Raw genomic sequence first — 194,618 nt, forward strand, 5'->3', positions numbered from 1 at the left:
ATGTGCTCAGCAACCTGGAGACTGCCACCAATCTGATCTCTGGCATCGGCAAGGTGCTGGTGCTGATGCTCACCCGGAACCTTCTGGCCATGCAGCTGCTGTACTGCCTGTGCTCCATGCTGCCCATCCCGGTCATCCTGTGGTACACCCACAAGAACTACCCCTGGATCGACCACCACGCCAAACCGGATTACTCCGCCGTCGCCCAGAAGAACTCGGTGCTGATGCACCAGCTGTCCGGCGTTATCTTCAACAACACGGACATGGTGCTGCTGTCCTACTTCTGCAATTTCCAGCTCGTCAGCGTCTACAGCATCTACAACATGTTCTTCGTCCAGATCATCTTCGTGATGAACCTGTTCCTCAACAGCATCTCGTTCCGGATGGGCCAGATCTTCCACACCGACCGGGAGCGGTTCCTTGGCCTGTTCGACCTGTGCGAGACGCTGTATCTGGCCTTTGTCGCGTTCTGCTACACCATGACGGCGGCTTTTCTGCTGCCGGTCATCCGCATCTACACCAGCGGCATTCAGGACACCAACTACATCGACGCCTTCCTGCTGCTGCTCTTCGCCCTCAAGGCCGTACTGGAGAGCGGCAAAAGCATCTACCACCAGGCCGTTCAGTTTGAAGGCGCGTTCCAGCAGACCCGCTGGCATGCGCTGGTCGAAATGGCCATCAATCTGTCCGTCACCCTCCTCGGCATCCAGTTCTTCGGCATCTACGGCTGCCTGTTCGGCACCCTGGCCGCGCTGCTCTGCCGCACGGTGCTCGTCTTCCGCTACACCTACCAGAACATTCTGCACCAGCGCATGGCCCGCCCCGCCCTGAAATGGGTCTGTGATCTGGGCCTGATGGCCCTCATCCTGCGCATCGTGGGCATCCAGAGCCGCCCGGAACTCAGCCTGCCGGGCGTCATCGGCGTAGCCCTGCTGCATATGATCTGGATCGGCGCTGCCTTCGCGGGCGCTGCCTTCCTGTTTGACCACGACCTGCTGCACAAGCTCCGAACGTTGCGCAGCAGCATCCGATCCTGAGCCGGAGGTTTTGTTTATGAGCATCCCGAAAGTTCTCCACTACTGCTGGTTTGGCGGCGCGCCCAAACCCAAAAACATCCAGAACTGCATCCGCAGCTGGAAAAAATACTGCCCGGACTATGAGATCATCGAGTGGAACGAGCAGAACTTCGACGTTTCCCAGTCACTTTACACCCGGCAGGCCTACGATGCCCGCCGCTGGGCCTTTGTGGCCGACTATGCCCGCCTGAAGATCCTGTACGAGCAGGGCGGCATCTACATGGACACCGACGTCGAGCTGCTCCGCCCGCTGGACGACCTGCTGGCGTATCCGGCCTTCTTCGGCTTCCAGCACAACAACGAGGTCGCCACCGGCCTTGGCTTCGGGGCCGAGGCCCGCAGCCCGGTGGTGAAAGCCCTGCTGGATGATTACGACAGCCTGCCCTTCCTGCTGCCGGACGGCAGCTGCGACCTGACCCCCTGCCCGAAACGAAATCTTCCCATCTTTGCCCGGTTCGGCATCCGGGCCGACGGCACCCGCCAGTCCACCCCGGAGATGGAAGTCTTTCCGGTGGAGTATTTCTGCCCGGTGGCCTATGCCGGTTCCACCTGCGACATCACCCCCAATACCTACTCCATCCACCATTACCATTCCAGCTGGAAGGAGAAGAGCCGGGCCATGCGGTTCGACGAAGAGGTGATGGAGCCGCTCCTCGGCGCAAAGTTCTATTACCGGTACTACCGTCCGTTCCGCCGCGCTCTGGGTGCGCGGCGGAAAAAATGGCGCACCTGAACCCTCCCGCAAGCGGCTCTGTTCCGGGCCGCTTGCTTTTTGTTTACCCCGCCGGGGCGCGCTTGCACTTTCCGGCACAGTTGTGCTATACTGAAACGATACGAATACCCATCTGTTTTTGACCAGAGGAAGGGAGTCCTCCATGCGGATCGGACTTGTTGAATTGCTGCTCATCCTGCTCATCGCATCGCTGACCATCGGCCCCAGTGCGGCGCTCTGGGTGGACCGCTGGATGCGCCGCGCCCAGAAGACCAGCGCTGCAGCGGCCCGCCGCCGGGCAGCGCAGGAGGCCCAGCGTGCCGCCGAGCGGGAAGAGGTGCTGCAGCGGTTCCAGAAGCTGAGCATCGTCTTTGTGCTCTGCGCTGCGGCGGCCCTCATCTGGGGGCTGGTGCTGCGGCCCATCGAGGCCGCGCCCACGCCCTACACCGCCCCGGACGTCCGACAGGAGACCGGGGCGCAGACCGCCGCCGAAGGCGGCGTTCTGGAACTGGCCCCCTACACGGAGATCTCCGCCCTGCGGGAGAACAACGGCTGGCTCTACGCCGCCGCCAAATCCGGCAAGAACGGCTGCCTGCTGCGGATGCAGCCGGACGGCACCGGCCGGACCGAAGTGCTGACAACGGCAGGCGAGATCACCGATTTCGCCTTTGCACCGGACGGCACCATCTGGATGACAACGTTGGAATCGGAGGGCGGGCGGCTCTACCGGGTGAACAGCGACCAGTGGGGCGTGACGGTGGAACTCATCGTGAGCCAGATCGACGGCCGCGCCCTCTCCTGCCCCACGGCAGTGGCTGCCGCATCGGACGGCGCGGTCTACTTCACCGACCTTGCCGCCGCCCGCGCCCAGCACGGCGTGGAGAGCGCCCTGCGCACCGAACTGACTGCCCACACCGGCACCGGAAGCGTCTACGTCTACGACCCCGCCGCCCGCACGGTGGAGACTGTCCTGACCGGCATTGCCGGGGCCTCCGGCCTTGCGCTGGATGAGGCAGCGGAGACGCTCTATGTCTCCGACCTGGGGAGCCGCTGCGTCTGGGCGGTGGACACCGCCGCCCGCGACCTAACGGCTGGGGGCAAAGGCTGCTCGACCCATCTGTACGGTCTGCCCGGCTACCCCGGTGCCCTGGCGCTGGACGCGGACGGCACGCTCTACATCAGCTACCGCTGGGCCCGGTCCGGCTGGCTGGAAGACCACGCCGGGCGCACTCTGCTGCGGGGCATGGCCCTGCGGCTGAGCCAGACGATGCAGGAGGGGCTGTTCTCCCTCTCGGCCAGCGACATCCGCGCCGAGGCGGTCGCACCCGCCAGCGGCAGCTGGCAGCGGACGATCCCCGGCGGCAGCTCCGGCAGCACCACGGCGCTCTGCCCGGTGGGCAGCCGGGTCTATCTGGCCATTTCCGGGGAAACAAAACTGCACTGGGTCAGGGTGTGACCCCTCTCCGTCCCGCTTTGCGGGCCGGGCCGGTCTTTTACAAAACGCGCAGGCCCACCATGTCAAAAGGCGGCGGGCCCTGCGTGCAAGGGTAGATATGAGGTGAATCCATATGACGGAAGCATTCAAACAGCAGATCGAAACCGAGGCACGGCAGGCCGTGACCGAACTTCTGGCGCAGGCCGGGCTGCGCAAAGGCGATGTCTTTGTCGTGGGCTGCTCGTCCAGCGAGATCGTCGGCGGGCACATCGGCAAGGACAGCAGCCTGGAAGCCGCACAGGCCGTCTATGCCGGCATCGCGCCGGTGCTGGCCGAAAACGGCATCTGGCTGGCCGCGCAGTGCTGCGAGCACCTGAACCGCGCCCTCATCATCGAGCGGGAAGCCGCCGAGAAATACGGCTGGGAGGAAGTCTGCGTCGTGCCCCGCCCCCACGCGGGCGGCAGCTGGGCCACCACCTGCTGGAAGCAGTTCCAGGACCCCATCGCAGTGGAGGAGATCCGCGCCCATGCGGGCATTGACATCGGCGGCACCCTCATCGGGATGCACCTGCGCCGGGTGGCTGTGCCGGTGCGGCTGAACCTTTCCCGGATCGGCGAAGCGAACATTCTCTGCGCCCGCACCCGCCCGAAGCTCATCGGCGGCGAGCGCGCCAGATATACGGAGGAGGACTGAGTTGTATGGCTGAAAAAACGCTGGAAGAGATGCGGGAAGCCGTTGCCGCCATCCGGGAGACCATGGCCGCTGCGGCCCGCGAGGCCGGGCGCGACCCCGCCGAGGTGCAGCTCTGCGCTGCCTGCAAGACCCGCACAGCGGAAACCGTGGCGGCCAGTGCTGCCCTGCCCATTGACGTGTTTGGCGAAAACCATGTGCAGGAGCTTTGCGCAAACTTTGACGCCGGGGCCTACTGCGGCAAACCGAGCCACTTCATCGGCCATTTGCAGACCAATAAGATCAAAAAAGTGCTGGGCCGCGCCAGCCTCATCCAGAGCGTGGACAGTGAGCATCTGCTTGCCGCCATTGAGAAGGAAGCCGCCAGGGCGGGCCTTGTCCAGAACGTGCTGCTGGAAGTGAACATCGGCGGCGAGGCGTCAAAGTCCGGCGTTTCGCCGGAACAGCTCTGGCCCCTGCTGGACACTGCCGCCGCACAGGAGCACATCCGGGTCTGCGGCCTGATGGCCATCCCGCCCGTCAACGATGACGACGCCCGGAACCGCGCTTATTTAGCGGCGGTGCACAAGCTGTTCGTGCAGGCCGGAGAGCGCGGCTATGCCAACGTGAAGATGGAGACCCTCTCCATGGGCATGAGCGGCGACTACGAGAACGCCATCCGCGAGGGTGCCACCCTTGTCCGCATCGGCACCGCCATTTACGGCGAGCGGGATTATCGTAAAAAGTAACGTTACGACCCTCTCCGTCCGCGCTGGCGCGCTGCCTGAGAGGGTCAAAAATAGGAGAAACCATGCCAAAAACACAGATTCGATCCACCCAGGACCCCGCCGCACACCACACCAGCAGCCGCGCCCTCATCCGGCGCTTTCTGCCGTATCTGGCCAGGTACAAGGGCGTCCTCTTCTTTGACCTGTTCTGCGCAGCGCTGACCACCCTGTGCGACATCATCCTGCCCAAGATCATGAGCGCCATCACCAACTCGGCCATGGGGGTGGGCATCACCCTGACGGCCGGCATCGTGCTCAAGCTGGCAGGCATCTATTTCGTGCTCCGCATCATTGATGGAGCGGCGCAGTATTTCATGTCCAGCATCGGCCACATCATGGGCGTCCACATCGAGACCGACATGCGCCGCGATGCCTTCGACCACCTGCTGCTGCTCGACCACACCTATTACAACAACACCAAGGTCGGCACCATCATGGGCCGCATCACCAACGACCTGTTCGATGTGACCGAGTTCGCCCACCACTGCCCGGAGGAATTTTTCATCGCCTTCATCAAGATCCTGGCGTCCTTCATCATCCTCTGCCGGGCCAGCATCCCGCTGACTCTGGCGGTCTTCGCCTGTGTGCCGCTGATGGGAGTCGTCTCGGTCAAGCTGAACCAGAAGCTCCGCGCCCGGTTCCGCCAGCAGCGCGTCCAGATCGGCGAGCTGAATGCCACCATCGAGGACAGCCTGCTGGGGCAGGGCGTCGTCAAGGCCTTTGCCGCCGAGGACCAGGAGCGCGAAAAATTTGCGCAGGGCAACAAAGACTTTGAGCAGATCAAGACCCTTGGCTACTACGCCATGGCTGCGTTCAACACCTCCACCCGCCTGTTCGACGGCCTGATGTATCTGGTGGTCATCCTGGCGGGCGGTCTGTCGCTGGTCAACGGCAAGATCACCGCCGGTGACCTTGTGGCCTATATGCTCTACGTCACCACCCTCATCGCCACCATCCGCCGCATCGTCGAGTTCGCCGAGCAGTTCCAGCGCGGCATGACCGGCATCGAGCGCTTTGCCGAGATCATGGACACCCCGGTGCCCATCCACGACGCCCCCGACGCCAAGCCCCTTCAGCCCGGCCCCGGTGCCATCCGGTTCGAGGATGTCAGCTTCGAGTACCCGGACGACCACAACAAGGTCCTGCACCACGTCAGCCTCGACATCAAAGCCGGTGAGCGACTGGCGCTGGTCGGCCCCTCCGGCGGCGGCAAGACGACCCTGTGCAACCTTATCCCCCGCTTCTACGATGTGACCGGCGGCCGCATCCTCATCGACGGGCAGGACATCCAGCACGTCACCCTCAAGAGCCTGCGCGAGGACATCGGCATCGTCCAGCAGGACGTGTATCTGTTCAGCGGCTCGGTGGCGGACAACATCGCCTACGGCAAGCCCGGTGCCTCCCGTGAGGAGATCATCGAAGCGGCCCGTCTGGCCGGTGCCGAGCGGTTCATCCTCGCCCTGAAGAACGGCTTCGACACCTACGTCGGTGAGCGCGGCGTCAAGCTCTCCGGCGGCCAGAAGCAGCGCATCGCCATCGCCCGCGTCTTCCTGAAGAACCCGCCCATCCTGATCCTGGACGAGGCCACCAGCGCCCTGGACAACGAGAGCGAGATCCTGGTGGGCCAGAGCCTTGAAAAGCTGGCCCACGGCCGCACCACCCTGACCATCGCCCACCGCCTGACCACCATCAAGAACTACGACCGCATCCTCGTCCTCGGTTCCGACGGCATCGAGGAATCCGGCACCCACGATGAGCTTCTCGCACAGCACGGCGTCTACTACCGCCTGTGGAACCAGCTGCCGGGAAAAGATACGCTGTAACCCGAAATCTCTGTACGAAAAAAGCGAAGCCGCTGAACATTCAACGGCTTCGCTTTTTGTTGTGGAGAAGTTCGGCTTATTCGCCCACGATGAGACGGACGGCACCATAGATGCCGGCGTCATTGCCGAGGCTTGCGGCCTTGATGGGGGTCTCGCGGCAGGAGCGGAAGGCGTATTCCTTGAAGTGCTTGACCAGCGGGTCGAACAGGACATCGCCTGCGCGGGCCACGCCGCCGCCGACGAGGAACATTTCAGGGTCGGTTGTGGAGGCGATGCTGGCCAGCGCCATGCCCAGCGTGTTGGACATATCCTCGACCTCGCGGGAGGCCAGCGCATCGCCATTGCGGGCAGCATCAAAGACGTCCTTGGCGGCAAAATCGGTGCCGCGCAGGACGCACTCCACCTCCGGGTTCTCGTCCAGCAGCTTCTTCATGCAGCGGACGACGCCGGTGGCGCTGGAGTACTGCTCCAGACAGCCGCGCTTGCCGCAGCCGCAGACGGCCGTCTCGTGCGGATCGACCGTGATGTGGCCGATCTCGCCGCCCGCACCGTGGGCACCATCAATGACCTTGCCGTTGACGATGACGCCGCCGCCGACACCGGTGCCCAGCGTGACCATGACTGCGCTGCGGCAGCCCTTGGCGGTGCCCATCCAGATCTCGCCCAGGGCGGCGACGTTGGCGTCGTTGCCGACAAGGACCTTCAGGCCGTCCAGCAGGCCGGACAGCTGGGCGGAAACGTTCCGCTCGCCCCAGCCGCCGAGGTTGGCACAGACGATGGGCACGACGCTGGAGTTCAGAACCGGGCCGGGCACACCGATGCCCACGCCCTCGACCTGCTCTGCGGCGATCTCCTTCTCGGTCATCTTGCCGTGAATGGCGTCGGCCAGATTTTCGAGGATGTGCTCACCGGCGTTGGAGGTGTCGGTAGGCACCTCCCACTTTTCCAGCAGTGCGCCGGACGTTGTGAACAGACCGACCTTTGCGGTGGTGCCGCCCAGATCAATGCCAAATGCGTATTCTTTCATGATTCATTTACCCCTTTTCCGCAGCGGTCGCCCGCTGATCATTTTACCTTGTTGCCATTATAACATATTCTGCCGCAGATGGGGAGCCATTTTTTCGGATTTTTCCAGTCTCGTGCGGGGCGCAGCTGTGTTCTGTGGGCCGCAGGGCGCAAAAAACGCGCCCGCCGCAAGGCAGAGCGCGTTTTCGCTGCAATGAAAGGCCAGAAGGCTTATTCCTCGTCGGGTTCGTCCTCTTCCTCGTCGTCCTCATCATCGTCCGTTCTGGGCTTGTAGAAGATGCCGCTCAGGAAGATGCTGACGAAGTACAGCAGGCACATGGGCACTGCCACGAAGCACTGGGACACGATGTCCGGCGGGGTGATGATGGCTGCGACCAGGAAGATGAGCACGATGGCAACGCCGCGGCCCTTCTTCATGATCTCCGGGTTTGCGATGCCCATCTTGGCCAGAATGATGGTGACCAGCGGCATCTCAAAGACGCAGCCGAAGATGATGAACATCGTCAGGCAGAGGTTGATGTAGCTCTCGATGCTGATGGACGCCGTGATGTAATCGGTGCCTTCCAGCGTGACCAGGAAGTTCAGCATAAAGGGCAGGGTGACCTTATAGGCGAACAGGATGCCGATGCAGAACAGCATCAGGCCGAGCAGCAGCACCAGCTTGAAGAAGAAGCTCTCGCTCCGCTTCAGGCCCGGCTTTGCAAAGGCGTAGATCTGATACAGCGCCACCGGCACGGTGATGACCACCGCCGCGATCAGCGAGACGCGGAAGTACTGCATCAGCTTCTCCTGCGGGGCCAGGAAGACGAAGGTGTAGTTCGCATTCCGGGCCATGGCCGTCAGCAGATCGATCAGTTTGTCCGAAACTGCCAGAAAACCGATCACACCCACCACAAACACGACTGCGCAGATGATCAGCCGGTTCCGCAGCTCTTTCAGGTGGCCGGTCAGCGTCATGCTGCCGTCCTCCGACATGACTTCGGCTTTCTTTTTGCGCTTAACGTTTGTAGCCACGAATTACTCCTCGTCCTTCTTCTCAGCCTTGTCCTCAGACTGGGTCTCGGTCTTCTTGACTTCGCCGTTGTCATCGACGTCGTCCATGCCTTCCTTGAAGTTCTTCATGGTCTTGCCGAACATCTTGCCCAGCTTCGGCAGGTTCTTGGGTCCAAAGATGACCAGAACGATGATCAGAACGATGATAAGCTCCTGAGGTCCGATTCTCATAATAAAATCTCCTTTTTCCTCTTGCCGCGCCGTGCGGGCGGGCTGATTTACAATGTATCGTACAACCGCGGGCGCGGGTGCATCCAAATAGGGGCTGTTATGCCTTGGCCTCTTCCGCCGGGGCAGCGGCCTCGGCTTCCTGGGCGGGGGCAGCTTCCGCAGCCGGGGCGGGCGCTTCCGTTTCGGCGGGCTTTTCTGCGGCCTTCACGGGTTCCGCAGCCTCAGCCGGTGCTTCCTCCGCCTTCGCAGACTCTTCTGCGGGAGCAGCCTCGGCCTTGGCAGGCTCTTCGGGCAGCTCCTCCACGGCATCTTCCAGCTCGGTGACCTCTTCGGCCTCCTCGGCCTTCTTGGCCTCTTCCTTGCTGGTCTTGCCGATGTTGGTGAAGCTCTTGGTCACATCCTTCATGCTGTCGTCGATGTCCTTCTTGAGGTCCGTCAGGGGGGCGACCGCCTCCTTGATGGGAGCCTGGATCTCGTTCAGCGGCTCGACGACGTTCTTCTGGATCTCTTCGGAGGCTGCGCCGGTGTACTTCTTCAGCTCACGCAGCATCTTGCCGAGCTTGCGTGCGTACTCCGGCAGCTTATCCGGGCCGATGACCACGAACGCAACGATCACGACAAGGATCAGCTCTGTAAAACCAATTTTCATAGCGTTCCAATTCCTTTCCTCAAACACAGGCCGTTCTTTTTGGGGTCTGCATTGCTGTACGGTTCTGGGGTTTGGCGCAGCGGTGCGCCTTTCGTTGCCCTATGTATACCGGATGTCAATGAACTGTATATGAATTTATTTTGAACAGTTTATGAACAAGACAGATTTGTCCCTCTTTTTCTAAACAAAGTCAAAATTTCAGCGATTATATTACAGTCCGGAAATCAAAAAACAGCCCCGGCGTCATGTCCGGGGCCGTCGTTCTCACCGTTCAACGGACTGGGTTCGTCAGGGTTCCGATGCCGTCGATCTCGCACCGCACGACATCGCCGGGGACGAGGAACTGCGGCGGGTCCATCCCCATGCCGACGCCCGCCGGGGTGCCGGTGGCGATGAGGGTGCCCGCCTTCAGGGTCATCCCCTGCGAAAGCTCCGCGATGACGTGGTCGATGTCAAAAATCTGCAGGCCGGTGTTGGAGTCCTGCCGCTTCTCGCCATTGACGAAGCTGCGGATGCCCAGTCTGGGCGGATAGGTCTCGAACTCGTCCGCCGTGACGATGCAGGGCCCGATGGGTGTGAAGCCGTCCAGACTCTTGCCGAAATACCACTGCTTGTGGGCCGTCTGGACATCGCGGGCCGAGACGTCGTTCAGGATGGTGTAGCCGAAGACGACGTCCTTCGTCTGCCCGGCAGGCACATCTTTGGCATCTCTGCCCAGCACCACAGCCAGCTCGCATTCGTAGTCCAGCTTCTTCACAAGGTCGGTGTGGGCCTCGATGAAGCCGCCGTCCGGCACCGCCCGCGTGACCCGCTTGGAAAAGTAGATGGCATTCTGATGCCGGGTCGCAAAGGCGTCGGCGGAATACTTTTCCGCCTCGTCCGAGTGGGCCATGTAGTTGATGCCCAGGCAGATGACGTCCTGCGCCGGGACCGGGATGGGGCTTTCCAGCGTGACGGCCTCGATGGGCAGGGCCGGGATACCCGCAATGGCCAGCGACAGGCCCGCCCGCACCTGCGGGGTCAGGAACGGGATGGCGTCGGACAGCGTCTCATAGCGCAGGCCCAGCCAGCTCAGCGGCCAGACCTGACGGCCATCTGCCGACAGGATGGCCGGGTCTTCGATGCCGTCCGGCAGACGGCAGGTGACAAAGCGCATGGGGGAAGCCTCCTCTCAGTGCCGATAGGCGATGGCGTTTTGGATGCGGTCAGCTTCCGCCGGGCCGGCCAGCTGGCGGACCAGCTCCAGCGCAAAGGGGATGGCGCCGCCGAGACCGTAGCTGGTGGTGATGCTGCCATCCACCACGACCTCTTCGTCGTGGACGACGGCCCCGGCCAGCTTGTCCTGGAACCCGGCGTGGGCGGTGGCGTTCCGACCCTCCAGCAGGCCCAGCGAAGCCAGGATGCTGGGGGCCGCGCAGATGGCCGCCACCTTCCGGCCTGCCCTGGCAAAGGCGGTGCAGGTGTCGGTCACGGTCTTGTTGGCGGCAAGGTTCGGGGTGCCGGGGATGCCGCCGGGCAGGACGACCATGTCCACGTCGGAATAATCCACCTCTTCGGCCAGAGCGTCGGCGGTCAGGTGGATGTTATGGCTGCTGACCAGCTCCCTGCGGCCCATGGCAGACGCCACGATGACCTCGACTTTGGCGCGGCGGAGAAGGTCCACCACCAGCAATGCCTCACACTCCTCGGTGCCATCGGCGAAAAAGACAACTGCTTTGCTCATTGTATCTGCTCCTTCCTGCGGCCCTGCTGTGCGCTGTGCGCAGCAGGGGATAAAAAAGCGCACCGCGGGCGGAGTGCTCCCCTGCCCCGCCGTGCGCGGTCCTGCATTATTCCTCGGTGGGTGCCTCGGCCTTTTCTTCCAGCAGGCGGCGCAGCACGCTGTCCTCCCTGCTGATGACCCGGCTGACCCGGCTGATGATGGCGCTGGACGCGCCGATGTTGCCCATGATGCTGGTGTAGCTCTGCTTGCTGACCAGCTTTTCTGCGATGTTGTAGCGCTGCTCCATTGCACTCAGCTCGGCGTAGCTGCACACATCCTGCAAAAAGCGATAGCATTCTTCCGGCGTTTTCAGTTCCAGCAGTGCCGAATACAGGCCGGACTCTCCGGTGGGATGATCTTTTGCCATGGCTCGTTTCCTCCCTTGTCGTTTTGGTGGGGGTCTGGCCCGCGATGGGCACTTCATTGCACTACATTAGTGTAGTACAAACGCAGGAAAATTGCAATGGGAAATTTCAGAGCATCTTTTCCATTTCGGTCAGCTGCATGGAGATGCCGCCCACCGCGTTCTCCACGGGCTTGAGCAGCCGGTAGCCCCGCGCCTTGAAGAACTGCTGCACCGGCAGGCACTTGGTGTGCACCTCGCAGCAGACGCGGCCCCGGCCCTCGCCGCGGGCCAGCCGCTCGCAGGAGGCCACGATGTCGCGGCCGATGGCCTTGCCCCGGTACTCCGGCTTCAGATAGAGGTGGAGCAGGTGCAGGGCGGTGTTCTCCATCTTCCAGGCAAAGTAGCCGATGAGCTTGTCGCCCAGAAAGACGAGGAAGTAGTTCACATCGCGGTCGATGTCCTCTTCGATGGCGTCGGCGCTCTGCAGCGTCTCCACCAGCGCGTCCAGCTGCTTCGCCGGGTAATAGCGCTTGTAGACCTCGTGCCAGAGCTCGCTGGCGAGGTCGGCGGTCATGTGGATATATTTGGCCTTTGCGACCAGCTTGTAATCGGGTTTCATAGTTCTCCTATTCGTTGTTCAGGGTGAGCCCGCCGGGCGGGGTTTTTCTTATTGTACCATACGCCGCGCCAAAGTGCAAAACAAAAAGGCGGCTGCGCCTTCCAAAAAAGCGCAGCCGCCTGATTGTCGTTTTACCTGGGAACGAGATGTTTTACAGCGCGGTCTTGATGTTGTGATGAGTGGAGCTGTAACGAACAACTGCTTCCATCAGGGCGAGAGGCCACAGAATGACCTTGCCCAGGATCTCGGCCGGCTTGACACATACCGTGTCCATGCTGTTGATGCCGAACAGGATCAGACATGCGATACCACAGCCCAGAATGTAATAGTACATAATCAAACCTCCTATATCTTTCTACGGGTCTTGGACCCGAAGTTCAGTACACAGCGGGGCGTTTTCTGCTCTCCGCATCCTTACTATACCGCAATTTCAATCTAAAGTCAATATCCGAAATCGTGAAACAATTGAAAGCTTTTGTTGAAATTCGTTTTACTCATCGAAGTAAAGTGTAAAAGCTTGCTTTGCTTTATAAATGTGAAGTCAGTGTTCTGAATTGGCCGCGAGCCGGAAACAATTTGTTCATATTTGGGGTCAAAACGCCCCGGAAACCGGCGTTTTGTTTTCTCTGTAAGTACAGGAAACAGCGCACAAAAGTCCTGCTTGAAGTTTGTGCAGAATGCCATGCAATAACAGCTGTTCCTCCCTCGTTTACAAGTTAAGGAAAGTCGTGTCGGAATTTTTGTTTTCGAAAGCCGGAGGGCCCCATCATGAAAGAAAAACTCTGCAAAAAGATCCTGGGTTTTCTACTCGCCTCCCTGCTCCTGCTGACCGTTTCGCCGCCTGCCTTCGCGGATATGGGGCCGAAACCGTCGGTCACGCTCAGGCTCTACATCTACAACGACCAGAATTACGCCGTGACTCTGCTGGGCAATACAGAATCCACCGGCCCATGGAGCGCCCCCAGCGCATACGGGGACTGGATGGGTTCCCGCGAGGTGTGGGAAGCCTTTCAGGCTTACGATGCGCCGGAGGGGTACTACTTCCTCGGCTACTTCGAGGAATACTTCGGCGACACCGAACAGACCTTCACCTGGGGGTACTACCCGCCCCAGAAATTCTATGTGCTCCTTTATAATATGGACACCGGGGTCTTTTCCATTAGCAAAGAGCCGGTCCAGCGGTATGCGTTCGACAGCGAATGGCAGGTGCTGTTCGACCCGGAGGACGGCTGGATGCACGTCTACACCAACCGGACCGACAGCGACCAGATTTCCCTGTTCACCTCCCGGTTACTCATCACGCTGATTCTGGAGCTGGCGCTGGGTGCCCTGGTGTTCGGCCTGCGCGAAAAAGCCCAGCAGAACCTCATCGGCGGGGTCAATCTGGCCACGCAGCTTGCACTGAACCTTGTTCTCCACTACGGGCTGTTTTATCTCGGCCCCTGGGCGGGCTTTGCGCTCTACGCCGGAATGGAAGTGCTGGTCTTCGCGGTGGAAGTCTCCGCCTACTGCCGCTGGCTGCCCTGGCCGGAGGGCAAAACACCCCGCCCGGTGCTCTACGCCCTGACGGCCAACCTGCTCTCGTTCGGCGTCGGCTGGCTTTTGAACGAGCACCTGACGAACGCCCAGATCCGGTGGCTCAGCCTTGCGGCCCTGTTCCTGTGGTACACGGTGCCCAAGTTGGCGGGAAAAACGTGTCTTTTTAAGCAAAACGCACAAGAAAACGACAAAAGATTGTGATTTTCCATTCTTGTTGCCAGAGAAGAAATGCGTTATAATAGAACCATCAAATCGGCGGATACCGGAAAGGAGAACATGCTCTATGGCAAAAGCATCGCAGGTCGTTTTAATGGAAAATGAATTTTACCTGATCAAAGCCCCGAACGGGAAGGTGTTGGAGGTAAAGAACTTCAATACCGAGAACGGCGCTGCGATCGGGTTGTGGGATTACGCAGGCCATCCGTGGCAGCAGTGGCAGTTCGTGGACGCCGGTGAGGGCCGCTGGCGCATCCAGAACCGGTTCACAGGCAAGTTCATCGATCTGGCGCTCGGCGGCGTGGTCGAGGGCACCTGGCTGCACCAGTGGAGCCGCAGCAGCGGGCTGAGCCAGTGCTGGGCGCTGGAACCCACCCGCAGCGGCCGCACCCGCATCCGGAACGTGCTGGCTGACAAGTACATCGACCTCGTGGGCATGAACACCGCGAACGGTGCCCAGGCCCAGATCTGGAACTACGTCTCCGGCGGCAATCAGGAGTGGAATCTTGTCCGCGTGGACCCCGCTTCCACCCAGATCAACGCGCGCGGCAACGAGGCGCACGACCCGGAACCCACCCCCTCGCAGCGCAAGCACCAGAACGATCTGGTCCGCAAGCTGAACAATGCCGGCAAGGGCCGCGCTGCACGGAAATAAAAAAGAACGAAAAGACCCTCTCAGTCTCGCATCCGCTCGCCAGCTCCCCCGTCGGGGGAGCTTTGATGCTGACAGAACTCAACATCAAAACCTCGCTCTTCGGCAGAGGCGGCATTGCGGAGCAATGACGGAGAGGGTCTCTTTTATCGTAATTTTCAAAAATAGTGCCTATCAAAACGGCATATTTGCGATATGCAGTTTGCGGATGTTGCTTGTGCATTAAAAACGCAAACTGCTATATTATCAGAAGGAGAACGCTTCATGAACCCTGAATTTCCCATGCGGAACACGACGCTGTGCTATCTGGAGCAGGACGGCAAGTGGCTGATGCTCCACCGCGTCACCAAGAAAAACGACATGAACCACGACAAATGGATCGGCGTGGGCGGCAAGTTCGAGCCGTTCGAAAGCCCGGAAGACTGCCTGCTGCGCGAGGTGCAGGAAGAGACCGGCCTTCAGCTGACCCGCTTCCGCTGCCGGGGCATCGTGACCTTCATTCTGGGCCGTCTAACCGAGTACATGCACCTTTACACCGCAGACGGCTGGACCGGTGAACTGATCCGGGACCCCGCCCGCAACGAAGGGGTGCTGGAATGGGTGCCGACGGACACCGTCGAAACGCTGCCCATCTGGGAGGGCGACAAGATCTTCCTCCGCCTGCTCAAAGAGGACTGCCCGTTCTTCTCCCTCAAGCTGACCTATGAGGGGGATACTTTAACGGAGGCGGTCCTCGATGGAAAACGCATTTTTTCCGCTGCCAAAAAACCGCAGGGCCTTTGACGGCCGGTTTAATTCAGTTTCAGGTCTCCCTCTCTGATCCAGCCCAGCTTGCGCTCGATCTCGCAGAAGACGACGCTCAGCACGGCGGGCAGGACGAAGCAGATCAGCAGCATGGCTGCCCAGTCCATCGGGGTGATGGCAGCCTTGGTGCCTGCCGCGATGTCGTTGACCCAGCCGGTGTAGACGCCAATCTGGCCCACCAGACCGCAGGTTCCCATGCCGGAGGAGACCGCCGCACCGTTCATCTCAAAGTGAAACAGGCAGGTGGCCAGCGGGCCGGTGATGGCCGAGGCCAGCGTGGGAGCGATCCAGATGCGGGGGTTCTTGATGATGTTGCCCATCTGGAGCATACTGGTGCCCAGACCCTGACTGACCAGACCGCCGACGCCGTTTTCCTTGTAGCTCATGACCGCAAAGCCCACCATCTGGGCGCAGCAGCCCGCCACAGCGGCACCGCCGGCCAGACCGGTCAGGCCCAGTGCCGCACAGATGGCGGCGGAGGAGATGGGCAGCGTCAGCGCCACGCCCACGATGACCGACACGAGGATGCCCATGACCAGCGGGGCCTGCTCGGTGGCCCACATGATGAGGGTGCCCACCTGGCTTGCCGCTGCGCCGATGGGCGCTGCGATGAGCATGGACAGGCCGACGCCTGCAAAGATCGTGACCAACGGGGTGGCGAGGATGTCGATCTTCGTCTCCTTGCTCACGGCCTTGCCCAGCTCCGCCGCGACGATGGCGATGATGAGGACGGCCAGCGGGCCGCCGGCCCCGCCCAGTGCATTGGCCGAGTAGCCCACCGTGATGAGGCTGAACAGCACCAGCGGCGGGCAGTGCAGCGCCCAGCCGATGGCGCAGGCCATGGCCGGGCCGCTCATGGCCGTGGCGTAGCCGCCCAGGTCCACCAGCACGTCCAGGCCGGTCTGCTGGCCCAGCGTCTTGATGATGGTGCCGATGAGCAGGCTGGCGAACAGGCCCTGTGCCATCGCGCCCAGCGCCTCGATGAGGTAGCGCTGCGGGGTGATGACGATATCTTTTCGTTTCAAAAACTCCTTGAAGCTTGCCATAGAATTTTCCTCTTTTCTTCTCCGGTCATTTCTGCAACCGGACTGCATGTCCATCATCATACCATACACCTGTCAAGACAGCAAGAGAAAAACGCTTTTTTCGTGAAAAGAACCAAATTTTGAAGCGCTGGATGCAATTTTTCCGCAGGCTGAACCGTATTGCCTGTGGAGCGATTTTTCTCTTTTCCGTTCGCTGTTTTTCCTTCGCACCGCCGCAAAGAAGATTGACGGATACCGGGGTTGGGTGTATACTGGAAGAGTGAAATCAGGATTTCTGGATCGGTCCCGATTCTACCGGGCTTTGCGGACCGCACGGCGGCTGCACGTCCGATCTTATTTGGAGGCAAAAGCAAACGGCATGAAACACAAATTTCCATCGGTTCCGGATCGTACATCCGATCAAAACACCCGCCGCAATGCGGGGCAGGCCATTGCCGCCTTTGTCATGGCGCTGGCTCTAACCGTGGGCGGCGCGGGCACCACCATCCTGCTGGCTACCCAGCCTGCGGGGCTGACCGTCGCGCCTGCGGCGGTGGAGTGGGAGGCCCCCGCCATCAGCCTTCAGCCGGAGAAGAGCGCCTCCACGGAGGCCGCTTCGGAGAGCACGGCGGAAGCGTCTGCTTCCAGCGCCGCTGCGGAAGAGACCGCACCGTCACAGGCCCCTGCTTCCTCTGCCGCGGTGCCTGTGACCCCGACGGAGGCTGAGGTGCCTGCTTCCAGCACCGAACCTGCGGCGGAAGCCCCCGTTGAAGAAGCTCCTGCCGCTGTGCCGGACGAGACCCCTGCGGAGCCGTCCGCTGAGACTCCCGCCGCCGACCCGATGGCCGGTCCTGCTGAGGAGAACGACCACGAAAACGCCCTCTTCCCCCACTTCGTGCAGGAGACTGCGGAACTGGCCGCCGAAGATCCGCTGAGCGCCCCGGTGGAAACGCTGGAAGCGGAGGCCGCCGAGACCCCCGCCGCCTCTGAGAACGGCGAGGCTGTCGCTTCCGCCGGGATCTCCGATACCAACGGCACCATCCTGCTGACGCCGGAAGAGATCCGCGCCGCACTGGACGCCGGAACGCTGGACGAAAGCAGCGTCTCCGCCCAGTGCCTTGACAGCGAGAACGGCTTCCTGAAATGGCTGTGGAACCTGCTGTTCGGCAAAAAAGAGGAAGACAAGCCCTCCACACCTGCACCGCGCCCCACCTACTCCGGCTGGCGGACCGTGAACGGCAAGACCTATTATTATGAGCAAAACACCACCGACCCCGTCACCGGCATCCGCTCCATCGACAACAAGCTCTATTACTTTGATGCCAATGGCGTCCAGCAGAACGCCACCTTCGGCATCGACGTCTCCAAATACCAGTCCAGCATCAACTTTGAGCAGGCCAAGCAGGCCGGTGTCGAGTTCGTCATCATCCGCATCGGCTACCGCGGCTACGGTTCCGGTACACTGGTGCAGGACCCCAAGTTCGAAGAGCATTTCACCAATGCCCGGAACGCCGGTCTGCGGGTGGGCGTCTACTGCTTCACCCAGGCCGTCAATGAGAACGAAGCCCGCGAGGAAGCGCAGGCCTGCGTGTATGTGCTGAACGGCCGCCAGCTGGACTACCCCATCTACTTTGACACCGAGGCTTCCGGTTCCGGCTCCGGCCGTGCCGATGGTCTGGGCGTGGAGGACCGCACCAAGTGCGCGGTCGCCTTCTGCGAAGAGATCAAGGCTCTGGGCTATCAGCCCGGCGTCTACGCCTCCACCACCTGGTTCCGCAAGCGCCTTGACATGAGCCGGCTGACCCAGTACAACATCTGGAATGCCCACTACAACGTCGCCAGCAGCCCCATCGCCTGCAACATGTGGCAGGGCAGCTGCACCGCCCGCATCCCCGGCTACGGTGGCCAGATCGACGTGAACATCAGCTACATGGGCTGAGTTCGGAAGACACAAAAGACCCTCCCGGAAATTTTCCGGGAGGGTCTTTCTGTTTCTGGTGTCAGTTGAACAGGTCTTTCAGCTTTTTGAAGAAGCCCTTGCGCTTTTCGTAGTTTTCTTCTTTCAGGGTGCCCTCGAATTTCTTCAGGGCGTCGCGCTGGGCCTTGTTCAGCTTCTTGGGGATCTCGACCTCGCACTTGACGTACATGTCGCCCCGGCCACGGCCGTTCAGATACTGGATGCCCTTCCCGCGCAGGCGGAAGGTGGTCCCGCTCTGGGTGCCTTCAGGGACGGTATACTCCACCTTGCCGTCAATGGACGGTACGGTGATCTCATCGCCGAGAACGGCCTGGCTGTAGGTGATGGGCACCGTGACCCAGACGTCGTAGCCATCGCGCTGGAACACCTCGCTGGGCCGCACCGTGACCATCACGATGACGTCGCCTGCGGGGCCGCCGTTGGCACCGGCATCGCCCATTCCGCGCAGTGCAAAGCTCTGATCGTCGTCGATGCCCATGGGGATGGACACCTCCAGCGTCTTCCGGGTGGCCGTCTTGCCGGAGCCGTGGCAGACCTTGCAGGGGTTCTTGACCAGCTTGCCCTTGCCGCCGCAGCGGGAGCAGGGCTGCTGGGTCTGCATCACACCAAAGGGTGTGCGCTGCTGGCGGATGACATAGCCGCGGCCGCCGCAGTCGGGGCAGGTCTCCGGGCTGGAGCCTGCCGCACAGCCGGAGCCATGGCACTCCGTGCACTCCTGCTGGCGGGTGATGGTGATGTTCTTCTTGCAGCCGTGGACGGCCTCGTCAAACGACAGGGTGATCCGGACACGGATGTCCTGGCCCTTGCGGGGGGCGTTGGGGTTGGCCTGGCGGGACGATGCACCGCCAAAGCCGCCGAACCCACCGCCGAAGATATCGCCGAAGATGTCGCCCAGATCGACGCCATCGCCGCCGAACCCGCCAAAGCCGCCTGCACCGCCGCCGTTCTGGGCTGCGTAGCTGGGGTCAACGCCTGCAAAACCATACTGGTCGTACATCTGGCGTTTCTTCGGGTCCGAAAGCACCTCGTTGGCTTCGTTGACTTCCTTGAATTTTTCCTCAGCGTCCTTGTCGCCGGGGTTGTAGTCCGGGTGGTACTTCATTGCCAGCTTGCGGTAGGCCTTTTTGATCTCCGCATCCGTGGCCGATTTGGATACCCCCAGCACTTCGTAGTAATCACGCTTTTCCTGTGCCATATCCACTCACCTCTCGTATCGTAGCAACCTCCCCCTGACAGCAGCGCGCTCCCGTTTCCCACAGCGGGAAACATCCAGCAATCTGCGCAATGCTGGCCGACCTGCCAAGGGCTCCCCGGCTGGGGAGCTGGCGAGTGTCAGCGAGACTGAGAGGTTTAACCCACAAAGGCCGCTCCGGCAAAACCGGAGCGGCTTTTGCTTATATCTCAGCGCACATCCGCCGGTTTGGCCGGACATGTGCTGCCTGTATCAAAACTTAGACTTCCTTGAAGTCTGCATCGACGACGCCGTCGTCATTGGGCTTCTGCTGGTTGGCTGCACCGGCATCGGGGCCCGGCTGTGCGCCTGCGGCCTGCTGTGCGGCAGCAGCTGCCTGATACATCTTCTCGAAGACGTGGCTCAGCGCATCCTGCTTTGCCTTGATGTCGTCGATGGAGCCGGACTGCACAGCGGTCTTCAGGTCGGCCAGCTTTGCCTCGGCCTCGCTCTTGACGTCTGCGGGCATCTTGTCGCCGTTCTCCTTCAGCATCTTCTCGGTCTGGAAGACCATCTGGTCGGCACCGTTGCGGATATCGACCTCTTCGCGCTTCTTCTTATCGTCTGCTGCGAACTGCTCTGCTTCCTTGACGGCCTTGTCGATGTCGTCCTTGGACATGTTGGTGGAAGCCGTGATGGTGATGTTCTGCTCCTTGCCGGTGCCCAGGTCCTTTGCGCTGACCTTCACGATGCCGTTTGCATCGATATCGAAGGTGACTTCGATCTGAGGCACACCACGGGGAGCCGGAGCGATGCCATCCAGGTGGAAGACACCCAGGCTCTTGTTGTCGCGTGCGAACTCACGCTCGCCCTGCAGAACGTTGATCTCGACCGAGGGCTGGTTGTCGGCAGCGGTGGAGAAGACCTGGCTCTTGTGGGTGGGGATGGTGGTGTTGCGCTCGATGATCTTGGTGCAGACGCCGCCCAGGGTCTCAATGCCCAGGCTCAGCGGGGTGACATCCAGCAGCAGCAGGCCCTTGACGTCGCCCTGCAGGACACCGCCCTGAATGGCAGCACCGACTGCCACGCACTCGTCGGGGTTGATGCCCTTGAAGGGCTCGCAGTTCAGTTCCTTCTTCACGGCGTCGTAGACGGCGGGGATACGGGTCGAACCACCGACCATCAGGACCTTCTTCAGGTCAGAAGCGCGCAGGCCTGCATCCTGCAGAGCCTTGCGGACAGGGGTCATGGTGCGGTCGACCAGATCTGCGGTCAGCTCGTTGAACTTTGCGCGGGTCAGGGTCATATCCAGATGCTTGGGGCCGGTCGCATCGGCGGTGATGAAGGGCAGGTTGATCTGGGTGCTCATTGCGCTGGACAGCTCGATCTTTGCCTTCTCAGCCGCTTCCTTCAGGCGCTGAGCAGCCATCTTGTCCTTGCGCAGGTCGATGCCGTTCTCGGTCTGGAAAGCGTCTGCCATCCAGTCGATGACGCGCTGGTCGAAGTCATCGCCGCCCAGGTGGGTATCGCCGTTGGTGGCCAGAACTTCGGTGACGCCGTCGCCCATCTCGATGATGGAGACATCGAAGGTGCCGCCGCCCAGGTCGTAGACCATGATCTTCTGGTCGTCTTCCTTATCGATGCCGTAGGCCAGAGAAGCAGCGGTCGGCTCGTTGATGATACGCTTGACGTTCAGGCCGGCAATGGTGCCTGCGTCCTTGGTGGCCTGACGCTGGCTGTCGTTGAAGTATGCGGGGACGGTGATGACTGCCTCGGTGACAGGCTCACCCAGATAAGCCTCGGCGTCTGCCTTCAGCTTCTGCAGGATCATGGCGCTGACCTGCTGGGGGGTGTACTCCTTGCCGTTCAGGGTGACTTTGTGGTCGGTGCCCATCTGGCGCTTGATGGAAGAAACGGTGTTCTCCGGGTTGGTGATGGCCTGACGCTTTGCGACCTGGCCGACCAGACGGTCGCCGGTCTTGGTGAAGCCGACAACGGACGGGGTGGTGCGGGCACCCTCAGAGTTTGCGATGACGACGGGTTCGCCGCCCTCCATAACAGCCACACAGCTGTTGGTGGTGCCAAGGTCGATACCAATGATCTTACTCATAATGAAAGCTCCTCTCAAATCAGAACGTATTTGTTTATATGATGCTCAAAGTGGATAAGCGGATGTTTATTTGAAAACCCTTGCGGGTCTTTGCGAAGTTACTCGGCCACCACAACGGTCGCATGGCGGACGATCTTGTCGCCCAGCTTGTAGCCCTTCTGGTAGACGGTGACCACCGTGCCGCTCTCCTGGCCCTCTTCGGCGGGGACCTGCTGCACGGCGTTCATGAAATTGGGGTCGAACGGCTTGCCCAGGGATTCGATCTCCTCCACATGGAGGACATCCAGTGCCTTGGCCGCCTTGTCCAGCGTCATGGTCACACCCTTTTTGTAATTCTCGTCGGTGGTGGGGGCGTTGGCCGCCATCTCCAGCGTATCCAGGATGGGGATGATCTGGTTGACCGCAAAGGAGATGCCATCGTTGAACTTCTGGTCCGCTTCGCGGGCGGTGCGCTTGCGGTAGTTGTCGTACTCGGCAGCCATCCGCAGCAGCTTTTCTTTGGTCTGGGCCGCTTCCTGCTCCGCTGCTTCCAGCTTTGCCTTTGCAGCTTCCAGGTCGCGGTTTTTCTTGAACCAGCCGTCCTTCTTCGCATCCTTGGGTTCCGCTGTCTCGGATGCGGGCGCAGCCTGTTCAGCGGCTGCTTCGGGTGCGGCCTGCTCAGCGGTCTTTGGCTCTGCGGCGGGTTCCGCCTGCGGGGTCTTCTTGGTTTCTTCGCTCATTCCAGGTCCTCCTTATAGATCACAGTCCGCCGGGGTGCGGCTGCCTGCGGGGTATCTTTTCGTTTGCCGCTCATACCCTCGCCGAGCTGGTCGGCAAAGGTGTGGAGCAGAGGCATCAGCTTTTGGAAGGGCATCCGGGTCGGCCCGATGAGTGCCACCGAGCCCCACAGCCCGCCGCCGACCAGATAACGGTCGCTGACGATGCACAGGCCGGGGATCTGCGGCTCAATGTCCTCGCCCAGCAGGATGCTCTCGCTCTGCTCTGTGGGCGGGGCGATGAGCCGGGCGGCCGCTTCCTCATCGCTCAGCAGGCTGAGGATGGAACCGACCTTGCCTTCCAGCTGGGGCCAGTCGAGCAGGTACTGCTCGCCGCCCAGATAGACGTGCGGTTTGGTGGAATCCTGCAGGATGGCCGCTGCCGCCGACACCACTGGCACCAGCTCCGGGTTGATCTGGCCGCACAGCTCTGCAAGGAGCCGGGGCGAAAGATCCATGGGAGCCACGAATGTCAGGTTCCGGTTGAGCAGGGCGGCCAGCGCCGCAGCATCCTCACGCGAGAGGCCGGTGCGCACCCGCGCCACGCGGGTCCGGACGTAGCCGGCCGTGGTCACTGCCAGCACTGCCGCCGCGCTGCGGCCTACCTGCACCACCTCATAATGGGCGATGCAGAGGTCCTCGGCACAGGGAGTGCTGATGGCTGCGGTGCAGCCGCTGATCTGAGCCAGCGCCCGTGCGGCACCCTGGGCGAGCTTTTCAGGCTCGTGGTCCAGGCTGGCGAACACGGCGTCCACCCGTGCGCGGGTCACGCGGTCCAGCGGCTGGTCATCCGTCAGCAGATTGTCCAGATAATAACGGTAGCCCTTGGCACTGGGCACACGGCCCGCGCTGGTGTGGGGCTGCTCCAGCAGGCCCAGCTTGGTCAGCGCCGCCATCTCGTTGCGCAGCGTCGCACTGGAAACTGCCATATCAAAGTAGTTTGCCAGCACACTGCTGCCCACAGGCTCCCCTTCGAGACCATACAGCGCCACGATCGCCTGCAAGACTCGCTGCTTGCGTGCATCCATCGTCATAGCGCCTGCCTCCTTCGTTTGCTTTTTGTTCTTTAGCACTCTGTCTTCCTGAGTGCTAAGACCATTATATCCAATTTTTCCGCGCTGTCAATAGGTTCGCAGAAAAGTTTTGAAAGATTCACAAATTGGTCATAAGCAAACGGCCCACGCCGAGGCGCAGGCCGTTTGCTTTTATAAGGTATTTACTCTTCCATCTGTTTTGCCAGAAACGCCGCCGCCACTGCTGCGGCCTTTTCCTGCGCGGCATCCGGCTGTGCCGCCCGGTCCTCGGTCAGAAAGCCCACGGCACCGGTCACATCCCCCGCCGCGATGATGGGGCAGACACAGAGCAGAGCGCGCTGCGCCCCCTCGCAGGGCAGGAGGGCCTTTTCCGGGTCGCCGTCGCTGGCGTAGAGCTTCCGGCTGTCCATCAGCTTTTCCAGCGGCTGGCTGACGCTGCGGTCCACAAGGTCCCGCCGCCCGGCACCGGACGCCGCCAGGATGCGGTCCCGGTCACAGACGAAGGCTGTCAGTGCGAAGCTCTTGCTCAGCGCATCCACATACTGCGTCGTCACGCTGCTCAACTCTCCCACCGGCGAATACTTCTTGAAGATGACCTCGCCGTCGCCGGTCGTGAAGATCTCCAGCGGGTCTCCCCGGCGGATGCGCTGGGTGCGGCGGATCTCCTTGGGGATGACGACCCTCCCCAGCTCATCAATGCGGCGGACGATCCCGGTTGCTTTCATAACACATTCTCCCTTTCTCGGTCCCACGTTTCCTTGGTTCCCAGATTTCGTTTCCTGTGGTTATTTTGTGGTAGAGAAAGGAGAATTATTCAAGCGCGAAGCTCTGCCTGCGGGAGCTTCCCTGTTTTTGCTTGTCCTCATACATCCGGTGGTCTGCCAGGATGCGGATGTCGCGGACGTCGGCCCGGTCGGCCGGGTAGCAGGCCGAACCGCAGCTGGTGCCAATGCAGATGGTCCGGCCGTCCAGCACATAGGGCTGCCGGATGACCGATTTGATGGTCTCGATCCGCTGGGCGCACCCGTCTGCATCGACTTCGCCGTTCACGATCAGGGCAAACTCATCGCCGCCGATGCGGAACGCAAGGTCGCTGCTCCGCACACAGCTCCGCAGCCGGTCGGCCACGGCCCGGAGCAGCTGGTCGCCCACATCGTGGCCGTAGGTGTCGTTGACCGGCTTGAACCGGTCCAGATCCAGATAGAACAGAGCAAAGGGCTGGCGCGCCTTTTCCTTCTGCTTCAGGGTGCTGTTGAAGCACCGCTCGTTGAACAGGCCGGTCAGGCCGTCGGTGTTGGCCAGCCCCTCCAGTTTCCGTCGTTCCAGCGCTTCGGTGCGGAGGGCGTTTTCTTTTTCTTCCATTTCCAGTGCCGCATCCAGCTTGACCGACCGCACCATCGCCACGGCCACGCTGCCCATCAAAAAAAGCAGCAGCAGGATGGTAGCCGTCTGGATCTTCCGCATCCCGGCATCGACGACATCGCGCTCCACGATACCCACGACGGTCAGGTCCTGAAAGCCCACCGGCTGATAGACCAGATAATAGCCCTTGCCGCCGTACCGATACCCGGTGCTGCCGCTGCCGCCGCTGCGCACGTTCTCCCGCATGGCGGCAAAGCCGTCGGCATCGACCTTGGCATTTTTCTCCAGAAAATCGAACAGGTTCGTCATCCAGGATTCGATCTCACTCTTCGGCTCCTCGGACAGCATCACGCTGCCGTCCGGGTAGATGATGTAGCAGTCGCTCTGGCCGTTGTAGGCATGGCCGCCGATCATCTCTTCCAGCGTTGCATTGTTGTAGCTGACGGCAATGCAGGTGTAGGTCACACCGGAGACCTCGACCGGCCGGATGGGCACGGTGAACACGACCCGGCGCTCGCCCGTGTCCATGATATAGCTGCTCACGCTGGAGTGGCCGGTCGCATACGTCGCTGCAAACGCGCCCCACTGTCCCTGCGCCTCTCCGCTCTCTCCGGCGGCTTTCAGATACTGGTTGGACTCGTTGAACAGGTACAGCTCACTGTACCGCCAGGTCGTTTTTTCGCGGTTGAAGTGGCGCAGACTGGCCCGGATGGCCGTTTCGTCTGCCTCCTGCAAGCTGTTGCCCCACTCGCTCAGAACGTTCCAGTTGCGCTGCGCGAACATGGTAAACGTCTTGTTCACCTGCTCGTAGGTCTCCAGCAGGTTTTGGGTGCTCTCCCGATAGAACTGGCGCTGCACATATACCAGATAGCCCACAATGTTGAAAAGGCACACCACCACCAGGAGCGCAAGCGCAGCGGCTCGCCGTCTGCTTCTCCCCATCCTATGATCCCATGACATATTCATCGTACCCCCGAATTTTTTCGAGAGAAGTTAAAATTTCTTAGCCGCATCTTTGCTGCATCGCTTCAAATCTACCAGATTCTTCCTCTTCTGTCAATGCTCTTCCATAGTTTTTCCCGTTTGAACTCTGGCCGTTTTTTCCGGTTTATGCTATACTGGGTCTGTTCTTCAGGCCCTGCGCCGCGCGGGAGGGTTCCGGCGGCTTTTTCTCTTTTCAGAAAGGATCGTTTCATGCAACAGATCGTGATCTTAGGCGGCGGTGCAGCCGGGATGGCGGCGGCACTGGCCGCAGCACAGGCGGCCCCCGCCGGGGCAGTGCGCGTCACCGTGCTGGACCGCAACCCCCGCTGCGGCAAAAAGCTGCTGGCCACCGGCAACGGCCGGTGCAACCTCAGCAACACCGGCATCGCGCCGGAGTGTTATTTCACCGCAGACCCAAAGGCGCTGGCCCCGCTGCTGAACGCCGTGAACACCGCCGCGCCGCTGGAATGGTTCCGGGCGCTGGGGCTTTACACCCGCACCGACGAAGCCGGGCGGGTCTACCCGTATTCCAATCAGGCGGCGGACGTCCTTGCCCTGCTGGAGGGCCACATGGCCCGGCTGGGGGTGGAGGTGCGCACCGGCTGCACTGTCAACACCCTGAGCCAGAACCGGAACGGCTACGCCGTCCTCTTCGACAGTACCGAGCGCAGCAACGAGACGCTCCATGCCGATGCCGTCATCTGCGCCATGGGCGGCAATGCAGGCCCGCAGTTCGGAACCGATGGCTTTGGCACCCGCTTTGCCGCCCAGTGCGGCGGAAAGCTGGAACCGCTCTACCCCTGCCTGACCGCCTTGCAGACGGCCCGGCCCAACAAAGCACTGGCCGGCATCCGGGTCAAGGCCCGCGCCGCGCTGCTCGACCTGGACCGCCACACCCTGCTGGCCGAGGAGACGGGCGAGGTGCAGTTCACCGACTACGGCCTGTCCGGCATCTGCATCATGCAGCTGTCCGGCCTGCTGGCCCCCCGGCGCGGCCCGAAGCGCCCCGCTGTGGAGCTGGACCTCTTCCCCGCGCTGGACGAGGCCGCGCTGACGGCCCTGTTCGCTGCGCGGGTGCCCCTGCTGCCGGGCCGGACGCCCGCTGATTTCTGGACGGGGCTGCTCAACCCCAAACTGGGCCGCGCCCTCTGGGCAGCGGCCCGCCTGCCGGACACACCGCTGGACACCCTGCCCGATGCCGCCTGGCAGGTGCTGGCCAACACGGCCAAGCACTGGCTCTTCGAAGACCTGACCCCCTGCGGCTGGAAACAGGCCCAGACCACCGGCGGCGGCCTGAGCCTGACCGAGCTGGAGCCCAGCTTCCAGTTCAAGGGCTGTCCGGGGCTGTACTTCGTGGGCGAAACGCTGGACTGCGCCGGGATGTGCGGCGGCTTCAACCTGCACTGGGCCTTCGGCAGCGGCATCACCGCCGGGCGGGACGCCGTGCGCACCCTGCGCCGCCCGCACAAAAAGAGATGACAAGACCCGGCCCTCTCCTGCACGTCTGCCGGAGAGGGCCGGGTCTTTTTGCGTTCTTTATTCGTTTGCGGCTTTGTCCAGCGTGGCTTCCTCTGCTTCTTCCTCCTTCTGATACTCTGCAAAGGCCGACCACATGGGTTCGACCTGCTTGCCGTGGAACTTGCGGTCCACATAGTTCCGGGTGATGGCCGCAACCGTTCCCGACAGGCTCAGCACACCGATCAGGTTCGGCAGCATCATCAGGCCGTTGAAGGTATCGGACAGGTCCCACGCGAGGTCGAGCTTCATCGTCGCACCCACCAGCACCATGGCCACGAAGACCACCTGATAGCCCATGCTGGCCTTGGTGCCGAACAGATATTCAAAGGCTTTGGTGCCGTAGTGGCTCCAGCCCAGCACCGTGGAATAGGCGAACAGCAGGATGGACACCGCGATGAACTTGGGGCCAAAACTGCCGAACACGGTGGAGAAGGCTTCGCCCACCAGCGCAGAGCCCTGCACCTCGGTGAGCATCCGGCCGGTGTTCAGGTCCACGAAGCCGGACGTCAGGATGACCAGCGCCGTCAGGGTGCAGACCACGATGGTATCGGCAAAGACCTCAAAAATGCCCCACATGCCCTGCTGCACCGGCTCCTTGACGTTGGAGGACGCGTGCACCATGACCGACGAGCCGAGGCCCGCCTCGTTGGAGAATGCGCCGCGCTTGAAGCCCCAGGTGATGGCGCGGGACACACCGTAGCCCAGCACACCGCCGCCCGCCGCCTGCATGGCGAAAGCGCCTTTGAAGATGGCCGCGAACGCAGCCGGGATCGCCGTAACATGGGTCAGCACAACCGTCAGCGCACCCAGGATGTAGAACAGCGCCATCAGCGGAACGACCTTTTCCGTCACGGCCGCCACACGCTTCAAGCCGCCCAGGATGACCAGCGCGGACAGCACCGCCAACAGGATGCCGGTGAGGAGATTCGGCACCTGGAAGGCCGCATTCATGTTGCCTGCAATGGAGTTGATCTGGCTCATGTTGCCGATGCCAAAGGAGGCCAGCACACAGAAGCAGGCGAACAGCACCGCCAGCACCCGGCCCAGCTTTTTGCAGCCCTTCTTGCTGCCCAGACCGTCGGCCAGATAGTACATCGCGCCGCCGGACCACTCGCCGTCGGCGTTCTTGCGGCGGTAAAAGATGCCCAGAACGTTTTCCGAGTAGTTGGTCATCATGCCCAGGATGGCCATGGCCCACATCCAGAAGATGGCACCCGGCCCGCCGCTGAGGATGGCCGTTGCCACGCCCACGATGTTGCCGGTGCCGATGGTCGCCGCCAGCGCGGTGCACAGGCTTTGGAACTGGCTGATGGCCTTATCGTTCTTTTCGGTATGGGCCGTGATGTCCCGGTCGGTGAAGATGGCACCGATGGTGTTCCGCAGCCAGTACCGGAAATGCCCGAACTGGAAAAAACCGGTGCGCACCGACATCACAAATCCGGTGCCGAACAGCAGCGCCAGCCCCACCGGCCCCCAGACGATGCCGTTGACAACTCCATTCACGCTCGTAATGGTCTCTAACATGATCGTTCCCCCTCTGCAAAACAAAAAGCGGACAGAACGCCAAAGGCTCTGCCCGCAAAACGCAGCTTCCCGCACAGGGGGCTCCTGCTGCTGGCAAGCTTTTTGTTTCAATTTATTCTGAGGTTTCATCTTTGATGCAAAGCGGATGAATTTTATTTTCGTATGACTTTTTCGCACAGCCCGCGTTTTTTGTATAATCCGCAGACGGCGGGGCCATCCTTTCCGTAACACCGGCAAAGGAGGGAAGCGGAATGCACAAAGGCGGGTGGAAGCCGTTCTGGGCTGCACTGGGGGCGGCGCTTCTGGTGCTGCTGCCGCTGGTGGGCGGCACCGTCCTGCTCACCCGGCAGATGCTGCGCCAGCAATGGCTGATGCAGACCGCCGAGCCGCAGCGGGGCGTGCCCATCGACCTGCCCAAAGCCGACGACCGGATGACGCTGCTGCTCTGCACCGCCGGGGAGCAGCCCGGCTTCGTGCTGTTCTACCTGAACGCGCCCCAGAACGCCGCCCATCTGCTGGCGGTGCCGGGGCAGCTGACGGTGCCGTTCGGCGGCGGCGAAGCCTCGCTGGCCCAGTGCTATGCAGCGGCCGGCCCGGCGCGGTGCCGTCAGGCCCTGCTGGAAACGCTGGCCCTGCCGGAAGACACTTTGTATCTGGCCCTCTCGCCCGCCGTGCTCGAAACACTGGCGGCGCGGTATGGGGCCGTGCGGGTCAGCCTTTCGGGCGCACTGACCGCCGAGGAGCTGAACGCCCTCGGCCAGAGCCCCAGCGTCCAGACCTTCCGCGCACGGGAAGCATCGGATCTTCTGACCGGGCTGGACGCCGACGGCCTTTTACCGCCCAGCCGCCGGGCCGCAGCCCGCGCCGCCGTGTGGGACGCCTTTTTCCGCCAGAACTTCGAGTTGCTGCCCTCCACCCTGCCGGAGGCCTTGCGCAGCCAGAGTTCCTCCCTGCTGACCGACTTTGCAGCCCAGGACTACACCCTGCTGGGCGACATCCTCGAATTTCTCGTGAACCGCGCGGCGGTGTTCCAGTCGGACGCCCTGCCCGGCGCGTGGGACCGCAAGGCGGGCACTTACACCGTCACCGAGGCGTCCCGCGCAGCGGTGCAGACCTTCCTCAACGTCTCCCCCACCGAGGGGCAGGCGTCGTCCGCCAGCGAGCCGTAGCCCAGCACCAGTGTGCCCGCAAGGCCGCGGGCGCTGCCGGTCAGGTCGTAGTCGCTCAGCAGGCTCAGCCGGACGCCCTCGGCCTCGGCAGCAGCCCGGAGCGCTGCATCCGGCGGGGCATCCCGGAGCGCCGCCAGCAGATGCAGACCGGTGTGCAGGCCGGAAAAACGAAGCGCTCCCGGCGCGAAGGCTGCGTTCAGCGCCCGGACCAGCGCATCCCGCCGGGCCTTATAGGCCACCCGCTCCCGCGCCAGATGCCGGGTGAAATATCCCTCGTTGATGAACCGGGCCAGCGTCTGCTGCTCGAACCGGCTGACCGGGCTGGAATAGAGCCGGTACGCTGCCCGCCACGCCGGGAGCAGCTGGACCGGGAGCACCATGTAGGCGATGCGGATGCTGGGGGCCAGACTGCGGGAGCAGGTGGAAAGGTAGACCACCGGGCCGTCGGCCCCGGCCATGCCCTGCAGGCTGGGCAGCGGGCGGGTGTCGAAGCGGAACTCGGAGTCGTAGTCGTCCTCAATGATGTAGCGCTCCCCCGGCCTGCGGGCGGCCCAGTGGAGCAGCTCGGCCCGGCGTCCGGCGGGCATGGTGGCCCCGGTGGGGAACTGGTGGCTGGGGGTCACATAACAGACCACCGCGCCGGAGCGAGACAGCGCCTCGATGGACAGGCCGTCCGCATCCACAGGCAGGCAACAGCAGGAGACGCCGTTGTTCTCCAGCACCCGCCGGGCGCGGGGGTAGCCGGGGTTCTCCACCGCCGCCGGGCCGGGCAGCAGCGGGGCCAGCAGACCCAGCAGATATTCCAGACCTGCCCCTACGATGATCTGCTCCGCCTGGCACTGCACGCCCCGGTATTCTTCCAGATAATCCGCCAGCGCCTGCCGCAGCTCGATGTCCCCCTGCGCGTCGCCGTGGGTCAGCAGTTCGGGCGAGGAGTAGAGCAGCTCCTTCTGGAGCCGTGCCCAGGTGCGGAACGGGAAGAGGGCCGGGTCCACCCCCCGCGTGGAGAGGTCATACCGCACCGGCTGCACCGGCGGTCCCGCCTCCGGCTGAGGCAGGACCGCAGCGGGCGGCGGCGCGGCCGGGCGGATGGGCAGGGCCAGATATTCTTGTACATAAAAGCCGCTGCGCTCCCGCGATTCCAGATATCCTTCCGCCGCGAGCAGCTGGTAAGCTGCATCCACGGTGTTCACCGAGACGGACAGTTCCGCCGCCAGCCGCCGCTTGCCGGGCATCCGGGTGCCCGCCGGAATGGCCCCGGTGCGCATCTCCTCGGCCAGGCTCTCGTAGAGCTGCTCATACAGCGGCACCGCCGAGGCCGCATCCAGTGCTGTCGTCAAATGGAACACAAAACCCCTCCTCTTTTTGGGCATTCCCTCAAACTGACCCCATAAAAAAACTATATTCTGGGTATTTTCACGGGGCCAGTTTTGCGTATAATAGGAGCATACCCGCTGTACACCCAAATGTCAAGTGGTTTTATGGGTAAATTGGAACATTTCGGTCTCCCGGCAGGTCTTTGTGAAAATTGGAGGGAATCATCATGTCAACCACCGCAATGTGGCTGCTTCTGGCAGTCGTTGTCATTGTCATTGTCTTTGCAAGTGTGCTGTACAAGCGCACCTTTACCGTCCACGAGCTGGCGCTCACCGGCGTCATGGCCGCGCTGAGCCTGGTGGCCTATCTGTTCTTCCGGGTGCCGTTCTACGGCGGCTCCTCGTTCCATCTGGGCAACACCTTCACCGCGCTGACTGCCCTGCTGCTGGACGGCGTGTCCGGCGGTCTGGCCGGTGCCATCGGTCTGGCTCTGGCCGACATCCTGGCCGGTGATCCGGGCTATGCCGTCACCACCTTCGTGCTGAAGTTCCTCATCGGCATCACCTGCGGCGCGGTGGCCCACAAGGTGTTCAAGCTCCGCGACCTCGACCGCCACAGCTCCGGCTACCTGGTCAAGGTCATCGTGGCTGCCGGTTCCGGCCTGCTGCTGAACGTCTTCACCGACCCGTTCCTCGGCTACTTCCGCAACGTTTACATCTTCGGTCAGGAGTACACCGTAGCCCAGGCCCTGACCAAGATCGCCGGCGGTGTCACCTTCGTGAACAGCGTAGCCTCTACCGTCTGCGTCGTCCTCCTCTACCTTGCCCTGCGTCCGGCCCTCGACCGCGCCGGTCTGCTGCCCAAGGGGGAGAAGAAGAACTAAGCCTTTCCCCTGCCTCTCCACAGGTCTCTACACAAAAGCCCGCCCCCGGTGCCGCACATCTGCGCAGCACCGGGGGCGGGTCATTTATTGCTCTTTTTCAAATACGAGGAAGCGGAACGCGATGTCGGTGGTCAGCTCCGGCAGGGCGGCCAGACGGGCCGCGCCGTCGCGGGGCGTTTTCCAGTAGTAGGGCGTCATGGCGAAGAGCGCTTCCAGCTGGGCGGCGGGCACCGTGATGGTCCCGGAGACCTCCCGCTCCCCGATGGAGCGGAAGCCTTCATACGCCACCTGCTGCACCGGGTTTTTGTAGGGCGTCTCGTAGAGGACGGCCTTCATCTGGTACAGATGCTCCGCGCCGGGCACGACGTAGAGCATCCGCCCGCCGGGGCGCAGGACCCGCAAAAACTCCTCCCGCGCAAAGGGCGAGAAGCAGTTCAGCAGCAGGTCGGCCCATCCGGTGCGGACCGGCTGGGCAAAGCTGGATGCCACTGCATAGCGGGCCGTGGGCAGTGCCTTCGCCGCCAGCCGGACTGCCGGTTTGGCGATGTCGAACCCCGCCAGCTCCAGCGGCTGCCCGGCCGCATCAAACTGCCGGGTGATGCAGCGGTCGTACCAGCCCTCTCCGCAGCCTGCATCCAGCAGGTGCAGCGGGGCCTCCGGCCCGGCCGGGAGACCGTATTCCAGACACAGCTCCCCCACCGCCTGCCCAAAGATGCCATAGTATCCGGCATTCAGAAAGGCGCGGCGGGCGGCGACCATCTCTTTGCTGTCGCCGGGGGCCTTGGTGCGCATGCTCTGCACCGGCAGCAGGTGCCAGTAGCCCTCTCTGGCGCGGTCAAAGCAGTGGCCGGAGGGGCATTTCAGATCCTGCTCCCCGGTCAGCGGCCCGCCGCACAGCGGGCACTGCCATGGCTCAGACTTCATCGCTGTGATCCTCGATGGGAGCCGTTGCGCCGCCGTGGGCGTTCATATACTCTTCGAAGTTGGTGAACTTCTGCTGCGGCGGGCGGCGGCTGATGAGGACCAGACCCGGATCTTCGTCCCGGCTGGGCGCACTGTTCCGGCTGCGGCTGCGGGAGGCCTCCTGCTTCGGGGCACGGGGTGCGCGGGCGGGCTGGCCCGCAGTGCTGCGCTCCGTGCGACCCTTGCCGGTGTTGGCACTGCCTGCGGCGTTCTGTGCCGGGCGGGCCGGGCGCTCCGTCCGCTCGGCGCGGCCCCCGCGAGCCGGGCGGCTGGCGCTGCCCGGCTGGGCATTGCGGCGGTTCTGGCTGTTCGGGGCGGTCTGGGTGTTCTCGCCTTTGGCGCTGCCGGCCGGGGCCGCCGTTTTTGCGGCGGGCTGGGCTGCGGGCGCATTGGGCTTTTTGGCCGGGCGCAGCGGCGTCGCTTCCGGTGCGCTCACAAAGTGGGGGTCGAACTTGGGCTGGGCGTTGCTGCCGCGATTCGGGGCGGCATTGCTGCCCTCGCGGCGGGGGCGGCTGTTGTTGGAGCGGCGGTTTTCGCTGCGCCCGCCGGGGGTGCGCTTCTGGTTTTCATCCATGGATGGTTCCTCTTTCGGTTGAGATTTCATCGGCTCTGCCTTGGCAGCAGCCGTTTTTTCTTTTTTGGGCCGGGCCGGTTTTGCCGCCTTGGCGGGCTTTTCCGGCTGGGCGGCAGGCGCTTCGGCCTCCGCCTTGGGCTTTTTGCCCCGCACAGGCGGCTCCTTTTTGGCTGGGGCGGGCACACCGTCCCACGGGTGGCCGGACACCACCGGGATCTTCCGGCGGTTCAGCTTTTCGATCCCGGCCAGATACTCCTGCTCCTCCGGGGCGCAGAAGCTGATGGCCGTGCCGTCGGCACCGGCGCGGGCCGTGCGGCCGATGCGGTGGACGTACGTTTCCGGCACTTCGGGCAGGTCGTAGTTAAAGACATGGGACAGCTCGCTGATGTCGATGCCGCGCGCGGCGATATCGGTGGCCACCAGCACCTTGGTATCCCCGGCCTTGAAGCCCTCCAGCGCCGCCACGCGGGCAGACTGGCTCTTGTTGCCGTGGATGGCCGCTGCCGGGATGCCCTGCTTGTTCAGGTCTTTGGCGATCTTATCCGCGCCGTGCTTGGTGCGGCTGAAGACCAGCGCGTTCTGCACCGGCGGTTTCAGATTCTGGATGAGCCAGGGCAGCAGGAACTTCTTGTTGCCCTTCTCGACGAAATACAGGCTCTGGTCGATGCGGTCCACGGTGCTGGACACCGGGTCCACCTTGACGAAGGCAGGGTCGTGCAGGATACCAGCCGCCAGCTGCTCGATCTCCTTGGGCATGGTGGCGCTGAACATCAGGTTCTGGCGCTGGGCGGGCAGCTTGGCGATGACTTTTTTCACGTCATGCACAAAGCCCATGTCCAGCATCCGGTCGGCCTCGTCCAGCACGAAGATCTCGATATGGGAGAGGTCGATGAGGCCCTGCCCCACCAGGTCGTTCAGGCGGCCGGGGCAGGCGATGAGGATATCGACGCCCTTCTTGAGGGCCGCGACCTGCGGAGCCTGGCCCACGCCGCCAAAGATCACGGTGCTGCGCTGGTTCAGGTACTTGCCGTACAGCTCAAAGCTCTCGCCGATCTGCAGCGCCAGCTCGCGGGTGGGGGTCAGGATCAGGGCACGGACGGCCCCTTTCTTTTTGGCCGGGGCCGCCGTCAGGCGGTCCAGCATGGGCAGCGCAAAGGCTGCGGTCTTGCCGGTGCCCGTCTGGGCGCAGCCCATCAAATCCCTCCCGGCCAGCACCGGCGGGATGGCCGATGCCTGAATGGGCGAGGGGGATTCGTAGCCCGCCTCCGCAACGGCACGCAGCAGCGGGGCGGACAGATTCAGTTCGTTAAAAGTCATGGTTCTCCTATTGTCCATGAAATGCTTCCGCCTCGCCCTGCCGGGGAGACCTTTGCATTTCATTCTGTTACTCTTTGATTTTCCGGCACTCGATGTAATACCGTTTTTCTTCCGCATGGCCCATGCTGAAGGTCTTGCGGGGCAGCACACCGCCCATCACGACGCCCTTGAACAGGTCGCTCTTGTCGAACGGCGGCAGCAGGAAGGCCACGCCGCCCTGCTTGCACAGGGCGCGGACCGCAGGCTCATCGTGGACGTAATCCACGCGGGCCTCAATGTGGCGGGCCATGAAGTATTCGATGAAGGCGTCGATGGTGCCGACGGTCAGCGGGGCCACGGGATGCTCGAAGCTGAGCACATTGGCGACGTGGGGGCCTGCCAGCGTGAAGGACTGCTGCCGGGCATCGCCGAAGCAGATGCCTGCATTGTGGGAGTCGCTCCACGCGATGAGGGCCAGCAGCACCGCGCCGCAGTCCACGTTGAACAGCACCCGGTGGATCGGCTCGATCTCGATGGCGGGCGAGTGGACGTTGCACACCTCGGCCAGGCACCAGCGGGCCGGGTGGTTTGCCTGCTGCTCCGGGGGCAGGGTCTGCTTCAGCTCCTCCCAGTAGGCCTTGGCCGATGCCAGCGAGTGGTTGCCGTCGCCCACGGCCAGCGTCAGCGGGGCTGCGCCCCTGGCCTGCGGATACCGGGCATCAAAGACTTCCTGACGGCCCAGCCCCTGCAGGGCCGTGTCGATCTGGGCCAGCAGAGCCGGGTCTTCCACGGCCCAGCCCGCGATGTGCCCGCCGCCCAGCATCAGTTCGCCTTCGTAGACCTTGCGCAGCGCGTCTTTCTTCGCCCCGATGGGCTCGATGAGGGTGCAGTCCGGGTCGTCGGCCAGCATCATGACGTGGGGCGTTTCCAGGCTGGCCCCGCGCCGGACGGCCATCCGGGGTGGGATGCGGCTCTCGACCGTGTGTTCGCTGGGGCGCACCTCCGGCTGGGCACCCTCGGCGTAGCTGTAGGCTTCAAGGTCGATCTTCCCCACCAGCCCCTGCCGGATGCGGCCGCTCTGCTCGGTGCGCTCCACATAAATAAAGCCGTCCACCGCACGGGTCAGCACCGTGCGGAGATAGTCGTCCATGGTCTCATGGATCTTCTGGATGCGGCCGGTCACGCCGCTCTCTTCCAGATACACTTCCGGCAGGACCAGGTTCAGGGTGCTGGGCGAACCTGCCGCCGTCCGGGCCGCTTTTTCCCAATAGGAGCGGTCGCTCGTAAACTGATCGCAGGCCACGCAGCCCCACTGCTCCAGCGGGATATTCTCCGCCGGAAGCAGGATGTGTGCCGGAGAAAAGCACGATGTTTTGTTCATATCACATTCCTCCCTCTCGCGTTATTGAAAGGAAACCGTAGTTTTTATTCATAGGATCCGGCCGCATTGTCCCGCACGACCACATGCTCGACGCCCGCTTCGGTCTGCGCCTGCACCAGAGCAGCGCGCTCCTCGGCGGTCATGGTGGAGGCCGAAGGCACCCGCACCACAAGGTTCTTCACGCCCAGCTGCGCGGCCGGGACGCCCAGCGTGCTGGAGGTGTCGGCCACCTCGGCCAGCGTATAGCTGTACCACAGGGTCACACGGTTGCCGAAGCGCTGCTCCCAGACCGCCATATCGGCCCGCAGCTGGTCGGCACGGCTCACGCCGTTGGTGGTGCCATAGTCCTGCTTGCTGCTGGTGGAGGCCGGGAACTGGACGTTCTCCAGCACCACCTGTTCGAACCCGGCGGTGTGCAGCTCGTCGATGAGGTCGCCGATGTACTGGACGGCTGCGTCCGCATAGGGGTTCAGCCAGGGCTTGCCGTCGGCAGACGCCTTGTTGTCCAGCCAGAGATAGGCCTGCCCCTTATATCCAATGGCCATGGCGTGGTCGGCGCGGGCACCGGCCGGGTCGCGGAAGGCGGCGAGCTTCGCCACCGGGATGAGGCCCTCTTCCCGGAAGATAGCGGCCACCCTGGCCGGGTCCACGGTCACGCTGGCCGGACTGGCCGCAGCGGCGGGCACCTGAGACGCATAATAGACCACGCCGGTGGCGTCCTTCAGGGTCACGACGGCATATTTCACGCCCTGCGAGGCCAGCTGCTGCGCCGCAGCGCGGATGGAGGCCTCCTCCGTCAGGGCCGTGATGTCGGCCTCGGCCCAGCTGCCGTCCACGATAGCGGTGCCGTCCACAGCGGGCGTCACCACCTCCGGCTGCACCTCCGAAGAAGCGGCCGGTTCACTCGCCGCAGAGGACGCCGGGCGCTCCGCCACGGACGATGCGCTCGCGCTGGCGGGGGAGGAGGCGGAAAGATCCCGGTTGCGCACCACGGTGTACCAGGTATGCGTTGCCCAGTCCAGCACATGGGGAGCTGCCAGCCAGGCCGCGCCCAGCATCACGAGGACCAGCACGGCGATGCCGATCCCCTTTTTCACCCGCATCTCGCGGCTGTAAAAGCTGCGCCGATAGCGCTTGACCTTCTGGCGTTTCGGATATTTTGCCATAATCAACCACCCTCCCTTGGGGTCTTTTACAAGATCACAGAATGGCCGGTAAAGCCATAGATGGCCAGTGCCAGCACCCCGATGTAGATCAGCGTGACGGGCAGGCCGCGGAATGCCTCCGGGATGGCCCGGCTGCGCAGACGGTTCTGTGCTTCCGTCACCAGCATGACGGCCAGCAGATAGCCCAGGCCGCTGCCCAGGCCGAAGCCGAGGGATTGTTCCAGCGTGAAACTCTGGGTGCGCTCGACCAGCACTGTGCCCAGCACACCGCTGTTGACGGCGGCCACAGGCAGGATGCGGATGAGCTGGCCGCTGCGGGGGCCTTTTGCCAGCTTGAGGACCAGCAGCTCAAACAGGCAGACCGCCGCGATGCAGGTCAGATACATCACCGGGCGCAGCTGGGCGCGGTTGGGCAGCGGGGCAATGAAGCTGCCCGCAAAATAGACCAGCGGAGCCACCAGCACCTGCGTGATGCAGAGCATCAGGGCAAACCACCAGCTGCTCGTCCGCTCGTCGCCGACGAGCTGGACCAGCCGGGACACGCCCAGACTGCGGGTGAAGACGGCGTTCTGGGCAAAGATGGCCAGAACGGCATAGTTGAAGAAGACGCCTACCAGGTGCAGCACGTCGCTCATTGTTCTGCCTCCTTCCGGTTCTCCTGCGGATGCACGGCCAGATAGCCGCGCGCCTCATTTTTCAGGTATTTCTGCCGCTTGCGGGCCAGTGCGCGCCAGATGGCGCACACCACGCCCAGCACGATGAAACCGCCCGCCGGCATCCCGGCCATGGGCAGGACAGAGCGGCCGAGCGGGATGCCGAACACGCTGCCGAGGGCCAGCCACTCGCGCACACAGCCCAACAGCAGCAGGATCAGCGCATAGCCCAGCGTGATGCGCAGACCTTTGGAAACAGCCTTGTGCATCGTTTCCTGCACACGGCCGAAGCGGTAGGTCAGCAGCGGCTCCACCACCAGCAGAGGCAGGTAGATGCCCAGCGTCAGCAGGTCGGTGCCGAAGAGGGCGTTCAGGATGGGATACACCGCCAGATACACCACGGCGGCGCTGCCGCTGTAGACAAAGGCGCGGGGCAGCAGCTTCTTTTCCAGCTCTTCGGGGACCGGGCGCTCGTCCCGCAGGGGGCACAGACGGCTGAGCAGGCAGGCCAGCATCCGCGAGGGCGTCAGCAGCAGGGCCACGGCCACCGCCAGCATCACGGCGTTTCTGCCGCTGGTGGCCAGCACCACCAGCGGAGCCAGGCCCATGCCCTGCATGACGACCGGGTTATTTTTGAAGACGCGGTCATGGTGTGCGAACTTTTCGGGGTCGCGGGTGATCATTTCTGCAACGTGACGTTTCATTCCGCATCCTCCTTCCAGCCCAGCAGACGGTACAGGCGGGTCTCGGTGCGGTCCAGCCAGCCGGAAATGCTGTTGACCGTGAGCAGTGCAAAGCAGACCCCGGTATCATAGACGCCAAAGTAGCGGAAGCCCATGGTCGCGGCACCCACCAGCACACCGTACAAAATGCGCCCGATGCGGTGATGGGCACAGGTATAGGGCTCGTTCAGCAGGAAGACCGCGCTGAACAGCATCGCGCCGGTCAGCAGCTCATCCCGCACACACTGCAAACGGGGGAGCAGGCTGGCCGCAAAGGAAGTGTCCAACAGGCCCACCTGCCGGGGGAACAGAAACGCGATGAGGGCGCTCGTCACCAGAAAGCTGACGGCGGCACTCAGGCGGGTATCCTTCTGATACCACAGGAACAGCCCGCAGGCCAGAATGACCAGCGCCGCACCGGTGCCCATAGGGGCGGCATACTCGCCCAGCACCAGCGAGATCGGGCTGAGGTTCAGGATGCCGCCGCTGCGCAGGGTCCGGGAGATGGTATCCGACACCGGCACAGCCGACGCATCCCACAGGGGGATGGCGGTATACGGCTGGGGGTACTGGAACACCTGTTCCGGCCAGGACACCGCCGCGATGACGTAGCCCACCGCCGCCGGGTGGAACGGGTAGCTGCCGTAACCGCCGAAGACCTCCTTGCCGATAAAGACACCGGCCAGGACCGCCGCAATGAGGACGTACCAATCCACCGTGGCGGGCATGAGCAGCGCGATGAGGAGCGCGAAGCTCTCGCTGGAAAAATCGTTGGACTGGTAAACGCGCCGGCGCAGCAGTGAGACCAGACGGTCGCACAGATTGCCGGTGATCACCGCCGCGCCGCAGAGCAGCAACGGCCGCAGCCCGTAGAAATAGCAGGACATGCACAGCAGCGGGACGGCCATCCAGCAGACATGCCGGTAGTAGCGGCCCGTCCGGGTCAGTTCCCGCTGCTGCGCCCGGATCAAAGTTTCATCCATGGCTCAGCACCTCTCACAGCGCAGCCAGACGACGCACAGCCGCTGCCGGGTCTGCCGCACCAAAGACGGCGCTGCCCGCCACCAGAATGTCCGCACCGGCCTCCACGCAGAGCGGAGCCGTGGCGTCGTCCACGCCGCCGTCCACTTCCAGAAGGAAATGGGCGCTCCGTCTGGCCCGCTCTTCGCGCAGCCAGCGCAGCTTTTCCAGCGCCGAGGGCATGAACTTCTGCCCGCCGAAACCCGGCTCCACGCTCATGACCAGAACGAGATCCAGCTGGTCCAGATACGGAGCCAGCGCCTCCGGGGCCGTGCCCGGCTTGATGGTCAGGCCGACCTTGCACCCCTGCGCCTTGATGGCGTCGATGGTCTGCTGGATATCGTCCTCACATTCCAGATGGAAATTCTGCAGCGTGGCCCCCGCCTTTGCAAACGGCTCGGCATAAGCCAGCGGGTGGCTGATCATCAGGTGCACATCGTAGAACGCCGCGGGCATCCCCTTGTGCAGGCTCTTCAGCACCGGCACACCAAAGCTGATGTTGGGCACGAAATGGCCGTCCATCACATCGTAGTGCAGCATCTGCGCCCCGGCGTCCAGCACCATCCGGCAGTCTGCGCCCAGCTTCGTGAAATCGGCTGAAAGGATCGAAGGACTTACAATCGTCATGTTCGTTTGTACTCTCCGTTATTTTTTCAAAAAGTTTTGCCATGCGTCCTGTTTTTGTGCTCCGCACAGGGACAGAATTCAGGGTAGACATAGCTATTCTTAGTTTACATGAAAACGCAGAAAAAATCAAATCCGCAGCCGTGTTTTTCACGGAAAAGTCGCAAAAATCCCTTTTGCGGCCCCCATCATGCAAAAAACAGCCAAGCCGTTCCACGCTACGGAACAGCCTGGCTGTGCAGGATTCAGTTGACCGGCTTCATGCTGGCGGGGTCTTCCACCGGCACCGGACGGCCCGCTTCGTCGGGCAGACGCTTGATCTCGCCGGGGTTGGGCGGGCAGGTGGGCAGGGTGAACACGAACCGGCACCACTCGCCCTGCTGGCTCTCGACCCGGATCTGGCCGCCGGACAGGTTGACCAGCACCTTGCAGATGTTCAGGCCCAGGCCTGCGCCGCGGGCGTGGAGGCCGCGGGAGCGGTCTTCCTTATAGAAGCGCTGGAACACATATGGCAGCGCCTCTGGGCTGATGCCCTGGCCGGAATTCCAGATGGAGACCTCCACCTCCGGGCCCAGCTTCTCGACGTGGAACCGGATGGTCCCGCCCGCCGGGGTGAACTTGATGGCGTTGTCCAGAAGGTTGTACGCCACCTGATGAATGAGGTCGGGGTCGGCATAGACCAGAACTTTTTCGTCCATGGTCAGGCCCTCCAGCTCGATCATGCCGTCGTTGATCCGCTGTTCTGCCGAGAGCGCCACGCCGGTCAGGGTCTCCCAGATGTTGAACATCCGGGCGTTCACCTGATACTCGCCGCTTTCCAGCTTGGACAGGTCCAGCATGTTCTGGATGAGCCGGGCCAGACGGCCGGTCTCCTCACTGACCAGCTGCAAATAATGGTTCTGCATGTCGGGCGGGATGGTGCCGTCCAGAATGCCGTCGATGAAGCCCTTGATGGTGGTCATCGGGGTGCGCAGCTCGTGGGCGATGTTGCCCATGAACTGGCCGCGTGAATTGTCGTTGGACTGGATGTTTTCGGCCATCTGGTTGAAGGTGTGGGCCAGGTCCACGACCTCGCCTTCGCCCTCGACCCCCTCAACGCGGACCGAGAGATCCCCGCCGCCGAACCGCTGCGCAGCCTCGGTGATCTTTTGCAGCGGGTCGGTGAGCCGCCGCATCAGGACGCTTGTCAGCACACTGGCGCAGAGCAGCATGATGCAGGCCGAGAAGAAGAAGTTCGACCAGAACTCCTCCTTGAAATCGGTCAGCCGTGCACCGGACGAGCACAGGAAGAGATAGCCGCTGCAAGCGCCGTTGTCGTCCATCATTTTCCGCACGGAAACGTAGCTTTTTTCGGTCAGGACGCCATCCAGCGTGCTCAGGACATGGTAGGGCTTCTCATCCCCCACCCTGGCCATCAGGGCTTGCGGCACGGCATCCTCCGCCAGCTGCGCCGGGTTGGAGGTGATGAGGACATGGCCGTCCTCATCGGTCAGGAACAGATAGGCTTCGGCGCTCTCGCCGATGATCTCCAGCTTGGTGCTCAGCGCGTCCAGTTCCTCGCCCTTGGGCAGGGCCGCCTGCTGGACCACGTAGTCTGCCGCCCGCCGGGTGACCTCGGCCACGCTGTCCAGCGCTTCGTACCGCTCCTGCGCAAAGTAGCGGTTGAACAGGACCCACTCCGAGCAGCCCATCACCGCCGTGCCCAGCACCAGAAGGGTCGCCACCACCGAAAAGAAGGTGACGGAAATACTTTTGCGCATTACTGACGCACCTCGAACTTATAGCCCACGCCCCAGACGGTCTTGAGCTCCCACTTGTCGGAGGCACCGGCCAGCTTCTCGCGCAGGCGCTTGACATGGACGTCGATGGTGCGGCTGTCGCCGTAGTATTCGAAGCCCCACACCTCGTCCAGCAGCTGGTCGCGGGTATAGACGCGGTTCGGGTGGGAGGCCAGACAGTTGAGCAGCTCCAGCTCCTTGGGGGGAGCCTCCACCACCTTGCCCTTGACCCGCAGCTCGTAGCTGTTCATATCCAGGCGGAGGTTGTCGAACTCGATGACGCCCTCGGTGCTCTCGGCAGCCGCCGTGCTGGTCTGGCAGCGGCGCAGCACCGCCTTGATGCGGGCCACGACCTCTTTTGCGTCAAAGGGCTTGACCATGTAGTCGTCCGCGCCCAGTTCCAGGCCCAGCACCTTGTCAAAGGTCTCGCCCTTGGCCGTGAGCATCATCACCGGCGTATTGCCCAGCTTGCGGATGCGGCGGCAGACTTCCAGACCGTCCATCCTGGGCATCATCACATCCAGCAGGACCATGTCCGGCTTGACCTGATTGAACTTTTCCAGACCTTCCTCGCCGTCGTTGGCGATGGTGACCTGATAGCCCTCCTTGGTCAGATAGAGCCGCAGCAGCTCGCAGATATTGACGTCGTCATCCACGACAAGGATCTTTTCGTTTGCCATGAGTGTTCCTCCTGTATCCATGTAGCGTTCTTAAAAATCGTCCCACAGCCTGGGACGGGTGTTTTCAAAGAGTCCCTATCTTCTATTATACGGAACAGTTATGACAAAATAAAGAAGGTTTTGTATGATTTTTGGGATTTGGGTGGAGGTTTCCGCAAACTGGTTGTGTTCTCCGTTGCTCTGGCCCATGGATTGTGGTATAATGGATTGATTATAATAGGAAAGGTATCGCAGAATGAGAGTTTTGGGCATCGACCCTGGGTATGCCATCGTGGGATGGGGCGTTGTGGACTATGCAGGCAACCGGTTTGCGCCGGTGGATTTCGGCGCGGTGTGCACCGATGCCGGGGTGCCGTTCGAGCGGCGGCTGGATGAGGTGTATGTCGGCATCCGGGAGGTCATCGAGCGGACACAGCCGGAGGTGCTGGCGATCGAAAAGCTGTTCTACCAGCACAACCAGACTACCGTCATCGGCGTGGCCGAGGCGCGCGGCGTCATCCTGCTGGCGGCGGCGCAGGCGGGCCTGCCCATCTACGAGTACACCCCCATGCAGGTGAAACAGGCCGTCACCGGCTACGGCAAGGCCGTGAAGAAACAGGTGCAGGAGATGACCCGCATCCTGCTGCATCTGCCTGCGATCCCCAAACCGGACGACACCGCTGATGCTCTGGCGATGGCCATCACGTTCTGCCACACCAACGGCAACCAGCTCAACCGGTTCCGCCGCCAGGGCGTGGGGCCGATCTGAAGCGGAAGCTTTTAGAATGAGGGCAGCGCACTGCATTTGCCGGGCCTGCCCGACCTGCCAAAGGCTCCCCTGACAGGGGAGCTGGCAGCGCGAATGCGCTGACTGAGAGGTTTTATGATTTACTGTCTGACTGGAAAGATCATCAAAAAGACGCTGAACGCCGTGGTGCTCAGCTGCGGCGGCGTGGGCTACTTTGCCCAGTGCCCGGCCAGCGTGGCCGGTGCGCTGCCCGGTGTGGGGAAGGACGCCACCATCTACACCGTGATGAGCGTGACCGAGAACGACGTCAGCCTGTACGGCTTTGCCACCGAGGAGCAACAGGCCTGCTTCGAGATGCTGACGGCGGTGTCAGGCGTCGGCCCCAAGGTCGGCCTTGCCATCCTGAGCGTCATGGAGCCGGACCGGGTGGCGCTGGCCATCTCGGCGGGCGACCACAAGGCCTTCAAGGCCGCGTCCGGCGTCGGCCCCAAGCTGGCCCAGCGCATCGTGCTGGAACTGAAGGACAAGGTGGCCAAGGGCTTCGTGGAGGGCATCAATCTGGAAGACGTGGCCGGTGCTGCGGCCGACACGCCCGCCGCTCAGGGGGCCGGGCAGGCCATTGCGGCGCTGGTGTCGCTGGGCTACAGCCAGAGCGAAGCCGCCCTGGCCGTCTCCAAGATCGACGGCACCTTGCCCGTGGAAGAGATCATCAAGCTGGCCCTGCGGGGCATGGCAGGCAGGAGGTAATCCATGCAGGACGAAACCGCGCTCTATGGCGCAAAAATGATGCAGCCGGGCCTGACCACGGCGGACAACGAGGAAAACAGCCTCCGTCCCCAGCATCTGGAAGACTACATCGGTCAGGACAAGGTCAAGCAGAACCTGAAGATCTATCTGGAAGCGGCCAAGCGCCGCGGCGAGCCGATGGATCACATCCTGCTCTACGGCCCGCCGGGCCTGGGCAAAACGACGCTGGCGGGCATCATCGCCAACGAGATGGGGGTCCAGATCCGCATCACGAGCGGCCCCGCCATCGAGAAGCCCGGCGATCTGGCCGCCCTGCTGACCAACCTGCAGGAGGGCGACGTGCTCTTCATCGACGAGATCCACCGCCTGTCCCGGCAGGTGGAAGAGGTGCTCTATCCGGCGCTGGAAGATTATGCGCTGGACATCATGATCGGCAAGGGCCCCAGCGCCCAGAGCATCCGCATCAACCTGCCCCGCTTCACGCTGGTGGGTGCCACCACCCGTGCGGGCCAGATCACCGGCCCCCTGCGGGACCGCTTCGGTGTGCTGCTCAAGCTGGAGCTGTACAGCCCCGATGAGCTGAGCCGCATCATCCAGCGCTCGGCGGGCATCCTGGATCAGCCCATCACCCCGGAGGGTGCCTACGAGCTGGCCAAGTGCAGCCGGGGCACGCCCCGTGTGGCGAACCGCTTCCTCAAGCGCGTCCGCGACTTCGCCACCGTGCTGGGCGACGGCATCATCGACCGGGATGTTTCCCTGATGAGCCTCAAACGGATGGACGTGGATGCGCTGGGTCTGGATGAGCTGGACCGCAGCCTGCTCCGCGCCATCATTGAGATGTACAACGGCGGCCCGGTGGGTCTGGAAACGCTGGCGGCAGCGCTCGGCGAAGAGGCCGTCACGCTGGAAGACCTCTGTGAGCCCTATCTGATGCAGATGGGGTTCCTGACCCGCACACCGCGCGGCCGCTGTGCCACCCGGCTCGCCTACGAACACCTTGGCCTGAAGGCCCCGGAGAGCGCCTCCCCGGAGGACAACGGCCAGCAGAGCCTGTTTTAAGAGGAAAGGAGGACGCTTATGCGCCCCGCAGATACATGGAAAGATTATGAGTTGCTGGATGCCACCGGCGGCAACCGTCTGGAGCGCTGGGGCGAGACGCTGCTCGTCCGCCCCGACCCGCAGGTGGTCTGGAAGACGCCGCAGCAGAGCCCGCTCTGGGCCAAGGCGGATGCCATCTACCACCGCTCCAATCAGGGCGGCGGCGAGTGGGAGTACCGCCGCCGTCTGCCCGAAAAGTGGAAGATCTCCTGCGGCGAGGGGGAAGACAAGCTGACCCTCATCGTCAGCCCCACCGGATTCAAGCACACGGGCGTGTTCCCGGAACAGGCCGTCAACTGGGCCTGGTATGCGAAGAAGATCCGCGCGGCGGGCCGACCCATCAAAGTGCTGAACCTGTTCGGCTACACCGGCGGCGCTACGCTGGCCTGTGCGGCGGCGGGGGCCACCGTCTGCCATGTGGATGCCTCCAAGGGCATCGTGGCCTGGGGCAAGGACAACGCCGCCGCCAGCGGTCTGGCCGACAAGCCCATCCGCTGGCTGGTGGACGACTGCGCCAAGTTCGTCGCCCGCGAGAAGCGGCGCGGCAACACCTACGACGGCATCATCATGGACCCGCCGAGTTATGGCCGCGGCCCCGGCGGCGAGATCTGGAAGCTGGAAGACTGCATCTACGACCTCGTCAGCCAGTGCGAAGAAGTGCTGAGCGACAAGCCGCTCTTCTTTGCCGTCAACAGCTACACCACCGGCCTGTCGCCCGCCGTCATGGAGTATATGCTCCACACGACGCTGGTGCCCCGCTTTGGCGGCAAGACCAGCTGCGATGAGATCGGCCTGCCGGTCTCGGCCACCGGCGGCGTCGTGCCCTGCGGCGCGACCGCGATCTGGGAAGAATAAAAGGTTGCACGAAGACTCACCTTTTTGCAAAAAAGATATCGTATAGAATGGGGTACAGCCTTTTGAGAAGGCGCACCACCGGAAAGAGAAACACAAATGGAAGAAACGATCCTGACAACGAATGCGCTGAAATTCCGCTACGACCCGGAGCAGCCGGTCTACGCCCTGAACGGCGTGTCGGTGGGGGTCCAGCGCGGCGAGTTCGTGGCCGTTCTGGGTGCGAACGGCTGCGGCAAATCCACCCTCGCAAAGCACTTCAATGCCATCCTCCTGCCCGAAAGCGGCACCGTGCTGGTGGAGGGGATGGATACCAGAGACGAAGAGAAGATCTATGACATCCGCCAGAAGGTGGGCATGGTGTTCCAAAGCCCGGACAACCAGATCGTGGCCACCGTGGTGGAGGAAGACGTTGCCTTTGCGCTGGAGAACCTCGGCGTCCCGCCCGAAGAGATGCGCCGCCGCGTGGACGATGCCATGAAGATGGCGGGCATCTACGAGTACCGCGAGCGCGCCCCGCACAACCTTTCCGGCGGCCAGAAACAGCGCGTCGCCATCGCGGGCGTCGTCGCCATGCGGCCCGACTGCCTCATCCTCGACGAAGCCACCGCCATGCTGGACCCGCGCGGCCGCGAGCAGGTGATGCAGACCATCCACCGCCTGAACAAGGATCTGGGCATCACGGTCGTCGCCATCACTCATTATATGGAAGAGGCCGCGCAGGCCGACCGCGTTCTGGTCATGAGCCAGGGCCATGTGGTGATGGAGGGCACCCCGAAAGAGGTGTTCAGCCAGACCGAGAAGGTCCGCGCCCTGCGGCTGGATGTGCCCCAGGCGGCGGAACTGCGGGACGAGCTGGTCAAGGCCGGCATCCCCATGCCGGAAGGCATCATCGACACCGGCGAATGCGCACAGGCTCTCTATGAGCTGCTGCAGTAAAGGAGGGCGGACGCAATGGGAAGCATCATCAAAGTCGAACATCTGAGCTATGTGTATAACCCCGGCATGCCCAACGCCGTCACCGCGCTGGACGATGTGAGCTTCGAGGTGGAAGAGGGCGATTTCGTCGGCATCATCGGTGCCACCGGTTCCGGCAAGAGCACCCTCATCACCCACATGAACGGTCTGAACAAGCCCACCAGCGGCAAGATCTTCATCGATGGCCGCGACCTGTGGGCCGAGCCGGAAAAGATCCGGGACTTCCGGTTCCTGACGGGGCTGGTGTTCCAGTATCCGGAATATCAGCTCTTTGAGGAGACTTGCTACAAGGACATCGCCTTCGGCCCCAAGAACATGGGGCTGGACGAGGCCGAGATCGACCGCCGCGTCCACGAGGCCGCCAGCTTTGTCGGCCTGGACGAGGCCCTGCTGGAGCGCAGCCCCTTTGAACTGTCCGGCGGCCAGAAGCGCCGCGTGGCGGTGGCGGGCGTCATGGCCATGAAGCCCCGCATCCTCGTGCTGGACGAGCCTGCCGCCGGTCTGGACCCCGAAGGCCGGGACGAGATCCTGTCCGAAGTCAAGAACTACCACAAGAAGACCGGCACCACCGTGCTGTTGGTCTCCCACAGCATGGAGGACATCGCCAAGTATGCCGACCGGGTGCTGGTCATGTCCAACAAGAAGATCGCGATGTACGACACCGTGGAGCAGGTCTTCGCCCGTGCGCCGGAGCTGCTCGCACTGGGGTTGTCGGTGCCACAGGTGACGAAGATCTTCCTGAAGCTGCGGGAGATGGGCGTGGATGTCCCGGCGGACGTGTACACCGTGCCCTATGCCGTCAAGATGATCCTGGAAGCCAAACAGCGGCGGGATGCGGGCGAGAGCCTCGTCCTGCCCCGTGAGCAGAGCCGGAAAGGGGGCGTGTCCGAATGCTGAGAGACATCACCATCGGCCAGCATTTTCCGGGCAGCAGCCTTGTGCACAAATTTGACCCCCGGCTCAAGCTGGTGCTGACCATCGCTTATATCATCCTGCTGTTCGCAGCGTCCAACCCGCTGGGTCTGACGCTGTCCATCCTCTTCCTCGTGGCGATGTATGCCGTGGCGAAGATCCCCTTCAAGCTGATCTTGAAGAGCCTGAAGCCCATCCTGCCCATCATCCTTTTTACGGCTGTGCTGAACCTCTTCTTCGTCTCCGGCGAGGGCGACCCGCTGGTGCAGTTCTGGATCTTCAAGATCTACGCCGAGGGCGTCCGCTACGCCGTGCTGATGGCCGTCCGCGTCATGGCCCTCATCGCAGGCACCAGCCTGCTGACCTACACCACCAGCCCCATCGTGCTGACGGATGCCATCGAACAGCTGCTCAAGCCTCTGGGCAGGCTGCACTTCCCGGTGCATGAGCTTGCCATGATGATGAGCATCGCCCTCCGCTTCATCCCGACCCTCATCGAGGAGACGGATAAGATCATGAACGCCCAGAAGGCCCGTGGTGCCATGCTGGACAGCGGCACCATGACCGAGCGGATCAAGGCGCTGGTGCCGGTGCTCATCCCGCTGTTCATCTCGGCGTTCCGCCGTGCCGACGAGCTGGCCATGGCCATGGAGTGCCGCTGCTACCGCGGCGGCGATGGCCGCACCCGCCTGAAGGTGCTGCGCTGCACCCGGCAGGATTACATCGACCTCGCCGTCTGCATCGTCTGCTTTGCGCTCATCCTGTCCTCGCGGCTGGTGTTCCCGAATTTCTAAACACTTTCTCACCCTCTCAGTCAAAGCCTGACGGCTTTGCCAGCTCCCCCGAAGGGGGAGCTTTGACCGGTTTCGGAAAAGGCGAAAAACCTCGCCCTTCGGGAGAGGTGGCATTGCAAAGCAATGACGGAGAGGGAAACGATCTGCAACGAACTTTTATGAATTTTCTGCTTCTTTTAGCCTACGACGGCACGAATTACTGCGGATTTCAGGTGCAGCCCAATGGGCGGAGCGTGGCCCAGACGTTTCAGGACGGTCTGGAGGCCGTGCTGGGCACCCGGCCCGACATCAAGGGCTGCAGCCGCACCGACGCGGGGGTCCATGCGCTGGGCTTCGCGCTGAACTTCCACGCCGACACCCGCATCCCGCCGGAAAAGCTGCCGCTGGCACTCAACCAGCATCTGCCGCCGGATATCCGGGTGTTGTCGGCCCGCATCGTGCCGGAGGATTTCCACGCCCGGTATGCCGCCCACACCAAGACCTACCTTTACCGCATCCACAACAGCCCCATCGACTCGCCCTTCGACGCGAAGTACTACACTCGCGTCCCCCGGCGGCTGGATGAGACCAAGATGCAGCAGGCGGCGCGGAAGTTTGTGGGAACGCACGATTTTCTCGCCCTCTGTGCGGCGGGCAGCTCGGCAGCGGCCCACGGCGACACCGTCCGCACCATTACGGATTGCAGTGTTGTGCGGAACGGCGACGACCTGGAGATCACCGTGACGGCAGACGGCTACCTATATAATATGGTGCGCATCCTGGCGGGGACCCTGTGCGAGGCCGGTGCCGGGCGGCTGGACCCGGACGCCGTACCGGGCATCCTGGCCAGCCGGGACCGCAGCCTGGCCGGGCCGACCCTGCCCGCGCAGGGCTTGTTCCTGAAATGCGTAGATTACAAGGGAGAGGGCGAAGCGAATGCGTAAGATTTCCCGCGGCCGTTCGGAAAACGACGAGCCGCTCTCGGCGGGGCGTGTCGAATATCTGGAGCAGGCCCGCCAGCGGGTGCGCACCCGGCGCATCCGGCGGACGGCCGTCCTGCTGGTGCTGCTGACGGCGGTGGTGCTGTTTGCCACCGGCGTGGTGGGCAGTTCGGTGACGATGGCAAAGGACTTCATCGACACGGCCCGCATCGCGCTGCTGCCCGGTTCCGGCTGGCCGCAGCAGACCGGCGTTTCCGAGGTGACGCAGGTGGAGCCGCTGACCGGCAGCTTTGTGGAGCTGGGCAAGGAGGGCTGCGTCGTCTACTCCCGCAGCGGCAAAAAGCTGAACAGCATCCAGAGCGGCTACGCCCGCCCGGCTCTGGCCGCAGGCCGAAACCGCTTTGTGCTCTACAACCGGTCCGGCAATGAGCTGCGGGTGGAGAGCCGCACCCAGAATCTCTATACCAAACAGATGGAAAACAGCATCTTCCTCTGCGCGGTGGCCGACAACGGCAATCTGGCCGTGGTCACAGAGGACATCAGCGCCATGGCGAAGCTGCTGGTCTACAACGCCAACATGGAAGAAGTGCTGCGCTGGAGCATGAGCTCCAACGACGGCACCCCGCTGCGGATGGCCTTCTCGCCCGACAGCCGGAAGCTGGCGGCAGCCGCCGTCACAGCCAGCGGCGGCCAGATGATGACGAACCTTTACCTCATCAATCTGGCATCGGGGGACCCTGTGAGCATTGCGAACCAGAGCGGTGTGCCCCAGTGGCTGGGCTGGACCTCGGCGTCCACCCTCCTGGCCGTGTACGACACCCGCGTCGTGCTCTACAACGCGGGCGGCGGCGAGCGCGCAGCCTACGAGTTCGCCGGGAACACCCTGAAGGACGTCTCGGTGGATGCAGCGGGCAATATCGCCCTGCTGCTGGGGTCCGGCCAGCTGCATCAGGCCGTGCTGCTGGACAAGAACCTGAACGTCCAGTTCAGCGGCTCGGTGGCATCGGCCAACGCCATCGTCCGGGCGGGCAGCCTGTTCTATCTGCTGTCCGACAGCGGGGTAGAGTGCTGCACTGTCTCCGGGGAGCGGCAGTGGAGCCAGACCCTTGCGGCCAAGCCCCAGGCACTTCTGGCCGACGCCAAGGAGCTGCTGCTGTTCAGCGGCAATACGGCACAGGTGCTGGAGCCGCCGCAGGAGTAAGAGCTTTGGAGCGAGGGGAGAATGCGATTTGATTGGCACTCTGCGGCAGAAAGTAACAAGGATCATGTTGTATGTTCAAGAATCCGTCATTTATTTTTGATATCCTATGTACGGTGGTCTGGCTCGTTCTGGCCATCCGCTACGCCCGCAAGGGCTTTCTGGCGGGGGTCGTGCAGCTGACGGGCAATCTCATCAGCCTGTTCGGGGCCCGGCAGTTTTCCGGCTGGGCCGCCGGGCAGGTGTTCGAGCGGTTCTTTGCCGGCAGCTTCCGGGACCAGATCGCCGCCAGCATCTCGGCAGACGGGGCCGTCAGCCTCTCCGGCATCGCGGCCCGGTACGCGGGATTTCTGCCGGAGAGCTTCCGGGCTTCCATCGTGGAGGCCTGCGAGCGCTCCATCTCCGCCGTGCTCAACGACAACGCCGTCCTTCTGGCCGACGTCATCGTCCAGAAGGTGCTGGCCCCGCTGCTGACGCCGGTGATCTCGCTGGTGCTGTTCTTCGTGGCATTCGCCCTGCTGCGGATGCTCGTCAGCCTGCTGGTCACGGTGCTGGGGCTGGTGAACAAGCTGCCCGTCATCGGCACCGTCAACCGCGGGCTGGGCTATACGGTGGGCGCACTAGCCAGTCTGGTGGACATCTATCTGGTGCTCTGCGTGGTCTGGGCCATCATCGTCATTACCGGCGGCAATCTCACGGTGCTCAACGACACCGTGATGAGCAGCAGCCTTTACTATAAAGCATTCAATTTGTTCAACCCGTTCCTGTAAACGGGTGGGACCTGAAGGAGGAACTATGGTCTGCATTCGATGCCAAAAGCGTCCGGCCATCATCTTCGTCCAGCGGATGGAGAACGGCCAGATGAAAAACGAGGGGTACTGCCTGCATTGTGCCCGCGAGCTGCACATCAAGCCGGTGGAGGATCTGATGAAGCAGTTCGGCATGTCGGACGAGGACATGGACAACATGGAAGACCGGATGGAAAACATGATGCAGGAGCTGGGCGACGGCTCCGGCAATCCGTTCTCTATGATGATGAACATGGGGCAGCCGCAGAGCGGTGAGGATGGGGACGAAGACCTCATGCCCGGCTCCAGTGCAACGTTCCCGCTGAGCATGAACGGCGGGGAGCAGGACGCTCCCAAGGGGGACAAAAAGCCCGGCAAGAGCGGCAAAAAGCCGCCCCGCCGCAAATTTCTGGACACCTACTGCGAGAACCTGACCCGCAAGGCGCGGGAGGGCCGGCTGGACGACATCATCGGCCGCGACCGTGAGATCTACCGCACCATCCAGATTTTGAGCCGCCGCCAGAAGAACAACCCCTGCCTCATCGGCGAAGCCGGTGTCGGCAAGACCGCCATCGCGGAGGGCATCGCCGAGCGCATCGCCAGAGGCGAGGTGCCCGCCGGGCTGAAGGATAAGGAGATCTACCTGCTGGACCTGACCAGCCTTGTGGCAGGCACGCAGTTCCGCGGCCAGTTCGAGCAGCGGGTCAAGGGCCTGCTGAGCGAGGTCAAGGCAGCCGGAAACGTCATCCTGTTCATCGACGAGATCCACACCATCACCTCGGCCGGTGAGAGCGAGGGTGCCATGAACGCGGGCAACATCCTGAAGCCGGCCCTCTCCCGCGGCGAGATCCAGGTCATCGGTGCCACGACCTTCAACGAGTACCGCAAGTATATCGAGAAAGACCAGGCCTTGGAGCGCCGCTTCCAGCCCGTGCGGGTGGAGGAGCCCAGCGTCTCCGATACGCTGGCCGTGATGAACGGCATCAAGCACTACTACGAGGAGCACCACCATGTGCAGGTGCCCGCCGATGTGCTGAGCGCAACCGTCACCCTGAGCGAACGGTACATCACCGACCGCTACCTGCCCGATAAGGCCATCGACCTGCTGGACGAGGCCTGCGCCTGCTGCAATCTGGCCCACCCGGTCATCTCGGAGTACCTCGAAATGCAGAAGGAGCTGGACGCCCTCCGGCAGGAAGAAGCCGAGATGGAGAACGCCGACGTCAACGAGCCCATCGACTATGAGCGGGTGGCCGAGCGGAAGACCCGGATGGCCCAGCTGGAGAGCGAGCTGCCCGCAAAGCAGGCCGCTGCCAGCGCGATCCAGGTGACCATGGACGATGTGGCCAAGGTCATCGAGCTGTGGACCGGCATCCCCGCCGTGAAGATCCGGGAGACCGAGTACGCCAAGCTCGCCAGCCTGGAAAGCGAACTGAAAAAGAAGATCATCGGGCAGGACGAGGCCGTCCATCTGGTGGCACAGGCCGTCAAGCGCAGCCGCGCCGACCTGTCCGGCCGCCGCCGCCCCGCCAGCTTCATCTTTGTCGGCCCCACCGGCGTCGGCAAGACCGAACTGGTCAAGCAGCTGGCCAGCCAGCTCTTCGACGGGCCGGACCCGCTCATCCGCCTCGATATGAGCGAATATATGGAAAAATATGCGGTGTCCCGCATGATCGGTTCGCCTCCGGGCTATGTCGGCTACGAGGAGGCCGGTCAGCTGACCGAAAAGGTCCGCCGCCGCCCTTACAGCGTCGTGCTGTTCGATGAGATCGAAAAGGCCCACCCCGACGTCATGAACATCCTGCTCCAGATCCTGGACGAGGGCAAGATCAACGACGCCCAGGGCCGGACGGTCGATTTCTCCAACACCGTCATCTGCATGACCTCCAACGCGGGCAGCAGCGACCAGTCCACCGCCGGTCTGGGCTTCAACAAGAGCCAGGACCAGCTCAGCGAGGAAAAGAGCCGCAAGGCCCTGAGTCAGTTCCTCCGCCCGGAATTTCTGGGCCGCGTGGACGAGGTCATCACCTTCAGACCGCTGGGGCAGGAGACGCTGGAAGGCATCGCTGCCCTCATGCTGGACGAATACAAGCCCAGCATGGAGGCCAAGGGCATCCGGTACAGCTACACCCCGGCAGCCCTCCATGCGCTGGTCGTCAAAAGCCAGGGCGGCAAATTCGGTGCGCGCGACCTGCGCCGCGTCATCCGCAAGGCCGTGGAGGACCCCGCCGCCGAGAAGATCATCGACGGCACCCTCGCTTCGGGCAGCAGCCTGACCGTGGACGCCGAGAACGACGAGATCGTTCTGCGATAAGCGTATAAGATGAAACAGCCGCCGTGCAGTTTTTCACTGCACGGCGGCTGTTGTTGTTTGATCGGCGGCTCAGTCGTGCTCGCCGGTATAGATCTGGATATAACGGGGAGCATGTTTTTCCTGCACAAAGAGCAATGCGCAGGTCAGCGCGGCAGCTAAGAACGTGAACACAGCAAGCAGAGCTTTGAGAACTTTCATCGTTTGATCCTCCTTGGCGGGTATGGCATCCGTGGGAGCAAGACCAGCTCCACAGAAGTTATTATAAGTAGTATATCATATTCGGTGCCGAAACGCAAACGTCCGTATTTTGGAAGAACGTTACAAAAATGTCAAGGGTTAGTCTTGCCTAATTAGCAAAATCGGCAAAGAAAATTCAGGAATTTGCATCATTTTGGCTCAGTTGTCGTTGAACTTCGGGATGCAACATGATACAATAAACGTGTCAAGCAGCTGCCGTCCCTGGCCCCCGTGCGCCCGCACGAAAGCCGGGGAAGGCAATTCAAGCAGAATGGGGGATTTAATTCCATGTTGAACAAGCTGAAACGTGCGGCGCTTGGCGCGCATACGCCGCATGACAAAGCAACTGCTGCAAGCAAACCAGTCCCGATGCCTCTGCCCGCGCAGGTACGCATCCTGATGAGCCAGCACATCGGCGCCCCGGCGAAAGCCCTGGTCAAAAAGGGCGACGAAGTGTTTGTCGGCACCAAGATCGGTGAAGCAGGCGGTTTTGTCTCTGCAAATATCCACTCCAGTGTTTCCGGCACCGTGGCTGCCGTGGAACCGTTCCGTCTGTCCAACGGCCGGATGTGCGACTCCGTCGTCATCAAGACCGATGGCAAGCAGACCGTTGACCCCGCCGTCAAGGCCCCGGAAGTGACCGATAAGGCCAGCTTCCTGGCAGCCGTGCGTGCGTGCGGCCTGGTCGGTCTGGGCGGCGCAGGCTTCCCGACCGACGTCAAGCTCCAGCCCAAGCCTCCGGTGGATACCCTGCTCATCAACGCTTCCGAGTGCGAAGTGTGGCTGACCAGCGATACGCAGGAGATGCTGAACTGCAGCGATGATATCATCCGCGGCATCGAGGCCGTGCTGAAGTACGTCGGCATCCCGAAGTGCGTCATCGGCATCGAGAACAACAAGCCGGAGTGCATCGACCTGCTGTGCCAGAAGACCAAGGACAAGCCTGCGATCGAGGTCAAGCCGCTGCCCAGCGTCTACGGCACCGGTGCCGAGCTGATCCTGATCGAGAAGTGCCTGGGCCGCGAGGTCCCGCACGGCGGTCTGCCCGCTGATGCAGGCGCCATCGTCATGAACGTGACCAGCGTCTCCACCCTGGGCAAGTATCTGGCGACCGGTATGCCGGTGGTCAGCCGCTGCATCACCGTGGACGGCGATGCCTGCGCAAAGCCCCAGAACCTGATCGTCCCCGTGGGCACTGCCTATGAGGATGTGCTGAACGCTGCCGGTGTCAAGGGGGGCGTCAAGCTGGGCAAGGTGGTCGCCGGCGGTGCCATGATGGGCCCCGCTGTCGAGAACCTGAGCTACCCCACCACCAAGACCACCTCCGGCCTCATCATGCTGAGCGACACCGCTGCACAGCCTGCACCGGTCTCTCCCTGCATCCGCTGCGGCCGCTGCGTCGAGTATTGCCCAATGGGTCTGGAGCCGGTGGAAGTCAATCAGGCTTACGCCGCCCGCGATGTTCAGGAGCTGGGCAAGCTGCATGTGGATTACTGCTTCAACTGCGGCTCCTGCTCGTTCGTCTGCCCGGCAAAGCGTCCCTGCACCCAGATGATGGGTCTGGCAAAGGCGTTCTACCTTGGTGAAATCAAAAAAGGAGGCAATAAGTAATGGATACTCGGCTTATTGTTTCGGCCTCCCCGCACCTGCGCTCGGAGGAGACGACCACCAGCCTGATGGCCAACGTGATCGTCGCCCTGACCCCCTGCGTGGTCGCCTCTGCAATCATTTTCGGCTGGCGTGCCCTGCTGGTCACGGCGGTGTCCGTCGTGGCCTGTGTGGCCTTTGAGTGGCTGTACTGCAAGCTGCTCAAGAAGCCCAACCCCATCGGCGACCTGTCCGCAGTCGTCACCGGCATCATCCTGGCGATGAACGTGCCCGTCGGCATGCCTCTGGGCCAACTCATCGTTGGTGACCTGGTGGCCATCGTGGTGGTCAAGCAGCTGTTCGGCGGCATCGGCATGAACTTTGCCAACCCCGCACTGGTCGGCCGTATCGTGCTGTTCATCAGCTTTGCCGGTTCGATGAACAAGTGGGTCTACCCCGACGCAGCGGTGGACCAGCTGTCCAGCGCGACCCCGCTGGCCGTGGCAGATACCTCCAAGCTGAGCCTGCTGGACCTGTTCATGGGTGTGCACGGCGGTGTTCTGGGTGAGACCTGTGCTCTGGCCATCGTGCTGGGCCTGATCTATCTGGTGGCCACCAAGACCATCAGCATCGCCATCCCCGCTTCTTACATCGGCAGCATGTTCGTCTTCTACCTCATCTCCACCGGTAGCCTGCACGGCGCTCTGGTCGGCATCCTGTCCGGCGGCCTGATGTTCGGTGCCGTCTTCATGGCGACCGACTATGTCACCAGCCCCTTCACCCTGAAGGGCAAGCTGATCTACGGCCTGTGCCTGGGCATCGTCACCTTCGCCATCCGTCAGTGGGGCAGCTACGCCGAGGGCGTTTCCTTCGCTCTGCTGTTCATGAACCTGTGGGTCCCCTTCATCAACGACTGGACCCGTCAGACTCCTTATGGCTATGTCAAGCCTGCCAAGAAAGCAAAGGAGGGTGCTGGCAAATGAGTAAGAATTCTACCTGGGAGAGCACCGTCAAGCCGGTCGTCGTCCTGAGCGTCATCGCTCTGATCGTCAGCCTGCTGCTTGCACTGGTGAACTCCTTTACGGCTCCTATCATTGAGGAGAACCTGAAGGCTGCGACTCTGGCAGCCTATGTGGATGTCATGCCCACCGTTTCCAGCGCATCCGACCTGGACGAGGTGACCGACTTCAGCACCGAGAACGTGACGGGCGTGGTCAAGGCCACCGATGGCAGCATCGCCATCAAGGCAGAGGAAAAGGGCTTCGACGGCGGTATCCTGTCCGTCATCATGGGCTTTGATACCAATGGCACTGTCACCGGCATCTGGGTGGACGCTTCGACCCAGACCAAGGGCATCGGCAGCAATGTCGCAACGGACAGCTTCCTGGCGCAGTTCGACGGCATGGACGGCACCCAGAACATCACCCTGGGCCAGGGCTACGACGCTTACAGCGGCGCTACGATCTCTTCCAAGGCTCTGTTTGCTGCCATCAATGACTGCATCAACTGCTACAATGAGCTGGCATAAAGGAGGTTGGTAAGAAATGGCAAACGAAAACAAGTCCAAGGTAAGCATCCTTACCAACGGCATCATCAAAGAGAACCCCGTTCTGCGTCTGGTCCTGGGCACCTGCTCGTGCCTGGCCGTTACCACGGCTGTTTCCAGCGCACTGGGCATGGGCGCGGCCTTCACCTTCGTGCTGGTCTGCTCCAACATTCTGATCTCGCTGCTGCGCAACGTGATCCCCGCAAAGGTCCATCTGCCCTGCTACATCGTCATCATCGCAGGCTTCGTGACCATCGTTCAGATGGTGATGCACGCCTACATGGAGAGCCTGTACACCGCACTGGGCGTCTTCCTGCCCCTGATCGTCGTCAACTGCATCATCCTCGGCCGTGCCGAGATGTTCGCCTGCAAGAACAGCGTGGTCGATTCCGCTCTGGACGGCATCGGCATGGGCATCGGCTACACCCTGACCGTTACCCTGATGGCCTCCATCCGTGAGATCCTGGGCAGCGGCACCTGGCTGGGCTTCACCGTCCTGCCGGAGAGCATGGCCAAGATGAGCATCATGACCCAGGCCCCCGGCGCATTCTTCTGCTACGGTGTCCTGATGGCCGGCTGCATCTGGCTGGAAGGCAAGCTGGACGCCCGCATTGAGCGCAAGAGCTGCTGTGACCTTGACAATCTGAAGAAGGAGGCGGAATAAGATGCTCGTTAAACTCGCTGCGATCTTCTTCAGCATGATCCTGGTCAACAACTACGTGCTGGTGAAGTTCTATGGCATCTGCCCGTTCCTGGGCGTTTCCAAAAAGCTGGACTCCTCGCTGGGCATGTCCGGTGCTGTTATCTTCGTCATGCTGGTGGCAACGGCTGTCACCTTCCCGCTGCAGATCTTCATTCTGGATCCCGCTGGCCTGAGCTACCTGCAGACCATCGTCTTCATCCTGGTCATCGCCGTTCTGGTCCAGTTCATCGAGATCTTCCTGAAAAAGTACGTTGTCGCTCTGTACAACTCTCTGGGCGTTTACCTGCCCCTGATCACCACCAACTGCTGCGTGCTGGCTGTCACCATCCTGGTCGTGGACGACTACGGTGCTGACGTTGCCACCCTGGGCTTTGCAGCCGCCTACGTTGAGGCTCTGGTCTGCGCTGTGGGCGCAGGCGTCGGCTTCATGCTGGCCATGGTCATGTTCAGCGGTGTGCGCAAGCGCGTGGAAGCCTGCGATCCCCCGGCACCCTTCAAGGGCCTGCCCATCACGCTGATCGCAGCGGCCATCACCAGCCTGTCCTTCATGGGCTTTGGCGGTCTGGTCGAGAACCTGTTCAACGTGACGCTGTAAAGGAGGAAACAGAACTATGAATATTGCATCGGCTGTTATCCTCTGCACCATCGTGGGCGCGGTGGGCGCGATCATTCTGGTCGCTGCCGCCAAGTTCATGGCCGTGGAGGAAGATCCCCGCATTGAAGAAGTTGCCTCCTGTCTGGCTGGCGCAAACTGCGGCGGCTGCGGCTACGCAGGCTGCGCAGACTATGCCAAGGCCGTCGTCATGGACGGCGTGGCCTGCGACAAGTGTGCACCCGGCGGCCCCAAGGCTGCTGCTGCCATCGCCAAGATCATGGGCGGTGAGGCCAGTGCGGTCGAAAAGAAGGCTGTGGTCCAGTGCCAGGGCAATTCCGAGCACTGCAAGCCCAGCTACGATTACACCGGCATCCAGAGCTGCGCTGCAGCTGCTGCGCTGTACGGCGGCCCCAAGACTTGCACCTTCGCCTGTATCGGTCTGGGCGACTGCACCAAGGTCTGTAAGTTCGACGCCATCCACATCGTGGACGGCGTGGCAAAGGTGGACAAGGACAAGTGCACCGGCTGCGGTGCCTGCGCCAACATCTGCCCCAAGAAGGTCATCATGATCGACGCTGGCGGCCCCCGCAAGCCGGTGGTCATGTGCTCCAACCAGGACAAGGGTCCTGTTGCCATGAAGGCTTGCACCACTTCCTGCATCGCCTGCGGCATGTGTGAGCGCACCTGTAAGTTCGACGCCATCCATGTTGTGGACGGCGTGGCCCGTGTGGACTACGACAAGTGCAAGGGCTGCGGTATGTGCGCCCAGAAGTGCCCGAAGAAGATCATCCTCTTCCCGCTGAAGGACTATCCGTATCCCCTCGTGAAGCCCGCAGCACCTGCGGCTGCAAAGCCTGCTGAGGCTCCCAAGGCTGAGTAACGCAAACGTGATAAACAACAAAAGCTGGACTGCAAACGCAGTCCAGCTTTTGTTGTTTTCTCTCTTCGCAGGCGTTTCAGGATGCAGGGTGTGTTACTTCCCGCAGCTCTCGCAATGCTCGCAGTCCTCTTCCAGCTTGCCGACGATGGGTTCCGGGTCGATGCCCTGACGGCGGTAATAGTCGGACAGAGCAGCCTTGACGGCCTGCTCGGCCAGGACCGAGCAGTGGACCTTGATGGGAGGCAGACCCTCCAGAGCTTCCACAACGGCCTTGTTGGTCAGCTTGAGGGCCTCTTCGATGGTCTTGCCCTTGATGAGGTCGGTGGCCATGCTGCTGGTGGCGATGGCGGCACCGCAGCCGAAGGTGAGGAACTTGACATCGACGATGACGTTGTTCTCGATCTTCAGGTACATGCGCATGATGTCGCCGCACTTGGGGTTGCCGACCTCGCCCACGCCGTTGGCGTCGGGGATCTCACCGACATTGTGCGGATTTGCGAAATGCTCCATGACCTTTGCACTATACATACTTGCCATTTTTACTGCTCTCCCTTCAGGCTGAACTGACGGGCCTTGTTCTGGCCCTGCAGCCACATACAACTCATTGCGCGGCGGCGGGGGATGACCTCCTCCAGCACGTCACACAGATACTCTGCTTCTTCCATGGTATTCTGCGGGCCGAACGTGAACCGCATGGAACCGTGGCCGATCTCTTCCGGCACACCGATGCTCAGCAGAACATGGCTGGGGTCCAGGCTGTCCGAGTTGCAGGCAGAACCGGTCGAAGCACAGATGTTGTGCATATCCAGGTCCAGCAGAATGGTCTCGCCCTCCAGGCCGGGGAAGCTGATGTTCACGTTGCCGGGCAGGCGGTGCTCCAGACCGCCGTTCAGGCGGGCTTCGGGGATGTTCTTCAGGATGCGGTTGATGACGTAGTCCCGCAGCTGCTGCTCGTGGGCCATCCGCTCTTCCAGATTGGCCGTGGCCATCTCCAGCGCCTTGCCCATACCGGCGATGCCGGCGACGTTCTCAGTACCGGCGCGGTGGCGGGCCTCCTGGCTGCCGCCGTCGATGAGGTTCTGGGGCCAGACGCCCTTCTTGCAGTACAGTGCGCCCATGCCCTTGGGGCCGTTGAACTTGTGAGCGCTCATGGACAGCATATCCACGCCCAGCTCCTTGACGTCCACAGGGATGGCACCCACAGCCTGCACCGCATCGGTGTGCATCCAGACGCCGTGCTTGTGGGCGATCTCCGCGATCTCCTTGATGGGCTGGATGGTGCCGATCTCGTTGTTGGCCATCATGATGCTGACCAGAGCGGTATCGGGGCGGATCGCAGCCTCGACATCCTCCGGGCGGATGTAGCCCTCGGCGGTGGGTTTGATATAGGTGACTTCAAATCCCATGCGCTCCAGAGAAGCCATGCTGTGCATGATGGCATGGTGCTCGAAGGCGCTGGTGATGAGGTGTTTTTTATTCTGGCGCGCCTTGGTGAAGGCGGTGCCCTTCACAGCCCAGTTGTCGGCCTCTGAGCCGCAGCCGGTGAAGAAGATCTCGGCCGGGGCAGCGTTGATGGCCTTTGCCACCTGTGCACGGCCGGTATCCACAAACTCTTTTGCTTCGTAGCCGACGCTGTAATGGCTGCTGGGGTTGCCGCAGGCACCGCTCAGCGCCTTGGTCATCACAGCCAGCACTTCGGGAGCGCAGGCCGTGGTCGCAGCGTTGTCCAGATAGACAACTTTTTCAGAAATTTCCATAGGGATCCTGTCCTTTCCTCGGATAACATCGGGCCAGTTTCCGCCCGAATGAATACTTCCGCTCTCTATTTATACCCTAGTATTCCCACTATGTCAATATGAATTGCAGAAATTCCGGATTTTTTTACAATTCAGCCTTTTCCTTTGCCGGTCAGCCTGCCCAGCAGCACCTTCCAGCGGGGGTAGCCCCAGCGCTTGTCTTCCTCAAAATCATCTGCCAGCTTCCACGGAAATTTCGAGCCATCGAAGTAGAGGTTTCCGGCTTCGTCCACGCGGTCCAGTTTTTTGGGCAGATACGCCTCGTCGTAGTAGCTCTTCCGGCGGTCAGGCAGCACCCAGTGCAGGGTGCCGTCTTCGTCCATGCCGGACGCCCAGACGCCGAACACGAAGGTCGCCGCCTCGCCGTAGCAGTGCTGCTCAAAGCGGATGGCACCATCGTAGTAAAATTTGATGACCTCCAGCGTACCGGACTCCTTTTTGCCGTCCCGCCCCAGCGTCGGGCGGTAGTCCTGCTGATACCGGCAGCCGCAGTGGCTGCCGGCAAACTGTTTTGCCTGAAATCCCATCCTGTTGCCCTCGTTCCTGTTTTGATCGGCTTTGTCGAAAAATCGGAAAAGCGTCTGCGCCGACTGGCGCACCGCCCGATTTTTTGACAGAGCCTTCTTCTTTGGGGTCACTAGGGGCGAGCAGCCCCTAGTTCGTGCCTCCCGCGCTTCGAAAGTAGCGGGCGCTTTTCTGGTACTCTTTTGGCGCGCAAAAGAGTACGGTTTCCACCGTTTCCTTAGAAGTGTCCCTCAAAATCGCCTTCGATCTCATACGGCCAGCTCAGAATGCCGCCCAGATCGTAGAGGTTGGTGTAGCCGAGGCTTTCCAGCTTCTGCACGGCATCGGCGCTGCGGCGGCCGGTGCGGCAGTAGATCAGCCAAGGGGCATTCTTGTCGGGCAGGACCTCTGCCGCACAGCTCAGCACCTCGCCCAGCGGCAGGAGCTTTGCTCCCGGAATGTGCCCCACCGCAAACTCGTCCGGTTCCCGGACGTCCACCGCAGTCGCTTTGCCTGCATCCAGCAGGCGGATGGCTGCAGCCGGTTCGATTTTCTCTATCATAGGTTCATCTCCTGATCTCATACTCTCTCTATTATATGATACCAGACCTTTTTTGTTTCGACAAGAGAAAGCCGCGTTTTCACTTTTCAAAATCGGTTTGGCGTGTTATACTAAGAAAACGAACAAGGAGAGATCGCTATGAAGTTTTCGACAAAAAGCCGCTATGCGCTGCGGCTGATGGCTGAACTGGCCCGCTATGCGCCGGGCACCACCGTCCCGCTGAAGGAGATCAGCGAGCGCCAGAACCTCAGCCTGAAATATCTGGAACAGATCGTCACGCCGCTGGCACGGGTCGGCCTTGTCAAGAGCGAGCGCGGCAGCCAGGGCGGCTACCGCCTGACCAAGGCTCCCGCCGACTACACCGCCGGGGAGATCCTCCGCGCCATCGAGGGCAGCGTGGCCCCCATCCCCTGCCTGGGCAGCGAGACCAACGAGTGCCCCATGTCCGAGCAGTGCTTCACCCTGCCCTTCTGGAGCGGGCTGGACGATGTCATCAACCAGTATATCGACAGCGTAACGCTGGAACAGCTGGCCCGGAGCCTGCCCTCTGCCAGCGACGGCTGCTGCGGCTGCAATTCAAAAAATTGAAAAAATGTGCTTGACATTTTACGCTGAATCTTATATAATAATCAAGCATTCAGAAAATGCAGCACAGATCTAGGGGTATAGCTCAGTTGGTAGAGCAGCGGTCTCCAAAACCGCGTGCCGTGAGTTCGAGACTTACTACCCCTGCCACAAACGTCCGGAGCAATCGTTCCGGACGTTTTGTTTTGCCCATTTTCGGCCTGCGGGCGGCTTTTCTCTTCTCCCGAAAAGTTTTTTGCGGTTTTTGTAGATTTCTGCTTGACAAGAAGTCATTCTTCGGGTATAATAAAGCACGTTCCGGCGGTGAACAGCCGCGAACTTGAGCGATCATGGCCCGGTAGCTCAGTTGGTTAGAGCACCAGCCTGTCACGCTGGGGGTCGTCGGTTCGAGCCCGATCCGGGTCGCCATTTGCTGCTATAGCTCAGTTGGTAGAGCGCATCCTTGGTAAGGATGAGGTCTCCAGTTCGAATCTGGATAGCAGCTCCACAGCGAAGCCACTTGAATCCTTGGGATTCAGGTGGTTTTTTGTTTTCCGCAGTTCATCAAAATGCCCAAAACACGGCGCTTCTTTCTCCATTCCGCTCATTGAAATTTTTAACAGGTTGCGGTATAATTTGTTTAAGCAAATTGGTTATTTTCATAACGATTTCAGAGCAAATTGATTTGGAGGTAGATTCCTATGGCACGTTTTACTCTTCCCCGCGATCTGTACCACGGCAAGGGCGCGCTGGAAGCCCTGAAGTCCTTCACCGGCAAAAAGGCCATGATCTGTGTGGGCGGCGGCTCCATGAAGCGGTTCGGTTTCCTGGACCGTGCGGTCAGCTACCTGAAGGAAGCCGGCATGGAAGTCGAGCTGTTTGAAGGCATCGAGCCGGACCCCTCGGTCGAGACCGTCATGCGCGGTGCCGAGGCCATGCTGAAGTTCGAACCGGACTGGATCATCGCCATGGGCGGCGGTTCCCCCATTGACGCCGCAAAGGCCATGTGGATCAAGTACGAGTACCCGGAGATCACCTTTGAGGAGATGTGCAAGGTCTTCGGCATCCCGCCGCTGCGCCGCAAGGCACACTTCTGCGCCATCTCTTCCACCTCCGGCACCGCCACCGAGGTGACCGCATTCTCCATCATCACCGATTACCAGAAGGGCATCAAGTACCCCATCGCCGACTTCGAGATCACCCCGGACGTCGCCATCGTCGATCCCGACCTGGCTGAGACCATGCCCAAGAAGCTGGTCGCACACACCGGCATGGACGCCATGACCCACGCTATTGAGGCTTATGTCTCCACCGCACACTGTGATTATACCGACCCGCTGGCCATCTTTGCCATCCGGATGATCCAGGGCGATCTGGTGGACAGCTACAACGGCGACATGGCCAAGCGTGATTCGATGCACAACGCACAGTGCCTGGCCGGCATGGCCTTCTCCAACGCGCTGCTGGGCATCGTCCACTCCATGGCCCACAAGACTGGCGCTGCCTTTGCAGACTACGGCGCACACATCATCCATGGTGCAGCCAACGCCATGTATCTGCCCAAGGTCATCGCGTTCAACGCCAAAGACCCCGAAGCCAAAAAGCGCTATGGCATCATTGCCGACGAGATGAAGCTCGGCGGTGCCAATGACGACGAGAAGGTCCAGCTGCTCATCGCACACCTGCGCGGCATGAACGACGCGCTGAACATCCCCCACTGCATCCAGCACTACGGCCCGGATTCCTATCCTGCCGAGCAGGGCTTCGTTCCGGAGGAAGTCTTCCTGGAGCGTCTGCCGGAGATCGCCAAGAATGCCATCGGCGATGCCTGCACCGGTTCCAATCCCCGCCAGCCCAGCCAGGAGGAGATGGAGAAGCTGCTCAAGTGCTGCTACTACGATACCGACGTTGATTTCTGATCCCGATCTTTTCTGAGATTCCTCTTTCCCATAAACGCAGAGCCGCAGACCCTCACCGGGCCTGCGGCTCCGCGTTTATTGGTTGAAAGTTGTTTTTCTTTCTGTTATACTACCAAGTGAGAACGCTGTCCATATGGTAGGCGGTCAGCCCCTTCCGCTTTTTGCGGGGGAGGCGATTTTCTTATATGGTTTCCCCCGACGCTTTTGCGAAAGGGGGGAATGGCCCATGACGCTGTCGGAAGTCTTACAGTTGCTCGCACTGCTTGGTGGTGCAGTTTATGTGACCTTTCAAATCAGTTGGACTATTTTTACACACCTGCATAAGAAATGACCGCCCGAAGCTCCTACACTCGGCGGTCATTCTTATGACTTCACGGAGGAGCTGACCGTTGCCGGACAGCGTTCTCTTTAGTTGTATTATATCATTCAACCATAAAAATTTCAACCACAAAACAAAAAAGACACCCCAAAGCCAAACGGCTTCGAGGTGTCCTGAGCTGGAGCTGCTATCCAGATTCGAACTGGAGACCTCATCCTTACCAAGGATGCGCTCTACCAACTGAGCTATAGCAGCACAATCACAGCTCAATTAGTTTATCATAAAACGCACCGCTTGGCAAGAGGTTTTTGCAAAAAAGTTCGATTTTTCTCAAAAAGAGGTCGTCACGCTGCGTGACGACCTCTTTTGGGTTTTCTTTCTTACTCGATCAGACCGTTCAGCAGCGCCAGGCACTTGCGGCTGTGCAGCTTGCGGATGGCCTTGGCTTCGATCTGGCGGACACGTTCACGGGTAACGCCGAAATCGCGGCCGACCTCTTCCAGCGTGCGGGGGCGGCCATCGTCCAGACCGAAGCGCAGCCGGATGACCTTCTCCTCACGGGGGGTCAGGCTCTTGAGGGCCTGATTGATCTGCTGGGCCACCATGGCGCGGTCGGCTGCCTTGCCGGGAGCCTCCGCGTTTTCGTCGGCGACGAAATCGCCCAGCGAGGAATCCTCCTCCTCACCGACGGGGCTTTCCAGGCTGGCCGGCTCCTGCGCCATGCGCTGGATCTCGCGGACGCGCTCGACGCTCATATCCATGGCCTTTGCCAGCTCTTCCGGGGTGGGCTCGTGGCCGTTCTGGTAGACCAGCTGGTTGGTGGCCTGCCGCATCCGGTTGATGGTCTCGACCATGTGCACCGGGATGCGGATGGTACGGGCCTGGTCTGCGATGGCGCGGGTGATGGCCTGACGGATCCACCAGGTGGCGTAGGTGGAGAAGCGGAAGCCGCGGTCGCAGTCGAACTTTTCAGCGGCCTTGATGAGGCCGATGTTGCCCTCCTGGATCAGGTCGAGGAATGCCAGATTGTGGCCCACGTGCTTCTTGGCGATGGAAACAACCAGACGCAGGTTAGCTTCGCTCAGGCTGCGGCGGGCGTTCAGGCCGTCGCGGCGGGTCTTCAGCAGCTCCTGACGGCGCTCCTCGGTCAGAGGGCCGTTCTCGATCTCTTCCTCAGCCTTCTCTTCCGCTGCCTTTTCCTCGGCATCCTCGGTGGACTTCTCGCCGCCCTCGTCGTCCAGATCCTCGTTGTAGCTGCGGCTGTTCTCATCCTCTTCGAACGAGAAGCGGGCGCTGTTCTTCTTGATGTACTCCGGCGCACCGTACTTGATGCGGTCTGCCTGAAGGATGTGTGCTGCTTCGGCACCGGCATGGATACGGCGGCTCAGCTCCACTTCCTGCTCTGCGCTCAGCAGCGGGATCTGACCGATCTGCTTGAGGTAGTTCTTCACGGGGTCGTCCAGCAGCTCATCCATCGCTGCCTTCAGGTCGGCCGGGTTCTCCTCGGCTTCCTCTTCCTCGTCAACGCCCAGGCCCAGCTCATCGCTGTTGGCCTCGGCGTTCTCCACCTCGGCAAGGATGCTGTCCACGTCCAGGCTGGCATCCTCTTCCGCCTCGTTGTCCAGAACTTTGATGCCGCGCTCCTCCAACAGGGTGTAGAGGGTCTCCACATCCATCCGGCACTGCGAGGCCAGCGTTTTGGCCTCCTGTGCGCTCAGGGTGCCTTCGCCTTTCGTCAACAGTTCCTTCAAAGTCATGCCCATTTCGCTCTCTCCTTTTCACGCCGGACGTGGTTCCGCCCGGAAGTGACGTTGTATCATAGTTTTGTCCGCTGTCGGGCCGGTCAAATCACCAGGCCGCCGTTCACGCCGAACACCTGGCCGGTGATGTACCCGGCATCCTCTCCGGCGAGGAACACCAGCAGCTTCGCCACCTCGTCCGCACTGCCCAGACGGCCCACCGGGGTCTCCTCGGCCAGTGCCGCCTTGTCCTCGGCGGTAAAGGCAGCCATCATATCGGTGTCGATGACACCCGGAGCCACACAGTTGACGGTGATGCCGCTGGGGCCCTCCTCTTTGGCGAGGGCCTTGGTCAGGCCGATGAGGCCCGCTTTGGCAGCGGAATAATGGACCTCGCAGCTGCCGCCGGTCTGGCCCCACATGCTGCTGACCGTCAGGATGCGGCCCGCCTTGCGGCGGATCATCCCCGGCAGTGCCAGCTGGCACAGGTAGAACGCACCGGTCAGGTTCACGTCCAGCATATGCTGCCATTCGTCGGGGGTGATGTCGGTGAACAGCTTCTGCTGGGCGATGCCCGCATTGCTCACCAGCACATCCACCCGGCCCAGCGCCTGCTCCGCCGCATGGAATGCGACCTCGCAGCTGGCGCGGGATGCCACATCGCACTGGATGGCGATGCAGCCGGGCAGCTCCTGTTCCAGAGCCGCCGCCGCGTCGGCGTTGGTGTGGTAGAACACCGCCACACGGTCGCCCGCCGCGTAAAACGCCCGCGCTGCCGCTGCGCCGATGCCCCGGTCGCCGCCGGAGATCAGCACACACCGCCCGTTGGCAGGCCGGGGCGGTGCCTCCGGCTGCGGTTCGGGTGCTGCGGGTGCTTCCAGCTGCGGCATGTCCGGCGCTGCCGCTTCTGCGGCTGGCTCCGGCCTGCGGTCCGGCAGCACGATGGTCGGTTCCTCATCGGCTGCGGGTTCCCGCGTTTCAGCCGGGGCTTCCGGTCCGGCCTCTTCCGCTGCCTTGGGCAGCTCCACCGGTGCGGCGTCCTCGTCCTGCAGATTGAATGTCAGCTCAAATTCGTCATCGTACAAGAGTCAGCCCTCCTGTCGCTTGTTCTCTGCCCGCGCAAAAATCCGCACAGGCAGGAGGAACTGCCGTTCCACGCTCCCCAGAACAGCGCTCTGCTCACTTCTTCCGGTCAAGTCCGGTCCTGCGGCGTGCCTGGGAACGATTGTGTGTGGTTTCGACAAGTTTCCATTGAATAATATAGCACAATTTCTCGAAAAAAGAAAGTGGGAACCGCAGACTTTTTCACGCAGTTCCCACTTTTTTCAATTTTCACTTTGTCACAGGCGGTCTCCAGCGGGGTTTGCCGGCCCGCTCCTCCCGCAGCCGGAGGAAAAACGCCTGCAACAGCGCCTGTGCTTCCTCGGCCCGCAGCCCGTTTTCCACCGCCGGGTGGTGATTGAACGGCAGGGCGAACAGGTCGGTCACCGACCCGCAGCAGCCCGCTTTCGTGTCTGCCGCCCCGTAGACCACCCGCCGGATACGGCTGTTGAGGATGGCCCCGCTGCACATGGGGCAGGGTTCCAGCGTCACGAACAGCTCACACTGCCACAGCCGCCAGCCGCCCAGCTTTTTGCAGGCCGCATCAATGGCCAGCAGCTCGGCATGGTGGAGGGCATTTTTCTCGGTCTCCCGCGTATTGTGGGCCGACGCGATGATCTCGCCGTCCTTCGCGATGACGGCCCCCACCGGTACTTCGCCCAGCGCAGCGGCCTGTTCGGCTTCGGCCAGCGCCGCGCCCATCAGTTCATAATCGGTCATGGTGTTCCCCTTTCTGCCAGGCAGCGGGCCAGCACGGCCCCATTGTTCAGGATATGCAGCAGGATGCCGGGCAGAAGGCTTTTCGACCGGTCTGCCGCCCATCCGAAGAGCAGCCCCATCCCCAGCGCGTACGCTTTGGCCCGCAGACTGCCATGCAGCGCTGCAAACAGCACCGCCTGCCCCAGGATGGCCGCATTCCGCCCCAGCGGACGCAGCAGCCGCAGCGCGGCCCCGCGAAAGACCAGTTCCTCCGCCACCGGCAGCACCAGACAGCTGCGCAGGAGACCTGCCGCCCCCGCCGGGGCCGCAGCCGACGATGGAAACAGCAGTTCAGACCCCGCTGCCAGCGCAGCCCAGAGCAGTGCCGCCAGACCGAACGTTTTCCAGAACACGGCCGGTTCCTGTTTTTCTTTCACGCACAGCCCTCCCATCGGCGGACATTGTACCACATCCGCCCCCATTTGCGCAAGCCGCGGAGCTGTTTTGCGAAAATGCGAAGAAATTTTTGCTCAAACAATTGACTTTTTCCCTCTGCATCTGGTATAATTCCCACGACTTTTCTGATGAATTGGTCGTTTTACGGCCACGACCCTCGGAGGTATTGTATTTATGATCCGTATTCTCACCGATTCTGCGTCCGACATCCTGCCCGCCGAAGCCGAGCAGCTGGGCGTGACCGTCATCCCCCTGAACGTCACGCTGGAGGACGGCACCGTCCTGCGGGATGGCGTGGACATGACCCCCTCCGCCTACTATGAGATCCTGGCCGGGTGCCGCAAGCTGCCCACCACCAGCCAGCCCAGCCCGGAACTGTTCGAGAACTTCTTCCTCGAAGCCGCTGCCGCTGGGGACGAGGTCATCGGCATCTTCCTGTCCCACGCACTGTCCGGCACCTATCAGTGCGCCAAGTTGGCCGCCGACATGGCCAATGTGGACAACGTCCTCTTTGTGGACAGCGGACACGTCTGCCTGAGCGAAGCCCTGCTCGTTCGCCTGGCCGTCCAGCTGCGGGATTCCGGCAAAACGGCCGGTCAGATCGCCGCCATTCTGGAGCACGCCAAGGAGCACCTGCACCTTGTGGCCGCCATCGACGACCTGAAGTACCTGCGCAAGGGCGGCCGCCTGCCCGCTGCCGTAGCCGTCGCAGGCGGGATGCTGGGCATCAAGCCCCTTATCACCATCCAGGACGGCAAGGTCGCTATGGCAGGCAAGGCCCGCGGCCTGCCCGGCGCCTACGTGGCCCTGTTCAAGAAGGTCGAGGAGATGGGCGGCATCACCCCCGCCTTCCCGGCGCTGGCCGGTTACACCGTCTCCCCCCGTGAGGTGACGCCCATCCAGGCCTACCTGCGCGACAACCTGCAGCAGGAAGACCTGCTGGTCCGCCAGATCGGCTGTGTCATCGGCACCCACGCCGGCCCAGGCGCTTTCGGCATCGCCTTCTTCGACAAGGCCCTGACGCTGGATCTGTAACCCTCAGACGCAAAAACGAGGAACTGTTTTGTGCAGTTCCTCGTTTTTTTGTTTATGCGCCTATCTGGGACCAGTCGATGTCTTCCGCGTCCACAAATTCGTCGTTTTCCGCCTCATTCAGGAGCTTTGCTTCTTCCGGCGTCAGTTTTGTGAAATCCGGGTCCCACGCCAGAACCAGTTTTTTGATTAATTTATGTATCATTTTACAACACCGCGTCCGAAACGAGCTTGCCCAGCAGGAGCACCAGCACCACGAGCATCATGGGGCGGATGAACTTGGCGCCGTTCTTCAGGGCAAAATGCGACCCCAGCAGGTTGCCCACGATGCCGCTGACGGCGCAGGGGATGCCCACCGAAAAGACCACCAGCCCGTTCATCAGGTAGGTGACCAGACTGGCGTAGTTGCTGGCAAGGTTGAGCACCTTGGCGTTGCCGCCTGCCGTGCGCAGGTCAAAGCCCATCAGAGTGGTAAAGGCGATGATGGCAAAGGTCCCGGTGCCGGGGCCGAAGATGCCATCGTACAGGCCGATGCCCAGACCGATGGCCAGAGCCAGCACGGCTTTTTTGGCCGTCAGGGTGCCGTCGTCGCGGTTCTCGTCCGGCAGATTCCGCCGCCACAGGATGAGCACGGCCGCGATGGGCAGGATGACGAGCATCATGGCCCGCAGCGCCTCATCGCTGAGCAGCAGCACGATGTGGGAGCCAAGGGCACTGCCCACAAAGCTGCCCGCTGCTGCCAGCAGGCCCACTTTGATGTTCATGGCACCCTTTTGGAAAAACTGCGCCGTGGCAAAGGTGGTGCCGCAGGCGGCGCTGAATTTGTTGGTGCCGTAGGTGTAGTGGGCCGGGAGCCCCGCAAACAGGTAGGCCGGCAGGCTGATGAGTCCGCCGCCGCCCGCTGCCGAGTCCACAAAGCCCGCAAAGCCGGTCATGCACATCAGGAAGACCAGCATCAGCGGGGAGATCGTTATACTTTCTGTCATGTTTCCCTCTATTTTTCACGTCATTGTATATTTTTTCGGTTTTTCACGGCCGGTTCCTCCGGGAGGAGCCGACGGGGCACCGCGAACGGGTCAGTCCAGATACAGTCTGCCCTCGCAGGCCAGGATCTGGTCCAGGATCATCCGGGAGACGCGGGCACCGTAGACCATGGAGGGGTGGTCGTTGTACTCGATGATATCATGGAAGTCTTTGTTCATCAGCACGATGACATACTCGCCGTAAGGGGTGTGGACGATACCGCCGTCGTTGCGGCAGGCGTTCATGCTGCCGCTCTTGCTGGCCACCCAGATGCGTTCCGGTTCGCCGGTCTCCTCGCAGTCCAGATAGAACTGCGGGAAATCGTGGGTCAGCATGGTATTGTAGTGCTGCTGGCGGAAGATGGTCAGCATCTCCGCGCTGGCCTCTCTGCTGACGAGGGTGCCCTTTGCCACCTGCGCAAACAGCGCCGCGTAATCGCGGGGGGTAGTGGTGCCAAGGTCGCGGTAGCGGTCAAAGTGGAGCGGATTGTGCAGCACCGTGTGGGCAAAGCCCAGCTCCCGGATGCAGGCGTTGATCGTATCCAGCCCCAGATAGTCGATGATCATATTGGTGGCGATGTTGTCCGAGCAGATGATCATCATGGTGGCGGTGTCCTTCACCTTGAGCGCTGCGCCCACACCCAGCGCCCGCAGCATACCGGAGCCGTCCACGAACTGGCTTTCCTCGTAGGTGATGCGCTCGTCCAGGCTGGCCTTGCCCCGGCTGACCTGCAGATACAGCGCCGCCAGGATGAATGCCTTGATGGTCGAGGCCGTCTCGAACGCTTCATCGGCCCCGATCTCGACCGTGCGGCCCTGCAGGTCGTCCACAAAAACGCTCATCTTGCCCTGATAGGAGTACAGCTCGGCCGCGATCCGCTTTTCCAGCGTCATATTTTTATCCATTTCGGAATCTTTCCCTTTCTATTTACAGATTTTTCTCGAAGAAGCGCTGGGCGTTGCGGAAGAAGATCTGCTCCACCTCGTCCTCGGTGAAGCCTTCCTTCCGCAGCGCGTCGGCCAGCAGCGGAAGTTTGGAGCAGTCGCCCATTTCCAGCTTGCCGCCGATGCCGTCAAAGTCGCTGCCCAGGCCGATGATCTCAATGCCGCCCACCTGCTTGAAATGGGCTGCGTGCCGGGCCATCAGAGCCGTGGTGCTGCGGCAGAGTTCCGGGCGCGGCTGGTCATCCAGGAAGCCGGAGCAGTAGTTCAGGCCCACGAGACCGCCCTTTTCGGCCATGACGCGGATCATCTCGTCGGTCAGGTTGCGGCAGTGGGGTGCCAGAGCGCGGCAGTTGGAGTGGCTGGCCGCAAAGGGGCGGGTGCTGTGCTCCGCGATATCCCAGAACCCCCGGTCGGACAGGTGGCTCACGTCCACGATCATGTGCAGGCGCTCCATCTCGGCCAGAAATTCAAACCCGCGCTCCTTCAGGCCGGTCTCGGTGTTGGGCTTGCAGGGCCAGATGTCCCCGCCCCCGCCGGGCACCACATTGGGGCTGGCCAGCTCGTTTTCGTGGTTCCAGGTCAAGGTCATCATGCGGGCACCCAGCTCATACATCTGCCGCAGCACACCCAGGCTGCCCTTGCAGCAGCCGCCCTCCTCGATGGTCAGCATTCCGCTGATCTTTCCGGCCTGCGCGTTGCGGCGGATGTCCTCCGGGCGGTAGACCGGCGCGATCTGGTCGGAATACTTCGCCATGATCCGCTTGAACACATCCACCTCTTCCAGCGCCGTCACCAGCGGGTCTGCGCCGGGGGTCGGGTCGCTCAGGTTCACAAAGGCGGCAAAGCATTGCAGCATGTAGTCGCCCTTATGCAGCTTTTCCAGATCAATGTGCAGATCATTGGTTGCAAAGCTCTTGGCTTCGCCCCGCCGCTCGGCATAGCGCAGTTCGCTCAGGGTATCACAATGGAGATCAAAGACTTTCATAACGTATCGTCCTTTCTGCTATCGTTCCTTCGTACAACCTCTCCGTCATGGCTTCGCAATGCCGCCTCTCCTTGTAGGAGAGGCCTTGGCAGTCCGTGCAGCGTTCCCGGCTTTGCCCAAAGCGCCCCCTTCGGGGGAGCTGACAGGTGGAGCGAGACGGAGCGGGTTCAAAACAAACTTCCCACCGCATACAGGCTCTTCACCAGATCTTCCCGGTAGAGCGGGTCGTCCGGGTCCAGGCTGTTGAGCACCACGCCGCCGCTCCCCGCGGCACCGGTGGAGTGGATGTACCGCCCCTCGCCCAGATAGAGCGCGATGTGGCCGGGGAAGTAGAGCGCATCGCCGCGCCGGACCTGTTCCTTCGGGATCTCGTGCATGGGCCAGCCCTCCACGAGACGGGCGTCCCGGTAGATGAGGACGCCGCACTGCATGTAGGCGCTGCTCACGAGGCCGGAGCAGTCGATGCCCCGGCCCGACTTGCCGCCCCAGCGGTACTCTGTGCCCAGATACCGTTTGGCCTGCTCGGCCAGCGCATTCCGGAACGCTTCCTCGCTGCCGCCGTACCAGCGGTCAAGGGCACGGGGCACAAGCTCTTCGGGCCTGCACCCCTCGGCCAGTGCCAGTGCCTCGTCGAAGCGGCGGCCTGCCTGCTGGGTGAGCACCGCCGTCATCGGCCAGCGCACCGGCTCCAGCGCCACAGCCCGGACATAGCCGGTCCGGCCATCCACGAGCCGGACCAGCGCCCAGCCGTCATGAGGGGTCTCTTCGGGCAGGCGGCGCAGCAGCGCCCCGCGCTCCAGCTCCAGCAGCCGGACGCCCTGCACCTTGGGCAGGGTCAGCACATCGGTCGCGCGGCCCGCCATCACCCATTCGGCGGCAAGGTAGCTCCGCAGTTCCGCTTCCCCGCAGAACCGCAGCTCCGATGCGAACACATAGCCGTGATAGCCGTAAAAGCTGACCACCTCAGCCATCTCCTCCGGCAGCGTTACGCCCTCTGCCGTCACGCCGCCGGGGGCTGTGCGCACCTGGCAGACCTGCCCATACAGGCCCTCGTCCCCGATGGTGGAGACGACCCCCGCGTCGCTTTCCTTCGTCGTTTCGGTCAGGTCGTAAATGGTCACGACCGGCCGTGCAAAAATCGCAAAGTTCATGGTTCCGGCACCTCCAACAATTCCAGCAGCTCTTCCGGCTTCATCGACAGGATCGCGCCGTCGGCGCTGCCCGTCACCGTCTCGGCCAGCGACTGCTTGGCCTGCTGCAATGCAACGATCTTTTCTTCAATGGTATCCTGTGCAATGAGCTTGTACACCTGCACCGGGTTCTGCTGGCCGATGCGGTAGGCACGGTCGGTGGCCTGGTTCTGCGCTGCCACGTTCCACCACGGGTCGTAGTGGATGACGATGTCAGCGGCGGTCAGATTCAGGCCGGTGCCGCCCGCCCGCAGCGAGATGAGGAAAACGCTCACCTCGCCCCCGTTGAACCGCCGCACCAGTTCGGCGCGGACCGGCTTCGGGGTCGAGCCCTGCAGCGTGAAGTGGCTGATGCCTGCTTCATCCAGACGTTTGGCCAGCAGGTCCAGCATGGAGGTGAACTGGCTAAACAGCAGGATGCGGTGCCCGCCCTCCACGGCGGAGGTCACCAGCTCGGTGCAGGCGTCCAGCTTGGCGCTGCCGCCCTCCCAGTTGTCAGCGATGAGGTGCGGGTCGCAGCAGATCTCCCGCAGCCGCATCAGCACGGCAAACACGGCCATCTTGTCTTCGGGTTTGGCCGCCTTGAGCTTTTCGCGGGCATCCAGCACCGCCGCCAGATAGAGCTTGCGCTGTTCTTCTTCCAGCTCGATGCGGTAGATGTTCTCGGTCTTGGGCGGCAGCTCTTTCAGCACCTCCGCCTTCATGCGGCGGAGGATGAACGGCCCGGTCAGCTGGTTCAGCCGCCGCACCGCCGTCGGGTCGTTCTCCTGCACGATGGGCTTTTCGAACCGGGTGCAGAAGCTCTTGTAGGGCGGCAGATAACCCGGCATCAGGAAGGAGAAGATGCTCCACAGCTCACCCAGCCGGTTTTCCACCGGCGTACCGGTCAGCGCAAAGCGCACCCGGCTGTTCACCCGGCACACGGCCTTGTATTTCTGGGTGGTATGGTTCTTGATGGCCTGCGCCTCATCCAGGATGCAGGCATAGAATTTCCGGTCTGCATACAGCGCCTCGTCGCGGCGGAGCAGGTCGTAGCTCGTCACCACAAGGTCTGCTCCCTCCCACTGTTCGGCCAGAGCCGCGCGGTGGGCTGCGCCGCCGTCCACAACGATACAGCGCAGCTCCGGCGTGAACTTCTGGCACTCTTCGGCCCAGTTCAGCACCAGCGACGCTGGGCAGACGATGAGACTGGGCAGGGCCTCCTCCCCCAGCTCCTTGATGGAGAGCAGGTAGCTCAGCACCTGCACCGTTTTGCCCAGGCCCATATCATCGGCCAGAATGCCGCCCATGCCGTAGCCGTCCAGCGTCCGCAGCCAGCGGTAGCCATCGCGCTGGTACTTTCGCAATACTTTTTGTAGGGAAGCAGGTGGAGTATACTCGCTGTCCTTTACCGCATGGAAGCTGCGGCTGATCCGCCGGAACGCATCGTCGCGGTTGAAGTGGATCCCGCTCTGCCCCGACAGCGCCCGGTCCAGACTCGGTGCCCGGTAAAGAGGCAGTTCCGCGTGGTTCTTGCTCAGCTTGACCCCGGAGAGTTCCAGCGTCTCGTTCAGCTCGTCCAGCCCTTCGAACTCCTCGTCCAGCTTGAGCAGGCGGCCATCCCGCAGGCGGTGGTAGCGTTTTTTCTGGTGGAGCGACTTCAGCAGGGCCTTCAGCTCCCCCACCGGAAACGCACCGGTGTCCACTTCCAGGTCGAGGACGCTTCCATGCACCGACACCCCCACCGAGATCTTCGGCGGCGGGGCCTGCAGATTGCGGAACGCATCGGTCAGGTAGACTTCGCCCTCATTGATCAGCACCGGGACGCCCTCGTCCAGAAAGCGGTAGACCGATTCCTCCTCGGATGCGTTGTACTGCATCGGCCCCACGCCCGGCTGCAAATACCGGCCAAGCAGGCGGGCAGCGCGGTTCTCAGTGCGGGCATCCCGCAGCAGGCCCTGCGGCGGCGGAGCAAAGGGCGTCACGCGATCCTCGCCGTACAAAAATTCCAGATGGGCGCTCACGGTCCCCATCTGCGGCGCATCCAGATAGAACTGCGTCACCGGCGCCAGCGGGATCTGGTTCAGCAGCAGCCGTTCCGGGTCTTCGATGGTCACATAGCGGCCCAGTTCCGGCAGCACATAGCTGCAAAAAGCCGTGGCGTCCCCGCTCGTAAAGAACAGATTTCTTCCGCTCAGCCCCCGGAACGCAGGCAGCATCCGGGCGGTGGCCGCACGATCCAGCCGCCAGATGGTATCCTCGCTGTAAAGGTAATCAAAATCCAGCCCTTTGATCGAACCCAGCGACGGCCGCACGTTGATCTGCACACCGCCGCGCCGCCGTTCCACCTGGATCGTCAGGGAGGGGATGCCTTCCTTTAAGGCATAGCCGCCCAGCTCGTGCCGGTCGGCATACAGGTTCACAAGGGCGTCAAAAGCCTCTCCCGTCAGCGTGATGCCGCCGGCCGGGCCGGTCTCCGCGTAGCGGCTTGTGGTATAGCCCCGCGTTTCCAGCTGCTGCCGGTTGATGATCTCCCGCCGCAGCAGGTTCAGCAGCTGCCGGGCCTCCGGCGTAAAGGCATCCCACCGGTGCTGGAACGCCAGCGATTTTCCGTAGCTGACAACCTGGTTGTTTTCAATATGCGACAGCAGTTCCTCCAGGCTCTTGACCACATAGGGCCGTCCGCCGTCCGAGATGCGGAGCCGCAGCCAGGGTGTGCCGCCCTGCAGCACGGTCAGTTCCGGTTCCAGCTCCACAAAGCCGGTGCGCTGGGGCAGGATGCTGTCCTCCACTTCGGAGAGCTCTCCTTCCCGATAAGTGCGCAGCAGGGCGCGGGCCTCCGGGTCCGATTCTGGCTCATCGCCCCGCCATTTCCGCCCGAACAGCATTTGCAACCCGGAGGCATAGCTGTCCTTCCGGGCTGGTTCCGGCTCTTCGGGCAGGTTGGCCGTGCCCCGCACGACGCCTGGGATCGCGGTGAGGCCGATCTTGGAGGGACACGATTTCTGCGTCTGCGCCGTTTCTTTTTGGTCATACAGCAGAAGCGCCCCGATATGTTTGCAGAACAGGCCGTTGCCATTGTCATTATAGGGGCAGGTACAGCTCGCGCTGACAAAGCTGCCGTTCTGGCGCAGCCATGCCTCAGTCTCATACAGATCGTCTCCGCTGCCCTCCACCTCTGCGCTCAGATGCCGGACCCCATTCTCTTCGGTCTTGCATTCATACGATTCGATGCGTTTCACATATTTTTTTGCCCGTGCAAAGATCGCACTGCCCAGCAGATACTGGATCTCTTCCATATCCATCCCGGTTTCCCTCCCCCTGCGAGCTCTATTGGTTAAGCATACCGCACCGGTGGGCCAGATGCAAGGCTTTTGCATAAAAAAATCCGCCGCCTCTTGAAGAAGAGACAGCGGAAATCGCGCGGCATTCATTCTTTTTCCAGGAAATAGCACACCAGGTCAGTCGGGCCGCGTTCGGCATGGCACATCGCTTTGTGCTCCACACCCTCATAGACGAACCCCAGCTGTTTCAGCAGCGCACCGGACGCCGTATTATAAGCATAGTGTCCTCCAGTGAACAGCACGGTATCCGTCTGTTCAAAATAGGTCCGCACCACCGCGGCCAATGCTTCACGTGCGTATCCCTTCCGGCGGGCATCCGGTGCAACTTCAATGCCCAGGTCCCAGCCCGGAACAGCCCGTCCGGCGTCCATCATCGAAATCACTGCAACGACCCGCCCGGTCTTCTTTTCCACCACACTGTATCGGGTCTGCCCCGCAAATTTCTGCATCAAGCGGCCATATTCCTCATCCATCGCATCAAAGGCATGGTAGCCTCCGCAGTCCAGCGTGGTCTGCTCGTCCGAAAAAATTGCAAATACATCTTCGGCATCCTCTACCGCAAACTGCCGGAGCAGCAAGCGAGGTGTTTCAATAGGTAAAATGTCCATTTATTTCTCCCAATAGATCTTATAAATATGCGCAAACTGACTGGGGGCGCTCAGAAGAGCCGCGCCATCCGAAAGAACGGTCAGCGTATCGCCTGCCGAAAGCGCCTTGACGTCCACCTGCTCTTCGTCCCGCGTCCGCAGCTTTCCTGAGATGCCGTGGATTACATACTCTTTTCCCTCTGCATCCGAAGCCATCAGGTGGTCGTTTGCCGCATCCAGTGCCGTGATGGTCACAGTGGTCTGTACGCTGTTCGAGGCCAGGATCGCTTCGATCTTCTGGTAAGCGGCCGTTCCACCTGGAAAAACATAGGCCTTTTTCCCGTTCACGAGGCAGATCCGGCGGTCGGGATAGAACGCCAGCCAGAGTTTTACCTCTTCCTCCGTTCCGAATTGCAGGATCACATCCTGAGTACCCGCATCAAATGTGTCCTGGTTGATGCAGGGCAGATAGACCAGGCTGTTCAGATAGTGTCCCAGTGCACCATACAGCTCGGTCAGACGGTCGGTCTGGAAATCGTTCAGCTCTGCATCCCCCAGGAACGCGTCCAAACGCAGTTCTGCCACTGCGAGCAGCTCGCTGTCCCGGATGGGCTTCGTGATCTTTTGATTCCGGTAAACGGCCAGCGAGCCGAATGCAGCTGCCAGAAACAGCACGACTCCGGCCGCAGCCAGAATCCGCTTTTTCTTTTTCGTCACCTTCGCGGCAGCAAGAAAGCCCACAAAACACACGGCAAAGGGCAGCAGACACATGACCCCATCCATTTCCGGCACCTCCCTTACGGTCGTTTCTTTCATTCTACCAGAGCGGGTCCCAAAGTGCAACAAAAACGCCCTAAGATTTCTCTTAGAGCGTTTCGATCAAGTCGGCGACTACCTATTTTCACAAGCCGTTTCCAGCTAACTATCTTGGGCACGAGTGAGCTTAACTACTGTGTTCGGAATGGGAACAGGTGGGACCTCACCGTCATCGTCACCGACCATATGACTGGTTCAGTATACCATACGGCCTACTGTTTGTCCAGTGTTTTTTAGAAGGACGTGCCTTCAAAACTGAATAATCACTGCTAACATTTTTTCGTTGACTCTTTGAGTCTCAAGCGAATTGTGGTCAAGCCCTCGATCTATTAGTACACACTTGCTGAATGGATCGCTCCACTTACACATCGTGCCTATCAACCTTGTAGTCTTCAAGGGATCTTACTTGCTTTAAGCAATGGGATATCTTATCTTTGGGTCGGCTTCACGCTTAGATGCTTTCAGCGTTTATCCGATCCGTACGTAGTTGCCCAGCTATGCTCCTGGCGGAACAACTGGTGCGCCAGAGGTACGTCCGTCCCGGTCCTCTCGTACTAGGGACAGCTCCCATCAAATATCCTGCGCCCACGACAGATAGGGACCGAACTGTCTCACGACGTTCTGAACCCAGCTCGCGTACCGCTTTAATTGGCGAACAGCCAAACCCTTGGGACCGAATACAGCCCCAGGATGCGATGAGCCGACATCGAGGTGCCAAACCTCCCCGTCGATGTGGACTCTTGGGGGAGATCAGCCTGTTATCCCCAGGGTAACTTTTATCCGTTGAGCGATGGCATTTCCACTCACATACCACCGGATCACTAACTCCAACTTTCGTTACTGCTCGACCCGTCAGTCTCGCAGTTAGGCTCGCTTCTGCGTTTGCACTCTTTTGCTTGATTTCCGTTCAAGCTGAGCGAACCTTTGAACGCCTCCGTTACTCTTTAGGAGGCGACCGCCCCAGTCAAACTGCCCACCTAACAATGTCCCCCGACTCGATTCAGAGCCGCAGGTTAGAATTCCAATATCGCAAGGATGGTATCCCAACGTCCTCTCCATGACCGCCAAAGCGATCACTTCCCAGAGTCCCATCTATCCTGTGCATGCAACATCGAAACCCAATATTAGGCTACAGTAAAGCTCCATGGGGTCTTTCCGTCTTGTCGCGGGTAACCGGCATCTTCACCGGTACTACAATTTCGCCGGGCGGGCTGTTGAGACAGTGCCCAAATCATTACGCCTTTCATGCGGGTCAGAACTTACCTGACAAGGAATTTCGCTACCTTAGGACCGTTATAGTTACGGCCGCCGTTCACTGGGGCTTCGATTCAATGCTTGCACATCTCCTCTTAACCTTCCAGCACCGGGCAGGCGTCAGCTCGTATACGTCATCTTTCGATTTAGCACAAACCTGTGTTTTTGGTAAACAGTTGCTTGGGCCGATTCTCTGCGGCTCCATCTCTGGAGCACCCCTTCTCCCGAAGTTACGGGGTCAATTTGCCGAGTTCCTTAACAACCCTTCTCCCGTTGGCCTTAGAATCTTCTTCCTACCTACCTGTGTCGGTTTGCGGTACGGGCACCTCAGAAATCCACACAGCTTTTCTCGCCATCTTCCATCCCAGACTTCGGTACTATTTTCCCTCGATCTCTACCGGAACCAACACCCGGCTCTGAGACTTCTTATGTGTCCCTGTGCTTAACTCTTTTGGTGGTGACGGAATCTCTACCGTCTGTGCATCGGCTACGCCTTCCGGCCTCACCTTAGCTCCCGACTAACTTGGAGCGGACGAACCTTCCTCCAAAAACCTGAGGCTTTCGGCCATGCAGATTCTCACTGCATTCGCGCTACTCATTCCGGCATTCTCACTTCTATACACTCCACAGCCGCTTGCGCTACTGTTTCGCCGCGTATACAACGCTCCCCTACCCAACGTATTACTACATTGCCTAAGCTTCGGTGCCAGGTTTAGCCCCGTTAAATTCTCCGCGCAAAGACGCTCGACCAGTGAGCTATTACGCACTCTTTGAATGAGTGGCTGCTTCTGAGCCAACATCCTGGTTGTCTGCGTATCTTCACATCGTTTTCCACTTAACCTGACTTTGGGACCTTAGCTGTAGATCTGGGCTGTTTCCCTTTTGACAATGACATTTATCTGACACTGTCTGACTCCCAGGCATCAATATTCTGGCATTCTGAGTTTGATAAGCTTCGCTAACCTCTCGGCCGCTAGGCTATTCAGTGCTTTACCTCCAGATATCTAACCTGAGGCTAGTCCTAAAACTATTTCGGGGAGAACCAGCTATCTCCGGGTTCGATTGGAATTTCTCCGCTACCCACAGTTCATCCGCCGCCTTTTCAACGGAGGTCGGTTCGGTCCTCCATGGAATTTTACTTCCACTTCAACCTGACCATGGGTAGGTCACCCGGTTTCGGGCCCATTGTATGCAACTTAACGCCCTTTTCAAACTCGCTTTCGCTTCGGCTCCAGTCCTGAAGACCTTAACCTTGCTGCATACAATCGCTCGCCGGACCGTTCTACAAAAAGTACCCTATCACACTTTGACGTGCTCTAGGTGCTTGTAGGCACAGGGTTTCAGGTTCTTTTTCACTCCCCTCCCGGGGTGCTTTTCACCTTTCCTTCACAGTACTATACGCTATCGGTCACTGGGTAGTATTTAGGGTTGGAGGGTGGTCCCCCCATCTTCCGACCAGGTTTCACGTGTCTGGCCGTACTCTGGAACTTGCTCAGCTCTTGTCATTTTCACCTACGTGGTTCTCACACTCTCTGACCGGCCTTCCCATGCCGTTCGGTTAACAACTCAAGTCTTAAATGCAGTCCGTACCCCGGAAGTCTTTCGACTCCCGGTTTGCCCTCTTCCGCGTTCGCTCGCCACTACTTACGGAATCTCGTTTGATGTCTCTTCCTCGCCCTACTTAGATGTTTCAGTTCAGGCGGTTCCCTCGATCTACCTATTTTGAAGTTCAGTAGATCGTACCTGAGTATGAACCCAGGTGAGTTTCCTCATTCAGAAATCTCCGGATCAATGCTTATTTGCAGCTCCCCGAAGCTTATCGCAGCTTATCACGTCTTTCATCGGCTCCCAGTGCCAAGGCATTCGCCCTGCGCCCTTGTTCGCTTGACCTTTCAAACGTTCTTTCAAGAACATTTGGTATCCTCTTGATTCTCTCTTGCCAACGAAGATTATGTTACCCTTCCTTTTGAAATTGTAATATTTCTTAAAAAGAACTTACTATAATCTTTGTTTCGCAGTTATTATTCAGTTTTCAAGGTACGTCTTTGAGTTCCCTTTTCAGGGCCCTCAAAATCGAACAATATCTACTCTACTTGTCTCTGTCACCTGTTCCAGAAAGAAACCATCTTCGATGCTTTCTTCCTGCCTGACTCCTTAGAAAGGAGGTGATCCAGCCGCAGGTTCTCCTACGGCTACCTTGTTACGACTTCACCCCAATCACCAGTTTTACCTTCGGCGGCGTCCTCCTTGCGGTTAGACTACCGACTTCGGGTCCCCCCGGCTCTCATGGTGTGACGGGCGGTGTGTACAAGGCCCGGGAACGTATTCACCGTGGCATGCTGATCCACGATTACTAGCAATTCCGACTTCGTGCAGGCGAGTTGCAGCCTGCAGTCCGAACTGGGACGTTGTTTCTGAGTTTTGCTCCACCTCGCGGTCTTGCTTCTCTTTGTTTAACGCCATTGTAGTACGTGTGTAGCCCAAGTCATAAAGGGCATGATGATTTGACGTCATCCCCACCTTCCTCCGTTTTGTCAACGGCAGTCTGGCCAGAGTCCTCTTGCGTAGTAACTGACCATAAGGGTTGCGCTCGTTGCGGGACTTAACCCAACATCTCACGACACGAGCTGACGACAACCATGCACCACCTGTCTCTGCGTCCCGAAGGAAAGACATATTTCTATGTCCGTCGCAGGATGTCAAGACTTGGTAAGGTTCTTCGCGTTGCGTCGAATTAAACCACATACTCCACTGCTTGTGCGGGCCCCCGTCAATTCCTTTGAGTTTCAACCTTGCGGTCGTACTCCCCAGGTGGATTACTTATTGTGTTAACTGCGGCACTGAAGGGGTCAATCCTCCAACACCTAGTAATCATCGTTTACGGTGTGGACTACCAGGGTATCTAATCCTGTTTGCTACCCACACTTTCGAGCCTCAGCGTCAGTTGGTGCCCAGTAGGCCGCCTTCGCCACTGGTGTTCCTCCCGATATCTACGCATTCCACCGCTACACCGGGAATTCCGCCTACCTCTGCACTACTCAAGAAAAACAGTTTTGAAAGCAGTTCATGGGTTGAGCCCATGGATTTCACTTCCAACTTGTCTTCCCGCCTGCGCTCCCTTTACACCCAGTAATTCCGGACAACGCTTGTGACCTACGTTTTACCGCGGCTGCTGGCACGTAGTTAGCCGTCACTTCCTTGTTGAGTACCGTCATTATCTTCCTCAACAACAGGAGTTTACAATCCGAAGACCTTCTTCCTCCACGCGGCGTCGCTGCATCAGGGTTTCCCCCATTGTGCAATATTCCCCACTGCTGCCTCCCGTAGGAGTCTGGGCCGTGTCTCAGTCCCAATGTGGCCGTTCAACCTCTCAGTCCGGCTACCGATCGTCGCCTTGGTGGGCCATTACCTCACCAACTAGCTAATCGGACGCGAGGCCATCTCAAAGCGGATTGCTCCTTTTCCCTCTGGTCGATGCCGACCCGTGGGCTTATGCGGTATTAGCAGTCGTTTCCAACTGTTGTCCCCCTCTTTGAGGCAGGTTCCTCACGCGTTACTCACCCGTTCGCCACTCGCTCAGAGAAGCAAGCTCCTCTTTGCTCGTTCGACTTGCATGTGTTAGGCGCGCCGCCAGCGTTCGTCCTGAGCCAGGATCAAACTCTTTATAAATGATATTTATCACTTAAAAAGTGTTAAATCTTTTTCGCTCAGTACGCAATCGCTTGCGTCCTGTGTGAATTACTTTGTTTGGAATTGTTTACCGTGTTTTTCCAACACGAAAATAGGTTCCGTTACAAGTTTTTCGATATTGTTCAATTTTCAAGGTCCTGTGCGCCTCAGCCAACCGGCTGACAGCTTGATTATTTTATCACAGAAGTGATTTTTTGTCAAGCACTTTTTTCGAAGCGTTTCGAACGTTCTGAACTTGGATCGCTTCAGATTTCTCAGAACTGACTGGAATCTTTCAGCGTCTATTGGTTCTTTTCTTTCGCTTCTCAGCTGGGACTTCGGAAGTCATTCTTTTGTCTCAGCGCTTGGCGCTCAAGTATAATACCATACACCCGCCCGTTTGGCAACCCCTTTTTTCAACTTTTTTGCCCTTTTTTCTCGGTTCGGCCTTTTTACCAGTTTTTTGCGTGAAACTTGCCTCTCCTTTGACGCGATGGATACAACAGTTTATTTTCTGCTTTCTCTCCCTATATAATGTAATAATATAAGGCCTGCGTATAGATACAGACGGATATTACGGGCCGGAATGCAGATACTTTTCTTGTGCGATTTGTCAAGCCCTCCGGTCTCAAATTTTGCTCCGAAAATCTTCCCGGATTTTTGGCGAAAGCGACGAAGCACAAAATGTAGTGGTTTTCCCATTGACATATCACTAAATAGTGATATCATAGAATCACATTCCGATGAACGCATTTCAGAAGATCTGCGGGCGGCTCCTGTTCCGGGAGACGCCCGTTTGAACTGCGGCAGAAAACCACAACGCGACAGAAAGATGGAGGAACGCCATGAAGATCATCAAGCGCAACGGGTCCGAGGTCCCGTTCGATATCACCAAGATCATCACCGCTGTTACCAAGGCCAGTGATTCCGTGGGCGGCAAGAGCCGCCTGACCCGCGAGCAGATCAACCAGATCGCCGACGACGTCACGGAGCAGTGCCAGGCGCTCAACCGCGCCGTCAGCGTGGAAGAGATCCAGGATATGGTCGAGAACAAGCTGATGGACATGAAGGCGCACGACATCGCCCGCCATTATATCACCTACCGCTATATCCAGAGCCTGAAGCGCCAGACCAACACCACCGATGAGCGCATCCTGAGCCTGATCGAGTGCCAGAACGAGGAAGTCAAGCAGGAGAACGCCAACAAGAACCCCACCGTCAACAGTGTGCAGCGCGACTACATGGCCGGTGAGATCTCCAAAGACCTGACCGCCCGCCTGCTGCTGGACCCGGAGATCGTCAAGGCGCATCAGGAGGGCCTGATCCACTTCCACGATTCCGACTACTTCGCACAGCACATGCACAACTGCGACCTGGTCAACCTGGAAGATATGCTCCAGAACGGCACTGTCATCTCCGGTACCTATATCGAGAAGCCCCACAGCTTCTCCACCGCCTGCAACATCGCGACCCAGATCATCGCGCAGGTCGCCTCCAACCAGTACGGCGGCCAGAGCATCAGTCTGACCCATCTGGCTCCCTTTGTGGACGTCTCCCGCCGGAAGATCGCCAACGAGGTCGAGGTCGAGATGGAGGGTCTGGATGTTTCCGCTGAGCGGAAGAAGGAGATCGTCGAGCGCCGCCTGCGCAATGAGATCAACCGCGGCGTCCAGACCATCCAGTATCAGGTCGTCACCCTGATGACCACCAATGGTCAGGCCCCCTTCATCACCGTCTTCATGTATCTGGGCGAAGCCCGCAACGCACAGGAGAAGGCCGACCTGGCCATCATCATCGAGGAGACCATCCGCCAGCGCTATCAGGGCGTCAAGAACGAAGCCGGTGTCTGGATCACCCCCGCCTTCCCCAAGCTCATCTATGTGCTGGAAGAGGACAACATCCGCCCCGGCACCCCCTATTACTACCTGACGGAGCTGGCCGCCAAGTGCACCGCCAAGCGGATGGTGCCCGACTATATCTCCGAGAAGAAGATGCTGGAGCTGAAGGTGGACAAAAACGGCGAAGGCCACTGCTACACCTGCATGGGCTGCCGCAGCTTCCTGACCCCCTATGTGGACCCGGAGACCGGAAAACCCAAGTACTATGGCCGCTTCAATCAGGGCGTCGTCACCATCAACCTGGTGGACGTGGCCCTGTCCTCCGGCGGCAACTTTGACAAGTTCTGGAAGATCTTCGATGAGCGTCTCGACCTGTGCCACCGCGCCCTGCAGGCACGGCATAAGCGTCTGCTGGGCACCCCCAGCGACGCCGCCCCCATCCTGTGGCAGTACGGCGCACTGGCCCGCCTGAAGAAGGGCGAGAAGATCGACAAACTGCTCTTCGGCGGCTACTCGACCATCAGCCTGGGGTATGCCGGCCTGTATGAGTGCGTCAAGTATATGACCGGCCGCAGCCACACCGATGCCGGTGCAAAGCCCTTTGCCCTGAGTGTGATGCAGCACATGAACGACAAGTGCAATGAGTGGAAGAAGGCCGAGAACATGGACTACTCCCTCTACGGCACCCCGCTGGAATCCACCACTTACAAGTTCGCCAAGTGCCTGCAAAAGCGGTTCGGCATCGTGCCCGGCATCACGGACAAGAACTATATCACCAACAGCTACCACGTCCACGTCTCCGAGCCGATCGACGCCTTCACCAAGCTGAAGTTCGAGAGCGAGTTCCAGAAGCTTTCGCCGGGCGGTGCCATCAGCTATGTGGAAGTGCCCAATATGCAGGACAATCTGGAAGCCGTCATGAGCGTACTCCAGTTCATCTACGACAACATCATGTATGCGGAGCTGAACACCAAGTCCGACTACTGCCAGTGCTGCGGCTACGACGGCGAGATCCGGATCGTGGAGGACGACGGCAAGCTGGTCTGGGAGTGCCCCAAGTGCGGCAACCGCGACCAGAACAAACTGAACGTCGCCCGCCGCACCTGCGGCTACATCGGCACCCAGTTCTGGAACCAGGGCCGCACCCAGGAGATCAAGGATCGGGTCCTGCACCTGTAACCCTCTCAGGCGCTTTGCGCCAGCTCCCCCCAAAAAGGGGAGCCATTGGCAACCGACAAAAAGCATCATCAAATGGAAAAGCAAAGCAGCGCGCTCTGCTTTCAGGTTTCATCCGTCATGAATTACGCTACCATCAAATATTACGATATCGCCAACGGCCCCGGTGTGCGCACCAGCGTCTTCGTTTCCGGGTGCCGCCATCACTGCCCCGGCTGCTTCAATGCGGTGGCCTGGGATTTCGGCTACGGCAAGCCCTTCGACAAGGCCGTCCGCAACGAGATCTTCGCCTCCTGCCAGCCGGACTATATCGCCGGGCTGAGCCTGCTGGGCGGCGAACCCATGGAGCCGGAGAACCAGCGGGAGCTTCTGCCCTTTGTGCGGAACTTCAAGGCCCTCTACCCCCATAAAACGGTCTGGTGCTACTCCGGCTACACCTGGGAGCAGCTGACCGGCACGGAGCCCTGCGCCGCCCGGTGCGAAGTCACCGATGAACTGCTGGCCCTGCTGGACGTCCTCGTGGACGGCCGGTTCGTGGAGGCTCAGCATGACATCACTCTGCGCTTCCGCGGCAGCTCCAACCAGCGGCTGCTGGATGTGCCCCGGTCTCTTGCCGCCGGGCAGCCCATGTGGTGGGAGGACGAACAGGTCTTTGCGACTCACACGATGTGATCTTACAAAAAAGCAGACATGCCGCCGTTTCCGGTGCTGCATGTCTGCTTTTTCTATGCCTGTTTCAGGACCTTTTCAAACTCTGCTTCCAATGCTTCGTTCACCGCGCGGACGGCGGCCGGGTCGGGCTTGACCGCCTGCCGGTCGTAGGTGAACAGGCCGTTCACCTCGTCCTCCACATCGCTGACCTGGGTGTACACCAGAGCCGACAGCCCGTTCCGGAGCTGCGGGAGCACCGTTTCCAATTGCAGTTTCCGGTAGCGCCCGGTCAGCTCGGCGCGGCTCTTTGCCGTGCCGTAGCCGTAGGTCCTGCGGGGCGGCTCGTGGCCGGGCATCGGCCAGGCGATGCCGCCATATTCGCTGAGCGCAACGGTGCGGCGGCCGGGCCGGAGATGGAGCGGATAGAAATAGTTGTGGCGGGAGTCCACATCGCCGCCGCCCTGGTCATACCACCCGCTGGCCTCGTCCACCAGACGGTCGGAGTCGAGGGTGCGGAGCGTCTCGACTGCCTGCGCGGCATCGAACTGCCCCCACCCCTCGTTGAAGGGCACCCAGCAGCCGATGCAGGGATGCCCCCGCAGGGCCTCCACCGTTGCTTCCAGCTCCCGGCCGTATTCTTCCCGGCTGGCCTCGCTGCGGCGGCTCAGCAGACCCCGGAGGGCCGCTGTGTCGGGCAGTTTCCGCAGCAGCGGCTGCAGCACGTTGGTCAGGTAGGTCACGAACCACAGCCGGTACGGCTCGCCGCCGTTCACCATGTCCTGCCAGACGATGAGGCCCAGCTTATCGCAGTGGTAATACCACCGCTGCGGCTCAATCTTCGCGTGTTTGCGCAGCAGGTTGAAGCCCAGTTCCTTGATGGTCTGCAATTCGTGCACTACCGCCGCGTCGGACGGCGGGGTATACAGGCCCTCCGGCCAGTAGCCCTGGTCGAGCAGACCGTTCAGCAGGAGGGGCCGGTCGTTCAGGCAGAAGCGCAGCACGCCCTTTGCATCGGGCGCACAGCTCCACTTCCGCAGGGCGAAATAGCTGTGCACCGTGTCGAAGCTCTCTTCCTCCCCCTGGGTCGTACCGACGGTCAGGTCGTAGAGGAAGGGGCTGTCCGGGCTCCACGGGAAGAAATGCTCCTCCGGGATGTTCAGCGTCACCGCGCCGTCCCGGTCGGCCTCGTCGCTGCCCCAGTCCTCTGCGATGGTCACGCCGCCGGCCCGCACCACCGCCCAAAGGTTCACCGCCCCGCCGGGCTTTGCCGTGCGGGCCTGAACGGTCACGGTCCGGGCGTCGTAGTCCGGGGTGACGGTCAGCGTCTCGATGTAGTTGTCCGGCACCCGCTCCAGCCAGACGGTCTGCCAGATGCCGCTCTGGGCCGGGTAGAACATCCCGCCGGGCCGGAGCGTCTGTTTGCCCCGCGCCTGCACCCCGGCCCCGGTGGGGTCCTGCACAGCCACCCACAGGCGGTTGTGGTCGGCGTTCAGGGCCTCGGTGATGTCGAACGTAAAGGGCCAGTAGCCGCCCCGGTGGCCGCCCACCAGATGCCCGTTGACCTGCACGGCGCAGGCGTAGTCCACGGCACCGAAGTGGAGCAGCACCCGGCCCCCGGAACCGGCAGGCGGGGCAAAGCTGCGGTGGTAGTGGAGCCACTCGCCGGGCTGAAGGGTCCGCCCCACGCCGGAAGCCCGCGTCTCCGGGGAATAGGGCACGAGGATGTCGCCCTCCCACTGCCTGGGCAGCTGCGCCGACTTCGTGATGGCGAACTGCCACAGACCGTTCAGGGATTCGAAACTGTCCCGCCGCAGGGCAGGGCGCGGGTATTCCGGCAGAGGATGCTGCGTTTTGGTCATCGTGGTCACCGCTTTCTGGCGTTTTGGCCTGTTCTGCCCCCATTCTAGCACAGAAAAACAGACTTGTATAGCGGCTTGCCGTATATCCCGCCGCCGCAGCGCATACAATGCTTCCAGAACCAAACAAGGGTGGGAGGCATGGGCATGTTTGTGGTAACGCTGAACAAGGCAAGTCTGAAGAAGGTCGGCATCGGGGCCATGTGCTGTGCGCTGGTGGCGTTCAGTGCGCTGCTGGGGCGGTACATCAGCACCCGCACGGTGGCGGTCTCGGCCAGCGGAAACAAGATCGAGAGCGCACAGGACATCCAGACCTGGTTCACCGGCTACGGCCTGGATGTGGACGGCGCATCCATCACGGCGGATAAGGTCAAGATCCCCCGCAAATGGGACGACAGCTTCTCCGCCTTCAATGGGGTGGTGCAGCAGAGCGGGCTGGACCTGACCCGCTACAAGGGGAAGACTGTCGAAAAATGGACGGCGCTCATCCCCGCCGCCAGCAAGGGCGACCTGAGCCAGTACGGTGTACTGCTGGTCTACCGGAAAAAGGCCATCGGAGCCTATCTGCTCGAAAAGCCCTCCGGCACCGTGACCGGCCTCAAGGACGCCCAGAGCGCCGCCCTGGCCGAAGAGCAGCAGGCCGAGCAGGTCTCCGGTGAGGATTACAGCGGCGACTGGGGCGAACGACACGACGAAGAGCTGGGAGCTTCCGACCAGGCCCAGCAGACCTCCGGCGAGGACTTCAGCGGCGACTGGGGCGAGCGCCACGACGAGGAGCTGGGGGCTTCCGGGCAGGCACAGCAGACTTCCGGCGAGGACTACACCTACACCGACCTTCCGCTGGATGCTGAGGGGTATCCCGTCGAATAACCTGCGTTGAAAATTTTCCACCAAAAATTCTGTGGAACTATACCAAAAAAGTTGCATGAAAATCAGCGAAATGGGATAATGAAAAAACCACGAATGAGGTTTATAATATAGGTAGTGTATCCCGCAGCAGGATTGGGCTGCCTCCGGCGCGGCCGATGGCCCCGGAGCATGATGAAGGGGATACCCAGTAAGGAGAAATGATCATGAAGGAATTTCAGTACACTGTCAAGGATGCCTGCGGCATCCACGCACGTCCCGCCGGCCTGCTGGTCAAGGTCGTCAAGGGCTTTTCCAGCACCGCTACCCTCGAAAAGAACGGCAAGACCTGCGACCTGCGCAAGCTGATGGCTCTGATGGGCATGGGCGTCAAGCAGGGCGAGACCGTCACCGTCAAGGTCGAGGGCGAGGATGAGGAGGCTGCAGCTGCAGCCATCCAGCAGTTCCTGACCGAGAACGTCTGAGGACAAGCGAGCCAAAGCCCTTGCGGGACCTTCCTGCGGGGGCTTTTTCGCACATCTGAAATGAGAAGGAGATATGAACGATGCAGGTAGGCACCGGTAAAAGCATCCTGAATGGGATCGCCATTGGCAAACTGAAGCTTTACAAGAAAAAGAACGCCGTCATCTCGGCCGCCGACGTCACCGACACCGCCGCTGAGGAAGCCCGCTTCGAAGACGCCCGCGCCAAGGCCATCGACCAGCAGACCGCCCTTTACGAAAAGGCGCTGGACGAGGCTGGTGAGGACATCGCCGAGGTGTTCAACATCCACGCCATGATGCTGGACGACGACGACTTCGTGGACGCCATCAAGGAGATCATCAACGGCCAGCACAAGTGTGCCGAGTACGCCGTCAAGACCGCCGGGGACAACCAGGCCGCCGTCTTCGCCGCCATGGACGACCCGTATCTGCAGGCCCGCAGCGCCGACGTCATCGACATCGCGCAGGCCATGCTGGATATCTTGCAGGGCGTGGACAACGCCACGCTGCAGGGCACAGAGCCCAGCATCCTCGTGGCCGAGGATCTGGCCCCCTCCGAGACGGTCCGGATGGACAAGAGCCTGCTGCTGGGCTTCATCACCCGCGAGGGCAGCTCCAACAGCCACACCGCCATTCTGGCCCGCAGCATGAACATCCCCGCCCTGATCCAGTGCAAGGAGATCCAGGACGACTGGGACGGCAAGATGGCCGTGGTGGACGGCTACAACGCCTGCGTGTATGTAGACCCCACCCCCGATCTGCTGGAGAGCCTGACCAAGCGTCAGCAGGAAGACCAGAAGAAGCTCGCCCTCCTCTCCGAGCTCAAGGGCAAGCCCAACACCACGCTGGACGGCAAGACCATCAACGTCTTCGCCAACATCGGCGGCATAAGCGATGTGGGTGCCGTGCAGCAGAACGACGCCGGCGGCGTGGGCCTGTTCCGCACCGAATTCGTCTACCTGAACTGCAAGGACTTCCCCACCGAGGACTACCAGTTCGAAGCCTACAAGCAAGTGATGGAGAGCCTGGCCCCCAAGAAGGTCGTCGTCCGCACCTGTGACATCGGTGCCGACAAGACCGTCGATTACATGAAGCTCGACCATGAGGACAACCCCGCCCTGGGCTACCGCGCCATCCGCATCTGCCTGACCCGCCGGGACTTCTTCAAGACCCAGCTGCGGGCTCTGCTCCGCGCTTCGGCCTACGGCAACATGAGCATCATGTTCCCCATGATCTCCAGCCTGCGGGAGCTGCAGGATGCCAAGGCCGTCCTCGAAGAGTGCAAGCAGGAGCTGACCGCTGAGGGCAAAAAGTTCAGCAGCAGCATCGAGGTCGGCACCATGATCGAGACCCCCGCCGCCGTCCTCATCGCCGACGACCTGGCCGCCGAGTGTGACTTCTTCTCCATCGGCACCAACGACCTGACCCAGTACACCTGTGCGCTGGACCGCCAGAACGCCAAGCTGGAACCCTTCTTCGACCCGCACCACCCGGCTGTGCTCAAGGCCATCCAGATGACCATTGAGGCAGGCCACCGCCACGGCATCTGGGTCGGCATCTGCGGCGAGCTGGGCGCGGACACCGCCCTCACCGAGACCTTCCTCCGGATGGGTGTGGACGAGCTTTCCATGAACGCCAAGAGCATCCTGCCCGTGCGCAAGATCATCCGCAGCGTCAACCTGAGCAAGCCCTCCGCCAAGAACATCTGAGTCCCGCGTTTTCCTGCATTCACAGCCCCCTCTGCGGCCCCTTTCCGCCGCCCTGGGGGCTGTTTTCTATCCCATCGTTTCCGGGCAGACACGACCGAATTTCATGTTTTGCCGCCGCAACAAGCCGCGCTTTCATCCCGAAACGCTTCCCAACACGAAAGCAACATGCTATACTAGGTGCAAATCATTCTGCCGCCAAATTTATCGTATCAGGAGAGATTGGCATGACCCAATTATTGATCCGTTTGTTTATCCGGGACCCGGACGACACCCGCGACCCCGCCGTCCGCACCGCCTACGGCAACCTGGCCAGCCTGGTCGGCATGGCCTGCAATCTGCTGCTCTGCATCGGCAAACTGGTTGCCGGCACCCTGTTCGGCTCCATCGCCATCATGGCAGATGCTCTGAACAACCTGTCGGACGCTTCGTCCAACATCGTCAGCCTCATCGGCTTCCGGCTGGCCGCCAAGGCCCCGGACGCCGAGCACCCCTACGGCCACGCCCGGTACGAATACCTTGCCGGGCTGGTGGTCAGCGTCACCATCCTGGCCATCGGCCTTTCGCTGGGCAAGGAATCGGTGGTGAAAGTCCTCCATCCCACGCCCGTCATCTTCAGCTGGCTCAGCATCGGTGTGCTGGCTGCTTCCATCGCCGTCAAGCTCTGGATGAGCCGCTTCAACCGCACCGTAGGGCAGCGCATCGCCTCCGAGACGCTGCTCGCCACCGCTGCCGACAGCCGCAACGACGTGCTGACCACGAGCGCCGTCCTGCTCTCCACCATCCTGTGCAGTGCCACGGGCTGGAACATCCTCGACGGCCTCATGGGCGTGGCGGTGGCCGCGTTCATCCTCTGGTCCGGCTGGGGCCTCGTGATGGACACCCTCAGCCCGCTGCTGGGCGAAACGCCCTCGCCGGAGCTGGTGGCGCACATCGAGCGGACCGTCATGTCCTACCCTGGTGTGCTGGGCGTACACGACCTTATGGTCCACGATTACGGCCCCGGCCACCAGTTCGCTTCGCTCCACGTCGAGTTCCCGGCCGAAAGCGACCCGCTGGCGGCCCATGACGTCATCGACAACATCGAGCGGGATTTCCTGAAAAAAGACAACCTGCAGGTCACCATCCACTACGACCCCATCGTGACCTCGGACGCCAAGGTCGGTGTGCTGCGCACCCGCCTGACGGAGCACCTCCGCCAGCTGGACCCGCAGCTCTCCATCCACGACCTGCGCATCGTCCCCGGTGACACCCACACCAACGTCCTGTTCGATCTGGCCTTCCCCGCCGGGTACACCGGCGATACGGACGCCGTCATGGCCGAGATGTGCCGTTTCGTCACCGGGCAGGACCCGAACTACAGCTGCATCATCAAGCTGGAGCAGAGCTATGCCGCTGTGCCCCAAAGCCCGAAATAACATCATCAGGGGGAAGTATTTATGTTGAACGAGACCTACCGCGGGATGCTGGCGCACAAGAGCGTCATCCGCGAGACCTTCATGTACGGCAAGCAGCGCGCCGCCGAGATCGGCTATGAGAACGTCTTCGATTACTCGCTGGGCAACCCCAGTGTGCCCTGCCCGCCGCAGTTCACCCAGGCGATGCAGAACCTGCTGGAGACCGAAGGGCCGGTAGACCTCCACGGCTACTGCCCCAGCCAGGGCGACCCCGGTTTCCGCACCGCCGTGGCCGACCACCTGGCCAAGACCTTCGGCCTGCCCTATGCGCAGAAGGACATCTTCCCCACGACCGGTGCCGCCGGTGCCATCGCCCATGCCATCCGCGCCGTGACCCAGCCCGGCGACGAGGTGCTGACCTTCGCCCCCTACTTCCCGGAATACGGCCCCTACGTCGCGGGCACCGGGGCCTGCCTCAAGGTCGTGCCGCCGCAGGCCCCGGCCTTTCAGCCGAACCTCGACGCTTTTGCGGAGATGCTGACCGAGCAGGTCGCCTGCGTCCTCATCAACACCCCCAACAACCCCACCGGCGTGGTCTACTCCGCCGAAACGCTGACCCGCATGGCCGAGCTGCTGACCGAAAAGAGCCGGGCCTACGGCCACACCATCTATCTCGTCAGCGACGAGCCCTACCGCGACATCGCCTTCGACGGCAGACCGGTGCCCTACCCCGCCGCCTTCTACCCCCACACCCTCACCTGCTTCTCGTTCTCCAAGAGCCTGAGCCTGCCGGGCGAGCGCCTGGGGTATGTGGCGGTCCGCCCCGGCTGCGAGGGCGAAGACCTTCTCGTGGACATGATGGCCCAGATCTCCCGCTTCACCGGCCACAACTGCCCGCCCAGCATCATCCAACGGGCCGTCAGCCGCTGCCTGAACGTCACCAGCGATCTGTCCGTCTACGAGACCAACATGAACCTGCTGTACGACAAGCTCAAGGCCCTTGGTTTCGAGGTCGAGCGCCCCGGCGGCACGTTCTATATCTTCCCGAAGGCGTTGGAAGAGGACGCCAACGCCTTCTGTCTGCGGGCCCGCGCCTACGATCTGCTGCTCGTCCCCAGTGACAGCTTCGGCGTCAAAGGCTATGTGCGCCTGGCCTACTGCATCGACACCGAAAAGGTCGAGCGCAGCCTGCCCGCACTGGAAAAGCTGGCGGCATCCTACCGCAAATGAACCGACTTCCCCCGGCGTACAGCTGGCAATGCCGCCGGGGTCGAAGATATCCGTCTGTTATGATCGAGAGGAAAGGGAAAGAACTATGGAAAAGATCAAGATGACCACCCCGCTGGTGGAGATGGACGGCGACGAGATGACCCGTGTGCTCTGGCAGGTCATCAAGGACGAGCTCATCCTGCCGTTCGTGGACCTCAAGACCGAGTATTATGACCTCGGCCTGCCCAACCGTGACGCCACCCGCGACCAGGTGACCCTCGACGCCGCCGAGGCCAACAAGAAATACGGCGTGGCCGTCAAGTGCGCCACCATCACCCCCAACGCCCAGCGGATGGAGGAGTACCAGCTCCATGAGATGTGGAAAAGTCCCAACGGCACCATCCGCGCTGCGCTGGACGGCACGGTCTTCCGCGCGCCCATTATGATCGACGGCATCAAGCCCGCCGTCAAGTACTGGAAGAAGCCCATCACCATCGCCCGCCACGCCTACGGTGACGTCTACAAGGCCACCGAGTTCCGCATCCCCGGCCCCGGCAAAGCGGAGCTGCGTTTCACCGGCGCGGACGGCACCCAGCAGTCCGCCACCATCTACGACTTCGAGTGCGGCGGTGTCCTGCAGGGCCAGTACAACAAGGACAGCTCCATCCGCAGCTTCGCCCGCAGCTGCTTCAACTACGCGCTGGACCAGAAGCAGGACCTCTGGTTCGGTGCCAAGGATACCATCTCCAAGAAATACGACCACACCTTCAAGGACATCTTCCAGGAGGTCTACGACACCGAATACAAGGCCCGGTTCGAGGCCGCCGGTCTGGAATACTTCTACAGCCTCATCGACGACATCGTGGCCCGCGTCATCCGCAGCGAAGGCGGCTTCGTCTGGGCCTGCAAGAACTACGACGGCGACGTCATGAGCGACATGGTCTCCACCGCCTTCGGCTCCCTGGCCATGATGACCAGCGTTCTTGTCAGCCCGGACGGCAAGTTCGAGTTCGAAGCCGCCCACGGCACCGTCACCCGCCACTACTACAAGTACCTCAAGGGCGAGGCCACTTCCACCAACCCCATGGCCACCATCTTCGCCTGGAGCGGTGCTCTGAAAAAGCGCGGCGAACTCGACAGCCTGCCCGACCTCGTCCACTTCGGCGAGGCCCTGGAAGCCGCCAGCCTCCAGACCCTCAACGACGGCATCATGACCAAAGACCTGTGCGGCCTTGCCGAGGGCATCACCCCCACCCCCGTGGACAGCCTCGGCTTCATCCGCGCCATCCGCGAGCGGCTGGAGAAGAAGTTCTGAGCCGCAGGAAGACTTGCATAAACAGAGCTTACATGCTACAATTAGAGTCAGCCATGTAAGCTCTGTTTTTTTGTGAATGGAGCCTGGTCTGCGAAAAAGAGACCTGCAAAAACAACGGATATCCGTTCAATCGAGCTGTTTATCATCTACATCATAAAAGGAGAAATCACAAAAATGAAATTAGGTATCGTTGGCCTGCCCAACGTCGGCAAGTCCACTCTGTTCAACGCCATCACCTCCACCAAGAATGCGGAGGCGGCGAACTATCCGTTCTGCACCATCGAGCCCAACAGCGGCATCGTGGCCGTGCCCGATAAGCGGCTGGACAAGCTGGCTGAGATCTGGCAGACCAACAAGAAGACCCCCGCCATCGTCGAGTTCGTGGACATCGCCGGTCTGGTCAAGGGTGCCAGCCAGGGTGCCGGTCTGGGCAACAAGTTCCTGGGCCACATCCGCGAGTGCGACGCCATCGTGCATGTCGTCCGCTGCTTTGACGACGACAACATCATCCATGTCGTCGAGGATGTGACCAAGGCCGAGGCCGTGGACCCCATCGCCGACATCGACGCCATCGACTACGAGCTGATCCTGTCCGACCTGGAAGTCGTTCAGAACCGTGCCGGCCGAATGGCCAAGGCCGCCAAGAGCGGCAACAACAAGGGCGCTGCCGCCGAGGCCGCATGGCTGCAGCAGCTGGCCGACCACCTGAGCGCCGGCAAGCCGGCCCGCAGCTTCGACTTTGACGAGGGGGATGCCGAGCAGCAGACTGTCCTGCACGAGATGGGCCTGCTGAGCGCAAAGCCTGTCCTGTACGCCTGCAACGTGGGCGAGGACGACCTGATGGAGGGCATCGAGAACAACCGGTATGTCCCGCTGGTGGCCGCCCGCGCCAAGGAAGAGGGCGCCCGCTACATTCCCATCTGCGCCAAGACCGAAGAGGACATCGCCGATTACTCGCCCGAAGAGAAGAAGGCCTTCCTGGCCGAGATGGGCATCGAGGCCAGCGGCCTGGACAACCTCATCACGGCCAGCTACGACCTGCTGGGCCTCATCTCCTTCCTGACCGACGGCAAGAAGGAGTGCCGCGCCTGGACCATCCGCAAAGGCACCAAGGCCCCGCAGGCAGCCGGTAAGATCCACAGCGACTTCGAGCGCGGCTTCATCCGCGCCAGCGTCATCGGCTACGGCGACCTCGAAGCCAACAACTTCGACTATGCCGCCGTCAAGGCCAAGGGCCTGCAGCGCACCGAGGGCAAGGAATACGTCGTCAAGGACGGCGATGTCATCGAGTTCCTGTTCAACGTCTGATCGCAGACGTTTTTCCCGACTCCACCGAATTGAAAAGAGAACGAGGTTTCCAAATGATTATTGGCATAATGGGCGCAATGCCCGATGAAGTCGAGCAGCTCTGTGCAAAGCTGGAAAACGTCACCGTAGAGCCTTACGGCGGCGTCGAATACCACAAGGGCACCCTGGCGGGCAAGGAGGTCGTGGTCTGCTGCGCCGGGATGGGCAAGGCCAACGCTGCCGCCACCACCCAGGTGCTCATCACCAAATTCGGTGCCGAAAAGATCATCTTCTCCGGCATCGCCGGCAACATGACCAGCAAGATCGGCATCGGCGATGTCGTCATCGGCAAGACCGTGCTCTACCACGACGCCCAGCTGGACATGATCTGCCAGAACCCACCGTTCCTCAAGGAGTATACCGGCGACCCAGCCCTCATCGCCGCCGCCGAGGCCGCCTGCAAGGCCGCAGGCGTCAAGGCGCTGACCGGCAGGATCGCCACCGGCGACCTCTTCGTCGGCGACAGCGAGACCAAGGCCGCCATCGAGGCCAAGTGCGCCCCCGACTGCGTGGAGATGGAAGGTGCCGCCGTCAGCCAGATCGCTGCCAAGAACGGTGTGCCCTGCGTCATCCTGCGGGCCATGAGCGACAACGCCGACGAGGACGGCCACGAAGTTCTGGTCGTCAAAAAGTTCAGCATTGCCGCGTATGTTGCCACCGCGACCCAGATCGTGGCCGCGATGGTGGAAGCGCTCTGAGCAGAGCGCCTTCCCTTTACAGAAAGCGTTCCAGCCGGATGCGGTTGTCCTCTTCAAAATCCTGCACTTTCTGCATCAGGCGCTTGGAGCCGGGCGCAGCATCGGGATAGTCCTTCTGGGACTTGATGCAGTCCATCACGCCCTGGCTGCTGCCCTCGGAGAGCATCTCGGCCAGATTCCGGGTGGACTTGTCGGTCAGGGTCTTCATTCCGATGCCCATTCTGGTGTTGAGCTTTGCCATGGCGCTCTGGCCCTGGGCGGTTCCGCCGCAGGCCTCGATGGCGGTGTGGGCCTCCTGGTTCAGTTCGCGGTAGATGTTCCGTTCCCGCAGCAGTTCTGCCTTGAACTGCACGTCGTCCGTCATCGGCACGATCTGTTCCAGCGTGTTTTTGCCCATTTCCGTGTTCTGCACCACGGCTTCCAGCAGGCTGAGGTTGTCGTTTTTCAGATGTTCCATAACAAAAAAATCCCCCTTCTGGCTCTTAGGATGTCCAGAAGGGGGATCTTTTATCCAGTGATCTTATCCGGCGCAGACCTGGCTGCCGCCAGCTTCCTGCGCGGCCTTGAGCCGTGCTGCACAAAGCTCGTACAGTGCGTCCCAGTTTTTGCCCCGCACCTCGCAGGTGCAGGCGCAGCCGATGGACTGGGTGAACGGCACCCGGCGCATCAGGCCCACCGAAGCCACATAGGCACGAGGCATCTCCGCGTAGATGCTCCGCAGCTCCTCGGCCAGTTCGTCGCAGGTCTTGTCCGCACAGCCGATGGCGAACAGCGTATCGGTCAGGCGGCAGACCACCCGCTCGTCCGGGCGGTCGTAATGCTTCTTCCACTGGTTCGCCACAAAGCAGACCAGCTGATCCATGACGGCATCGCCCTGCTCCGCCTGCATCTGCTCGACGCGGTCCAGCTCCACCAGTGCCAGCGAGGCGCAGCGGTGGGCGTCGGTCCAGTCATCCAGGCGGGTGCAGAACTCGGTCTCAAAATAGCGGCGGTTGAACACACCCGACAAAAAGTCGTGGTTCATGTCATCGCGGCACAGCTCCCGCTCGCGCGGGGACATCCGGTCCTCCGGCAGGTCGTTGCCCGCCAGCGGCGCGGTCATCTGCAGTTTCCATATCTTGCCGTCCGCAACGATCTGGCGGCGCAGTACGCAGTCTACCTGCCCATTGCGCAGCTCATAGTCCACCATCAGGCCGTCATCCTGCCAGCTGCGGGCTGCTTCTTCGTCCGCTTCGGTCAGGGTCACGTCCTCAAAGGCGGCCTGTGCGCTGCGCACAAATTCGCGCAGGTCCTGCTCGGTCCATTCTTTCTTCATGCGTCTTTCCCCATCATTGTGGTGCCGGATTCTCCCTCCCGGCACACCTTGCCACGAAAAACACTTTGAAAATGTTTCTCAGATTACAAAGATTATACCACTTCTGCGAAAGACTTGCCAGCAAAACGCACAAATTTCAGCCAATTTTTTTGCAAATCCGTCAATCTGCTAACGTTCTCCCGGTTTTTCCGGTTTTATGCACGGCAGACCGCCTCGCACTCGCCCAGGATCTTTTCGGCCAGCTTCTTTGTGCCGAAGCCCTCGGCGGCGCGCCAGGTCCAGTTGCCGCCCAGACGGCCGGGCGTGTTCAGGTGGCCTTCCTCGCCCAGGCCCAGCCAGTCGGCCATGGGGATGATGGCGCGTTCGGAGGCCGAACCCAGCGCTGCGCGCAGCAGGGCCACGCGGGCCGCATCGGTCTTGACGGCGGCGACCTCTTTGGCCGTGGGGTGGCAGGGGGTCAGATGCAGGTAGGCACAGGCCATGGCCTTTTCTTTCTCAGCCGCACCGATCTCCCACCAGGCGGTCAGGGTCGTGTTGTCGTGGGTGCCGGGGTAGACCACGCTGTTCCGGACGTGGTTGTGGGGCAGATACTCATTGTCCCCGCCGCCGAAGGCAAACTGCAGCACCTTCATGCCGGGGAAGCCGCTCTCCGCCAGCAGCTCGCGGACGCTGTCCACGATGTCGCCCAGGTCCTCGGCGATGATGGGCAGTTTGCCCAGCGCGTTTTCCAGCGCGTGGAACAGCTCCATCCGGGGGCCGATCTCCCACTTGCCGCCCTTGGCGGTCGTGCTGCCCGCCGGGATGGCCCAGTAGGTATCGAAGCCGCGGAAGTGGTCGATGCGGAGCAGGTCGTAGATGCCCAGTGCATGGCGGACCCGCTCGATCCACCAGGCATAGCCGGTCTCGCGATGATACGGCCAGTTGTACAGCGGGTTGCCCCAGAGCTGGCCGTCGGCGGAGAAATAATCCGGCGGGCAGCCGGCCACACGGGCAAAGCTGCCGTCCGCCGCCAGTTCGAACAGCTGGCCGCCCACCCAGGCGTCCACCGAGTCGGCCGAGACATAGATGGGGATGTCGCCCAGGATCTGGATGCCCTTGGCGTTGGCATAGGCTTTCAGCTTCTTCCACTGGATAGCGAACTCATACTGCAAAAACTTCCAGAAGCCGATCTCTTCCTCGTGCTCCGCGCGGAACGCGGCCAGTGCATGGCCATCCCGCATCCGGTACGCGCGGGGCCACTCGGTCCAGCTCTTCATCTGGTTGGCGGTCTTCAGGGCCATGTACAGTGCATAGTCCTCCAGCCAGCTCTCGTTTTCCAGCGTGAAGGCATAGTAGGCATCCGGGTAGTAGTGGGCGCAGCCGTGCAGCCCTTCGCACTGCCTGCGCCAGGCCGCGTATGCCGCGCGCAGGATCTTGTAGCGGCTGGTGTACAGGGTGCCGTAGTCCACCTGAAGCGGGTCTTCGCCCCAGGATTCCGCCTTGAGCTGGGCGGCGGTCAGCAGGCCCTCCGCCTTGAGGGCGTCGAGGTCGATGAAGTACGGGTTGCCCGCAAAGGCCGAGCAGCTCTGGTAGGGGCTGTCCCCATAACCGGTGGGGCTCAGCGGCAGGATCTGCCAGATCTTCTGGCCCGCTGCGGCCAGAAAATCCACGAACGTTTCCGCTTCCGTTCCGAAGCAGCCAATTCCATAGGGGCCGGGCAGGCTGGACACCGGCATTAAAATTCCACTTTCACGCATGATGTACCTTCCTCATTTCGTTCGGATTTCGGTTATTTCCTATCATAACATAACCGCAGACTATTTTCCACAGGCAAAAATCGTGGTATACTTGTTTCTATCAAATAAAACCCTCTCCGTCAGCGCTCACGCGCTGCCACCTCTCCCGAAGGGCGAGGTCTTGGCATAATCTCAAAAACGGCCAAAAGCTCCCCCTTTGGGGGAGCTGGCGAGCGAAGCGAGACTGAGAGGGTCAGGAGGACACCATGCAATCCACTCAAAAATATTACGAGGCCGATGCCTACCGCACCGAGGCGGCAGGGCGCATCCTCGCGGCCGAGCCGGACGGCAACGGCGGCGGAAAGATCGCGCTGGACGGCACGGTCTTTTACCCCGAAGGCGGCGGTCAGCCTGCCGACCGGGGCACCCTGACCCTTCCGGACGGCACGGTGCTGCACGTCACCGACGTCCACGAGCAGAGCGGCGTCATCTGGCACACCACAGATGCCCTGCCTGAAACCGCCGCCCCCGGCACCGCAGTGCAGGAGGCCCTTGACTGGGCCTGGCGGTTCGACAAGATGCAGCAGCACACCGGTGAGCACATCCTCTCCGGCATCCTGCACCAGATGTTCGGAGCCGAGAACGTCGGGTTCCACATCGGCACCGACGCGGTGCGGATGGACACCAGCGTCCCCATCTCCGCCGAGGGCCTGCGGGAGGCCGAACTTGCCGCCAACCGCATCGTCTGGCAGAATGTGCCGGTGTGCATCACCTACCCCACCCGCGAGGAGCTGGCCGCGCTGACCTACCGCAGCAAGAAAGAGATCGAAGGCCAGGTGCGCATCGTGAGCATCCCCGGTGCCGATGTCTGCGCCTGCTGCGGCACCCACACCGCCGCCACCGGCGCGGTGGGCCAGATCAAGATCCTGGCCGCCGAGAACTACAAGGGCGGCGTCCGGCTGAGCATCGTCTGCGGCGAGCGGGCCCTGCTGGCCGCACAGGCCATGCGCCAGCGTCAGGCCGAGATCGGTGCCCTGCTCAGCGCCAAGCCCAGCGAGACGGCCCACGCCGTCCACCGCGTCTTCGACGAGTACACGGCCCTGAAATTTGCCCATTTCGGGCTTTGCAGCCAGCTCTTTGAGGCGCTGGCCGCACAGACCGCCCCCGGCGAAGACGCCATCCGCATCGTGCCGGGGCTTGACCCGGACGGCCTGCACCGGCTGGCCGTCAAGCTCAGCGAGGCCACCACCGGCCTGTGCGCGGCCCTGACGGCCAACGAAAAGGGCACTGGCTACTGTCTGGCCAGAGCCGACGGCGACGTCCGCGCCCTGACCAAGGCCCTCAATGCCGCCCTGAACGGCCGCGGCGGCGGCAAGCCCGGCATCTGCCAGGGCAGCTGCGCCGCAGCACCCGAACAAGTTGAACGATTTTTGAAGGAGAACCACAGATTATGAGAATGCGCTTCAAACCCTACGCCCACGATGAGCTGATGGCCGCCGATTTCCACGTCCACGAGCCCCTGATCTGGGGCGGCCGGTGGCACGCACAGTATGCCCGCCCGGAGCAGCCTTTTGTGCTGGAACTGGGCTGCGGCAAGGGCGGCTTTATCTCCCAGCTGGCCAGCGCCCACCCGGAGAACAACTACCTCGGCATCGACATCACCGACAAAGTCCTCATTCTGGCCAAGCGCAAGATCGAGGCCGCCTATCAGGAGGCGGGCCGCCCCATCGACAACGTCAAGATCATGAGCACCGACATCGAGCGCATCAAGGGCGTCCTCACGCCGGAGGATACCGTGAGCCGCATCTACATCAACTTCTGCAACCCGTGGAGCAAGAATGCCTCCTCCAACAAGCACCGCCTCACCTATCCCCGCCAGCTCATCCAGTACCGCGCCTTCCTCGAAGACGGCGGCGAGATCTATTTCAAGACCGACGACGACGATCTGTTCCGCGACAGCCTGGAATACTTCCCCGCTTCCGGCTACGAGATCACCTGGAAGACCTTCGACCTGCACGAGAACGAGCCGGCGTGGAACATCCGCACCGAGCACGAGGGGATGTTCACCGAGATGGGCATCAAGATCAAGGCCCTCATCGCCCGGAAGCTGCCCGGCGACGAGACCGTGACCTGGATCGAGCCGAAGGTGCTCAAAAAGATGGCGGCTGCCGAAGCCGCTGCCGCCGAGGCCGCTGCCCACGGGGAGACCGCCGATGCGTGACCCCTGTGAGCTGTGCGTGAACAATGTCCCGGACGAATACGGCACCTGTTATTGTGCACAGGGCGCCGCACTCGACGAGGACGAGATGGCACGGTATCTCTCCCGCAGCACCCGCGCCTGCCCCTTCTTTGAAGCGGGCGATGAATACAGCATCGTCCGGAAACAGAATTAACGGAGGTGTTCCCTTGCTTTCTTTTTTCGTTGATACCACTGTCTGCGGCTTTTCGCTGTATCAAGTCTTCGCTTACTTTCTCATCTACTCCTGCCTCGGCTGGTGTCTGGAGGTCATCTATGCCGCCGTCACGACTGGCAAGCTGATCAACCGCGGCTTTCTGAACGGCCCAGTCTGCCCCATCTACGGCTTCGGCATGGTCATCGTCCTCTTCGCCCTGACGCCCCTGTCGCGCAGCCTGCTCCTGCTCTACCTCGGCGGCGTCATCCTGCCCAGTGCGCTGGAACTGGTGGGCGGCTGGGCTCTGTACAAGCTCTACCACACCCGCTGGTGGGATTATAGCGACTACCCCTTCAACATCGGCGGCTACATCTGCCTGGAGTTTTCCCTGCTGTGGGGCGTGGGCACCCTCATCGTGATGAAGCTCGTCCACCCCATCATCGCCGATGCAGTGGCCTTCATCCCGCCGCTGGTAGGCATCATCCTGATGTTCCTGCTCTACGTCCTCTATGCCGCCGACACCATCGCCACCGCCTTTGCTGCGTCCGACCTGGCCCGCGACCTGGATGCGCTGGAAAAGGTGGCCGACAGTATGCACGCGGTCAGCGACGCCATGACTGAGCTGCTGGGCACCAACGCCATGGCCATGGACCAGAAGATGGACGAGAGCCGTTTGCAGTTCAAGCTGGCGGCCGCCGAGGCTCGCGACAATGCGGCCAAGCTGAACGCCCGCGAGGCAGCCGCTGCCATGCGCGCCAAGGCCGACGAGGCCATGGAGGCCGCGAAGCGGGCCTCGCAGGATGCGAAGCTCAACGCCAGCGAAGCTGCCAATGCCGTCAAGCTGGCGGCCAAAGGCAGAGCCGAGCGCACGGCCGAACTGTTCCGGCTGGAACAGCTGGCCGAGGAGCTGCAGGCCCGCAGCGAGGAGCTTCGCTCCCGCACCCAGCGCACCACCCCGCACTTCGGCAAGCGCCGTATGCTCCGCGCCTTCCCCAAGCTGAAGCACGGCGAGCAGAACCGCTCGCTGGACACGCTGCGGGAACAGCTGAAGCGAAAATGAACCAAAAAATGGAGCGCTCCCCGCAAAAGGGAGCGCTCCATTTTTTCATGGTCCGATTCAGTTCCAGAGGTCTTCCGGGTACAGGCCGTCCTGCGTCTTCTGCGCGATGGCGGCCACGACGGTGGGCTTGTCCTCGCGGTAGGTCACGCCAAACCACTTGTCGCGGCTGTGCAGGATCTTCACGGTCGCCTTGCCCTCGTCGATGAGTTCGCTGATGACCAGCGGCAGGAAATACTCGCACTTGAGCGGGTTCTGTTCCAGATTCTCAGTCAGCCAGCCCGCAAAACGGCGCTCGGCCTCATCGAGGAAGCTCCGGCCGAAGCCCCACAGGTTCATGCTGACGGGGGCGTCCAGCGGCAGGTCGTGCCAGCTCGCGCCGCCGTCCTCGGTGTAGTGGATGCCGCCCTCGTATGTCTCGATGCGGGTGCGCTCGGTGACGCTGTGCAGGGTACCGTCTGCGTTCGCGACGCAGACGCCGCGGGCAACGCTGCCGTTCTCGGAGACGGTGTTCTTCAGCAGGTAGCTGACCATGCAGTAGTCGTAGACCGTGCCGTCCGCGTGGGTGGACAGGTAATCGTAGATGACCTGGAACGCCTCCGGGCCGTAGTAGTCATCTGCATTGATGACCGCGAACGGGCCGTCGATGAGGTCTTTTGCCGCCAGGACCGCGTGGCAGGTGCCCCAGGGCTTGACGCGGCCCTCCGGGATGGAGAAGCCTGCGGGCAGCTCATCCAGCTGCTGGAATGCGTATTTCACGTTCATCACTTTGGCCACGCGGTCGCCGATGGCCTTTTTGAAGGTCTCCTCGATCTCGTGCTTGATGACGAAGATCACGGTCTCAAAGCCTGCACGGCGGGCATCGTAGAGGGAATAATCCACGATGACCTGCCCATTGGGGCCTACCGGGTCGATCTGCTTCATGCCGCCGTAACGGCTGCCCATGCCAGCTGCCATGACCACCAATACCGGTTTGTTCATATTCTGATACCTCCTGCGCAGTGCGCGTTTTCTGCCTTTATTATACTCCAAACGGCAGGCGTCAACAAGTGCCGTTCTGCATCGTGCGGGAACCCATGGATTCTGCCGCTCCAATGTGTTAAAATAGGGGCAGATCAGATCACGAGGCGCATCCCGCCCGGAGCAGATCTTAGACGACCTCAAGGCGCTGGACAACACCGCCTTCACCCCCGACGAGCTGCGCGCCATCGACGCAGCTTCGGGCTTCTGAGAAAGGACAAGTCCTATGAACAAGAAAACAGTCTGGATCACCGGTGCTTCTTCCGGCATCGGGCAGGAGTTCGCCCGCCAGTACGCGCGGCTGGGTTTCCGGCTCATCCTGACGGCCCGCCGGAAAGACCGGCTGGACGCCTTGGCCGAGGAGCTGCAAAACCGCTATCATGTGCCCTGCCGCGTCCTCCCCGCCGACCTGGAACGCGACGTTGACTGCAAGGCCCTGTGCACCGTACTGGCCGCTGAGCGCATCGACCTCTTCATCAACAACGCAGGCTTCGGCACCTGCGGCTGCTTCCTCGACACCGACCCGGAAAAGGAGCTTTCCATGCTGCGGGTCAACGTTCTCGCCATGCACCGGCTGTTCAAGTTCGTGCTCAAGAAGATGGACCGGCAGGGTTCCGGCACCATCCTGAACGTGGCCTCCTCGGCGGGCCTGCTCCCGGCCGGGCCGTTCATGGCGGGTTACTACGCCTCCAAGGCCTATGTGGTCAGCCTGACGCGGGGCGTGGCCGAGGAGCTGCGGGAGCAGCACAGCCCGGTCTACGTCTGCGCGCTCTGCCCCGGCCCGGTGAACACCGAGTTCAACGACCGCGCCGACGTCGTCTTCGCGCTCAAGGGCATCTCGCCGGAGCTCTGCGTGGAAGAAGCCATGCGCGGGATGCTCCGCCGCAAGACCATCATCGTGCCCTCGGCCCTGATGCGGGCCGCCACCACAGCCCAGAAACTCGTGCCCGCCCCGCTGCTCATGCCCATCCTCGCCCGGCAGCAGAAGCGAAAGCTGGGCCGGTGATTGACTTTTGCCCGCCGACACGATACACTAACGTCAGACACGCACCGCCTTCCGCATATTTTTGGACGGCGGTGGAACATTATGCTATTGCAGGAGGAATTTTTCCATGAAGATCGCACTCATCAACGAAAACAGCCAGGCCGCCAAGAACGGCCTCATCGAAGCAGCGCTGAAGAAGGTCGTGGAACCCATGGGCCACGAGGTGGTCAACTACGGCATGTATGCCGCCGACGACAAGGCACAGCTGACCTATGTGCAGTGCGGCATCCTGGCCGCCATCCTGCTGAACAGCGGCGCAGCCGACTATGTCATCACCGGCTGCGGCACCGGCGAGGGTGCCATGCTAGCGCTGAACAGCTTCCCCGGCGTCATCTGCGGCCATGTGGAAGACCCCGTGGATGCCTACACCTTTGCCCATGTCAACGATGGCAACGCCGTGGCCATGCCGTTCGCCAAGGGCTTCGGCTGGGGCGGTGAGCTCAACCTCGAATACTGCTTCGAGAAGCTGTTCGGCTTCGGCCACGGCCAGGGCTACCCCAAGGAGCGCGTGGAGCCGGAACAGCGCAACAAGAAGATCCTGGACGGCGTCCGCGCCGCCACCTTCAAGCCTCTCATCGAGTGCCTGCAGAGCATCGACCAGGACCTGCTGAAGGGTGCCGTGGCCGGTGAGAAGTTCAGCGAGCTCTTCTTTGCTTCCTGCAAGGACGACGCGCTGGCTGCCTACATCAAGACCCTGCTGTAATTTTTGCCAAGGAGACGCACGATGAGCGCTTTGTATCACTTCAACGCAGCCGCTTCGGAGGTCCTGGAGCTGTTTCTGGAATCCGCCGTGCCCATGATCGCCGGGCTGGCAGAGGTCATCGGCCTGTTCATCATCGTCACGAGTCTGGTGCGGGCGACCTACCATTACATCCGCGCCTTCTTCTTCCACGACCGGTACGATTTTCACCACGAGATGAGCAGCGGCCTGACCACCGCGCTGGAATTTCTGATGTCGGCCGAGATCGCCAAGACCTTTCTGCTGCAAAACCTCGAATCCGTGGTGCCGCTGGCGGCCACGTTCGCGCTGCGGGCTTTGATGAGCCTGCTGCTGCACGTCGAGATGCGGGCCCAGCATAAGACGGAGGAATGACCCACCCGCCGCCGGGCCGCAGCTTCGTCCAAACTTTTCCGGCCCACTTCCCACCCGGATTGTGAAAAACGTAAAAAATACGGTCTGGCACTTGACACTTTGACCAAAACGCTCTATACTCGTGCCATCGAAAGCAAAGGCGCTGACGGAAGCAATTCCGCCAGCGCTTTTTGTGTTTTCGGCAGAAGTTCGGACTTCTGTGCTTCCGGGGGAAGATCGAGGGCCTCCGGAGGGGAAGATCCGCGCTGCCGCGCAGATAGAGGGGCGCAGCAGCCGGAGTACGCAAGGCCGGTTCTGGTGGCCGGCCGCACAACAAATGGGGAGGTATCCAGTTATGTTCCGTTCCGTAGACACCTGCTGGGTGTTGGTGGCCGCGTTCCTGGTCTACTTCATGCAGGCGGGCTTTGCGCTGTGTGAGGCAGGTTTTACCCGCGCCAAAAACACCGGCAACATCCTCATGAAAAACATGATGGATTTCTGCATCGGCACCCCGTGCTACTGGCTCATCGGCTTCGGCCTGATGTTCGGCGGCACCAGCGCGCTCATCGGCGGGTTCGACCCGTTCATCCAGGGCGATTATTCCCATCTGGGGCTTGACATCCCGCTGTGGGTGTACATCGTGTTCCAGACCGTGTTCTGCGCCACGGCAGCCACCATCGTGTCCGGCTCCATGGCCGAGCGCACCAACTTCAAAGCCTACTGCGTCTACTCCGCCGCCATTTCGCTGGTGGTATACCCCATCTGCGGCCACTGGATGTGGGGCGGCGGCTGGCTGCAGAGCATGGGCTTCCATGACTTTGCCGGTTCCGCAGCTGTTCATAACGTGGGCGGCGTCATCGCTCTGCTGGGCGCTGCGATGCTTGGCCCCCGCATCGGCAAGTACGACAAGAACGGCAACCCCCACGCCATCCCCGGCCACAACCTGACTGCCGGTGCGCTGGGCGTCTTCATCCTGTGGTTCTGCTGGTTCGGTTTCAACGGCGGCTCTTCCCTGAGCCTGGCCACCGATGAGGCCATGACCCTGACCGGTCTGGTCTGCTTCAACACCAACCTGGCCGCTGCTGTGGCCACCTGCGTGACCATGATCTTCACCTGGCTGCGGTACGGCAAGCCCGATGTTTCCATGACCCTGAACGGTTCGCTGGCCGGTCTGGTAGCCATCACGGCAGGCTGCGACGCCGTTTCTCCGTTCGGTGCCTTCATCATCGGCTTTGTGGCCGGTCTCCTGGTGGTCCTGAGCGTTGAGTTCTTTGATAAGATTGCCAGGATCGACGACCCCGTCGGCGCAGTCTCCGTCCACTTTGCAAACGGCGTGTGGGGCACCATCGCAGTCGGCCTGTTCTCCAACGGCGGCGACGGCGTGGGCAAGGGCCTGTTCTACGGCGGCGGCCTGAGCCAGCTGGGCATCCAGCTGCTGGGCCTCATCACGGTCGATGTCTATGTCGTCGTCGTGATGTTCCTCATCTTCAAGATCATCGACAAGACCATCGGCCTGCGCGTCCCCGCTGAGGTGGAGATCGACGGCCTGGACATCCACGAGCACGGTCTGGCTTCTGCCTACGCTGGCTTCTCCATCTCCGACGCCAACGCAGCCGCCATGACCCCCAACGAAAACACCGACCTCGGCGAGGACGACCCCGTCAAGGCTTCCGCAACGCAGATGTCTGCTGCGGTGCCGGTGGTGCGTGAGCCCGCCGTCATCCACGACGGCATCTACGACACCGGGATGCACAAGGTCTCCATCATTGCAAAGCTGTCCAAGTTCGACCAGCTGAAGACCGCTCTGAACGATCTGGGCGTGACCGGCATGACCGTGACTCAGGTGATGGGCTGCGGCATCCAGAAGGGCACCAGCGAGAAATACCGCGGCGTCCCTGTGGATTCCACCCTGCTGCCCAAGATCAAGGTCGAGGTCATCGTGTCCAAAATCCCGGTCGATTTCGTGGTCGAAGCCGCCAAGAAGGCCCTTTACACCGGCCACATCGGCGACGGCAAGATCTTTGTTTACAACGTGACCCGCGTGGTCAAGATCCGCACCGGCGAGGAAGACTTCGCCGCCCTGCAGGATGTGGAGTAAGTTCCACGATCTCTTTTCTCCGCTGTCCCCGCTTTTTGAAAGCGTGTGATAGATCATTTTTCTCCTTTTCCTTTTTTCTGATCCAAACAGCAAAAACGATCCCCGGTTCCTTCCGCACAAGGGAGCCGGGGACCGTTTTCGTCTGCGCCGCTTTTTGGGTTGACAACCCCGCCCCGCTGTGTTATGTTGGAGCGGTCTCGAAACACATCATGGACCGGACGTCAACGATACAGGAGTTTTCTTCTATGAACAATTTTGATACGTTCCAACGCGAAGCCAAAGCCGCCCTCCGGGTGACGCTGCAATGGTTTTGTCTGGCGATCCCCACGGGCCTGGTCTGCGGACTGGTGGGCACCCTGTTCCACCTTTCCGTCGAGTGCGTCACCGAGCTGCGGGCTGCACAGCCCTGGCTGCTCTTCCTGCTGCCCGCGGCGGGCCTGCTCATCACCGCACTGTACAAGATAACGAAGTGCGAGGGCGTAGGCACCAACAATGTCATCCGCGCCGTGCAGAGCGGCGAACCGGTCAGCATCCTGCTGGTCCCGGCCATCTTCCTGGGCACTGTGCTCACCCACCTGTGCGGCGGCTCGGCCGGCCGCGAGGGTGCCGCGCTGCAGATGGGCGGCAGCATCGGCTGGAACCTCGGCACCCTGCTGCACCTCAAAGACTATGACCGCCGCACCGCCACCATCAGCGGCATGGCCGCGTTCTTCTCGGCCCTGTTCGGCACCCCGCTGGCCGCGGCCCTCTTTGCCATGACCATCGAGGATGTGGGCCTGACCTTTACCTCGGCTTTTGTCCCGGCCTTCACCTCGGCCCTCATCGCCTACGGCTGCTCGCTGACCTTCGGCATTGCGCCCACCCGCTTTGCGCTCACCGCACCGGAACTGACGGTCTGGAACGCTTTCCTCATCATCCTGCTGGGCGTGGCCTGCGCGGCCGTCTCCCGGCTCTTCTGCGGCACACTCCACTTCATGGAACACACCGTGCCCAAGCGCATCCCGAACCCCTGGGTGCGGGTCCTGGCCGGCAGTGTGCTGGTCATCGGCTTCTCGTATCTCTTTGGCGTGGGGCGCTACAACGGTGCCGGCATGAACATCATCACCGCTGCTGTGGAGCAGGGCCAGGCCCTGCCCTGGGATTTTCTATGCAAAATCTTCCTCACCGCGCTGACCCTCTCCTGCGGGTTCAAGGGCGGCGAAGTCGTGCCCAGCTTCTTTGTGGGTGCCACCTTCGGCTGCGCATTCGGCCCGCTGCTGGGCCTGCCCGCCGGGTTCGCGGCCGCCGTGGGCCTCGTGTCCGTCTTCTGCGGTGCCACCAACGCCCTCATCCCCTCCATCCTGCTGGGCTTTGAGCTGTTCGGCGGGGCCGGGCTGGAGCTCATCGCGCTGGGCTGCGGCATCTGCTACATGCTCTCCGGCCACCACGGTCTTTACAGCAGCCAGACCTTCGTCACCAACAAGCTGCGCGCGGAGTATATGTCCCATAAGTGGCGTGTACGAGTGAAAAAAGAGGAAGAATGAGCTTCCAGCCCTTGATTTTTCCCGAACGTCGTGCTACAATCAGCATAGTTTCATCCTGTTGAAAACGATGATGCGGACAAACCGAAGTCCCGACCCCTGCGTTGCAGAGAAGGCCGCCGCTCTGTTCAGAGTGTGCTGCAAGCGGCCCAGCGCACCCGGAGCTTCTACCACCGCAGAGTGCAGAGGCGAACCTCTGCCGGGTGCGCCCGTTACAGCACAGCGAGTGGTGCGGCCTGACCGCACAATTCGGGTGGAACCGTGGAACGCTTCTGGATCTTTCAGGCGCTTCATCCCGTGTATTGCTGCGGGGTGAAGCGCTTTTTGTTTTTCATTCTTTTCAGGTTCAAAAGGAGATTCATTATGAAGATCATTTACAAGGACGGCCATGTGGACGAGTGCCCGCAGGACCAGGAACTGCATGTTATCCGCCATACCGCTGCACACGTGATGGCACAGGCCATCAAGCGCCTGTATCCGGAGGCCGACTTCGCCTTCGGCCCTGCCACCGAGAACGGCTTCTACTACGATGTCGATCTGGGCGACACCAAGCTCACCGACGAAGATCTGGCCAACATCGAAAAAGAGATGCACAAGATCACCAAGGAAAATCTCGCCATCAAGCCCTTCATCCTGCCCCGCGCCGAGGCCGTGAAGCTGATGGAAGAGCGCCACGAGAACTACAAGATCGAGCACATGGCCGACCTGGCCGATGAGACCGAGTTCAGCTTCTTCCAGCAGGGCGAGTACGTGGATATGTGCATCGGACCCCACCTGACCTACACCAAGGCGCTGAAGGCCTTCAAGATCACCCAGCAGTCCGGCGCATACTGGAAAAACGACAAAGAGAACAAGATGCTGACCCGTATCAATGGTGTGGCCTTCCACAACCAGGAAGAGCTGGACGCCTGGGAGAAGGAGCAGCAGGAGGCCCGCGAGCGCGATCACCGCAAGATCGGCAAGGAGATGGGCCTGTTCATGACCGACGACCTGGTGGGCCGCGGCCTGCCCATGTTCCTGCCCGCAGGCTACACCGTCTGGCAGGAGCTGGAGAACTATATCAAGGCCAAGGAGCGCGCACGCGGCTATCTGCACGTCATGACGCCCTGCATCGGCACCGTGAACCTCTACAAGACCTCCGGCCACTGGGACCACTACCGTGAGAACATGTTCCCCGCCATGGAGATGGAGGGTGAGAGCTACGTTCTGCGCCCGATGAACTGCCCCCACCACATGATGATCTACGCAAATCATCCCCACTCCTACCGTGACCTGCCCATGCGCATTGGCGAGATCGCCCACGATTTCCGTTACGAGTCCTCCGGCACCCTGAAGGGCATCGAGCGCGGCCGTCACTTCTGCCAGAACGACGCCCACCTGTTCTGCACTCCGGAGCAGATCAAGAGCGAGGTCGCCGATGTCTGCAACCTGATCTTCGAGACCTACAAGGACTTCAACATCACCGATTACCGCTGCGTTCTGTCCCTGCGCGACCCCGCCGACAAGAAGAAGTACCACGACGATGACGCCATGTGGAACCACGCCGAGAACGCTCTGCGTGAGGTGCTGACCGAGCTGGGCATCCACTTCACCGAGGAGATCGGCGAGGCTGCCTTCTACGGCCCGAAGCTGGACGTCAACGTCAAGCCCGCTGTTGGTGCAGAGTACACCCTCTCCACCTGCCAGCTGGACTTCTGCCTGCCCGCCAAGTTCCACCTGACCTATGTGGACAAGGACGGCACCGAGAAGACCCCCGTCGTGCTGCACCGCGCCATCCTGGGTTCTCTGGACCGCTTCATGGCCTACCTGATCGAGGAGACCAAGGGCAAGTTCCCCACCTGGCTGGCCCCTGTGCAGGTCAAGGTCCTGCCCGTCTCCGAGAAGACTCTCGACTACGCCGAGGCTGTCACCGAGAAGCTGGTTGAGGCCGGTGTCCGCGTGGCACTGGACGACGACAACCAGAAGATCGGCTATAAGATCCGCGCTGCCCAGCAGGTGGACCGTGTGCCGTATATGCTGGTTCTGGGTGCCAAGGAGGCCGAGGCCGGCAACATCTCCGTCCGTGACCGCAAGGGCGAGACCACCACGATGGATCTCGACGCCTTCATCGCCAAGGTGACCGACGAGATCAAGAACCGCACCTACAACAGCTAAACATGCGCTAAAATAGCAGCGAGGCCCTCTTCCCGCACGGGAAGAGGGCCTCGCTGTTTATTCTGTATGGATTTTCAGACCCCACTGCTGCCACGGGAGCTGATACTCATAGGTGGGGTGCCGCTGAACACCGCCTGCCCGTTCACGGTATGCTGCGTCAGACCGACAATATCCAACAGCTGACTTTCGCTGTATTTTGTTGAATAGTTCAGGAGTTTTGCATTCTGGCAGATGTAGTTCCCATTTACCTTTTTCACCGCTCCGACACGTTCCAGTTTGGCCAAAATTTTCCCCAGCTGTTTGCGGTCCAGTCGGATGCCTTTTTCGGTCAATGCCTCAGAAAGCTGTTGCACCGACAGCGGCTTTTCCCGCACCAGAAGCGCGAACGCCAGTTCCGAAGCGTTCAGGTGGTACAGGATAAGTCCCTTTTTCAACCAGATACCGTTCTGTTTCATCGTTCTGCCCTCCTTGTGTGGCTTTGGCCTAAGTATACCATACTACCTTTGGATCGCAATGGATGAATTGTGAATTTGTGGGGGCTTTACCGATTTTTTCTGTCTGCCCACGCACGGACGGCAGAGTAGAGGGCGGCGAAGACAAGCCCGGCCACGGCCCAGATGATCCAGCTCTTTTCCCAGTTGTTGTTCCAGAAGCTGACAGCGAGGTACACCGCCGTCACAAGGCACCAGTAGGCCCCGGCAAACCAACCGACGCGGCGGTTCGTCCACTTTTCGCGGACGGTGTATTCCCCCGTTTGCAGCAGCTTATCAAAGCTGCCCTGGGTCATCCCGGCCCGGATGAACAACTGTACTGCACCGGCCACAATGGCCAGCAGCAGGCCGACTGCGGCAGCGACCCAGAAGTCTGGTACTCCCAGCATGGCCGTACCCAGGATCGGCACCACGGCCAGCACACAGAGCACCACGCCCTGGGTCATGCTGCGGCGGTAGGTGGGCGCATACTCCTGTTTCTGCCGCTCCACGATGCCCTCCACACCATAGGCAAGGGCGATCTGCTCTTTTTCCAGATATTCGAACGCTTCCAGCCGGATGGCGGCGGGCAGGATGAGCAGCAGCCCCAGCGCGACGAAGAGCAGCAGGAAGATGACACCGAGCCCTGCCATCCGCTCTTCGTTGGGTGTACCATCGCTCCATGCGCCCAGAACAAGCAGCGCGATGGGGCTGAGGATGCACAAGCCCACACCCGCCGCCATCTTCCCATGCACGGCCTGCACCGTGCTGAGATATGCGTTTGCCTCGTCAAATGAGACGGTGCGGCAGGGTTCCGTCACCCGCTCTTCCTTCGGCAGCGGGGCCGTGGCATCGGGCTGTTCCAGCTCATCTTTTAATAAGTAGTCGGTGCTCACTTCAAACAGAGCACTCAGCTTCAGAATTTTATCCAAGTCGGGGATGGACGTTCCGCCCTCCCACTTCGAGACAGCCTGACGCGAAACGTTCAACTGATCGGCAAGCTCTTCCTGGCTCCATCCATTCTGGCGGCGGAGAAGGGCAATTTTTTCGGCTAAGATCATCGTGTTCTCTTTTCTGCCGCAGGGCGGCGTATCAATGGATTCCGGCGGACGTCCTCTATGCTGTTATCATAGCAGATTTTCCAGTTGACAACCACCAATTGCGGCTTGAAATTTGTCAACCAGCGGTTGCAGCCACGCAAAAACCGCCTACCCCCAGCATCATCGCATGGGCACAGGCGGTTTTGTTTCTACTATCTGTTACTTCAGCAGATTGTTATCCGTAAAGTAGTCGATCCGCATGGACTTGCGGACATCGGCGAGGGTGGCGGCGGCGGTCTGTTCGGCCACGGCGCTGCCCTCCTTCAGGATCTCCACGACCTCCGGCAGACGCTGCTCCCACTCCTTGCGGCGGGTGCGGATGGGCTCCAGTTCGGCCTGCATGACGGCGTTCAGGAACTTCTTGATCTTCACATCGCCCAGGCCGCCGCGCTGATAATGCGCCTTGAGCTCGTCGAGGTTCTGGTACTCCGGCAGGAACTCGGCGAAGTGCTCCGGGCGGCTGAACGCATCCAGATAGGTGAAGACGGGGTTGCCCTCCACCTTGCCGGGGTCCTGCACCCGCAGATGGCCGGGATCGGTGTACATGGACATGATCTTCTTCTTGATGTCCTCCGGTTCATCGGACAGGTAGATGCAGTTGCCCAGAGACTTGCTCATCTTGGCCTTGCCGTCAATGCCCGGCAGGCGCAGGCAGGCGTGGTTGGACGGCAGCAGGATCTCCGGCTCGGTCAGCGTCTCGCCGTAGACGGCGTTGAACTTGTGGACGATCTCGCGGCACTGCTCCAGCATGGGCATCTGGTCCTCGCCTGCCGGGACGGTGGTGGCGCGGAAGGCGGTGATGTCGGCTGCCTGGCTGATGGGATAGGTGAAGAAGCCGACCGGGATGCTGGTTTCAAAGTTCTTCTGCTGGATCTCGGCCTTGACGGTGGGGTTGCGCTGCAGGCGGGACACCGTGACAAGGTTCATATAATAGAAGCTCAGCTCGGTCAGTTCCGGCACCATGGACTGGATGAAGATGTGGGCCTTGGCGGGGTCGATGCCCACGGCCAGATAGTCCAGCGCCACCTGCAGGATGTTCTGGCGCACCTTCTCCGGGTTGTCGGCGTTGTCGGTCAGCGCCTGCGCATCGGCGATCATGATGTAGATCTCATCGAACTTGCCGGAATTCTGCAGGCGGACACGCTCTTTCAGGGAGCCGACGTAGTGGCCCACATGCAGGCGGCCTGTGGGGCGGTCGCCGGTCAAAATGATCTGTTTCATAACTATTCTCCTTCTTTTTCAGGCCCGCCTTTGTACAACCTCTCCGTCAATGCTTCGCATTGCCACCTCCCCTGGTAGGGGAGGCTCTGGCGTGTCCAGATCGTTCCCGGTTTTGCCAAGGGCATCCCTGTCAGGAGCGGTGGACGCCGCAGGCGGCCTGAGCGGTTCATCTTTTTATAAGTATATCCCCTGTGCATTTTTCTGTCAACAAAAGGGTCAAAACAAAAAGAAAAAGCGATGGAAAACTTCCATCGCTTTGCTGGCGCCTCTTGCCTGACTCGAACAGGCGACACCCTGATTAACAGTCAGGTGCTCTAACCGACTGAGCTAAAGAGGCATCTATATAAAACGGCGTAGAGCCGTTTTACTACTATAAAATGGTGACCCGTACCGGAATCGAACCGATGTTAAAGGCGTGAGAGGCCTCTGTCTTAACCGCTTGACCAACGGGCCATACGTCCATTTTGCATCGGGTGTTCGCTCCCGACTCGATTATTTTAGCACAGCAGCCGCTCTTTGTCAACAGGAAATTTCAAGTTTTTTCAAAAAATCAGAAAAACCTCCGGGCGCTCGTCTTCACGGCCCCCAACAGCACATCCAGATACAGCCCGACGACGCTTTCCACCTCGCCCATCTCCATGCTCTGGCGCTGGGGCAGACCGGCCAGCCGCCCGCTGTACAGACACTTGAGCTGGGGCATGGCCGCGTAATCGTTGGGGCGCATGAGGGTGCTGTGCCGGGGCAGGTCCAGCGAGCCGCTCTTCTGCAGCACCTCACTGACGAACTGGGAGCAGAAATAGTGGCGGCGGCGGTTCCAGCGGATGTGCAGCGCGCAGAGCAGCAGCCCCACCGAGTTGAAGCGGTAAAGCTCGCCGTGGTTCATCATGTGGTCGGCGCGGCGCTTGGCGCGGGCATAGGCCTCATCCGTCACCTCCAGCGCATAGAGCGCACAGGGGATATTCTCCCGCAGCCGGAAGACGCCCCGGTTGAGGTATTCCCGGCTGGGCCCCGCCGGGAACATGGTGTAGCCGTTTTTCCGGGTGGAGCTGTACAGGGTGGTCAGGTCCTCATCAAAGGCGAGGGAGATATGGGTATACTCCGCCCCGGTCAGTGCGTACACCAGATTCGAAACCAGCGTTCCCGAACGGGTCAGAAAGATATAAAGCGTTTTCATAGATGTACCGGTTCTCCCCCAAAAATTCCAAACTGTGGATGTGTTGATTTTGCGTTGTTTTTACAGTATAACATAAACTAAGTTTCTTTGCCAGTGAAAAACGCGAAAAATCGGCGAAAATTTTTCTTCCACCGTTTGGAGGAGCCTTTCTGTCTGGAATACGGTTCCGCGTTTGATTTTATTGCATTTACCGGCGCACGTTCCGGCGGCAGCCCCTGCCGCCCGGCTGCTTCCATTTGTTAAAGTTTTATCAAAATTTCGTTTTTGGAAAAATCTCTTTATTTTCTTTACCGGGAAGGGACGGTTTTTTCATGAAATGTCTGCAATTCCATCCGATTCTTAATGAAATTTGTTGTTTCTAACCGAAGGATTTGTCCTATTTGGTTGATTTTGGAGTCATTTTATGTATAATGGTATACAGGAGAATACGCATCTGTATTTCTTCATCGCCCGCGCTGCCTTTTGGCTGAGGTGCGCGCGACGCGCGATCAGAATTTGATCTGAACGAAAGAAGAGGTATAAGTATCATGGCAAAGGTAGATCTGAGCAAGTATGGTATCACCGGCACGACGGAGATCGTGTACAATCCCTCTTACGAGCAGCTGTTTGAAGAGGAGACCAAGCCCAGTCTGGAAGGCTTCGAGAAGGGCCAGGTCAGCGAACTGGGCGCTGTCAACGTCATGACCGGCATCTACACCGGCCGTTCCCCCAAGGATAAGTTCATCGTCATGGACGAGAACTCCAAGGACACCGTGTGGTGGACTAGCGACGCATACAAGAACGACAACCACCCCGCTTCTGAGGAAGCCTGGAATGCCGTCAAGGAGATCGCAAAGAAGGAGCTGTCCAACAAGCGCCTGTATGTGGTCGATGCCTTCTGCGGTGCCAACAAGGACACCCGCATGGCCGTTCGTTTCATCATGGAAGTGGCCTGGCAGGCACACTTCGTGACCAACATGTTCATCAAGCCCACCGCTGAGGAGCTGGCAAACTTCGAGCCGGATTTCGTTGTTTACAACGCATCCAAGGCCAAGGTCGAGAACTACAAGGAGCTGGGCCTGAACTCTGAGACTGCTGTTATGTTCAACATCACCAGCAAGGAGCAGGTCATCGTCAACACCTGGTACGGCGGCGAGATGAAGAAGGGCATGTTCTCCATGATGAACTACTTCCTGCCGCTGAAGGGCATCGCTTCCATGCACTGCTCTGCCAACACCGATAAGGAGGGCAAGAACACCGCCATCTTCTTCGGTCTGTCCGGCACCGGCAAGACCACCCTGTCCACCGACCCCAAGCGCCTGCTGATCGGCGACGACGAGCACGGCTGGGATGACAACGGCGTCTTCAACTTCGAGGGCGGCTGCTACGCAAAGGTCATCAACCTGGACAAGGACTCCGAGCCTGATATCTACAACGCCATCAAGCGCAACGCTCTGCTGGAGAACGTTACTCTGGATGCTGAGGGCCACATCGACTTCGCAGACAAGAGCGTCACCGAGAACACCCGTGTGTCCTACCCCATCGACCACATCCAGAACATCGTCCGCCCCATCTCCTCTGCACCCGCAGCCAAGAACGTCATCTTCCTGTCTGCTGACGCATTCGGCGTTCTGCCCCCGGTCTCCATCCTGACCCCGGAGCAGACCCAGTACTACTTCCTGTCCGGCTTCACTGCAAAGCTGGCAGGCACCGAGCGCGGCATCACCGAGCCCACCCCCACCTTCTCCGCCTGCTTCGGCCAGGCCTTCCTGGAGCTGCACCCCACCAAGTATGCTGAGGAGCTGGTCAAGAAGATGCAGAAGAGCGGCGCCAAGGCTTATCTGGTCAACACCGGCTGGAACGGCACCGGCAAGCGCATCTCCATCAAGGATACCCGCGGCATCATCGATGCCATCCTGAGCGGCGCCATCAACGAGGCTCCCACCAAGAAGATTCCCTACTTCGACTTCGAGGTTCCCACCGAGCTGCCCGGCGTTGATCCCGCCATCCTGGACCCCCGCGACACCTATGCAGATGCTTCCCAGTGGGAAGAGAAGGCAAAGGACCTGGCTGGCCGCTTCGTCAAGAACTTCGCCAAGTACGAAGGCAACGAGCACGGCAAGGCTCTGGTCTCCGCAGGCCCCCAGCTGTAAGCTCTGACTCTCGCATTTTTCTTCTGAACTCCATATAAATGAGACCCCCGCCGCGTGTTCATTGACCGAGCACACGGCGGGGGTTTTTGCGTTCCAGCGCGGGTAAACGAAGCGTCGGTTGCGTTTTGGAGCCGGGTATGCTATCCTGTCCTCAAAGGATGTGAACCGTATGAACGCCAAAGATTTCGGGGCCTTTCTGGCCCGGACCCGCAAGGCCTGCGGGCTGACGCAGGCCGACCTGGCCGCACAGCTACATGTGACCGACAAGGCCGTCAGCCGCTGGGAACGGGGCGTCGGTCTGCCGGACATCAACACGCTGGAACCACTGGCGGACGCACTGGGCCTGACGCTCTCCGACCTGATGCACTGCCGCGACCCGCAGGAAGCTCCTCTGCCAAACGCCGAACCCACACTGGAAGATTTCCTGACCATGCTCCGCCGTCCGCACAGCATCGACTGGCACTCCGTCCGGGCCGCGCTGCTCTGCCTGAGCATTCTGCTGGCCGTCTGGGGCGTATGCTTCCACCCCGGTGTTCTTGCCGTTCACTGGCACGGCCTTGGCAATGGAGATTTCCGAGCGGACGGCTGGATGCAGTCTATCCTGATCTTTCCGTTGCTTCTGGCGCTGGAGTGTTTCTTCCTGAACCTTTGGCGTCTCTTTGAGCAGACCGGATATTTTCGCCACTGGGGCGAGTCGGATACAGTCCTTACAAATTCGCTGGCTCTTCTCTCCCCCGGTGTCCGCCTTGTAAAGTTCGCACTGGATTATTTCTTCTTTTTCTGCTGTGGACTGACGGTGCCGTTTTGCGAGTTTCTCCTGATCGTGATGAATTGATCTTCCAGACACAAAATGAGCCTTTGCGTTTTCTGCAAAGGCTCATTTCTTATTTTCCTCTTTACTTTGCCGCCTCGAACTCGGCTTCGATCTCCGCCGAGGGAGCCGGGGTGACCAGGCTGACGACAACGCAGACGACGAGCGAGGTCAGGAAGGCGGGCAGCAGCTCGTAGATGCCGAACACGCCGCCCAGCGGGCTGATGAGGTACTTCCAGACGAAGACCATCAGACCTCCGGCCAGCATCCCGGCCAGTGCGCCCTGCCAGTTGCAGCGCTTCCAGAACAGCGCACAGAGCATCACCGCGCCGAATGCGCCGCCGAACCCGGCCCACGCAAAGCTGACGATGCCAAAGACGCTGGAATCCGGGTCGCGGGCCAGCACCACGCCCACCACGCTGACGCACACGATGGTCAGGCGGGCGGCGAACAGGCTCTGCTTCTCGCTGAGCTTGAGGTGCGCGAACTCTTGCAAAATGTTCTGGGAGACGCTGGACGCCGCTGCGAGCATCTGGCTGTCGGCGGTGGACATGGTCGCGGCCAGGATACCGGCCAGGATGAGGCCCGCCAGCACGGCGGCCAGTGCGCCGTGGGCGCTGATGAGGCTGGCAATGCGGACGATGAGGGTCTCACTGGTCGAGCCGCTCAGGAACTCCAGAGCACCCGCCCTGGTCATGCCGAGGCCCACCATGCCGATGACGATGGAAGCCGTCATGGCGATGACCACCCACACCGAGGCGATGCGGCGGCTGAGGACCAGCTTTTTCTCGTCCTCAATGGCCATGAAGCGGAGCAGGATGTGGGGCATCCCGAAGTAGCCCAGACCCCACGCCATGGTGGACACGATGTCCAGCAGGCTGTACGAGGCAGCTGTGTTGGTGTCCGCATTGTGGCTGGCCAGCATGGTCAGGTAGCCGGGCAGGCTCTGCGCATTGGCGACCACAGCGTCCCAGCCGCCTGCCACGCCCACGCCGTAGACCAGCACGGCGATGAGTGCCAGCGACATGACGATGGACTGGATGAGGTCGGTGGTGGTCACGGCGCGGAAACCGCCCAGGATGGTGTACCCCACGATGACGAGGGCCGAGACCAGCATCGCCGCCATGTAATCCACGCCGAACAGGCTGTGGAACAGCTTGCCGCAGGCCGCAAAGCCCGATGCCGTGTAGGGCACAAAGAAGACGATGATGATGACCGCGCCCAGTGCATTGAGCAGGTTGCGCTGGTCATGGAACCGCAGCGATAAGAACTGCGGCACCGTGATGGCGTTCAGATCAGCCGAGTACCGCCGCAGCCGCCGGGCCACGATGAGCCAGTTCAGCCAGGTGCCCAGCGCCAGGCCGATGGCCGTCCAGCCGGGGGACGCGATGCCGCTCAGGTACGCAAGGCCGGGCATTCCCATCAGCAGCCAGCTGGACATATCGCTGGCCTCGGCGCTCATGGCCGTGACCAGCGGGCCCATCTTGCGGCCGCCCAGGTAAAAATCGGTGCTGTCGTTGTTGGACTTGCTGTAGGCAAATCCAACGAGCAGCATCGCCGCCAGATAACCAACGATGGTAACAATGATACAGAGATCGCTCATATTCCTTTCCTCCTCTACTTTCCCATTTGGAAGGATATTTTGATTTTATCACAGTAAAGCATCAAAGTACAAGGTTTTTTGAAAACTTCGGCCCTATTGGCAAAAAGTCCGCATCCGGCGCACAGAAAACCCGCAAAACGACCACAAAGTGCCCGCCGTTCCCCTCTGCCCGCGCCGTCTCTTCTGCGGGGCGGAACGGCCCGGCACAACAAAACGCCCGGTTCCTGTGCGGCACCGGGCGTTTTGTCTTTATGGAGAAATGAAAATGATGAAGGTGGATGGCTGTTTTCAGTTCTTCTTGGCTTCGCCTTCGGGGAAGATGATCTTGTTGACGAAGAAGAAGATGATCATCGAGATGCCGCCGTTGAGCACGGTGGTGCCGATGTTGTAGATGAAGTCGGGCACCAGCAGACCGGCCACCGCGACCCAGATGCAGTTGATGGAGTTGACGATGCAGGTGATGACGCAGAAGGCCAGCACGTACCAGCCGATCTGCTTGGCCAGATTGCCCTTGCTGCGGAACACAAAGCTGCGCTGGATGGGGAAGTTGATGCACTCGCCCACGATCATGGCGACCATGTAGGCGCAGAAGTAGGGCAGGCCGCCGTGGGCGGCGTCATAGCCGAGGATGTTCCACTTGAAGGTCTCGCCGAAGAGGGTGATGTCGATGCCCGGCCAGCCGAAGTCCACCACCGGCAGGCTTGCAAAGGCCTTGGGCAGGAATTGCAGCAGCAGGTACTTGAACACTGTGATGAGATTGGAGACGATGACGAACAGACCGCCCTCACGCACCCACTTGGCAGCGGCGGGGTGCTTGGCCGCAAAGTTGTTCCAGAAATTCATAGCAGTTCTTCCCTTTCAGCTGTTTTTCAGGCGTTTTTCCATCGCGCCGTTCTGGGCGATGTTCTTCACAGCCTCCACGATGACCCGCAGCAGACCGATGATCCAGAAGCCCTGCGCTTCCATCACGATGCCGTCCACCATGCCCATGCTGATGGCGCCGTTGGTCATCTTAGCCAGCGCGCGCAGCGGCATGTTGTACTGGAACAGGATGTTCAGGTCCGGCTTGCCGCGCTGGATGCTCCGCTTGAGCAGCAGGCCCAGCACCGCCGCCACGAGCCAGCCCAGCGGGCTGCGGCCGTGGCCCAGCTCGCCCAGCGTCATGTTGCGGTCGATCCGGATCTTGTCCTCCGGGATGGGACGGCCCAGCAGGGCGGCGAACTCGGCGTCCGGAACGCTGGTGATCTCGCCCGTCCTGTAATGGGGCAGATCCACGCTCTGGTAGGGGTCCGGCGCACCGGAACCCAGCACCACGACCTCCGCCGTCAGGCGGATATCGGCGCTGGAAGCGCCCACGCGGAGCTGATAGCTGCCGCCCTCGACCTCCCAGCTGTCGGTGGCCACGTTCCAGTAGCGGTAGGCCTTGTCGTCCAGCGGGATGGAGACGGTCTTGCTCTCGCCCGCTTCCAGCCAGACCTTGGCAAAGCCCTTGAGCTCCTGTGCGGGGCGGAAGACTTTGGCGTCGGGCTTGGCGACGTAGAGCTGGACGATCTCGGCACCGGCGCACCGGCCGGTGTTGGTCACGGTCAGGGTCACGCCCTCCGGTGCGGCCTTGAGGTCTTTGTAAGCAAAGGTGGTGTAGCTCAGGCCGTAGCCGAAGGGGAAGGCCACGGGCCTGCCCGCCGTCTCAAAGTAGCGGTAGCCCACATACAGGCCCTCGCGGTACTGGACGGTGCGGCCCTCGCCTGCGAAGTGGTCTTTCACCGGGGAATCGCTGTAAGCATTGGCCCAGGTCTCGGCCAGCTTGCCGCCGGGGCAGACCGTGCCGGTCAGCACGTCCACCAAAGCGCCCGCACCGGCCTGACCGCCCAGGCAGCCGTAGACCAGCGCCTTGCAGTCTTTGAGCCACGGGGTCTCCAGCGAGGAGCCTGCGCTGAGCAGGACGACCACGTTGGGGTTGACAGCAGCGACCGCAGCCAGCAGATCCAGCTGGTTCTGCGCCAGCTTCATGTCCATCCGGTCGAGGCCCTCGCTCTCCTTGATCTCGTCCAGACCCATGCAGAGCAGGACGACGTTGGCGTTCTGCGCCAGCGCGACGGCTTCTTTCTTCAGATCCTCGTCGGCCTTGCCCTGGCGGTCAAAGCCCTGGGCATAGCCGACATTGGTCAGGCCGCTCTCGGTCAGGCAGTCCAGGAAGGAATCCACCTGGATGGAGTTGACGGCGCTGGAACCGGCGCCCTGATAGCGGGGCGTCCTGGCAAAGTCACCGAGGACAGCGATTTTCTCGCCTTTCTTCAGCGGCAGCAGCGCGCCCTCGTTCCGGAGCAGAACGATGCTCTGGGCGGCGGCGCGGCGGGCCAGCGCATGATGCGCAGCGGCGTCAAAGGTGCGGGGTGCCTTTTCGACGGCGGCCTTGGTGTCGAGCACCAGTTCCAGCAGCTCGTCCAGCCGGGTGTCCACATCGTGTTCCGAGATCTTGCCGCTCTCCACAGCCTTCATCAGTTCGCGGACGGAATCATCGCCGGGGAACGGCATCTCCAGCGTGGAGCCGTTCTTCACGCCCAGTGCATGGTCGTTGGAACCGCCCCAGTCGGTGACGACTGCGCCGTCGAAGCCCCAGTCCCGGCGCAGGATATCCTGTAACAGGTGGGCGTTCTCGTTGGCGTAGGTGCCGTTGACGAGGTTGTAGGAGGACATGATGGTCTTGGGCTTTGCCTCTTTGACCACGATCTCAAAGCCGGTCAGGTACAGCTCGCGCAGGGTGCGCTCGTCCACGATGGAGTCGCTGGCCATGCGGCGCAGCTCCTGACTGTTGACGGCAAAGTGCTTGGGGCAGGCCGCGATGCCGTTCTTCTGGATGCCGCGGACGTAGCCTGCGGCCATCTTGCCCGCCAGATAGGGGTCCTCCGAGAAATACTCAAAGTTGCGGCCGCACAGCGGGCTGCGCTTGATGTTCAGGCCGGGGCCCAGCAGCACCGAGACCTCCTGTGCTGCGGCCTCTTCGCCCATGGCCTCGCCGACGGCCTCGCCCAGGGCGGGGTCCCAGCTGTTGGCCACGGTGGCCGAAGTCGGGAAGCAGGTGGCCGGCACACTGGGGTTCAGGCCCAGGTGGTCTGCCGCACCGGCCTGCTTGCGCACACCGTTGGGGCCGTCCGACAGGGTGATGGACGGGATGCCCTTGCCCGGCAGGGCGCGGGTGTCGAACACCGTGCCGCCGGACAGCAGCGCACATTTCTGCTCCAGATCCAGTGTTTGAATGATGTCTGCGTGTTTCATCGCAATTTCCTCTTTGTTTCCTGAGCAGGGCAAAGGCCCGCTGTTTCTTTGCAGCGGGCCTTTGCCGTTTGGTTCAGTTCAGGTGCTGCGTCGGTTCAAAAGCGAGAGGCCGTTTCATCAGGCGTTCTCTTCTTCCTCTTCCTTGCGCTTCTTGTAGCTCTTGAAGGTCTTGATCTCCAGAGCAACGATCAGCAGTGCAACGAGCACGTCAGCGCCGATCATGATGATCTCCCACTTTGCCATACCGGGGTTCAGGTTCTCCGCAGCATAAGCGCGGCTGTTGACCACGGTATAGAGGATGTTCTTGGAAGCCTCGCGCAGGGCCTGCTTGCTGCTGTTGGTCAGCACGGTCACGGTGTTGAAGTCGTTGCCGGTGGTGCAGAGCATCAGGTCGCTGCCGTTGCGGACGCCCTGGTCCGCAGTCATGTAGCCGTAGACGCCGAAGTAGTCGGTCTCGACGAAGCCCACGAAGCCCCACTCGCCGCGCAGGACATTCTTCAGCAGCTCCTTGCAGCCGCCAGCCCAGCGGGTGCCGATGTAGTTGAAGGAAGACATGACCGCGTGGCAGTCTGCATCCTTGACGGAGATCTCGAAGGGCTTGAGGTAGATCTCACGGATGGCCTGCTCGTTGGACCAGGTCGCCGCCATGGAAGTACGGTTGCCTTCCTGATCGTTCAGAGCGAAGTGCTTCATGTAAGCATACACACCGTGCTCCTGTGCGCCCAGGATTGCATTGGAAGCCATCCGGCCGGACAGGACGCCATCCTCCGAGTAGTACTCGAAGTTACGGCCTGCGAATGCAGTGCGGTGGATGTTCATAGCCGGGCCGTACCAGCCGGAGGTGTCCATCTCATTGGCCATCTCGCCGATGCTGTCGCCGAAGGCGTAGGCCAGATCCTTGTCCCAGGTCATGCCGATGAGGGTCGCAGCCGGGAAGCCGACGGAACCGACACCGGTGAAGTTGTTGTTGATGGAAGCCGGGCCGTCGCAGTCATTGGTGCGGACCTTCTCGATGCTGGAGACCGCAGCGGTCTGGTAGCCGCCGAAGCCGATGGTCTGCTGCATCTCGTCGATGGTCATCTGGTCGAGCAGCTGATCCCACTTCGCGTCGTTGTAATCCACGCCGCGCAGGTCGACCAGCTTCAGGCCGTTCTTGGCACCGGTGGTGATGTCGGCGGCGTTGGCGTCGTCATCGTTCTGATAGCCAGCCTCGGTGTACGTATGGGCGTTGTCGAAAGCAGCCTTCTGCTCGTCGGTCATCTCATAGGTGGCGGGAGCAGCAGTCGCCTCGGCATAGTTTGCAAAGCCGTCGGCGCGGGACAGATAGGTGATCTCGCCTTCTGCGAAATCGAACTCGTTGGTCGCAGCCACAGCATCGCTGCCGCGCTTGTTGGACTCGTTGTAGACGATGTCGGATGCAACGGTGTAGGTCTGGGAATCGGCGACGTTGTGCGAGTCGTCGTTCGCGCTGATGACATAGTCGCCAGCTTCCAGCACATAGCAGCCGTTGGTCTGGTAATCATAGGAAGCCAGGTCCTCCACCGGGATGGAGAACTCAATGGTCTGAGACTCGCCGGGAGCCAGCTCACTGGTCTTGGCGAAGTCCAGCAGGTTTGCGGAAGACTTCTCGATGCCGCCGTTGGTGTACGGAGGATTGCTGTAGATCTCCACGACATCCTTGCCCGCAACGGAGCCGGTGTTGGTGACGGTCACGGTGAAGTTCAGGTTGGTGCCGTCGTTGGTGATGCCGCTCATCTCCTTGGTGAAGGAGGTGTAGCTCAGGCCGTAGCCGAAGGGGAAGACGACCTCGTCGTCGTAGTTGATGAGGCCCTCGTCCGCAGCCGTCTCATAGAACTTGTAGCCGACGTAGATGCCTTCCACATAGTTGACGAAGGACGGGGTGGTGCCTTCCGGGTCAAAGAAGCTGGAATCGGAATTCAGCTCCTCGGTGTTGGTGTACTTGAAGTCGCCGAAGTTGTTCCACCAGGGCGCATTCTTCAGGTTGGAAACATAGGTATCCACGGTACGGCCGGAGGGGTTGACCTCGCCGGAAACGACCTTGCCAAAGCCCTCAAAGCCGGACTGGCCGGTGCCGGGGCAGAGCAGGACGCCCTTGATCTGGGGGTAATCCTTCAGGAAGTCCATCTGGAAGGCGTTGGCGCCGTTGTAGACCAGAATGACGTTGTCGAAGTTTGCGGTGACCAGGTCGAGCAGGTCTTCCTCACGGTTGGACAGCTGCAGGAAGTGGTCGCCCTTGTCCCAGTCGTTGCCCTCGTTCAGAGAGTCGTCGTAGGTGCCGTTGTAGTAAGCTGTGCCGCGCTCAGAGCCGTAAGCCTGTGCCACGCGGCGGATCCAGCTGCCGTCCACGACGGAAGCCATATCGGTGGGCAGGTCTGCGCCCTCGCCGCCGACACGGGTGATGACGACCATTGCGGTATCCGAGAATGCTTTTGCATTCTCCATCATCTCATCGGTGTACAGGCTGACGTTGGGTTCGGGCAGGGTCCAGTCCTGCGCCACCATGCCAACGCTGGGGCGGTCTGCCTTGTAGTCGGTGTAGAACTTGCTCAGTTCCTCGTTGGTCTCGATGCCGGCATCGTGCAGGCCGGTCAGCAGATCGGTGACGGGGTAAGCGGTGTTCAGCGCACCGGAACCGGTGCCGCCGTAGCAGGGGTTGGTGGAAGCCCAGCCAAAGACGTTCAGCTTGGAGCCGGAAGCCACCGGCAGGATGCCGTCTTCGTCCTTTGCCAGAACGACACCGTCTGCGGTGATCTCATTGACCAGCTCCGTGGCCTTTGCAGAGGTCTCCTCGGTGATGGTGCCGCTGCCGGAGACCAGGTCCAGCATGGTGGACATGGGGCCGGTGCAGATCAGGTTCACAACGATGGTCAGCGCCAGCAGAATGGCCAGGCCAGCTTGTGCACGGATCATCTTCTTCTTTGCTTTGGGCAGCTTGCGCACAGCGATCATCACAACGATCGCCAGCAGCGCAACCACACCAAACGCGATGAGGTAGCCGCGAACGTTCGTCAGCACCTGCATCACGTCATCCAGGTTAATGGACAGCATAATTTTCCTCCTTCTGATAGGGTCAATCATGAATGCGGAGCGTACAACTCCGCCGAACTGATTGATATGATACCAAATGCACACAGAAAATTCTTGTTTTCTTCACAAACTGTCGTTTTTGGCGCACAATTTGCAAAAAGTTTCAAATCGGTTTCAATTTTTATTGTGCTAATACACAAACAAGAGGCAACCTTATTTGTGCAGGATGCCATACCCTCTCCGTCAGCGCTGTGCGCTGTCACCTCTCCCGAAGGGCGAGATTTTATGCGTGCTTTCAGGCACAACAAAAGCTCCCCCTTTCGGGGGAGCTGTCGAACGAAGTGAGACGGAGCGGGTCGTCATTTTTCTTTGGGCAGGGGCATCAGCACCCGCACCGTGAACCACCGGTTCTCCCAATGGACGGTCATGCTGCCACCGTGCTGCTGCGCCACCGAACGCAGGCTCTTCAAATCGTAGCCGCCGTGGGCGCTCTGCGCGGGCAGACCGTCCGCCCCCAGCTCCACCGGCTGGGCGCAGTAGTTCTCGAAGCGGAACATCACGAACCCGTTCTGGACATAGACCGCCGTCCGGATGAGCCGTTTTTCGGGGTCCGGCTCTGCGGCGCAGCTCTCGATGGCGTTGTCCAGCGCGGTGCCCACGATGGTGCAGATCTCCCGCGTGGTCAGAAACCCCAGCGCCCGGCCGTCGGCCACGCTGGTCATCCGGATGTTCTTCTCCTGACAGTCCATGCTTTTGGCCGTCAATAAGGTATCCAGCACCGGGTTGCCAGTCTTGTTCTCGGCCTCATACTGCAAAATACCGGACTCCATCCGGGCCAGCGCCGCGTCCTGCTTGGCGCGGTCCCGCTCGGCGCGGATGTCGGCGATCTGCACCTTCAGCTCATGATACCGCCGGTTGATGAGCTTGATGCCCTCTTTGCTCCGCTTGTACTGCTCATATTGGCGGTGGAGCACACTGTCCATAGCGGTCAGCTCCTTGTGGAGCGCCTCTTCCCGCAGCTGCTCGTGCTCAACGGTCAGGATCAGAACGCCGCAGAAATCCACCAGCGTCCGGATGTAGAAAACGCTCATGGTCACTTCCCCGTTCAGGAAGTTCAGGTTGCTCACGGCAAAGGCCGTCGCCGCCATGACGACGGCCACCAGAGCCGCCGTATTGCTGACGTCCAGATGCCCGGTCGGGTGTGGGCGCTTGCGCTCCAGCCCATACATCACCCCGAACAGACCGCTGTAGACCAACAACAGCAGGAACAGCGCCATCGGCTCTCCCCCGCCGTGCTGCGGAAAGATGGTGCAGTGCAGCTGCCACTCGACACTGGCCGCAAATTCGGCCAGAATGAAGCTGCGGGCGCAGTCGTAGGCTGCTTCCAGCCAGTTTTCTTCCCGCGTGATCCAGAGATAAAGGTACTGCATTCCCACTGCGATGCCCATGCAGGGGACCCACCACGCAATGGGCACCTCGCCGGTCACTTCCAGAAAAACGCCCAGCATCACGGCCAGCAGCCCGCTGGCGGCCAGAGTGATCTTCCGCGCAAAGCGGGGCGGGCGGCTCTGGGCATACAGGACGACGGCCAGCCACTCGGCCAGCGCCGTGTACAGGCGCGGGATATCCGGCAGTGTCGTCACAGACCGTCACCCCCGATGTAGTCGGTCAGGGCTGCCAGAAAGCTCTTCCGCTTGGGGCGGCTGACCTGCAATTCATAAGGCCCCACCTCCACCGTGTTCTGCTGCACAGCCTGCACCTGGGCCAGATTGACCAGATACCCGCTGTTGCAGCGGGCAAAGGGCCGGTCGGCCAGTTTTTCTTCCAGCGCCTTGAGCGCGCCGGGGGCCGCAAAATCGCCCTCCTCGGTGTAGAAATGTACCCGATGGCCTTCACTTTCGATGTAATAAATGCGCGAGGTATCCAGCCGCCGCAGGCCGCCCTCCACCGGCACCGCCAGATAGTGCCGGGTGCGGCGGCGCAGCTGTGCCTCTACCTTTTGCAGTTGCTGCGAAAACGCAAAGTACGGCACCGGCTTGAGGACGTAATCCAGCGCCCCCACCGCATAGCCCTTGATGGCATACTGCGCCATGTTGGTGATGAACACGAGCATCACATCCGGGTCCAGTTCCCGGATGCGCCGGGCCGTCTCCATGCCGTCCAGATGCTTCATCTCGATATCCAGAAGGATCAGGTCATAGGCCGGGCGGTAATCCTCCAGGATCTCCAATCCGTCCGCAAAGGTCTTCACCTCAAACGCGGTCCCGTATTGCCGGGTGTACCGCTGAACGTATCCCATCAGCTGCTCCCGGATCTCCGCTTCATCCTCCACGATGGCTACCCGTATCATTTGCCGCACCTCCCCGCTTCTGGTTCCCCGGCCGGGCATCCAGCTCCGGCCCGGCATCTCATTTTATTATACAAAAGCGGAACCGTTTTTGCAACGTTTTTTGTTTTTAAGGAAAGCAGGCTGTGCAAGCCATGCGCAGAAAAGCCCCTGATTCAGGCAAATGTGCAAACGGTGTGCAACTGCTTTCTTATATAGAAAAAGAGCGTCGAATCTCACGATTCAACGCTCTTTTATTGGTGCACCTCCAGGGACTCGAACCCTGGGCCCACTGATTAAGAGAGCAAGCCGCCGGTTCGTCTCAATTTATGGAAGTTTCGAGTCATCGTTATTTTTAATCAAGACAACGTGATTTTTCACCCAGTAATTTCTGCACCCTTTGTCGGATTTTGTAACGAAAAGCACCTTCTGCACGTTTTGAAACCGTGCAAAATCCGTGCAGAAACCGTGCACTTACTCCCCGACAAATAAAATCGCTCTATCCCCCACCGGCTTGACGGCATTGGTTTGAGTGGCCGAACATCAAAATCAAGTCATGGAGGACACGACTATGAACAAACTGCTTTCTTGCCACTACAATATGGACACCAACCGGGTGGAAGCCCAGTTTGCGGACGGCTCTGCTGTTGCCATCGACTGCATTGCCATTGAGGACGAGTACGGCAACACCCCGGCACAGCGGGCAGAACTGGACTGGCTGCTCTACAATAAGCCATTGGAGTACGCCCAGCTTATGCTGAGTGGTGAGATTGAACACTACCTTTCACTTGGCTGCGACCATGGCAGACTGGAAGATTGACCTTTAATTGAAATATTCCAAACAGATCAACAGCCCTCTACTTGCAGTCGTTACAAATAGAGGGCTCTTAGTTAGTAGTTCAATCTATTATGGTGACCATCTGAAAATACTGATACTGGTATTCGTCTTCTAATACCGCCTGCATTTCTTCCATGTATAACGGGTCTTTCAACAATTTGGGATGAAATGCTCGCTCTCTCCAGAGTCGGACTCCACTTTTGGGAAAAATATATTCCGTCCCAAGTTGCAAGTCCTTTTCGTTGCAAATAACTTTGTCCTTTTTCATTAAGCTATCAATAATACACTCGGCGGTTGTATTAAACATGTCCATTCCGAACAGTTTTATTGACGCAACTTTAGACAGATCTCTCTGGATGCCGATTTCAGTAGCTTTTCCGTTCCGATACTGCACTAGAAAGAACGAATCATTATCCATATATCGTCCGGTTATCAAATTAGGGTCATCGGTTTCCGCACAACGTTCCATTTGCATTGCTTCATTAGAAGAATTCGACCATTGTCTCTTCATTTGCAGAAGAGTTTTTTCTAGCTCATCTGGTGCCATACCTAATTTTAATTGTCCAATTCCAATATGTGGTATAATAATTATCTCTTTCATAACAAAACCTTATACCAAAAAGGTAAACCACACAAATGCAGCAGTTGCACATATCATCAGAACCAGTAGTATCGTACTTGCAAGTTTCTTCTCAATGGAAACTTTCTGATTTTCGCATAGGACAATCTGCTGAAGATTGTGAAATTCGGCTTCGCTGACATTTCCATTTAATGCTTTCCATGCAGTGCAGCGATCTGTAACCAGCAAAAAATCGGACAGCATTTCCATAAAGATGACAGCGAAAAATGCCAGAGAAAAGAACCACATCCCATTCCATTGAAGTTCTGTCAACACCCTCTGAAGGCTTGAAGGCTTTAATGACACTAACGAAATAATGTAAATCAACGTGTTGCAGAATTCTCTTGCTAATGGCCCTTTTTGTTTAAGAAAATCCATTTTCAACCCTTTCCTTACAAACGGAGTGACTTAACCACCAATAGCCTGATAGTAATCCGTTTTAGAACGAATCAAAGAACCGTTTGACTTGTATTCTTTGACAGTTTGATGGTAGCAATATTTTCGAAATATGTGTTCTATTTTTTCTGCATTGGAATCACCTCATATCAAGTTTGAATTCATATTCTATGCGTCAAATTGTGACTGATTTCAATGATTTTTTTGGTGATGACTAAGATGTTTTATTTAGCTCATTTCGTCCGATGCGGTAAATCTTCTTGTCTTGTTCTCCTACTTCAACAATAAGTTCATTTTTATTGTGATGAACTATTACTGGAATATAGCTATCGGAATTTTCCACCATCAAACATGTGACTCCATTCGTCCATTCACTGTTCAATTCCTTTGATAGCATGGAAATGATTTCTTCTTTCGTCATTTTGATTAATGAATAACCTCCATTTTGTACACTCCCCCAGGAGCTTTTGCTTAGTCAACGTTGCTCACACTGCGTTTGTGACAGCTTTTTTGAAAAAAGTTCAAAATCTTGTCAGCTTTGGACGCTTCAACGAAAAAGTGTCCACACATTTGTAAATAATTACAAGCGTGTGGGCAAAAATTCAGCCAGTTAGGAAATGCTCTCTGCAATTTTTAGAATCTCTTCACGCGGTATCTTTCCAATGATCGTATGTGATATGCCATCTTTCTCCCATACTAGCACATATCTTGTACGGCCTCCGCTATTGTTTGTTCCGAGTGTGGCATCGGCTGTTCCAACTTAACCTCGTTCTAAATAAACCGTCTGGCGGTATCTAACTGATTAACATTTCAACAAAGAAGCTGTGGTTGGAGCCTCCAATATTGAGCAATCCATTTTCTTTCCACTGCATCATAGGGATAACCGGGATTCCCCAGCATCTCTTTTATTCAGGATTTTTCTACTGAAATCCGGATTCCAAATCCTCCCTCTGAGTATGCAATGCTTATCCATGTTTCATCTTTTCTTAGCAAAACGCCTGTCGAAACGCTTTCTGAAGCCGATGCCTCTTCAGCGTATCCTAAGGTTTTCAATTGGTCAATATATTTTTGTATTTCTTCTTCAGAGATATTATTATAAAAGATTGCATAATACCCAGCATTAGAACCATCCAATATATATTCTATCGTTCCACTTTCCGGCTCACAAATAAGCCTAGTGTATTCATTATCCGGCCAAACTGAAGTATAAATACATTTTACATCAGACGGATTGGTTCCTCCATGTGTAGCAAATTTTCCCTGACCTGAAAAACGAATGCAAAGAAAGACCAATATCAAAACTATAAAGGCAACCGCCATACTGCTAAAAAATTCCAATTTCTTATTCATTTGGTTTGCTCCATAATTCAAACGTACAAAGCCACGATTCTTTTCTTTCGACTCTAAAGAATCGTGGCTTTTATACCCATTATCTAATGCTTTTATTACGGAATCGTGATGTCGTAGGAAATGGAGAACTGGCCACCGTTTGCCAAAGCATTCAATTTGTTTTCAAGGAAATTATCTGCATTGGAATCACCTCCATCACGGTTTTCATTTTAGATGTTGATAATAGCAAAGCACAAATAGAAAAAAACCCACAATATTGTAGCAAGACGGAGAAAAAATGTCACCAAAACGGTGTAAGCGCAAAGCAGGGATTGGTTCTTGATCTCTGTTGTGAGAGTTCACAAACGTCCGGGGTGCTGTTGCCGGAAGGATGCTTTCTTCAATTTTCTTCCAGAATTCTCTGCAAATAGCGGGCTGTTTATGCTTCTTGAGAATCCATCTAGTGAATACCGACACCCTCCATGATCTTTTCTATCCAATTTGTGGAAGAATCATTTTTCTCACTAAATGACCCCAAATAATGTGACGAACTCTCAACCTCTATTATTACACCATCCGGCATTCTGTATTTTTCTAAACTGAGATTCAAACCTTTAAGTGGGATTGTTCTAGCCAGTTGAGGGATAGAAACTGTATGGAGAATATCAATTTTTGATAAACCTCTATACGTTTCTGTCTTTTCGGCTTCACTTAGCAACCGTTCTGCATACTGATTTGAAATAACCTGTATGCGAAATTGTTCTTTTTCATCCTCGGTCATCTCAAGTGGAACGCCGTGCAATGTGTCCACAATATAGGACGAAATTTTAGCGAAGTGCTCGTCAAAATCAGTGGTATCTTCGTTGGTCATATTTCTGTTCTACCCTCATTATAAGCTTTCCGGTCTGCTTAAAGTTACAGCTTTCAGCGTAAAGCTTCCGTAGTTTTTAATGCTAAACGATAGTTATCGAACTTTTCCACAGCTTTTGCAAAATCGTCGAGAAAAAGTTCTGTATCTTTTTCATTCGTACCACTTTACCCCATTATTAGAATTGAAAATTAGTAGCCCTTTGATATAAATAAGTAAACGATGAATCCACCCCACAAAACAACTTCAGCAATTATCAAACACTTCAAGTGTTGCTGCAATTTTTCGGGGTCAATTTCGCCTTTTTTCAGAAAATCATAAATTGAATTTCGCAATTTATCTATGTCTTCCTGCTTGATTTCCAGTTTCAAATAAAAATTTTTCCCGAAAAGGAGCTGGTGCATCCCATAATATATTGAAAGCAATATTAAAAATGAAGTAATACTTACAAGCGCTGGCTGGGTCCAGCTTATTGTCATACCTTCTACCGATGTAAGATTTCTATAAAAAACAATATCACTTAAACCAGCTACAAACAACAGAAAATTCCAAACCAAAAATGTATATAAAGTTTTCTTCATTTTCTATACCTTCTTTTACTACTGCCCACATTGCTGGAAATATCAAACGCCTACTTTATTTTTATGCCCTCATTTTTTACAAATCATCAAACCTTCCCGCCTTGCTTTTTTGTTTAGATAACGAAATTTAAGCCTGATTTATTTCGTTTGTCCACAAAATTTTTCAAAATCGTATAGATGCACATAAACTTCCTGAAAATTTGTAGCACAATCGCAATCTTCTTTTAAATAAACACGCTATAAGGATAAACTTTTTGTTTTACCTCGATTGAAAGCCATCTTTAGCTTTCTGGTTTGAGAACTGTACTTCGGGCCGGATTCTTTGGGTCTACTAGAATTTTTATTGGTGCCCCTTTCGGACTACATGGATTGAACCAAAACCACTGCGACTTTCCATTATAGGTTTCACCTTTAACTTTATACTGATAATGTACCACATATGGATAGATTACATCTTCATCGGCAAGGTGGTAGGTACTCATATGAAATTTTATATGTACTCGTTTTGTTGCTGTAACCTTTCCGATGATTCTTGTTCCATTTTTCAAAAGTTCTGCCTTTTTATAGTCGGAAATAATCGCCAATCCGATAATTATACCTGCTACAATCCATGCTAATATCGCAGCCACCCAAATACCAGACTTACACGCTTCAACCGATATAATTGCCGCCACGAACATTCCGACATATGCCAGTGTATGAATAAGATCTTTTGAAAAAAACATTTTATCTCGTGTAATTTTCATAAAACGGCATCCTCCTCAAATCCTACAGTCGGTAATCAGCAGCTTCGTGAAATCAACATTCCTTAGATACTTAGATTTAATCCTATTTTGTTTCATCCGTCTACAAAATTCCTCAAAATCGTATAGCTGCACATAAATTTCCAGAAAACTTGTAGCACAATCACGATTTTTCTTTTCACTCAGATAAACCACCACGGCAATTCCAGCCACAGGTTATCCATAGCCTGTTCCTCGGTCTTTTGGGCGCGGCCTTTTGTCAGGTGGAAATATATCGCCGTACCAATCAAAGGATGTTCCTTGCCATCAGTAAAGCCATAGCGGTACAGCAGATAGGTCTGCTCCCGTTGGGTCAACCGTTTCAGGCCATCGTACAGTTCCCGGCGCGATTCCTGATCCTCCATAATGCTCTGCGGCTGCATGGCGTAGGGGTCGGCTATGGCTTCGATGCGCTGCAGTTGTTCCTCTCCCGGCAGAACATCATCCAGCGAAACGCGCTGGTAACAGATACCATCCTTGTCCTCTGTCACCATCCGCTGCTCAAAAGCGGCAAAGGCATCCCGAACCATATCCATCATGGCGTTGCGGATGGCCGGAGCCGCGTAGGTCAGGAACTTCATGCCACGCGCTGCATCGAACTTCGGCACGGTCTTCCACAAGCCCAGATTGCCCGCCTGTTTCAAATCGTCCGTGTCAAGGTTCAGGCCGGACTGTGCCAGATTCATGCTGCGGAAAAGGTCATTTGCCACCTTGCCAATAAAGGACTTGTTGTTGTCGATCAGGCTGTCCAGTGCTGCGGCATCGCCTTTCTGCGCCAGCGCACAAAGCCGTTCATTCGTCTGCTTCATGGGCGTTTTCCTGCTCTGCGGCAGACTGCAAGATTCCCAGCAGACCGCTTCGCAGCTGTTCCAGTGCTTCCGGCGTAGCTCCTTCCATACCCGAAACGCTGTCCAACATTGCATCTGTCAACTGCTCTGCCGTGATCGTTGGGTGCTGCACATCCTGCCCCTTGGTCAGTTCATTGAACATCTTCTCGGCCACTTTCTTGCTCATGGCTTCCTGTTCGGCGTAATGGCTCCCGATACCCTTTTTGATTTCCTTGACCGCCGCCATGAAGTACATTTCAATGTCATCAAGGTCGCCTTGATACACTGGCTTTCTCCGAAGGCTGATGTCCTTTGCGGCTTTGGCTGCTTCCGGGGTCTTGACCTTTGTGCGCAGCAGGGTGCTCAATGTCGTGAGCATGGCATTCTGTGCTGCGATGCCGGACGCAAAGGTGTCATCAAAATACTGCGATATGCGGTAAGTAAGCTCTGCAAAGCGGGCGTTTTCCAGCAGCAGGTTGACTACCTCTGCATTGACGCGCCCTGTGTAGAGGTTCTTTGCGGCTTCTACGGACAAGCCAAGTTCAGCAATGTCGTAGTTCTTGCGGTCGGGGATGTTGGTTTCTCCCAGCAGAAAATCCGTGGACACGTTGAACAGCCTTGCAATCCTCAGCACCTGCTCATGGGTCAGGGTTCCCTTTGCACCGCTGATAAAGCGGCTGATGGTACTCTTGGAGCAGCCGATTTCCTTGGCAAGCTCCGGTTGGCTTATGTTGTGCTCTTTCATCAAGTCCGCAAGACGGACGTTGGATGGTGCGGGCAGATATTCCTGTGCCATGTGGTCGGCCCTCCTTTTTGAGCTTTTTCCTCATTATAATACGCTCTGCCGTTTTGTTCAATATAAGGTTTCCTCTCTGCCCTTGCTGTTGCAGCCCTGCAACCAGTGAGGGCATTTTTCTTTTTCCGTTGCAGTTCTGCCGCTTTTTCGCCTTTCCTGCAAAATTTTCCGTATATTCAGGCACAAGGCAAAAAACACCAGAGTTCCCACTTTGGGGTACTCTGGTGCAACACATAACACCGCCCCGCCCGGTGGCCGCAGGGTGCGGGGTTTTGTAGGCATCGAGCCGCTTGTCCACCCCTGTCCGTAAAAAGTGCATTTTTTCACGGAAGAAGTTCGTACAACCTGTACGGTCTGTACTTGTACGCACCCGTACGGCAAATCGAGATAAATTAAGGCGTGTTATCGTTTATATTTCGGGTTTCCGTACACCGTACGAACCGTACAGGTTATTTGAACTCTGTACGCGATTTTTTCGGATGCGTACGGAGCAATCAAGTTCGCATTGTGCGAACTTGATTGTAACTCTCCCGCAGGAGACGTTCCCCCTCGGAGAGTCCTCGAAGAGCCCACTACACTTTGCAGCCCATAGGGATGAAAGTGTCATAGTGGGTTATTACACTTCCGCAGAAGTGCATCTCCGTTACCCGTCACCTCTCGATGAACCTTGAAAGGAGGGATGCCCTTTGGCAAGAAATGATGGCATTGACCGCACCAGTGTTCGAAATCTCGCCGTTTCGGACAAGGCCGTTGGCAACACCCAGCAGCACAACGAGCGCGAAAAGGACAGCTACCGGAACCCCGACATCATCCCCCAGCGCACTGCATGGAACATCCACTTCAAAAAGCCAACCGCCAGCTACACCGACCTATTCGCCCAACTGGAAACCGCTGGCACGATTTCAACGCGCGGCTTGAAGCCGGATGCCACCCATTACTGCGAGCTTGTCTTTGATGTCAACTCGGCCTACTTTGACAACCACGGCGGCTACGAGTTCGCCAAGCAGTTCTATGAGGATGCCTACCAAGCTGCCGTTCAAATCGTGGGCGGTGAGCAGTATATCCTCTCGGCAGTCATGCACGCCGATGAGATCAACCGTGCCATGACCGAAGCATTAGGCCGTGAAGTCTACCACTATCATCTCCATGTGGTCTATGTGCCTGTGGTGGAAAAGCAGATCCTCTGGTCGAAACGCTGCAAGGACAAGGCACTGGTCGGCACAGTCAAGGAGACCGTCATGCAGGTCAGCCGAAGCAAGAAGTGGGCTTCCAAGCCCCTGCTGGACGATGCCGGAAAGCCTGTCCTGCAAAAGAGCGGCAAGCCAGTCCTGAAGAAGTCGTACAGTGTCCTGCAAGACGATTTCTTCCACTATATGCGCAACGCCGGGTATACGGATGTAGAGCGCGGTGAGCGTGGCAGCACTGAAGAACACCTGACCGTCACCCAGTTCAAAGTCCAGCGGGAGCAGGAGCGACTGGACACTCTGACCGCCCAGATTGACCAGAAAGAGCAGCACCTCACCCAAACCAACAAAACCCTCTCCAAGACCGAAAAGGAACTTGCCGCTGTGCAGAAAAAGGTCACGCTCACAAAAGAAGCCCTCATTCATGCGCGCGATCTGGATTATATTGGTAAGCGCACCTTTCTCGGCAACTATTCGCTGACCGAAGAAGAGTTTTCCAAGCTGAAAAAGCAAGCCGACCACGGCTATATGATGGATGTGGAGAACCGCCGCCTGAAAGAAGAACTTTCCACCGCCAAGAAAGAGGCCGTTCGTTGGAGCAACAAGTACCACGACCTGTGGTACGACGTAAAACCCTATCTGGATGCTCTCCACCGTGCGCCCGAACTGGTGTGCGGCTTTCTGGAAAAGATTCTTGCCCCCAAGCAGGAGCTCACCATGAATGTGCAGCAGCGAAACCGCAGGCGTGGGCAAGATGTAGAACTTTAAGCTGAATTTTTAGATGATATGACAATATAAGGAGAAATGCTTATGGATTTTGACCGTAATTCTATGACCGTCCCTGTGCAATCTTCCGATTATACGAATAAGTTCTTGCAAAAGGACTCGAATCCCACTACAATGGAAGTGGTCACTCAAACCAATGCCGTCAAGTCTCCGACTGACAGCCCGGCAACTACAAAGCTGGTGTACACGGTGGAAGAGATCGCACGAATGCTGGCCATCAGTCTGCGCTCTGCTTACAACCTGTGCAACAGCACCACCGAATTCCGTGTCCTGCGGGTAGGCGGAAGCATCCGTGTGCCGAAGGACAGCTTCGATGCGTGGCTCTACCGGGCAGCTTGATAAGAGGAGGCAAACAGTATGGCATATATTACGAAGCGCGGCAACTCTTACAGCGTCCGCTACACCTACGAAGATGAACACGGCAAGAGCTGCGACAAATGGGAAAGTTTTCCTACAAAAGAGGAGGCAACGAACCGAAAGAAGCAGATCGAACATGAACTGGCAGCTGGCACATTCCTGATTCCGTCCTCGGTGACGGTGGCAGAGTTCCTCATGGATTGGCTGCCCAAGCAGTGCAGCAAGCACAAGTGGGCCCCCAAAACCTACGAATCCAATCTTTCCACCATCCAGAATCTGATTATCCCCTATATCGGCAGCATGGAGATGCAGAAACTCAAGCCCTACCACATGGAAAACCTCTATACGACCCTGAGCAAAACGCCCTGCGGTTCGTATATCGAGGGAAAGAAGCAGGAATTGACCGAAAAGCAGAAGCAGCGATTCCTTTCCGGCACGACGATCCATGAGGTGCATCGGCTGCTGGGCACAGCGTTCCAGTACGCCGTGGAATGGGGCATTCTTGTCAAAAGTCCTGTTCCTGTGGACAGCCCCAAGAAGTCCACGCAGGAGCGCACCATCTGGACGGTAGAGGAAATGCGGGCGGCTCTGGACAGCATGGAGGACCCCATCCTGCATCTGGCAGTCCATCTCACACTGGTGGGCGCGCTGCGAGAAGGCGAGATCGTTGGTCTGACCCCAGAAGATCTTGATTTTGACGCAGCAGATGGTATCGGAACCTTCCGTATCAACAAATCCATGCAGCGGGTGCGAAAAGAAGCCCTGAACCAAGTGGACGATGGCTGCATCATCAAGGTATTCCCGGACAAGCTGGAGCGCAGCACCACTTCCCTCATCCTGAAAAGCACCAAAACCGCATCCTCCTGCCGCACCATCTTCATGACCTCTGCACTAAAAGAAGAATTGAAGAAGTGGCTGAATCAGCTGGCGACAGACGAGAGAAAAGACCCGACACGCTACCATGACAGTGGGATGCTGTTCCGTCTGCCCAACGGTCTGGCGGTGGAGCCGGTGCTCATCCGCAAAAAGTTCCTCAAGTGGCAGGATGCCCACCCGGAGTTCCCCCGCATTGTCTTTCACGGTTTGCGGCATTCCAGTGCGACTTATCAGCTGATGATCTCCGGCGGCGATGTGAAGGCCGTTCAGGGAACCACTGGACACGCTACGGCAGATATGCTGGTGAACACCTACGCCCATATCCAGCAGTCCTCTCGTGTTGAACTGGGGAAGAAGTTCGAGGAAGGGTTCTATGCTAAGTCCGAAAGCCCCAGCCCACAGGCTGTACCCGCCGCAGGCGAACCGACCATCTCTATGACTGCTCTGCTGGAACTTCTGAAGAACGCAGACCCCGAAGTAAAGGCGCAGCTCCGTCTGGCTCTTCTGACCTGATGCAAAATTTACCACGCATTTCAAAGCAATTCCAGCCCATGCAGAGGATTCCCACGAAAAAGCCGACCGTGCAAAAACCGTGCATTGACCGTGCAAGCCCCGAATTTTCGGGGTTACATAACGAAAAAGAGCGTCAAATCTTACGATTCAACGCTCTTTTATTGGTGCACCTCCAGGGACTCGAACCCTGGGCCCACTGATTAAGAGTCAGTTGCTCTACCAACTGAGCTAGAGGTGCATATTATCAAGATGCGGTTTCAAACATCTTGATAACTATGAGTCGGCGACTACCTATTTTCACAAGCCGTTTCCAGCTAACTATCTTGGGCACGAGTGAGCTTAACTACTGTGTTCGGAATGGGAACAGGTGGGACCTCACCGTCATCGTCACCGACCATATGACTGAATCAGTATAACATAATTGTTTTACTGTGTCCAGTGTTTTTAGAAGGACGTGCCTTCAAAACTGAATAATCACTGCTAACATTTTTTCGTTGACTCTTTGAGTCTCAAGCGAATTGTGGTCAAGCCCTCGATCTATTAGTACACACTTGCTGAATGGATCGCTCCACTTACACATCGTGCCTATCAACCTTGTAGTCTTCAAGGGATCTTACCTGATTGAATCAGTGGGATATCTTATCTTTGGGTCGGCTTCACGCTTAGATGCTTTCAGCGTTTATCCGATCCGTACGTAGTTGCCCAGCTATGCTCCTGGCGGAACAACTGGTGCGCCAGAGGTACGTCCGTCCCGGTCCTCTCGTACTAGGGACAGCTCCCATCAAATATCCTGCGCCCACGACAGATAGGGACCGAACTGTCTCACGACGTTCTGAACCCAGCTCGCGTACCGCTTTAATTGGCGAACAGCCAAACCCTTGGGACCGAATACAGCCCCAGGATGCGATGAGCCGACATCGAGGTGCCAAACCTCCCCGTCGATGTGGACTCTTGGGGGAGATCAGCCTGTTATCCCCAGGGTAACTTTTATCCGTTGAGCGATGGCATTTCCACTCACATACCACCGGATCACTAACTCCAACTTTCGTTACTGCTCGACCCGTCAGTCTCGCAGTTAGGCTCGCTTCTGCGTTTGCACTCTTTTGCTTGATTTCCGTTCAAGCTGAGCGAACCTTTGAACGCCTCCGTTACTCTTTAGGAGGCGACCGCCCCAGTCAAACTGCCCACCTAACAATGTCCCCCGACTCGATTCAGAGCCGCAGGTTAGAATTCCAATATCGCAAGGATGGTATCCCAACGTCCTCTCCATGACCGCCAAAGCGATCACTTCCCAGAGTCCCATCTATCCTGTGCATGCAACATCGAAACCCAATATTAGGCTACAGTAAAGCTCCATGGGGTCTTTCCGTCTTGTCGCGGGTAACCGGCATCTTCACCGGTACTACAATTTCGCCGGGCGGGCTGTTGAGACAGTGCCCAAATCATTACGCCTTTCATGCGGGTCAGAACTTACCTGACAAGGAATTTCGCTACCTTAGGACCGTTATAGTTACGGCCGCCGTTCACTGGGGCTTCGATTCAATGCTTGCACATCTCCTCTTAACCTTCCAGCACCGGGCAGGCGTCAGCTCGTATACGTCATCTTTCGATTTAGCACAAACCTGTGTTTTTGGTAAACAGTTGCTTGGGCCGATTCTCTGCGGCTCCATCTCTGGAGCACCCCTTCTCCCGAAGTTACGGGGTCAATTTGCCGAGTTCCTTAACAACCCTTCTCCCGTTGGCCTTAGAATCTTCTTCCTACCTACCTGTGTCGGTTTGCGGTACGGGCACCTCAGAAATCCACACAGCTTTTCTCGCCATCTTCCATCCCAGACTTCGGTACTATTTTCCCTCGATCTCTACCGGAACCAACACCCGGCTCTGAGACTTCTTATGTGTCCCTGTGCTTAACTCTTTTGGTGGTGACGGAATCTCTACCGTCTGTGCATCGGCTACGCCTTTCGGCCTCACCTTAGCTCCCGACTAACTTGGAGCGGACGAACCTTCCTCCAAAAACCTGAGGCTTTCGGCCATGCAGATTCTCACTGCATTCGCGCTACTCATTCCGGCATTCTCACTTCTATACACTCCACAGCCGCTTGCGCTACTGTTTCGCCGCGTATACAACGCTCCCCTACCCAACGTATTACTACATTGCCTAAGCTTCGGTGCCAGGTTTAGCCCCGTTAAATTCTCCGCGCAAAGACGCTCGACCAGTGAGCTATTACGCACTCTTTGAATGAGTGGCTGCTTCTGAGCCAACATCCTGGTTGTCTGCGTATCTTCACATCGTTTTCCACTTAACCTGACTTTGGGACCTTAGCTGTAGATCTGGGCTGTTTCCCTTTTGACAATGACATTTATCTGACACTGTCTGACTCCCAGGCATCAATATTCTGGCATTCTGAGTTTGATAAGCTTCGCTAACCTCTCGGCCGCTAGGCTATTCAGTGCTTTACCTCCAGATATCTAACCTGAGGCTAGTCCTAAAACTATTTCGGGGAGAACCAGCTATCTCCGGGTTCGATTGGAATTTCTCCGCTACCCACAGTTCATCCGCCGCCTTTTCAACGGAGGTCGGTTCGGTCCTCCATGGAATTTTACTTCCACTTCAACCTGACCATGGGTAGGTCACCCGGTTTCGGGCCCATTGTATGCAACTTAACGCCCTTTTCAAACTCGCTTTCGCTTCGGCTCCAGTCCTGAAGACCTTAACCTTGCTGCATACAATCGCTCGCCGGACCGTTCTACAAAAAGTACCCTATCACACTTTGACGTGCTCTAGGTGCTTGTAGGCACAGGGTTTCAGGTTCTTTTTCACTCCCCTCCCGGGGTGCTTTTCACCTTTCCTTCACAGTACTATACGCTATCGGTCACTGGGTAGTATTTAGGGTTGGAGGGTGGTCCCCCCATCTTCCGACCAGGTTTCACGTGTCTGGCCGTACTCTGGAACTTGCTCAGCTCTTGTCGTTTTCACCTACGTGGTTCTCACACTCTCTGACCGGCCTTCCCATGCCGTTCGGTTAACAACTCAAGTCCTAAATGCAGTCCGTACCCCGGAAGTCTTTCGACTCCCGGTTTGCCCTCTTCCGCGTTCGCTCGCCACTACTTACGGAATCTCGTTTGATGTCTCTTCCTCGCCCTACTTAGATGTTTCAGTTCAGGCGGTTCCCTCGATCTACCTATTTTGAAGTTCAGCAGATCGTACCTGAGTATGAACCCAGGTGAGTTTCCTCATTCAGAAATCTCCGGATCAATGCTTATTTGCAGCTCCCCGAAGCTTATCGCAGCTTATCACGTCTTTCATCGGCTCCCAGTGCCAAGGCATTCGCCCTGCGCCCTTGTTCGCTTGACCTTTCAAACGTTCTTTCAAGAACATTTGGTATCCTCTTGATTCTCTCTTGCCAACGAAGATTATGTTACCCTTCCTTTTGAAATTGTAATATTTCTTAAAAAGAACTTACTATAATCTTTGTTTCGCAGTTATTATTCAGTTTTCAAGGTACGTCTTTGAGTTCCCTTTTCAGGGCCCTCAAAATCGAACAATATCTACTCTACTTGTCTCTGTCACCTGTTCCAGGAAGAAACCATCTTCGATGCTTCCTTCCTGCCTGACTCCTTAGAAAGGAGGTGATCCAGCCGCAGGTTCTCCTACGGCTACCTTGTTACGACTTCACCCCAATCACCAGTTTTACCTTCGGCGGCGTCCTCCTTGCGGTTAGACTACCGACTTCGGGTCCCCCCGGCTCTCATGGTGTGACGGGCGGTGTGTACAAGGCCCGGGAACGTATTCACCGTGGCATGCTGATCCACGATTACTAGCAATTCCGACTTCGTGCAGGCGAGTTGCAGCCTGCAGTCCGAACTGGGACGTTGTTTCTGAGTTTTGCTCCACCTCGCGGTCTTGCTTCTCTTTGTTTAACGCCATTGTAGTACGTGTGTAGCCCAAGTCATAAAGGGCATGATGATTTGACGTCATCCCCACCTTCCTCCGTTTTGTCAACGGCAGTCTGGCCAGAGTCCTCTTGCGTAGTAACTGACCATAAGGGTTGCGCTCGTTGCGGGACTTAACCCAACATCTCACGACACGAGCTGACGACAACCATGCACCACCTGTCTCTGCGTCCCGAAGGAAAGACATATTTCTATGTCCGTCGCAGGATGTCAAGACTTGGTAAGGTTCTTCGCGTTGCGTCGAATTAAACCACATACTCCACTGCTTGTGCGGGCCCCCGTCAATTCCTTTGAGTTTCAACCTTGCGGTCGTACTCCCCAGGTGGATTACTTATTGTGTTAACTGCGGCACTGAAGGGGTCAATCCTCCAACACCTAGTAATCATCGTTTACGGTGTGGACTACCAGGGTATCTAATCCTGTTTGCTACCCACACTTTCGAGCCTCAGCGTCAGTTGGTGCCCAGTAGGCCGCCTTCGCCACTGGTGTTCCTCCCGATATCTACGCATTCCACCGCTACACCGGGAATTCCGCCTACCTCTGCACTACTCAAGAAAAACAGTTTTGAAAGCAGTTCATGGGTTGAGCCCATGGATTTCACTTCCAACTTGTCTTCCCGCCTGCGCTCCCTTTACACCCAGTAATTCCGGACAACGCTTGTGACCTACGTTTTACCGCGGCTGCTGGCACGTAGTTAGCCGTCACTTCCTTGTTGAGTACCGTCATTATCTTCCTCAACAACAGGAGTTTACAATCCGAAGACCTTCTTCCTCCACGCGGCGTCGCTGCATCAGGGTTTCCCCCATTGTGCAATATTCCCCACTGCTGCCTCCCGTAGGAGTCTGGGCCGTGTCTCAGTCCCAATGTGGCCGTTCAACCTCTCAGTCCGGCTACCGATCGTCGCCTTGGTGGGCCGTTACCTCACCAACTAGCTAATCGGACGCGAGGCCATCTCAAAGCGGATTGCTCCTTTTCCCTCTGGTCGATGCCGACCCGTGGGCTTATGCGGTATTAGCAGTCGTTTCCAACTGTTGTCCCCCTCTTTGAGGCAGGTTCCTCACGCGTTACTCACCCGTTCGCCACTCGCTCAGAGAAGCAAGCTCCTCTTTGCTCGTTCGACTTGCATGTGTTAGGCGCGCCGCCAGCGTTCGTCCTGAGCCAGGATCAAACTCTTTATAAATGATATTTATCACTTAAAAAGTGTTAAATCTTTTTTCGCTCAGCACGCAATCGCTTGCGTCCTGTGTGAATTACTTTGTTTGGAATTGTTTACCGTGTTTTTCCAACACGAAAATAGGTTCCGTTACAAGTTTTTCGATATTGTTCAATTTTCAAGGTCCTGTGCGCCTCAGCCGACTGGCTGACGACTTGATTATTTTATCACAGAAGTGATTTTTTGTCAAGCACTTTTTTCGAAGCGTTTCAACATTCTGAACTTGGATCGCTTCCGATTTCTCAGAACTGACTGGAATCTTTCAGCGTCTATTGGTTCTTTTCTTTCGCTTCTCAGCTGGGACTTCGGAAGTCATTCTTTTGTCTCAGCGCTTGGCGCTCAAGTATAATACCATACACCGGGGTGGATGTCAACACTTTTTTACAAGTTTTTTCAAAAAACTTCAAATTGCTGCGTCCGGGCAGAAAATTGAACCCCTCCGGGACGGCCACGGCCGTCCCGGCTCCCCTTTTCCAAGGGGAGCTTGCAGTTTTGCGGACGCGGTTGTATTATATAATTACATTATAGAGGCAGAGGAGGCCCCCGACCATGATCCTGACGGTCAACATCGGCAACACACACATCACCATCGCCGGATACGAACACGACGCCCTGCAATTCAGCGGGCGTCTGCACTCCGACGCAGCAGCGACCATTGACGAATATGCCATAGCTCTGCTGAATCTGCTCTCTCTGTACCGCGTCCAGACCGAGCGCATCGAGGGAGGCATTCTGGGCAGTGTCGTGCCCGCGCTGACGGGCCGCGTCCTGGCGGCGCTGCGGATGCTCTGCTCCGCCCGCTTTCTGACCGTTGGGCCGGGCCTGAAGAGCGGCATCAAGCTGCGGCTGGACAATCCGGCCCAGCTGGGTGCAGAGCTTTTATGCGGTGCCGTTGCCGCGCTGGCCGAGACGCCCGGCCCGCTGGCCGTCATCTCCGCCGACACAGCTATCTCCATCATGGCCGTGAACGAGAAGCAGGAGCTTGTGGGCGGCGTCATCCTGCCCGGCCCGCAGCTGTCGCAGGCAGCGCTGGTCCAGAAGACCGCCCAGCTGCCCCAGATCGACCTTTCGGCACCGGCTTCGGCCTCCATTCTGGGCAAGAACACCGCTGCCTGCCTGCAAAACGGCTTCGTGCTGGGCACCGCCAGCCTGCTGGACGGACTGGCTGAGCGCTTCCGCGCCGAACTCGGTCCGGAGCTCAAATTCTACGCCACCGGCAATCTGCCCCGCACCATCCGCGAAGCCTGCCACACGGACATTCTTTACCGCGAGACCCTCATCACCGATGGCTTGTACCGCATCTGGCAGAAAAATCGGAAAGGGTAAATCTGCGGCGGGGCCGTGCTGTTCGAATCCTCCCGGCCGCAAATATCCTCCCGGCCGCAAATATCCTCCCGGCCGCAAATAAAAATCCCCAGCACACGAAAGTGTACTGGGGATTTTATGCGACCGGGAGGATTCGAACCTCTGGCCTTCCGGGTCGGAGCCGAACGCTCTATCCAGCTGAGCTACGATCGCACATCTTCTGAACGGATTCAGTATAAGGTAGTATAGCACAGCCGGGCAGAAATTGCAAATAGAAATCTTCGCCCTTGTCGGCCCAATTTCTGCATCCGAAGCATCCTTCTGAAAAATCATCGGGCGGCGCGTAAAAATTTCACCTCTGCTTTTTGGGTTTTCCGTCTTGCAAAAGCGCCGCCTGGCCTTATAATAGAGCTTGTGCCCCGGTGTGCGCGGGCACAGTTTCGGATCAGGAAAAGGAATCATCAAGTTATGAAGTCAAACACCAAATCGCTGACGGAAGGCCCTCTGGCCAAGCAGATCCTTCTGGTCAGCCTGCCGCTGGCACTGTCCAACCTGCTGCAGGTGCTGTTCAACATGTCGGACGTCGCGGTCGTGGGCCGGTTCGCCGGCTCCACGGCGCTGGGTGCAGTGGGCTCCACGAGCATCTTCGTCACCCTGTTCACCGGTTTTCTCATCGGCCTGAGCAACGGCATCAACGTGCTGGTGGCCCGCTTCTATGGGGCCAGGCACACCGATGACGTCCGCCGCACCGTTCACTCGGCGCTGGTGGTCAGCCTCATCGCCGGTGTGGTACTGCTGTTCGTAGGCCTGCTGGGCTCCCCCGCCCTGCTGCGGCTGCTGAACACCAAGGAAGACCTGCTGCCCGGTGCCATCCTCTATCTGCGGGTCTACTTCCTCGGTATGCCCGCACTGGCGCTCTATAACTTTGGCAACGCCATCTTCAGCGCCATCGGCGACACCAAAAAGCCGCTGTACTTCCTGAGCATCGCGGGTGTGCTGAACATCCTGCTCAACCTCTTCTTCGTCATCGTCTGCAAGCTGGATGTCATGGGCGTGGCGCTGGCCAGTGCCATTTCGCAATGCGTTTCCGCCGGGCTCATCCTCCACGCGCTGACTCAGGTGCAGGACTGCTACACCCTGCATTTCCGGGAAGCCCGGCTCGACCCGGCCATGACCCGAAGCATTCTGGCGCTGGGCCTGCCCGCCGGGTTCCAGAACGCCGTCTTCGCCATCGCCAACCTCTTCATTCAGGCGGGCGTCAACTCCTTCGACTCCCTCATGGTCAAGGGCAACTCCGCCGCCGCCAACGCCGACAACCTCATCTACGACTGCATGGCCGCCTTCTACATGGCCTGTGCCAGCTTCATGAGCCAGAACTACGGCGCAGGCAAGCCGGACCGCGTGAAGAAGAGCTACTTCATCGCGCTGGGCTATTCCTTTGGCGCGGGCCTGCTGCTGGGCGGCAGCCTGTTCGTGTTCGGCCGCGAGTTCCTGGCCCTCTTCACCACCGAGCCGGCCGTCATCGACGCTGGCATGAAGCGTGTGGGCGTCATGGGTCTGGCCTACTGCATCTCGGCCTTTATGGACTGCACCATCGCCGCCTCCCGCGGCCTGGGCAAGACCGTCGTGCCCACCGTCATCGTCATCCTGGGCTCCTGCGTCTTCCGCGTCATCTGGGTGTACACCATCTTTGCCCACTTCCACACCATCCCCTCGCTTTATCTGCTCTACCCCTGCTCCTGGACGCTGACCGCTCTGGCGGAGATCGTCTACTTCGTCCACTGCTACAAGCAGGCCATGAAGATCTTCCGGGAGCCGGTCCCTGCGTCGCTGTAAACCGTTCAGACATAAGAAAAGGCAGATGCCGTTCGATGCGGCATCTGCCTTTTTTGTGGTTCGTTATACCTTTACTTCTCCCGCCAGCACCCGCTGATAGTCCTCGTGTTTTCAAACCTGCTCTCTGTCCTCATTATAAACCGACCTTCTGCGCAGTGCAAGAAGTTTGGCACAACAAAAGCTCCCCGGAAACGAGGAGCTTTCGTTGGTTCTCTTATGCGTATTGGTGGTTCAGGAACATCGCCTTGATGAGGACGACCTCGTCGTATTCCTCCTGCTCGACCTGAACGTCGGCGTTCAGCGCCTTCAGGCGGGCCTTGACAGCCTCCAGCGCCTCCGGCACGGTGACGGCGCGGCCCTCTTCGATGGCGTCCATCATCTGCTTGAGGACGGTCGGGTGTGCGTAATAGCTCGGCACCGGGAACGCACCGTTCGGATAGCGCTTCACATAGTCCGCTGCGGCCTGCTCGGCCCGGTCGGCCCGCTTCATGATGGCGCTGTGGTTGTTGCGGGCGGTGGGCAGCATGTTGTAGCTGGAAAAGAGGAAGATGGCCGCAAAGCCGAACAGCGCAAAGTAGATGCCGTAATTGCCCACATGGTTCGTGATGGCATAGAGGCCGTAGGCTGCGGCCACAAGGCCGAACAGGAAGATGGCCAATGCGACATAGCGGTACACCGGCTTGCTCTGCAGCTGGGCGCGCTTGCGGCGCTCGGCGGCGCTCAGCTCATCCGAGATCTCCGGCTTGGCTTCCAGATACTCTTTTGCCCGGCGCAGCACCGTCAGGCTGTGCTCGGCGTCTTTCGTCAGCTCCGGCAGCTTGCGGGCGGCCTTTTCGGCCTCCTTCTTCTGCACGGTCTGCTCACCTGCCGCGCTCAGCCGCTTGATCTGCGGCTGCTCTTTGGCCAGAACGTCCAGCAGGGCGTCCACGTCCCGCTCATCCTTGAAGTTGCACTGCTTCTGCTTGCCGCCGTCGTACTCCACCACCAGATAGGCCATGGAGGCAAACATCCCTTTGCCGGTAAAGCCGCCCTGGCTCATGGCGACCCGCTTGAACGCGCGGGTGATGCTGCCGTAAGGCAGATAATAGCAGCGGTCGATGTAAAAGCTGTTGAGGTACAGCGCCTTTTTGCCGACGCCGCAGGGGCCGATCTTTTTGCAGGCTTTTTTGTCTGCTTCCAGCTCGGCAGCGCCGAGTTTTGCCAGACCCAGTTGTGCAGGTTTGAACAGCATAGTGTATCCCTCTTTTGCGTTTTGTTTGTACCCATTGTCCCACTGTCTTTCGCAAAATGCAAGAGTCTTTTCCACTCTTAGCCAAAAGCAAGACCGGCCGCTGGTGTGGGCAGCGGCCGGTCTTGAGATCACAGGGGGTTATGCCGCCTTGAATGGGTTATGCGGCTTTCTTCTCCGTGTGCTTCTTGGTAGCGTGGATAAACAGGGCCAGCATTGCAACGGCGAAGACGATACCCACAGGGTATGCGACCGCCGTATTGTAGATGGTGGCACCCTCAGCAGTCTTGCTGTTCAGCAGGCCGCCCAGGCACTCCGGAGCCAGCACGAAGTAGGTGCAGGACACGGCGCTCATGAAGGTAGCGGGCACAGCGGTGATCCAGTAGTTCTTCTTCTCCTTGAACAGGTACATGGAAGCAGCCCACAGGACGATCATGGCCAGCGTCTGGTTGGTCCAGCTGAAGTAACGCCAGATGACCGTGTAGTTGATGAAGCCCAGCGCGTTGCCGATGCCCAGGAAGGCGCCGACACCCAGAACGGGGACGCAGAGCTTCAGGCGGTTCCCGTAGCTGTCCTGATCCAGCTTCAGCCAGTCGGCCAGAGTCAGACGAGCGGAACGGAAGGCGGTATCACCAGAGGTGATGGGGCAGATGACGACGCCGATCATTGCCAGGGCAATGCCGATACCGCCCATGGTCTTGGAGCAGACGTCGTAGATGGCGGCGGACTGACCTTCGGCCAGAGCAGCGGCCAGACCGGTGTTCAGACCACCGGTGACTTCGTACAGAGAGCAGCCGGCAGCAGCCCAGATCAGAGCGATGATGCCTTCGCAGACCATTGCGCCGTAGAAGACGAAGTGGCCCTGCTTCTCACTCTTCATGCAGCGCGCCATCAGAGGCGACTGGGTGGAATGGAAGCCGGAAATAGCGCCGCAGGCGACCGTGATGAACATGAAGCTCCAGATCGGGGTGCCCGACGGGTGCATGCTGCCGAAGTGATCCCACAGTTCGGGGATGGTGTAGGCGGGGTTGGTGAAGATGCCAAAGATAACGCCCACTGCCATGATGATCAGGCAGATGCCGAAGACCGGGTAGATCTTGCCGATGATGGCATCAATGGAGATAAAGGTCGCGATGAAGTAATAGACCAGAATGATGATCAGCCAGAACAGGGTGGTGGTGAGCACACCGCTCATCCCGCTGTTCTTGCACAGGGTCACGATCAGGCCAGCAGGGCCGACTGCGAACACCGTGCCGACCATGATCAGCAGCACGACAGAGAACACACGCATGATGTTCTGCATCACAGGTCCCAGATACTTGCCGGTAACTTCTGCGATGGAAGCGCCTTCGTTGCGCTCGCTCATCATACCGGAGAAGTAGTCGTGGACGCCGCCTGCAAAGATGGTGCCGAAGGTGATCCACAGGAACACCACAGGGCCCCACAGAGCACCCTGCAGTGCACCAAAGATGGGGCCGAGGCCCGCAATGTTCAGCAGCTGGACGAGGAACAGCTTCCACTGCGGCATCACGACGTAGTCAACGCCATCGTTGATGCGCACAGCGGGAGTTTCACGGTCGTCCGGTCCAAACGTGTTGTCCACGATCTTGCCATAGACAAAATAGCCTATGATCAGGAGCGCCAGACAGAGTAAGAAACTAATCATACCAGAAACCTCCTTTTTCAGATCCACGCCCACGGCCCCATTCTGCCGTGCGTGGTCCATGTCTGGCTTCATGTTAACACATTTTTCATAACTCGAATAATATCTTTCCTGCATAGCCCTCATATCAAAAAGTATATGGTGGGGTTTCAGGCGTTTCTTTTGGCAAAGATTTTCAGCGTTTTCTCGGCAAATTTTCTTTTCCGAAAACGTTCTCTGTGCGATGTTGACCGACGAAAGTTGCGGCTCCCAAACTTTCCGCCTGTTTTTTGTGCAGTTTGACCACACCTGCAATTTTTGCGCGATTTTCAGTTCTTTTTTCGTGTTATTCAGCCGAGTTCCTCCCGTTGCAAACGAAGACCGGCCGTCCGGGGACTTCCCGGCGGCCGGTCTTCTGTGAATGGGCAAATATTAGAAGAGGAACTCAGGATCTCATCGGATCATGCGGCTTTCCTAACGCCAGCCTTTTTGGTGGCGTGGATAAACAGGGCCAGCATCGCAGCGGCAAAGAGGATACCCACGGGGTATGCGACCGCCGTATTGTAGATGGTCGCGCCTTCCGCAGTCTTGCTGTTCAGCAGGCCGCCCAGGCACTCCGGAGCCAGCACGAAGTAGGTGCAGGACACGGCGCTCATGAAGGTAGCGGGCACAGCGGTGATCCAGTAGTTCTTCTTTTCCTTGAAGAGGTACATGGAAGCGGCCCACAGAACGATCATGGCCAGCGTCTGGTTGGTCCAGCTGAAGTAACGCCAGATGACCGTGTAATTGATGAAGCCCAGCGCGTTGCCGATGCCCAGGAAAGCACCCACGCCCAGAACGGGGATGCAGAGCTTCAGGCGGTTCGCGTAGCCGTCCTGGTCGATCTTGAACCAGTCGGCCAGCGTCAGACGCGCGGAACGGAAGGCGGTATCACCAGAGGTGATGGGGCAGACGACGACGCCCACCATGGCCAGGGCAATGCCCACGCCGCCCATGGTCTTGGAGCAGACATCGTAGATGGCCTTGGACTGGCCCATGGCCAGCGCCTGTGCCAGACCGGTGTTCAGGCCGCCGGTGACTTCGTACAGAGAGCAGCCGGCTGCGGCCCAGATCAGAGCAATGATGCCTTCGCAGACCATGGCACCGTAGAAGACGAAGTGGCCCTGCTTCTCGCTCTTCATGCAGCGCGCCATCAGAGGCGACTGGGTGGAGTGGAAGCCGGAAATCGCGCCGCAGGCGACCGTGATGAACATGAAGCTCCAGATCGGGGTGCCCGACGGGTGCATGCTGCCGAAGTGATCCCAGATCTCCGGGATCGTATAGGCAGGGTTGGTGAAGATACCGAAGATGACGCCGATGGCCATGATGATGAGGCAGATGCCGAAGATGGGGTAGATCTTGCCGATGACCGCGTCAATGGAGATAAAGGTCGCGATGAAGTAATATACCAGGATGAGGATGAGCCAGAACAGCAGCGAAGTGAACACGCCGGATGCACCGCTCTGGCTGCACAGCTCCACGATCAGGCCCGCAGGGCCGACCGCAAACACCGTGCCCACCATGATGAGCAGGACCACGGAGAAGACGCGCATCACGTTCTGCATCACCGGGCCAAGGTATTTGCCGGTGATCTCGGCGATGGAAGCGCCGTCGTTGCGCTCGCTCATCATGCCGGAGAAGTAGTCATGGACACCGCCCGCAAAGATCGTGCCGAAGGTGATCCACAGGAAGACCACCGGCCCCCACAGAGCGCCCTGCATGGCGCCGAAGATGGGGCCGAGGCCCGCGATGTTCAGCAGCTGGACGAGGAACAATTTCCACTGCGGCATCACGACATAGTCCACGCCATCGTTGATGCGCACAGCCGGAGTTTCGCGGTCGTCCGGGCCGAAGGTGTTGTCTACGATCTTACCGTAGACGAAGTAGCCCACGATCAAGAGCGCCAGACAGAGCAAGAAACTGATCATACCAGAAACCTCCTTTTTTCGGTGCTGTCCGCGGCCCCATTCCGCCGCCGGGCAGCTCCCAATCTCTGGCTTCATGGTAACATATTTTTCATCATCTGCACAATATTTTTCCAGCATAGGGGTATATCGTATCCGATATACCTGCTAAGAATTTTTACCGTTGTCCGGTCCGTTTTTTGTCGAAAAGCCAGCAAAAAAGAAACGAAACCGAATTTTCGGTTTCGTTTCTTTGCCACATTTCTCTATTTTTATCAATTCCGGAGCCAAAACTTTAGCCGCTTCTTTGCCGGCGGCTTCTCATTTCATGGTCTGGGCCGCCTGTTTGTGGAGCAGATCGACAAACGCCTGTTCCTCCGCCCGCAGGCCACCCTTGTCCGGATAGACCAGGATATCCCGCATCTGCTGGCGCTGGGCCGGGCATTTCTTCAGCACCAGATGATACTGTTCCAGCGCCTTGCGGGGCATGGGTGACGCCCACATATACGCAGACGGGAGCCGCTGCAAGATCGAAAACTGGCTGCACCGCTCATACACATGGATACGCCGGGCTTGGTTCACATGCCAGCGCACACCGTCGCCGCCCTCCTCGCCGGGCAGCTGAAAGTCGTCGTGCCGGATCTCCATATACTGGTTCAGTTCGGTCAGGTCGCGCACCTCGTGCCGGGCCAGCGGGCCGTCCCGGTTGGTGAGCAGCTGATATTCGAAGTCCATCACCGGCTCCATCTTCAGCCCCCGCCGGGCGCAGTAGTGGGTGTAGTGTTCATCGTCCTCCACCGCATAGCGCAGCAGCGCCAGGTGATAGCCCCGCCGCAGCACGAAATCCAGCGCCTCCATCGAGCCGCCCTCCCGGATGTGGATGTGCACCCGCTCCAGATGCACCGCCTGTTCCAGATAATCCACCGCCGCATAGGACGCATAGGTCGCATGGGGCAGCATCACCCGCAGCTCCGCGCAGCGCTCCTGCTCTTCCTCGACGCTCCGGCTCAGGCGGTCCACATCTTCCAGCACCCGCTCGGCCTGCTCGATGAACCGCCGCCCCTGCTCGGTGGGGATCATGCCGGTGGAGGAGCGCTCAAAGATGCGGATGTGATACTCCTCTTCCAGATTTTTCAGCGCCTTGCTGATGTTGGGCTGGGCCGCATACAGCTGCTTTGCCGCAGCGCTCACCGACCCCCACTGCATGATGGCGACCAGATAGCGCAATTCTGTAATGTTCAAGCTCTTCTCTCCTTTTGGCGTCGTGTGGAACCATTTTGTCCTATTGTATCAGCCCCGGCGCCGGGCTGTCAAGTTGACGGCAGCGCATCGGGGCTTTATAATAAGAATACCACGTTCTCCCCTGCCGGGAGAACCATCTGTAAAACGAGAACATTGTATTTTTCGAGGAAGATCGTATGACATACCGCGTTTTGCGCATCGACGAGCAGCTGTACGGCTGCGAGGAGCTGCCGGAAGGGCAGCCCGTCTGCTGCGATGTCTTATTGGAGGACGAGACCGGTGAACGCCGGGTCATCGCCTATCCGGACGCTGAGCTGACCCGCCTTGGCATCGACGAGGGCGACACCGTCCGGCTCGACCACCATACCCTCATCAAACTCTGAAGGAGCCTCTATGCACAGCTTATATTTTACCCGCCACGGCGAGACCGTCTGGAACGTTGAAAACAAGATCTGCGGCATGACCGACAGCCCGCTGACCGCCCGCGGCCGGGCGCAGGCCGCTGCGCTGGGGGCCCATGTCCGGGACAGCGGAGTCCACATTGACGAAATCCTGTATTCTCCCCTGTCCCGCGCTGCCGACACCGCTCTGGCTATCGCCGAGGCCACCGGCATCCCGGCCCGCCCGGAACCCCGCCTGCGGGAGCAGTGCTTTGGCCGCTACGAGGGGACGCCCCGCGATGGGGCCGAGTTCAAAGTCTCCAAGACCCACTTCGCCGACCGCTACTCCGGCGGCGAGAGTATGCTGCAATTGGCCCAGCGCATCTACGACCTGCTGGACGAGCTGCGGGCCGATGAGAGCAAGACCTATCTGCTGGTCGCCCACAATGGCATCGCCCGCGTGGTGCGGTCTTACTTTTACGATATGACCAACGAGGAGTATGCCGCCTTCGGCATCCGGAACTGCGAGTTCGTCGAGTATACATTTGAATGACAACGAAAGCCGCCGGGGTCCCGGCGGCTTTCGTTGTCCTGGCGCGTCACACATGACGGTAATGGAATTTCCGATCTTTGGTCACGAACATATACACGCTCACCCCCAGCGCGGCAAGCTCGGCGGCCGTGACGGCCAGCCAGATGCCATCCATCCCCATGAGCGCCGGCAGTGCGAAGACCGCCGCCACCTGAAACAACAGAGTGCGCAGAAAAGAGATGAGGGCGCTCGTCACACCGTCGCCCAGCGCGGTAAAGAAGGACGACGCATAGACATTGAAGCCCATGATGAGGAAGCTCAGCGCATAGAGCCGGAAGGCGTGGGTGGTCAGTGTCAGCAGTCCGGCATCGTAGCCCACGAAGATGCGGGCCACCTGCGGGATGAGGAACATCGAACCGATGGTCATGACGACGGCCACCACGCCGATAAGGCGAAAGCTCATGGAATAAAGGTTGTGGACCTCCCGGTGATTGCGGGCACCGTAGTGGTAGCTGACGATGGGGGCGCTGCCAACGGCATAGCCCACGAAGACGGCCACAAAGAGGAAGGCCGCATACATGATGACGCCGTAAGCCGCCACGCCGTCCTCGCCCGCAAAGCGGAGGAGCTGGTAGTTGTAGAGGATATTGACCAGCGACATGGAGAGGTTGGTCATCAGCTCCGACGAGCCATTGATGCAGGCATTCCGCAGGACGCGGCCATGGAACTTCGTCCGGCTCAGGTGCAGGCGGCTGGTGTTGTTCCGGTCCAGGAAATAGAACACCGGCAGCAGGCCGCCGACGATCTGGCTGAGGAAGGTCGCGACCGCGGCACCCTCAACGCCCCAGCGGAGCACCCCCACCAGCACGACGTCCAGCACCATGTTGGTGCAGCCCGCGCCCACGGTGAAAGCAAAGCCCAGGTGGGGCTTTTCGGCTGTGACGAAGAAACTCTGGAACATGTTCTGCAAGATAAAGGTCGGCAGGCTAACCAGCAGGATGCGGCCATACCGCAGCGCATAGTCCAGCATCTCTCCCTTTGCGCCCAGCAGCTCCGCCACCGGCTCAAGGATGACCAGACCAACGGCGCTGAACACGATGCCCGCTGCAAGGGCCGAACTGAGGAAGAGGCTGAAAAGTTCGTCCGCCTTTTTCCCATCGCCCTCGCCCAGCGTGATGCCCACGATGGCGCTGCCGCCGGTGCCCAGCATAAAGCCGACGCTGCCGATGAGCATGGGCAGCGGCATGATGAGGTTGACCGCCGCAAAGGCCGTCTTACCCACGAAGTTCGAGACGCACAGGCCGTCCACGATGCCGTAGATGGAGGTGAACAGCATCGTGCCGATGCAGGGCAACACGAACCGGATCAGCCGGGAATCGGTAAAGTGATCGGACAATTGGATGGGGTGCTTTGGCATAAATTCTCCTTTTTACATCATCCCGCCGGGGCGCCAGCCGGTGCAGTAGCGGGCATAATCGCGGTCAGCCTGCTTGACGTAGAGGACGAGTTCTTCCTTCCCCTCTTTGTTTTTCATCGTGCGGACCTTGGTGGGCAGGCTCTGGCGCTGGAGCAGCTCCAGTTCGTCGTTCAGCTCGTCCTCGTTGTCAAAGGTGTCGAGCCTGGTCCAGTGGGTGGCAAACAGCCAGAATTTTGCAAGGGTATCGCTCATGGTTCAGTCTCCTTCTCCGGCGCGGGCTGCGGGGCCGTCAGCCGGTAAAACGGCGCGATGGCGTTGGCGTCGCCATGGCGCACGATGGAATAGGTGATGTCGCAATAGGGCTGGATGGCCGTGCTCTTCTCGACGGTGGAGATGAGCAGGACCTGCAATTGCAAGCGGCGGAACAGCTCCATCATGGGGCGGATGCGGTCGCTGGTCATCTTGCTGAAGGCCTCGTCCAGCAGGACCAGACGGATGCTGTTCTCGCTCTTCTGATAAATTTGCAGCAGCGAAGCGCAGATGGCCACATAGAACGGGGCCTGATTCTCGCCGCCGGAGGAATCGCGGCTGACACGGGACAGATACGCCTGCTGGCCGGAGACCGTGTTCGTGACCTTGATGTCGTAGTCCAGATAGGTGCGGTAATCCACATAGTCGGACAGGGTGGCACCGGAGGTGCTGCGGCCCTCCTGCCGGGCGCGGGTGTTCTCGTCCACGTCGGCCATGATCTTTTCCATCAGCTCATCCACCTGCCGCTCATAGACGGGGTCGGCCGTGGCGGCGAGGTTGTCCAGCGAGTCGGTGTCGGTCATCTGCTGGTTGCCCTTGTCCACGATGACCTGATAGAACGCGGCCAGCTGCGGGTCGCGGCTGGGTTCCAGCTCGAAGCGGTAGACCTCTTCGCCGTAGGTCAGCTGCTCCATCACCTTGTTCAGCTCCCGGAACTGGCGGCGGGCGTTGAAGATGTCGTCCTTCATCCGGAAGAGGATGTCTTTCCGGAAGCGGTCCTTGCAGTCGCGCTGGGCCTGGTCCAGGCGGGCGGCGTAGCGCTCCAGGTCGATGCGGACGAGGCTCTCGTGCTGGGCGCGGTACTGCTCGATGCCCGCAAGGCCCAGCGGATAATCGCAGACGTACCGCTCGTTGTACGCCTTCTGGGCCGGTTCCAGCGTGGCGGTGAGGTAGCTTTGCAGGGTGTCGTCCAGCTTGGTCTGCGCCTTTTCGGCCGTCTGGGCAGCGGCGCGGGCTGTGCGGCCCCCGGTCATGAGGCCCTTTTTGCGCTCCTGCGCCAGCGGCTCCAGCAGCGGATATTTTTCAAAGAAGGTCTGGGCCGCCCCGGCGCTCTGCTGCGCTGCGGCCACGGCCCGGCCCTGCTCTGCCGCGCAGGAAGCCAGCTGCTTTTCGCAGACACGGATATCGCCGCCTGCCTGTTCCACTGCCTTGCGGGCCGCTTCCCAGGCAGCTTCGCGGGTCTCCTCTTCCCGATACAGCTCCTGCAGCAGCGGGTTCTCCCGGCAGTCGGCCAGCTTCTGGGCCTGTGCCGCATAGTCGGCTTTGGCGGCAGCAAGGGCGTCCCGGCCCTCCCACAGGTCGGCCAGCGTTTCCAGTGCGCGGCCGCGCAGGATGTTCTGGTACTGGTCGTAGGCCGTCTTCAGCGACCGTTCGGCCTGCACGGCCTCGCGGCGGCGTTCACCGAGGGCCGTCAGTTCCTCTTCCAGCGCACCGGCGCGGGCGCGGCGGGCGTCCAGACCGATATACCGCTGGGGTCGGCGCAGGCGTTCCAGCCGGAACGGATGGTGGCGCAGCAGGTCACGGGTGGCGCTGTCCGGGAAATGTTCCAGCGTGTCCGGCGTCTCACAGCAGACGATGCGGCGGAGGATGGTGTCCGCATACTGTGCGGCCAGCGGGTTCTCGCTCTCCACCTGAGCGGCAAGGCTGTCAGCCGGGCGGGTCTCCGCGCGGCGGTTGGCGGTGCGGATGCCCGGCGTATCCAGCAGGCTGATGGGCCCGACCGTTTCGCCCAGCGCCACAAAGGCGCTCTTGGCGGCGGCGTAGTGGTTGGGCGGGACGAGGATATCGAACCGGCGGTCGCCGAGGCAGGCTTCCACGCAGTCCTGCCAGCTCTCGTCGGCCACGTTCAGCAGCTCACAGAAGATCTTTGCGTCCGGCGTCATGCCCCGGCTCTTCAGCTCGGCGTTGACAGCATCGCGGACTCTGGTGGCGGCATCGCCGTGGGGGTAGACCCACTTGCCGCCCGAAACCGCGTCCAGCTCGGCGCGCTTTTCTTCCTGCGCGCGGGCCAGGTCGGCGGCGTTCTGCCGCGCGGCAAAATACTGCTCTTCCAGCGGCTTTTCGAGCCGGTCCAGCGCTTCGGTCAGCGCGGGCAGCTGTTCCGCGGTCAGAGCGACCGGCCAGAGCGCCTTTTCGACCCCGAAGCCGCTGCGGGCCAGCACCGTCAGCAGGTTCGTGACGGCATCCGCCGTCTGTTCCAGCGCCGCCACCTTCCGGGCGGCGGCATCCAGTGCGGTCTTCCTGCGGGCCAGTTCCTCGGTCATGGCGTCCAGCGCACGGCCCTCGCCGCTGGCCGAAGCTGCCCCATGGGCGGCCAGATAGGCCCGGCGGGCCTCGGCCTCGGCGTTCTTGGCCGCTTCATAGGCGGCGTTCCGCTCGGCCAGCTGGCGGCGTCCGGCGTCGAGATGCCCCTGCCAGACGGCGTCTTCTCCGGCGTCGGCCTCGGCGCGGGCCAGCAGGGCCGCGCCCCGGTTGACCAGGGCGTCTGTCTCTCTGGATGCGGCTTCCCGGCCGTATTCCACGATCTGTTCCAGCGCGGCGGCGCGGGTCTGCGCCTCGGCCAGCACGGCGTGGAGGTTTTCCAGCTCCACCCGGTCGCCCTGCAGCGCGTCCAGATCCAGCTCCGGCTGGGGCAGGATGTATTGATACAGAAATTCCCGGAAGTTCGGGATCTCGTCCATGCTGGTGCCCATCTGGAACACCTCATTGAACTTTTTGCCCAGCGGGCTGGATGCGCGGCCGATGCCCAGCGCACGGCAGATGCGGTCCCGCGCCTCGCTGGGGCTGCGGGTATAGGAGAGCCGGCCCACAGCGGGCTTGAAATCCTCTCTGGCGCTGGGGGCCCCGGTGCGCGGGTCGAGGAAGGGCAGCTTTTCCAGCGTGATGCCGTCCTCGGAGATGTACCAGGTCTGGTCGCCGGGGTGAAGCTCCTGCATGGGCCCCTCGGACTCGACGCGCACCGCGATGACGAAGGGCGTCCGCTTGGCGCTGTCCCAGAACTCGGCACCGATATAGGCCACCGTCCGGCCGGGGCGGCGGTAGGCGTTCTCGCCGCGCTGCTTGGCGTGGACGGAGCCTTGCAGGGTGCGGCCGCTTTTTTTATTGCCCAGGGCATTGAAATTGCGGTTGGTGGTCAGGCAGTAGCGGATGGCGTCCAGGATGGTGGTCTTGCCCACGGCATTGACGCCGATCATATAGGTCAGGCGGGCACAGTCGAAGGTGACGTTCTCAAAGTTGTGCCAGTTGATGAGTTTCAGGCGTTTTAATTCGATCATTCTTCATCCTCCGCACTGGATTCGCCCTCCGGGCGTTCGTACAGGGCCAGCTCGTTCCGGGTGCGGCTGCTCTCGGCAGCGGCATCGGCGAGGTCGGCATCCGGCAGCGCCAGCAGCACGGTCGGGAAGACCTCGATGCGGCTGTCCAGCCCGGTCAGACGGCCCACGGGCCGGGCCAGATTGTACCGGCGCAGGGTGCGCAGCAGCTTTTCCAGCGTGAGCTGGTCCAGCCGCCGGGGCAGGTTCATTTTTTGCAGTTCGGCCTGCACTTCTTCCACCGTGACCAGAACCTGGTCTGCACTGGCCGAGAGGCTCTCCCGCTTTTGCAGGTAGAGCAGGCGCAGCACCAGCAGCAGGATGCTCTCGTATTTCAGCAGCCGGGCCTGGCTGCCCTCGTGCTCGTTGACGAGCGCCGCCGCCTGCAGCGGGGCCGGGTAGAGCAGGACCGCATAGCCCAGCGGCGCGAACACGGCCCGCACCTCGTTCAGGTGGTCCTGCACATAGAGATACTTCGACCGCTGGTCCTCCACACTGCCCAGCAGAAAGCAGTGGTTGAGCAGATAGTTTGCGGTCTCTTCCAGCAGTTTATTCGTTTCGGCCATGGGGTTCCTCCTTGCGGGGCATCAGGATAAATTCTTCGAACCGGAAGCCGCCCCGCTCGACCCACTTCCCGGTCCGTTCGATGTCATAGTCCCGCCGCGGCGACTGCGAGTAGGTGTGCAGGCCGATGATGCGGGCAAAGTCGCTGGGATATTCGTCGGCCAGCGTGGACGCCGCCACCTGCCTGCGGGCGGCAAGGGCCTGCTGCGCCAGCAGGGCCACGTTCTCTTCGGTCACAGCCATCCGGGCGTATTCCAGCAGGAGCTGCTGCTCCTTTTGCAGCTGTTCCGGGTCCAGCGTTCCGGTCTCCACCGGCCTGAGCGGCACCTCGCTGCGGGGCGCGGCGGGCGGGTAGAGCGGCTTTTCGCCGAAGACCTGCACCGGGTAAAGGTGCAGATGCTTTGCCACCGGGCCGTCATCCGGTTCGAACAGCTGGTCCGGCGTCTTGATCTCCTCGGCATAGCGGCGGAGCAGCGCCGTGACGCTGCCCTGCGCCGAGCGGTCGCTCAGCAGCAGAAACTGCGCCCGCTGCACGGCACGCTTGCGGTAGCGGATGTGGCTGGCGTCGATCTGCTTCATCAGGCCGCTCATCTCTTCCAGCGCATCCCGCTGCTTCTGGATGAGAGCCCGCACCGCCGGGGCGGCCTCGTTCGGCGCACAGCGCTCCACGCGGGCATAATCCAGCGCCAGCTGCGGCAGATAGTTTGCCTCGCAGTCGTCCAGCCCCTCTTCGAGGTAGGCGCGGTAGTTGAACAGGTTGTCGCTGGTCTTGAACCGGTGGTATGCCGCCGCAACGACCTTTTCCTCGTACTGGTCGAACAGTTCCAGCACCTCCTGCGGGGTGCGGTTGCGGGTGAGCCGGTCGATGTAGTGGCCGATGGAGGCATTGAGCGCACGGAGCGACTTGTTCAGCGCTTCGAGGTCGGACGCGACCTCCCGCAGGACGTTCTCGTAGGGGCTCTTCTCCTCCCCGATGCCTCGCAGCAGCTGCCAGGCCTTGTACAGCTTGCCGGTATAGGTGACGACGCGCGGGTTCAGGATCTCTTCCAGCGCTTCCAGCAGAGGCGTCACCTCCGGCACAAAGGCCAGCGAAGGTTCCTCCTCATAGCTGCCGGGCTGCTCTTCCAGCCAGCCGGTGCGCCGCAGCCGCAGCAGAAAGCCCAGCGCCAGCAGATGCGGGTCGCGGGTGGGCTGCTCGGCTTCGTCTCCGGCGTCGTCGGCGTCCAGCGCCAGCGGCTTTGCCAGCGCCGCAAAGTAATCCTCCGCGCGGGAGACGGCTTCGGCGCGGGAGATGCTGTAATCCGCCGTGTGGCGGCACTCCTCCCACAGCAGCAGGAGCAGCTCGGCATAAAACGCCCGGTTCGGCCCCGCCAGCGGGCGGAACAGACGCGGGGAGACCAGTTCAAACAGCTGCATCAAAAGATCCTTTCTTTCGCAAATTTCCGCCTCTATTGTACCACAAAAAACAGGCCCTCTCAACCGGTGGCCGGGCGCATCTTCCGGAACGATCTGCACACGTGCCGCCGCAGGCTGTGAAAATTCATCCCGAATTTACACAATTTCACCACGATTTTGTGTTATGCTTCTTATAAAGAAATGGAAAAGGCATCGCAGGCTGAACTCCCACTCAACACAATGCCCCCCGGAATGCAGGCTTCCGGGGGGCTTCGTGTTTATTCGGGGCTTTACAGTTCCTGATATGCGCTCATCATGGCGGGGATGAACTGCTTTTTGCGGCTGACGACGCCGGGCAGGGTCCAGCTGCCGTCTTCGGCGGGCTGGGTCTCAAAACCGTCCGACAGCACCTCGGCGGCATAGCGGCCTTCGCAGATGACGACGCTCTCCTCCTTGGGCACATCGGTCAGCAGCATATAGATATCCTCCACATTCTGCTTGTTGCGGGCCTCTTCGAGGTAGGGTTTGAGCAATTTTTCGGCGGCCAGCAGGTTCTTGCGGGTCATGTAGCTGCCCTGCGCCACGCCGAAGCGGATATCGCCGCACATGAAGACCTTGAAGTCCTGCAAAAAGACCTCTTCGGGGGTCTTGCCGTCCAGTTTTTCACCGGCTTCGAACATTTCTGTGGAAAACTCGTCGATGTCCACACCGGCGATCTGGGCCAGACGCTTGGCCGCCGCCACATCCACCGGGGTGCAGGTGGGGCTGCGGAAGACCAGCGTATCCGACAGGATGGCCGCCAGCAGCAGACCGGCGGTCTGGGCCGGGATCTCCACGCCGTTCTCGTCGTACATCTGGGTGATGATGGTGGCAGTGCAGCCCACCGGCTGATTGCGGAAGTAGACCGGGCCGCTGGTCTCCAGACTGCCGATGCGGTGGTGGTCGATAATCTCCAGGATCTCCGCCTGGTCGAAGCCCTCCACGGCCTGGGTGGCCTCGTTGTGGTCCACCAGGATGATGCGGCGCTTGCGCAGGGCGATGATGTTGCGGCGGCTGACCATACCGCAGTATTTGCCCTCTTCATCGAGGATGGGGAAATAGCGGTGGCGCACCTTGGCCATGACGCGCATGACATCCGCCACCGGCGTGACGAGGGTGAACTTCAGGATGTCTTCGCGGGTCATATAATAGGAGATGGGGGCGCACTGGCTGATGAGCTTGCCAGCCGCGTAGGTATCGTAGGGGGTCGTCATGATGGCGACGCCCATTTCGTCGGCGATGCGCTGGATGGTGTGGCCTACCTTGGAGCCGTTGCAGATGATGAGGAGGGAGGCCTCCTTCTCAATGGCGCACAGCTGGCTCTCGTACCGGTTGGTCAGGATGACGATGTCGCCCTTTTCCACATTGCTTTCCAGCATTTCGGGGGTGGCGGTGCCGATCTTGATGTGGCCGGTGGTGCAGACGGCGTTCTCGTCGCCCACCACCATGGTGCCGCCCAGCGTTTCGAGGATGTTCCGGAAGCTGGTCTGGCTCTTGGCCAGAACGCCGGTGTCGAAGACGTCCATGTTGGCGGTCGCGATGTCCTTGACCGTGATGATGCCCTCCAGATCGTTTTCTGCGCTGGTGATGGGCAGGGTGTCGATCTTCTGGTCGCGCATGATCTCCCACGCACGGCGCAGGCTGGTGGCACCGGGGATGCCGGGCATCTCGCGGTAATCCACATCCCGGATCTTCGGGTTGACGTCGGTGCACATGCGGGGCGGGGTCACGCCGAACTTTTTCAGGACGAACTCGGTCTCCTGGTTCATCCGGCCCGCGCGGCGCGCCTCACAGACAAGGTCGCTGGTCTTGTTTTTCAACTCCGCATACGCAATGGCGGAGCAGATGGAGTCGGTGTCCGGGTTGCGGTGCCCGATGACCACGACTTTATGGGCTGCCTTTGGCATAATCTTTCCTCTCTCTATGGAATCGTTCATTCATTTACCTTCTTCTGTGCTGCACACAGAAGTCCGGTTTCATTCTATCACATCCCACCGCAGGGGTAAAGGGAACCGACGGCACTTTGTTTCTTAAAATTTTGCGAGAATCTTGGATACAACATCTTGATTTTCCTGCGATTCCGCGTTATGCTTAGTTCCATGACATCCCAGAGCAAGAGGAGGAACTATGACAACCACAACAACCAAGCCGCTGTTTACCCGCAAACAGCTCATCGCCCTGCTGCTGCCGCTGATCGCCGAGCAGGCGCTCAGCGTGACCATCGGTCTGGCCGATACCCTGATGGTCTCCTCGGTCGGCGAAGCGGCCGTGTCGGGCGTCAGCCTGGTGGACTCATTCAATGTCCTGATGATCCAGCTGCTCAGCGCGCTTGCCACCGGCGGTGCCGTCGTCGCCAGCCAGTACATCGGCCACCGGGAACCGAAGAACGCCAAGGCCGCCGCCGCCCAGATCCTGTTCATCATGATCTCGCTCAGCACCGTGGTCGCCGCCGTGGTAGCGGTGGGGCGGCACGGCATCCTGCGGGGCATCTTCGGCTCCATTGACGCCGACGTCATGCGCTACGCCGAGACGTATTTCCTGCTCTCGGCGCTGAGCTATCCCTTCATCGGTGTGTACAACGCCGGTGCTGCGCTCTTCCGCGCACAGGGCAACAGCAAGATCAGCATGCTGTCCAGTCTGGTGATGAACGTGGTGAACATCGGCGGCAACGCCGTGCTCATCTTCTACTTTAAAATGGGCGTCATGGGTGCCGCGCTGGCCAGCCTTGTCTCCCGGATGATCGCCTGCTTTGCGGTCATCTACCTGCTGGAAAAGCCCGGCTGCCTGCTCCGCATCGAGCACCTGACCGACCTGAAGCCCGACCTGCCCCTCATCCGCCGCATCCTGCGGGTGGGCATCCCGGCCGGCATCGAGAACGGCATGTTCCAGATCGGCAAACTGTCGGTCTCCAGCCTGACGTCCACCCTCGGCACCTCGGCCATTGCGGCCAACGCCGTGGCGGGCAACATCACCACCATCCTGAATGTTCCGGCCATCGCGGTCGGCATGGCGGTGCTCACCGTCATCGGCCAGTGCCTGGGTGCAGGCGAAAAAGAGCAGGCCAAACACTACGCCCGCCGCTTCCTGCTGGTGGCCTACGCCGGTGCCTGGATCATGAACCTGTCGGCCTGCTTCTTCCTGAACCGCATCACCCTGTCCTGGTTCAACCTCTCCCCGGAGTCCAACGCCATGGCGCTGCAGGTGATGGTCTGGTTCAACATCATCTCGTTGTTCATCTGGCCGTCCAGCTTCACCCTGCCCAACATCCTCCGCGCCGCCGGCGACGCCACCTTCACGATGACAGTCAGCGTCTTCTCCATGTGGGTGTTCCGGGTGGGCTTCTGCTACCTGATGGTCCTGGGCCTGCACCAGGGCAATCTGCTCAGCATCTGGGGCGGCATGTTCCTAGACTGGCTGTTCCGCTCCCTCTTCTTTGCCATCCGCTTCTTCAAGGGGAGCTGGCTGGAAAAGAAAGTCATCTGAGCCTGTGCTTCCGGATTGCTTTCCGGCCCGAAAACGTGTAGAATAGAAAGCAGGAAACGATCGGATGAAAAGGAGGCGCTCTGATGAAACATTCTCTGACCGCACTTTTGCTCACGCTGGCACTGTTCTGCTGCCTGCTGACCGGCTGCGGCCCGACGCCCGATGTTCCGGGCGGCAGCGAAGGCAGCAACGGCTCTTCTTCGGGCAGCACCAACTCCGGCACCGAACCCGATGATTCAAACGGCGGCGGAGTCTCCGCCCCGAAATTGCAGCCGTCCATTATGATGGAATCGTTCAGTGCCTATCACGATGCAGCCGGTGAGGACGTTGCGCGCTGTGTTTTCCGGGCGACCAACCCCAATACGGCATACAGCGTTTCCCGTGCACGTGTCGACCTCACCCTGAAGGATGCTGCCGGAAATGTGCAGGAGACCACGTATTTCATGCTTCAGACCATCGCACCGGGCGATACGGTCCGCTTTGCCTATACCTACAAATGCAAGAAGGGCGTTCCGGCCAGTGCGGCACACACACAGCCCAGCACGACCGCTTCCAGCTTCCAGCCTTCTGCGGAGGCTGTCCGTTCTTCCGACCTTCATGCTGTCGTAACGGGCCATTCCACGACTTCCGGGCTGAATTATACGGTCATTTCCGGCACGGTGCGCAATCTGAGCAAATACACCTGCAACCGCACCCGTGTATCGGTCATTCTGAAAAAGAACGGCAAAGTCGTTTCCTCTGACTTTGTCCTGCTTACGACTCCCATTCCATCCGGAAAGGAAAGCTCTTTCTTCATTTCCCACGCCAGCGATATCGGGTTCGACCCCGCTGAGACCGAAGTCGTTGCCATCCCCTGGTAATATCTGTTTTCCCAGCCAGCCGCGCAAGCGGCTGGTTTTTTTGTACCCTTTTGCAGGAAGATCCGATTCTGGATCGTATTCCTTTCAGAGAGGGCGGTTCCGGAGCCGTTCTCTCTCCCTGAAATTCCCATGTCGCACAAATTTTTCACAGATATTTTAGAGAAGTTGTCCTGTTTAGGGCTTGTTTTTGCGCGATGACCGGCGTATAATGATACGCTGCTAAGAACTTTAAGAAGGCTCTGCCTTCCAACTCCAAGCAAAGGAAGTGTGTTCCATGCGAAACTGGTTTTCCCGCCATCCCATCTGGTTCATGGCGTTCTATCTTGTGTTTTATCTCTCGGTGTTCCACTGGCTCGAAGTCAACATCACCGTGCCGGAAGTCTGGGTCCACTGCCATCTGGATGACCTCATCCCCTTCTGCAAGTATGCCGTCATCCCCTATCTGGCGTGGTTCATCTGGATCCCGTTCACCCTGTTCTATCTGCTGTGGAAGGCCCCGCGCGCGGACTTCTGGCGGCTCTGCCTGCCGCTCTTTGCGGGCATGACCATCGCGCTGGCGGTCTATGTCATCCTCCCCAACGGGCTGGACCTCCGCCCCTACCGCGTCTACGGTTCGGACATCTTCGCCCGGATCGTCCGTCAGCTCTACTCCACCGACACTGCCACCAATGTCTGCCCGTCCATCCATGTCTTCAACTCGGTCACTTTGATGATGGCCTACTACCGCAGCCGCATCTTTGAGGAGCCCCGCCGCCGCTGGATGCGCCCGGCGTCTGCGGTGCTGTGCCTGTCCATCATCGCCTCCACCGTGCTGCTCAAACAGCACAGCTGCATTGATGTGGTCATGGGCATCCTGCTGGCCATGGCAGTGGACAGCGCCGCCTCCTCGCTGGAGCGGAGCGAGTACCGCATTTTGCAGAATCCCTGAGCTTCATACAGCAAAAAAAGCACCTGCGGCGCAGGTGCTTTTTTGCTGCTTAAAACAATCCTTCCGGCAGGCAGATGTCGTGCCGGGGGACTTTTTCCCATGAAAAGTCTGCCACGAGGCTCTCCGGTGTGCGGGGGGCAGGTTCTTCCTGCAAGCCGTAGGCGTAGGCCAGTTTTCCCACGATCTCTTCGGCGGTGTATTTTGCCCGGAGGTTCTCCAGGCTCTGGTCGCCGTCCCGCTTGGACAGCCGCCGCCCATCCGGGGCCAGCAGCAGCGGGCAGTGGGCAAACTGCGGGGCCGTCAGGCCCAGCAGACGGTACAGATAGAGCTGCCGCGCCGTGGAGGAGAGCAGGTCTGCCCCGCGCACGACTTCGGTGACGCCCATCCGGGCATCGTCCACGACGACGGCCAGCTGGTAGGCGAAGACGCCGTCCGCCCGGCGAAGGTAGAAGTCGCCGCAGTCCCGCAGCAGGTTCTCGCTGTGGAGGCCCATGCAGCCATCCCGGAAGGTGATGACCTCATCGGGCACTCTGAGCCGGTAGGCCGGTGCCTTGACCCGGCGCTTTTCCGCGATCTGGGCAGGCGTCAGGTCCCGGCAGGTGCCGGGATAGATGACATTGCCGTCCGAGGTGTGGGGCGCACTGGCCGCATGGAGCTGTGCGCGGGAGCAGAAGCAGGGGTAGACCAGCCCCTGCGCTTCGAGCATCTGATACGCGCGGGTGTAGATCTCTGCGCATTCGCTCTGGTAATAGGGGCCGTGGGGGCCGCCCCGGCTCCCGCCCTCGTCCCAGACGAGGCCCAGCCAGGCCAGGTCTTCTTCCAGCAGGTCTGCGTATTTCCGGGGGCAGCGCTCTGCGTCCAGATCCTCGATGCGGAGGACGATGCGCCCGCCCGCATGTCTGGCGCTCAGCCAGGCCAGCAGGCTGCACGCAAGGTTGCCCAGATGCAGCCGCCCGCTGGGGCTGGGGGCAAACCGCCCGACGACCGGGCTCACAGGCCCAGCTTCCACTCGCCATCCTTCGGCTGAGAGATGGGGGTGTTATAGAATTCGGCCACGGCCTTGGCCATGTACTCGGCGTCGATGCAGCTGGCGGTCTCCATGGAAGAGTGCATCGCCAGCTGGGCCAGACCGATGTCCACCATCGGGATCAGGATCTGGTGGCCCAGCAGGTTGCCCAGCGTGGAGCCGCCGGGAACATCGGCGCGGTTGGACGCGAACTGCACCGGCACACCGGCCTTCTGGCAGATGGCGCTGAAGGCCGCACCGGTCAGGCCGCTGGTGGTGTAGGTCTGGCGGGCGTTGGATTTCAGCAGGACGCCGCCGCCCAGCGTGGCCGGATGGGCCGGGTCGCTCTTTTCGGGGTGGTTGGGATGGGTGGCGTGGCCGTTGTCGGCGCTCAGCAGCAGGCTGTTGGTGCAGGCGCGGATGCTCTGCTCACGGGTGACGCCCAGCTTTTCTTCGATGCGGGCCAGCACATCGCCCATGAGGGTGCCCTGTGCACCCTGACGGCTGGAAGAACCGACCTCTTCGTTGTCGAACATGACCCAGATGTCGCCGCGGCCTTCCTCTTCGCCGCGGCCCTGCAAAAAGCCCCACAGAGTGGTGTAGGCACACTCCAGGTCGTCGATGCGGCCGGACATGAAATACTCGCCCTTCAGGCCCACGCGCACGGCCTGCTCACAGGTGCAGAGCATGAGGTCGCTGTCGAGGATGTCTTCGGCCTGGACGCCGGCCTCCTCGGCCAGCACCTGCCGCAGGGTGGTGCCCGCCGCACCGAAGATGGGCTGCAGATCGACCTGCGGGTTGTAGTTCTTCCCCTTGTTGACCTCGTGGTCAAAGTGGATGCAGAGGTTCGGGATGCAGGCCAGCGCACGGTCCGGATGGACGAGAATGCTCTTCACGCCGTTCTCCGTCCGGACAAGGATGCGGCCCGCCACGCTCAGGGGACGGTCCAGCCAGGTGGGCATGATCATGCCGCCGTAGCCCTCGGTCTCGGCGCGGGCAAACACGGCATCCTTGCCGCCGTCCAGCTCCTTGATCTTCCAGGCGGGGGAATCGCTGTGGCTGGCCGTGACATGCCAGCCGGTCAGCTCCCCTTTGGGCATCCGCCAGGCCAGCACCGCCGAACCGTTGCGGGTGGTGTAGTATTTTCCGCCGGGCACCAGCTCCCAGGCTGCGCTTTCGGGGCGCTCCTCATAGCCGTTGGCCTCCAGAATGGCCGCTGCGGCGGCGGCAGAGTGAAAGGCGCTGACGCCTTTGTTCAAAAAATCAAACAGACCCTCTAGTTCAAACTTCTGCATCTTGGGTTCTCCTTCTGTTTATTTTGTTCTCAACCTCTCAGCCGAGCCTTCGGCCCGCCAGCCATTCCCCTTCTGGCGTTTACACGCCACCTCCCCCGGCCGGGGGAGTCTTTCCTAATAGGGGAGCCTCTGGCGTATCCAGCAAGTTTCATCCGACTGCCAATGCCTCCCCTATCAGGGGAGGTGGCATCGCGCAGCGATGACGGAGAGGTTCGTTCCAATTATATCCCTTGCATTTCCAAAAAGCAACTCAGACCGCCGCACACTGTTCCAGCTCCTGCTCCACGGCCCGGCGCACCTGTGCTGCCTGCAAGCCGCAGACCAGCTGCAAATAGGGGCCGTCCTGCACCAGCCCTTTATGGGGCATGGCCAGCAGCGCCGCCGTATCCAGCCGGTCGGGATCTTTCACGGTGATGCGCAGCCGGGTGAAGCAGTTGTCCACCGTGCAGATGTTCCCCGGCCCGCCCAGCGCCGCCAGGAGCCGCCGGATGCCTTCCGGGTCGATCTGCCGCGCGGCTGTTTCCCTCTCCGGTGCCCGGCCGGGCGTGGGCAGGTCGAACACACGGATGATGGCCGAAAAGACCACCGCATAGGTCAGGATCTCCAGAACGCCCAGCAGGTAGAGCAGCGGGACGCGATGCGTCTGCTGCGGGGCGGCGCTCAGGTTGAACACCAACGAACCCAGCAGGTTGGAGGTGAACGCCCGGACCTGCAGCGCATTCAGCAGGACCATAAAGCCGCCTGCAAGGGCCGCATGGAGCACCCACAGCACGGGCGAGACGAAGCAGAACAGGAAATCGACCGGTTCGGTGATGGACGCCAGCGACGCCGTGACCGCCAGCGGCAGGATGGCCGCAACCGTGCGCTTCCGGCGCTCCTTTTTGGCAGTGAGGATGAACGCCGCCGCGATGCCCAGATAGCCGAACGTTTTGGTGAATCCGGTGTACATCCAGACGACGTCATCGGTCAGGGGCAGGCCGTAGGAGTATTCCGCCATCGTGACCGTATAGGCTCCCGTGTAGGTCACCGAACCCACCGTCATGGAACCGCCCAGCGCCGAGAACTGGAACGGCATATAGATGAGATGGTGCAGGCCGGTGGGGATGAGCAGCCGTTCGAGGAAGCCATACAGAAAAACGCCCGCATGGCCCGAAGCTGCGATCCAGCCCGTCATGGCGCGGATGCCCTCCTGCAGGGGCGGCCAGACAAAGCAGACCGCCATCCCGAACGCCGCCGCAAAAGCCGCGATGCACAGGAACGACCACCGCAGACCCGAATACACCTGCGTGACAAGCCCGGTGAACTGCGTTTCGCAGGTGCGGTCAAAGATCTTCGCAGCGGCAAAGCCCAGCAGGATGCCGCCCGTCACACCGGTGTCCATGACCTGGATGCCCAGGATGCTCGTCTGACCCGTGGCGGCAAGGCCGGTCAGGCCGTCGGCCTCGGCCAGGCGGCCCAGGATCTCCAGCGTCGTGTGGTTGGCCGTCAGGAAGACGAGATAGGCCATGAGGGCCAGCAGTGCGGCCTCCTGCTTTTCGGTGCGGGTGCGCGCAGCGGCGATGCCCACGCAGAGGAAGATGCTGAGGTTGTTGATGATCGCCATCATGCTGTTGTACAGCAGCCCGCCCGCAAGGCGGATCGGTGTCCAGTTCAGCACCGGGAGCAGCTGGCGCAGCGGGCTGCTGGTGAGCAGTGCCCCCACCACCAGCAGCAGGCCCGCCGCCGTCAGATAAGACAGCGGGTCCAGAAGCGCCTGCGAGACTCCTTCGAGCTTTTGCAGGAATTTCTGCACTTGTTTGTCCTCCTTTCCGGCATGGCGCACCGGCCAGCCCATTTTATTTTACGAATGAATTATACGAGACAGCGCAAAAATTGTCAATCCTGCCCGAAGGCAAAAATTACTGTCAAAGTTTGTACACTTTGCACAGGACGGGTTGAAATTCGTCCTGTGCACGACAATTGACAACCGCGCAGCGGAACAGTATACTAGAGCTGTACCCAGAGCTCCCCCGGCTTTGACCGGGAACCGATAAAAGGAGGAACACGCTATGATCCGCAACCGTATCCTTTCCCTGCTGGTGTGTGCAGCCCTGCTCGCCTGCCTGCTGGCCGGATGCAGCACTTCGTCCGAAACCGACGGCGGCGAGGCCGCTTCGTCGTCCAGCTCCGCTGCGTCCAGCGAGAGCATTCCCTCTTCCACGGCACAGGCCAACACCGGCAAGCTGACCCCGAATCTGGATGAGAGCGACAATTCCATCTTCTCCCCCGCCTCCACAGAGGACGCCTTTGCGCCCTGCCTGGGCTGGGGCCCTGGCGTTTCGGGCTGCTCGCTGAAGTCGGTCATCGCGGCGGATTCCCTGCTGAGCTGGGCCGAGAACGGCAATCTGGCCATGCAGACCACCGATGTCATCGAAGACGCCTATACCGAGTGGTACGACAGCCTCTCCACCGATGAGCAGGACAGCTTTGCAGACGCCTGGCCCCTCATCAAGGAGGACGCCAACGCCCTGCTGACCGACACGTCCAGCATGACCGGCCGCATCGAGGATGCCGGTCTGAACGCCAAAGAGCTGCCCGACTGCTCGGAAGAGAACTGGCAGGCCCTGCAGGACGTCATCGACGCCCTCGTCCCGGCATCCAGCGAATATTAAGTCCAGCAAACAGAACGAGCCACGGCGAAACGCCGTGGCTCGTTTGCGTTATCTCAGACCTTTTTCAGGGTGTACCGGCGGGTGCCCATGCCGATCTTTTCGGCCTGTTCCAGCGTTGCCTTCCACTCGATGTTCGGGTTGGAATCCTTGAAGTGGTCGTGGTGGCAGTTCCAGCCCGGCTTTGCAAGGTTCTGGCCCAGCTGGCTGTTGGGCAGCGGCGCAGCGGCAAGGCAGGCATCCACGCAGGCCTGGTCCAGCGCCACCGGGTCAAACGAGGCGAACATGCCGATATCCGGCAGGATGGGCGCATCGTTCTCGCCGTGGCAGTCGCAGTTGGGGCTGATGTCCTGCACAAGGCTGATGTGGAAGGTCGGGCGGTCATAGCAGACTGCGGCGGCGTATTCGGCCATCTTACGGTCCAGCATCTCGTTGGCGCTGTCGCACTGGGAATAGATGGCGTCGAAGTTGCAGGCACCGATGCAGCGGCCGCAGCCCTTGCACTTGTCCTGGTCGATGACAGCCTTGTTCTGCTCGTTGTATACAATGGCGTCGGAGCCGCACTCCTTGGCGCAGCGGTGGCAGCCGCGGCACAGGCTCTCCTGCACGGCCGGGTGGCCGGAAGCATGCTGCTCCATCTTGCCCGCGCGGGAGCCGCAGCCCATGCCGATGTTCTTGATGGCACCGCCGAAGCCGGTGGACTCGTGGCCCTTGAAGTGGGTCAGGCTGATGAAGACGTCCGCATCCATGATGGCGCGGCCGATCTTGGCCGTCTTGCAGTATTCGCCGTTGGGCACCGGCACCTCGACTTCATCGGTGCCGCGCAGGCCATCGCCGATGAGGATCTGACAGCCGGTGGTCATGGGCCAGAAGCCGTTCTCCTGCGCACAGGCCAGATGCTCCAGCGCATTCTTGCGGCTGCCCGGATACAGCGTGTTACAGTCGGTCAGGAAGGGCAGACCGCCCTGCTCCCGGCACAGGTCTGCCACCACCTTGGCGTAGTTGGGGCGGAGGAACGCCAGGTTGCCCAGCTCGCCAAAGTGCATCTTGATGGCAACGAACCTGCCGTCCATATCAATGGTTTTGATGCCCGCCGCAAGGCACAGACGGCGCAGCTTGTCCGTCAGGCTGGTGCCCACCGGACAGCGGAAATCCGTAAAGTAAACAGTCGATCCTTCCATTGCAGTCTCCTTTTGTTTTGGTTGAATCCTGCGGCGCTTCCCCGCCGCCGGGGTCTCTCTTATGTTTTCAGTATAGCACAGCCGGTGGATGGGTGCAATTCTGTGGACGCAAAATGCCCCGCAGCTGGCAGGCGCACTGCACAGATACGGGGCAGAATTTCTTTATGCAATGGCGCTGACCGCAGCGACGGCCAGGACGATGACGCCCAGAACGATGCGATACAGGCCGAAGAACTTGAAGTTGTGGCGCTTGACGTAATCCATCAGGAAGCGGATTGCCGCCAGGCTGACCACGAAAGCCACGACACAGCCCGTGACGAGGACGGCGACCTCCGACCCGGTGATGGCTGCGCCGGAAAGGGCGAACTTGACCACCTTCAGCAGCGAAGCACCTGCCATGACCGGGATGGCCAGATAGAAGGTGAACTCGGCCACGCAGGCACGGGAGAGACCCAGCAGCAGGCCGCCCACGATGGTGGCACCGGAGCGGGAGGTGCCGGGGATGATGGCCAGCATCTGCCACACGCCGATGAGGAAGGCTTCCCGGTAGGTGATCTGTTCCAGCTTGGCCACATGGGGCGCGGTGCGGCGGTTCTCCACCACGATGAAGAGGACGCCGTACAGGATCAGCATGGCGGCCACGGTGATGTAGTTGTAGAAGTGCGCCTCGAACCAGTCGTCCAGCGGGCTGATGACCAGCACGGGCAGGGTGGCAGCCACCACCTTGAACCAGAGCTGCCAGACTTCCGGCTTGGACGCCACCCGGCCGTGCCGGATGCCGAAGGGCCAGAGCTTGTTCCAGAACAGCACCACCACCGCAAGAATGGCACCCAGCTGGATGACCACGCGGAACATGGACATGAACTCTTCGCTGGCGTTGAAATGGATGAGCTGTTCCACCAGGATCATATGGCCGGTGGACGAGATGGGCAGCCACTCGGTGATGCCCTCCACGATGCCCATCAGGATGGCTTTCAATATTTCAAAAAACATTTGGTTCCTCCTGTGCAGCGCAAAACGATGCGCTGATCGTTTGTCGATTTCAGACTCTCCGTTCAGTATACCATACTATGCGGTCTTCCGCACGGAAATTTTCAAATTTTTACAGTTCCGCCCCGGTGACAGCTTCTCTATTTATCTGTGCCGGGAAATATGCTATACTGGGGGCAGCTCCATTTCCCCTTTGTGGAACCATTTTGACGCAGGATCTTCTGCGTTCTGAAAACAGCGAGGTATCATCCATGAACATTCTTGTCATCGGCTGCGACCAGGTGGGTGCCGCCCTGGTGCGCGACCTGGAACACATCGGCCACGACATCTCCCTGATCGAGAAGGACTCTGAGCAGCTCAAGCGGCTGGACAGCTTCGACGATTACAACTTTGGCGGCACGGCTCTGGTGGGCGACCCCACCGACCCCGACGTCCTCAAGCAGGGCGGCATCGAGAACTGCGACGCCGTGGCTGCCGTCAGCGAGGACGACTCGGTGAACCTGATGGCGGCACAGATCGCCAAAAGCATCTTCCAGCGCGAAAAGGTCCTCTGCCGCGTCTCGGACCCGCATCTGCAAGTGCTCTACCACAAGGTCTACGGGCTGGAGACCATCTGTCCCACCATCCTCACAGAACAGGCCGTGTTCCGGGCACTGGCAAAGTAAAGCCTCTCCGGCCGCTTTGCGGCGGCAAGAAGATAAACTTTAAGTAATATCGAGGTTTTGTATGAAAGTTTGTATTGCCGGCGGCGGGCGCGTGGGGCGGTATCTGGCCCAGAGCCTGCTGGCCAACCACCATTCCGTTGTCATCATCGAACCAGTGGAAGCGCAGTGCCGGATGCTGGCCGACCAGCTGGACATCCCGGTCATCTGCGGCGATTCCATCAATATGGATACCCTGCACAGTGCCGACGCGGCCAGCTGCGACGCCTTTGTGGCCGTGACCGGCTCGGATGAGGACAACCTCATCGCCTGCCAGATCGCGAAGCGGGAGTTCGGCGTCGGCCGCACCGTGGCCCGTGCCTCCAACCCCAAGAACCGGGAACTGCTCCACACCCTCGGCGTGGACACCGTGGTCTGCGGCACCGACAACCTGAGCCACATCCTGGAGCGGGAGATCGAGACCGACACCATCCGCCAGCTGCTCTCGCTGGGCGGCGGCACGGCCAGCCTGAACGAGATCCTGCTGCCGGAGAACTTCCTCTATGCGGGCAAGGCCATCATGGACATCCCCATCCCCGGCGATGCCATCCTGGTCAGCATCACCCGCGACACCGAGCTCATCATCCCCCACGGCAACACCGTCCTGCTGCCGTGGGACCGCATCCTGCTCCTGACGCAGGATGACACCCTCCACCTGCTGACCGAGGCGTGGGGGCTCAGCGGCAAATGACCGAGCGGGAGCTGCGCCGCACGGCGCTGGTCATCCCGCCCAAGGGCCGGGCGGTGCTCTGCATCTGGGCAGCCGCCGCCGGGCTGTTCCTTGCGCCGTTCGCCTTCTGGCAGAGCGTGTCCGCCGGGGCGGTCTTCTGCCTGCTCTGGGCCGTGCTCACGGCCCTGCTGCGGGCGCGGGCCTGCAGCTATGCTGCCGTGCTGGGGGAACACACCCTGACCATCTATGCCGGCATCGCCTTTCCGGTGCGGCGGGTGGTGCCCCGCCGGGCCGTGACCGGCATCCAGCAGTTCCGCTCGCCGCTGCTGCGGCTGGCCGGCGTCACGGTGCTGGTCATCTCGGCTCCCGGCGCACGGGTGCTGGTGCCTGCCGTGCCCGCCGCACAGGCGGCGGCGCTGGCCTGTGCCCTTGCGGAGGACGCCCCATGACCGAACATCGTCTGCACCCCTTTGCCGCCCTGCGGGTCCTCCGCAAAACGCTGGTGCTCTATCTGGTGCCGCTCCTCCGCGTGCTGTTTGAGCGCAACTGGGCGGCGCTGCGGGCAGCGCTCCGGCAGGATCTCATCCTCTTTCTGCTGGTCTGTGCGCTGAGCTGGGTCATCCTCCACGCGAGCAGCTGGTCTTTGGACGAAAGCGGCACCTTCTGCCTCCACTGGAAGCTGCTGTTCCGGTTCGACCGGACGGTGCGGGGCGCTTCGCTGGCAGCCCTGACCATCGAGCGGCCGTTTTATTACCGGCTGGCCGGGGCCAGCCGGGTGACGCTCTATCCCGTGGGCGAGCCGAAACAGCGCACCCTGACCCTCTGCCTCCGCCGGGCCGATGCGCAGCATCTGGCCGACCAGCTGCTCCCCATCGAGGCCCCCAGCCTGCACCGGCCCAAAGGCGGCGAGCGGGCTGCGCTGGGGCTGCTGGGGGCCAACAGCCTTTCCACGCTGGCGCTCTTTCTGCTGGCCATCCGGCAGACGCAGCAGGGCCCGGACCGCTATGAGCTGGCCTTTGCGCAGATCAACTTTCTGGCCGGGCTGGCGGCACGGTGGCTGCCCGCCGGTGCGGCCTGGCTGCTGGCCTTCTCCGGCTTTCTGCTGGGGCTGAGCCTGCTGCGCAGTTTTGTGCAGACGGTGCACTACGAGGTCTGGCACACCAGCACCCAGATCGGCAGCCGCGGCGGCTGGCTGGACCGGTTCGAGTGCCGGGTGAAGAGCGACCAGATCAGCTTTGCCGATGTCCGCCTTTCCCCCTTTGCCCGGCTGATGCGGCGCTGGCCGGTCTTCGTGACGGCGGGCAGCTGCTCCCCGGAGCTGCCGCTCTTCGTTTACCGTTCCGGGGAGGAAGCGCTTTTCCGGGAGCTTCTGCCCGAATTTCGGATGCCGCCGGACCTTCTGGCCCGGACGGAACAGCGCAGTCTCATCTTTTTTGCTCCCGCCGGAGCACCCTTTGCCCTCTGCGCCCTGCTCACCCTCATCTCCCGCTCCACCCTGCCCGGCCTGACCGTGACCTTGCTGTTCCCCACCCTTTTCTTTGCGGCGGGGCTGGCGGGCGGCGCGATGGGCTACCGGCGGGAAGGGGTCTGGCTGCGGGAGGGGCGTCTGACCCTGCGGCGGCAGCGGGGCATCTATCTGCACAGCATCTGCGTCTTCCATCCGGACATCTGCCTGACGGCCCGGCAGTCGCCCTGGGCCGTCCATGCAGACCGCACCAATCTGACCGTCGCCTTCCCCGGCTTTGTCCGGCTGACGGTGCGCAGCATCCCGTGGCGGGACGCACAGAAATGTTTTGAATTTTTGGAAAGAAGTCGAATCTTATGATAAAAACGATCCTTTTTGATCTGGACGGTACCCTTCTGAACACCATCGACGACCTGGCCGATGCAGGCAACTGGGTCTGCGCTCAGCACGGCTGGCCCACCTTTACGGTGGAGCAGTTCAAGCACATGGTCGGCAATGGCATCCCGAAGCTGGTGGAGCGCTTTTCGCCCGCCGATGCCCGGTCGCCCGAACGGCTGGCCGCGACGCTGGCCGAGTTCACGGCCCGGTACGATGCCCACAAGGAAGACAAGACGGCACCCTATCCCGGCATCCCGGAGCTGCTGGACGCCCTGAAGGCCGAAGGCATCCAGACCGCCGTCTTTTCCAACAAGGCCGACCCGCTCTGCGGAAAGATCATCGCGCACTACTTCGGCACCGGTCGGTTCGAGCTTGTCCGGGGCAACCGCCCGAATGTGCCCACCAAGCCTGACCCCACCGGCGTCTATGCCCTGATGCAGGACCTCGGTGCAGAGGCCGCCAGCACCCTTTTCGTGGGCGACAGCGATGTGGATATCCTGACCGGCCACAACGCCGGTCTGCCCGCCATGGGCGCGCTCTGGGGCTTCCGGGGCGAAGCGGAGCTTACCGCAGCCGGTGCCGATGCGCTGGCCGCCGTGCCGATGGACATTCTGGAATTTGCCCGGAGAGGGTGATTTTTGTTTTCATAAAGTTTACGGGCAGTTCATTGCATTCCGGGGCCTTCTTTCTTATAATTTGATTCAAATTTGAATCACACCGGAATCATCTGGAGGTATCCCCTTATGGCAGCTGAAAAGAAAGCATCCCCCAATGTCGAGAGCCGCCTGCGCCACAACATCCTGAAAATGCCGCAGGAGGTCTATCAGGCCAGCGGCATCGTCATCAACGGTCGGCGGCTGAAAAGCTTCGTCTTCACCACCGACCTCGCCATCATCCGCAACTGCGATGCCGACGCCGTCTTCGCCGTCTATCCGTTCACGCCTCAACAGGCCATCAGTGACGCCATCATCAAGGCCTCTTACATCCCGGTGTTCTGCGGCGTGGGCGGCGGCACCACCCACGGTGTGCGCACCCTGAACCTGGCCCGCGACGTCGAGAGCCAGGGTGCCATGGGCGTCGTGCTCAACTCCCCCATTTCCGACCTGAATCTGCTGGCGGTCTCGCGGGTGGTGGACATCCCGGTCATCATCACCGTGACCAAGGCGGACACCGACATCCGTGCCCGCCTCGAATCCGGCGCGTCCATCCTGAATGTGGCTTGCAGCACCGACACGCCCCGCATCGTGAAAAAGATCCGCGATGCGTTCCCGGATGTCCCCATCATCGCCAGCGGCGGCAAGACCGGCGAGAGCATCTCGGCCACCATCGCCGCCGGTGCCAACGCCATCACCTACACTCCGCCGTCCCCGGCCATCCTGTTCAAAGAGATGATGGAAAAGTACCGGGAGTGACGGCACGGAAAACGCCCCATGTTCGAGCGGCTGCGGCAGTGCAGCCGCTCGTTTTTTCGGGCTGTACCGGAGATCTGAAAAAAATTTGATTTTTTTAGAAATAATTGTTGACAAACAGGCGAGTTCTGGATATAATAATAAAGCACCGTTCAAGTGCGCAAACAAAATATGGCGGCATAGCTCAGTTGGCTAGAGCATTCGGTTCATACCCGAAGTGTCACCGGTTCAAATCCAGTTGCCGCTACCAAGTTACAGAGTTTCGCTAAGATAAGGGGGACGGTCGTCCGCAATAGTGGATGATGAATGTCGGAGGTTTTAGCGAAGCTCTGTATTTATAAGGCCCGTTGGTCAAGCGGTTAAGACACGGCCCTTTCACGGCTGTAACATGGGTTCGATTCCCGTACGGGTCATAAAAGCGTTCAAGCAAAGGCTTGAACGCTTTTATTTTTTGCCCGCATGGGAATCGAACAGGGCGGCGGTGCGAAGCACCGTAAGCAATCAGCCCTGCAGGCTGTTGCTTAGCCCGCGGGTCCCAGCGTACCAGGAATGTCTACGAGGCGAGACTGCCGTGAAGAAATCGTCCCCCATCAACAGCAAACACCCCGCTCGATCGTCTGCGTCAGCAAACGGTAAAGCGGGGTGTTTTCAACATCTTATTGCATTGTTGTGGAAAACTGTGTGGTCAGCTCTCAGCCCTTCTTGTGGGTCGGGACCATGACCTCCAGGCCGCCCATGTAGGGCTGCAGGACCTTGGGGATGGTGACCGAGCCGTCGGCCTGCAGGTGGTTCTCCAGGAAGGCGATCAGCATACGCGGAGGTGCCACGCAGGTGTTGTTCAGCGTGTGGGCCAGATAGGTCTTGCCGTCCTTACCCTTGACGCGGATGTGCAGGCGGCGGGCCTGTGCATCGCCCAGGTTGGAGCAGGAACAGACCTCGAAGTACTTCTGCTGGCGGGGGCTCCAGGCCTCGATGTCGCAGCTCTTGACCTTCAGGTCTGCCAGGTCGCCGGAGCAGCAGTTCAGTTGACGGACGGGGATCTCCATGTTGCGGAACAGCTCCACAGAGTTCTTCCACAGTTTCTCATACCAGTCGGCGCTCTCTTCGGGGCGGCAGACGACGATCATCTCCTGCTTCTCGAACTGGTGGATGCGGTAGATGCCGCGCTCCTCGATGCCGTGGGCGCCCTTCTCCTTGCGGAAGCAGGGGCTGTAAGAGGTCAGGGTCAGGGGCAGCGTTGCCTCGTCGAGGGTCTGGTCGATGAAGCGGCCGATCATGGTGTGCTCGCTGGTGCCGATCAGGTACAGGTCCTCACCCTCGATCTTGTACATCATGGCGTCCATCTCCGGGAAGGACATCACGCCCTGCACCACATTGCCGTGCATCATGAAGGGCGGGATGACATAGGTGAAGCCCTTGTCGATCATGAAGTCACGCGCATAGGCCAGAACGGCCTCGTGCAGGCGGGCGATGTTGCCCAGCAGATAGTAGAAGCCATTGCCGGCCACGCGGCCTGCGGCGTCCATATCAATGCCGTCGAAGCTCTCCATGATCTCGGTGTGGTACGGGATGGGGAAATCGGGCACGACGGGCTCACCGAAGCGCTGTGCCTCGACGTTGTAGGTGTCATCGGGACCGATGGGCACGCTGGGGTCGATCATCTGGGGGATGGTGTACATGATCTCCTGGATGCGGGCTGCAAGCGTCGCCTCCTCGGCTTCCAGCTCTGCCATCTTGTCTGCGTCGGCCTTGACGGCGGCGTTGTTGGCGTCGATCTGCTTTTGCAGCTCAGCCTTCTGTGCCTCGTCGGTGCACTTCTTCAGCTGGCCGAACAGCGGGCCGTTGGCCTTGCTCAGCTTGTTGCGGGCAGCCTTGAGGGATTCGACCTCCTTCAGGCACTCACGGTACTTGGCGTCCTTCTCAACGACCTCGTCCACGAGGGGGAGCTTGGCGTCCTGGAACTTCTTCTTGATGTTTTCCTTGACCGCGTCCGGGTTCTCACGGACAAATTTGATATCAAGCATGATTTACTCTCCTTACTCTATTTCATTCGCGCGGGGGCGCATCGTCCCCGTGCCGTTCAAAGGCGGGAGCCCGCCCTCAATCGCATGATTGTTGATACTGGCCCAGCAGGTTTGCAAAGGCCCGGAGCTGTTCGTCCGAATAGAAATGCACCGTCAGCCTGCCCTTGCCGCCATGATATGCAACGTTGACTTCGCTGCCCAGCACCTCTTTCAGGCTCTCCTCCACCTCCACCGGCAATGTGTCGATGGGGGCCGGTTCGGCGGGGCCTTTGGCGGGCCGTGCCAGCTTTTTGCAGAGCACTTCGGCCTGCCGGACGTTCAGTTCATGGTCGGCGATCATCTGCGCAGCCTGCTCCTGCAGCTCCGGCGTGGGCAGGCCCAGGATGACCTTGGCGTGGCCGGTGTTGATGAAACCGCTCTTGAGCAGCTCCAGCACATTTTCCGGCAGGTTCAGCAGGCGCAGGCTGTTGGCCAGCGCACTGCGGCTCTTGCCCAACTTCCGGGCGGCCTGCTCCTGGGTCAGGTCGCAGCGGGTCATCAGCTCACGGATGCCCATGGCCTCTTCCACCGGGTCCAGGTCTTCGCGCTGCAGGTTCTCCACCAGCGCGATCTCCATGGCCTGCTCGTCGGTGACGTCCTTTACGACGACCGGCGCTTCGGTCAGGCCCGCCATCCGGCAGGCCCGCCAGCGGCGCTCGCCTGCCACGATGAGGTAGCCGCCGGATACCTTGGGCCGCACCGCGATGGGCTGGATGAGGCCATGCTCGGCGATGCTGGAGGCCAGCTCGGCCAGTGTCTCGTCATCAAAGGTCTTGCGGGGCTGGTCGGGGTCAGGCTCGATCTCCCGCAGCGGCAGGGTCTCGATCTTTGCATTGTCGGGCTCAAAGCTGGGCGAAACGTCCTCGAACAGACTTTCCAGCCCTCGGCCGAGGCCCCCTCTTTTCTTTGCCATCTCCTTATACTTCCCCCTGCTTTACTTCTTCCAGCGCATTTTTCGGTTCGGCGGGTGCACTGCTGCCCTTGCCGCGCCGTTTGGCAGGCTCGTGCGGGCGGTTGTTCTTCACGAACTCAATGGCGAGGTCCATGTAGGCCTCGCTGCCCTTGCCCTTCGGCTCGTAGAAATTGATGGGCTGGCCGTAGCTGGGTGCCTCCGAAATGCGGATGGTGCGTGGGATGGTGGTCTTGTAGACCTTGGCCCCGAAGTACTTCTTGACCTGCTCCACGACCTGCATGGTCAGGTTCAGGCGGCCGGAGAACATCGTGAAGACCACGCCCTCAATGTCCAGATAGGGGTTGTACTTCTTGCGGATGGTCTTCAGGGTGCTGATGAGCTCAGACAGACCTTCCAGCGCATAATACTCGCACTGGATCGGGATCAGCACACTGTCGCAGGCGCACAGACCGTTCAGCGTCAGCAGGTCCAGGCTGGGCGGGCAGTCGATGAAGATGAAGTCATAGTCCTTCTGCACCTCGGCCAGCGCCTTGCGCAGGCGGCTCTCACGGCCGGGCAGGTCGATCATTTCCAGGCTCGCGCCCGCCAGCCGGGTGTTGGAGCCGATGACGTCGGTGCGGAACTCGGTGTTCCGGATGGCCTGCCGGGCGCTCGCCTCGCCGATGAGCATCTCATACGTCCCCAGCTCGACGCTCCGCTTGGGGATGCCGTAGCCGGTGGTGGTGTTGCCCTGCGGGTCCAGATCCACGATGAGCACCTTTTTGCCCAGCGCCGCAACACAGGACGACAGATTGACGGCCGTGGTCGTTTTGCCCACGCCGCCCTTTTGGTTTGCAACTGCAACTATTTTTGCCACGCGCGTTTTCTTCCTCTCAGGAAAACTTTTTGTTCCACGTGGAACATTCGAGGTCGGGCCGCCGTTTTCCCGTCTGCGGACCCCTTTGTTCTTTAGTATAGCACATCAGCGCGGCTTTTTGAACCCGATTCTTTATAATTTTGCGCGAAAACGGCCCCACATTCGCAGATTTTGCTTCCTCCGTTCGATTTTTTCAAATTCTTTCGCTCTCCCGGCGCGTTTTTGCTGTTGTTTTTTCGGCTCCGGATGTTCCACATGGAACATTCCCTCCCCTATTTCTGGGCCGCAGCAGTTGGGATGCGGACGGTGTACTCAATGTAGCCGTCCCGCTCCTCTCGGTGGGCGGTGGCGGGCACGCCATTGTCGGTCATCAGGCGGATGGCGTGGTCGATGGTGTTCACAAAGATGCGCACATCCTTGACCATCGAGATGCGGTGCTTGCCCTGCGACGTCTCGTTCAGCAGCTGGTCGATGTAAAGGTCGGTCGCGCGGGCGTTCATCTTCCGCTTGGCGATCATGATGAGGGCTTCGCTGCGGCGGTTCTCCGGCAGGCGGAGGACTGCCCGCGCGTGGCGCTCGGTCAGGCCGTTGTCCAGAATGAACTGCCGCTGGTCCCCTGTCAGCTGCAAAAGGCGAAGCTTGTTGGCCAGAGTCGGCTGTGCCATCCCCAGCCGTTTGGCTGCTTCGGCCTGTGTGCAGTCCCACAAAACCATCACGTCCCGCAGGCCCTGCGCCTGCTCAAATGGATTCAGGTCTGCCCGCTGCAAATTTTCGAGCAGGCCAAGCGCGGCGGTGCGCTGGTCGGTAAAGTTGCAGACGATGGATGGGATGGTCTCCATCTTCGCCAGCTTGCAGGCGCGGAGCCGCCGCTCCCCCGCGACCAGCTCATAGCCGCTGTCGGTCTTCCGCACCGTGATGGGCTGCAACAGACCGTTTTCCCGGATGCTCTGGGCCAGCCCCGCAAGCTCGTGCTCATCAAAGGTCGTGCGCGCCTGATACGGCGAGGGATGGATGTCTTCCACCGGGAGCTGTACGATCTTTCCAGCGGATCTTCTACGTTCAAACATAAGAATGCCCCTTTCACCAAAGTATGCGCTCGTTTTCAACAATTTCTCAGGAAAAGGTGGAAAACAAGCCTCGTTCCATCCCCAGTGTACCAGAAAACAAAACACCCTGCCAGAAGTTTCGTTCGGCAGGGTGCTTCAATTTTATTTCGATATTTCGTTATTTCAGCGGCGATTTTGCGATTTTTCCACCATTTCTGGGGTACGCTGTCGGAGTTTGCGAAATCTTTTTGCAGAGGATGAGGGTGCGGGTGTCGCCGCCGGGCAGATGCAGGGTGCGGGTCTCCTGATACGCGCCGCCCAGCTTCCGGATGGCGCCGCGGGCTGCCGCAAGTTCCTCCTCACCGGAAGCGCCCTTCATTGCCAGAAAGCTGCCGCCGACCTTGACCAGCGGCAGGCAGTATTCGGCCAGCATCGGCAGAGCCGCCACCGCGCGGGCCGAGGCAAGGTCGAACTGTTCCCGCCAGCTCTTGCGGGCTGCTTCCTCAGCGCGCTCCTTGGCGAACTCCACCCCGGTCAGGCCCAGCTGGCCGCAGGCATATTTCAAAAACTCCACCCGCTTGCCGGTCGGCTCCATCAGGGTCAGTTCCAGTTCCGGTTTGTAGATCTTGGTCACGATGCCGGGGAAGCCTGCCCCTGCGCCGACGTCCACCATCTTCCCTGCCACTTCCGGCTGCGCGGCAAAGAGCAGGCTGTCGAGGAAGTGCTTGTCCTCGATGCCCTCCGGGTCGGTGATGGCGGTCAGGTTGACCTTCTGGTTATACTCCACCAGGATCTCTGCAAAGGCGTCCAGCTGGTCGAGCTGGGTCCCGGTCAGCGCAATGTTCCACATGGAACACTTTTCTTCCAGTCTGTTTTTGTCGATCATCGTTTGTTCCTTTTCGTTTCAGGTGTTTCGCGTGTTCGGACGGGGCATTCCCCGGTCAGCTTTACGTAGGTCGGCGCATGGTGGACTCTCCTTTTAGGAGAAGAGGCCCTGGCATTCTCTCTCAATCTTTCCGGGGGCCTGCGGCCAGCGCGATGCTGAGCTGCGCCACATCCGAGGGCGACACGCCGGGGATGCGCCCCGCCTGCCCCAGATTCTTCGGGCGGATGCGCGCCAGCTTCTCGCGGGCTTCCAGCGTCAGGCCGGTCAGGGCCTCATAGGCGAAACCCTCCGGGATGAGCGTCTTTTCATGGCGGGCCACGTCGCGGATCATCCGATCCTGCCGGGCAATGTAGCCCGCATACTTGATCTCCGTCTCCAGCCGCTCGGCCAGCATGGGGGTGATCTCCTCCCCCCAGCCGATGACGCCCGTGAGGAGCGAATAGGAGATCTCCGGGCGGCGCAGCAGCTCTTCGGCGATGCCGCCCTCCGCTGCCGGGGCCAGACCCGCCGCTTCCATCGCGGCCCGCAGGTCGGCGGTGCGCAGATGCGTTTCGTGCAGGCGGCGGCGCTCCGCATTCAGAATGGCCTGTGTGTGCTGGTATCTGGCCCAGCGGTCATCCTGCACCAGCCCATAGTCCCGGCCGATGGGGGTCAGGCGCTGGTCGGCGTTGTCCTGCCGCAGGGTCAGCCGGTATTCGCTGCGGCTGGTCATCATGCGGTAAGGGTCCATGACGCCCTTGGTCACAAGGTCATCCACCAGCGTACCGAGGTAGCTCGTATGACGCGGCAGAATGAGCTGTTCTTTGCCCAGTGCATTGCGGGCGGCGTTCAGGCCGGCCAGCAGCCCCTGCGCAGCCGCTTCCTCGTAGCCGGAGGTGCCATTGAACTGCCCCGCACCGTACAGACCGCGAACGTTCTTGCTCTCCAGCGTTGCTTCCAGACTGGTGGGGTCCACACAGTCGTATTCGATGGCGTAGGCCGGACGCATGATCTCGATGTTCTCAAACCCTTTGATGCTCCGGTAGAAGGCGTTCTGCACATCTTCCGGCAGGCTGCTGGAAGCGCCCTGTAAATACATCTCCTCGGTGTTCTCGCCGCAGGGCTCCACAAAGATGGGGTGGCGGTCCTTCCCTGCAAAGCGGACGACCTTATCCTCGATGGAGGGGCAGTAGCGCGGGCCGACACCCTCGATCATGCCGCCGTAGAGCGGGCTGCGCTGGATGTTGTCCAGAATGATCCGGTGCGTCTCCGGGTTGGTGTAGGCGATCCAGCATTCCACCTTGTTGTGCATGGGCGCATCGGTCAGGAAGCTGAAAGGCTGCAGCTCATGGTCCGGGTCGCCGGGCTGGCATTCCAGCTGGGAGAAGTCGATGCTGCGCCGGTGGACACGGGCCGGGGTGCCGGTCTTGAACCGACGCAACGGCAGGCCCGCTGCCTTCAGGCTCTCGGTCAGGGCATTGGCGGCGTGCATTCCGTCCGGGCCGGAGGCATACCACGCATCGCCCACAAAGATCTTGCCGCCGAGGTTGGTGCCCGTGGCGATGACCACACATTTGGCCCCATACTCGCCGTTCAGCTGGGTCACAACCCCCTTCACATGGCCGTCCTCCACCTCGATGGAGACGACCTCTGCCTGATGGATGGCCAGACCCGGCGTCAATTCCAGCGCATGTTTCATATATTCGTGGTAGCGCTTGCGGTCGGTCTGGACGCGCAGCGCATGGACCGCCGGGCCCTTGCCCTTGTTCAGCATCCGGCTCTGCAGATAGGTGGCGTCCGCCGCCAGGCCCATCACGCCGCCAAGAGCATCCAATTCACGTACCAGCGTTCCTTTTGCAGTCCCACCAATGCTGGGATTGCAGGGCATATTGCCGATGGCATCCAGGCTCATGGTGAACACCGCCGTCTTCGCACCCAGCGTTGCAGCCGCATGGGCCGCTTCAATGCCCGCATGGCCTGCGCCGATCACAATGACGTCATAATCTCCTAAATGGTTCATTTTTACTTTCCCACACAAAATCGTTCAAATACTTCGTTGATGACCGCTTCCGACGCATTTTCGCCGGTCAAGTCACACAGGGCATCCAGGGCATCGTCCACGCAGACCGATACGGCATCCAGCCCGAACCCGCCCGCTGCGGCCTCCAGCGCACCGGCGACCGCTTCCCGCGCACGGGTGGCGGCGGCAAGCTGCCGCTGCCCCGAAAGGCTGGCAGCGTGGGGGTCGATCTGGTTCGTGCCCAGCAGCCGCGCCACCGCCGAGGCGATGAGCTTCCGTGCCCCCTCCTCCTGGCAGCAGACCGGCAGCACCATCGCGAAATAGGGCGCGATGACCTCCGCGTCGAACCGGGTCGGCTTGTCCTCCTTGTTGATGAGGGCAATGGCCGGGCGGCCCGCACACTTCCGGGCCAGCGCAAGGTCCTCCCGCGTCAGCGGCTCCGAACCGTCAAAGACGGCCAGCACCAGCCCAGCCTCGTCCAGTTTCTTCCAGCTGCGGCGGATGCCCTCGGCCTCGATGACGTCTTCGGTATCCCGCAGTCCGGCGGTGTCGAAGAGGTTCAGCCGGATGTCGCCCAGCCGGACGGCCTGTTCCACCACGTCGCGGGTCGTGCCCGCCACCGGGGTCACGATGGCCCGGTCGAACCCGGCCAGCAGGTTCAGCAGGGTGGATTTTCCTGCATTGGGCCGGCCCACGATGGCACAATCCACGCCTTCGCGCAGAACGGCCCCGGCATCGTAGTTCCGGATGAGGATATCCAGCTCGTCCTTCACGCTGCCCAGCACGGCTTGCAGATGGGTCTCGTCCAGCTCCAGCACATCTTCCTCCGGGAAATCCACCCACGCGGCCAGATGGGCCTGCAGACTGGTCAGGGCCTCTTTTTCGGCGGCGATCTTTCTGGCCAGCGCCCCGCCCAGCGAAGCATTGGCCAGCGCGGCCCCCTGTCTGCCATCCGCAGACACCAGATCCATGACGGCCTCGGCCTGGGTCAGGCTGAGCTTGCCGTTCAGGAAGGCGCGGCGGGTGTACTCGCCCGGCGCAGCAGGCGCAGCCCCGGCCTCGATGCAGCTTTCCACCAGCCGCCGGGCCACAGCGCTGCCGCCGTGGCAGCTCAGCTCCACCACGTCCTCGCCGGTGTAGCTGTGGGGTGCCCGGAAAAAGAGGGCGACCCCCTCATCGAAGGCTTCCTCCCCTTCCAGAAATGTTCCGAACAGGGCGGTGTAGCCTTTGGCCCCGGCCACGGTCCGGTCCGGGTTCGCGGGGCGGAACACCCGCGCCGCCACGGCGTAGCTCTCCGGCCCCGAAAGGCGCACGACGGCAATGCCGCCCGCCCCCGGTGCTGTTGCAATGGCTGCAATGGTCGAATCCTGCATCTGTGTCCCCTCCCGCTGGTTTGAATCAAAATTTATTGTACCACGAACCGACGAAAAAGGGAAGTTTTTCTTCGCAGGCGGCCTGTGTGCAAAACAAAAGCTGCCCCTTCCCGGCAGTTTTCCACCAGAAAGGGGCAGCATGGTTCAAAACTCAGCGATCAGATCTCGATCTTGCCGAAGCTGAAATCGGCGAAGTCGTCCACGCGCTCGGTGCGCTTGGGTGCTACGGGTGCTGCATCCTCCGCGTCGCGGGGCGCATAGGTGCGCTCCGGCACACCGGAGCCGCGGCCGCCGCGGCTGCCTGCCGGGCGGGGTCCGCTGCGGTAGCCGCCGCGATTGCTGCCATTGCGGTCGCCGTTCCGGTTCCCGCGATAGCCGCCATTCCGGTTTCCACCGTTCCGGCGGCCGTTGCCGCGCGGGCGGCGCTCGCCGTAGGTGTTGTCGGTCTGGGCATCGGGTGCGGTGGAGTAGATGACCACACGGCGGTCACGGCCTTCGCCCTTGCTCTCGCTGCGGACGCCCTCCATCTTGCCGATGGCAGAGTGGATGATGCGGCGCTCGTAGGGGTTCATCGGCTCCATGGCAAAGCTGCGGCCGGTCTTGCGGACCTTGGCACCGATGCGCTGCGCCAGAGCGGTCAGATCGCTCTCGCGCTTGTCGCGGTAACCGGCCACATCCAGACCCAGCTTGATGTAATCGCCTTCCAGACGGTTGGCCACCAGGCTTGCCAGATAGGACAGGCTCTCCATGGTCTCGCCGCGGCGGCCGATGAGGGCACCCAGCTTCTCGCCATCCAGACGGATGATGGTGGCTTCGCCCTTCTGCACGGCGCTGAAGGTCACGTCATTGACGCCCATCCGGGTGATGACTTCCTGCAGATATTCCACAGCGGCCTTGACCTTGCTGTTCTCTTCGATGTTGATGGGCACTTCCACCTCTTCGGCTTCCTCTGCGGGAGCTGCCTCTGCAGCCGGTGCGGCCTCCTCAGCCTTGGGTTCCTCGGCCGGAGCAGTTTCCTCCGCAGCGGGTGCGGCGGGCACTTCCACCTTCTCCTCCACGGGAGCCGGTGCCTCTGCGGCGGCGGGTGCCTCCGGAGCCTTGGGTGCATCGGGCTCTTCCACACTGACCCGCACCTTGGCGGGGGTCAGTTTCAGGCCCAGGAATCCCGTCTTCTGCGGCATTTCCAGCACTTCGTAGCTCACATTCATATCCTCAGCCTGCACACCCAGCAGGGCGCAGGCCTTTGCGCGGGCTTCATCAACCGTCTTGCCGGTTGCTTCCTGAGTACGGATCATAACCGTTATTCCTCCTCTTTCTTGTTCAGCTCGCTCAGCGGAACGGTGCGCTCGTCCTTGTAGCGCTCTGCGTCCAGCTGGCGGGCATACTCCAGGCGGCGCTTGTTCATCTCGCTGGCGGAGATGTTCTTCTCGACCGTCTCGCCGGTCTTCTCGTCCGTGACCTTGATGGTGGTGCTCTTCACACCGCGCTTCTGCTCCTTTTTGCGGGCTGCCATCTCCGCCAGAACTTCAGCCTTCACCTTTTCGGGGTCGTAGATCTTCTTCATGATGATGCTCTGCACAGTCATGAGGATGTTGGAGACGACATAGTACAGGGAGAATGCGCAGGGGACCGTGAAGCAGAAGAACAGATACATCAGCGGCATCATATACATGGTCAGCTTCATGCTGCCCTGCATCTGCTGGCCGGAGGCCTTCATGCTGATGTGGGTGGAGATGAACATGGTCACGATGGCCAGGACGGGGAAGATCAGCAGGGGCAGGTTCTCTGCGGCCAGGCTGTACTGGGGCACACGGGTCAGGTCGATGCCGAAGAAATCCATGTGCTGGCCGAACTCGGTGATGGTGCTGACCTGATCCGGGGTGAAGCAGCTGGTGACAGTGCTCTCGCCCGCAATGACCTGCGCGATGATGTTGGTGTCGCGGGTCACGGTGGTAAAGCTGATGCCAAGGGTCGTCAGGGCCTCACCGGCAGCGGTCAGGGCATCGGCACCGATGTGGAAGATGCGCTGCAGCGGGCGGTACACGACCTCGATGACGCCGAACATGACCAGGAAGTTGACCAGCATGGGCATACAGCCTGCGGTGGGCTTGTAGCCCTGCTCCTGCAGCTTCATCAGCTCTTCCTGCTGCTTGTCGGGCTTGTCGCGGTACTTCTTCTGGATGTCGGCGACCAGAGGCTGGTAGGCGGACATCCGGGCCATGCTCTTCTGCTGGTTGATCTGCAGCGGGATCTTGACGAGCGTGATCAGCAGGGTGAACAGGATGATGTCCCAGCCATAGTTCGGGATCAGCTTGTAGATCCACTCCATTACATAGCCGAGAGGCCAGCCGAGGATGTATAAAGGATTCATATCTTCGTCCATTCTGCCCCGCCTGTGGCGCGGGACGATAAATTTTTTATGAGAAGGACACACCGCCCACAGTTCGGTGCGTCACAAGAAGCTGATTTTTCAGGAGCGATGGCTCCGTCTGGCCCGGAAGAGCCGTGCGGCCGAGAGCTTCCGCTCCGGGCTGACCCACCTTCCCTTCGGGGGAACAGGGTCGTACCCCCAGCGGCCCAGCGGATTGCACCGGGCGATGCGGGCCGCGCCCAGCAGCAGCCCTTTCAGGCAGCCATGGGTCTGGATGGCCTCCAGCGTGTACTGGCTGCACGAAGGCGAAAAGCGGCAGCTGCGCCCAAGGCCGGGGCTGATGAAGCGCTGGTAGAATCGGATGGGCGCGCAGAGCGCGTTCCGGCATCCCTGCGAAAGGCTCATTCCTGCGGGGCCGGCTTCTGAGCCGGCGGAACCGTGGCCGGGGGCTTGGCTCCCGGCTGTTTGGCCTTGTCCGGCAGACCGGCCTGTGCAAAGAGTTTGGCCACCACTTCGCTGAGCTGCCAGCTCTTGAGGTGCGGAGTGATGCCCCGCGCCACAAACACGAGGTCGTAGCCGCCGATGTTGTAGTCCAGATGCTCGTCGATGGCCGCCTTCATCACGCGGCGGGCACGGTTGCGCTGCACGGCATGGCCGATCTTTTTGGTGGCTGTCAGGCCCACGCGGGTCTTTTTGCCGCGGGTCTTGAGGACGTACAGCACCAGCGCCGGGTTCACATAGGACTTGCCGCGGGCATACACGCGGCCATATTCGCTGTTGCGGCGGATGGGACGATAGCGCACTCCTTCGGCGCCTCCTTTTCTGGTAAAATCGGGTACTCTGCCCAAAAGGCAAAGTTCAAAATCAGTATAGCAAAAAAACGCCGACATGAAAAGCCTGTCCGGACGTTTTTTGTGCCAAATCTTCGGAATATTTTTTAGTCAAACCGCGCGAAAATAAAAAAGAAGACCGCCAATTCGATATCAGCGGCCTTTTGTGCGCATGTTCAATTCTGCGCCGGACCCATTGCTCAACGCAGCTGGATCAGACGGTCAGGCTCTTGCGGCCCTTTGCACGGCGAGCATTGATGACCTTGCGGCCGTTCTTGGTGCTCATGCGGGTCAGAAAGCCATGAACTTCCTTGCGCTGACGCTTCTTGGGCTGAAAAGTTCTCTTCATGGTTGTATCCTCCGTAAAAACTCGTCCCCGGTGATGGGGTCTATTCTGGTCCCAAAATGGGGACAGGCTTGCAATTCAACAGTATATCGCACACTATCCCCTTCTGTCAAGCATTTTTTTCGCTTTCCAGCAAACTTTTTTCAAAACCGGGTGTGAAAAATCTTTCAACTTTTTCACCCCTTCCCCGTGGAAAACTTTTCTTCTACCATATCTTGTGGCTGATTTGGGTGTTGGACACAAGCCTTGCAGACGGACGCAGGTGCGTCTTTTCTTATGTATTATAAATTACATTATAGAATGTAGACGCAGGGAGATTTTTGTGGTATACTAACCTGGTATCAGCAGCATTGTTGAAAACTTCAATGGAGTGGATGTTTT

167 protein-coding genes, 10 tRNA genes, 6 rRNA genes and 2 pseudogenes (1 of these 185 cut by a window edge) are annotated in these 194,618 nt (G+C 60.2%); 78 read left to right on the plus strand and 107 right to left on the minus strand.

Features of this window, described 5'->3' with window-relative positions; all coding sequences use genetic code 11:
- The 6 genes from I5P96_RS13235 to I5P96_RS13260 form a co-directional block, all read left to right on the plus strand.
- Positions 1–1,037, plus strand: the 3' portion of a protein-coding gene (locus I5P96_RS13235; protein ID WP_223382540.1) for a lipopolysaccharide biosynthesis protein. The gene continues 469 nt to the left of window position 1, outside the view; only the last 1,037 of its 1,506 coding nucleotides appear in the window; the start codon falls outside the window, past its left edge; it ends in the stop codon at positions 1,035–1,037.
- A gap of 16 nt (positions 1,038–1,053) precedes the next feature.
- Positions 1,054–1,809 carry a glycosyltransferase family 32 protein gene (locus tag I5P96_RS13240; protein ID WP_223382541.1) on the plus strand — a complete coding sequence of 252 codons (756 nt, stop codon included), beginning with the start codon at positions 1,054–1,056 and terminating at the stop codon, positions 1,807–1,809.
- A gap of 142 nt (positions 1,810–1,951) precedes the next feature.
- Positions 1,952–3,244: an SMP-30/gluconolactonase/LRE family protein gene (locus tag I5P96_RS13245; protein ID WP_223382542.1), complete on the plus strand. Its 1,293-nt coding sequence runs from the start codon at positions 1,952–1,954 to the stop codon at positions 3,242–3,244.
- A 112-nt stretch (positions 3,245–3,356) separates the two neighbouring features.
- Positions 3,357–3,917 carry a TIGR01440 family protein gene (locus I5P96_RS13250; RefSeq protein ID WP_118552203.1) on the plus strand — a complete coding sequence of 187 codons (561 nt, stop codon included), beginning with the start codon at positions 3,357–3,359 and terminating at the stop codon, positions 3,915–3,917.
- A 5-nt stretch (positions 3,918–3,922) separates the two neighbouring features.
- Entirely contained in the window at positions 3,923–4,642 is a 720-nt protein-coding gene (locus tag I5P96_RS13255; protein ID WP_097792929.1) for a YggS family pyridoxal phosphate-dependent enzyme, read from the plus strand.
- 62 nt (positions 4,643–4,704) lie between these two features.
- Complete coding sequence (locus tag I5P96_RS13260; RefSeq protein ID WP_223382543.1) at positions 4,705–6,504, plus strand: ABC transporter ATP-binding protein; 1,800 nt, start codon at positions 4,705–4,707, stop codon at positions 6,502–6,504.
- Between the two features lie 76 nt (positions 6,505–6,580).
- Here the strand turns inward: I5P96_RS13260 and I5P96_RS13265 are convergent, their stop codons facing one another.
- The 9 genes and pseudogenes from I5P96_RS13265 to I5P96_RS13305 all read right to left on the minus strand — a co-directional run bounded on the left by I5P96_RS13265 (position 6,581) and on the right by I5P96_RS13305 (position 12,464).
- Positions 6,581–7,531 carry an ROK family glucokinase gene (locus tag I5P96_RS13265; RefSeq protein ID WP_118552197.1) on the minus strand — a complete coding sequence of 317 codons (951 nt, stop codon included), beginning with the start codon at positions 7,529–7,531 and terminating at the stop codon, positions 6,581–6,583.
- Positions 7,532–7,740: 209 nt separating this feature from the next.
- Positions 7,741–8,544, minus strand: a complete 804-nt coding sequence (gene tatC, locus I5P96_RS13270; protein WP_118552195.1) for a twin-arginine translocase subunit TatC — start codon at positions 8,542–8,544, stop codon at positions 7,741–7,743.
- Between the two features lie 3 nt (positions 8,545–8,547).
- Positions 8,548–8,754, minus strand: a complete 207-nt coding sequence (locus I5P96_RS13275; protein WP_097792935.1) for a twin-arginine translocase TatA/TatE family subunit — start codon at positions 8,752–8,754, stop codon at positions 8,548–8,550.
- Positions 8,755–9,256: 502 nt separating this feature from the next.
- Positions 9,257–9,403, minus strand: a pseudogene (locus I5P96_RS14330) (twin-arginine translocase TatA/TatE family subunit); the annotation flags it as partial.
- A 271-nt stretch (positions 9,404–9,674) separates the two neighbouring features.
- Positions 9,675–10,559, minus strand: coding sequence for a fumarylacetoacetate hydrolase family protein (locus tag I5P96_RS13285; RefSeq protein ID WP_223382545.1), 885 nt, complete (start codon positions 10,557–10,559; stop codon positions 9,675–9,677).
- Between the two features lie 15 nt (positions 10,560–10,574).
- On the minus strand, positions 10,575–11,126 hold the full coding sequence (locus tag I5P96_RS13290) for a DJ-1 family glyoxalase III (RefSeq protein ID WP_118552187.1): 552 nt from the start codon (positions 11,124–11,126) through the stop codon (positions 10,575–10,577).
- 106 nt (positions 11,127–11,232) lie between these two features.
- Positions 11,233–11,532: a YerC/YecD family TrpR-related protein gene (locus I5P96_RS13295; RefSeq protein ID WP_118552185.1), complete on the minus strand. Its 300-nt coding sequence runs from the start codon at positions 11,530–11,532 to the stop codon at positions 11,233–11,235.
- Positions 11,533–11,638: 106 nt separating this feature from the next.
- Positions 11,639–12,130: a GNAT family N-acetyltransferase gene (locus tag I5P96_RS13300; RefSeq protein ID WP_118552183.1), complete on the minus strand. Its 492-nt coding sequence runs from the start codon at positions 12,128–12,130 to the stop codon at positions 11,639–11,641.
- 151 nt (positions 12,131–12,281) lie between these two features.
- Complete coding sequence (locus I5P96_RS13305) at positions 12,282–12,464, minus strand: hypothetical protein (protein WP_223382546.1); 183 nt, start codon at positions 12,462–12,464, stop codon at positions 12,282–12,284.
- 434 nt (positions 12,465–12,898) lie between these two features.
- On the opposite strand from I5P96_RS13305, the gene I5P96_RS13310 reads away from it, so the two are divergent.
- From I5P96_RS13310 to I5P96_RS13320, 3 genes are all read left to right on the plus strand, one after another.
- Positions 12,899–13,870 (plus strand): hypothetical protein, encoded by a 972-nt coding sequence (locus I5P96_RS13310; RefSeq protein WP_223382547.1) that lies wholly within the window; start codon positions 12,899–12,901, stop codon positions 13,868–13,870.
- A gap of 82 nt (positions 13,871–13,952) precedes the next feature.
- Positions 13,953–14,540 carry an RICIN domain-containing protein gene (locus I5P96_RS13315; protein WP_223382548.1) on the plus strand — a complete coding sequence of 196 codons (588 nt, stop codon included), beginning with the start codon at positions 13,953–13,955 and terminating at the stop codon, positions 14,538–14,540.
- A 261-nt stretch (positions 14,541–14,801) separates the two neighbouring features.
- Positions 14,802–15,320: an NUDIX hydrolase gene (locus I5P96_RS13320; protein ID WP_223382549.1), complete on the plus strand. Its 519-nt coding sequence runs from the start codon at positions 14,802–14,804 to the stop codon at positions 15,318–15,320.
- Positions 15,321–15,328: 8 nt separating this feature from the next.
- Here I5P96_RS13320 and I5P96_RS13325 read toward each other — a convergent pair whose 3' ends face one another.
- Positions 15,329–16,387: a PTS transporter subunit IIC gene (locus tag I5P96_RS13325; RefSeq protein WP_223382550.1), complete on the minus strand. Its 1,059-nt coding sequence runs from the start codon at positions 16,385–16,387 to the stop codon at positions 15,329–15,331.
- 358 nt (positions 16,388–16,745) lie between these two features.
- On the opposite strand from I5P96_RS13325, the gene I5P96_RS13330 reads away from it, so the two are divergent.
- Complete coding sequence (locus I5P96_RS13330; RefSeq protein ID WP_223382551.1) at positions 16,746–18,305, plus strand: GH25 family lysozyme; 1,560 nt, start codon at positions 16,746–16,748, stop codon at positions 18,303–18,305.
- Between the two features lie 61 nt (positions 18,306–18,366).
- Here the strand turns inward: I5P96_RS13330 and dnaJ are convergent, their stop codons facing one another.
- From dnaJ to I5P96_RS13360, 6 genes are all read right to left on the minus strand, one after another.
- Complete coding sequence (gene dnaJ / locus I5P96_RS13335) at positions 18,367–19,539, minus strand: molecular chaperone DnaJ (RefSeq protein ID WP_097792948.1); 1,173 nt, start codon at positions 19,537–19,539, stop codon at positions 18,367–18,369.
- Between the two features lie 256 nt (positions 19,540–19,795).
- Positions 19,796–21,625 carry a molecular chaperone DnaK gene (gene dnaK, locus I5P96_RS13340; RefSeq protein WP_223382552.1) on the minus strand — a complete coding sequence of 610 codons (1,830 nt, stop codon included), beginning with the start codon at positions 21,623–21,625 and terminating at the stop codon, positions 19,796–19,798.
- Positions 21,626–21,723: 98 nt separating this feature from the next.
- Positions 21,724–22,344, minus strand: a complete 621-nt coding sequence (locus tag I5P96_RS13345; protein WP_118552167.1) for a nucleotide exchange factor GrpE — start codon at positions 22,342–22,344, stop codon at positions 21,724–21,726.
- A complete protein-coding gene (gene hrcA / locus I5P96_RS13350; protein WP_223382553.1) occupies positions 22,341–23,414 on the minus strand; it encodes a heat-inducible transcriptional repressor HrcA in 1,074 nt (357 codons plus the stop codon). Before hrcA ends, I5P96_RS13345 begins: the two co-directional genes overlap by 4 nt.
- Before the next feature lie 182 nt (positions 23,415–23,596).
- On the minus strand, positions 23,597–24,139 hold the full coding sequence (locus I5P96_RS13355; protein WP_223382554.1) for a stage V sporulation T C-terminal domain-containing protein: 543 nt from the start codon (positions 24,137–24,139) through the stop codon (positions 23,597–23,599).
- 85 nt (positions 24,140–24,224) lie between these two features.
- A complete protein-coding gene (locus tag I5P96_RS13360) occupies positions 24,225–25,718 on the minus strand; it encodes a diguanylate cyclase domain-containing protein (protein WP_223382555.1) in 1,494 nt (497 codons plus the stop codon).
- 252 nt (positions 25,719–25,970) lie between these two features.
- Between I5P96_RS13360 and I5P96_RS13365 the strand changes: the two genes are divergently transcribed.
- Positions 25,971–27,239 carry an NAD(P)/FAD-dependent oxidoreductase gene (locus I5P96_RS13365; protein ID WP_223382556.1) on the plus strand — a complete coding sequence of 423 codons (1,269 nt, stop codon included), beginning with the start codon at positions 25,971–25,973 and terminating at the stop codon, positions 27,237–27,239.
- Between the two features lie 57 nt (positions 27,240–27,296).
- Here I5P96_RS13365 and I5P96_RS13370 read toward each other — a convergent pair whose 3' ends face one another.
- Positions 27,297–28,802 carry an alanine/glycine:cation symporter family protein gene (locus I5P96_RS13370; protein WP_223382557.1) on the minus strand — a complete coding sequence of 502 codons (1,506 nt, stop codon included), beginning with the start codon at positions 28,800–28,802 and terminating at the stop codon, positions 27,297–27,299.
- A 251-nt stretch (positions 28,803–29,053) separates the two neighbouring features.
- Between I5P96_RS13370 and I5P96_RS13375 the strand changes: the two genes are divergently transcribed.
- A complete protein-coding gene (locus I5P96_RS13375) occupies positions 29,054–29,971 on the plus strand; it encodes a hypothetical protein (RefSeq protein ID WP_223382558.1) in 918 nt (305 codons plus the stop codon).
- Here the strand turns inward: I5P96_RS13375 and I5P96_RS13380 are convergent.
- A complete protein-coding gene (locus tag I5P96_RS13380; RefSeq protein ID WP_223382559.1) occupies positions 29,878–31,320 on the minus strand; it encodes a PLP-dependent aminotransferase family protein in 1,443 nt (480 codons plus the stop codon). The genes I5P96_RS13375 and I5P96_RS13380 overlap by 94 nt on opposite strands.
- A gap of 194 nt (positions 31,321–31,514) precedes the next feature.
- Here I5P96_RS13380 and I5P96_RS13385 point away from each other — a divergent pair, with 194 nt between their 5' ends.
- Positions 31,515–32,171 carry an ECF transporter S component gene (locus I5P96_RS13385; protein WP_158577506.1) on the plus strand — a complete coding sequence of 219 codons (657 nt, stop codon included), beginning with the start codon at positions 31,515–31,517 and terminating at the stop codon, positions 32,169–32,171.
- A gap of 84 nt (positions 32,172–32,255) precedes the next feature.
- Here I5P96_RS13385 and I5P96_RS13390 read toward each other — a convergent pair whose 3' ends face one another.
- The 10 genes from I5P96_RS13390 to I5P96_RS13435 all read right to left on the minus strand — a co-directional run bounded on the left by I5P96_RS13390 (position 32,256) and on the right by I5P96_RS13435 (position 43,028).
- The gene (locus I5P96_RS13390) at positions 32,256–33,095 is read right to left on the minus strand and encodes a putative RNA methyltransferase (RefSeq protein WP_223382560.1); all 840 of its coding nucleotides are present in this window, start codon (positions 33,093–33,095) and stop codon (positions 32,256–32,258) included.
- Positions 33,085–35,025, minus strand: a complete 1,941-nt coding sequence (locus tag I5P96_RS13395; RefSeq protein ID WP_223382561.1) for a DEAD/DEAH box helicase — start codon at positions 35,023–35,025, stop codon at positions 33,085–33,087. The genes I5P96_RS13390 and I5P96_RS13395 overlap by 11 nt, the downstream gene beginning before the upstream one ends.
- A 67-nt stretch (positions 35,026–35,092) precedes the next feature.
- Positions 35,093–36,385 (minus strand): DUF1015 domain-containing protein, encoded by a 1,293-nt coding sequence (locus I5P96_RS13400; RefSeq protein WP_223382562.1) that lies wholly within the window; start codon positions 36,383–36,385, stop codon positions 35,093–35,095.
- A 44-nt stretch (positions 36,386–36,429) separates the two neighbouring features.
- A complete protein-coding gene (locus I5P96_RS13405) occupies positions 36,430–37,551 on the minus strand; it encodes a putative glycoside hydrolase (protein ID WP_223382563.1) in 1,122 nt (373 codons plus the stop codon).
- Positions 37,552–37,577: 26 nt separating this feature from the next.
- Entirely contained in the window at positions 37,578–38,186 is a 609-nt protein-coding gene (locus tag I5P96_RS13410; RefSeq protein ID WP_223382564.1) for an Rnf-Nqr domain containing protein, read from the minus strand.
- On the minus strand, positions 38,183–38,908 hold the full coding sequence (locus I5P96_RS13415) for an Rnf-Nqr domain containing protein (RefSeq protein WP_223382565.1): 726 nt from the start codon (positions 38,906–38,908) through the stop codon (positions 38,183–38,185). The genes I5P96_RS13410 and I5P96_RS13415 overlap by 4 nt, the downstream gene beginning before the upstream one ends.
- Positions 38,905–39,909 carry an RnfABCDGE type electron transport complex subunit D gene (locus I5P96_RS13420; RefSeq protein ID WP_223382566.1) on the minus strand — a complete coding sequence of 335 codons (1,005 nt, stop codon included), beginning with the start codon at positions 39,907–39,909 and terminating at the stop codon, positions 38,905–38,907. The genes I5P96_RS13415 and I5P96_RS13420 overlap by 4 nt, the downstream gene beginning before the upstream one ends.
- A 13-nt stretch (positions 39,910–39,922) precedes the next feature.
- Complete coding sequence (gene rpe / locus I5P96_RS13425; protein ID WP_223382567.1) at positions 39,923–40,573, minus strand: ribulose-phosphate 3-epimerase; 651 nt, start codon at positions 40,571–40,573, stop codon at positions 39,923–39,925.
- Between the two features lie 242 nt (positions 40,574–40,815).
- Positions 40,816–42,330: a sensor histidine kinase gene (locus I5P96_RS13430; RefSeq protein WP_223382568.1), complete on the minus strand. Its 1,515-nt coding sequence runs from the start codon at positions 42,328–42,330 to the stop codon at positions 40,816–40,818.
- Complete coding sequence (locus tag I5P96_RS13435; protein ID WP_097792968.1) at positions 42,330–43,028, minus strand: response regulator transcription factor; 699 nt, start codon at positions 43,026–43,028, stop codon at positions 42,330–42,332. The genes I5P96_RS13430 and I5P96_RS13435 overlap by 1 nt, the downstream gene beginning before the upstream one ends.
- A 235-nt stretch (positions 43,029–43,263) precedes the next feature.
- Between I5P96_RS13435 and ruvC the strand changes: the two genes are divergently transcribed.
- From ruvC to I5P96_RS13490, 11 genes are all read left to right on the plus strand, one after another.
- A complete protein-coding gene (gene ruvC / locus I5P96_RS13440; RefSeq protein WP_118552135.1) occupies positions 43,264–43,776 on the plus strand; it encodes a crossover junction endodeoxyribonuclease RuvC in 513 nt (170 codons plus the stop codon).
- A 114-nt stretch (positions 43,777–43,890) separates the two neighbouring features.
- Positions 43,891–44,502, plus strand: coding sequence for a Holliday junction branch migration protein RuvA (gene ruvA, locus I5P96_RS13445; RefSeq protein WP_097792971.1), 612 nt, complete (start codon positions 43,891–43,893; stop codon positions 44,500–44,502).
- 3 nt (positions 44,503–44,505) lie between these two features.
- A complete protein-coding gene (gene ruvB / locus I5P96_RS13450) occupies positions 44,506–45,561 on the plus strand; it encodes a Holliday junction branch migration DNA helicase RuvB (RefSeq protein WP_097792972.1) in 1,056 nt (351 codons plus the stop codon).
- A gap of 18 nt (positions 45,562–45,579) precedes the next feature.
- A complete protein-coding gene (locus I5P96_RS13455) occupies positions 45,580–46,455 on the plus strand; it encodes a class I SAM-dependent methyltransferase (RefSeq protein ID WP_223382569.1) in 876 nt (291 codons plus the stop codon).
- 96 nt (positions 46,456–46,551) lie between these two features.
- Positions 46,552–47,391 (plus strand): energy-coupling factor transporter ATPase, encoded by an 840-nt coding sequence (locus I5P96_RS13460; protein WP_223382570.1) that lies wholly within the window; start codon positions 46,552–46,554, stop codon positions 47,389–47,391.
- Positions 47,392–47,406: 15 nt separating this feature from the next.
- Positions 47,407–48,327, plus strand: coding sequence for an energy-coupling factor transporter ATPase (locus tag I5P96_RS13465; RefSeq protein ID WP_097792975.1), 921 nt, complete (start codon positions 47,407–47,409; stop codon positions 48,325–48,327).
- On the plus strand, positions 48,321–49,136 hold the full coding sequence (locus tag I5P96_RS13470) for an energy-coupling factor transporter transmembrane component T family protein (protein ID WP_097792976.1): 816 nt from the start codon (positions 48,321–48,323) through the stop codon (positions 49,134–49,136). Before I5P96_RS13465 ends, I5P96_RS13470 begins: the two co-directional genes overlap by 7 nt.
- 158 nt (positions 49,137–49,294) lie before the next feature.
- Positions 49,295–50,059, plus strand: coding sequence for a tRNA pseudouridine(38-40) synthase TruA (gene truA, locus I5P96_RS13475; RefSeq protein ID WP_223382571.1), 765 nt, complete (start codon positions 49,295–49,297; stop codon positions 50,057–50,059).
- Positions 50,052–51,257 (plus strand): DUF5711 family protein, encoded by a 1,206-nt coding sequence (locus I5P96_RS13480; RefSeq protein ID WP_223382572.1) that lies wholly within the window; start codon positions 50,052–50,054, stop codon positions 51,255–51,257. The genes truA and I5P96_RS13480 overlap by 8 nt, the downstream gene beginning before the upstream one ends.
- Positions 51,258–51,328: 71 nt before the next feature.
- Positions 51,329–52,024, plus strand: a complete 696-nt coding sequence (locus tag I5P96_RS13485; RefSeq protein WP_097792979.1) for a hypothetical protein — start codon at positions 51,329–51,331, stop codon at positions 52,022–52,024.
- Positions 52,025–52,049: 25 nt separating this feature from the next.
- The gene (locus tag I5P96_RS13490) at positions 52,050–54,356 is read left to right on the plus strand and encodes an ATP-dependent Clp protease ATP-binding subunit (protein WP_207685914.1); all 2,307 of its coding nucleotides are present in this window, start codon (positions 52,050–52,052) and stop codon (positions 54,354–54,356) included.
- Positions 54,357–54,425: 69 nt separating this feature from the next.
- On the opposite strand, the gene I5P96_RS14225 is transcribed toward I5P96_RS13490, so the two are convergent.
- Positions 54,426–54,554 (minus strand): hypothetical protein, encoded by a 129-nt coding sequence (locus tag I5P96_RS14225; RefSeq protein ID WP_255535529.1) that lies wholly within the window; start codon positions 54,552–54,554, stop codon positions 54,426–54,428.
- Between the two features lie 327 nt (positions 54,555–54,881).
- Between I5P96_RS14225 and I5P96_RS13495 the strand changes: the two genes are divergently transcribed.
- From I5P96_RS13495 to I5P96_RS13520, 6 genes are read left to right on the plus strand one after another with little or no spacing between them, the layout of a single operon-like run.
- Positions 54,882–56,204 carry an RnfABCDGE type electron transport complex subunit C gene (locus I5P96_RS13495; protein ID WP_207685915.1) on the plus strand — a complete coding sequence of 441 codons (1,323 nt, stop codon included), beginning with the start codon at positions 54,882–54,884 and terminating at the stop codon, positions 56,202–56,204.
- Positions 56,204–57,163 (plus strand): RnfABCDGE type electron transport complex subunit D, encoded by a 960-nt coding sequence (locus I5P96_RS13500; protein ID WP_223382573.1) that lies wholly within the window; start codon positions 56,204–56,206, stop codon positions 57,161–57,163. The genes I5P96_RS13495 and I5P96_RS13500 overlap by 1 nt, the downstream gene beginning before the upstream one ends.
- The gene (locus I5P96_RS13505; protein ID WP_097792983.1) at positions 57,160–57,708 is read left to right on the plus strand and encodes an FMN-binding protein; all 549 of its coding nucleotides are present in this window, start codon (positions 57,160–57,162) and stop codon (positions 57,706–57,708) included. The genes I5P96_RS13500 and I5P96_RS13505 overlap by 4 nt, the downstream gene beginning before the upstream one ends.
- Positions 57,709–57,724: 16 nt before the next feature.
- Positions 57,725–58,390: an electron transport complex subunit RsxE gene (gene rsxE, locus I5P96_RS13510; RefSeq protein ID WP_118552115.1), complete on the plus strand. Its 666-nt coding sequence runs from the start codon at positions 57,725–57,727 to the stop codon at positions 58,388–58,390.
- 1 nt (position 58,391) lies between these two features.
- Positions 58,392–59,024: an electron transport complex protein RnfA gene (locus I5P96_RS13515; RefSeq protein WP_097792985.1), complete on the plus strand. Its 633-nt coding sequence runs from the start codon at positions 58,392–58,394 to the stop codon at positions 59,022–59,024.
- 16 nt (positions 59,025–59,040) lie between these two features.
- The gene (locus I5P96_RS13520) at positions 59,041–59,904 is read left to right on the plus strand and encodes an RnfABCDGE type electron transport complex subunit B (RefSeq protein ID WP_223382574.1); all 864 of its coding nucleotides are present in this window, start codon (positions 59,041–59,043) and stop codon (positions 59,902–59,904) included.
- Between the two features lie 93 nt (positions 59,905–59,997).
- Here the strand turns inward: I5P96_RS13520 and nifU are convergent, their stop codons facing one another.
- The 4 genes from nifU to I5P96_RS13540 form a co-directional block, all read right to left on the minus strand.
- Complete coding sequence (nifU, locus tag I5P96_RS13525; protein WP_118552111.1) at positions 59,998–60,441, minus strand: Fe-S cluster assembly scaffold protein NifU; 444 nt, start codon at positions 60,439–60,441, stop codon at positions 59,998–60,000.
- A gap of 2 nt (positions 60,442–60,443) precedes the next feature.
- Entirely contained in the window at positions 60,444–61,661 is a 1,218-nt protein-coding gene (locus tag I5P96_RS13530) for a cysteine desulfurase family protein (RefSeq protein WP_097792988.1), read from the minus strand.
- A gap of 131 nt (positions 61,662–61,792) precedes the next feature.
- Positions 61,793–62,227: a hypothetical protein gene (locus I5P96_RS13535; RefSeq protein WP_097792989.1), complete on the minus strand. Its 435-nt coding sequence runs from the start codon at positions 62,225–62,227 to the stop codon at positions 61,793–61,795.
- A gap of 215 nt (positions 62,228–62,442) precedes the next feature.
- Complete coding sequence (locus I5P96_RS13540; protein WP_223382575.1) at positions 62,443–62,766, minus strand: rhodanese-like domain-containing protein; 324 nt, start codon at positions 62,764–62,766, stop codon at positions 62,443–62,445.
- 138 nt (positions 62,767–62,904) lie between these two features.
- Here I5P96_RS13540 and I5P96_RS13545 point away from each other — a divergent pair, with 138 nt between their 5' ends.
- The 5 genes from I5P96_RS13545 (at position 62,905) to I5P96_RS13565 (ending at position 65,249) form a co-directional block, all read left to right on the plus strand.
- Positions 62,905–63,354: an RrF2 family transcriptional regulator gene (locus I5P96_RS13545; protein WP_097792991.1), complete on the plus strand. Its 450-nt coding sequence runs from the start codon at positions 62,905–62,907 to the stop codon at positions 63,352–63,354.
- 71 nt (positions 63,355–63,425) lie between these two features.
- Positions 63,426–63,501 (plus strand) — tRNA-Trp (locus I5P96_RS13550).
- Between the two features lie 181 nt (positions 63,502–63,682).
- Positions 63,683–63,759: transfer RNA gene (locus tag I5P96_RS13555), tRNA-Asp, on the plus strand.
- 3 nt (positions 63,760–63,762) lie between these two features.
- Positions 63,763–63,838, plus strand: a tRNA-Thr gene (locus I5P96_RS13560).
- A 193-nt stretch (positions 63,839–64,031) separates the two neighbouring features.
- Positions 64,032–65,249 (plus strand): iron-containing alcohol dehydrogenase, encoded by a 1,218-nt coding sequence (locus tag I5P96_RS13565; RefSeq protein ID WP_223382576.1) that lies wholly within the window; start codon positions 64,032–64,034, stop codon positions 65,247–65,249.
- A 498-nt stretch (positions 65,250–65,747) separates the two neighbouring features.
- Here I5P96_RS13565 and I5P96_RS13570 read toward each other — a convergent pair.
- The 5 genes from I5P96_RS13570 to I5P96_RS13590 all read right to left on the minus strand — a co-directional run bounded on the left by I5P96_RS13570 (position 65,748) and on the right by I5P96_RS13590 (position 69,544).
- A tRNA-Thr gene (locus I5P96_RS13570) sits at positions 65,748–65,823 on the minus strand.
- Between the two features lie 125 nt (positions 65,824–65,948).
- A complete protein-coding gene (locus tag I5P96_RS13575; RefSeq protein WP_118552101.1) occupies positions 65,949–67,331 on the minus strand; it encodes an RNA polymerase sigma factor in 1,383 nt (460 codons plus the stop codon).
- An 80-nt stretch (positions 67,332–67,411) separates the two neighbouring features.
- On the minus strand, positions 67,412–68,392 hold the full coding sequence (gene ymfI / locus I5P96_RS13580) for an elongation factor P 5-aminopentanone reductase (RefSeq protein WP_223382577.1): 981 nt from the start codon (positions 68,390–68,392) through the stop codon (positions 67,412–67,414).
- 247 nt (positions 68,393–68,639) lie between these two features.
- Complete coding sequence (locus I5P96_RS13585; protein WP_118552099.1) at positions 68,640–69,128, minus strand: nucleoside deaminase; 489 nt, start codon at positions 69,126–69,128, stop codon at positions 68,640–68,642.
- Positions 69,125–69,544, minus strand: a complete 420-nt coding sequence (locus tag I5P96_RS13590) for a CPBP family intramembrane glutamic endopeptidase (protein ID WP_223382578.1) — start codon at positions 69,542–69,544, stop codon at positions 69,125–69,127. The genes I5P96_RS13585 and I5P96_RS13590 overlap by 4 nt, the downstream gene beginning before the upstream one ends.
- Before the next feature lie 193 nt (positions 69,545–69,737).
- On the opposite strand from I5P96_RS13590, the gene I5P96_RS13595 reads away from it, so the two are divergent.
- Positions 69,738–70,598, plus strand: a complete 861-nt coding sequence (locus I5P96_RS13595; RefSeq protein ID WP_223382579.1) for a DegV family protein — start codon at positions 69,738–69,740, stop codon at positions 70,596–70,598.
- A gap of 52 nt (positions 70,599–70,650) precedes the next feature.
- Here I5P96_RS13595 and I5P96_RS13600 read toward each other — a convergent pair whose 3' ends face one another.
- From I5P96_RS13600 to I5P96_RS13650, 11 genes are all read right to left on the minus strand, one after another.
- A complete protein-coding gene (locus tag I5P96_RS13600) occupies positions 70,651–70,800 on the minus strand; it encodes a hypothetical protein (RefSeq protein ID WP_223382580.1) in 150 nt (49 codons plus the stop codon).
- Position 70,801: 1 nt separating this feature from the next.
- Positions 70,802–71,581, minus strand: coding sequence for a TSUP family transporter (locus I5P96_RS13605; RefSeq protein ID WP_223382581.1), 780 nt, complete (start codon positions 71,579–71,581; stop codon positions 70,802–70,804).
- 90 nt (positions 71,582–71,671) lie between these two features.
- Positions 71,672–72,523, minus strand: coding sequence for a serine hydrolase (locus tag I5P96_RS13610; protein WP_223382582.1), 852 nt, complete (start codon positions 72,521–72,523; stop codon positions 71,672–71,674).
- A 22-nt stretch (positions 72,524–72,545) separates the two neighbouring features.
- Positions 72,546–73,547 carry a dipeptidase gene (locus tag I5P96_RS13615; protein ID WP_223382583.1) on the minus strand — a complete coding sequence of 334 codons (1,002 nt, stop codon included), beginning with the start codon at positions 73,545–73,547 and terminating at the stop codon, positions 72,546–72,548.
- Positions 73,548–73,714: 167 nt separating this feature from the next.
- Positions 73,715–74,698 (minus strand): C40 family peptidase, encoded by a 984-nt coding sequence (locus tag I5P96_RS13620; RefSeq protein ID WP_223382584.1) that lies wholly within the window; start codon positions 74,696–74,698, stop codon positions 73,715–73,717.
- The gene (locus tag I5P96_RS13625) at positions 74,695–78,021 is read right to left on the minus strand and encodes a DEAD/DEAH box helicase (RefSeq protein WP_223382585.1); all 3,327 of its coding nucleotides are present in this window, start codon (positions 78,019–78,021) and stop codon (positions 74,695–74,697) included. Before I5P96_RS13625 ends, I5P96_RS13620 begins: the two co-directional genes overlap by 4 nt.
- 125 nt (positions 78,022–78,146) lie before the next feature.
- The gene (locus I5P96_RS13630; protein WP_223382586.1) at positions 78,147–78,668 is read right to left on the minus strand and encodes a GNAT family N-acetyltransferase; all 522 of its coding nucleotides are present in this window, start codon (positions 78,666–78,668) and stop codon (positions 78,147–78,149) included.
- Positions 78,669–79,430, minus strand: a complete 762-nt coding sequence (locus tag I5P96_RS13635; RefSeq protein ID WP_223382587.1) for a hypothetical protein — start codon at positions 79,428–79,430, stop codon at positions 78,669–78,671.
- 99 nt (positions 79,431–79,529) lie between these two features.
- Positions 79,530–79,646 (minus strand): 5S ribosomal RNA (rrf, locus tag I5P96_RS13640).
- A 126-nt stretch (positions 79,647–79,772) separates the two neighbouring features.
- Positions 79,773–82,607, minus strand: a 23S ribosomal RNA gene (locus tag I5P96_RS13645).
- A 268-nt stretch (positions 82,608–82,875) separates the two neighbouring features.
- A 16S ribosomal RNA gene (locus tag I5P96_RS13650) occupies positions 82,876–84,386 on the minus strand.
- Together the 16S, 23S and 5S rRNA genes form the textbook arrangement of a ribosomal RNA operon.
- Before the next feature lie 845 nt (positions 84,387–85,231).
- Between I5P96_RS13650 and nrdD the strand changes: the two genes are divergently transcribed.
- Complete coding sequence (gene nrdD / locus I5P96_RS13655) at positions 85,232–87,403, plus strand: anaerobic ribonucleoside-triphosphate reductase (protein ID WP_223382588.1); 2,172 nt, start codon at positions 85,232–85,234, stop codon at positions 87,401–87,403.
- Positions 87,404–87,520: 117 nt separating this feature from the next.
- Entirely contained in the window at positions 87,521–88,072 is a 552-nt protein-coding gene (gene nrdG / locus I5P96_RS13660; RefSeq protein ID WP_223383764.1) for an anaerobic ribonucleoside-triphosphate reductase activating protein, read from the plus strand.
- Positions 88,073–88,125: 53 nt separating this feature from the next.
- On the opposite strand, the gene I5P96_RS13665 is transcribed toward nrdG, so the two are convergent.
- Positions 88,126–89,910, minus strand: coding sequence for a glycoside hydrolase family 2 protein (locus tag I5P96_RS13665; protein ID WP_223382589.1), 1,785 nt, complete (start codon positions 89,908–89,910; stop codon positions 88,126–88,128).
- Positions 89,911–90,054: 144 nt separating this feature from the next.
- Here I5P96_RS13665 and I5P96_RS13670 point away from each other — a divergent pair, with 144 nt between their 5' ends.
- The 8 genes from I5P96_RS13670 (at position 90,055) to I5P96_RS13705 (ending at position 98,928) form a co-directional block, all read left to right on the plus strand.
- Complete coding sequence (locus I5P96_RS13670) at positions 90,055–90,777, plus strand: DUF4830 domain-containing protein (protein ID WP_097793010.1); 723 nt, start codon at positions 90,055–90,057, stop codon at positions 90,775–90,777.
- 197 nt (positions 90,778–90,974) lie between these two features.
- Positions 90,975–91,238 (plus strand): HPr family phosphocarrier protein, encoded by a 264-nt coding sequence (locus tag I5P96_RS13675; protein ID WP_097793011.1) that lies wholly within the window; start codon positions 90,975–90,977, stop codon positions 91,236–91,238.
- Positions 91,239–91,318: 80 nt separating this feature from the next.
- On the plus strand, positions 91,319–92,965 hold the full coding sequence (ptsP, locus tag I5P96_RS13680) for a phosphoenolpyruvate--protein phosphotransferase (protein WP_223382590.1): 1,647 nt from the start codon (positions 91,319–91,321) through the stop codon (positions 92,963–92,965).
- Positions 92,966–93,189: 224 nt separating this feature from the next.
- Positions 93,190–94,380, plus strand: coding sequence for a cation diffusion facilitator family transporter (locus tag I5P96_RS13685; RefSeq protein ID WP_223382591.1), 1,191 nt, complete (start codon positions 93,190–93,192; stop codon positions 94,378–94,380).
- 21 nt (positions 94,381–94,401) lie between these two features.
- Positions 94,402–95,589: a pyridoxal phosphate-dependent aminotransferase gene (locus I5P96_RS13690; RefSeq protein WP_223382592.1), complete on the plus strand. Its 1,188-nt coding sequence runs from the start codon at positions 94,402–94,404 to the stop codon at positions 95,587–95,589.
- 85 nt (positions 95,590–95,674) lie between these two features.
- Positions 95,675–96,883 (plus strand): NADP-dependent isocitrate dehydrogenase, encoded by a 1,209-nt coding sequence (locus tag I5P96_RS13695; RefSeq protein WP_223382593.1) that lies wholly within the window; start codon positions 95,675–95,677, stop codon positions 96,881–96,883.
- Positions 96,884–97,057: 174 nt separating this feature from the next.
- Positions 97,058–98,191, plus strand: a complete 1,134-nt coding sequence (gene ychF / locus I5P96_RS13700) for a redox-regulated ATPase YchF (protein WP_097793016.1) — start codon at positions 97,058–97,060, stop codon at positions 98,189–98,191.
- A gap of 53 nt (positions 98,192–98,244) precedes the next feature.
- Positions 98,245–98,928: a 5'-methylthioadenosine/adenosylhomocysteine nucleosidase gene (locus I5P96_RS13705; RefSeq protein WP_097793017.1), complete on the plus strand. Its 684-nt coding sequence runs from the start codon at positions 98,245–98,247 to the stop codon at positions 98,926–98,928.
- Positions 98,929–98,944: 16 nt separating this feature from the next.
- On the opposite strand, the gene I5P96_RS13710 is transcribed toward I5P96_RS13705, so the two are convergent.
- From I5P96_RS13710 to malQ, 3 genes are all read right to left on the minus strand, one after another.
- Positions 98,945–99,385: a hypothetical protein gene (locus I5P96_RS13710; RefSeq protein WP_097793018.1), complete on the minus strand. Its 441-nt coding sequence runs from the start codon at positions 99,383–99,385 to the stop codon at positions 98,945–98,947.
- Positions 99,386–99,448: 63 nt separating this feature from the next.
- The gene (locus tag I5P96_RS13715; protein WP_223382594.1) at positions 99,449–100,243 is read right to left on the minus strand and encodes a diguanylate cyclase domain-containing protein; all 795 of its coding nucleotides are present in this window, start codon (positions 100,241–100,243) and stop codon (positions 99,449–99,451) included.
- A 194-nt stretch (positions 100,244–100,437) separates the two neighbouring features.
- Positions 100,438–101,979 (minus strand): 4-alpha-glucanotransferase, encoded by a 1,542-nt coding sequence (malQ, locus tag I5P96_RS13720; protein ID WP_223382595.1) that lies wholly within the window; start codon positions 101,977–101,979, stop codon positions 100,438–100,440.
- 245 nt (positions 101,980–102,224) lie between these two features.
- Here malQ and I5P96_RS13725 point away from each other — a divergent pair, with 245 nt between their 5' ends.
- Genes I5P96_RS13725 through I5P96_RS13740 form a run of 4 tightly spaced genes read left to right on the plus strand, consistent with a single transcriptional unit; the run spans position 102,225 to position 105,411 of the window.
- Positions 102,225–103,412, plus strand: coding sequence for an alanyl-tRNA editing protein (locus I5P96_RS13725; protein WP_223382596.1), 1,188 nt, complete (start codon positions 102,225–102,227; stop codon positions 103,410–103,412).
- A complete protein-coding gene (trmB, locus tag I5P96_RS13730; protein ID WP_118554236.1) occupies positions 103,409–104,179 on the plus strand; it encodes a tRNA (guanosine(46)-N7)-methyltransferase TrmB in 771 nt (256 codons plus the stop codon). Before I5P96_RS13725 ends, trmB begins: the two co-directional genes overlap by 4 nt.
- Positions 104,172–104,351: a DUF6472 family protein gene (locus tag I5P96_RS13735; protein ID WP_097793023.1), complete on the plus strand. Its 180-nt coding sequence runs from the start codon at positions 104,172–104,174 to the stop codon at positions 104,349–104,351. The genes trmB and I5P96_RS13735 overlap by 8 nt, the downstream gene beginning before the upstream one ends.
- Positions 104,352–104,364: 13 nt before the next feature.
- Positions 104,365–105,411 carry a putative ABC transporter permease gene (locus I5P96_RS13740; RefSeq protein ID WP_223382597.1) on the plus strand — a complete coding sequence of 349 codons (1,047 nt, stop codon included), beginning with the start codon at positions 104,365–104,367 and terminating at the stop codon, positions 105,409–105,411.
- 57 nt (positions 105,412–105,468) lie between these two features.
- Here the strand turns inward: I5P96_RS13740 and I5P96_RS13745 are convergent, their stop codons facing one another.
- Entirely contained in the window at positions 105,469–106,389 is a 921-nt protein-coding gene (locus tag I5P96_RS13745) for an NDP-sugar synthase (protein ID WP_097793025.1), read from the minus strand.
- A gap of 265 nt (positions 106,390–106,654) precedes the next feature.
- Between I5P96_RS13745 and I5P96_RS13750 the strand changes: the two genes are divergently transcribed.
- The 6 genes from I5P96_RS13750 (at position 106,655) to thrS (ending at position 114,317) form a co-directional block, all read left to right on the plus strand.
- Positions 106,655–107,434 (plus strand): SDR family NAD(P)-dependent oxidoreductase, encoded by a 780-nt coding sequence (locus I5P96_RS13750; protein ID WP_223382598.1) that lies wholly within the window; start codon positions 106,655–106,657, stop codon positions 107,432–107,434.
- 106 nt (positions 107,435–107,540) lie between these two features.
- A complete protein-coding gene (locus tag I5P96_RS13755; RefSeq protein ID WP_097793028.1) occupies positions 107,541–108,176 on the plus strand; it encodes an RpiB/LacA/LacB family sugar-phosphate isomerase in 636 nt (211 codons plus the stop codon).
- Between the two features lie 21 nt (positions 108,177–108,197).
- A complete protein-coding gene (locus I5P96_RS13760; RefSeq protein WP_223382599.1) occupies positions 108,198–108,566 on the plus strand; it encodes a DUF1622 domain-containing protein in 369 nt (122 codons plus the stop codon).
- A 334-nt stretch (positions 108,567–108,900) separates the two neighbouring features.
- A complete protein-coding gene (locus I5P96_RS13765) occupies positions 108,901–110,643 on the plus strand; it encodes an ammonium transporter (protein WP_223382600.1) in 1,743 nt (580 codons plus the stop codon).
- 245 nt (positions 110,644–110,888) lie between these two features.
- Complete coding sequence (locus tag I5P96_RS13770; protein ID WP_223382601.1) at positions 110,889–112,166, plus strand: chloride channel protein; 1,278 nt, start codon at positions 110,889–110,891, stop codon at positions 112,164–112,166.
- Between the two features lie 360 nt (positions 112,167–112,526).
- Positions 112,527–114,317, plus strand: a complete 1,791-nt coding sequence (gene thrS / locus I5P96_RS13775) for a threonine--tRNA ligase (protein ID WP_223382602.1) — start codon at positions 112,527–112,529, stop codon at positions 114,315–114,317.
- A gap of 74 nt (positions 114,318–114,391) precedes the next feature.
- On the opposite strand, the gene I5P96_RS13780 is transcribed toward thrS, so the two are convergent.
- From I5P96_RS13780 to I5P96_RS13805, 6 genes are all read right to left on the minus strand, one after another.
- A complete protein-coding gene (locus tag I5P96_RS13780; protein ID WP_223382603.1) occupies positions 114,392–114,772 on the minus strand; it encodes a hypothetical protein in 381 nt (126 codons plus the stop codon).
- An 86-nt stretch (positions 114,773–114,858) separates the two neighbouring features.
- Positions 114,859–115,848: a helix-turn-helix domain-containing protein gene (locus I5P96_RS13785; protein ID WP_223382604.1), complete on the minus strand. Its 990-nt coding sequence runs from the start codon at positions 115,846–115,848 to the stop codon at positions 114,859–114,861.
- A gap of 198 nt (positions 115,849–116,046) precedes the next feature.
- Positions 116,047–117,108 (minus strand): tryptophan--tRNA ligase, encoded by a 1,062-nt coding sequence (gene trpS, locus I5P96_RS13790; RefSeq protein ID WP_223382605.1) that lies wholly within the window; start codon positions 117,106–117,108, stop codon positions 116,047–116,049.
- A 260-nt stretch (positions 117,109–117,368) separates the two neighbouring features.
- Positions 117,369–117,445, minus strand: a tRNA-Asn gene (locus tag I5P96_RS13795).
- A 41-nt stretch (positions 117,446–117,486) separates the two neighbouring features.
- Positions 117,487–117,561, minus strand: a tRNA-Glu gene (locus I5P96_RS13800).
- Between the two features lie 97 nt (positions 117,562–117,658).
- Positions 117,659–118,282, minus strand: coding sequence for a hypothetical protein (locus I5P96_RS13805; RefSeq protein ID WP_223382606.1), 624 nt, complete (start codon positions 118,280–118,282; stop codon positions 117,659–117,661).
- 527 nt (positions 118,283–118,809) lie between these two features.
- Between I5P96_RS13805 and pckA the strand changes: the two genes are divergently transcribed.
- Positions 118,810–120,414 (plus strand): phosphoenolpyruvate carboxykinase (ATP), encoded by a 1,605-nt coding sequence (pckA, locus tag I5P96_RS13810; RefSeq protein ID WP_223382607.1) that lies wholly within the window; start codon positions 118,810–118,812, stop codon positions 120,412–120,414.
- 169 nt (positions 120,415–120,583) lie between these two features.
- Positions 120,584–121,249, plus strand: coding sequence for a helix-turn-helix domain-containing protein (locus I5P96_RS13815; RefSeq protein WP_223382608.1), 666 nt, complete (start codon positions 120,584–120,586; stop codon positions 121,247–121,249).
- 61 nt (positions 121,250–121,310) lie between these two features.
- On the opposite strand, the gene I5P96_RS13820 is transcribed toward I5P96_RS13815, so the two are convergent.
- The 6 genes from I5P96_RS13820 to I5P96_RS13845 all read right to left on the minus strand — a co-directional run bounded on the left by I5P96_RS13820 (position 121,311) and on the right by I5P96_RS13845 (position 131,502).
- On the minus strand, positions 121,311–122,828 hold the full coding sequence (locus I5P96_RS13820) for a sodium/proline symporter (RefSeq protein ID WP_223382609.1): 1,518 nt from the start codon (positions 122,826–122,828) through the stop codon (positions 121,311–121,313).
- A gap of 288 nt (positions 122,829–123,116) precedes the next feature.
- Entirely contained in the window at positions 123,117–123,671 is a 555-nt protein-coding gene (locus tag I5P96_RS13825) for a GtrA family protein (protein ID WP_097793042.1), read from the minus strand.
- Between the two features lie 15 nt (positions 123,672–123,686).
- Positions 123,687–126,104, minus strand: a complete 2,418-nt coding sequence (locus I5P96_RS13830; protein ID WP_223382610.1) for a glycoside hydrolase family 3 C-terminal domain-containing protein — start codon at positions 126,102–126,104, stop codon at positions 123,687–123,689.
- Between the two features lie 117 nt (positions 126,105–126,221).
- Positions 126,222–129,173 (minus strand): glycoside hydrolase family 3 N-terminal domain-containing protein, encoded by a 2,952-nt coding sequence (locus tag I5P96_RS13835; protein WP_223382611.1) that lies wholly within the window; start codon positions 129,171–129,173, stop codon positions 126,222–126,224.
- A 338-nt stretch (positions 129,174–129,511) separates the two neighbouring features.
- The gene (locus tag I5P96_RS13840; protein ID WP_223382612.1) at positions 129,512–130,795 is read right to left on the minus strand and encodes an ATP-binding protein; all 1,284 of its coding nucleotides are present in this window, start codon (positions 130,793–130,795) and stop codon (positions 129,512–129,514) included.
- Positions 130,792–131,502: a LytR/AlgR family response regulator transcription factor gene (locus I5P96_RS13845; RefSeq protein WP_097793046.1), complete on the minus strand. Its 711-nt coding sequence runs from the start codon at positions 131,500–131,502 to the stop codon at positions 130,792–130,794. Before I5P96_RS13845 ends, I5P96_RS13840 begins: the two co-directional genes overlap by 4 nt.
- 547 nt (positions 131,503–132,049) lie before the next feature.
- On the opposite strand from I5P96_RS13845, the gene I5P96_RS13850 reads away from it, so the two are divergent.
- Positions 132,050–132,298 (plus strand): DUF6061 family protein, encoded by a 249-nt coding sequence (locus I5P96_RS13850; protein WP_223382613.1) that lies wholly within the window; start codon positions 132,050–132,052, stop codon positions 132,296–132,298.
- A gap of 79 nt (positions 132,299–132,377) precedes the next feature.
- Here the strand turns inward: I5P96_RS13850 and I5P96_RS13855 are convergent, their stop codons facing one another.
- The 9 genes and pseudogenes from I5P96_RS13855 to I5P96_RS13895 form a co-directional block, all read right to left on the minus strand.
- Complete coding sequence (locus I5P96_RS13855) at positions 132,378–132,917, minus strand: hypothetical protein (protein ID WP_015564577.1); 540 nt, start codon at positions 132,915–132,917, stop codon at positions 132,378–132,380.
- Between the two features lie 9 nt (positions 132,918–132,926).
- Positions 132,927–133,313 (minus strand): hypothetical protein, encoded by a 387-nt coding sequence (locus I5P96_RS13860; protein ID WP_223382614.1) that lies wholly within the window; start codon positions 133,311–133,313, stop codon positions 132,927–132,929.
- Between the two features lie 628 nt (positions 133,314–133,941).
- A pseudogene (locus I5P96_RS13865) lies at positions 133,942–134,076 on the minus strand (DUF4367 domain-containing protein); the annotation flags it as partial.
- Positions 134,077–134,240: 164 nt separating this feature from the next.
- Positions 134,241–134,681, minus strand: coding sequence for a hypothetical protein (locus tag I5P96_RS13870; protein ID WP_005929376.1), 441 nt, complete (start codon positions 134,679–134,681; stop codon positions 134,241–134,243).
- Positions 134,682–135,120: 439 nt separating this feature from the next.
- Positions 135,121–135,531 (minus strand): hypothetical protein, encoded by a 411-nt coding sequence (locus tag I5P96_RS13875; protein ID WP_015564578.1) that lies wholly within the window; start codon positions 135,529–135,531, stop codon positions 135,121–135,123.
- A 188-nt stretch (positions 135,532–135,719) separates the two neighbouring features.
- A complete protein-coding gene (locus tag I5P96_RS13880; RefSeq protein WP_005923150.1) occupies positions 135,720–136,109 on the minus strand; it encodes a hypothetical protein in 390 nt (129 codons plus the stop codon).
- Positions 136,110–136,390: 281 nt separating this feature from the next.
- Positions 136,391–136,855 carry a DUF3592 domain-containing protein gene (locus I5P96_RS13885; protein WP_223382615.1) on the minus strand — a complete coding sequence of 155 codons (465 nt, stop codon included), beginning with the start codon at positions 136,853–136,855 and terminating at the stop codon, positions 136,391–136,393.
- Between the two features lie 179 nt (positions 136,856–137,034).
- On the minus strand, positions 137,035–137,700 hold the full coding sequence (locus I5P96_RS13890) for a sigma-70 family RNA polymerase sigma factor (protein ID WP_120119672.1): 666 nt from the start codon (positions 137,698–137,700) through the stop codon (positions 137,035–137,037).
- On the minus strand, positions 137,684–138,514 hold the full coding sequence (locus I5P96_RS13895; protein ID WP_112121916.1) for a helix-turn-helix domain-containing protein: 831 nt from the start codon (positions 138,512–138,514) through the stop codon (positions 137,684–137,686). The genes I5P96_RS13890 and I5P96_RS13895 overlap by 17 nt, the downstream gene beginning before the upstream one ends.
- A 686-nt stretch (positions 138,515–139,200) precedes the next feature.
- Here I5P96_RS13895 and I5P96_RS13900 point away from each other — a divergent pair.
- Genes I5P96_RS13900 through xerC form a run of 3 tightly spaced genes read left to right on the plus strand, consistent with a single transcriptional unit; the run spans position 139,201 to position 142,230 of the window.
- Positions 139,201–140,466 (plus strand): plasmid recombination protein, encoded by a 1,266-nt coding sequence (locus I5P96_RS13900; RefSeq protein WP_117477637.1) that lies wholly within the window; start codon positions 139,201–139,203, stop codon positions 140,464–140,466.
- 42 nt (positions 140,467–140,508) lie between these two features.
- Positions 140,509–140,823, plus strand: coding sequence for a helix-turn-helix domain-containing protein (locus I5P96_RS13905; protein WP_112122197.1), 315 nt, complete (start codon positions 140,509–140,511; stop codon positions 140,821–140,823).
- An 18-nt stretch (positions 140,824–140,841) separates the two neighbouring features.
- Positions 140,842–142,230: a tyrosine recombinase XerC gene (xerC, locus tag I5P96_RS13910; protein WP_015564584.1), complete on the plus strand. Its 1,389-nt coding sequence runs from the start codon at positions 140,842–140,844 to the stop codon at positions 142,228–142,230.
- A gap of 162 nt (positions 142,231–142,392) precedes the next feature.
- Here the strand turns inward: xerC and I5P96_RS13915 are convergent.
- The 4 genes from I5P96_RS13915 to I5P96_RS13930 form a co-directional block, all read right to left on the minus strand.
- A tRNA-Lys gene (locus tag I5P96_RS13915) sits at positions 142,393–142,468 on the minus strand.
- A 40-nt stretch (positions 142,469–142,508) separates the two neighbouring features.
- Positions 142,509–142,625 (minus strand): 5S ribosomal RNA (gene rrf, locus I5P96_RS13920).
- A gap of 125 nt (positions 142,626–142,750) precedes the next feature.
- A 23S ribosomal RNA gene (locus I5P96_RS13925) occupies positions 142,751–145,585 on the minus strand.
- Positions 145,586–145,853: 268 nt separating this feature from the next.
- A 16S ribosomal RNA gene (locus I5P96_RS13930) occupies positions 145,854–147,364 on the minus strand.
- Positions 147,365–147,946: 582 nt separating this feature from the next.
- On the opposite strand from I5P96_RS13930, the gene I5P96_RS13935 reads away from it, so the two are divergent.
- On the plus strand, positions 147,947–148,723 hold the full coding sequence (locus tag I5P96_RS13935; RefSeq protein WP_223382616.1) for a type III pantothenate kinase: 777 nt from the start codon (positions 147,947–147,949) through the stop codon (positions 148,721–148,723).
- Positions 148,724–148,841: 118 nt separating this feature from the next.
- Here the strand turns inward: I5P96_RS13935 and I5P96_RS13940 are convergent.
- Positions 148,842–148,915 (minus strand) — tRNA-Arg (locus I5P96_RS13940).
- 255 nt (positions 148,916–149,170) lie between these two features.
- Between I5P96_RS13940 and I5P96_RS13945 the strand changes: the two genes are divergently transcribed.
- The gene (locus I5P96_RS13945; RefSeq protein WP_223382617.1) at positions 149,171–150,538 is read left to right on the plus strand and encodes an MATE family efflux transporter; all 1,368 of its coding nucleotides are present in this window, start codon (positions 149,171–149,173) and stop codon (positions 150,536–150,538) included.
- A 214-nt stretch (positions 150,539–150,752) separates the two neighbouring features.
- Here the strand turns inward: I5P96_RS13945 and I5P96_RS13950 are convergent, their stop codons facing one another.
- From I5P96_RS13950 to I5P96_RS13965, 4 genes are all read right to left on the minus strand, one after another.
- Positions 150,753–151,769, minus strand: a complete 1,017-nt coding sequence (locus I5P96_RS13950) for an ATPase P (RefSeq protein ID WP_097791313.1) — start codon at positions 151,767–151,769, stop codon at positions 150,753–150,755.
- A 157-nt stretch (positions 151,770–151,926) separates the two neighbouring features.
- Complete coding sequence (locus I5P96_RS13955) at positions 151,927–153,432, minus strand: carbon starvation protein A (RefSeq protein WP_223382618.1); 1,506 nt, start codon at positions 153,430–153,432, stop codon at positions 151,927–151,929.
- A gap of 437 nt (positions 153,433–153,869) precedes the next feature.
- Positions 153,870–155,375: a carbon starvation protein A gene (locus I5P96_RS13960; RefSeq protein WP_223382619.1), complete on the minus strand. Its 1,506-nt coding sequence runs from the start codon at positions 155,373–155,375 to the stop codon at positions 153,870–153,872.
- A gap of 297 nt (positions 155,376–155,672) precedes the next feature.
- Complete coding sequence (locus tag I5P96_RS13965; RefSeq protein WP_223382620.1) at positions 155,673–156,593, minus strand: LysR family transcriptional regulator; 921 nt, start codon at positions 156,591–156,593, stop codon at positions 155,673–155,675.
- 176 nt (positions 156,594–156,769) lie between these two features.
- On the opposite strand from I5P96_RS13965, the gene I5P96_RS13970 reads away from it, so the two are divergent.
- Entirely contained in the window at positions 156,770–156,976 is a 207-nt protein-coding gene (locus I5P96_RS13970; protein WP_097791310.1) for a hypothetical protein, read from the plus strand.
- 10 nt (positions 156,977–156,986) lie between these two features.
- Positions 156,987–157,526 carry a histidine phosphatase family protein gene (locus tag I5P96_RS13975; protein WP_223382621.1) on the plus strand — a complete coding sequence of 180 codons (540 nt, stop codon included), beginning with the start codon at positions 156,987–156,989 and terminating at the stop codon, positions 157,524–157,526.
- Between the two features lie 46 nt (positions 157,527–157,572).
- Here I5P96_RS13975 and I5P96_RS13980 read toward each other — a convergent pair whose 3' ends face one another.
- From I5P96_RS13980 to I5P96_RS14005, 6 genes are all read right to left on the minus strand, one after another.
- Positions 157,573–158,922 (minus strand): MATE family efflux transporter, encoded by a 1,350-nt coding sequence (locus I5P96_RS13980; protein WP_223382622.1) that lies wholly within the window; start codon positions 158,920–158,922, stop codon positions 157,573–157,575.
- Positions 158,923–158,934: 12 nt separating this feature from the next.
- Entirely contained in the window at positions 158,935–159,174 is a 240-nt protein-coding gene (locus tag I5P96_RS13985) for a hypothetical protein (RefSeq protein WP_207686899.1), read from the minus strand.
- Positions 159,171–162,506 carry an ATP-binding protein gene (locus I5P96_RS13990; RefSeq protein WP_223382623.1) on the minus strand — a complete coding sequence of 1,112 codons (3,336 nt, stop codon included), beginning with the start codon at positions 162,504–162,506 and terminating at the stop codon, positions 159,171–159,173. The genes I5P96_RS13985 and I5P96_RS13990 overlap by 4 nt, the downstream gene beginning before the upstream one ends.
- Entirely contained in the window at positions 162,503–163,108 is a 606-nt protein-coding gene (locus I5P96_RS13995) for a DUF4194 domain-containing protein (protein ID WP_223382624.1), read from the minus strand. Before I5P96_RS13995 ends, I5P96_RS13990 begins: the two co-directional genes overlap by 4 nt.
- Positions 163,092–164,522 (minus strand): Wadjet anti-phage system protein JetA family protein, encoded by a 1,431-nt coding sequence (locus tag I5P96_RS14000; protein WP_207686896.1) that lies wholly within the window; start codon positions 164,520–164,522, stop codon positions 163,092–163,094. The genes I5P96_RS13995 and I5P96_RS14000 overlap by 17 nt, the downstream gene beginning before the upstream one ends.
- A 269-nt stretch (positions 164,523–164,791) precedes the next feature.
- Positions 164,792–166,447: a putative manganese-dependent inorganic diphosphatase gene (locus I5P96_RS14005; protein WP_223382625.1), complete on the minus strand. Its 1,656-nt coding sequence runs from the start codon at positions 166,445–166,447 to the stop codon at positions 164,792–164,794.
- A 220-nt stretch (positions 166,448–166,667) separates the two neighbouring features.
- Here I5P96_RS14005 and I5P96_RS14010 point away from each other — a divergent pair, with 220 nt between their 5' ends.
- From I5P96_RS14010 to I5P96_RS14020, 3 genes are all read left to right on the plus strand, one after another.
- A complete protein-coding gene (locus I5P96_RS14010; protein ID WP_223382626.1) occupies positions 166,668–168,023 on the plus strand; it encodes an MATE family efflux transporter in 1,356 nt (451 codons plus the stop codon).
- Positions 168,024–168,106: 83 nt separating this feature from the next.
- Positions 168,107–168,883, plus strand: a complete 777-nt coding sequence (locus tag I5P96_RS14015; protein WP_223382627.1) for a hypothetical protein — start codon at positions 168,107–168,109, stop codon at positions 168,881–168,883.
- Positions 168,884–169,157: 274 nt separating this feature from the next.
- Entirely contained in the window at positions 169,158–169,811 is a 654-nt protein-coding gene (locus I5P96_RS14020) for a phosphatase PAP2 family protein (RefSeq protein ID WP_097791299.1), read from the plus strand.
- A 49-nt stretch (positions 169,812–169,860) separates the two neighbouring features.
- Here the strand turns inward: I5P96_RS14020 and gluQRS are convergent, their stop codons facing one another.
- The 3 genes from gluQRS to I5P96_RS14035 all read right to left on the minus strand — a co-directional run bounded on the left by gluQRS (position 169,861) and on the right by I5P96_RS14035 (position 173,904).
- Complete coding sequence (gene gluQRS / locus I5P96_RS14025) at positions 169,861–170,805, minus strand: tRNA glutamyl-Q(34) synthetase GluQRS (RefSeq protein ID WP_223382628.1); 945 nt, start codon at positions 170,803–170,805, stop codon at positions 169,861–169,863.
- Positions 170,802–172,112, minus strand: a complete 1,311-nt coding sequence (locus I5P96_RS14030; RefSeq protein ID WP_223382629.1) for a M18 family aminopeptidase — start codon at positions 172,110–172,112, stop codon at positions 170,802–170,804. The genes gluQRS and I5P96_RS14030 overlap by 4 nt, the downstream gene beginning before the upstream one ends.
- 250 nt (positions 172,113–172,362) lie before the next feature.
- The gene (locus I5P96_RS14035; protein WP_223382630.1) at positions 172,363–173,904 is read right to left on the minus strand and encodes a PTS transporter subunit EIIC; all 1,542 of its coding nucleotides are present in this window, start codon (positions 173,902–173,904) and stop codon (positions 172,363–172,365) included.
- Positions 173,905–174,160: 256 nt separating this feature from the next.
- Between I5P96_RS14035 and I5P96_RS14040 the strand changes: the two genes are divergently transcribed.
- Positions 174,161–174,763: a hypothetical protein gene (locus tag I5P96_RS14040; RefSeq protein ID WP_223382631.1), complete on the plus strand. Its 603-nt coding sequence runs from the start codon at positions 174,161–174,163 to the stop codon at positions 174,761–174,763.
- Between the two features lie 53 nt (positions 174,764–174,816).
- On the opposite strand, the gene I5P96_RS14045 is transcribed toward I5P96_RS14040, so the two are convergent.
- Together I5P96_RS14045 and I5P96_RS14050 are read right to left on the minus strand one after the other, a co-directional pair.
- Positions 174,817–175,941, minus strand: a complete 1,125-nt coding sequence (locus tag I5P96_RS14045; RefSeq protein WP_118553883.1) for a DUF362 domain-containing protein — start codon at positions 175,939–175,941, stop codon at positions 174,817–174,819.
- 162 nt (positions 175,942–176,103) lie between these two features.
- Positions 176,104–176,934 (minus strand): undecaprenyl-diphosphate phosphatase, encoded by an 831-nt coding sequence (locus I5P96_RS14050; protein WP_097791294.1) that lies wholly within the window; start codon positions 176,932–176,934, stop codon positions 176,104–176,106.
- A 248-nt stretch (positions 176,935–177,182) separates the two neighbouring features.
- Between I5P96_RS14050 and I5P96_RS14055 the strand changes: the two genes are divergently transcribed.
- The 8 genes from I5P96_RS14055 to I5P96_RS14090 all read left to right on the plus strand — a co-directional run bounded on the left by I5P96_RS14055 (position 177,183) and on the right by I5P96_RS14090 (position 181,967).
- Positions 177,183–177,596 carry a potassium channel family protein gene (locus I5P96_RS14055; protein WP_223382632.1) on the plus strand — a complete coding sequence of 138 codons (414 nt, stop codon included), beginning with the start codon at positions 177,183–177,185 and terminating at the stop codon, positions 177,594–177,596.
- A 61-nt stretch (positions 177,597–177,657) separates the two neighbouring features.
- Complete coding sequence (locus I5P96_RS14060; protein WP_223382633.1) at positions 177,658–178,323, plus strand: potassium channel family protein; 666 nt, start codon at positions 177,658–177,660, stop codon at positions 178,321–178,323.
- Positions 178,320–178,751: a PH domain-containing protein gene (locus tag I5P96_RS14065; RefSeq protein WP_223382634.1), complete on the plus strand. Its 432-nt coding sequence runs from the start codon at positions 178,320–178,322 to the stop codon at positions 178,749–178,751. The genes I5P96_RS14060 and I5P96_RS14065 overlap by 4 nt, the downstream gene beginning before the upstream one ends.
- Complete coding sequence (locus tag I5P96_RS14070) at positions 178,748–180,127, plus strand: PH domain-containing protein (protein ID WP_223382635.1); 1,380 nt, start codon at positions 178,748–178,750, stop codon at positions 180,125–180,127. The genes I5P96_RS14065 and I5P96_RS14070 overlap by 4 nt, the downstream gene beginning before the upstream one ends.
- On the plus strand, positions 180,124–180,780 hold the full coding sequence (locus I5P96_RS14075; protein WP_118553888.1) for an HAD family hydrolase: 657 nt from the start codon (positions 180,124–180,126) through the stop codon (positions 180,778–180,780). The genes I5P96_RS14070 and I5P96_RS14075 overlap by 4 nt, the downstream gene beginning before the upstream one ends.
- Positions 180,781–180,888: 108 nt before the next feature.
- Positions 180,889–181,557 carry a hydrolase gene (locus I5P96_RS14080; RefSeq protein ID WP_118553889.1) on the plus strand — a complete coding sequence of 223 codons (669 nt, stop codon included), beginning with the start codon at positions 180,889–180,891 and terminating at the stop codon, positions 181,555–181,557.
- 170 nt (positions 181,558–181,727) lie between these two features.
- Positions 181,728–181,804 (plus strand) — tRNA-Met (locus I5P96_RS14085).
- A gap of 91 nt (positions 181,805–181,895) precedes the next feature.
- Positions 181,896–181,967, plus strand: a tRNA-Glu gene (locus I5P96_RS14090).
- A gap of 279 nt (positions 181,968–182,246) precedes the next feature.
- Here the strand turns inward: I5P96_RS14090 and serS are convergent.
- The 12 genes from serS to rpmH all read right to left on the minus strand — a co-directional run bounded on the left by serS (position 182,247) and on the right by rpmH (position 194,240).
- Positions 182,247–183,578, minus strand: a complete 1,332-nt coding sequence (gene serS, locus I5P96_RS14095) for a serine--tRNA ligase (protein ID WP_223382636.1) — start codon at positions 183,576–183,578, stop codon at positions 182,247–182,249.
- A 76-nt stretch (positions 183,579–183,654) separates the two neighbouring features.
- Positions 183,655–184,530 (minus strand): ParB/RepB/Spo0J family partition protein, encoded by an 876-nt coding sequence (locus I5P96_RS14100; protein ID WP_223382637.1) that lies wholly within the window; start codon positions 184,528–184,530, stop codon positions 183,655–183,657.
- A gap of 4 nt (positions 184,531–184,534) precedes the next feature.
- Positions 184,535–185,386 carry a ParA family protein gene (locus I5P96_RS14105; RefSeq protein WP_207686268.1) on the minus strand — a complete coding sequence of 284 codons (852 nt, stop codon included), beginning with the start codon at positions 185,384–185,386 and terminating at the stop codon, positions 184,535–184,537.
- Positions 185,387–185,658: 272 nt separating this feature from the next.
- Positions 185,659–186,453 (minus strand): ParB/RepB/Spo0J family partition protein, encoded by a 795-nt coding sequence (locus I5P96_RS14110; protein WP_223382638.1) that lies wholly within the window; start codon positions 186,451–186,453, stop codon positions 185,659–185,661.
- Between the two features lie 157 nt (positions 186,454–186,610).
- Entirely contained in the window at positions 186,611–187,318 is a 708-nt protein-coding gene (rsmG, locus tag I5P96_RS14115; RefSeq protein WP_223382639.1) for a 16S rRNA (guanine(527)-N(7))-methyltransferase RsmG, read from the minus strand.
- Between the two features lie 121 nt (positions 187,319–187,439).
- Complete coding sequence (mnmG, locus tag I5P96_RS14120; RefSeq protein ID WP_223382640.1) at positions 187,440–189,317, minus strand: tRNA uridine-5-carboxymethylaminomethyl(34) synthesis enzyme MnmG; 1,878 nt, start codon at positions 189,315–189,317, stop codon at positions 187,440–187,442.
- Positions 189,318–189,319: 2 nt separating this feature from the next.
- Positions 189,320–190,690, minus strand: coding sequence for a tRNA uridine-5-carboxymethylaminomethyl(34) synthesis GTPase MnmE (gene mnmE, locus I5P96_RS14125; protein WP_223382641.1), 1,371 nt, complete (start codon positions 190,688–190,690; stop codon positions 189,320–189,322).
- A gap of 158 nt (positions 190,691–190,848) precedes the next feature.
- The gene (jag, locus tag I5P96_RS14130) at positions 190,849–191,985 is read right to left on the minus strand and encodes an RNA-binding cell elongation regulator Jag/EloR (protein ID WP_223382642.1); all 1,137 of its coding nucleotides are present in this window, start codon (positions 191,983–191,985) and stop codon (positions 190,849–190,851) included.
- Between the two features lie 5 nt (positions 191,986–191,990).
- Positions 191,991–193,073: a YidC/Oxa1 family membrane protein insertase gene (locus tag I5P96_RS14135; RefSeq protein WP_223382643.1), complete on the minus strand. Its 1,083-nt coding sequence runs from the start codon at positions 193,071–193,073 to the stop codon at positions 191,991–191,993.
- Positions 193,074–193,160: 87 nt separating this feature from the next.
- Positions 193,161–193,466 carry a membrane protein insertion efficiency factor YidD gene (gene yidD, locus I5P96_RS14140; RefSeq protein ID WP_097791278.1) on the minus strand — a complete coding sequence of 102 codons (306 nt, stop codon included), beginning with the start codon at positions 193,464–193,466 and terminating at the stop codon, positions 193,161–193,163.
- Positions 193,463–193,864, minus strand: coding sequence for a ribonuclease P protein component (gene rnpA, locus I5P96_RS14145; protein WP_097791277.1), 402 nt, complete (start codon positions 193,862–193,864; stop codon positions 193,463–193,465). Before rnpA ends, yidD begins: the two co-directional genes overlap by 4 nt.
- A gap of 241 nt (positions 193,865–194,105) precedes the next feature.
- Entirely contained in the window at positions 194,106–194,240 is a 135-nt protein-coding gene (gene rpmH / locus I5P96_RS14150; RefSeq protein WP_005924258.1) for a 50S ribosomal protein L34, read from the minus strand.
- Positions 194,241–194,618: the final 378 nt, after the last annotated feature.

Origin of the sequence: Faecalibacterium prausnitzii (assembly GCF_019967995.1) — a bacterium.
Classification (GTDB): domain Bacteria; phylum Bacillota; class Clostridia; order Oscillospirales; family Ruminococcaceae; genus Faecalibacterium; species Faecalibacterium prausnitzii_E.

Bases quoted from the DNA above. Each gene is read 5' to 3' on its own strand.
- I5P96_RS13240 (WP_223382541.1), top strand. From the start codon at position 1,054: ATGAGCATCCCGAAAGTTCTCCACTACTGCTGGTTTGGCGGCGCGCCC.
- I5P96_RS13245 (WP_223382542.1), top strand. From the start codon at position 1,952: ATGCGGATCGGACTTGTTGAATTGCTGCTCATCCTGCTCATCGCATCG.
- I5P96_RS13250 (WP_118552203.1), top strand. From the start codon at position 3,357: ATGACGGAAGCATTCAAACAGCAGATCGAAACCGAGGCACGGCAGGCC.
- I5P96_RS13255 (WP_097792929.1), top strand. From the start codon at position 3,923: ATGGCTGAAAAAACGCTGGAAGAGATGCGGGAAGCCGTTGCCGCCATC.
- I5P96_RS13260 (WP_223382543.1), top strand. From the start codon at position 4,705: ATGCCAAAAACACAGATTCGATCCACCCAGGACCCCGCCGCACACCAC.
- I5P96_RS13265 (WP_118552197.1), bottom strand. From the start codon at position 7,531: ATGAAAGAATACGCATTTGGCATTGATCTGGGCGGCACCACCGCAAAG.
- I5P96_RS13275 (WP_097792935.1), bottom strand. From the start codon at position 8,754: ATGAGAATCGGACCTCAGGAGCTTATCATCGTTCTGATCATCGTTCTG.
- I5P96_RS13285 (WP_223382545.1), bottom strand. From the start codon at position 10,559: ATGCGCTTTGTCACCTGCCGTCTGCCGGACGGCATCGAAGACCCGGCC.
- I5P96_RS13290 (WP_118552187.1), bottom strand. From the start codon at position 11,126: ATGAGCAAAGCAGTTGTCTTTTTCGCCGATGGCACCGAGGAGTGTGAG.
- I5P96_RS13295 (WP_118552185.1), bottom strand. From the start codon at position 11,532: ATGGCAAAAGATCATCCCACCGGAGAGTCCGGCCTGTATTCGGCACTG.
- I5P96_RS13300 (WP_118552183.1), bottom strand. From the start codon at position 12,130: ATGAAACCCGATTACAAGCTGGTCGCAAAGGCCAAATATATCCACATG.
- I5P96_RS13305 (WP_223382546.1), bottom strand. From the start codon at position 12,464: ATGTACTATTACATTCTGGGCTGTGGTATCGCATGTCTGATCCTGTTC.
- I5P96_RS13310 (WP_223382547.1), top strand. From the start codon at position 12,899: ATGAAAGAAAAACTCTGCAAAAAGATCCTGGGTTTTCTACTCGCCTCC.
- I5P96_RS13315 (WP_223382548.1), top strand. From the start codon at position 13,953: ATGGCAAAAGCATCGCAGGTCGTTTTAATGGAAAATGAATTTTACCTG.
- I5P96_RS13320 (WP_223382549.1), top strand. From the start codon at position 14,802: ATGAACCCTGAATTTCCCATGCGGAACACGACGCTGTGCTATCTGGAG.
- I5P96_RS13325 (WP_223382550.1), bottom strand. From the start codon at position 16,387: ATGGCAAGCTTCAAGGAGTTTTTGAAACGAAAAGATATCGTCATCACC.
- I5P96_RS13330 (WP_223382551.1), top strand. From the start codon at position 16,746: ATGAAACACAAATTTCCATCGGTTCCGGATCGTACATCCGATCAAAAC.
- dnaJ (WP_097792948.1), bottom strand. From the start codon at position 19,539: ATGGCACAGGAAAAGCGTGATTACTACGAAGTGCTGGGGGTATCCAAA.
- dnaK (WP_223382552.1), bottom strand. From the start codon at position 21,625: ATGAGTAAGATCATTGGTATCGACCTTGGCACCACCAACAGCTGTGTG.
- I5P96_RS13345 (WP_118552167.1), bottom strand. From the start codon at position 22,344: ATGAGCGAAGAAACCAAGAAGACCCCGCAGGCGGAACCCGCCGCAGAG.
- hrcA (WP_223382553.1), bottom strand. From the start codon at position 23,414: ATGACGATGGATGCACGCAAGCAGCGAGTCTTGCAGGCGATCGTGGCG.
- I5P96_RS13355 (WP_223382554.1), bottom strand. From the start codon at position 24,139: ATGAAAGCAACCGGGATCGTCCGCCGCATTGATGAGCTGGGGAGGGTC.
- I5P96_RS13360 (WP_223382555.1), bottom strand. From the start codon at position 25,718: ATGGGGAGAAGCAGACGGCGAGCCGCTGCGCTTGCGCTCCTGGTGGTG.
- I5P96_RS13365 (WP_223382556.1), top strand. From the start codon at position 25,971: ATGCAACAGATCGTGATCTTAGGCGGCGGTGCAGCCGGGATGGCGGCG.
- I5P96_RS13370 (WP_223382557.1), bottom strand. From the start codon at position 28,802: ATGTTAGAGACCATTACGAGCGTGAATGGAGTTGTCAACGGCATCGTC.
- I5P96_RS13375 (WP_223382558.1), top strand. From the start codon at position 29,054: ATGCACAAAGGCGGGTGGAAGCCGTTCTGGGCTGCACTGGGGGCGGCG.
- I5P96_RS13385 (WP_158577506.1), top strand. From the start codon at position 31,515: ATGTCAACCACCGCAATGTGGCTGCTTCTGGCAGTCGTTGTCATTGTC.
- I5P96_RS13390 (WP_223382560.1), bottom strand. From the start codon at position 33,095: ATGAAGTCTGAGCCATGGCAGTGCCCGCTGTGCGGCGGGCCGCTGACC.
- I5P96_RS13395 (WP_223382561.1), bottom strand. From the start codon at position 35,025: ATGACTTTTAACGAACTGAATCTGTCCGCCCCGCTGCTGCGTGCCGTT.
- I5P96_RS13400 (WP_223382562.1), bottom strand. From the start codon at position 36,385: ATGAACAAAACATCGTGCTTTTCTCCGGCACACATCCTGCTTCCGGCG.
- I5P96_RS13405 (WP_223382563.1), bottom strand. From the start codon at position 37,551: ATGGCAAAATATCCGAAACGCCAGAAGGTCAAGCGCTATCGGCGCAGC.
- I5P96_RS13410 (WP_223382564.1), bottom strand. From the start codon at position 38,186: ATGAGCGACGTGCTGCACCTGGTAGGCGTCTTCTTCAACTATGCCGTT.
- I5P96_RS13415 (WP_223382565.1), bottom strand. From the start codon at position 38,908: ATGAAACGTCACGTTGCAGAAATGATCACCCGCGACCCCGAAAAGTTC.
- I5P96_RS13420 (WP_223382566.1), bottom strand. From the start codon at position 39,909: ATGGATGAAACTTTGATCCGGGCGCAGCAGCGGGAACTGACCCGGACG.
- rpe (WP_223382567.1), bottom strand. From the start codon at position 40,573: ATGACGATTGTAAGTCCTTCGATCCTTTCAGCCGATTTCACGAAGCTG.
- I5P96_RS13430 (WP_223382568.1), bottom strand. From the start codon at position 42,330: ATGCGCAAAAGTATTTCCGTCACCTTCTTTTCGGTGGTGGCGACCCTT.
- I5P96_RS13435 (WP_097792968.1), bottom strand. From the start codon at position 43,028: ATGGCAAACGAAAAGATCCTTGTCGTGGATGACGACGTCAATATCTGC.
- ruvC (WP_118552135.1), top strand. From the start codon at position 43,264: ATGAGAGTTTTGGGCATCGACCCTGGGTATGCCATCGTGGGATGGGGC.
- ruvA (WP_097792971.1), top strand. From the start codon at position 43,891: ATGATTTACTGTCTGACTGGAAAGATCATCAAAAAGACGCTGAACGCC.
- ruvB (WP_097792972.1), top strand. From the start codon at position 44,506: ATGCAGGACGAAACCGCGCTCTATGGCGCAAAAATGATGCAGCCGGGC.
- I5P96_RS13455 (WP_223382569.1), top strand. From the start codon at position 45,580: ATGCGCCCCGCAGATACATGGAAAGATTATGAGTTGCTGGATGCCACC.
- I5P96_RS13460 (WP_223382570.1), top strand. From the start codon at position 46,552: ATGGAAGAAACGATCCTGACAACGAATGCGCTGAAATTCCGCTACGAC.
- I5P96_RS13465 (WP_097792975.1), top strand. From the start codon at position 47,407: ATGGGAAGCATCATCAAAGTCGAACATCTGAGCTATGTGTATAACCCC.
- I5P96_RS13470 (WP_097792976.1), top strand. From the start codon at position 48,321: ATGCTGAGAGACATCACCATCGGCCAGCATTTTCCGGGCAGCAGCCTT.
- truA (WP_223382571.1), top strand. From the start codon at position 49,295: ATGAATTTTCTGCTTCTTTTAGCCTACGACGGCACGAATTACTGCGGA.
- I5P96_RS13480 (WP_223382572.1), top strand. From the start codon at position 50,052: ATGCGTAAGATTTCCCGCGGCCGTTCGGAAAACGACGAGCCGCTCTCG.
- I5P96_RS13485 (WP_097792979.1), top strand. From the start codon at position 51,329: ATGTTCAAGAATCCGTCATTTATTTTTGATATCCTATGTACGGTGGTC.
- I5P96_RS13490 (WP_207685914.1), top strand. From the start codon at position 52,050: ATGGTCTGCATTCGATGCCAAAAGCGTCCGGCCATCATCTTCGTCCAG.
- I5P96_RS14225 (WP_255535529.1), bottom strand. From the start codon at position 54,554: ATGAAAGTTCTCAAAGCTCTGCTTGCTGTGTTCACGTTCTTAGCTGCC.
- I5P96_RS13495 (WP_207685915.1), top strand. From the start codon at position 54,882: ATGTTGAACAAGCTGAAACGTGCGGCGCTTGGCGCGCATACGCCGCAT.
- I5P96_RS13500 (WP_223382573.1), top strand. From the start codon at position 56,204: ATGGATACTCGGCTTATTGTTTCGGCCTCCCCGCACCTGCGCTCGGAG.
- I5P96_RS13505 (WP_097792983.1), top strand. From the start codon at position 57,160: ATGAGTAAGAATTCTACCTGGGAGAGCACCGTCAAGCCGGTCGTCGTC.
- rsxE (WP_118552115.1), top strand. From the start codon at position 57,725: ATGGCAAACGAAAACAAGTCCAAGGTAAGCATCCTTACCAACGGCATC.
- I5P96_RS13515 (WP_097792985.1), top strand. From the start codon at position 58,392: ATGCTCGTTAAACTCGCTGCGATCTTCTTCAGCATGATCCTGGTCAAC.
- I5P96_RS13520 (WP_223382574.1), top strand. From the start codon at position 59,041: ATGAATATTGCATCGGCTGTTATCCTCTGCACCATCGTGGGCGCGGTG.
- nifU (WP_118552111.1), bottom strand. From the start codon at position 60,441: ATGGCAAGTATGTATAGTGCAAAGGTCATGGAGCATTTCGCAAATCCG.
- I5P96_RS13530 (WP_097792988.1), bottom strand. From the start codon at position 61,661: ATGGAAATTTCTGAAAAAGTTGTCTATCTGGACAACGCTGCGACCACG.
- I5P96_RS13535 (WP_097792989.1), bottom strand. From the start codon at position 62,227: ATGGGATTTCAGGCAAAACAGTTTGCCGGCAGCCACTGCGGCTGCCGG.
- I5P96_RS13540 (WP_223382575.1), bottom strand. From the start codon at position 62,766: ATGATAGAGAAAATCGAACCGGCTGCAGCCATCCGCCTGCTGGATGCA.
- I5P96_RS13545 (WP_097792991.1), top strand. From the start codon at position 62,905: ATGAAGTTTTCGACAAAAAGCCGCTATGCGCTGCGGCTGATGGCTGAA.
- I5P96_RS13565 (WP_223382576.1), top strand. From the start codon at position 64,032: ATGGCACGTTTTACTCTTCCCCGCGATCTGTACCACGGCAAGGGCGCG.
- I5P96_RS13575 (WP_118552101.1), bottom strand. From the start codon at position 67,331: ATGGGCATGACTTTGAAGGAACTGTTGACGAAAGGCGAAGGCACCCTG.
- I5P96_RS13585 (WP_118552099.1), bottom strand. From the start codon at position 69,128: ATGACCGATTATGAACTGATGGGCGCGGCGCTGGCCGAAGCCGAACAG.
- I5P96_RS13595 (WP_223382579.1), top strand. From the start codon at position 69,738: ATGATCCGTATTCTCACCGATTCTGCGTCCGACATCCTGCCCGCCGAA.
- I5P96_RS13600 (WP_223382580.1), bottom strand. From the start codon at position 70,800: ATGATACATAAATTAATCAAAAAACTGGTTCTGGCGTGGGACCCGGAT.
- I5P96_RS13605 (WP_223382581.1), bottom strand. From the start codon at position 71,581: ATGACAGAAAGTATAACGATCTCCCCGCTGATGCTGGTCTTCCTGATG.
- I5P96_RS13610 (WP_223382582.1), bottom strand. From the start codon at position 72,523: ATGGATAAAAATATGACGCTGGAAAAGCGGATCGCGGCCGAGCTGTAC.
- I5P96_RS13615 (WP_223382583.1), bottom strand. From the start codon at position 73,547: ATGAAAGTCTTTGATCTCCATTGTGATACCCTGAGCGAACTGCGCTAT.
- I5P96_RS13620 (WP_223382584.1), bottom strand. From the start codon at position 74,698: ATGAACTTTGCGATTTTTGCACGGCCGGTCGTGACCATTTACGACCTG.
- I5P96_RS13625 (WP_223382585.1), bottom strand. From the start codon at position 78,021: ATGGATATGGAAGAGATCCAGTATCTGCTGGGCAGTGCGATCTTTGCA.
- I5P96_RS13630 (WP_223382586.1), bottom strand. From the start codon at position 78,668: ATGGACATTTTACCTATTGAAACACCTCGCTTGCTGCTCCGGCAGTTT.
- I5P96_RS13635 (WP_223382587.1), bottom strand. From the start codon at position 79,430: ATGGATGGGGTCATGTGTCTGCTGCCCTTTGCCGTGTGTTTTGTGGGC.
- nrdD (WP_223382588.1), top strand. From the start codon at position 85,232: ATGAAGATCATCAAGCGCAACGGGTCCGAGGTCCCGTTCGATATCACC.
- nrdG (WP_223383764.1), top strand. From the start codon at position 87,521: ATGAATTACGCTACCATCAAATATTACGATATCGCCAACGGCCCCGGT.
- I5P96_RS13665 (WP_223382589.1), bottom strand. From the start codon at position 89,910: ATGACCAAAACGCAGCATCCTCTGCCGGAATACCCGCGCCCTGCCCTG.
- I5P96_RS13670 (WP_097793010.1), top strand. From the start codon at position 90,055: ATGTTTGTGGTAACGCTGAACAAGGCAAGTCTGAAGAAGGTCGGCATC.
- I5P96_RS13675 (WP_097793011.1), top strand. From the start codon at position 90,975: ATGATCATGAAGGAATTTCAGTACACTGTCAAGGATGCCTGCGGCATC.
- ptsP (WP_223382590.1), top strand. From the start codon at position 91,319: ATGCAGGTAGGCACCGGTAAAAGCATCCTGAATGGGATCGCCATTGGC.
- I5P96_RS13685 (WP_223382591.1), top strand. From the start codon at position 93,190: ATGACCCAATTATTGATCCGTTTGTTTATCCGGGACCCGGACGACACC.
- I5P96_RS13690 (WP_223382592.1), top strand. From the start codon at position 94,402: ATGTTGAACGAGACCTACCGCGGGATGCTGGCGCACAAGAGCGTCATC.
- I5P96_RS13695 (WP_223382593.1), top strand. From the start codon at position 95,675: ATGGAAAAGATCAAGATGACCACCCCGCTGGTGGAGATGGACGGCGAC.
- ychF (WP_097793016.1), top strand. From the start codon at position 97,058: ATGAAATTAGGTATCGTTGGCCTGCCCAACGTCGGCAAGTCCACTCTG.
- I5P96_RS13705 (WP_097793017.1), top strand. From the start codon at position 98,245: ATGATTATTGGCATAATGGGCGCAATGCCCGATGAAGTCGAGCAGCTC.
- I5P96_RS13710 (WP_097793018.1), bottom strand. From the start codon at position 99,385: ATGGAACATCTGAAAAACGACAACCTCAGCCTGCTGGAAGCCGTGGTG.
- I5P96_RS13715 (WP_223382594.1), bottom strand. From the start codon at position 100,243: ATGAAGAAAGAATGGACCGAGCAGGACCTGCGCGAATTTGTGCGCAGC.
- malQ (WP_223382595.1), bottom strand. From the start codon at position 101,979: ATGCGTGAAAGTGGAATTTTAATGCCGGTGTCCAGCCTGCCCGGCCCC.
- I5P96_RS13725 (WP_223382596.1), top strand. From the start codon at position 102,225: ATGCAATCCACTCAAAAATATTACGAGGCCGATGCCTACCGCACCGAG.
- trmB (WP_118554236.1), top strand. From the start codon at position 103,409: ATGAGAATGCGCTTCAAACCCTACGCCCACGATGAGCTGATGGCCGCC.
- I5P96_RS13735 (WP_097793023.1), top strand. From the start codon at position 104,172: ATGCGTGACCCCTGTGAGCTGTGCGTGAACAATGTCCCGGACGAATAC.
- I5P96_RS13745 (WP_097793025.1), bottom strand. From the start codon at position 106,389: ATGAACAAACCGGTATTGGTGGTCATGGCAGCTGGCATGGGCAGCCGT.
- I5P96_RS13750 (WP_223382598.1), top strand. From the start codon at position 106,655: ATGAACAAGAAAACAGTCTGGATCACCGGTGCTTCTTCCGGCATCGGG.
- I5P96_RS13755 (WP_097793028.1), top strand. From the start codon at position 107,541: ATGAAGATCGCACTCATCAACGAAAACAGCCAGGCCGCCAAGAACGGC.
- I5P96_RS13760 (WP_223382599.1), top strand. From the start codon at position 108,198: ATGAGCGCTTTGTATCACTTCAACGCAGCCGCTTCGGAGGTCCTGGAG.
- I5P96_RS13765 (WP_223382600.1), top strand. From the start codon at position 108,901: ATGTTCCGTTCCGTAGACACCTGCTGGGTGTTGGTGGCCGCGTTCCTG.
- I5P96_RS13770 (WP_223382601.1), top strand. From the start codon at position 110,889: ATGAACAATTTTGATACGTTCCAACGCGAAGCCAAAGCCGCCCTCCGG.
- thrS (WP_223382602.1), top strand. From the start codon at position 112,527: ATGAAGATCATTTACAAGGACGGCCATGTGGACGAGTGCCCGCAGGAC.
- I5P96_RS13780 (WP_223382603.1), bottom strand. From the start codon at position 114,772: ATGAAACAGAACGGTATCTGGTTGAAAAAGGGACTTATCCTGTACCAC.
- I5P96_RS13785 (WP_223382604.1), bottom strand. From the start codon at position 115,848: ATGATCTTAGCCGAAAAAATTGCCCTTCTCCGCCGCCAGAATGGATGG.
- trpS (WP_223382605.1), bottom strand. From the start codon at position 117,108: ATGAAACAGATCATTTTGACCGGCGACCGCCCCACAGGCCGCCTGCAT.
- I5P96_RS13805 (WP_223382606.1), bottom strand. From the start codon at position 118,282: ATGAAAACGCTTTATATCTTTCTGACCCGTTCGGGAACGCTGGTTTCG.
- pckA (WP_223382607.1), top strand. From the start codon at position 118,810: ATGGCAAAGGTAGATCTGAGCAAGTATGGTATCACCGGCACGACGGAG.
- I5P96_RS13815 (WP_223382608.1), top strand. From the start codon at position 120,584: ATGAACGCCAAAGATTTCGGGGCCTTTCTGGCCCGGACCCGCAAGGCC.
- I5P96_RS13820 (WP_223382609.1), bottom strand. From the start codon at position 122,828: ATGAGCGATCTCTGTATCATTGTTACCATCGTTGGTTATCTGGCGGCG.
- I5P96_RS13825 (WP_097793042.1), bottom strand. From the start codon at position 123,671: ATGAATTTCTGGAACAACTTTGCGGCCAAGCACCCCGCCGCTGCCAAG.
- I5P96_RS13830 (WP_223382610.1), bottom strand. From the start codon at position 126,104: ATGAAACACGCAGACATCATTCAAACACTGGATCTGGAGCAGAAATGT.
- I5P96_RS13835 (WP_223382611.1), bottom strand. From the start codon at position 129,173: ATGCTGTCCATTAACCTGGATGACGTGATGCAGGTGCTGACGAACGTT.
- I5P96_RS13845 (WP_097793046.1), bottom strand. From the start codon at position 131,502: ATGATACGGGTAGCCATCGTGGAGGATGAAGCGGAGATCCGGGAGCAG.
- I5P96_RS13850 (WP_223382613.1), top strand. From the start codon at position 132,050: ATGAACAAACTGCTTTCTTGCCACTACAATATGGACACCAACCGGGTG.
- I5P96_RS13855 (WP_015564577.1), bottom strand. From the start codon at position 132,917: ATGAAAGAGATAATTATTATACCACATATTGGAATTGGACAATTAAAA.
- I5P96_RS13860 (WP_223382614.1), bottom strand. From the start codon at position 133,313: ATGGATTTTCTTAAACAAAAAGGGCCATTAGCAAGAGAATTCTGCAAC.
- I5P96_RS13870 (WP_005929376.1), bottom strand. From the start codon at position 134,681: ATGAATAAGAAATTGGAATTTTTTAGCAGTATGGCGGTTGCCTTTATA.
- I5P96_RS13875 (WP_015564578.1), bottom strand. From the start codon at position 135,531: ATGACCAACGAAGATACCACTGATTTTGACGAGCACTTCGCTAAAATT.
- I5P96_RS13880 (WP_005923150.1), bottom strand. From the start codon at position 136,109: ATGAAGAAAACTTTATATACATTTTTGGTTTGGAATTTTCTGTTGTTT.
- I5P96_RS13885 (WP_223382615.1), bottom strand. From the start codon at position 136,855: ATGAAAATTACACGAGATAAAATGTTTTTTTCAAAAGATCTTATTCAT.
- I5P96_RS13890 (WP_120119672.1), bottom strand. From the start codon at position 137,700: ATGAAGCAGACGAATGAACGGCTTTGTGCGCTGGCGCAGAAAGGCGAT.
- I5P96_RS13895 (WP_112121916.1), bottom strand. From the start codon at position 138,514: ATGGCACAGGAATATCTGCCCGCACCATCCAACGTCCGTCTTGCGGAC.
- I5P96_RS13905 (WP_112122197.1), top strand. From the start codon at position 140,509: ATGGATTTTGACCGTAATTCTATGACCGTCCCTGTGCAATCTTCCGAT.
- xerC (WP_015564584.1), top strand. From the start codon at position 140,842: ATGGCATATATTACGAAGCGCGGCAACTCTTACAGCGTCCGCTACACC.
- I5P96_RS13935 (WP_223382616.1), top strand. From the start codon at position 147,947: ATGATCCTGACGGTCAACATCGGCAACACACACATCACCATCGCCGGA.
- I5P96_RS13945 (WP_223382617.1), top strand. From the start codon at position 149,171: ATGAAGTCAAACACCAAATCGCTGACGGAAGGCCCTCTGGCCAAGCAG.
- I5P96_RS13950 (WP_097791313.1), bottom strand. From the start codon at position 151,769: ATGCTGTTCAAACCTGCACAACTGGGTCTGGCAAAACTCGGCGCTGCC.
- I5P96_RS13955 (WP_223382618.1), bottom strand. From the start codon at position 153,432: ATGATTAGTTTCTTACTCTGTCTGGCGCTCCTGATCATAGGCTATTTT.
- I5P96_RS13960 (WP_223382619.1), bottom strand. From the start codon at position 155,375: ATGATCAGTTTCTTGCTCTGTCTGGCGCTCTTGATCGTGGGCTACTTC.
- I5P96_RS13970 (WP_097791310.1), top strand. From the start codon at position 156,770: ATGACATACCGCGTTTTGCGCATCGACGAGCAGCTGTACGGCTGCGAG.
- I5P96_RS13975 (WP_223382621.1), top strand. From the start codon at position 156,987: ATGCACAGCTTATATTTTACCCGCCACGGCGAGACCGTCTGGAACGTT.
- I5P96_RS13980 (WP_223382622.1), bottom strand. From the start codon at position 158,922: ATGCCAAAGCACCCCATCCAATTGTCCGATCACTTTACCGATTCCCGG.
- I5P96_RS13985 (WP_207686899.1), bottom strand. From the start codon at position 159,174: ATGAGCGATACCCTTGCAAAATTCTGGCTGTTTGCCACCCACTGGACC.
- I5P96_RS13990 (WP_223382623.1), bottom strand. From the start codon at position 162,506: ATGATCGAATTAAAACGCCTGAAACTCATCAACTGGCACAACTTTGAG.
- I5P96_RS13995 (WP_223382624.1), bottom strand. From the start codon at position 163,108: ATGGCCGAAACGAATAAACTGCTGGAAGAGACCGCAAACTATCTGCTC.
- I5P96_RS14000 (WP_207686896.1), bottom strand. From the start codon at position 164,522: ATGCAGCTGTTTGAACTGGTCTCCCCGCGTCTGTTCCGCCCGCTGGCG.
- I5P96_RS14005 (WP_223382625.1), bottom strand. From the start codon at position 166,447: ATGCCAAAGGCAGCCCATAAAGTCGTGGTCATCGGGCACCGCAACCCG.
- I5P96_RS14010 (WP_223382626.1), top strand. From the start codon at position 166,668: ATGACAACCACAACAACCAAGCCGCTGTTTACCCGCAAACAGCTCATC.
- I5P96_RS14015 (WP_223382627.1), top strand. From the start codon at position 168,107: ATGAAACATTCTCTGACCGCACTTTTGCTCACGCTGGCACTGTTCTGC.
- I5P96_RS14020 (WP_097791299.1), top strand. From the start codon at position 169,158: ATGCGAAACTGGTTTTCCCGCCATCCCATCTGGTTCATGGCGTTCTAT.
- I5P96_RS14030 (WP_223382629.1), bottom strand. From the start codon at position 172,112: ATGCAGAAGTTTGAACTAGAGGGTCTGTTTGATTTTTTGAACAAAGGC.
- I5P96_RS14040 (WP_223382631.1), top strand. From the start codon at position 174,161: ATGATCCGCAACCGTATCCTTTCCCTGCTGGTGTGTGCAGCCCTGCTC.
- I5P96_RS14045 (WP_118553883.1), bottom strand. From the start codon at position 175,941: ATGGAAGGATCGACTGTTTACTTTACGGATTTCCGCTGTCCGGTGGGC.
- I5P96_RS14050 (WP_097791294.1), bottom strand. From the start codon at position 176,934: ATGTTTTTTGAAATATTGAAAGCCATCCTGATGGGCATCGTGGAGGGC.
- I5P96_RS14055 (WP_223382632.1), top strand. From the start codon at position 177,183: ATGAACATTCTTGTCATCGGCTGCGACCAGGTGGGTGCCGCCCTGGTG.
- I5P96_RS14060 (WP_223382633.1), top strand. From the start codon at position 177,658: ATGAAAGTTTGTATTGCCGGCGGCGGGCGCGTGGGGCGGTATCTGGCC.
- I5P96_RS14065 (WP_223382634.1), top strand. From the start codon at position 178,320: ATGACCGAGCGGGAGCTGCGCCGCACGGCGCTGGTCATCCCGCCCAAG.
- I5P96_RS14070 (WP_223382635.1), top strand. From the start codon at position 178,748: ATGACCGAACATCGTCTGCACCCCTTTGCCGCCCTGCGGGTCCTCCGC.
- I5P96_RS14075 (WP_118553888.1), top strand. From the start codon at position 180,124: ATGATAAAAACGATCCTTTTTGATCTGGACGGTACCCTTCTGAACACC.
- I5P96_RS14080 (WP_118553889.1), top strand. From the start codon at position 180,889: ATGGCAGCTGAAAAGAAAGCATCCCCCAATGTCGAGAGCCGCCTGCGC.
- serS (WP_223382636.1), bottom strand. From the start codon at position 183,578: ATGCTTGATATCAAATTTGTCCGTGAGAACCCGGACGCGGTCAAGGAA.
- I5P96_RS14100 (WP_223382637.1), bottom strand. From the start codon at position 184,530: ATGGCAAAGAAAAGAGGGGGCCTCGGCCGAGGGCTGGAAAGTCTGTTC.
- I5P96_RS14110 (WP_223382638.1), bottom strand. From the start codon at position 186,453: ATGTTTGAACGTAGAAGATCCGCTGGAAAGATCGTACAGCTCCCGGTG.
- rsmG (WP_223382639.1), bottom strand. From the start codon at position 187,318: ATGATCGACAAAAACAGACTGGAAGAAAAGTGTTCCATGTGGAACATT.
- mnmG (WP_223382640.1), bottom strand. From the start codon at position 189,317: ATGAACCATTTAGGAGATTATGACGTCATTGTGATCGGCGCAGGCCAT.
- mnmE (WP_223382641.1), bottom strand. From the start codon at position 190,690: ATGCAGGATTCGACCATTGCAGCCATTGCAACAGCACCGGGGGCGGGC.
- jag (WP_223382642.1), bottom strand. From the start codon at position 191,985: ATGATCCGTACTCAGGAAGCAACCGGCAAGACGGTTGATGAAGCCCGC.
- I5P96_RS14135 (WP_223382643.1), bottom strand. From the start codon at position 193,073: ATGGACGAAGATATGAATCCTTTATACATCCTCGGCTGGCCTCTCGGC.
- yidD (WP_097791278.1), bottom strand. From the start codon at position 193,466: ATGAGCCTTTCGCAGGGATGCCGGAACGCGCTCTGCGCGCCCATCCGA.
- rpmH (WP_005924258.1), bottom strand. From the start codon at position 194,240: ATGAAGAGAACTTTTCAGCCCAAGAAGCGTCAGCGCAAGGAAGTTCAT.